Source organism: Bradyrhizobium sp. CCBAU 11430, assembly GCF_028128855.1.
Classification (GTDB): domain Bacteria; phylum Pseudomonadota; class Alphaproteobacteria; order Rhizobiales; family Xanthobacteraceae; genus Bradyrhizobium; species Bradyrhizobium ottawaense.
Map to the genome: position 1 here is coordinate 194,413 of NZ_LBJV01000003.1, position 229,243 is coordinate 423,655.

The 229,243-nt window shown below is 64.5% G+C and carries 206 protein-coding genes and 3 pseudogenes (1 of these 209 cut by a window edge); 106 read left to right on the forward strand and 103 right to left on the reverse strand.

Translation table 11 applies throughout. From position 1 onward, the window contains the following. Positions 1-156 precede the first annotated feature (156 nt). Complete coding sequence (locus XI04_RS00935; RefSeq protein ID WP_028143985.1) at positions 157-873, reverse strand: DUF599 domain-containing protein; 717 nt, start codon at positions 871-873, stop codon at positions 157-159. Between the two features lie 135 nt (positions 874-1,008). Between XI04_RS00935 and XI04_RS00940 the strand changes: the two genes are divergently transcribed. The 7 genes and pseudogenes from XI04_RS00940 to uraD all read left to right on the forward strand — a co-directional run bounded on the left by XI04_RS00940 (position 1,009) and on the right by uraD (position 6,184). Further along, positions 1,009-1,671, forward strand: a complete 663-nt coding sequence (locus tag XI04_RS00940; protein ID WP_028143984.1) for a glutathione S-transferase family protein — start codon at positions 1,009-1,011, stop codon at positions 1,669-1,671. Between the two features lie 305 nt (positions 1,672-1,976). After that, entirely contained in the window at positions 1,977-2,180 is a 204-nt protein-coding gene (locus XI04_RS00945; RefSeq protein ID WP_018321158.1) for a hypothetical protein, read from the forward strand. Positions 2,181-2,336: 156 nt separating this feature from the next. Beyond that, positions 2,337-3,194, forward strand: a pseudogene (locus XI04_RS00950) (hypothetical protein); the annotation flags it as partial. Positions 3,195-3,575: 381 nt separating this feature from the next. Then, positions 3,576-3,851, forward strand: a complete 276-nt coding sequence (locus tag XI04_RS00955) for a hypothetical protein (protein WP_028142663.1) — start codon at positions 3,576-3,578, stop codon at positions 3,849-3,851. Between the two features lie 90 nt (positions 3,852-3,941). Further along, the gene (locus XI04_RS00960; RefSeq protein ID WP_014493672.1) at positions 3,942-4,355 is read left to right on the forward strand and encodes a DUF3830 family protein; all 414 of its coding nucleotides are present in this window, start codon (positions 3,942-3,944) and stop codon (positions 4,353-4,355) included. Continuing rightward, positions 4,356-5,291, forward strand: coding sequence for an allantoinase PuuE (gene puuE / locus XI04_RS00965; protein ID WP_028142662.1), 936 nt, complete (start codon positions 4,356-4,358; stop codon positions 5,289-5,291). Positions 5,292-5,296: 5 nt separating this feature from the next. Next, entirely contained in the window at positions 5,297-6,184 is an 888-nt protein-coding gene (uraD, locus tag XI04_RS00970) for a 2-oxo-4-hydroxy-4-carboxy-5-ureidoimidazoline decarboxylase (protein WP_271610041.1), read from the forward strand. Positions 6,185-6,366: 182 nt separating this feature from the next. On the opposite strand, the gene XI04_RS00975 is transcribed toward uraD, so the two are convergent. Beyond that, positions 6,367-9,108 carry a molybdopterin-dependent oxidoreductase gene (locus tag XI04_RS00975; protein ID WP_271623359.1) on the reverse strand — a complete coding sequence of 914 codons (2,742 nt, stop codon included), beginning with the start codon at positions 9,106-9,108 and terminating at the stop codon, positions 6,367-6,369. Next, positions 9,105-9,932: an FAD binding domain-containing protein gene (locus XI04_RS00980; protein WP_097668448.1), complete on the reverse strand. Its 828-nt coding sequence runs from the start codon at positions 9,930-9,932 to the stop codon at positions 9,105-9,107. Before XI04_RS00980 ends, XI04_RS00975 begins: the two co-directional genes overlap by 4 nt. Positions 9,933-10,095: 163 nt before the next feature. Here XI04_RS00980 and XI04_RS00985 point away from each other — a divergent pair, with 163 nt between their 5' ends. After that, a complete protein-coding gene (locus XI04_RS00985) occupies positions 10,096-11,445 on the forward strand; it encodes an 8-oxoguanine deaminase (protein ID WP_212475614.1) in 1,350 nt (449 codons plus the stop codon). Positions 11,446-11,556: 111 nt separating this feature from the next. On the opposite strand, the gene XI04_RS00990 is transcribed toward XI04_RS00985, so the two are convergent. The 4 genes from XI04_RS00990 to XI04_RS01005 all read right to left on the reverse strand — a co-directional run bounded on the left by XI04_RS00990 (position 11,557) and on the right by XI04_RS01005 (position 16,261). After that, positions 11,557-12,633, reverse strand: a complete 1,077-nt coding sequence (locus XI04_RS00990; RefSeq protein WP_212475615.1) for a BMP family ABC transporter substrate-binding protein — start codon at positions 12,631-12,633, stop codon at positions 11,557-11,559. A gap of 77 nt (positions 12,634-12,710) precedes the next feature. Next, on the reverse strand, positions 12,711-13,628 hold the full coding sequence (locus tag XI04_RS00995) for an ABC transporter permease (RefSeq protein WP_271610039.1): 918 nt from the start codon (positions 13,626-13,628) through the stop codon (positions 12,711-12,713). Continuing rightward, complete coding sequence (locus XI04_RS01000) at positions 13,615-14,706, reverse strand: ABC transporter permease (RefSeq protein ID WP_271610038.1); 1,092 nt, start codon at positions 14,704-14,706, stop codon at positions 13,615-13,617. Before XI04_RS01000 ends, XI04_RS00995 begins: the two co-directional genes overlap by 14 nt. After that, the gene (locus XI04_RS01005) at positions 14,690-16,261 is read right to left on the reverse strand and encodes an ABC transporter ATP-binding protein (protein WP_212475619.1); all 1,572 of its coding nucleotides are present in this window, start codon (positions 16,259-16,261) and stop codon (positions 14,690-14,692) included. Before XI04_RS01005 ends, XI04_RS01000 begins: the two co-directional genes overlap by 17 nt. A gap of 565 nt (positions 16,262-16,826) precedes the next feature. Here XI04_RS01005 and XI04_RS01010 point away from each other — a divergent pair. Continuing rightward, a complete protein-coding gene (locus XI04_RS01010) occupies positions 16,827-17,930 on the forward strand; it encodes a hypothetical protein (RefSeq protein ID WP_212475620.1) in 1,104 nt (367 codons plus the stop codon). A 28-nt stretch (positions 17,931-17,958) separates the two neighbouring features. Here XI04_RS01010 and XI04_RS01015 read toward each other — a convergent pair whose 3' ends face one another. Beyond that, positions 17,959-18,444, reverse strand: coding sequence for a nucleoside deaminase (locus XI04_RS01015; protein ID WP_028142652.1), 486 nt, complete (start codon positions 18,442-18,444; stop codon positions 17,959-17,961). A 362-nt stretch (positions 18,445-18,806) separates the two neighbouring features. Between XI04_RS01015 and XI04_RS01020 the strand changes: the two genes are divergently transcribed. Together XI04_RS01020 and XI04_RS01025 are read left to right on the forward strand one after the other, a co-directional pair. After that, positions 18,807-20,066: an allantoate amidohydrolase gene (locus XI04_RS01020; RefSeq protein WP_271594210.1), complete on the forward strand. Its 1,260-nt coding sequence runs from the start codon at positions 18,807-18,809 to the stop codon at positions 20,064-20,066. Positions 20,067-20,167: 101 nt separating this feature from the next. Next, positions 20,168-21,541: a hypothetical protein gene (locus XI04_RS01025; protein WP_212475624.1), complete on the forward strand. Its 1,374-nt coding sequence runs from the start codon at positions 20,168-20,170 to the stop codon at positions 21,539-21,541. Positions 21,542-21,553: 12 nt separating this feature from the next. Here the strand turns inward: XI04_RS01025 and XI04_RS01030 are convergent, their stop codons facing one another. After that, positions 21,554-22,873, reverse strand: a complete 1,320-nt coding sequence (locus tag XI04_RS01030) for a dicarboxylate/amino acid:cation symporter (RefSeq protein ID WP_271623360.1) — start codon at positions 22,871-22,873, stop codon at positions 21,554-21,556. A 252-nt stretch (positions 22,874-23,125) separates the two neighbouring features. After that, the gene (locus XI04_RS01035) at positions 23,126-23,347 is read right to left on the reverse strand and encodes a hypothetical protein (protein ID WP_028142648.1); all 222 of its coding nucleotides are present in this window, start codon (positions 23,345-23,347) and stop codon (positions 23,126-23,128) included. A 351-nt stretch (positions 23,348-23,698) separates the two neighbouring features. Here XI04_RS01035 and XI04_RS01040 point away from each other — a divergent pair, with 351 nt between their 5' ends. Next, on the forward strand, positions 23,699-23,881 hold the full coding sequence (locus XI04_RS01040; RefSeq protein ID WP_212475626.1) for a hypothetical protein: 183 nt from the start codon (positions 23,699-23,701) through the stop codon (positions 23,879-23,881). A gap of 19 nt (positions 23,882-23,900) precedes the next feature. On the opposite strand, the gene XI04_RS01045 is transcribed toward XI04_RS01040, so the two are convergent. The 3 genes from XI04_RS01045 to XI04_RS01055 form a co-directional block, all read right to left on the reverse strand. Beyond that, positions 23,901-25,280, reverse strand: a complete 1,380-nt coding sequence (locus tag XI04_RS01045; RefSeq protein WP_271610037.1) for a vWA domain-containing protein — start codon at positions 25,278-25,280, stop codon at positions 23,901-23,903. A gap of 5 nt (positions 25,281-25,285) precedes the next feature. Next, a complete protein-coding gene (locus XI04_RS01050) occupies positions 25,286-26,233 on the reverse strand; it encodes an AAA family ATPase (protein WP_028142645.1) in 948 nt (315 codons plus the stop codon). A 163-nt stretch (positions 26,234-26,396) separates the two neighbouring features. Beyond that, a complete protein-coding gene (locus XI04_RS01055; RefSeq protein ID WP_028142644.1) occupies positions 26,397-26,597 on the reverse strand; it encodes a hypothetical protein in 201 nt (66 codons plus the stop codon). A gap of 223 nt (positions 26,598-26,820) precedes the next feature. Between XI04_RS01055 and XI04_RS01060 the strand changes: the two genes are divergently transcribed. Continuing rightward, the gene (locus XI04_RS01060) at positions 26,821-27,795 is read left to right on the forward strand and encodes a quinone oxidoreductase family protein (protein WP_028142643.1); all 975 of its coding nucleotides are present in this window, start codon (positions 26,821-26,823) and stop codon (positions 27,793-27,795) included. A 14-nt stretch (positions 27,796-27,809) separates the two neighbouring features. Here the strand turns inward: XI04_RS01060 and XI04_RS01065 are convergent, their stop codons facing one another. After that, positions 27,810-28,085 (reverse strand): hypothetical protein, encoded by a 276-nt coding sequence (locus XI04_RS01065; protein ID WP_028142642.1) that lies wholly within the window; start codon positions 28,083-28,085, stop codon positions 27,810-27,812. A 113-nt stretch (positions 28,086-28,198) separates the two neighbouring features. Next, positions 28,199-28,807, reverse strand: a complete 609-nt coding sequence (locus tag XI04_RS01070; RefSeq protein ID WP_271610036.1) for a S24 family peptidase — start codon at positions 28,805-28,807, stop codon at positions 28,199-28,201. Between the two features lie 163 nt (positions 28,808-28,970). Here XI04_RS01070 and XI04_RS01075 point away from each other — a divergent pair, with 163 nt between their 5' ends. Together XI04_RS01075 and XI04_RS01080 are read left to right on the forward strand one after the other, a co-directional pair. Further along, on the forward strand, positions 28,971-29,501 hold the full coding sequence (locus XI04_RS01075) for a GcrA family cell cycle regulator (RefSeq protein ID WP_028142641.1): 531 nt from the start codon (positions 28,971-28,973) through the stop codon (positions 29,499-29,501). Between the two features lie 42 nt (positions 29,502-29,543). Beyond that, positions 29,544-30,119 (forward strand): hypothetical protein, encoded by a 576-nt coding sequence (locus tag XI04_RS01080; RefSeq protein WP_028142640.1) that lies wholly within the window; start codon positions 29,544-29,546, stop codon positions 30,117-30,119. Positions 30,120-30,165: 46 nt separating this feature from the next. On the opposite strand, the gene XI04_RS01085 is transcribed toward XI04_RS01080, so the two are convergent. Then, entirely contained in the window at positions 30,166-30,522 is a 357-nt protein-coding gene (locus XI04_RS01085) for a hypothetical protein (protein WP_028142639.1), read from the reverse strand. A gap of 598 nt (positions 30,523-31,120) precedes the next feature. Between XI04_RS01085 and XI04_RS01090 the strand changes: the two genes are divergently transcribed. Together XI04_RS01090 and XI04_RS01095 are read left to right on the forward strand one after the other, a co-directional pair. Continuing rightward, positions 31,121-31,306 carry a hypothetical protein gene (locus tag XI04_RS01090; protein ID WP_028142638.1) on the forward strand — a complete coding sequence of 62 codons (186 nt, stop codon included), beginning with the start codon at positions 31,121-31,123 and terminating at the stop codon, positions 31,304-31,306. 155 nt (positions 31,307-31,461) lie between these two features. Next, positions 31,462-31,803, forward strand: a complete 342-nt coding sequence (locus tag XI04_RS01095; RefSeq protein WP_028142637.1) for a phasin — start codon at positions 31,462-31,464, stop codon at positions 31,801-31,803. Positions 31,804-31,989: 186 nt separating this feature from the next. On the opposite strand, the gene XI04_RS01100 is transcribed toward XI04_RS01095, so the two are convergent. The 3 genes from XI04_RS01100 to XI04_RS01110 form a co-directional block, all read right to left on the reverse strand. Then, positions 31,990-32,307 carry a c-type cytochrome gene (locus XI04_RS01100; protein ID WP_038949174.1) on the reverse strand — a complete coding sequence of 106 codons (318 nt, stop codon included), beginning with the start codon at positions 32,305-32,307 and terminating at the stop codon, positions 31,990-31,992. Between the two features lie 302 nt (positions 32,308-32,609). Continuing rightward, complete coding sequence (locus tag XI04_RS01105; RefSeq protein WP_028142635.1) at positions 32,610-33,440, reverse strand: alpha/beta fold hydrolase; 831 nt, start codon at positions 33,438-33,440, stop codon at positions 32,610-32,612. 154 nt (positions 33,441-33,594) lie between these two features. After that, positions 33,595-35,391 carry a ShlB/FhaC/HecB family hemolysin secretion/activation protein gene (locus XI04_RS01110; RefSeq protein ID WP_038949173.1) on the reverse strand — a complete coding sequence of 599 codons (1,797 nt, stop codon included), beginning with the start codon at positions 35,389-35,391 and terminating at the stop codon, positions 33,595-33,597. Positions 35,392-35,522: 131 nt separating this feature from the next. Here XI04_RS01110 and XI04_RS01115 point away from each other — a divergent pair, with 131 nt between their 5' ends. Both XI04_RS01115 and XI04_RS01120 read left to right on the forward strand, forming a co-directional pair. Then, entirely contained in the window at positions 35,523-36,764 is a 1,242-nt protein-coding gene (locus XI04_RS01115) for a FecR family protein (RefSeq protein ID WP_173015795.1), read from the forward strand. Positions 36,765-36,823: 59 nt separating this feature from the next. Then, positions 36,824-39,565, forward strand: coding sequence for an EAL domain-containing protein (locus tag XI04_RS01120; RefSeq protein ID WP_271610035.1), 2,742 nt, complete (start codon positions 36,824-36,826; stop codon positions 39,563-39,565). 15 nt (positions 39,566-39,580) lie between these two features. Here XI04_RS01120 and XI04_RS01125 read toward each other — a convergent pair whose 3' ends face one another. Beyond that, positions 39,581-39,841, reverse strand: a complete 261-nt coding sequence (locus tag XI04_RS01125; protein ID WP_028142631.1) for a hypothetical protein — start codon at positions 39,839-39,841, stop codon at positions 39,581-39,583. A 260-nt stretch (positions 39,842-40,101) separates the two neighbouring features. On the opposite strand from XI04_RS01125, the gene rocF reads away from it, so the two are divergent. From rocF to XI04_RS01155, 6 genes are all read left to right on the forward strand, one after another. Further along, positions 40,102-41,079 carry an arginase gene (gene rocF / locus XI04_RS01130; protein WP_271610034.1) on the forward strand — a complete coding sequence of 326 codons (978 nt, stop codon included), beginning with the start codon at positions 40,102-40,104 and terminating at the stop codon, positions 41,077-41,079. Positions 41,080-41,365: 286 nt separating this feature from the next. After that, positions 41,366-41,704 (forward strand): hypothetical protein, encoded by a 339-nt coding sequence (locus XI04_RS01135; RefSeq protein ID WP_028142629.1) that lies wholly within the window; start codon positions 41,366-41,368, stop codon positions 41,702-41,704. Between the two features lie 127 nt (positions 41,705-41,831). Continuing rightward, positions 41,832-42,176, forward strand: coding sequence for a DUF1236 domain-containing protein (locus tag XI04_RS01140; protein WP_018319180.1), 345 nt, complete (start codon positions 41,832-41,834; stop codon positions 42,174-42,176). 105 nt (positions 42,177-42,281) lie between these two features. Next, positions 42,282-42,704, forward strand: a complete 423-nt coding sequence (locus XI04_RS01145; RefSeq protein WP_152036332.1) for a hypothetical protein — start codon at positions 42,282-42,284, stop codon at positions 42,702-42,704. A gap of 258 nt (positions 42,705-42,962) precedes the next feature. Further along, positions 42,963-43,472, forward strand: a complete 510-nt coding sequence (locus XI04_RS01150; protein ID WP_028142627.1) for a PRC-barrel domain-containing protein — start codon at positions 42,963-42,965, stop codon at positions 43,470-43,472. A gap of 261 nt (positions 43,473-43,733) precedes the next feature. Then, complete coding sequence (locus tag XI04_RS01155) at positions 43,734-44,018, forward strand: hypothetical protein (RefSeq protein ID WP_028142626.1); 285 nt, start codon at positions 43,734-43,736, stop codon at positions 44,016-44,018. A 64-nt stretch (positions 44,019-44,082) separates the two neighbouring features. Here the strand turns inward: XI04_RS01155 and XI04_RS01160 are convergent, their stop codons facing one another. The 4 genes from XI04_RS01160 to XI04_RS01175 form a co-directional block, all read right to left on the reverse strand. After that, entirely contained in the window at positions 44,083-45,369 is a 1,287-nt protein-coding gene (locus tag XI04_RS01160) for an NRAMP family divalent metal transporter (protein ID WP_028142625.1), read from the reverse strand. A 253-nt stretch (positions 45,370-45,622) separates the two neighbouring features. Beyond that, positions 45,623-45,808: a hypothetical protein gene (locus tag XI04_RS01165; RefSeq protein ID WP_028142624.1), complete on the reverse strand. Its 186-nt coding sequence runs from the start codon at positions 45,806-45,808 to the stop codon at positions 45,623-45,625. A gap of 236 nt (positions 45,809-46,044) precedes the next feature. Next, entirely contained in the window at positions 46,045-46,671 is a 627-nt protein-coding gene (locus XI04_RS01170) for a hypothetical protein (RefSeq protein WP_028142623.1), read from the reverse strand. 25 nt (positions 46,672-46,696) lie between these two features. Beyond that, positions 46,697-47,017, reverse strand: a complete 321-nt coding sequence (locus tag XI04_RS01175) for a hypothetical protein (protein ID WP_038947871.1) — start codon at positions 47,015-47,017, stop codon at positions 46,697-46,699. Between the two features lie 420 nt (positions 47,018-47,437). Between XI04_RS01175 and XI04_RS01180 the strand changes: the two genes are divergently transcribed. Continuing rightward, the gene (locus tag XI04_RS01180) at positions 47,438-47,659 is read left to right on the forward strand and encodes a hypothetical protein (protein WP_028142621.1); all 222 of its coding nucleotides are present in this window, start codon (positions 47,438-47,440) and stop codon (positions 47,657-47,659) included. Between the two features lie 201 nt (positions 47,660-47,860). Here XI04_RS01180 and XI04_RS01185 read toward each other — a convergent pair whose 3' ends face one another. Beyond that, the gene (locus tag XI04_RS01185) at positions 47,861-48,055 is read right to left on the reverse strand and encodes a hypothetical protein (protein WP_152036334.1); all 195 of its coding nucleotides are present in this window, start codon (positions 48,053-48,055) and stop codon (positions 47,861-47,863) included. A 126-nt stretch (positions 48,056-48,181) separates the two neighbouring features. Between XI04_RS01185 and XI04_RS01190 the strand changes: the two genes are divergently transcribed. The 3 genes from XI04_RS01190 (at position 48,182) to XI04_RS01200 (ending at position 49,546) form a co-directional block, all read left to right on the forward strand. Further along, a complete protein-coding gene (locus XI04_RS01190) occupies positions 48,182-48,409 on the forward strand; it encodes a hypothetical protein (RefSeq protein WP_028142620.1) in 228 nt (75 codons plus the stop codon). Positions 48,410-48,865: 456 nt separating this feature from the next. Further along, positions 48,866-49,114 carry a hypothetical protein gene (locus XI04_RS01195; RefSeq protein WP_028142619.1) on the forward strand — a complete coding sequence of 83 codons (249 nt, stop codon included), beginning with the start codon at positions 48,866-48,868 and terminating at the stop codon, positions 49,112-49,114. Positions 49,115-49,132: 18 nt separating this feature from the next. Continuing rightward, a complete protein-coding gene (locus XI04_RS01200) occupies positions 49,133-49,546 on the forward strand; it encodes a DUF6894 family protein (RefSeq protein ID WP_404535270.1) in 414 nt (137 codons plus the stop codon). On the opposite strand, the gene XI04_RS01205 is transcribed toward XI04_RS01200, so the two are convergent. From XI04_RS01205 to XI04_RS01215, 3 genes are all read right to left on the reverse strand, one after another. Continuing rightward, positions 49,540-49,746: a hypothetical protein gene (locus XI04_RS01205; RefSeq protein ID WP_028142617.1), complete on the reverse strand. Its 207-nt coding sequence runs from the start codon at positions 49,744-49,746 to the stop codon at positions 49,540-49,542. The two genes, XI04_RS01200 and XI04_RS01205, sit on opposite strands and share 7 nt — an antisense overlap. After that, complete coding sequence (locus XI04_RS01210; protein WP_028142616.1) at positions 49,743-49,943, reverse strand: hypothetical protein; 201 nt, start codon at positions 49,941-49,943, stop codon at positions 49,743-49,745. Before XI04_RS01210 ends, XI04_RS01205 begins: the two co-directional genes overlap by 4 nt. A 335-nt stretch (positions 49,944-50,278) precedes the next feature. Further along, positions 50,279-50,743, reverse strand: coding sequence for a GNAT family N-acetyltransferase (locus tag XI04_RS01215; protein WP_028142615.1), 465 nt, complete (start codon positions 50,741-50,743; stop codon positions 50,279-50,281). 170 nt (positions 50,744-50,913) lie between these two features. On the opposite strand from XI04_RS01215, the gene XI04_RS01220 reads away from it, so the two are divergent. The 3 genes from XI04_RS01220 to XI04_RS01230 all read left to right on the forward strand — a co-directional run bounded on the left by XI04_RS01220 (position 50,914) and on the right by XI04_RS01230 (position 54,587). Next, positions 50,914-51,693: a DUF4261 domain-containing protein gene (locus tag XI04_RS01220; protein WP_028142614.1), complete on the forward strand. Its 780-nt coding sequence runs from the start codon at positions 50,914-50,916 to the stop codon at positions 51,691-51,693. Between the two features lie 88 nt (positions 51,694-51,781). Next, a complete protein-coding gene (locus XI04_RS01225; RefSeq protein WP_081494332.1) occupies positions 51,782-52,534 on the forward strand; it encodes an imm11 family protein in 753 nt (250 codons plus the stop codon). A gap of 415 nt (positions 52,535-52,949) precedes the next feature. Beyond that, on the forward strand, positions 52,950-54,587 hold the full coding sequence (locus XI04_RS01230; protein WP_271608821.1) for an AHH domain-containing protein: 1,638 nt from the start codon (positions 52,950-52,952) through the stop codon (positions 54,585-54,587). A 218-nt stretch (positions 54,588-54,805) separates the two neighbouring features. Here the strand turns inward: XI04_RS01230 and XI04_RS01235 are convergent. Next, a pseudogene (locus tag XI04_RS01235) lies at positions 54,806-55,045 on the reverse strand (transposase); the annotation flags it as partial. Between the two features lie 331 nt (positions 55,046-55,376). Here XI04_RS01235 and XI04_RS01240 point away from each other — a divergent pair. Beyond that, positions 55,377-56,210, forward strand: a complete 834-nt coding sequence (locus tag XI04_RS01240; protein WP_240536425.1) for a hypothetical protein — start codon at positions 55,377-55,379, stop codon at positions 56,208-56,210. 117 nt (positions 56,211-56,327) lie between these two features. Here XI04_RS01240 and XI04_RS01245 read toward each other — a convergent pair whose 3' ends face one another. The 3 genes from XI04_RS01245 to XI04_RS01255 all read right to left on the reverse strand — a co-directional run bounded on the left by XI04_RS01245 (position 56,328) and on the right by XI04_RS01255 (position 58,799). Further along, positions 56,328-57,863 carry an FAD-dependent monooxygenase gene (locus XI04_RS01245; protein ID WP_271608819.1) on the reverse strand — a complete coding sequence of 512 codons (1,536 nt, stop codon included), beginning with the start codon at positions 57,861-57,863 and terminating at the stop codon, positions 56,328-56,330. Positions 57,864-58,104: 241 nt separating this feature from the next. Then, complete coding sequence (locus XI04_RS01250) at positions 58,105-58,449, reverse strand: response regulator (RefSeq protein WP_028142609.1); 345 nt, start codon at positions 58,447-58,449, stop codon at positions 58,105-58,107. 149 nt (positions 58,450-58,598) lie between these two features. Beyond that, positions 58,599-58,799, reverse strand: coding sequence for a hypothetical protein (locus XI04_RS01255; RefSeq protein ID WP_028142608.1), 201 nt, complete (start codon positions 58,797-58,799; stop codon positions 58,599-58,601). A gap of 728 nt (positions 58,800-59,527) precedes the next feature. Between XI04_RS01255 and XI04_RS01260 the strand changes: the two genes are divergently transcribed. From XI04_RS01260 to XI04_RS01275, 4 genes are all read left to right on the forward strand, one after another. Next, on the forward strand, positions 59,528-59,956 hold the full coding sequence (locus XI04_RS01260) for a GNAT family N-acetyltransferase (protein WP_028142604.1): 429 nt from the start codon (positions 59,528-59,530) through the stop codon (positions 59,954-59,956). Positions 59,957-60,196: 240 nt separating this feature from the next. Beyond that, entirely contained in the window at positions 60,197-61,465 is a 1,269-nt protein-coding gene (locus XI04_RS01265; protein ID WP_028142603.1) for a CaiB/BaiF CoA transferase family protein, read from the forward strand. A 151-nt stretch (positions 61,466-61,616) separates the two neighbouring features. After that, positions 61,617-62,822, forward strand: a complete 1,206-nt coding sequence (locus tag XI04_RS01270) for an acyl-CoA dehydrogenase family protein (RefSeq protein ID WP_028142602.1) — start codon at positions 61,617-61,619, stop codon at positions 62,820-62,822. 9 nt (positions 62,823-62,831) lie between these two features. Then, complete coding sequence (locus tag XI04_RS01275; RefSeq protein ID WP_028142601.1) at positions 62,832-63,395, forward strand: flavin reductase family protein; 564 nt, start codon at positions 62,832-62,834, stop codon at positions 63,393-63,395. A 25-nt stretch (positions 63,396-63,420) separates the two neighbouring features. Here XI04_RS01275 and XI04_RS01280 read toward each other — a convergent pair whose 3' ends face one another. Beyond that, positions 63,421-64,329: an NAD(P)-dependent oxidoreductase gene (locus XI04_RS01280; protein WP_038947160.1), complete on the reverse strand. Its 909-nt coding sequence runs from the start codon at positions 64,327-64,329 to the stop codon at positions 63,421-63,423. Between the two features lie 168 nt (positions 64,330-64,497). Between XI04_RS01280 and XI04_RS01285 the strand changes: the two genes are divergently transcribed. The 6 genes from XI04_RS01285 to XI04_RS01310 all read left to right on the forward strand — a co-directional run bounded on the left by XI04_RS01285 (position 64,498) and on the right by XI04_RS01310 (position 70,847). Then, positions 64,498-65,481 (forward strand): ABC transporter substrate-binding protein, encoded by a 984-nt coding sequence (locus tag XI04_RS01285; protein WP_038947161.1) that lies wholly within the window; start codon positions 64,498-64,500, stop codon positions 65,479-65,481. Positions 65,482-65,555: 74 nt separating this feature from the next. Beyond that, a complete protein-coding gene (gene ilvD, locus XI04_RS01290) occupies positions 65,556-67,250 on the forward strand; it encodes a dihydroxy-acid dehydratase (protein WP_271608818.1) in 1,695 nt (564 codons plus the stop codon). 123 nt (positions 67,251-67,373) lie between these two features. Further along, positions 67,374-68,219, forward strand: a complete 846-nt coding sequence (locus XI04_RS01295; RefSeq protein WP_271608817.1) for an ABC transporter ATP-binding protein — start codon at positions 67,374-67,376, stop codon at positions 68,217-68,219. Continuing rightward, positions 68,216-69,001 (forward strand): ABC transporter permease, encoded by a 786-nt coding sequence (locus XI04_RS01300; RefSeq protein WP_028142596.1) that lies wholly within the window; start codon positions 68,216-68,218, stop codon positions 68,999-69,001. The genes XI04_RS01295 and XI04_RS01300 overlap by 4 nt, the downstream gene beginning before the upstream one ends. Further along, positions 69,001-69,765, forward strand: coding sequence for an ABC transporter permease (locus XI04_RS01305; RefSeq protein ID WP_370157228.1), 765 nt, complete (start codon positions 69,001-69,003; stop codon positions 69,763-69,765). Before XI04_RS01300 ends, XI04_RS01305 begins: the two co-directional genes overlap by 1 nt. 35 nt (positions 69,766-69,800) lie before the next feature. Then, complete coding sequence (locus XI04_RS01310) at positions 69,801-70,847, forward strand: peptidase M29 (protein ID WP_271608816.1); 1,047 nt, start codon at positions 69,801-69,803, stop codon at positions 70,845-70,847. Here XI04_RS01310 and XI04_RS01315 read toward each other — a convergent pair. From XI04_RS01315 to XI04_RS01335, 5 genes are read right to left on the reverse strand one after another with little or no spacing between them, the layout of a single operon-like run. Continuing rightward, positions 70,844-71,836, reverse strand: a complete 993-nt coding sequence (locus XI04_RS01315) for a 3-hydroxybutyryl-CoA dehydrogenase (RefSeq protein WP_271608815.1) — start codon at positions 71,834-71,836, stop codon at positions 70,844-70,846. The genes XI04_RS01310 and XI04_RS01315 overlap by 4 nt on opposite strands. 3 nt (positions 71,837-71,839) lie before the next feature. Beyond that, entirely contained in the window at positions 71,840-72,928 is a 1,089-nt protein-coding gene (locus XI04_RS01320) for an NAD/NADP-dependent octopine/nopaline dehydrogenase family protein (protein WP_271608814.1), read from the reverse strand. Further along, the gene (locus XI04_RS01325) at positions 72,925-74,451 is read right to left on the reverse strand and encodes a class I adenylate-forming enzyme family protein (protein ID WP_038971969.1); all 1,527 of its coding nucleotides are present in this window, start codon (positions 74,449-74,451) and stop codon (positions 72,925-72,927) included. The genes XI04_RS01320 and XI04_RS01325 overlap by 4 nt, the downstream gene beginning before the upstream one ends. Positions 74,452-74,453: 2 nt before the next feature. Beyond that, positions 74,454-75,743 (reverse strand): acyl-CoA dehydrogenase family protein, encoded by a 1,290-nt coding sequence (locus tag XI04_RS01330; protein WP_038947170.1) that lies wholly within the window; start codon positions 75,741-75,743, stop codon positions 74,454-74,456. 12 nt (positions 75,744-75,755) lie between these two features. After that, positions 75,756-76,553 carry an alpha/beta fold hydrolase gene (locus XI04_RS01335; RefSeq protein WP_049806472.1) on the reverse strand — a complete coding sequence of 266 codons (798 nt, stop codon included), beginning with the start codon at positions 76,551-76,553 and terminating at the stop codon, positions 75,756-75,758. Between the two features lie 214 nt (positions 76,554-76,767). Here XI04_RS01335 and XI04_RS01340 point away from each other — a divergent pair, with 214 nt between their 5' ends. The 4 genes from XI04_RS01340 (at position 76,768) to XI04_RS01355 (ending at position 82,152) form a co-directional block, all read left to right on the forward strand. Beyond that, positions 76,768-77,529, forward strand: a complete 762-nt coding sequence (locus XI04_RS01340) for an SDR family NAD(P)-dependent oxidoreductase (protein ID WP_038947172.1) — start codon at positions 76,768-76,770, stop codon at positions 77,527-77,529. A gap of 31 nt (positions 77,530-77,560) precedes the next feature. Next, the gene (locus XI04_RS01345) at positions 77,561-78,397 is read left to right on the forward strand and encodes an enoyl-CoA hydratase family protein (protein ID WP_038947173.1); all 837 of its coding nucleotides are present in this window, start codon (positions 77,561-77,563) and stop codon (positions 78,395-78,397) included. 97 nt (positions 78,398-78,494) lie between these two features. Next, positions 78,495-80,846 (forward strand): bifunctional salicylyl-CoA 5-hydroxylase/oxidoreductase, encoded by a 2,352-nt coding sequence (locus XI04_RS01350; protein WP_271623361.1) that lies wholly within the window; start codon positions 78,495-78,497, stop codon positions 80,844-80,846. Positions 80,847-80,901: 55 nt separating this feature from the next. Then, positions 80,902-82,152 (forward strand): flavin-dependent oxidoreductase, encoded by a 1,251-nt coding sequence (locus XI04_RS01355; RefSeq protein WP_028142585.1) that lies wholly within the window; start codon positions 80,902-80,904, stop codon positions 82,150-82,152. Between the two features lie 110 nt (positions 82,153-82,262). Here the strand turns inward: XI04_RS01355 and XI04_RS01360 are convergent, their stop codons facing one another. Next, entirely contained in the window at positions 82,263-82,718 is a 456-nt protein-coding gene (locus XI04_RS01360) for a cupin domain-containing protein (protein WP_028142584.1), read from the reverse strand. Positions 82,719-82,746: 28 nt separating this feature from the next. Continuing rightward, positions 82,747-83,922 carry an ABC transporter substrate-binding protein gene (locus XI04_RS01365; protein ID WP_028142583.1) on the reverse strand — a complete coding sequence of 392 codons (1,176 nt, stop codon included), beginning with the start codon at positions 83,920-83,922 and terminating at the stop codon, positions 82,747-82,749. A 251-nt stretch (positions 83,923-84,173) separates the two neighbouring features. On the opposite strand from XI04_RS01365, the gene XI04_RS01370 reads away from it, so the two are divergent. From XI04_RS01370 to XI04_RS01380, 3 genes are all read left to right on the forward strand, one after another. Next, positions 84,174-84,692: a MarR family winged helix-turn-helix transcriptional regulator gene (locus XI04_RS01370; protein ID WP_018319244.1), complete on the forward strand. Its 519-nt coding sequence runs from the start codon at positions 84,174-84,176 to the stop codon at positions 84,690-84,692. 137 nt (positions 84,693-84,829) lie between these two features. Next, on the forward strand, positions 84,830-86,521 hold the full coding sequence (locus XI04_RS01375) for a benzoate-CoA ligase family protein (protein WP_271608812.1): 1,692 nt from the start codon (positions 84,830-84,832) through the stop codon (positions 86,519-86,521). 21 nt (positions 86,522-86,542) lie between these two features. Beyond that, the gene (locus XI04_RS01380) at positions 86,543-87,001 is read left to right on the forward strand and encodes a RidA family protein (RefSeq protein WP_028142580.1); all 459 of its coding nucleotides are present in this window, start codon (positions 86,543-86,545) and stop codon (positions 86,999-87,001) included. Positions 87,002-87,039: 38 nt separating this feature from the next. On the opposite strand, the gene XI04_RS01385 is transcribed toward XI04_RS01380, so the two are convergent. Then, entirely contained in the window at positions 87,040-87,768 is a 729-nt protein-coding gene (locus XI04_RS01385; RefSeq protein WP_038947176.1) for a CBS domain-containing protein, read from the reverse strand. A gap of 207 nt (positions 87,769-87,975) precedes the next feature. Between XI04_RS01385 and XI04_RS01390 the strand changes: the two genes are divergently transcribed. Beyond that, positions 87,976-89,829, forward strand: coding sequence for a PHA/PHB synthase family protein (locus XI04_RS01390; protein WP_028142578.1), 1,854 nt, complete (start codon positions 87,976-87,978; stop codon positions 89,827-89,829). On the opposite strand, the gene XI04_RS01395 is transcribed toward XI04_RS01390, so the two are convergent. Genes XI04_RS01395 through XI04_RS01405 form a run of 3 tightly spaced genes read right to left on the reverse strand, consistent with a single transcriptional unit; the run spans position 89,826 to position 93,354 of the window. Then, positions 89,826-90,797 carry a CHAD domain-containing protein gene (locus XI04_RS01395; RefSeq protein WP_271608811.1) on the reverse strand — a complete coding sequence of 324 codons (972 nt, stop codon included), beginning with the start codon at positions 90,795-90,797 and terminating at the stop codon, positions 89,826-89,828. The two genes, XI04_RS01390 and XI04_RS01395, sit on opposite strands and share 4 nt — an antisense overlap. Positions 90,798-90,822: 25 nt before the next feature. Continuing rightward, positions 90,823-92,346 carry a bifunctional aminoglycoside phosphotransferase/ATP-binding protein gene (locus tag XI04_RS01400; protein ID WP_271608810.1) on the reverse strand — a complete coding sequence of 508 codons (1,524 nt, stop codon included), beginning with the start codon at positions 92,344-92,346 and terminating at the stop codon, positions 90,823-90,825. A 24-nt stretch (positions 92,347-92,370) separates the two neighbouring features. Beyond that, complete coding sequence (locus XI04_RS01405) at positions 92,371-93,354, reverse strand: zinc-dependent alcohol dehydrogenase family protein (protein ID WP_028142575.1); 984 nt, start codon at positions 93,352-93,354, stop codon at positions 92,371-92,373. 185 nt (positions 93,355-93,539) lie between these two features. Between XI04_RS01405 and XI04_RS01410 the strand changes: the two genes are divergently transcribed. Together XI04_RS01410 and XI04_RS01415 are read left to right on the forward strand one after the other, a co-directional pair. Then, positions 93,540-94,379 carry a universal stress protein gene (locus XI04_RS01410; RefSeq protein WP_028142574.1) on the forward strand — a complete coding sequence of 280 codons (840 nt, stop codon included), beginning with the start codon at positions 93,540-93,542 and terminating at the stop codon, positions 94,377-94,379. A gap of 67 nt (positions 94,380-94,446) precedes the next feature. Further along, positions 94,447-97,140, forward strand: a complete 2,694-nt coding sequence (locus tag XI04_RS01415) for a bifunctional acetate--CoA ligase family protein/GNAT family N-acetyltransferase (RefSeq protein ID WP_152102623.1) — start codon at positions 94,447-94,449, stop codon at positions 97,138-97,140. Positions 97,141-97,151: 11 nt separating this feature from the next. Here XI04_RS01415 and XI04_RS01420 read toward each other — a convergent pair whose 3' ends face one another. Together XI04_RS01420 and XI04_RS01425 are read right to left on the reverse strand one after the other, a co-directional pair. Next, a complete protein-coding gene (locus tag XI04_RS01420; protein WP_038947182.1) occupies positions 97,152-97,640 on the reverse strand; it encodes a hypothetical protein in 489 nt (162 codons plus the stop codon). Continuing rightward, a complete protein-coding gene (locus tag XI04_RS01425; protein ID WP_038947183.1) occupies positions 97,641-97,916 on the reverse strand; it encodes a hypothetical protein in 276 nt (91 codons plus the stop codon). It lies immediately after the preceding gene. A 175-nt stretch (positions 97,917-98,091) separates the two neighbouring features. On the opposite strand from XI04_RS01425, the gene XI04_RS01430 reads away from it, so the two are divergent. Genes XI04_RS01430 through XI04_RS01440 form a run of 3 tightly spaced genes read left to right on the forward strand, consistent with a single transcriptional unit; the run spans position 98,092 to position 101,105 of the window. Further along, the gene (locus XI04_RS01430; protein WP_028142570.1) at positions 98,092-99,228 is read left to right on the forward strand and encodes an ABC transporter permease; all 1,137 of its coding nucleotides are present in this window, start codon (positions 98,092-98,094) and stop codon (positions 99,226-99,228) included. Between the two features lie 2 nt (positions 99,229-99,230). Further along, positions 99,231-99,998 (forward strand): ABC transporter ATP-binding protein, encoded by a 768-nt coding sequence (locus tag XI04_RS01435; protein WP_028142569.1) that lies wholly within the window; start codon positions 99,231-99,233, stop codon positions 99,996-99,998. A 3-nt stretch (positions 99,999-100,001) separates the two neighbouring features. Next, positions 100,002-101,105, forward strand: a complete 1,104-nt coding sequence (locus tag XI04_RS01440; protein WP_028142568.1) for an ABC-type transport auxiliary lipoprotein family protein — start codon at positions 100,002-100,004, stop codon at positions 101,103-101,105. Between the two features lie 6 nt (positions 101,106-101,111). On the opposite strand, the gene XI04_RS01445 is transcribed toward XI04_RS01440, so the two are convergent. Next, on the reverse strand, positions 101,112-101,429 hold the full coding sequence (locus tag XI04_RS01445) for a c-type cytochrome (RefSeq protein WP_028142567.1): 318 nt from the start codon (positions 101,427-101,429) through the stop codon (positions 101,112-101,114). A 153-nt stretch (positions 101,430-101,582) separates the two neighbouring features. On the opposite strand from XI04_RS01445, the gene XI04_RS01450 reads away from it, so the two are divergent. The 3 genes from XI04_RS01450 to XI04_RS01460 all read left to right on the forward strand — a co-directional run bounded on the left by XI04_RS01450 (position 101,583) and on the right by XI04_RS01460 (position 103,519). Next, positions 101,583-102,296 (forward strand): helix-turn-helix domain-containing protein, encoded by a 714-nt coding sequence (locus tag XI04_RS01450; protein ID WP_028142566.1) that lies wholly within the window; start codon positions 101,583-101,585, stop codon positions 102,294-102,296. A 94-nt stretch (positions 102,297-102,390) separates the two neighbouring features. Then, positions 102,391-102,516: a hypothetical protein gene (locus XI04_RS01455; RefSeq protein ID WP_256379459.1), complete on the forward strand. Its 126-nt coding sequence runs from the start codon at positions 102,391-102,393 to the stop codon at positions 102,514-102,516. Positions 102,517-102,790: 274 nt separating this feature from the next. After that, positions 102,791-103,519 carry a Crp/Fnr family transcriptional regulator gene (locus XI04_RS01460; RefSeq protein WP_028142565.1) on the forward strand — a complete coding sequence of 243 codons (729 nt, stop codon included), beginning with the start codon at positions 102,791-102,793 and terminating at the stop codon, positions 103,517-103,519. A 10-nt stretch (positions 103,520-103,529) separates the two neighbouring features. Here the strand turns inward: XI04_RS01460 and XI04_RS01465 are convergent, their stop codons facing one another. Next, positions 103,530-104,306, reverse strand: coding sequence for a cyclase family protein (locus XI04_RS01465; protein WP_212428641.1), 777 nt, complete (start codon positions 104,304-104,306; stop codon positions 103,530-103,532). Positions 104,307-104,598: 292 nt separating this feature from the next. Between XI04_RS01465 and XI04_RS01470 the strand changes: the two genes are divergently transcribed. The 4 genes from XI04_RS01470 (at position 104,599) to XI04_RS01485 (ending at position 108,297) form a co-directional block, all read left to right on the forward strand. Beyond that, the gene (locus tag XI04_RS01470) at positions 104,599-105,570 is read left to right on the forward strand and encodes a TRAP transporter substrate-binding protein (RefSeq protein ID WP_212428642.1); all 972 of its coding nucleotides are present in this window, start codon (positions 104,599-104,601) and stop codon (positions 105,568-105,570) included. A gap of 64 nt (positions 105,571-105,634) precedes the next feature. After that, positions 105,635-106,186: a TRAP transporter small permease gene (locus XI04_RS01475; protein WP_028142562.1), complete on the forward strand. Its 552-nt coding sequence runs from the start codon at positions 105,635-105,637 to the stop codon at positions 106,184-106,186. Beyond that, a complete protein-coding gene (locus tag XI04_RS01480) occupies positions 106,177-107,469 on the forward strand; it encodes a TRAP transporter large permease (RefSeq protein ID WP_028142561.1) in 1,293 nt (430 codons plus the stop codon). The genes XI04_RS01475 and XI04_RS01480 overlap by 10 nt, the downstream gene beginning before the upstream one ends. Before the next feature lie 21 nt (positions 107,470-107,490). After that, positions 107,491-108,297, forward strand: coding sequence for an SDR family NAD(P)-dependent oxidoreductase (locus XI04_RS01485; RefSeq protein ID WP_271608809.1), 807 nt, complete (start codon positions 107,491-107,493; stop codon positions 108,295-108,297). Positions 108,298-108,310: 13 nt separating this feature from the next. On the opposite strand, the gene XI04_RS01490 is transcribed toward XI04_RS01485, so the two are convergent. Genes XI04_RS01490 through XI04_RS01505 form a run of 4 tightly spaced genes read right to left on the reverse strand, consistent with a single transcriptional unit; the run spans position 108,311 to position 112,595 of the window. Beyond that, a complete protein-coding gene (locus XI04_RS01490; protein ID WP_095425693.1) occupies positions 108,311-109,009 on the reverse strand; it encodes a molybdate ABC transporter substrate-binding protein in 699 nt (232 codons plus the stop codon). Next, positions 109,006-111,138 (reverse strand): xanthine dehydrogenase family protein molybdopterin-binding subunit, encoded by a 2,133-nt coding sequence (locus XI04_RS01495; protein ID WP_271608808.1) that lies wholly within the window; start codon positions 111,136-111,138, stop codon positions 109,006-109,008. Before XI04_RS01495 ends, XI04_RS01490 begins: the two co-directional genes overlap by 4 nt. Then, on the reverse strand, positions 111,135-111,605 hold the full coding sequence (locus XI04_RS01500) for a (2Fe-2S)-binding protein (RefSeq protein ID WP_152102627.1): 471 nt from the start codon (positions 111,603-111,605) through the stop codon (positions 111,135-111,137). The genes XI04_RS01495 and XI04_RS01500 overlap by 4 nt, the downstream gene beginning before the upstream one ends. A 15-nt stretch (positions 111,606-111,620) precedes the next feature. Next, a complete protein-coding gene (locus XI04_RS01505) occupies positions 111,621-112,595 on the reverse strand; it encodes a Bug family tripartite tricarboxylate transporter substrate binding protein (protein WP_271608807.1) in 975 nt (324 codons plus the stop codon). Between the two features lie 234 nt (positions 112,596-112,829). Here XI04_RS01505 and XI04_RS01510 point away from each other — a divergent pair, with 234 nt between their 5' ends. After that, positions 112,830-114,920 (forward strand): molybdopterin oxidoreductase family protein, encoded by a 2,091-nt coding sequence (locus tag XI04_RS01510; protein ID WP_271608806.1) that lies wholly within the window; start codon positions 112,830-112,832, stop codon positions 114,918-114,920. On the opposite strand, the gene XI04_RS01515 is transcribed toward XI04_RS01510, so the two are convergent. Next, positions 114,917-116,308, reverse strand: coding sequence for a caspase family protein (locus XI04_RS01515; RefSeq protein WP_173015799.1), 1,392 nt, complete (start codon positions 116,306-116,308; stop codon positions 114,917-114,919). The two genes, XI04_RS01510 and XI04_RS01515, sit on opposite strands and share 4 nt — an antisense overlap. Before the next feature lie 168 nt (positions 116,309-116,476). Between XI04_RS01515 and XI04_RS01520 the strand changes: the two genes are divergently transcribed. After that, positions 116,477-117,259 carry an enoyl-CoA hydratase/isomerase family protein gene (locus XI04_RS01520; RefSeq protein WP_038971950.1) on the forward strand — a complete coding sequence of 261 codons (783 nt, stop codon included), beginning with the start codon at positions 116,477-116,479 and terminating at the stop codon, positions 117,257-117,259. 1,019 nt (positions 117,260-118,278) lie between these two features. On the opposite strand, the gene XI04_RS01525 is transcribed toward XI04_RS01520, so the two are convergent. Beyond that, positions 118,279-118,707 (reverse strand): GlcG/HbpS family heme-binding protein, encoded by a 429-nt coding sequence (locus tag XI04_RS01525; RefSeq protein ID WP_018319272.1) that lies wholly within the window; start codon positions 118,705-118,707, stop codon positions 118,279-118,281. Continuing rightward, positions 118,700-121,708: an FAD-binding and (Fe-S)-binding domain-containing protein gene (locus tag XI04_RS01530; RefSeq protein WP_049824214.1), complete on the reverse strand. Its 3,009-nt coding sequence runs from the start codon at positions 121,706-121,708 to the stop codon at positions 118,700-118,702. Before XI04_RS01530 ends, XI04_RS01525 begins: the two co-directional genes overlap by 8 nt. 206 nt (positions 121,709-121,914) lie before the next feature. Here XI04_RS01530 and XI04_RS01535 point away from each other — a divergent pair, with 206 nt between their 5' ends. The 7 genes from XI04_RS01535 to XI04_RS01565 all read left to right on the forward strand — a co-directional run bounded on the left by XI04_RS01535 (position 121,915) and on the right by XI04_RS01565 (position 132,935). Further along, entirely contained in the window at positions 121,915-123,114 is a 1,200-nt protein-coding gene (locus tag XI04_RS01535; RefSeq protein ID WP_028142551.1) for a pyridoxal-phosphate-dependent aminotransferase family protein, read from the forward strand. Between the two features lie 47 nt (positions 123,115-123,161). Next, positions 123,162-123,959: an enoyl-CoA hydratase/isomerase family protein gene (locus XI04_RS01540; RefSeq protein ID WP_028142550.1), complete on the forward strand. Its 798-nt coding sequence runs from the start codon at positions 123,162-123,164 to the stop codon at positions 123,957-123,959. A 585-nt stretch (positions 123,960-124,544) separates the two neighbouring features. After that, complete coding sequence (locus XI04_RS01545; protein WP_271611418.1) at positions 124,545-128,444, forward strand: beta strand repeat-containing protein; 3,900 nt, start codon at positions 124,545-124,547, stop codon at positions 128,442-128,444. A gap of 207 nt (positions 128,445-128,651) precedes the next feature. Beyond that, on the forward strand, positions 128,652-129,626 hold the full coding sequence (locus tag XI04_RS01550) for a Bug family tripartite tricarboxylate transporter substrate binding protein (protein ID WP_179879894.1): 975 nt from the start codon (positions 128,652-128,654) through the stop codon (positions 129,624-129,626). Positions 129,627-129,824: 198 nt separating this feature from the next. After that, positions 129,825-130,367 carry a tripartite tricarboxylate transporter TctB family protein gene (locus tag XI04_RS01555; RefSeq protein ID WP_097668465.1) on the forward strand — a complete coding sequence of 181 codons (543 nt, stop codon included), beginning with the start codon at positions 129,825-129,827 and terminating at the stop codon, positions 130,365-130,367. Between the two features lie 11 nt (positions 130,368-130,378). Then, positions 130,379-131,902 (forward strand): tripartite tricarboxylate transporter permease, encoded by a 1,524-nt coding sequence (locus XI04_RS01560; protein ID WP_095425683.1) that lies wholly within the window; start codon positions 130,379-130,381, stop codon positions 131,900-131,902. 154 nt (positions 131,903-132,056) lie between these two features. After that, positions 132,057-132,935, forward strand: a complete 879-nt coding sequence (locus tag XI04_RS01565; RefSeq protein ID WP_095425682.1) for an outer membrane protein — start codon at positions 132,057-132,059, stop codon at positions 132,933-132,935. Positions 132,936-133,013: 78 nt separating this feature from the next. Here XI04_RS01565 and XI04_RS01570 read toward each other — a convergent pair whose 3' ends face one another. After that, the gene (locus XI04_RS01570) at positions 133,014-134,207 is read right to left on the reverse strand and encodes a CaiB/BaiF CoA transferase family protein (protein WP_179879895.1); all 1,194 of its coding nucleotides are present in this window, start codon (positions 134,205-134,207) and stop codon (positions 133,014-133,016) included. Positions 134,208-134,325: 118 nt separating this feature from the next. Beyond that, complete coding sequence (locus tag XI04_RS01575; protein WP_097668467.1) at positions 134,326-134,628, reverse strand: hypothetical protein; 303 nt, start codon at positions 134,626-134,628, stop codon at positions 134,326-134,328. 198 nt (positions 134,629-134,826) lie between these two features. Here XI04_RS01575 and XI04_RS01580 point away from each other — a divergent pair, with 198 nt between their 5' ends. The 6 genes and pseudogenes from XI04_RS01580 to XI04_RS01605 all read left to right on the forward strand — a co-directional run bounded on the left by XI04_RS01580 (position 134,827) and on the right by XI04_RS01605 (position 141,579). Beyond that, complete coding sequence (locus XI04_RS01580) at positions 134,827-137,478, forward strand: M10 family metallopeptidase C-terminal domain-containing protein (RefSeq protein WP_271623362.1); 2,652 nt, start codon at positions 134,827-134,829, stop codon at positions 137,476-137,478. Beyond that, a pseudogene (locus XI04_RS01585) lies at positions 137,457-137,519 on the forward strand (hypothetical protein); the annotation flags it as partial. The gene XI04_RS01580 and the pseudogene XI04_RS01585, both read left to right, overlap by 22 nt. After that, positions 137,502-138,557, forward strand: coding sequence for a hypothetical protein (locus tag XI04_RS01590; RefSeq protein ID WP_271623366.1), 1,056 nt, complete (start codon positions 137,502-137,504; stop codon positions 138,555-138,557). The pseudogene XI04_RS01585 and the gene XI04_RS01590, both read left to right, overlap by 18 nt. 489 nt (positions 138,558-139,046) lie before the next feature. Further along, positions 139,047-139,895 carry a right-handed parallel beta-helix repeat-containing protein gene (locus XI04_RS01595; protein WP_095425678.1) on the forward strand — a complete coding sequence of 283 codons (849 nt, stop codon included), beginning with the start codon at positions 139,047-139,049 and terminating at the stop codon, positions 139,893-139,895. 64 nt (positions 139,896-139,959) lie between these two features. After that, positions 139,960-140,808, forward strand: a complete 849-nt coding sequence (locus XI04_RS01600; RefSeq protein ID WP_095425677.1) for a right-handed parallel beta-helix repeat-containing protein — start codon at positions 139,960-139,962, stop codon at positions 140,806-140,808. Between the two features lie 213 nt (positions 140,809-141,021). Further along, positions 141,022-141,579 carry a tetratricopeptide repeat protein gene (locus tag XI04_RS01605; RefSeq protein ID WP_095425676.1) on the forward strand — a complete coding sequence of 186 codons (558 nt, stop codon included), beginning with the start codon at positions 141,022-141,024 and terminating at the stop codon, positions 141,577-141,579. Between the two features lie 129 nt (positions 141,580-141,708). Here the strand turns inward: XI04_RS01605 and XI04_RS01610 are convergent, their stop codons facing one another. Together XI04_RS01610 and gspD are read right to left on the reverse strand one after the other, a co-directional pair. Next, entirely contained in the window at positions 141,709-142,299 is a 591-nt protein-coding gene (locus XI04_RS01610; RefSeq protein ID WP_271611413.1) for a prepilin peptidase, read from the reverse strand. A gap of 3 nt (positions 142,300-142,302) precedes the next feature. Continuing rightward, positions 142,303-144,687 (reverse strand): type II secretion system secretin GspD, encoded by a 2,385-nt coding sequence (gene gspD, locus XI04_RS01615; RefSeq protein WP_097668470.1) that lies wholly within the window; start codon positions 144,685-144,687, stop codon positions 142,303-142,305. Between the two features lie 139 nt (positions 144,688-144,826). Here gspD and XI04_RS01620 point away from each other — a divergent pair, with 139 nt between their 5' ends. From XI04_RS01620 to gspM, 9 genes are read left to right on the forward strand one after another with little or no spacing between them, the layout of a single operon-like run. Further along, positions 144,827-146,515: a GspE/PulE family protein gene (locus XI04_RS01620; RefSeq protein ID WP_370157221.1), complete on the forward strand. Its 1,689-nt coding sequence runs from the start codon at positions 144,827-144,829 to the stop codon at positions 146,513-146,515. 3 nt (positions 146,516-146,518) lie between these two features. Further along, on the forward strand, positions 146,519-147,730 hold the full coding sequence (locus XI04_RS01625; RefSeq protein WP_271611412.1) for a type II secretion system F family protein: 1,212 nt from the start codon (positions 146,519-146,521) through the stop codon (positions 147,728-147,730). Between the two features lie 23 nt (positions 147,731-147,753). Beyond that, positions 147,754-148,209 (forward strand): type II secretion system major pseudopilin GspG, encoded by a 456-nt coding sequence (gene gspG, locus XI04_RS01630; RefSeq protein WP_095425741.1) that lies wholly within the window; start codon positions 147,754-147,756, stop codon positions 148,207-148,209. Next, positions 148,172-148,666 (forward strand): prepilin-type N-terminal cleavage/methylation domain-containing protein, encoded by a 495-nt coding sequence (locus tag XI04_RS01635; RefSeq protein WP_095425671.1) that lies wholly within the window; start codon positions 148,172-148,174, stop codon positions 148,664-148,666. Before gspG ends, XI04_RS01635 begins: the two co-directional genes overlap by 38 nt. Next, complete coding sequence (locus tag XI04_RS01640; protein ID WP_095425670.1) at positions 148,644-149,039, forward strand: type IV pilus modification PilV family protein; 396 nt, start codon at positions 148,644-148,646, stop codon at positions 149,037-149,039. The genes XI04_RS01635 and XI04_RS01640 overlap by 23 nt, the downstream gene beginning before the upstream one ends. Beyond that, positions 149,036-149,755 (forward strand): general secretion pathway protein GspJ, encoded by a 720-nt coding sequence (locus tag XI04_RS01645; RefSeq protein ID WP_095425669.1) that lies wholly within the window; start codon positions 149,036-149,038, stop codon positions 149,753-149,755. Before XI04_RS01640 ends, XI04_RS01645 begins: the two co-directional genes overlap by 4 nt. Beyond that, entirely contained in the window at positions 149,752-150,666 is a 915-nt protein-coding gene (locus XI04_RS01650) for a general secretion pathway protein GspK (RefSeq protein WP_212447745.1), read from the forward strand. The genes XI04_RS01645 and XI04_RS01650 overlap by 4 nt, the downstream gene beginning before the upstream one ends. A 1-nt stretch (position 150,667) precedes the next feature. Beyond that, positions 150,668-151,705 (forward strand): PilN domain-containing protein, encoded by a 1,038-nt coding sequence (locus XI04_RS01655; protein WP_271611411.1) that lies wholly within the window; start codon positions 150,668-150,670, stop codon positions 151,703-151,705. After that, positions 151,702-152,283, forward strand: a complete 582-nt coding sequence (gspM, locus tag XI04_RS01660; RefSeq protein WP_095425666.1) for a type II secretion system protein GspM — start codon at positions 151,702-151,704, stop codon at positions 152,281-152,283. The genes XI04_RS01655 and gspM overlap by 4 nt, the downstream gene beginning before the upstream one ends. A 35-nt stretch (positions 152,284-152,318) precedes the next feature. Here the strand turns inward: gspM and XI04_RS01665 are convergent, their stop codons facing one another. Continuing rightward, a complete protein-coding gene (locus XI04_RS01665) occupies positions 152,319-155,930 on the reverse strand; it encodes an autotransporter domain-containing protein (RefSeq protein WP_271623363.1) in 3,612 nt (1,203 codons plus the stop codon). Between the two features lie 334 nt (positions 155,931-156,264). On the opposite strand from XI04_RS01665, the gene XI04_RS01670 reads away from it, so the two are divergent. Both XI04_RS01670 and XI04_RS01675 read left to right on the forward strand, forming a co-directional pair. Beyond that, positions 156,265-156,945 (forward strand): hypothetical protein, encoded by a 681-nt coding sequence (locus XI04_RS01670; protein ID WP_097668475.1) that lies wholly within the window; start codon positions 156,265-156,267, stop codon positions 156,943-156,945. A gap of 45 nt (positions 156,946-156,990) precedes the next feature. Beyond that, positions 156,991-158,571: a hypothetical protein gene (locus XI04_RS01675; protein ID WP_271611409.1), complete on the forward strand. Its 1,581-nt coding sequence runs from the start codon at positions 156,991-156,993 to the stop codon at positions 158,569-158,571. Between the two features lie 10 nt (positions 158,572-158,581). Here the strand turns inward: XI04_RS01675 and XI04_RS01680 are convergent, their stop codons facing one another. The 7 genes from XI04_RS01680 to XI04_RS01710 all read right to left on the reverse strand — a co-directional run bounded on the left by XI04_RS01680 (position 158,582) and on the right by XI04_RS01710 (position 165,731). Continuing rightward, the gene (locus tag XI04_RS01680; RefSeq protein ID WP_271611408.1) at positions 158,582-159,790 is read right to left on the reverse strand and encodes a glycosyltransferase family 4 protein; all 1,209 of its coding nucleotides are present in this window, start codon (positions 159,788-159,790) and stop codon (positions 158,582-158,584) included. Further along, positions 159,787-160,554 carry a class I SAM-dependent DNA methyltransferase gene (locus tag XI04_RS01685; RefSeq protein WP_271611407.1) on the reverse strand — a complete coding sequence of 256 codons (768 nt, stop codon included), beginning with the start codon at positions 160,552-160,554 and terminating at the stop codon, positions 159,787-159,789. The genes XI04_RS01680 and XI04_RS01685 overlap by 4 nt, the downstream gene beginning before the upstream one ends. Further along, positions 160,551-161,672 (reverse strand): DegT/DnrJ/EryC1/StrS family aminotransferase, encoded by a 1,122-nt coding sequence (locus XI04_RS01690; protein WP_095425661.1) that lies wholly within the window; start codon positions 161,670-161,672, stop codon positions 160,551-160,553. Before XI04_RS01690 ends, XI04_RS01685 begins: the two co-directional genes overlap by 4 nt. Beyond that, the gene (locus XI04_RS01695; protein WP_095425660.1) at positions 161,669-162,115 is read right to left on the reverse strand and encodes a hypothetical protein; all 447 of its coding nucleotides are present in this window, start codon (positions 162,113-162,115) and stop codon (positions 161,669-161,671) included. The genes XI04_RS01690 and XI04_RS01695 overlap by 4 nt, the downstream gene beginning before the upstream one ends. A gap of 127 nt (positions 162,116-162,242) precedes the next feature. Then, complete coding sequence (locus XI04_RS01700; protein ID WP_095425659.1) at positions 162,243-163,421, reverse strand: CgeB family protein; 1,179 nt, start codon at positions 163,419-163,421, stop codon at positions 162,243-162,245. A 3-nt stretch (positions 163,422-163,424) separates the two neighbouring features. Continuing rightward, entirely contained in the window at positions 163,425-164,729 is a 1,305-nt protein-coding gene (locus XI04_RS01705) for a hypothetical protein (protein WP_095425658.1), read from the reverse strand. A gap of 39 nt (positions 164,730-164,768) precedes the next feature. Further along, the gene (locus tag XI04_RS01710; RefSeq protein WP_271611406.1) at positions 164,769-165,731 is read right to left on the reverse strand and encodes a UDP-glucuronic acid decarboxylase family protein; all 963 of its coding nucleotides are present in this window, start codon (positions 165,729-165,731) and stop codon (positions 164,769-164,771) included. 216 nt (positions 165,732-165,947) lie between these two features. Between XI04_RS01710 and rfbF the strand changes: the two genes are divergently transcribed. Together rfbF and rfbG are read left to right on the forward strand one after the other, a co-directional pair. Continuing rightward, positions 165,948-166,718: a glucose-1-phosphate cytidylyltransferase gene (gene rfbF / locus XI04_RS01715; protein ID WP_095425656.1), complete on the forward strand. Its 771-nt coding sequence runs from the start codon at positions 165,948-165,950 to the stop codon at positions 166,716-166,718. Further along, the gene (gene rfbG / locus XI04_RS01720) at positions 166,715-167,779 is read left to right on the forward strand and encodes a CDP-glucose 4,6-dehydratase (protein ID WP_271611405.1); all 1,065 of its coding nucleotides are present in this window, start codon (positions 166,715-166,717) and stop codon (positions 167,777-167,779) included. The genes rfbF and rfbG overlap by 4 nt, the downstream gene beginning before the upstream one ends. Here rfbG and XI04_RS01725 read toward each other — a convergent pair whose 3' ends face one another. Then, positions 167,780-168,670, reverse strand: coding sequence for a phosphotransferase (locus XI04_RS01725; RefSeq protein ID WP_271611404.1), 891 nt, complete (start codon positions 168,668-168,670; stop codon positions 167,780-167,782). Then, positions 168,660-169,613, reverse strand: coding sequence for a sulfotransferase family protein (locus XI04_RS01730; RefSeq protein ID WP_271611403.1), 954 nt, complete (start codon positions 169,611-169,613; stop codon positions 168,660-168,662). The genes XI04_RS01725 and XI04_RS01730 overlap by 11 nt, the downstream gene beginning before the upstream one ends. A gap of 170 nt (positions 169,614-169,783) precedes the next feature. Here XI04_RS01730 and XI04_RS01735 point away from each other — a divergent pair, with 170 nt between their 5' ends. From XI04_RS01735 to XI04_RS01745, 3 genes are read left to right on the forward strand one after another with little or no spacing between them, the layout of a single operon-like run. After that, on the forward strand, positions 169,784-170,701 hold the full coding sequence (locus XI04_RS01735; protein WP_271611402.1) for an NAD-dependent epimerase/dehydratase family protein: 918 nt from the start codon (positions 169,784-169,786) through the stop codon (positions 170,699-170,701). Next, complete coding sequence (locus XI04_RS01740; protein ID WP_095425653.1) at positions 170,679-171,497, forward strand: transketolase; 819 nt, start codon at positions 170,679-170,681, stop codon at positions 171,495-171,497. Before XI04_RS01735 ends, XI04_RS01740 begins: the two co-directional genes overlap by 23 nt. Next, entirely contained in the window at positions 171,494-172,417 is a 924-nt protein-coding gene (locus XI04_RS01745) for a transketolase family protein (protein ID WP_271611401.1), read from the forward strand. The genes XI04_RS01740 and XI04_RS01745 overlap by 4 nt, the downstream gene beginning before the upstream one ends. Positions 172,418-172,430: 13 nt before the next feature. Here XI04_RS01745 and XI04_RS01750 read toward each other — a convergent pair whose 3' ends face one another. The 12 genes from XI04_RS01750 to XI04_RS01805 all read right to left on the reverse strand — a co-directional run bounded on the left by XI04_RS01750 (position 172,431) and on the right by XI04_RS01805 (position 185,428). Beyond that, positions 172,431-173,393, reverse strand: coding sequence for a glycosyltransferase family 2 protein (locus XI04_RS01750; RefSeq protein WP_095425651.1), 963 nt, complete (start codon positions 173,391-173,393; stop codon positions 172,431-172,433). A gap of 28 nt (positions 173,394-173,421) precedes the next feature. Then, positions 173,422-174,900 carry a DUF6056 family protein gene (locus XI04_RS01755; protein WP_095425650.1) on the reverse strand — a complete coding sequence of 493 codons (1,479 nt, stop codon included), beginning with the start codon at positions 174,898-174,900 and terminating at the stop codon, positions 173,422-173,424. Positions 174,901-175,003: 103 nt separating this feature from the next. Continuing rightward, entirely contained in the window at positions 175,004-175,753 is a 750-nt protein-coding gene (locus tag XI04_RS01760) for a glycosyltransferase family 2 protein (protein ID WP_095425649.1), read from the reverse strand. A gap of 11 nt (positions 175,754-175,764) precedes the next feature. Further along, positions 175,765-177,168, reverse strand: a complete 1,404-nt coding sequence (locus XI04_RS01765; RefSeq protein ID WP_095425648.1) for a capsular polysaccharide export protein, LipB/KpsS family — start codon at positions 177,166-177,168, stop codon at positions 175,765-175,767. Between the two features lie 4 nt (positions 177,169-177,172). After that, complete coding sequence (locus XI04_RS01770) at positions 177,173-178,561, reverse strand: surface carbohydrate biosynthesis protein (protein ID WP_271611400.1); 1,389 nt, start codon at positions 178,559-178,561, stop codon at positions 177,173-177,175. A gap of 25 nt (positions 178,562-178,586) precedes the next feature. Then, the gene (locus tag XI04_RS01775) at positions 178,587-179,519 is read right to left on the reverse strand and encodes a hypothetical protein (RefSeq protein WP_095425646.1); all 933 of its coding nucleotides are present in this window, start codon (positions 179,517-179,519) and stop codon (positions 178,587-178,589) included. Then, positions 179,516-180,406 (reverse strand): class I SAM-dependent methyltransferase, encoded by an 891-nt coding sequence (locus XI04_RS01780; protein ID WP_095425645.1) that lies wholly within the window; start codon positions 180,404-180,406, stop codon positions 179,516-179,518. The genes XI04_RS01775 and XI04_RS01780 overlap by 4 nt, the downstream gene beginning before the upstream one ends. Further along, positions 180,407-181,930, reverse strand: coding sequence for a hypothetical protein (locus XI04_RS01785; RefSeq protein ID WP_095425644.1), 1,524 nt, complete (start codon positions 181,928-181,930; stop codon positions 180,407-180,409). It abuts the gene before it with no gap. Between the two features lie 10 nt (positions 181,931-181,940). Next, positions 181,941-182,762, reverse strand: a complete 822-nt coding sequence (locus tag XI04_RS01790; protein ID WP_097668484.1) for an SDR family oxidoreductase — start codon at positions 182,760-182,762, stop codon at positions 181,941-181,943. A 13-nt stretch (positions 182,763-182,775) separates the two neighbouring features. Continuing rightward, positions 182,776-183,477: an acylneuraminate cytidylyltransferase family protein gene (locus XI04_RS01795; protein WP_095425642.1), complete on the reverse strand. Its 702-nt coding sequence runs from the start codon at positions 183,475-183,477 to the stop codon at positions 182,776-182,778. Beyond that, positions 183,474-184,382, reverse strand: a complete 909-nt coding sequence (locus XI04_RS01800) for a Gfo/Idh/MocA family protein (RefSeq protein WP_095425641.1) — start codon at positions 184,380-184,382, stop codon at positions 183,474-183,476. The genes XI04_RS01795 and XI04_RS01800 overlap by 4 nt, the downstream gene beginning before the upstream one ends. Further along, positions 184,379-185,428 (reverse strand): nucleotidyltransferase family protein, encoded by a 1,050-nt coding sequence (locus XI04_RS01805; protein ID WP_212428649.1) that lies wholly within the window; start codon positions 185,426-185,428, stop codon positions 184,379-184,381. The genes XI04_RS01800 and XI04_RS01805 overlap by 4 nt, the downstream gene beginning before the upstream one ends. A gap of 198 nt (positions 185,429-185,626) precedes the next feature. Between XI04_RS01805 and XI04_RS01810 the strand changes: the two genes are divergently transcribed. Continuing rightward, positions 185,627-186,238 carry an acetyltransferase gene (locus XI04_RS01810; protein WP_271611399.1) on the forward strand — a complete coding sequence of 204 codons (612 nt, stop codon included), beginning with the start codon at positions 185,627-185,629 and terminating at the stop codon, positions 186,236-186,238. On the opposite strand, the gene neuB is transcribed toward XI04_RS01810, so the two are convergent. The 7 genes from neuB to XI04_RS01845 form a co-directional block, all read right to left on the reverse strand. Further along, the gene (gene neuB, locus XI04_RS01815; protein ID WP_271611398.1) at positions 186,235-187,305 is read right to left on the reverse strand and encodes an N-acetylneuraminate synthase; all 1,071 of its coding nucleotides are present in this window, start codon (positions 187,303-187,305) and stop codon (positions 186,235-186,237) included. The two genes, XI04_RS01810 and neuB, sit on opposite strands and share 4 nt — an antisense overlap. Further along, complete coding sequence (gene neuC, locus XI04_RS01820; protein ID WP_097668488.1) at positions 187,302-188,480, reverse strand: UDP-N-acetylglucosamine 2-epimerase; 1,179 nt, start codon at positions 188,478-188,480, stop codon at positions 187,302-187,304. The genes neuB and neuC overlap by 4 nt, the downstream gene beginning before the upstream one ends. Further along, complete coding sequence (locus XI04_RS01825) at positions 188,473-189,657, reverse strand: LegC family aminotransferase (RefSeq protein ID WP_245448745.1); 1,185 nt, start codon at positions 189,655-189,657, stop codon at positions 188,473-188,475. The genes neuC and XI04_RS01825 overlap by 8 nt, the downstream gene beginning before the upstream one ends. A 19-nt stretch (positions 189,658-189,676) precedes the next feature. Continuing rightward, on the reverse strand, positions 189,677-190,696 hold the full coding sequence (locus XI04_RS01830; RefSeq protein WP_097668490.1) for an NAD-dependent 4,6-dehydratase LegB: 1,020 nt from the start codon (positions 190,694-190,696) through the stop codon (positions 189,677-189,679). A gap of 132 nt (positions 190,697-190,828) precedes the next feature. After that, complete coding sequence (locus tag XI04_RS01835) at positions 190,829-192,031, reverse strand: HAD-IIIA family hydrolase (protein ID WP_097668491.1); 1,203 nt, start codon at positions 192,029-192,031, stop codon at positions 190,829-190,831. Positions 192,032-192,115: 84 nt separating this feature from the next. Continuing rightward, on the reverse strand, positions 192,116-194,623 hold the full coding sequence (locus XI04_RS01840) for a hypothetical protein (RefSeq protein ID WP_097668492.1): 2,508 nt from the start codon (positions 194,621-194,623) through the stop codon (positions 192,116-192,118). Positions 194,624-194,674: 51 nt separating this feature from the next. Continuing rightward, positions 194,675-195,559 (reverse strand): class I SAM-dependent methyltransferase, encoded by an 885-nt coding sequence (locus XI04_RS01845; RefSeq protein WP_161966397.1) that lies wholly within the window; start codon positions 195,557-195,559, stop codon positions 194,675-194,677. Positions 195,560-196,047: 488 nt separating this feature from the next. On the opposite strand from XI04_RS01845, the gene XI04_RS01850 reads away from it, so the two are divergent. From XI04_RS01850 to XI04_RS01860, 3 genes are all read left to right on the forward strand, one after another. Next, a complete protein-coding gene (locus XI04_RS01850) occupies positions 196,048-196,788 on the forward strand; it encodes a hypothetical protein (protein ID WP_271611397.1) in 741 nt (246 codons plus the stop codon). A gap of 91 nt (positions 196,789-196,879) precedes the next feature. Beyond that, positions 196,880-197,722 (forward strand): hypothetical protein, encoded by an 843-nt coding sequence (locus XI04_RS01855; protein ID WP_271611396.1) that lies wholly within the window; start codon positions 196,880-196,882, stop codon positions 197,720-197,722. An 82-nt stretch (positions 197,723-197,804) separates the two neighbouring features. Further along, on the forward strand, positions 197,805-198,944 hold the full coding sequence (locus tag XI04_RS01860) for a hypothetical protein (protein WP_271611395.1): 1,140 nt from the start codon (positions 197,805-197,807) through the stop codon (positions 198,942-198,944). A gap of 75 nt (positions 198,945-199,019) precedes the next feature. Here the strand turns inward: XI04_RS01860 and XI04_RS01865 are convergent, their stop codons facing one another. From XI04_RS01865 to XI04_RS01895, 7 genes are read right to left on the reverse strand one after another with little or no spacing between them, the layout of a single operon-like run. Then, positions 199,020-199,859: an SDR family oxidoreductase gene (locus XI04_RS01865; protein ID WP_271611394.1), complete on the reverse strand. Its 840-nt coding sequence runs from the start codon at positions 199,857-199,859 to the stop codon at positions 199,020-199,022. Positions 199,860-199,877: 18 nt separating this feature from the next. After that, positions 199,878-200,636 (reverse strand): SDR family NAD(P)-dependent oxidoreductase, encoded by a 759-nt coding sequence (locus tag XI04_RS01870; RefSeq protein ID WP_095425628.1) that lies wholly within the window; start codon positions 200,634-200,636, stop codon positions 199,878-199,880. After that, a complete protein-coding gene (locus XI04_RS01875; RefSeq protein WP_271611393.1) occupies positions 200,633-201,481 on the reverse strand; it encodes a sugar phosphate isomerase/epimerase family protein in 849 nt (282 codons plus the stop codon). Before XI04_RS01875 ends, XI04_RS01870 begins: the two co-directional genes overlap by 4 nt. Then, positions 201,478-202,242: an SDR family oxidoreductase gene (locus tag XI04_RS01880; protein WP_271611392.1), complete on the reverse strand. Its 765-nt coding sequence runs from the start codon at positions 202,240-202,242 to the stop codon at positions 201,478-201,480. The genes XI04_RS01875 and XI04_RS01880 overlap by 4 nt, the downstream gene beginning before the upstream one ends. After that, a complete protein-coding gene (locus tag XI04_RS01885) occupies positions 202,235-202,924 on the reverse strand; it encodes an acylneuraminate cytidylyltransferase family protein (RefSeq protein ID WP_095425625.1) in 690 nt (229 codons plus the stop codon). The genes XI04_RS01880 and XI04_RS01885 overlap by 8 nt, the downstream gene beginning before the upstream one ends. Further along, positions 202,924-204,843 (reverse strand): N-acetylneuraminate synthase family protein, encoded by a 1,920-nt coding sequence (locus XI04_RS01890; protein WP_271611391.1) that lies wholly within the window; start codon positions 204,841-204,843, stop codon positions 202,924-202,926. The genes XI04_RS01885 and XI04_RS01890 overlap by 1 nt, the downstream gene beginning before the upstream one ends. A gap of 22 nt (positions 204,844-204,865) precedes the next feature. Next, entirely contained in the window at positions 204,866-206,242 is a 1,377-nt protein-coding gene (locus XI04_RS01895) for a GHMP family kinase ATP-binding protein (RefSeq protein WP_097668500.1), read from the reverse strand. Positions 206,243-206,439: 197 nt separating this feature from the next. Between XI04_RS01895 and XI04_RS01900 the strand changes: the two genes are divergently transcribed. Then, positions 206,440-208,077, forward strand: a complete 1,638-nt coding sequence (locus tag XI04_RS01900) for a carbamoyltransferase family protein (RefSeq protein ID WP_271595634.1) — start codon at positions 206,440-206,442, stop codon at positions 208,075-208,077. A 2-nt stretch (positions 208,078-208,079) separates the two neighbouring features. On the opposite strand, the gene XI04_RS01905 is transcribed toward XI04_RS01900, so the two are convergent. Further along, positions 208,080-209,303, reverse strand: coding sequence for a phenylacetate--CoA ligase family protein (locus XI04_RS01905; RefSeq protein ID WP_028143369.1), 1,224 nt, complete (start codon positions 209,301-209,303; stop codon positions 208,080-208,082). A gap of 86 nt (positions 209,304-209,389) precedes the next feature. Between XI04_RS01905 and XI04_RS01910 the strand changes: the two genes are divergently transcribed. Next, entirely contained in the window at positions 209,390-210,544 is a 1,155-nt protein-coding gene (locus XI04_RS01910) for an AGE family epimerase/isomerase (protein WP_028143368.1), read from the forward strand. Positions 210,545-210,548: 4 nt separating this feature from the next. Here the strand turns inward: XI04_RS01910 and XI04_RS01915 are convergent, their stop codons facing one another. The 4 genes from XI04_RS01915 to XI04_RS01930 form a co-directional block, all read right to left on the reverse strand. Next, entirely contained in the window at positions 210,549-211,388 is an 840-nt protein-coding gene (locus XI04_RS01915) for an ABC transporter ATP-binding protein (RefSeq protein ID WP_028143367.1), read from the reverse strand. Between the two features lie 152 nt (positions 211,389-211,540). Then, positions 211,541-212,824, reverse strand: coding sequence for an ABC transporter substrate-binding protein (locus XI04_RS01920; protein WP_028143366.1), 1,284 nt, complete (start codon positions 212,822-212,824; stop codon positions 211,541-211,543). A 44-nt stretch (positions 212,825-212,868) separates the two neighbouring features. Beyond that, a complete protein-coding gene (locus XI04_RS01925; RefSeq protein WP_018317429.1) occupies positions 212,869-213,942 on the reverse strand; it encodes a branched-chain amino acid ABC transporter permease in 1,074 nt (357 codons plus the stop codon). A 3-nt stretch (positions 213,943-213,945) separates the two neighbouring features. Further along, complete coding sequence (locus tag XI04_RS01930; RefSeq protein ID WP_018317428.1) at positions 213,946-214,839, reverse strand: branched-chain amino acid ABC transporter permease; 894 nt, start codon at positions 214,837-214,839, stop codon at positions 213,946-213,948. A gap of 80 nt (positions 214,840-214,919) precedes the next feature. Between XI04_RS01930 and XI04_RS01935 the strand changes: the two genes are divergently transcribed. Continuing rightward, complete coding sequence (locus tag XI04_RS01935; protein WP_038971774.1) at positions 214,920-215,285, forward strand: endonuclease domain-containing protein; 366 nt, start codon at positions 214,920-214,922, stop codon at positions 215,283-215,285. A gap of 68 nt (positions 215,286-215,353) precedes the next feature. Here XI04_RS01935 and XI04_RS01940 read toward each other — a convergent pair whose 3' ends face one another. Continuing rightward, positions 215,354-217,285 (reverse strand): long-chain fatty acid--CoA ligase, encoded by a 1,932-nt coding sequence (locus XI04_RS01940; RefSeq protein WP_271608788.1) that lies wholly within the window; start codon positions 217,283-217,285, stop codon positions 215,354-215,356. Then, positions 217,282-218,103 (reverse strand): ABC transporter ATP-binding protein, encoded by an 822-nt coding sequence (locus XI04_RS01945; RefSeq protein WP_028143362.1) that lies wholly within the window; start codon positions 218,101-218,103, stop codon positions 217,282-217,284. Before XI04_RS01945 ends, XI04_RS01940 begins: the two co-directional genes overlap by 4 nt. Positions 218,104-218,440: 337 nt before the next feature. Between XI04_RS01945 and XI04_RS01950 the strand changes: the two genes are divergently transcribed. Continuing rightward, the gene (locus tag XI04_RS01950) at positions 218,441-219,115 is read left to right on the forward strand and encodes a Crp/Fnr family transcriptional regulator (RefSeq protein WP_038949013.1); all 675 of its coding nucleotides are present in this window, start codon (positions 218,441-218,443) and stop codon (positions 219,113-219,115) included. 6 nt (positions 219,116-219,121) lie between these two features. Here XI04_RS01950 and XI04_RS01955 read toward each other — a convergent pair whose 3' ends face one another. Next, positions 219,122-220,384, reverse strand: a complete 1,263-nt coding sequence (locus XI04_RS01955) for an MFS transporter (protein WP_152102664.1) — start codon at positions 220,382-220,384, stop codon at positions 219,122-219,124. A 373-nt stretch (positions 220,385-220,757) separates the two neighbouring features. On the opposite strand from XI04_RS01955, the gene XI04_RS01960 reads away from it, so the two are divergent. From XI04_RS01960 to XI04_RS01975, 4 genes are all read left to right on the forward strand, one after another. Further along, entirely contained in the window at positions 220,758-223,892 is a 3,135-nt protein-coding gene (locus XI04_RS01960; protein ID WP_049824222.1) for a CHAT domain-containing tetratricopeptide repeat protein, read from the forward strand. Positions 223,893-224,075: 183 nt separating this feature from the next. Continuing rightward, complete coding sequence (locus XI04_RS01965; RefSeq protein ID WP_271608787.1) at positions 224,076-227,393, forward strand: adenylate/guanylate cyclase domain-containing protein; 3,318 nt, start codon at positions 224,076-224,078, stop codon at positions 227,391-227,393. Positions 227,394-227,414: 21 nt separating this feature from the next. Beyond that, positions 227,415-228,095, forward strand: coding sequence for a redoxin domain-containing protein (locus XI04_RS01970; protein ID WP_028143358.1), 681 nt, complete (start codon positions 227,415-227,417; stop codon positions 228,093-228,095). Positions 228,096-228,232: 137 nt separating this feature from the next. Then, on the forward strand, positions 228,233-229,243 hold the 5' portion of the coding sequence (locus tag XI04_RS01975) for an adenylate/guanylate cyclase domain-containing protein (protein WP_028143357.1). 435 nt of this gene lie beyond the right edge of the window; the window shows 1,011 of its 1,446 coding nt (coding positions 1-1,011); the start codon lies at positions 228,233-228,235; its stop codon lies beyond the right edge, outside the window.

The following is a 229,243-nucleotide window of genomic DNA, read 5'->3' on the forward strand; positions in this document are numbered from 1 at the left end:
GCCACTCACCGCTCTCGTGCCCCGGACGCGGCGCAGCACGAAGTGGTGCGCTGCAGAGCCGGGGCCCATCCATCCGCATCGCGCCGTGTTGCCCTGGGTCCCGGCTCTGCGCCGCAACACTCGCGCGTTGCAGCTTGTCCGGGACACGGGAGCGCCTCAATGACCGCGCTTCATCGCCTCATCGCCATCCGCCACCTCCGGCGCCATCGCGGCCCACGCGCTCGATGCGAATTGCCGGCGCCAGGTCACGACCACCACGGCCGCCGTGGTCACGAACAGCAGCCAGGGGCTGACGAACCAGCCGAGATAGCCGAGCGCGAAGAAGAAGGCGCGCTGGCCGCGGTTGAAGTGGCGGCCGGCAGATTCGAACAGGCGCGTGGTGCGGATGACATGGGCCTCCGCCTCCGGCGTGTCGCGCCGCTCGGCCGGGGGCATGCCGCCGAACAGGATCGCGACATAGTTGAACAGGCGATAGGACCAGGCGAATTTGAAGAAGGCGTAGACGCAGATCAGCACGAGGCCGACGCATTTCAACTCCCACATCGCCGGCGACGTGCTGAGGTCGATCGGCAGCTTGCTCAAAATCGTGATCGCGTCGTTGGTGGCGTGCAGCAGCGCCAGCGCGCCGCCGAGCGCGATCAGGCTGGTCGAGGCGAAGAAAGCGGTTCCGTTCTGCAGCGAGGCCATGATCTGCATGTCGACCATGCGCGTCTCGCGGTCGAGCAGCCGGCGCACCCAGACCTCGCGATAGCGGTTCATGCGCGCCGACAGGCTGTCGCGGCCGTAGGCCGAATGCTCCAGCGTCAGGGCATAGACCAGCCATTCGATGATGAAGAAGCCGACCGCGGTGATGTCGACCCAGTGCCTGCTCATGTCTGTCTCATGTCCGTCTCTTGGCGAGAACCGCAACGATTGCCACGCATGACGGGGCGCAGCAACGATTGATTGGCGGCAGGGGATGGCGTTAAAAGCGGCTCGCCCTAGGACGTCTCGGGAAGGACTGATGACATGGCTGCGCTGAAACTCGCGATCGGTAACAAGAACTACTCGTCATGGTCGATGCGGCCATGGCTCGCGCTTCGCGCCAACGACATCCCGTTCGTGGAGACGCTGATCCCGCTCTACACCGACAATCCCGCGGACAAGGAGCAGATCCTGTCCTTCAGCCGTGCCGGCAAGGTGCCGGTGCTGGTCGACGGCGATGTCACGGTGTGGGATTCGCTCGCCATCATCGAGTACATCGCCGAGCGCTATCCGGAAGTGAAGCTGTGGCCCGACGACGTCGCCGCGCGCGCGCATGCCCGATCGGTGTGCGCCGAGATGCATTCCGGCTTCGTGCCCCTGCGCAACGAATGCGGCATGAACCTGCACCGGCCGGTCCGGCCCTTGGCGCTGTCGGCCGACGCCAAGGCCAACGTCGCGCGCATCGAGGAGATCTGGCGCGAGTGCCGCACGCGCTACGGTGCCAAGGGTCCGTTCCTGTTCGGCCGCTTCGGTGCGGCCGATGCGATGTACGCGCCGGTGGTGCATCGCCTGCGCACCTACGCGATCGACGTCGCGCCGGACACCAAGGCCTACATGGAGACGATGATGGCGCTGCCGGCGTTCCAGGAATGGACCCGCGACGGGCTGGCCGAAACCCTTGTCATCGAGAAGTTCGAGGACGCCTGACCGGTCGGTCCGAACGAGGCCGCTGGCTGTGTGCCGGCCGGCGGCGCTCACGTTCCGGGCATTGACCGGGGCCATATGCCAATCGGGCTGCGACCGGCCCTGCGACATGCCGCCTGAACATGCGGCCCCGGCGGTATCATCGACCTGCCGGTTCCATCCCTATCATTCTGAAAAGATTGCAGGATTTACACGTTTGCCATGGTGGCATGGCGCTGGCCAAAACGGCTGGCCGCGTGCTATACAGCGCTGGGTTTCTGGCCGGCCGTCGCAGTGGGACCATGGGCGAGGCAGGCGTTGTTTGAGTGATGGAGAGGGTGTTGAAGCACAAATTCCCGATTGGAACGCGCGTATTGTTCACGGCCAGCAACGTCGCGCGCCCTGCTGCCAGCGGCTCGTACGAGGTCATCCGCCTGCTGCCGACCGACGGCGACGACTGCCAGTACCGGATCAAAAGCTCGACCGAAGCCTTCGAACGCGTCGCCAAGGAAAGCCAGCTCGCGCTGTCCTGAAGACCGACGCTCCCGCGCATTCGCGCCCCCTGCGGAATTGTGTCCTGCCGCCGTCAAAAGGCCCGCTTCACCTTCCCAAGGTGGGCTGGGGCCAGTTGCCGACTCGCGGTGCTCGCTTGACCATTCGCTCTCTGCTCGCGTGAGGGGACGTCGCGCATGAACTGGGCATGGGCCACTTCGCTCGACCAAATCTGGCGCTCGCCGGCCTTTCCGATGTGGATGACGCTGGCGGCTGCCGGATTCTTCGGATTGATCCTGCTGATCACGCTGCTGCGCGCCGACAGGTCGGTCGCCAACGGCGCGCTGACCGTGATCACGCTGCTGTCCATCGCGATCGCCGGAGCTGCCACCGTGCGCGTCTATGGACCGGCGGGGCAGGACGCTCCGACCGAAGCGCGCGCGCAAGGTGCCGTCATCGCGAGCCTGCCGGCGCTGTCCTGTCTCGACGATCTCGCCGGCGATGCGGTCGCCATTGGCTGCGAGAAGGCGCTGTTCGGCTCGCCGGATGCCGCGGCTGCCGCCGTCTCCTATACCGCGGTCCGAATCGACCGGCTGACCGCGCTCGGTGATGCCGCGACCGCCGAGAAGAGCCTGACGACGGACATGAAGGTGCTGCGCAAGGCGCTGGAGCACGATCGCTACGGCCTCGTGGCGCAGGTGCTGGTCGTGCGCGACGGTTGCACGCAGTTCGACTGCGCCGCGTTCCGCTCGCTGACCGACCAGCAGCGGGTTGCCGCCAACATGGACGCCCATCTCTACGACATGCTGGTCGCGCGCCATGCGCCAACCTGGAACGCGCCTGCAACGGCGTCGGCGATGCCGGCCACGGCCGCGCTTGCCGGGCTGCCGCCCGCGATGCCGACGGGCAAGCCGACCAGCGCTGAGTTCCCTAGCGCCTCGTCGACGCCGCCGGTCAGCATCATGAATCCGGAGCCCACGGCGACGACGCGCCAGGCGGCGCCCGCCGCCGCGAACGCAGCGCCGGCACCGCGCGCGCCCNACGGCAGCGCCGCTGGGATGTGCACTGGAGTCGCAATGACATGTGGACACAGCCTGCGCCACACTCCGCTCTCGTGCCCCGGACGCAGCGCAGCGTCCCCGGCGATGCGAAGCATCGTCCGGAAGCGGTGCGCTGCAGAGCCGGGGCACATCCATCCGCATCGCGCCCTATCGCCTTCTGGGTCCCGGCTCTGCGAAGCAGCGCTTCGCGCTGCATCGCGTCCGGGACACGAGAGGGAAGCGATGGAGCTTGCCCCGTCTTTGCGCGCCGGCAGTCCCTTGCGAAGTCGCCCGGCCCAGCCCGGCTAAATATTCGGCAATCGCGCCCTCCGGTGCCGATGGACTTGCCCGCGGCAATCCAGTTCAATGGGCCAATCGAGCTTTCAGGCGACAACGATGTCGAGATATCTGCTGGTCCTGCTGCTGTTGGCGTCACCGGCGGCCGCGCAAGTCAAGTTGGCGCCGAAGACCGCGGCCGGACATCCCGATCCCTGTGTCCCGATCGGGCGTACCGCCGACGGCAAGCTGGTCTACTCCATGACATGCGAGATCCTGCCGGCACCGCCCCCGCCGCCGCGGGCGGAACTGAAGGAAGCCCCTCCGCCGGCCGCCGAGCCGGAACCGGAGACGCGGCGGAGCGGCATTTTCGGCTGGTCCTACGACCGCAGGTGACGCGTCCGCGCCCCTTGCGCGAAACTGTCGGGAGTGCTCTTTGCTTGAAAATTATCCGTGGGGCCACCGGCCCCGATCCAGAGAGATGAGATGAGCAAACTCGTTATCCGTGCCGGCGACTTCACCTTCGATGCCCGCTTCGAGGAGCAACTGGCACCCAAGACCGTCGCCGCCTTCCGCAAGGCATTGCCGTTCGAAAGCCACATCATCCATGTGCGCTGGAGCGGCGAGGGCGTGTGGATGCCGCTCGGCGATCTCGATTTCGGCGTCGGCTACGAGAACCACACCAGCTATCCCGCGCCGGGCCAGATCATCCTCTATCCCGGCGGCATCAGCGAGACCGAGATCCTGCTGGCCTATGGCGGCGTTCACTTCGCCAGCAAGATGGGCCAGCTCGCCGGCAACCACTTCATCACGCTGACCTCGGGCCTGGAGAATCTGGCGACGCTGGGCAAGAGCGTGCTGTGGAAGGGCGCGCTGCCGATCCGCTTCGAGGAAGTCTGAGTGGCTGACACACGCTACCCGCGCGATCTCCGCGGTTACGGCCGCAACCCGCCGCACCCCGAGTGGCCCGGCAACGCGCGGGTCGCGGTGCAGTTCGTCGTCAATTTCGAAGAAGGCGGCGAAAACAACATCCTGCACGGCGATCGCGCCTCGGAAGCGTTCCTGTCCGACGTGCTCGGCGCGCAGCCCTGGCCGGGCCAGCGCCACGCCAATATCGAATCGATGTTCGAATATGGCTCGCGGGCCGGCTTCTGGCGGCTGTGGCGGATGTTCACCGCGCGCAACTGGCCGACCACCGTGTTCGGCGTCGCCACCGCGCTGAAGCGCAACCCCGAGATCGTCGCCGCCATGAAGGAGGCGGGCTGGGATATCGCCAGCCACAGCCTGAAATGGATCGAGCACAAGGACATGACCGAGGCACAGGAGCGCGCCGAGATCGCGGAAGCGATCCGCGTCCACACTGAGGCCACCGGATCGCGGCCGCTCGGCTGGTACACCGGGCGCTCCTCGATCAACACCAACCGTCTGCTGATGGAGGAGGGCGGCTTCCTCTATCTCTGCGACTCCTATGCCGACGATCTGCCCTATTGGGTCAAGAGCGCGGGCGGCAAGCAGCTCGTCATTCCCTATACGCTAGACGCCAACGACATGCGCTTCATCAACCCGCAAGGCTTTGCCGAGGGCGAGCAGTTCTTCACCTATCTGAAGGACGCCTTCGACGTGCTCTATGCGGAAGGCGAAACTGCGCCGAAGATGATGTCGGTTGGCCTTCATTGCCGCCTCGCAGGCCGGCCCGGACGCGCTGCGGGGCTGATGCGCTTCCTCGATTATATCGGCAAGCACGAACGCGTCTGGGTGCCGACGCGATTGCAGATCGCCCAGCACTGGCACGACAAGCATGCGCATCTCGCGGCCACTGCGTTCGAGATCGGTTGAGGACGATGTCGCAGATATCGCTGTCCGACCTCAATGCCGCAAGCAAGGCCGACTTCGTCGCGGCGCTCGCCAATGTCGTCGAATATTCGCCGTGGATCGCCGAGCAGCTCGCCGACAAGCGACCGTTTGCCGGCATCAATCAGTTGCACACGGCGCTGATGGCGGCGATCCAGAGCGCCGAGCCCGACGTGCAATTGGCGTTGATCCGGGCGCATCCGGATCTCGCCAGCAAGACCCAGCGCGCGGCGGGGCTGACAGTGGAATCGACCGACGAGCAGAACAGCGCCGGCCTCGATAGGTTGTCGGATGCCGAATACGCGGCGTTCGAGCGCGTCAACAGCGCCTATCGGGACAAGTTCGGCTTCCCCTATATCGTCTGCGTGCGCCGCCACACCCGGGATTCCGTGCTGCGCGACTTCGAGAGGCGGTTACGCAATATCGCCAAGACCGAGACGCGGCGCGCGATCGAGGAGATCGGCCGGATCTCCGCGCTGCGGCTGGATCAGCTCGTCATGGCCGACGACAGGCTGAAGGTGCACGGCCGGCTCTCGACCCATGTGCTGGACAACCACGCCGGCAAGCCCGCGTCCGGCATCCCGGTCGAGCTCGTGGAGCTCGCAAGCCTCGGCGAGAGCCGTGTGATCGCGCGCGCGGTGACCAATGCGGACGGTCGCACCGATCAGCCGTTGATCGGCGGTCGCCCGCTGCCGATCGGCCGCTATGAGCTCAAATTCAGCGTTGCCAGATACTACGCCGAGCGCAACGTACCGCTGTCGGATCCGCCGTTCCTCGACGAGATCCCGCTGCGCTTCGCCGTCAGCGAGCCAGAGGGGCACTATCACGTGCCGCTGTTGGTCACGCCCTGGAGCTATTCGACCTATCGCGGCAGCTGAATGCAAGGCGCGCTCTTCACCTCGCCCCGCTTGCGGGGAGAGGTCGAATTCGATCGTAGATCGAATTCGGGTGAGGGGGACTCTCGACGCGTCCAACTGTCACCGTCCTTGCGGAGACTCCCCCTCACCCCAACCCTCTCCCCGCAAGCGGGGCGAGGGAGAACAGCGTCGCCGTGGTCGAGCTATCGCGTCCCAGTGGAGTTGCCGAACTTCGCGTGCAGCGCCGGAAACAGCCGGTCCGGCTTGAAGGGCGGCGCGGTGAAGCGGATGCCGGTGGCATTCGCGATGGCGTTGCCGAGTGCGGCCGCGACCGGATTGTACGGACTTTCGCTCATCGACTTCGCCCCTAACGGTCCGATCGTGTCGGACGTCTCGGCGAAGAACACCTCGGTGCGGGGCACGTCCGCGAAGGAGGGCAGGTGGTAGTCGCGGAATTTCGGGTTGGTGACGCGCCCCTCGGCGTCGATCACCATCTCCTCGTAGAGCGCGGCGCCGAGCGCCTGCGCCACGCCGCCTTCGACCTGACCGCGGCACTGCATGGGATTGGCGACCACTCCGGCGTCCGCGGCGTGCACGCTCCTGAGAATCCTGAGCTCGCCGGTGGCCTTGTTCACGGCGATACGAAAACCCTGGACGTTGAAGCCGACCGAACGCGGTGTTCCCTCGGAATTGCCGCTGCCTGCGAACGGCTGCCCGCGCTCGCGCGCGAGCTTCACCAGCTCCGCAAAAGGCATGCGCCGGACGCCGCTGACGATGGCGTTGTCCTCGAGCACGCAGCTCCCGACGTCACACAGCCACGCGCCGGCGGCGGCCGCCTTCAATTCGGTCGCGAGCTGCAGAGAAGCCGCATGGGTCGCCTTGCCGGCGACGAACATGCCGGCGCTGCCATAGGCGCCGGTGTCGTGGCCTCCATGGGCGGTGTCGGACTGGCGCAGTCGGATTCTGTCGACGGTGGTCGCGAGTGTGGTCGCGGCGATCTGCCGGTGCACGGTGCTGGTGCCGTTGCCGAATTCGGCGGTGCCGACGGTGAGATCGAAACCGCCGTCATCGTTGAGCGTAATCGTCGCGTCGGCGAGGTGGCCCGCCGGCGGCGCGGTGTCGATCATGGTCAGCGCGACGCCGTCACCGATCATCCAGTCCGGCGACAGGTCCGGCTGCGGGCCGTCGGCCTGCATCGCGCGCTCGACGAGGTCGAGGCACTGGTCGAGCCCGTAGGAGCCGTAGAGCACGTCGTGAAATTCGGACGGCGGCGGCGACAGCATGGGATCGCCGTTCCTGACGATGTTGCGCCGGCGCATCTCGTAGGGGTCGATGCCGAGCTGCTGGCCGAGCTCGTCGATCGCGGCCTCGATCGCGATCAGCGTCTGCGGCAGGCCATAGCCGCGAAACGCGCCCGCCGGCACCGTGTTGGTGTAGACGGCATGACCGTCGACCCGCTTGTTCGGGCAATTGTAGACCGCGATGGACTCCGACAGCGAATGGAACATCACCGGGCCGGCGTGATTGCCGTAAGCGCCGGTGTTGGAGAGCACGTCGAGCTTGAGCGCGGTGAGCTTGCCGCCGGCATCCGCTCCGGCCTTGATGTGGACCCGCATCGGGTGCCGCGTCGAGGTCGCGATGAACTGCTCCTCGCGGGTGAGCTCCAGCTTCACCGGACGTCCCGTCTTGAGCGCAGCGAGCGCCAGAATGTCCTCGACGAACATCTCCTGCTTGCCGCCAAAGCCGCCGCCGACGCGCTCGCAGAACACGCGGACCTTGTCGGGAGGAAGCTTGAAGATGTCGGACAGCGCGCGCCGGGTCAGGAACGGCACCTGGGTCGAGGTGCGGACATTGAGCACGCCCGAGGCATCGAGCCAGGCGAGGCCGCCATGGGTCTCCAGTGCCGCGTGCTGCACGCGATGACTGTGGAAGGTGCCCTCGAAGGTGACGGCAGCTATCGCGAGCGCCGCCGCGACGTTGCCGAACTCGCCATGCGTCTCCGCAGCGAGGTTGCGCTGAGCGTCGGCGATGCGGTTCGCGGTGGTGCGGTCGGGATGAATGACGGGCGCACCGGGCGCCATCGCCTGCTCCGGATCGATCAGCGCAGGCAAAATCTCATAATCGAGCTTCAGCCGGCGGCAGGCCTCCTCGGCGGCGGTTTCGCTTTCGGCAACGATGGCGGCAACCCTTTGGCCAATGAAGCGGACGACGTCGTCGAGAACGCGGGTGTCCTCGGGGTCCATCCAGTCCATCTCGTGCCGCGCGGTCGAGATCAGCATCGAAGGTGCGTCTTCATGTGTCAGCACCGCGTGTACGCCGGGAACCTTCAGCGCTTCCGACTTGTCGATTGCGACGATCCTGGCGTGGGCATGAGGCGAACGCACCAGCTTGACGTGAAGCAGGCCGTCGATGGCGGTGTCGAAGGTGTAGCGCGCGTCGCCGCGCACGATGTCGGGGCCTGCGGGCGCCGGCAGGCTGCGGCCAAACGCGGCTCCGGCCTCGACGCTCGCCTCGACATTGGTCTTGCCGAGCAATGCATCCTCGATCGCGCGATAGCCGGTGCAGCGGCAGATATTGCCCTTCAGCGCCGCGCCGAGATCGGTCCGCTGCGCCTGGTTCAGCGAGGCGCAGGTCAGGATCATGCCGGCGGTGCAGAAGCCGCATTGAAAGCCCTGCGCATCGAGGAAGGCCTGCTGCATCGGATGCGTGCCGTGGTCTCCGCCGAGGCCTTCGATCGTGGTCACACTGCGTCCCTCGGCGCGGAACGCCGGGATCAGGCAGCTGTGCACCGGCTCCCCGTCGAGCAGCACGGTGCAGGCGCCGCAGTCACCGGCGTCGCAGCCCTTCTTCACGCCGAAATGGCCGAGCTCGCGCAGGAACGTGCGCAGGCACTGGCCGGCGCGCGGCTCCTGCGCAAACGGTTTGCCGTTGACCTCGAAGCTCATGACGGCATTGCCCCCAGCAGCTCGCGGCGAACCTCTTCGGCGAGCCGCAATGTCATGTGCTTGCGCCAGAGCGGCCGGCCGTGGATGTCGGTGTGGTACAGATCGTCCGTGATCTGCTGGGCGATCGCGTCGCCCAGCGCGCTCGCGTCCGGGGCCCGGCGAAAGGACAGCTGGATCGGCCGCACCGTCGACGCGGTGACCGTGAGCGTCAGCGTGCCGTCGGCATCGAGGCTGCCGATCAGGAGCGCCGCCGAGCGGCCGACCGGCGCCAGCGAGATCTGGCGATATGCCGTGCGGCGTTTCAGCGCGGCAATCCCAATATCGATCTGGCGAAGCAGGTCGCCCGGTGTCAGGCGATTTCGCTGGTTGCCGGTGACGAAGTCGACGACAGGAATCCTCTGCTCGCCGCCGCCAGCCTTCCAGATGGTGCAGACGCCGCCCAGCGCTGCAGTAAGGGAGATCATCGGTCCCGCCGGCAGCGACATGCAGAGATTGCCGCCGACGGTCGCGGTCTTCCAGATCTTGAACGACGCAAGGAAGGCGCGGCAGCACTGGTTGATCAGCGGCGCGGCGAGCCAATCGGACGGGCAGGCAAGTCCGTCGAGCTGCGCGACCGTGCACGTGGCGGCGATGGAGAGATGGCTGTCCGTGATCGTCAGCGCCGGCCATTTCAGGTCGGTCAGATCGATCAGCCGCTTCAGATGCACCTGCGGCTCCGAGAACAACCACGTGCCGCCCGCAAGCCAGGCGTCGCCTGCCGTCCAGGCGGGCAGCTGCGCGCGCGTTTGCGGATGGGCGACCGTCGTGATGGTGTTCAAATCCATGGCTGCGCCAAAGCTTCCGCCGGTGAATCGTGCCGATGAGTCTTGCAAGACCGGAGCCAAGTGGCAACAAACAAGTCGCAATAAAACAAGTCCTGGCGCGAAGGTGGCTGGGCCAGCGTTTACCTGGCTGGCCTGTCAGCGGATGTAAAGGAGAAGCGGGATCATGAGCGACGCAAAGCCGATCTGGATCAGGGATCCGCTGGCCATCCTCGCCGACGGTGCCGAGCGCGGGATCGTGGTAAAGGACGGCCGCATCGTCGAGCTCGTGCCGGCTGGCGCCGCGCCAGCGACCGCTGATGTCGTGGTGTTCGATGCGAGCGAACATGTCGTGCTGCCGGGCCTGATCAACACCCATCATCATTTTTACCAGACGCTGACCCGGGCGCTGCCGGCGGCGATGGATCGGGAGCTGTTCCCCTGGCTCCAGGCGCTTTACCCGGTGTGGGCGAGGCTGACGCCCGAGGCGCTCGAGCTCGGCGTCACCGTGGCGATGTCCGAGCTGCTGCTGTCGGGCTGCACCACCACGACCGATCATCACTACGTCTTCCCCGCGGGCCTCGAAGATGCCGTCGATATCGAGGTCGCCGTGGCGAAGCGTCTCGGCGTGCGGGTGCTGCTGACGCGCGGCTCGATGAACCTGTCGCAGCGCGACGGCGGCCTGCCGCCTGACAGCGTGGTGCAGGACGAGGACACGATTCTCGCAGACAGCGCGCGCGTGGTTGCCAAGCACCACCAGCGCGGCCTGGACGCGATGGTGCAGATCGCGCTGGCGCCGTGCTCGCCGTTCTCGGTGACGACGTCGCTGATGCGCGCCACCTCCGATCTCGCTGATAAGCTCGACGTGCGCCTGCACACCCATCTCGCCGAAACAGAGGACGAAAACAGATTCTGCCAGCAGATGTATGGCTGCCGTCCGCTCGACTATCTCGAGCAATGCGGCTGGCTCAATGCGCGGACCTGGCTCGCCCACGGCATATTTTTCAACGCCGATGAGATGAAGCGGCTCGGCAAGGCGAAGACGACCATCAGCCATTGCGCGTGCAGCAACCAGCTGCTGGCGTCCGGCTGCTGTCCTGTCTGCGAGATGGAGGAGTCCGGCGTCGGGATCGGGATCGGTGTCGACGGCTCAGCCTCGAACGACGGCTCCAACCTGATGCAGGAGGTCCGCGCCGCCTTCCTGCTGCAGCGGGCGCGTTACGGGGTGGCCAAGGTCAGCCACAAGGATGCGCTGCGCTGGGCGACCAAGGGGTCGGCGGCGTGCGTCGGCCGGCCGGAACTCGGCGAGATCGCCGTCGGCAAGGCTGCGGACCTCGGGCTGTTCAGGCTCGACGAATTGCGCTTCTCCGGTCATGGCGACCCCTTGGCCGCATTGGTGCTGTGCGGAGCGCATCGGGCCGACCGGGTGATGGTGGCGGGAAAATGGGCCGTGATCGACGGTGCGATCCCGGGCCTCGACGTGGCAGACCTCATCAGCCGCCACAGTTCGGCGGCGCAGGCCATGCGGGCCGGATAATGCCAAGGCAGGATAGAAAGAGGGGGCGACCACAAGTGCCGGGTGCTTCTGGCCACCCCCTCCGAACCTCCTCCGGGAGGAGCAGGTGATCTAGCCTAAGCAAGAAGCGTGCTACTTGCCCGGCAGCTTGTCGTCGATGCCCTTGACGTAGAAATTCATGCCGAGGATCTGGCCGTCGTCGAGGTGATCGCCGCCCTTGCACTCCACCGGCTTGCCGTCCTGCCCAACGATCGGGCATTTGAACGGATGCAGCTTGCCTGCAGTGATCGCGGCTTGGGCATCCTCAGCCAATTTTTTCACGTCGTCAGGCATGTTGGTATAGGGCGCCATCGCGAACATGTGACTGTCGAGGCCGCCCCAGCTGTCCTGGGACTTCCAGGTGCCGGCAAGCTCGGCCTTGACCCGCTCGATGTAGTAGGGGCCCCAGGTGTCGAGGATCGAGGTCAGCTGGGTCTTGGGCCCGAACTTGATCATCTCGGAGTCCTGGCCGAAGGCGAGCTTGCCGCGTTCGCTGGCGATCTGCATCGCGGCGGGCGAATCGGTGTGCTGCATGATCACGTCGGCGCCCTGGTCGATCAGCGCCTTGGCGGCGTCGGCCTCCTTGCCCGGGTCGAACCAGGTGTTGGCCCAGATGATCTTGACCTTGATGTCAGGTTTGATGGTCTGCGCCGCCAGCATCGTCGCGTTGATGCCGGAGACGACCTCCGGAATCGGGAACGAGCCGATATAGCCGAGCACGCCCGACTTCGTCATCCTGGCCGCGATCAAGCCCTGGATGTAGCGGCCCTGCCACCATCTGGCCGAATAGGTCGACATGTTCGGGTTGCGCTTGTAGCCGGTGGCGTGCTCGAAATGCACGTTCGGATATTTTTTCGCGACCTTCAGCGTTGGATCCATGTAGCCGAACGACGTCGTGAAGATCAGCTTGTTGCCGGCGCGGACGAGCTGCTCGATGGAGCGCTCGGCGTCGGGGCCTTCAGGCACGTTCTCCAGATAGGTGGTCTCGATCTGGTCGCCCAGCTCCTTGACCAGCGCCTGCCGGGCGAGATCGTGCTGATAGGTCCAGCCCAAATCTCCGATCGGACCCAGATAGATGAAGCCGACCTTGAGCTTGTCGGCGGCGGAGGCTGCACTGACGCTTCCGGCCAGCAAGAGCCCGGCAGCCAGCGCAAGAAGGGATTTCCTCATCATCGATCTCCAAACATCAGGGGAAAGCCACGATGCGCAACGCGCGCGCCCCATCGCGCGCGCCGCGGAAATGAAATTCAGCGGTCAGGTACGAACACGGTGCCGAGCGCGGCCGGGGCGGTCGAGCCGCCGCTGCGCGCGCGGGAGAGCAGGACCAGCACGATGACGGTCGCAAGATAAGGCAGCGCCGACATGAATTGCGAGGGAATGCCGATGCCCCAGCCCTGCGCGTGCAATTGCAGGATCGTCACTGCCCCGAAGAGATAGGCGCCGACCACGAGCCGGCCCGGCCGCCAGGACGAGAACACCACCAGCGCCAGTGCGATCCAGCCGCGGCCCACGGTCATGCCGGGTATGAAGAACGGCGTATAGGCGAGCGGCAGATAAGCGCCGGCAAGGCCTGCGCAGGCACCGCCAAACATCACGGCGAAGGTGCGGATGCGCAGCACGGGATAGCCGAGGGCGTGCGCAGAGGCGTGGTTGTCGCCGCAGGCGCGCAGGATCAATCCCGCCCGCGTGCGGTACAGGAACCACCAGACGCCGACGACGAGTGCAATCGAGAAGTAGACGAAGCCGTCCTCGCCGAACAGCACGCGCCCGACCAGCGGGATGTCGGTGAGGCCCGGAATGGCGAGATGGACTGCCGGCGTGATGCGCTCGCCGACGAAGCCGGCGCCGATCAGCCCGGACAGCCCGACGCCGAGGATGGTGAGCGCAAGACCCGTCGCGACCTGGTTGACGGCGAGCCCGAGGGCCATCAATGCGAAGATCAGCGACATCATCGTTCCCGCGATGATGCCGAACAGCGCGCCAATGAAGATCGATCCGGTGAGCCATGCGCCGGCAAAGCCGCAGGCCGCGCCAACGATCATCATGCCCTCGACGCCGAGATTGAGCACGCCGGAGCGCTCGGTCACGAGCTCTCCGGTCGCGGCGATCAGCAGCGGCGTTGACGCGGCGAGCACCGAGAGGATGATGGCTTCAATGAGTTCCACGGGCCACCTGACGGTTCGGGAAGCTCAACTTGAAGCGGTAGAGGATCAGGGAATCGCAGGCGAGCACGTAGAACAGCAGAATGCCCTGAAAGACCTTGGTGACATCCAATGGAATCTTCATCGCGATCTGCGCCTGCTCGCCGCCGATAAAGGTCAGTGCAAGGAACAGGCCTGCAATTAATATTCCAAGCGGATTCAGCCGGCCGAGGAAGGCGACGATGATCGCAGTAAAACCGTAGCCCGGGGAGATGCCAGGCTGGAGATGTCCGACCGGACCTGCCACCTCGATGATGCCGGCGAGACCTGCGAGCGCGCCTGATACCGCGAAGGTCAGGATGATCAGCTGATTGGCGTTGAAGCCGCCGAACCGCGCGGCACGGGGGGCTGCGCCCACGACGCGGATCTCGAAACCCTTGATGGTTCGCCCGAGCAGGATTGCGGCCGCCGCGACGACAAGAAGCGCAATGATCGAGCCGAGATGCAGCCGCCCGCCCTCGATCAGCAACGGGACAGTCGCCACCGGATCGAACTCGGCCGTGGTCGGGAAGTTGAAGCCGTTGGGGTCGCGCCAGGGCCCGCGCACGAGATAGTCGAGAAAGAGGTCGGCGACATAGACCAGCATCAGGCTGGTCAGGATCTCGCTGGCGCCGAACTTCACCTTGCAGATCGCCGGGATCAGCGCATAGAGCGCGCCCGCGGCGGCTGCGAGCACGAGCATCGCCGGCAGCACCCAGGCGCCGGCATCGGTGCCTTGCGTCTTCACCGCGATCCAGCTTCCGGCAACTGCGCCGATCAGGAATTGACCCTCTGCGCCGATGTTCCAGGCATTGGCGAGATAGCAGAGCGACAGCCCGATCGCGATCATCACCAGCGGCGTCGCCTTCACCGCGATCTCCTGGAGCGAGTAGCCGTCGGTCAAGGGCGCAATGAAATAGGCGTGCAAGGCGAGCAGCGGATTCTTGCCGAGGATCACGAACAGGATGACCATGGTGACGACCGTCAGGCCGATCGCGATCAGCGGCGAGACCAGCGCGATCGTGCCCGAGCGTTCGGCGCGCTTCTCAAGCACCAATTGCATGCGCGGCCTCCCTTGGCTCGAGGCTGCTGCCGCCCATGAGAAGGCCGAGCTTTTCGCGCGTCGCCTCGCGGGTCGCGAGCGGTGCTGACAGCTTGCCGTGGAACATCACGGCGATGCGGTCGGCGATCTCAGCGAGCTCGTCGAGATCCTGGCTGGTCACGAGAACGGCGGCGCCCGCGGTTGCCAGATCAAGCAGCGCCTGGCGAATGACGGCGGCGGCGCCGGCATCGACGCCCCAGGTCGGCTGGCTCACCACCAGCACCGCGGGGTTGCGCAGGATCTCGCGTCCCACGATGAACTTCTGCAAATTGCCGCCGGAGAGGGATGCGGCTTCCGGATCGCGCTTGGCCTTGCGGACGTCGAACGTCTCGGTCGCACGGTCGACGGTCTTCAGCGTGGCCGCCGTATTGATGAAGCCGCGATGGACCATGCCGCTGGCGGCGTGTCCGGTGAGCAGCGCGTTCTCCGAGAGCTTCATGCGCGGTGCGGTGCCATGACCGAGCCGCTCCTCGGGAACGAACGCAGCACCCAGCTTGCGCCGCTGCGTGATGGAGAGATGGCCGGCGGCAATGCCTTCGATCACCACCGTGCCCGGGTCCTTCGACAGGCGCTCGCCGGACAGCGCGGCGAACAGTTCGTCCTGGCCGTTGCCGGCGACGCCCGCGATGCCGAGGATCTCGCCGCCCTTCAGCTCGAACGAGATGTGCTCGAGCCGTACGCCGTGCGCTTCGCCTGGTGCGAGCGAAAGATCGTTGACGACGAGCCGCGGAACGGTGGTCTTCCGGCCGGATGCCGCCTTCACTTGCTTGATCTCGCCGCCGACCATCATGCGGGCGAGCGAGGCCGCGGTCTCGCGCCGGGGATCGCAGGTCTCGACCTTCCTGCCGCCGCGCAGGATCGTGGCGGTGTCGCAGAGCCGCTTCACCTCCTCGAGCTTGTGGCTGATGTAGAGGATGGCGCGGCCTTCGGCCTTGAGCCGCTCCAGCACGACGAACAGTTGATCGGCTTCCTGCGGCGTCAGGACGGCGGTGGGCTCGTCCAGGATCAGGAATTTCGGATCCTGCATCAGCGCGCGGACGATCTCGATGCGCTGGCGCTCGCCGACCGACAATTGCCAGACCTCGCGTTTGGGATCGAGCGGAAGGCCGTAAGTCTTCGACACCTGCTCCAGTCGCGCCGACATGTCCCTGAAGGATTCTCGTCCATCGAGGCCGAGAGCGACGTTCTCGGCGACGGTGAGATTGTCGAACAGCGAGAAGTGCTGGAACACCATGCCGATGCCGCGGCTGCGGGCTTCGGAGGGACCGGACAGCACGACCTGTTGGCCCTGCCAGCGAATCTCGCCGGCGCTGGGCTGGATCAGCCCGTAGATCGCCTTGACCAGCGTCGACTTGCCGGCACCGTTCTCGCCGAGCAGCGCGTGGATTTCGCCGGGCCAAATATCGAGGTCGATGGAATCGTTGGCGAGGAAATCGCCATAGCGTTTGGTGAGTCCGATCGTCCGCAGCAGCGGGGGCTCGCCGGAATTCAGGTCGTCAGGTGTCGAATCCAACATTCGCTGATGCGCTTGCATGGTGAAATGCCGCGATAGTGGGCCAGTTTGAGCCCCGGCGTAAGGTGTGAAAATGCGTCATCCCTTGCTCAACGCTGTGGCAGGCACCTTGTGTCGGTGCGCCCGCGCCGGCCGAGACGAAGCCCCCCTGCTCAAACGCCCACGCTCGGCCATGCCGGCTTGGCTGTCGCCGGCGCCTGTTGCAGATTTGTGACGGTCCAAGCCAAATCGGAACCCGCTATGCAGACCTGACGTCGCAGTGAGCAAAGTTGCGCCATCGCGCTTATGCAATGCGGATCGACGCAACATTGGCTCCCGACCATCGCGCCTGCAATATCCGCTCGGCATGAAAGAAGAGCGAAATCAAACGGGAATATCCGGCAACAGCCGGCGTCGCCGGCCGCATGCCGGCTGCAGAAAGCCTGCTAAATCCTACGAAGAGGCGCCGCCCCTTGCCGAAACAAGCGGCATTCCTTGAAAAAAGTTGAGGCTTCTCCCTCCGGGAGATCGGCGCAAGTCTCGCACCCAAGGGCGTTCATTGACGTGTCCACACTTGGGGGTATTCAGGATGTCGTTTCGTTTCAGGGCAATTGCAGCAGCGGCGCTGTCACTTGCTACGCTCGCCACCGGTGGCTTGGCTTTCGCGGCGGATCTGCCGGTCAAGGCTGCCAAGAAGGCGGCGGATCTCCCGTTCTTCCTGGTGATCGATAACCGCGTCACCTTCTCCTACATCTTCAACGCCTCGCAGCCCGGTGCATGGTCGTTCCGGCCGGATGGGTCGATCGACAGCAAGACCACCAAGCAGGTCTACTCGTTCACGCATTTCGATCTCTGGGCATACGGCACGAACTTCTTCACCATCTCGATGTTCAAGTCCGATCACAATGACCCGTCCGGGCCCTGCACCAACGCGGGCACGATCTTCGGCGCGCCGGCAATTTGCGCCGGTGCAACGGAGATCTACGGACTGTTCCGCTCGACGTTCGGTTGGAATGAGCTCTTCGACACCAAGGCCTTCACCGCGGGGCCGCTTCACAACATCTCGTTCGAGGTTGGCATGGATGCCAATACCGAAAACAGATATTTCGGTGCCGCCAAGCGCGACGTCGTCGGCGGTCTGCAGTTTGCGTTCGATCTGCCCTACAAGGGCTACATCAACGTCGCGCCGCTGGTGTACTGGGAGTTCGCCAACCACAACTCGTTCAGCCAGTGCGGACTGTTCGGTGCCGGCGTTCCCGGCGTGACCTGTCTTGCAGACGGCAACACCTCGTTCAAGCCGACCTGGGCGGTCGAGGTCAATTACTACATGGATCTCGGCTTCCTGCCGCCGAACATGCAATATTTCTCGATCAGCGGCCGCGCCGGCTGGTACGGCAAGAAGGGCACCGACACCGAACCGCTTCCCTACAGCCCGGCGAACGGCGTCTACAACACGGCGGTCGAGTTGAATTCGGAGCCCATCCGCCTGACCTTCGATGCCTCGAAGGCCGCCTGGGGTGACAAGTATTCGCACTTCGTGGACGTCTGGGTGGCTTACCGCTACTGGCAGAACAAGTTCGGTCTCGATCACAACCTTGCCGTCGGCTGTACCACGGCGGTCGGTGGCCGGACGGTGAGCACGGGATCGTGCACCGAGTCCTCGCTCTACTCCGGCATCACCGTGAAGTTCTGATCGGCACCCTACTGATCGGAGTTTGTGTCTACTTCGTCCACACGCCATCGTGCAGCGCTGCGGCTTCGTCCTCGAGCAGCGGACCAACGACTTCGGTCAGCCGCTGGCCGCTGGCAAAGACCTCGCGGCACGGCAGGTCGAGGGTCGGGTTCTCCGGATGGTTGCCGGTGACGCCGCGCAGGCGATGCTCGCTGAGGCCGTAGACGACGCGGCCGATGCCGGCCCAGTAGATCGCGCCGGCGCACATCGCGCAGGGCTCTGCCGAGGAATAGAGCGTCGCTGTCGCCAGCACTTCGCGGCCGAGTGTGCGGCAGGCCTGGGTGGCCGCGAGACGTTCGGCATGCGCGGTGCCGTCATGATCCGGCATGTAGCCGTTCTCGGTCTCGATCAGCACCTTGCCGTCCGCATCGACGACGATGCAGCCGAACGGGTGGTTGCCATGGGTGAGGGAGCGGCGGGCGACCGCGAAGGACAAACGCAGAAAATGCTCGTCACGCTCGGATGCGTTGGCCATCGATCCTCCGCCGTCAGTGCCCCGCCATGCGCCGGCCGATCGTCGCATGACCAGCTTCGCTGGCCCGTCCTTCATACACGAATTCGCCGTGGAACATCTCCACCAGCCGGCTGGGTTCATTGACGGTACCTTCCGGATAACCGATTGAAAATATTGATTATGCGGGCCGTTCGGGTCCTGATAAAGGTGAAACTATTGGTGCGCCTGTGCATGACCGGCGTGACGCAGCCTGCCGCGTACGCGCATTCATGCTAACCACGCGCAGGTTGGGACGGGCGCCGGTGCGTGACTGGCCGCCGAACGTGTACCGATGGTCGCCAGACAGCCGCTGCCGCGGTCCAGAGAAGAGAAAGCTCGTCGAGATGAGTGCCGTCAACGCCGTTCAAAATGCATCGCTCGGCGAAGAGATCGTGCGAGGGATCAACGATCTGGCTGCGATCTCGGAAGCAGGCGACAACCTCACCCGCATCTATCTCACCAAGGAGTTGCGCAAGGCGGCGGACCTCCTGCTGAGCTGGATGCGCGATGCCGGCATGAGCGCGCGTCTTGACGCAATCGGCAATGTCTGCGGCCGCTACGAAGGCGAGCGGCCCGGCGCGCCCTGCCTGATGCTCGGCTCGCACTACGACACCGTACGCGATGCCGGCAAATGGGACGGGCCGTTGGGCGTGATCACGGCCATTGCCTGCGTTGCCGATCTCAATCGCCGTGGCAAGCGCCTGCCGTTCGCGATCGAGATCGTCGGCTTTGCCGACGAGGAGGGCGTGCGCTTCGCTTCGACCTTGCTCGGCAGCCGTGCGGTGGCCGGCACCTTTGACGAGAGTGTCTTGAATGTGCGCGACCGCGACGGTGTGTCGATGCGCGATGCGCTCGTGCAGTTCGGCCTCGATCCCGATCATATCGGAGCGGCCGCGCGGGCGCGACGCGAGCTGCTTGCCTATCTCGAATTGCACATCGAGCAGGGGCCGGTGCTGGAAGCGCAGGACCTGCCTGTCGGTGTCGTCACCGCGATCGCCGGTGCCACGCGCCTTGCCGCGCGGCTGACCGGCATGGCAGGGCACGCCGGTACGGTGCCGATGGCGCTTCGGCGCGACGCGCTCGCGGGCGCGGCCGAATGCATCGGGGCGATCGAACAATTTTGCCGCACCGACGAGAGTGGGCTGGTCGGCACCGTCGGCTACATCCAGGCGAGGCCCGGCGCGACCAATGTCATTCCGGGCGAGGTGTCCTTCACCATCGACATGCGCGCGCCGACCGATATGCACCGCAAGCGCGCGGTGGCTGACGTCGTCCGCCAGATCGAGGCGATCGCCAAGCGCCGGCACTTGGCCCTCCAGCTCGACGTCACCCACGAGAACCGCACCGCGCCTTGCGCGCCGTGGCTCAAGGAGCAGATCGCGCAGGCGATCGGAGCGGAGGGGTTCTCCGTGTTCGAGCTGCCGAGCGGAGCAGGGCATGACGGCATGGCCATGATCGACATCGCCGATGTCGGCATGGTCTTCGTCCGCTGCCGCGGCGGCATCAGCCACCACCCGGACGAGCATGTGGAGCTCGCCGATGCCGACGCCGGTGCGCGGGTGCTGCTGCGGGTGATCGAGAATTTCAGGCCCCGGGAAGGGTAGGCTGAAGGAGCCCCGCTGGAAGCCGGTGCGTCATCTGGACGAAATACGAATCAGCCATGCTTTGGGTGGTGGCCGCACCGTCGAAGTTACCCTAGCCACATATGAATAGCGATATCTCGTTGCCCTCAGATCGCGGAAACCGATTTTACCAAGGCGTGGCCGCAACCTTTTTCGCCAACGCCCTCCAGGCGGTCAATTTTCTCGGTGATCGATTCCTGAGAAGGTCGCACCATTCGTTGTCGGCCATCGAGGACCTTTACCGGCACTCGATGGACAGCGCCTTTTCGGTGACCGAGGCCTTCCTCGTCACGGGCGCGCCGCACGCATCCGCCTATTATCCCCGTGACTTCGCCTGGTTCTATCCTGATGTCCTCGACCCCGAGACCATCATGGATGCGCAGGACGCGGTGCGGCGGGCCCGGCTGCTCGACAAGAGCATCCGTCTGTTGCTCGAGGCGGTTCGCGCCGATGTCGTCACGACCACCATCGTCCCGGCGGGACGCGGTCGGTACCTCGGCGTGAACTATTTTTCGCGCCCGTCGGATACGCTGCTCGGCATTCTGGCCGGCCTGCAGCAGATGATCTCGGCCGATCAGAGGGCGCCGTCCTATCTGGCGATGGCACAATGCGCGCATGCCGGCCGGCTGCTGCTGGCCGAATATGGCGGCGACCTGAAGCGTGCGGTCCTGCAGCTCGCAAGCGAGCTCGAGCCGTTCGACGATGACGGCACCAGGTATTTGCTGTGCGATGCCCGTGGCCCTCGCTCCGCTGCAACGGATACCCGTGCGGAACGCAGGCGCTTTGTCACCAATGCCTGCGTCTACACAACCTTCCTGTGGAGCGTGCAGTTCGGAATCGTGGACGAGAACGAGCTGAAGCGGCTGCTCGGACGCGGCCTTGCGCAGTACAAGAAGGACCTGCTCCGTCTGTTCGGCAAAGACGGCTACATCAAGCATTCTCTGGATGGTCCGAAGGGCCCGCCGGCGTCCTCGGTCGCGCTGGATTTCGTCAGCGTGCATCGCGGCTTCTGGGATATGAACGATGCGAGCGAGCGGGCGCTGTTCGCGGCGACGGCGGATCTGATCATCGCGGAGCCGCGCTTTCGCATACCCTCTACGTTCCACTTCCTGGTGTCCGCGGATAATCCGCGGAACAAGATGATCCACAAGATTGCGGCTCCCGCCTATCAGGGGCGCTCGTCCTGGCCGACGTTCAACGTCGAGTTCGCGGACCGGATGCTCGACTACGACGAGGTCTCCGGCGGTGATCACTACCGGGCCTGCGCGCAAGGGATATTGAAGGACATTCGCACCGCGACCGAAGTGCACGGCGGATATCAGGAGCTGATCTCGGAACAGGGGCTGAAGTATCGCACCTGGGCCTACAAGGGCGCCGTGGCCCATTCCTGGTTTCCGCGCTTCCTGTCGGTCTGGAGGAGGGCGTATGGAACGCCGCTCCTGCAATGGAATGACTGATCCAGCGGGGCGCTATCCCGCCGTCACGTCCACCAGCTCACCGCCCTCCAGCACCTTGGCCGCCTTGGCGCGGTCGAGATCGCCTTCCCAGGCCGCGACCACGACCGTCGCGACGCAGTTGCCGACGAGGTTGCCGAGCGCGCGGGCCATGCCGATGAACCAGTCGACCGACAGCACCAGCACGAGGCCGATCGCGGGAATGCTCGGCACCGCATTGAGCGTCGCCGCCAGGATCACGATGGCCGAACCCGGCACGCCATGCGCGCCCTTCGAGGTGATCAGGGAGACGCCGAGAACCAGCAGGAGATCGCCGAAGGACAGCGGCGTGTTGGTCGCCTGCGCGATGAAGACGACGGCGAGCGTCAGATAGATCGAGAAGGCGTCGAGGTTGAAGGAATAGCCGGTCGGAATCACGAGACCGACCACGGAATCCTTCACGCCCATCCGCTCCAGCTTCTTCATGATCTGCGGCAGCACGGCATCGGAGGAGGCGGTCGCGAGCACGATGGTCAGCTCTTCGCGCAGGTAGGCGAGGAATTTGAGGATGTTGAGTCCGGCGAGCGCCATCACGCCGCCGAGCACGCCCAGCACGAAGATGCCGACCGAGGTGTAGAACAGCATCACCAGCGACACGAGCTGCTTGAGCGAGCCGACCCCGTATTTGCCGACGGTGTAGGCGACCGCGCCGAGCACGCCGAGCGGGGCAACGCGGACAATCAGGCCCATGACGCGGAACAGCACGGTGGAGGCGGCATCGATCATGCTGGTGACGAGCTTGCCCTTTTCGCCGCCGACGAGCGCGAGCCCGACGCCGAACAGGACCGCGAAGAACAGCACCTGGAGCACGTCGTTGCGTGACAGCGCATCGAAGGAGGTGGTCGGGATCACGTTCATCAGGAAGGCGCCGATGCCGCCGCCTGACAGCTTGTGGGCGTTGTCGGCGTAGGTGTTGAGCGCTTTGGCATCCAGCGTCGAGGGATCGATGTTCATGCCGTGGCCGGGCCCGAAGAGGTAAGCAAGCAACAGGCCGACGACGAGCGCGACGGTCGTCATGATCTCGAAATAGACCAGCGCCTTGACGCCGACCCGCCCGACCTTCTTGAGGTCGCCAGCGCCGGCAATCCCGTGCACGACGACGCAGAACACGATCGGCGCCACGATCATCGAGATCAGCTTCAGGAAAGCGTCGCTGAGGATCTTGAGCCCGATCGCGAAGTCCGGGACGGCCATGCCCAGGATGACGCCAAGCACCAGCGCGGCCAGGACCTGGACGAACAGCGAGGTGTAGAGCGGCTTCGGCTCGGCGGCGGGCGCCGCGGTGATGGTCGACATGGTGGATTCCCCCGGTTTGACGCGACTTGGACGTCAAAAAGGAGCAACAACCGTGCCAGATTGTCGCGGTATTTCCGGAAAGCGGCCTGGAGGTCGCCCTGTTATCCCGGGCGGCGCGACGCAACGCTTCAGGAGCGCTGTGTCGGGGGCGCGGAGCCCACCACTCCGCCGCCTATCTCGCTGAACAGTCGCGTGGGGAGGAAGCCGCGGGACCCGTCAGCCGTTATGCCTACGCCGAAACGAAAGGCAACCTCATGCCGCAAGATCCAGCAGCCGGCACGATCCGCGCACGAGCGCCTTGCGTCCCGTGGGCGTCATCACAGGTATGCCGTCATTGACGACAACGAGACCGAACTTGACGAGACTTTCGATAAGATAGGCCTTCGAGAGGCGACCGCCCGACACCGGGTTGCGAAGTGTGCGCAGGGCTTCCCACTGGTCCGGCGAAAGATCGAAGTCGACGTCGTTGCTCATGTTGCCTCAAGCGATAGTACCATTCGCGCGCCTCTGTTAGCGGGGCGGCATGAAGACCATGCGACGACAATGAGTCGGGAATTCGGTGCGCTGTTTAGAACGTCTCTTCACGAATTGCCGCACTTCATTGCGCCACAAGAGTAAAGATCGCTCGTTGGCGAATATCGTCCCGAGCTTCGATCACATATTGATGAATTCCGTTTGATGCTGCACTGCAAGTTGTCGCGGTGCACGGGAAGCGCTGCTGTCCCATTCTGCGTCGCAGTATGCACAGAAATCGTGAAGCGAAAGGTTGAGGATTCTGTTACGGTGATCCCCGGGGAATGACTTCACGCTGCAGGAGTGGAGTGCATGAACAGGCTGGTCAAAATTCGCAGTCAGGAATCCCTGTGCCGGGAGCGCGCCGCGCTCGATTTCGATCGCCGGGTTTTCTGGCTCGCGCAAGCCGAGGAATGGGAGCAGCGCGCGCTCGACGAAATTGCCTATCACTTCCGGGAGTGCAATATCGGCCAGGCGGAGCCTGCGCGGAACTGACGCTGGCCGCGAGCAAGACCTACTGATAAGTCGCCACGATATCTGACACCGCGCGCTCAAGCTGCTGCGCGGTGGCGCATTGGCGCACGACCGTACAGAAGGTCGCGTAGCGCGGCATCTCGGAATCGCCAAAGCCCCAGGCGAGCCGTCCTTCGGGATTGAGCCAGACCAGCCGCTTCGAGCGTTCGGAGATGCGGCGCAGGATGTCGGCACGCGGGTCGAGGTTGTTGCTGCGGGCATCGCCGAGCACGATCACCGTGGTCTGCGGCGTCAGCGTGCTCATGAAGTCCTTCTCGAAATCGACCAGCGAAGAGCCGTAATCGGACGAGCCGAAGCCGACCTTGGACATGATCTCGGCCATCGCCTCTTCCGGCGATTTCTTTTCCAGGATCTCGCTGACCTCGATCATGTGCGAGGAGAAGGCAAAGGAGCGGACGTCGTCGACCACCTCGTGCAGCGAGTGGATCAGGAGCAGGAAGAAATCGGAGACTTGCGCGACCGATCCGGAGACGTCGCAGAGCGCCACGATCTTCGGCCGGTCGCGATGCTTGCGCTTCCATGCGGTGAGGAAGGGCACGCCGCCCCAGGCCGCATTGCGGCGGAGTGTGCGGCGGACGTCGAGATGACCGCGGCGCTGGCGCTTGCGCGGCTTCGAATAGCGCTCGCGCAGGCGGCGCGCGATCTGGCGGATGAGGGCGCGCATCTCCGCGACCTGGCGCCGCTCGATGCGGGCGAGCGGCGCATTGCGAAGGATCTCGTTGCGGAGATTTTCGGCCTCCTCGCGGGCGTAGAGCGCAAGCCCCTGCGAGACGGTGTCGCGCACCGCTTCGCGCAAGGCGTCGAGCGCGGCGCGCAGACGCTCGGCCAGTGCCGGGTTGGTCGCGGTCAGCGCGTCGAGATCGTCGCGCAGGCGCTGGAGGCCCATGGCATCGAGGATGCGGCTGGAAAAGATCCCGCGCTGGGTGGAATAGCGGATATCCGACAGGGAGGCCGCGCCGGAAGCGCTGGCAATCGCCGCTGCGATCGTGTTGCGGTCCTGCGACAGCAGCATCTGTGCGAGCGGGCCCAAGCCCTCGGGAGGCTGTCCCTCGCCCGCTTCGCTGGCCGAGCCGGAGGAGGGCGACTGATCCGGATCCTGCGAGGCGTTCTCCTCGCTGCCCGCTTCGGTCTGATGCTGTCGCGGCTCCGGCTGGCTGAAGAACAGATCAAAGCAGTCGCCGAGCGCGAGCTTCTCGTCCTGCGATTTGGCGAGCGTCAGAAGCAGCGCGTCGCGCAGGATGGTTCGATCGGAGAGGCCGACCTGCGCGACCGCGCGCATCGCATCGATGCTCTCGGCAGGCGAGACATGAACGCCGACGCCGCGTGCTGCCCGAAAGAAGCGATGGAAGTTCTCGCGCATCGGCGTCAACCGAAGACGTTGGACCGTGCCGCCTTGGCAATGAAGGTCGTCACCTGCGGCGCTGCTGCCTCGATGTCGGCTTCGTACTTCAAGAGCACGTTGAGCGTGTCCTTGACGAGCTCGGTATCGAGCTCCGTGGCCTGGAGCAGCACCAGCACGCGCGCCCAGTCGATGGTCTCGCTGACCGAGGGCAGCTTCTTCAGATCCAGCGAGCGGATCTCGTGAATGAAGCCGACCATCTGCCGGCGCAGTGCCTGCGAGATGCCGGGCACCCGGCTTTCGACGATGCGCTCCTCGAGCCGCTGCTCGGGGAAGCCGATATGCAGATGCAGGCAGCGCCGCTTCAGGGCGTCGCCGAGGTCACGCTCGCTGTTGGAGGTGAGGATCACCGTCGGCGGCGTGATCGCCGAGACGGTGCCGAGCTCGGGGATCGTGACCTGGAAATCGGACAGGATCTCCAGCAGCAGCGATTCGAATTCGGCGTCCGACTTGTCGATCTCGTCGATCAGGAGCACGCAGCCGCCCGGCTGCTCCAGCGCCTGGAGCAAGGGGCGCGGCTCGACGAATTCCTTGGAGAAGAACACGTCGCCGAAATCGTGCAACTGGTCGAGCGCGGCGTGCAGCGTCTGCGCGCCGCCGAGGACTTCGCCGAGCTTGTCCTTGAGGATCTGCGTATAGAGGAGCTGCTTGGCGTATTTCCACTCGTAGAGCGCCTTGGCCTCGTCGAGACCCTCGTAGCATTGCAGGCGGATCATCTTCATGCCGCGCCAGGCCGCGATCGCCTTGGCAAGCTCGGTCTTGCCGACGCCCGCGGGGCCCTCGACGAGGATCGGCTTCTCGATCTGCTGCGACAAATAGACGGCGGTCGCGATCTGCCGGCTCGCGATGTAGCCCTGCGCGGCGAGGCCGCTCTCCACTGCCTCGATCGAGGTCGAGGCCTTCTGATCAGCCACGAAAGGGCGCTCCCAAAGGTCTTGCTTGGGGCTTGTTCTGCCTGCGTTCCCGGCAAAGAACAAGCCTCGTTTGGGAGGCATCAGACCCGCACGGACGGCGCTTTTTCCGCTCGACGCAAATACGTGTCGGCGCGGATATTTGCGCGGCTCGCCGTTCGCGCGATCAGTGCCGCAGCAGCTCCGGCTTGCGGATCGTCTGTCTGACCTCGGCGCCGCAATCGGCGCATTCATAGACAAAGTCGATCTTGGCAAGGCTCCAATGCGGCTCGACCTCGCGCACATACATCGGCAGGAACCCCATGCATGCCGGGCAATTCACAGGCGCGATCTCGATGTCCTGATGATGCTGTACATAAGCTGGCATCTCGGCTCTCCTTCGCAGGCGACAACCAAACCCCGCGCGGAAGCTACCGCCGGTCGCTCCAGGCACGTCATCAACTCTATCGAACGGAGATGGAACGGCGGACGTTTGTCGCGCGCTGTGACATTCTTGTTACGTGTCTGTACTGTAACGGGCGGACTGAATGCCTATTTCTGCGGCCGATCCGGTTTTCGGAGCCTCAACCAACGATAAGGGAGTAACGCCCATGACGCATGCCATTCGTTTTCACAAGACCGGCGGTCCGGAAGTCCTGGTCTGGGAGGAGGTCAGCGTCGGCAAGCCCGGACCGGGCGAAGCGCGCATCCGCCACACCGCCGTCGGCCTCAATTTCGTCGACATCTACAACCGCTCCGGCCTGTATCCGGCGCAACTGCCGAGCGGGCTCGGCAGCGAGGCCGCCGGTGTCGTCGAGGAGGTCGGGCCCGGTGTCACCGATCTAAAGCCGGGCGACCGTGTCGCTTATGGCGCCTCGCCGCTCGGCGCCTATTCCGAGGCGCGGCTGATCCCCGCGGACCGCCTGCTGAAGCTGCCTGAGGGGGTCGACGACAGGACCGCGGCGGCGATGATGCTGAAGGGTCTCACCACGCAATATCTGATCCGGCAGACCTATCGGGTGAAGGCGGGCGATACAATCCTGCTGCATGCCGCGGCCGGTGGCGTCGGTCTGATCCTGAGCCAGTGGGCCAAGCACCTCGGCGCGACCGTGATCGGCACCGTCAGCAACGACGAGAAGGCCAAGCTCGCGAAGGCGCATGGCTGCGACCACGTCATCATCTACACCCGCGAGGATTTCGTGAAGCGGGTCGACGAGATCACGGGCGGCAAGAAGGTCCCGGTGGTTTATGACTCCGTCGGCAAGGACACATTCCTGAAATCGCTGGATTGCCTCGCGCCGCTCGGCGTCGCCGCGCTGTTCGGTCAGTCCTCCGGCGCGGTCGAGCCGCTCAATCTCGGCCTGCTGGCCCAGAAGGGCTCGCTCTACGTCACGCGGCCGACATTGTTCACCTACGCCGCCAAGCGCGAAAATCTGGTCGCGATGGCGAACGAGCTGTTCGACGTCGTCAAGTCCGGTGCGGTCAAGATCGAGGTGCACCAGACCTATCCGTTGAAGGACGCCGCCAAGGCGCATGCCGATCTCGCCGCACGCAAGACCACGGGATCGACCGTCCTTCTGGTGTGATGTCCGGGCCTGCGTCACGTCCGTTCATGCTTGCGCACATCGCGGGCGTGATCGAGGTGAATTGCTTGGAGGTCGACGTCTTCGGGCGGGATCCGGGGCAGGGCGGCCTCGGTCAGGATCGCCTCGGTGACGTCCTCGACCGAACTCCCGGCGATCTCGTGTATGAACGAGACATTCCGGTATTCGCCCGAGGCGATGCGGGAGATGACCTCACGCCTTGTGATTTCGGGGTCGACGACCGCCTCGCGGCCCCGCCGTCCATAGTCGATCATCACGACGAAATATTGCATCAAAACGACTCTGCCGCGCCCCCCATTGCGGGCGCGCGGCAGATTATTTCCGAAAAACAGAATCAAGTCAAGGCCGATTTCGAAAAAGCGAAATCGGCGGCCGTGCCGATGCCCTACTTGCCCTTCTTGCGGGGGCGCGCCGACTTGGCGCGCAGCCGCTCGAGTTGGCCCTTGGGCATGGACAGGCAGATCTCACCCACCCAATCGAGCTTCACGCCGACGATCGGCTTGGCGTTGAAGCTGGTGAGATTGACGACGGACGGGCTTTTCCCCCGCTCGATCGTTTTCAAATAACGCTCGCCGGTCTTGAGCCGGACCACGGCCTCCTCGCCGTAGAAGCTCGACAGCGGATGGCGCTGATCCTTGTAGACCACGATCACGTCGCCGCTCTCGTATTTGGGCAGCATCGAATCACCCACGATCTCGAAGGCGACAGTCTCTTCCATGATCGGGAAGGGCAGCGCGACGTCGCCGAGACCCTCCGGGGGGACCTGCTCGTAATCGGGCTCGATCACGGCGCCGGCACCGACGCGGCCCATGATCGGCGCGAGATTGAGCTCGAGATATTCCATGATCGGAATGATTTCCGAGGCCTTCACCAGGCGTTCGCCGCCGAGGATCTCCGAGACCGCGCCGGGCCGCACGCCCATGGCCGCCGCGAGGCCGCCCTTGCTCTTGCCTGTCTTTTCCAGGCCCCGCTCGATCATTGCAACGTCCAACATGGTGATTCCCTCGATTACCCATCGTCTCGCTCTTGTAATCCGAAATTCGGAATTATTGCAATTATGAATATCAGAATTATCGCTTGACTTGTGCTTCGGAATACCGGAATGTCTGTTTCGCCCCGGTCGTGCGATCGGAGGAGACGCATCACAGGACAGCAGCATGGAACCGGGCCATTGGCCGTCGGAGCACTCCGACGCGCTTCGCGACTATTTTCTCAAAGGCATGTCTTATGCGGAAATCGGAAGGCAGATTAACGCAAGGTTTGGAACGGCTTACACGCGCAATGCGGTGATCGGCCGCGCCAAGCGGCTCGGGCTCGTCATGCCGGAATGGATCGTGAGCCCATCGGTCGCGCCATATTTGCCGGGTGAGGCCCCGGTTTCGCCGCGCCGCGCGGTGCTACCGAATCTGAACGTGCCGCCGAAGTCCGCAATGAAGCCTGCGGTGCGGGTGAAGCTGCGCTGCGTCGGCGTTCAGCCGCGCCTGATCCAACTGGTGGACCTCGATCCGGCCGACTGCCGCTATCCCTATGGCGGCGACAAGGACGGGGAGGAGATCGCCTTCTGCGGCCATCCGCGCCAGCCGGGCTCCAGCTATTGCGCCCCGCATGCGGGCCTGACGCGTCGCTCCGGGGCTGCGTCCGCCCGTGTCCCCGGTCCCGTCGTGCTGAAGCTGGTCTTCGCGGCCTGAACTCTCACCCGTTTCATCGTCGATTTCGCAAGGAGTATCCAAGTGGCTCGTGTCCGACGCAACAAGTCCTACAAATTGGCGCAGATCCACGACCGGCGGTCCCGCGACGTGCCATTCAATGCCGAAGTGGCGGAGGTCGAGGTCGACAATCCGCTGGCGCTCGATGCTGGTGAGAAGATCGTGGCGATCCGGTCGATCCGTGGCGATCCGCTGGGACGGCTGCATGCACACCACCAGATCGATGAGGCGCAATTTCTCGGCGGGCGCGCCTTCCAGAACGATTGGGAGAGAGCGGAGCGGGGCCCTCAGGCGATGGACCCGACCCGCGAATATGTCGATGGCGCGCGCACGCGCGAGCCGGTCACCGAGAGCCAGCGCCAGGCGGTGCTGCGGCTGAACCAGGTCGAGCGCGAACTCGGGACCGACGGCGCTGCGCTGGTGCACGACGTGCTGGTGCTGGGCCTGACCATGGATCAGATCGGGCAGCGTCGTGCTGTCCGTACGCAGCGCTGGAACGACTATTTTGCGCGACGCTTTCGCGAGTGCCTCGACCGGCTGGCGCTGATCTACGGTTTTGCGACGGAAACGGGGACACGGCAGGCAGGGCGGCGCAGATGACAACGGCACGCCTGCGGTTTGGGCCGCGGGCGCGCCAGTTTGCCGCTCACGGATGCGGGACGATCTGGTAGGGCGTCGAATAGGGTTCGACGCGGAGCGAGGCGTTGGCCAAAAGCCCGATCCTGGCGGTCGGCGCCTGCTGCAATTCACCGTTCGGGCCGCGATGCACGTTATATTGCCAGACCGTGAGATCGCCCTTCTGCGCCAGCGCGTGCGCAACCGCGCTCGCATCATTGCCGCCGAGCGCCTGAAGCTCCTCCGCCGACAACCCGACGACGATCTCGTCCTTGATGGTGACGATCTTGAACAGGTTCATCTTGGTCTCCTGCGCCCATGCGCCTTGTATCGAGAGGGTGAAAAGCGCGACCGCGGCGCCCTTGATGAGATCGCAGCGAGAAAGCATGCCGTCGTCCTTTGGTGCTGAGGCGCGCCCGAATCGAAGAGTTTTCAGCCATGGCGCCCGTTGTCTGCGTGGCCGTGTCGCAACGGCTTGGTCGTTCGTTCATGGACAACGGTTCACCGGCGGAAACATATCCGGCTTGCGAGATCGATCGTTATTCTGCCGTTAATACAACCGCCGAGGTCGCACTCAACAATTACGTGTAGGCACTGAGAAGGGCTCATTCGCAGCCGAATGTCCGTTCATATCGGAAACAAGCAGAAACGTTGTGCCGATCGACGGCGATTGGAGCTGCGTGCGTGATTGATGACGCTTCTTGACGCAGGTGGGTGACGGCGGTCGATATACCTGTTATCCGGAATTGCCGTGGTGCGATGCAGACGAAGCATCGCTTTAGGCACTGTTGGGCTTGCCGGACGGGTTGTTCCTTGACATAATTGCAACCAGATGGTTGAGCCTGTCGTTTGGACATGTCATTCGGCGTGCCAACCCGCCGGGGCCACCCGGCCGAGAGTTCGTCGCCATGGGTCCTGTATGGCGTCTTGTTATGGCGTTCGGTTCTTGAGCGGGTCACGAAGCCGATGCTTGTCATAGGTGCGAGATGAAAAACCTCAATTTCGCGGCTGAACTGCACCTCAAGCTCGGCGCGCCGGCGAGCGGCACGGTCGAAAGCCTGCGCCTGCTCCGCGCGTTCCTGAAGCTCGCGCCTCGACAGCGTTTCGAGGTCATCAAGCTGGTCGAAGACCTCGCCACCGAAGAAATTCTGCCCGAGCACCCCTTGTCCTGAGCCCGGCCGAGCGCCGGCCTTACGCCGTCTCTCTCGTTTTCCCGTTCGTTTTCCCGCCGGAGCCGGACCGCCGGCGACGTTTCCACGCGGGCTGGCCGCTGGAAGGCGATCCGGCAAGTGTGGTATTCAATTGGGAAAACGGGAGGAGTGCGACCATGATCGAACCGAAGCTCGAAGTTCCGGCCGAACTGCGCGACCTGGCCGAGAAGACAATTGATCAGGCGGAGAAGGCATTCGGCATGTTTTTCGACGCCGCCACCAAATCGATGTCGTCCGTTCCAGGACCGGGGACGGAGGTGTCGAAGCAGGCGCTGGTTTTCACTGAGCAGAACATGAAGTCGGCCTTCGAGCATGCGCGCAAGCTGGTTCATGCCACCGACCTTCAGGAAGCGATGCGAATCCAGTCCGATTTCCTGCGCAGCCAGTTCACCAGCGCCGGAGATCACATGCGCCAGATGACCGGCAGTCTCATGCAACAGGGCAAAGGGAAGTCCTAATTCTCTGCGCGCGCAGCATGCCCACAATTGAACTTGCGCGGCGTGGCGATCCGAACCTCGATGCCGGCTCAGATCTATGACGGGCCACCGAATGACCACATTCGCCGTCTGTCGTCCTTCTGCTGATCCCTGCCGGTCCTCCGGCGGGGATTTGCATGTGTGGCGAGCGTCGTGCTCGGCGTGTCACTAGCGCAGCGAAGCGATGTAGGCCGCGATGTCGCCGGCTTCGGTTCGGCTCAGGGGAAAATTCGGCATCTTCGGGTGGGGATCAAGCAGGAAGAAGGCGAGCCTCTCCGGACTGAAGTCCGGCCTGCGCGCGACGGAGGCAAAGGAGGGGACGTCAGCGCTCGCCTGGGTTTGGCCGTTCGCGACGACATGGCAGCTTGCGCACCAGCGTTTGGCGAGGTCCGCACCGTGATCGGCATTGGCCGCGAGAGCCGACGGTGTGCCGAAGCTCGAGGTTACGGCAAGCAGCAGGCAAATTCGTCTCAAATGCTGGTGCATAGGGTAACTTTCATGCATCGATTAGCGGCCCATGCTTATCCGCAGCACGATCCCGGAAATTGCGAGAGATCAATCCGGGCGATGATCGACCGCAGCAGCTTGCGGGCCGAACGATAGAGATGCCGTAGGAAAGCCGGCATCCTCGCCGCGGGCAGGCCAAGACTTCTCGTGAGACTTCTCGTATCGAGATTTCTCGTATCCAGACTTTCAATGTAGTGCGACACGTGTCCCTCTCCGAGGCTATATCGCCCTTTTATCCCGGCGCCTCGGAGCCGCCTTGATCTGCCGCAAAGCGTTCCGGGCTAATAGTCGCCCGGATTCATGATCATCGGGGTTTTCGTATCAGCCGGCGCAAGCGCGCTGCTGGCGCTGTCGCGCAGGAAACGGTCGAGCGTTTCCTGGATCTTCTCCTTGACCGAGTTGGGACCGCGATCGCTCATTTCCGTGTGCTGCGCGCCAGTGTGGACGATGTCGATACCGCGCGCCTTGGCTTCTTCCGGCGTCGGCAGCACGCCGGGATCGGTCAGGAAATGCGGATCCTTTGACCGGAACGACAGGATCTTCATGCCGTCGCTGACCACGAAGGGCACCCGCAGATTGTCGAGCGTGATCACCTTCGACACCAGCTCCGGGTGCTGATGGGCAACATACATGGAGACATCGCCGCCGTTGGAGTGACCGACGAGGGTGATGTGGTCGTAATCGACGTTTTCGTGCTGCTTCTTCAGCTTGTCCAGCGCGAACAGAATGTTGGCTTCGCAGCGGATATAGACCTCGCGCCGGCCGACATATTGCTGACCGACATGGGTCATCAGCGGCGGATCGCTCGGCAGGTCCTGCTGGATGCTGGCAACCAGATAGCCGCGCGCGGCAAGCACGTTGGCAAGGAAGGAGTATTCGGTGGCCTTGACGGTGTTGCCGTTGCTGATGATGGCGAGCGGGAGTTTCCAGAGGCCGAGATTCGCCTTGGTCTCGTAATCGCGCCGCACCGCCACGTCGACCGAGATCGGCCGCTGCCGCGAGGCGTCGAACAGCGCCAAAGTCTCATGGCGGATCGCGAACCGACTAACGACGAAATATTCCCCGACGCCGAGGACGCAGAGAAACGCCAGGATTGCAAACACCCTCTTCATGGTTTCATCTCAAATCACATTTGACTGAACATGGTCATTGGGAACTCCCGGATCGAGCGATCGTGAGCAGCTTACGGGATTAAATTTAGGCAAGTCTGTGAGCAAGCCCGCAAAAAGGACCGCATGCCAGGCTCACCGTGCGAACGACGGGTGGCTACAGACAGCCGGACTTGCCGCGTTCGGGGCAGAGCCGGAACGCGCTCGACAGGGTGAACAGGAAGCGGGGGCTGCGGCGCTCGTTGTCCGGTGCCCGGTAGCTCAAGGGCACCGCTACGCCGAGATCGGCCTGGATATCCTCTGGCAGGAAGAAGCGCACACCGGCCCCGGCCGATGCGAGCGACAGGCCGTCACTCAGGCGGTAACCGTCGTTCCAGACGGCGCCGGCGTCGCCAAAGGCGTAGAGCTGATAGCCGGTCCAGTAGCGGAAATTGAGCTTCTGGTCGAAGCGCAGTTCGAGCGAGCCGGCAAGGCCGTTGTCGCCGCTGATCTCGGCTGCGCCATAGCCCCGGCCGAAGGCCACGCCGCCGAGATAGAATTGCTGCGAGGTGAACAGTGGCCGCGATGCGGTCTGGCTCGCCGCGGAGAGCCTGAGTGACCAGGTATCGTTGAGCGTCTGGTAGCGCGTGAACCAGAGGTTCAGCACCGAGAAGTTCGAAGATGCGCCGTCGCGCGACAACAGGTCGTCGTCGAAATGCGAGGCGCCGAAGATGTCGAGGCCCTGGCGGTAGGTCAGCGTCGCAAGATTGGTGCCACCGAAGCGATCCTGCAGCCGGTAGTCGGCGGTCAGGCTCGCGGTCCTGATATGGTCGTTGTACCAGGGACCATAACGGTCGTGCTCGGACACATTGCTGAAGGTCGTCGCCGCAGTCAGCGTGAGCGTGGAGGATTGCGATTGCAGCGGGACGACGCTGGCGCGCAGCTCGAACGCCTCGGTCGTCGTGATATCGCTGTCGAGGCGGCGGGCATCGCCCGGCCGGACCGCGCTGTACAGGGCGGAAGCGCCGAGGCGCACGCCGTCGACGCCGACGGGCGTGTCGTAGGACAGCCGCGCAAAGCCGAGCTGGCGAGGATCGTTGGCAATCGTCGACAGGTTGACTGCCAGCGTGTCGCCGGGCGTGAGGTAGGAGTTGAACGCGCCGGTGGCGTAGCTCTGCCACGGGCCAACGGAAGATGATCCGAGATTGTCCAGACCGAACGAGGAGAAGGCGTGCCAGGTCTTCAAAACGACTGTGAGACGGAAGCGGCCGGTCGCGCCACCGATCTCCTCCAGCGCGGTATCGGTGATCCGGACGCCCGGCCTGCCGTTGATGAGGAAGAGCTTGCGTTCGAGTGTTGCAAGGCGCGACGGCTGCTCGGCCAGAACCGGCCCGAGCATCGGCCTTACGCCGAACTGCTCGGCGCCGTCGCCTTTCAGCTCGGCCTGTACGATGGCGCCTTCGATCACCTGGATCCGTACCCGGCCGTCGGCAATGTCCTGCGGCGGCACGATGGCCCGGCTCAGATGGAACCCCTCGGCGCGGTAGAGATCGCTGATCGCGCCGGCGATCGCGGCGAGATCCGCCTGCGAGACCTGCTTGCCGAGATAGGGCTGATAGATCGCGGCGATCCGATCTTGGGATACGGTGTGTGCGCCGCTGACGTTGACGCCGCGCAGCACGAATTGCGGTTTGGTATCGCCGCCGGTGTTGGGCTGTCCGACACCCGGAAGCCGGACCGGAGGCCGGCTCAGCGATTCCCGCTCGGTTTGGTTATCGAAATATTTCTCGGGCTGGCGCGGATCGAAACCCGGCTGGTTCGCCTGTTGTGCGAACGCCTGGGAAATTCCCGCAAAGATCGGTACCACCATCACCAACGCGGTAATGAGATGCCGCTGCTCAACGTACGTCGCGAATCTCTCTCCGTAGTTTGACGGAGACTTTGCGATGGGGCGGTAAGGGTTCGTTATCCGCATGATTTTTCATAGTTTTTTATGGTCAATGATTGGTTAATGCTGCCACTGCACGGGCCGCTTCCCGCTAATCCTCTCTTGAGTGATTTCCGGATACCCCTCAGCTCCGGCTGTAACGCGGACTGAGGATCGTGATGCTTGGCAGAATTGGAATGCGGTGTGCCCTCGTGGCGGCGCTGACCCTTGGAACGGCTTCCGCTGCGTTTACCGCGGAGGATGGCGTCTGGTCGGTCAGCAAGGCCACCGGCGAGGTGTGGGTCGCGACCGACGGCGCGCAACAGGTCTCGCTGAACCAGGAAGCGACGCTCAAGCCCGGCAATACCATCCGCACCGGACGCAACGGCCGGGTGCTGCTCGTCCGCGGCGAGGAGACCATTCTGATCTCTCCCAACTCCGTGATCGGCTTGCCCTCGGAGAAGAAGGAGGGGCTCTCGACCACCATCATCCAGCGGGCGGGATCGATCCTGCTCGAGGTCGAGAAGCGCAACGTCAAGCATTTCGAGGTCGAGACGCCCTATCTCGCCGCCGTGGTCAAGGGAACGCAGTTCAGCGTCACGGTGGGAGCTGGCAGCACCAAGGTCGGCGTGCTCCGCGGCCAGGTCGAAGTCTCCGACTTCAAGACGGGACAGATTGCCCAGGTCATGCCGGGACAAGCGGCCACCGTGTTTGAGCACGGCAAGCCTGGACTCAGCTTGAGCGGCGCGGGGACGTTCAATCCGATCGAGCATGGCAAGCCGCGCGCCTCGACGATCGAGCGTGTCCCCGTACCGAAATCGGGCCTGTCGGCGCCGCGCAATGCCGCGAGCGGCCATGCGATCCATGCGCTCGGTCCCATCGACAAGGGGGCCAAGGCGGCTGGCGTGCCGAAGCCGTCGCATCAGGCGGCTGGAGGTCATGTTTCCAAGGCCGGCGTCGTGCGCATCTCGAGCTCGCTCGGCGAAGTCAGGCTGAATGTCCACAAGGTCACGAATGGGCTCGCCCACGGCGCGGTTGCTCCCGGACAGGTGCGCAACGCGAACGCCAACGCCGGTCCTGACACGGTGTGGAGCGACGGCAAATCCAATACGCCGGCATCCAACAGCTCCGTCCAGACTGCGGCAACGACGAGCGGTGCGGCAGCTGCTGGCAGCAGCGCCTCGGCTGCGAGTGCGGCGATCGCGGCAGCGGCAGCCGGTGCATCCAGCGACAGCCCCGGCGCCAACAACGGAAACTCCGGCGGCAACGGCAATTCCGGCAACAACGGCAACGGAAATAGCGGGAACAACGGCAACGGCAACCATGGTGCCACCGGCAACGGCAGGGGCAACAACGGCAACGGCAGTGGGAACGGCGGCGGCAACGGCCATGGCAATGCCTACGGCCACAACAGGCGCTGAGGCGGTTTCCCAGGGGATGAGGGGGCGCATCCGTTGAAGCGGGTGCGCGGGAGGATCGGGTGAAACGTTATCGGCCGCATATTCTCGTCGTGATCGCGCTTGCGATCGTGCTGTCCACGGGATGGCATGGTGCGCTTCGCAACGCGCTCACTGATCTGCGGTTCAGCTGGCAATCGCGAGCGGCCAGCGGCAATGTCGTCGTGGTGGCCATCGACGCACCGTCCATCGATCAGATCGGGGTGTGGCCGTGGCCGCGCCGGCTCCACGCGGAGCTGTTGCGCAGGCTCGAGGCGGCGGGCGCGGGGGACATCGCGTTCGACGTCGATTTCAGCACGCCGTCCGATCCGGCGTCCGACGAGGCTTTCGTCAAGGCGCTCCGCGATGTCGGCGGCTCGACGATCCTGCCGTCCTTCAAGCAGCCGACGCCGAATGGCGGCACGGCGCACATCAATCGCCCCCTGAAGGGTTTCAGCAACCAGTCGTGGCCGGCCGTCGTCAACGTCGCGGTCGAACCCGACGGGCTCGTTCGTCGTTATCCGTTCGGCGAGAAGCTCGGCGATGCCTTGATGCCGTCGATGGCCGTCGTGCTGGCCGGGCAGGATGCCAACCGGCGGCCGCCCTTCCTGATCGACTTCAGCCTTCGTGCAACCTCCATTCCGAGCGTCTCCTATGTCGACGCGCTGCGCGGCGATGCCGCGACTCTCGACAAGGTGAGAGGCAAGAAGATCATCGTCGGCGCCACCGCGCTCGAGCTCGGTGACCGGTTCAGCGTTCCCAACGGCAGGATCGTCTCGGGGCCGGTCCTCCAGGCGCTGGCCGCAGAATCGATCCTCCAGGGCCGGATGCTGCACTGGACATCCGATATCGGCATGATCCTGGGTCTGGGCGCGATCTGCCTGCTGATGATGTATGCGTGGCGTCGCCTCGCGCCAGGAATTCGCGTCGCGGTCCTGATCGCCTCCGGGTTGGCTATCGAGCTGGTCGCGGCCCTCGTGCAGGCAAGATGGCCCCTCGTCATCGACACATCGCTATTTCACATCGCGATCGTCGCCTATCTTGCCGCGATTGCGCTGGACGAAATCGATTTCCGTAGTCTCCTGGGACGCATCGCCGAGAGCCGCTTTCACCGCATCGCGATGTCGCTTGGCGATGGTCTCGTCTGCACCGACGAGGATCACCGGATCACGGTCTGGAATCCCGGCGCGAGCACGATCTTCGGGTACGCGCCGGCGGAGATGATCGGCCGTCCGTTCGAAACGCTATGCGCCGTGCCGGTGGACGGCGATGCAAGGCCATCCATGCACGACGCCGCGCGCCAGGCGCTGCTGGTTCCGGGCGGGGCGGTCGTCGTCGAGTTCGAGGGCCGGCGCAAGAATGGCGAAACCTTCGCCGTCGAGGCGAGCTTCTCGGGCTGGCAGGGAACGGACGGCTTCCAGTACGGCGCGATCCTGCGCGACATCTCGGTCCGCAAGCGGGAAGCCGAACGCGTCAAATATCTTGCCGAACACGACGCACTGACCGGTCTTGCCAATCGCAACACGCTGCATGCCGGACTGGCCGGCATGATTGCGAATGCAGAGCGACGGCCTCGCGAAGTCGCGTTGCTCGTCATCGGGCTCGACGGCTTCCAGGGCATCAACGATACGTTGGGGCATTCGGCGGGAGATCTGGTGCTGCAGGCGGTCGCCATTCGCCTGGAGGGTCAGGCCGGAGGTCGGGCGATCGTCGCCCGGCTCGGCGGAGATGAATTCGCCATTGTGCGCGAAGCCGCAGATGGCGGTGAGCCGATCGCGAAGTTCGCCGAGCGGATCGCGCGTGCATTCGAAACGCCGCTTGCGACGGGCACGCGCCAGCATCGTGTCAGGATCAGCATCGGCGTCGCGGTCTACGGCGAAGGCGGACAGAGCGCCGACGAACTCCTCAGCAATGCTCATCTGGCGTTGAGCAAGGCCAAGATGACGCGGCGCGGCAGCCATGTGATCTTCGAGGCTGCGATCAGGCAGGAGCTGGAGAACCGGCTGACGCTGGAGAGCGAGTTGGCGCTTGCGGCGGATCGCGGCGAGTTCGAACTGTTCTACCAGCCCCAGGTTCGTCTGATCGACGGCAGCCTTATCGGGGCCGAAGCGCTGATCCGTTGGCGGCATCCGGTGCGTGGCTACGTCTCGCCCGGAGAATTCATGCCGGTGGTCAACACCTCGGCATTGTCAGAGCGGATCGCGAACTGGGTGATGGAGACCGCCTGCCGTCAGGCGCGTGACTGGGAACTATCCGGCAACGGCGTGCGTGTTGCGATCAACCTGTCGCCCTCGCAGCTTCACTCCGGCGATCTCGCGCATTCGGTTGCGGCGTTGCTCGAAGCGACGGGGCTTACCCCGTCACTGCTCGAAATCGAGGTGACCGAAGACATCCTGATCCAGGACGAACGCCGCGTGCTCGACATGTTCAAGCGAATTCAGGAGCTCGGGGTGCGCGTCCTGTTCGACGATTTCGGCACCGGTTATGCGAGCCTCAGCTATCTGAAGAAGTTTCCGCTCGACGGGCTCAAGATCGACCGCTCGTTCGTGCTCGATCTGCTCGCCGATTCCGACGATGCCGCGATCGTCGGTTCGACCATCGGCCTCAGCAAGCAGCTCGGCCTCACGGTCGTGGCGGAAGGCATCGAGAACCGCGCGACTGCCGACTTCCTGGTCAGCATGGGATGCGCGGAAGGACAGGGTTATTTCTTCGGCCGTCCGATGCCTGCCGAGGCGTTCGAGAAGCAATTCCTGGCAACCGAACTCGACGCGGCCAGCGCTGCCTGAGCAGGCGGCTTCGTTCTACCGCCGGCGCGCGACCGCGACGCCAAAGAGGAAAGCGACGAACAGGCTCGCAAGCGGTGCTTCGCGCGTGATCGCGGCGACTGTCGCGAGTGCCCCGCCGGGCTTGCGCGATTCCTCGACCGCGGAGGTCAGACGGTCGACCGCTGCGTGCAGGCCTCCCGCGACTTCGCCTACCGTGCGGGAGACGTCCGCCGCGGTATCGATGGCACGTTCGGCCATGCCGGGTTGCGAGGTGGATTCCGGTATCTCCGTGCTCAACTGCGCGACCTCCAGACCTGACGATGGGCCGCACCTTTGGCTATCCGCGCGAGCGCTCGTTCTGAACAGCGGGTCTTGATGACCTTTGGCTATCCGCGACAGGCGCCGTGGTTTACGGCGGGTGCCGGCCTTGGATGGGCAATTCAGCGCGCGGGATTTTGTTCCGAACGATAGGACGTCCACGGCGGACCTACCCCGGGAAACGACGGGTGCGAATCTCTGTTAGGCTGGCGGTGGCTCGTTGATGTCAGGAGACAGCCGTGACCGATCGGACCGTGACGGAACGAGGCCGGCGCATCGCCTTGCTCGGCGCTCCCATCGACATGGGGGCTTCGCAGCGCGGCACCTTGATGGGCCCCGCGGCGCTGCGCACCGCAGGCCTTGCGACACTGCTCGAAAGCCTGGATTTCGAGGTCGTCGACTACGGCGATCTTTCCGTGGCCGAAGTCGGGGACCTCACCGACAGGCCGCCGGAAAGGGCCAATCACTACCGCGAGATCCAGCGCTGGACGCGCGTTCTGAGCCAACGAGGCCATGAGATCGCGAGAACCGGCGCGCTGCCGATCTTTCTCGGCGGCGATCACACACTGTCCATGGGTTCGGTCAATGCCATGGCGCGTCATTGGCAGGAGCGTGGACGCGAGCTGTTCGTGCTCTGGCTCGATGCCCATGCCGACTACAACACGCCGCAGACGACGATCACGGCGAACATGCACGGCATGTCGGCCGCGTTCCTGTGTGGTGAGCCCGGCCTCGAGGGCCTGCTCGGCGACGATCCGCGCGCTTCGATCACCCCTGACAGGCTCGATTTGTTCGGTGCGCGCTCGATCGACAAGCTCGAGAACGAATTGATGCGCGCGCGCCGGATCAGGGTCGTCGACATGCGTCAGATCGACGAGTTCGGCGTCGCCGTCTTGATCCGGCGCGTCATCGAGCGGGTCAAGGCGAGCAACGGCGTGCTGCATGTCAGCTTCGACGTCGATTTCCTCGACCCGTGCGTGGCGCCGGGCGTCGGCACCACGGTGCCGGGTGGAGCGACCTATCGCGAGGCACACCTGATCATGGAGCTGTTGCACGATTCCGGCGTGGTGGGATCGGTCGACATCGTCGAACTCAATCCGTTCCTGGACGAGCGCGGCCGGACCGCGCGCACGGCGGTCGAACTGATCGGCAGCCTGTTCGGCCAGCAGATCACCGACCGACCGACGCCGAGCAACGCGATCGCTCCGGGCGAGTGATGCCGTCGCCTTCAAAATTAGGCAGGAACATTCCCTCGGTTGCCAAGTTTTCCCGATGCCCTTCCCCAAGGGCGACCCCGTATGGCCTCAGCTCGAACGCCCCCGATATCCCCGCGAGCTGGGGCCTTTTTTCTGCTCCGGCAGATTGGATATCGATGGTGCACGCAGGTCTCTCTCGTTCGGGGCGCTTCAGTATGTTCGTCAGAGAGATCGGCTGGTGACCCGGCCGGAACTTTGCCGACATAACACCGTTCCCGATGTGCGGGCGCGAACGTAGGCGGACACCATGAAATGGATGCTTGTGGTCCTCGTGGGTGGCGTCGCCCCCGTCAATACCGATCTCGTATTCGACAAGTTCAGTGACTGCCTGTCCGCCGAAGCGCAAATGCGACAGCACTACTCCGATGCGTTCGATGCCTGGGACCGTGTGGCCGCCGCAAGAATCGACCGGCGTAGCGACTACAGGAAGGCCCGCGATCTCGAGGCGAAAAAACTGCTGAGCAACGTGGGCACCTGTGTGCCACACGGCGGGGGAGATTCTGTTGCGCCGGCGGAGCAGCCCAAGCCGCCCGCCGCACCTTCGCAGCAACCCGCTGCGCCGCCGCAGCCGACACCGCGACCTTAGCGAACGCCGCGCGGGCCCTTCGGCCAAATTGGGTCCTGCGACGTCGGGAAAAAGTGGCAACATCTTTGGAACCTTGTCATCGGTCCCTGGGTTCTCGCAAGCCGCATCCTGCGGTGAGGAGATACCCATGAAGAAGCTGATGCTGACGTGCGCGGCTGCTGCGCTGATCTCGACCGGCGCGCTGGCGCAGTCGACCGTCGTCACCACCACCGGCACCGGCCATGCCGCCGCCGTGCAGATCGAGCCGGAATACCGCACAAAGATTCGTACCTACGTGACCGAACACAAGGTGCGCCCGGTGCAGACCCGAGAGAAAATCGTGGTCGGCCAGCCGGTGCCGCGCGAGGTCGAGCTCGAGGCCGTGCCCGCCGATTGGGGCCCCTCGCTCACCAGGTACCGTTACGTCTACTCGGGCGAACGCGTGATGCTGGTCGATCCGTCGACGCGCACGGTCGTCCAAGAGATCGACTAAGTCCCGGGAGGCGGGTCGCTGAGCAGGCGGCCCGCCTCCCGCCAGCCCGGCCCCGCCCAATACCTCACCCTTATTCTTGTTTCTTATTCTTGTTTGCGAGCGGTCATGCCGATCATTCGATATTTCGTCTTCGTCGGCGGGCTCCTGCTGACCTTGCTGTTCGCTGCCGACCGGTACTTGCCGGCTCCCGGCGAGCCTGCAGCGATGGCAGATCCTGACAGAACCATCATCCGGATCACGTCGGCAAGAAGATTACCGGAGAAGATCGTATTCGATACGCGTCTGAGCGCCGATGTGCCGAAGATCGCCCAGGCCGATCCAACTCCTGAAGAACCTCGGCAGCAAATGCGTGAAGCCATGGCCGCCATGCCTGCAGCACCGTTCGACCAGATTAAGAAAGAACCGCCCGCGCGAATCTCCGCAGAGGCCCGTTCGCATCCGAAGCGCTCGGCCAAATCATCGAAAAGGGCATCCGAGCGACGGCTTGCCTTCGAGCGGCACGACCCGTTGTCCGGCGGATGGTGGTGAGCGGAAAACTTCGCAAGTGATGTAAAGGAAAAGGCCGCGCCCATAATGGCGGTGGTGCCGATGCCAGTGGCGCCGAACGACCGGATAAGATCCGCCGTAATAGGCGTAGGCGGGGCGCGCGATGCGGCGATAGCGATAGCCGCAGGAAACAGGCGCTGTGAGCCGCCGCCCCAGTGCCCAACCGGGAACAAGTGGAACATTCACGCGTTGGCGGGCGGGCATCCCATCTGGATGCTGGTTCACTGGAGGAGACGATCGATGAAGACAATTTTTGCCGCAGCTCTGATCACCAGCACGCTGATCAGCGGCGCTGCGTTGGCGCAATCCACCCCGCCTGCTGACCGAGCGGCTCCTGCTGCTACCGCACAGCCGGCCGATAAGATGATGCTGAAGGACAATTGGCGCGCTTCGAAGCTCATGGGCCTGAACGTCTACAACGAAGCCAACGAGAAGCTCGGCGACATCAACGAACTGCTCGTCGACAAGAGCGGCAAGATCAACGCGGTGGTGATCGGCATCGGCGGCTTCCTGGGAATGGGCGAGCACGACATCGCCGTCTCGATGGACAAGCTGAAGTTCGTGGAAGAGCCTGTGCGGACCAGCTCGACCAGCACTTCGACCACCTCCCGCGAGACGACGACCGGCGCGGCTTCGACCAACGCCACGACCCGCAACACCAATGATTGGGTCCCCGATCACGCCGTCATGAGCGGAAACAAGGAGCAGTTGAAGGCGCTCCCGCAGTTCAAATATTCGGACTACAACTGACAGGACGAAACGTTATCGAGATCGAGGGCCTCCATTTGGAGGCCCTTTTCATGCCGACCCACACCGGAGCCGCTTGCAGCGGTGCTTCACACTCAGCCAAAGCTATTCACTCGGTTCGGCAATGCGGTGCCGGGCCGGGTCGATTTCCCGACCGCAGGATCGTGGCCTCTGCAGGCTGGAACCGCCCGTCCCGAAGGAGGCGGGGAACCGGGAGGGGCGCCATTGAATTAACCCTGCATGAGGACAACAGCGGATCTTTCGATGACAAACACTCGTTTCGCGAGCTCCATCTCTGCCGCCCTCCGCCATCCCGGTGTGATCGCGCTGATCGTGGCTGGCGTGACGATTGCGGCAATGCTGATTGTCGATCACGGCCCCTGGAGCCGCGCCAAGACCCAGCCGGCCCATATTGCGATGTATGCGACCACGGGAGAAGCGGCACGGGCCGCCGGTGCCGCGGTGCTCCCGACCAACCCGAAATCACCGATCGAGCCGTCACGGCCGGGACCCAAGACGTCGCCGACCGTCAACCCCGTGACGCCGTAGCTTCGCTGCTCACGATGAGTGGAGCCGCCTCGCAGATCTCGGCGGCGTTGTCGCCGCTCTAACCTCAGCCGATCACCGACGAGCCGAGCAAGGCGAGCACGGCCAGCGCCATCAGCGCGGTGCCGAGCCAGCCCAGCGCGATCAGCCATGACCGGGCCCTGAAGCGGCCCATGATCGCGCGGCTCGAAACGATCAGCATCATCATCGCCATGATGGGCACAGCGACGATGCCGTTCAGCACTGCGCTCCACACCAGCATGTGGATGGAGTCGATGCCCGTGAAGCCGAGGCCGAAGCCGATGATGGTTGCCGCGGCGATGATGGTGTAGAAGCCGGCGGCTTCGTCGGGCTTGGCCTCCAGCGTGGCACGCCAGCCGAAGATCTCCGCGACGCCGTAGGCGGCCGAGCCCGCCAGCACCGGGATCGCGAGCAGGCCCGTGCCGATGATGCCGATCGCGAACAGCGCGAAGGTGAAATCGCCGGCCAGCGGCCGCAGCGCTTCGGCCGCCTCCGTTGCCGAATTGATCTTGGTGACGCCGTTGGCATGCAGGACCGACGCGGTGGTGAGGATGATGAAGAAGGCGATGCCGTTGGACAGCAGCATGCCCGACAAGGTGTCGATCTTGATGCGGTCGAGCTCGTGGGTGCCTCCGCGCTTGAGCTCGCGCAGCGGCTTGTCGCGCTCGCCCTGATTCATCTCCTCGACCTCCTGCGAGGCCTGCCAGAAGAACAGATAGGGGCTGATGGTGGTGCCGAGCACGGCCACGACCATCATCAGATAATCGGCGCTGACATCGGCCTTGGGCCACACCGCGGCGAGCAGCGCCGTGCTCCACGGGATCTTGACGGTGAAGGCGGTCGCGACATAGGCGAACAGCGCCAAGGTGAGGAATTTCAGCACCGGCGAATAGCGGCGATAGGGCAGGAACACCTGGAGCAGGGTCGAGCCCGCCGCGAAGATCAGCGCGTGCTCGTGGTTGAGGCCGCCGATGACGAGCGAGAGCGCCTCGGCCATCGCGGCGATGTCGGCGGCGATGTTGAACGTGTTGGCGGCAACGAGCATGGCGACCAGGCTCAGCACCGCCCAGCGCGGCGCGAGCTTCATGACGTTGGCGGCAAGTCCCTTGCCGGTGACCCGGCCGATCTGCGCGCTGACGAGCTGGATCGCGATCATGAACGGTGTGGTCAGAAATACCGTCCATAGCAGCCCGTAGCCGAATTGCGCGCCGGCTTGCGAATAGGTGGCGATGCCCGAGGGATCGTCGTCGGCAGCTCCGGTGATGAGGCCCGGCCCCAGCCTTTGCAGCAACGTCGGCGCGGATTTCGTCGGCGTGAGAGCGCGGTCGCTCATGAACGGGGTCCTCGTCGGGGCAGATGCTTTCACAGCAAATGCTAATCAGGGAACGAAAGTTCCTCGCCGCGCAGGCGTCCTATCTATTTCTGATAATGCTAAATCGACTTGACTGTCGGGCAAAACAGGTGTAGATTGCCATCATCGCAAAAATTCCCGCAGCCCAAATTCTCGCAAGCTCAAGTCAGCCCGCGAGGCTGCTTGCCGCCGGCGGCGGGCCTTTGAACGTCGGGGATGAAGGAAGTCGGCCGCGCTACTTGACGCTGACGAACATGCCCCAGGCGGCGGCCAGTGCGGCGCCGGAAAAGACGATCAGCGGATTATCGCAGAATGCGCTGCCATAGCTGCACATGGTGACGCCGAACGAGCCGATCTCGTGATGGCTCGCGGAGTAGAACAATCCCGACAGTACCAGCAATGCAGCGGCGACGTAGTACATGGCAATCTCTCCGACGCTTTCCCGATTGCATTCGCGCAAGCACATGTCCCAGCATGGCGCGAAGAGATTTCATTTCGCCAAATCCGCTTTGCTGCATTTGAGTTAAAGTTTGATCTGTCGGGCAAAGCATCCGCAGGATGAGAGAATCGGGACGTGATAGCGCTGCGCTGACGGCGCATTCCCATCAAAAAAGGCCCCGCGTCGCGGAGCCTTTGTCGTGGCGGGTGTGGGATGGCCTATCGCCGCGTGCCCACGCCGTAGAGCTCGCGCTCGCGGCCGATGTCCTCGGGAGACAATGGCGGGCTTGCGGCATCGAAGTCGCTCCAGCCGGCTTTCTGCCAGGCCGCGCTGCGATCCTGCAGGTTCACTGACTTCTCGTGGAGAAGCGCATCGAGGCGCGCGCGGTCCTGGTCGGGCACCCTCGCGGACACCAGCGTGCCGCCGCGGCGAATGCCCTCGGCATAACGCGAGGCATCTTCCTTGGAGACGCCGGCCTGCGTCAGGGCGCCGACGATGCCGCCGGTGGCCGCGCCGGCAGCGGCGCCGACGGCGGTCGAGGCGAGCCAGCCCGCCGCGACGACCGGTCCGAGGCCGGGGATCGCCAGCAGGCCGAGGCCTGCGAGCAGGCCCGCCGCGCCGCCGAGGCCGGCGCCGATGCCGGCTCCGGTCCCGGCGCCTTCAGCGCGATCGTCGACGCCGTCGCGATCACGGTCGACCTTACCGGACCGCGAGCCGTACCAATTGTCCGAATTGTTGGCGACGATGCTGATATCGGAATGCGCCACGCCGGCGCCTTCGAGCCGGGTCACGGCGCGTTCGGCATCGGAGTAATTGTCGTAAAGGCGTGAGATGGTGACGGTCATTGTGAGGTCTCCTGGTGATTGCTTGTTACTTGGTGGGGTTCACGTTGCCCTGGAAGTCCAGGCTGACGTCGGTTTTGGTGCCGGCCTTGTCGGCCTTGCCGCGCCAGACGCCCTCGTTGTCCTTTTGCAGGCCGGAGACGTTGGAATATCCCGCTTCTTCGATCTTCGATTTTGCCTGTCCCTCGGTGAAGCTGTTGCGGCCGGCGACCGGCTTGTTCGAGTTGTTCTGGTCCGAGCTGTTGACGGCGTTGTTGCCCGGCCCGCTCTGAGCAGGCTGTGACTGCGCGCCAGCGGGTACCGCTCCGAGCAGCAACATGGTCGTGGCAAGTAGAGTGAGACGTCGCATTTTTTTGTCCTCCAGCAGGTGAATGTGCCGGCGACAACAAGTGAGATTCGAATTGGTTGCTTACGTTTGAAGCTGCCGAGTGCCGCAGCCTGTCTCGCGCCAAAACGCGCGGGTGCATCGAACCAGTTAGGAACGTCTGCCGGTTTGTCCCGTTTATGCGCGCCTTGCGGATGCCGTTGGCAGATTTATTCCAGCCGACGCATCAATTGATACGGCACGAAGGCGCGAGGGGCGGATGATGGCCGGAGCGCGCGCGTTGAGTTGGCGCGCTGGCGGCCCCGGCATTTTCGCTCCCCACGTCCAGCCCCGGAGGTGCCTGGGGTCGCTCCCGTGCTGCTCGGCTGGTTTTTCGATTTCGGAACTTCAACTGCGCCGGTCCATTGTCGCCGGAATCATTGAACAGGCGAGACAGCTCCCATCATGCAATCCCGCTACCCGCTGTTGAAGAAATGGACGGCGCAAGACCACGAGCGATTGAAGGCATTGGCCGCAGCAGGCCGGCGGCCGGACGAGATTGCGAGCGAGCTCGATCGAAGCGAAGCGGCGGTGAGGGTGCGTGCCTGGCAGCACGGCATCGCCTTGCGGCTTGTCATTCAGAGGCGCAAGCCGTTGAAAACGGCTGGTTCGAAGGCCCGCATGTGAGCGAGGCGATCTACCCGGATGCGTCGAAGCTCAGGATCCACTCACGACGCCGCCCTGCGCAAGATAGGAGATGACCGTGCCGTCCGCGGACGGCTGGAAGTTGTCGAGGGTTGCTTCCGAGACGGTCGAGCATCGCGTTGTCGCAGGCTCGTCGCGCGTGCCGAACAACGGCACGCGGAAGTCATTGGGAAAGCGGCCGCGTCACTTCGACGATGGTGCGTCGGCTTGCGTCCTGGCGGGCTCCCAAGGCGCGGGAAGGATGACGCGGATCGGACGCGCTTCAGTGGTGCCTTGACCAGCGGGCCGGGCTTGCTCCCTGGCAGGCTCGGCCGAAGCCACGGACAGCAGTGCGACCAGCATGGCCAGCGAGGTCGTCACAAGTCTCACATCCAGCATCGAAGCCTCCGTTTCCGCGTCAACGCAGCCTGCGGGACTTGGTTCAGACGAATTCGGGAACAAGTGGTAATTTTGTAGGTTTGAAGAAGACAGATCCGGATGACCGGACTGCTGGAGGAGGACACGATGAACATCAAGACCATCATTGCCGCTGCCCTGTTGACGTCATTTGCGGCTCCCGCGTTCGCGCAGTCGTTCTACGTGGTGCAGGACGTCAAGACCAAGAAGTGCACGATCACCGAAGCGAAGCCGACGAGCACGGAAACCACCGTCGTCAGCGGCGACACCGTGTACAAGACCAGGACTGAAGCCGAGGCCGGCATGAAGACCGTCAAGGTCTGCACGTCGAACTGAGGAGAAGGACAGATGCCTGTACTTCTGCTTTGGGCCGTCCCTGCCGTGATCGTGATCGGTGGCGGCGTTTATCTGATTGGCCACATGCACTGAACCTTGATGCCGAGGGTGCCTGGCGCGCCCACGGCCCCTCTTGCGAGTGAAGTTGCGCAAGCGTCAAGCAAAGCCCGCGTGGAGCGATCCGCGCGGGCTGATTGTATATGAACCGCTCTCCGAGAGCCCCCGACCCGACGAGAGCCCCCGACCCGACGAAACACGGCTGAAACATTGCTGAAACCAGATCGTCCTGAACTCCGCGCCCGCTCGTGCCGACCAACGGAGCGAAGAGGAGAGACAATCATGATCCAGATCGGTTCGAAGGAAGAAGTCGCGTTCCTGCTGGCGCTGTTCGGCACCCACACCCAGCCGGTGAAGCGGCCGAAGCCGAAATCGCAGCAAAGGTGAGAGGCTGAACCCATGCCAGGTTTGGCCGAATGCCAGAGCCTGCTCAGGCTACTGATCGCCAGGGGCGATCCCAAGTCCATCCCGCTCGCCAAAGGCGCCATCGATCAGTATCTGAACACGGCGCCGCTCAGCGCCCGCGGCCGCGGCCTGCGCGTGCTCCAGCGCGACGCACTCGACCAGCACGATGTGGCGGTCGGCGTGCAGCGCTCGTTCGCCGAGACGGTGGATGCCTATATCGAGCACAAGCTTGCGGAGGAGTAGGGCGCTGCGCACGCAGGCATGATCCGTGTCCTGCCGGATCGAACCTTGCCAGCTTCCCTTGGCAGCGTCCCTTTGTTCCCGGAACCCGTTGGTCCCCAGCGAATTCTCGTCTTATTGGAAACCTTTGCCGTTCTCGGGCCTAATACGGCAAAGGATGCAACAATGCCGCGTTACTACTTCGACCTTCGCGACGACAACGGAATTGCCCTCGACGAGGAGGGGCTGGAATTGGCAAGCCCGCGCGCCGTTCGGGCCGAGGCCGCCAAGTCGCTTGCCGACATGGCACGCGATGCCGTCCTCTCGGCGCCGCCCACGGGCGGCAGGCAGACGATGGCGATCGACGTTCGCGACGCCAGCGGCCCCGTCATGCAGCTGACATTCTGGTTCGAGATCGAGACTCCGGCATCGCGATCGCAATCAGGCGATCATTGACGCGTCAACGACCTCGGCAGCGACTCTTCGGGATCCAGCACGGCGATCTTCCGGCCAAGCTGCCATACCTCGACCTTGCCGTGGCGTGTGAACTGCCGCGCGAAGCTGAGGGCGGAGGAATCCGACGGCGCCTCGAACGCTTCGGCGGAGCGGAAGATTCCGTTCTCGCCGATCAGATAAGCGCGATATTGCTGCATCATGTCGGTGCCCTCAGGCCGGGGGAGCGCAGCCAGGCCTCGATCTGCATGGCCGTTTCGTCCTGCCGGGCCCGGCGCAGCAGCATTTCGCGGCGGCGCCCCGGCGAGAGCGCGCGCGCTTCCTCGCGACAGCGCGTGGCTTCGTCGGCGAGTCTTTCGGTGAGAGTCTTGGTCTGTTTGAAACGACGGCGCGTCAGCATGGCGCTTCTCCCTGTTCGAGGAGGCGGGAGCGCGACTTGGCGTTCTCATCACCGATAAATGCCAAGGGCCTCGCGATGATGAGTGACCCTACGCCGCCGTCGGCGCCGAGTCTGTATCATTTGGTACGCTCGCAAATTAAATTTTCGGGAGAAAATTCAGACGCTTGAGCCACTTACTCAATTTGAGTGCGACACGAAACCCAGGTTCACTTTCGGACCAAAGCCGCCCCTCGGGTCGTTGCAAGACACCACCAAGGCTTGTTTCAAGGCTTTGTCTCAAGAAGCGCCTCCGAAGGAGCCGGCTGATGCGTTGCGGCGTGGCGTCCGCGCGCGGCTCAGGCGCGAAGCGCAAGGTGCAGGAATTGGTTGAAGGCGCTCGCCTGGTAATCGGCGAACGCCTCGCCGTTGACGAAGCCTCGCTTGCGGTACAGCGCCAGCGCCGGCTCGAACGCCGGGCCGCTTCCGGTCTCCAGGCTCAGCCGGGTCAGCCCGCGCGCCTCGGCCTCGCGCACGATGTGGTCCAGCAGCAGCGCCGCGACGCCGCGGCGCAGATGATGGGGGTGGGTCCGCATCGACTTCACCTCGGCGCCGCCGTCGCCCAGCTCTTTCAGCGCGCCGATCCCGACGACGTCGTCGCCCTCGCGCACCGACCACACGGTGACATCAGGCACCTGCAGCCCCGACAGGTCGAGCGCGAACACATGGCCCGGCGGCGAGTTCGCATGCATGCCGGCGAGATGCAGCGCGAGCAGGCGGCGGGTCGGTTCAGAGGTGAGATCGTCGGGGTGGATTGAGAACATGGGGGACCGTTTGGGAGCTATGTCGGCACTCGGATTGCGCCCGCACAATATGAAGCACAGAAGCGCTGGTTGACAACGTTCCCGTTTTGTTCTAAATTTCAAAATACTTCAACTGTTGGGCGAGCTAGGCAGAGGATCGCATCTCATCCAAAAATTTCCGCGGGTCGTCGATGAGTAGCTCCCTTCTCGCTTTGGTCTTATTGAATAATCCGGTGACGCCGGACATGTCAGCGGTTGCAAAGGTCCTTCACGCCCGACATCCGGAGTTGGCAACGGAGACGATGGACGACGGGCGTGCTCAGCAGGCTCAAGCAGACTCGCCGCTCATTCGCTGCGGCAACGAGCTCGTCGCCGTCATGTCGATGCCGGCGCCCATCCCGGACGACGAGGGACTTTGGGCGCGCGCCGCCACGACATGGCCGGAGAGCAAGGCGGTGGCCCTCCGGCATCGAGGTCATGTGATCGTATCGATGCTCGGTAAGAGCGAACAGCCGCTGGTCGCCGCGCGCATCACGACCGCTGTCATCGGTGCGTTGATTGCGACGATGCCTGAGTGTTGCGGCGTGGTCTGGGCGGGCCGGGTCGCGCGGCCTGCCGATCTCTGGCGCGAAACGTCTCGCGATTCATTCGCACCATATCCTAATTACCCCTTTAGGCTATGGGTCGACATTCTTCCGTTCCGGACAGGCGCGAAGATCGCCGCGGTCACGATGGGACTGTCCGCCTTCGTCGGTCGTGAGATCGAGTTCGTGACCGGCAAGCTCACGCTTTCGGCGTTGTTCGACAAGGTGGCTGGGCTTGCCGTGTATCTGATCGAGCATGGCAGCGTGGTGAAGGACGGCGACACGATCGGCGCAAGTGCGAGCGAACGGATCCAGGTGCGTCACAGGAATTCCGACGCGTTTGGCGGGCTGCCGGTGTTTTACTGTGTGGATGAGTTCAAGCACTGATGTAGATGAGCGACTTACCATCGGTACTTGCCGCCAGATTCGTTGCCCGAGACCGAAGGTTTGACACGTCGGGCAAAACACATGCAGAATGGCATCATCGGAAGAGTCCGACAGCTCGCGGGAAGCCGCGGGCTTTTTTGTTGAGCAGTCGATCGTGGTCTCCGCCGCGCGTCATTGCGGGCACGCTTTTCAATGGGTTCAAGTCATGAGTGACGATAAAGCAATTTCTGCTGCAAAGCGGCCCAGAGCGCGAAAACGCCGCTTCTACGAAATGGGTCCCGATTTTAACGGAGGGCGACCGGGCTTTTGGGTTGCGGACGAGAGCGTCCTTCCCCCCCACAGAGTATATCGTCTGCCCGCTTCTACACCGCCCGTGCCTTACATGTTTGATAAATCCGATGGCAGTCTGCCCTATGACCTGGAGGTCTGCTTTCGCTGGTGGCTCGTTTCGGACCGGACAAAGGCTGTCTTCGAGCGGGTTGATCCGGAGGCATTTGTGTTTGTGCGGTGCGACGTGCGAGTGCCGCAAGGTCGCTATCATGGACCGGACTATTGGCTCTGCGATGTTGTTCGCGTCCTCGACGCGCTGGACGAAACGGAGTCCTGCTTGCGCATCGGTGTCCGGGACGATGTTCGCTACATAGACCACGGTCAGAAATACTACGGGTTCATTCCCGGCTACAAACTGGTCTTCAGAGAGGCCGCGATCGGTAACGCGCACATCTTCCGCATGGCCTACGACGAGGCGACTGTCATATGCGATCAAGAGTTCAAGGACGCTTGCAAGTCGGCGGGGCTGAGGAGAATTCGGTTTCGCGATCCCTCAAAAAGCCGATATTGATTCGCGCCATCCTGAGAAATGAAGTCTGTTCGCTGGTGGGCGGCAGTGCATACTCGGAACAGGTGAGAAACGCCGGCCGCCTTGGCTTCAACGATGACCAGTTCAGACTTAGCGATTACTGCTAGCGGACAAGGCTGGCGCCTGCGAGCGGATGGCGGCGGGGCGCGCCAGTACTTCTTCCCGATAAAATAGAACGAAATAAAGCCCACGCTTTGGGGCCGGTAATCAATTCGCGCTCCATGGGCGTCGACTGCGGGCGGTCTGATCGAGCGATCGCCTGCACGCCATAGTACTTCAGGAAAATTGCAACCTTGTTTGACGAACGCGCGGGCGTTCCCGCCGCGGCAGCGCTTGCGCGCCTAATCCACTCACCTTGCCAGCTCCCATACTCAATGAAACCCCTTTGTGAGGGTGCATGTCGATTTTTTTCGATCACCACATCATTCCAGAGCGCTTTAGAGACTACCCCGCGTTTCGCGGTATCGACAAGAAGACGTTCGATATCGACGCGCCCGCAAACCGAATCTATTTGCCAGCAAATCGGGAACTCGCTGCAAAGTTGGAGGTGTCGCCCCATCCGAGCAGACACGTGGGGCCGTATGGCGACCTCATTTGTAAGAGGCTCAAAGAGATCGCAACGATCGGGAGTCCGGCCGAGCGACTTGTGGAGATCAAGACTCTTATCGATGCTATGCGCGTTGGCTTCCTTAACGGCCATCTCTACACCAATGTGCCTATCGGTAAAACACAAGAGGAAGTCTACCAAGGGGTCGAGAAAGTTTTGACGGACCCCAAGGCTTACCGCGATCAATACCCGGATCAATTGAGGACCATCAGAGATGTCGAGCGAAGGGGAGCGGACGCCGGTCAGGACCACCTGATCAAATGGCTGCTCTACCTGGACGATCCGGAGCGGCAGAAACTGATAGATGAGGCAATTGCTCGCAATCCTGACGTCAACATCACCGCTGGCAATCGCGACCTGCGCGGAACGAATTGGTCCAAGTTCGAAGCGTTGGATCCCTCTTCGGACCCTTTTCGCGTACCCGGCTCAACATCGGCCAACCCGAGCGACTTTCCGCCGCTGCCGGGCTACAGCTCACCTCCGCGTGCCGGTCTGAACGAACAGGAAGGGTTTGCGCGAAGTGATCCCCGCTTCACACGTGCGCTGCCACCGTTTCCCACGCTAGATCCCAACGAACGGATCGGTCAATTGCCTCCGACAACGGTCGCTCCATCAGATCCGCTTGTGCTCCAGTCCGATCCGCACTCCGGAGTGACGTATCCGTACTACGAGAATCCGTTGGCTGGAGGCGCATCTCCGGAGCGTGATGTTCTTCCTTTGTTGGCCGGAGGGGCCGCCCTCGGCTTAGCGGCGCCTTCTATCCTCCCCTGGCTGTTCGGTATTGGAGGCATCTTGGCGGTCACGCGAACTGCCAACGCGCAGGAGAGTAGTTCCGGCGGCACGATGGGCGCGGCTACTCCTGGCGGAGGAGTGTTCTCGACAGGAGCGCCGCCGCTCAACATCATCGGCAATGGACTTAACGTCGACAGCGCGGCCAGTGGCCGCGGCTCTTCGGCTTCATCGACATTTGGGCGGCAGGTGGGCGGAGCTTCCTCGATCGATCCAGAGACTCGCGCTAGCACTTTTGCAGATCGCTTTGGCAGCTGGGCCGGCACGCCAGACGGCACTGCACCTGCCGAGCCGGCAAACGTGGATAGATTACCAGACGCTCCTGCAGGCGGATCGGTCGCGCCCGAAAACGTTCGGCGCCTCGCCCGCGTCAATGAGTCCAACGCGGGCAGCGTGTTCACGTCCGGCAGTGCGCCGGTCCCGCATCTGCTGCCTTCCACGGAATTCAACGAGCGGTTCGGCAACTGGACCGTGCCGACCACTGGCAGCGCGCAACCGCAACCCAGCAAGCCAATCGGTCTATTTGCCGACGAGCCGAGCTACGTCATTCCACCCCCGATCTTCGGAGTGGACGGTCCAGGCAATCCGCATAGTGACGCTGAGGAGTGGTTTTCGCGGTGGATACGGCCGTTGCTTTGACCAGAGTAAAGGTTGCGGAGCGGCGTCGTTCGTTTGACACGTCGGGCAAAACACCGGCAGAATAGCATCATCGGAAGAGTTCGGATCGAGCCCGCGGGATGCCGCAGGCTTTCTTTTGGCTGAGCAGTAGGCCGTATATTCATTAAAGAGTGTCTGTTCATGAGGGCCAACCGGAAATCTTCTAGTCGGCCAGAGCATTACTGCTTCTGACCGATTCCGTTGAGGTGAACCTCATCGCACAGGCGCCGCTCTGACCGGATGCCGAAGCAGTAACCGATCAGCAGCATCCGGATCATCAGCTCCGGATCGATCGAAGGCTGACCGATGTTGCTGTAGAAAGGTGCCAGGTCCCGCTTGATCTCTTGAAAGTCGACAAACCTGTCGATCGACCTGAGCAGGTGATCGGCGGGAATATGCTTCTCAAGTGAGAACTCGTAGAACAAAGCGGCCCGGCGCATATAATGCCTGGCCGGAATCCCTGCGCTTATCACCGGAGTAATTGGCCTTTTGGCCCGAAGGGGAGGTTCGGGCGGCGTCCTCCGTTGTCGGCTCGTTGGGTAGACCGGAAGCAACCGGCCGACCTTCCAAGCAGCGCCAGTGACCCGTAGCAGACTTTTGGCATATTGAGCGGATGCAACCACATTGCTATGCTTCGTTCACATCGTGCCTTAGGTCTGATGGGCAGGCTTGATCAGGCTTACGGACTGCAGCCTGCAATTTGGAAATTGGAATTCTTGAAGCCATAGGCCCCGCCTCCGGACGCATTTCAAAAGCGGCCGGGGAATGTTCATGGACGTCATTTCCCTCCGTTCTTCCCCTGACTCGGAGGCGGGCTTTTTCTGTCAGCTTGATCGAAAAAGTGATTCCGCCATGTCCATTCCAAAAAACATAACCCAATGCACTTCAGTCAATCGCCACAACAGAAGCACGGCGTGCCACTACTTAGTTGTTTTAATGCTTTCAGTTTGCATCCTTCAGCTCGCAAGCAGTACGGCGCAGACCCAGTGCGCAGCTCGCGATGTTTTGGAGAGACAGCTGAAATTCAAGACACGCGCGTCCGAAGCGCCTCAACGGCTTATTCAATCCGAGCGTGACATTGCGATATGGAAGACAATTGCAATAGGCACGTTCGCCGACTCACTTAAGCTGCGCGATGCACTGGACAGCATGCGATGCAGTGTGGGCAGCCAAGCGGGCGAGATCCTTGCCCGACCGTCCTTTATTACTGCTTCTCAGAAGACAGACATGGAGCTTGCACTCGTCTCCCCGACGCAACTTGGGTTCACGAACGATAGTGTGACGTTAGCTGACCTTTACTCACGGGCTCGAAAACTCGGCCTTGAACTCGCACCGGCAGAGGTCGGACCACAATTGCGCATCCAATATTTCGACCAGCCCGTGGGCGAGTTCCTCATCATCGGAATGGAGCCGATCATGACCTGGAGCGGGGACCCGATTATTCTGAATGTAGCAAATGGCGGCGCCGGATTGATCCTCATCGGCCAAGACGGTAGAGCCGAAGCCGAGATACCTGCCACGTCTCGGATCGTTTTTGCGCGCTCGCATAAACTTGCGGCCAATACCAATCTCGTCGATCAAGCTGCTGCAGTTCCGCGCGAGTAAGGAGGGTGAACTGGCCCATCGGCGACCTTCAATGATGTCCGCTGTTTGTGCTCCTCTGGAGAGACGAGCGGACATCAGGGGCCGCCGAACCAGGCGCCCAATTCAGGAGTACGGGCGCTACGCCGCCGCAGGCGGCCCGAACCACCGCAGCAATGTCTCGTCGAGTCCGTGCTGGCTCTCATCTCCCACCCAGGCGACGTGCCCGTCCGGCCGCACCAGCGCTGCGTCCGGTGCGGCGACCCGGCCGATCACCGGAAGCTCCCATACGCCATCGGTGCCGGCTTCGACGACATCGATGCGACTCTTCCACGGCCCGATGTCGGTGCCGCCTCGCTTGCCGAAATTGAGCAGCACGCCCCGCGCGCCGTGCAGCAGCGTGAACAATTTCAGCTTCCGGCCCTCGACGCTCAGCTCGAGATCCGGCATGCGCCGCCCCAGCAGCGCGTGGCCTTCGCCGAGATCGTAAGCGATGTCGAGCCCGCTCATCATGGCGCCAAAACGTTTGCGCGGCTCGTCCATGCCGAGCAGTTCGGAGACGGTGTCGCGTGCGGCCTTGAGGCCGTCGTCGCCGCGGCGGAGCAGGGCGATCTGCGCCATGGTGTTTTTGAGCACGCGCGCGCCGACGGGATGGCGCTCGGCGTGGTAGCTGTCGAGCAGGCTGTCCGGCGAGATGCGATGGACCACCTGCGCCAGCTTCCAGCCGAGATTGACGGCGTCCTGCACGCCGATGTTGAGGCCTTGCCCGCCGACGGAGTGATGGATATGCGCGGCATCGCCGGCGAGCAGCACGCGGCCTTTGCGATAAGTGGTGGCCTGCCGTGCCGCATCGGTGAAACGGGAGATCCAGGCGGGATTTTGCAGTCCGAAATCGGTGCCGTAGACCGCGACGAGGGCATCGCTGAGATCGCGCAAGGAGGGCTCGCCGGTGCGCGTGAGCGTTGCTTCCGTCACGACGACCAGCACGCGGCCGCTCTCGGTCTTGCTGAGGCCGTGAAAGCCGAGCGCATCATGACGCAGGCCCCATGCCGGCGCCTCGCGCATCTCGACCTCGGCCATGACGTTGCTCAGCGTCGGTGAGGTGCCGGCAAAATCGATGCCGGCGGCCTTGCGCACCAGGCTGCGACCGCCGTCGCATCCGACGAGATAGTCTGCGCGCAAGGTCTCGCCACCGGAGAGCGTCACGTCGATGCCGGTTTCGTCCTGTGCGAAGCCCGTGAGCTCGACATTGCGATAGACCGGCACTTTGAGCTCTTCGACCCAGTCCGCCAGGATGCGCTCGATGTGGCTCTGCCGCAGCGCCAGACCGTAAGCGTGCCTTGTGGGGAGGTCGCTGATGTCGAGCCGCGTCCAGGCAAAGCCCGCGAGCTGGACGATCTGTCCCTCGCGCAGGAAGCGATCCGCAACGCCGCGCTGATCGAGGATCTCGATGCTGCGGGCATGCAACCCGCCGGCGCGCGTGCCGACGAGATCCTGGCTCGCGCGCCGCTCGAGGATGGCGACATCGACCTTTGCGAGCGCGAGCTCGGCAGCCAGCATCAGCCCGGTCGGGCCGCCGCCGGCGATCACCACGGCATGGTCGGGCGGCATCTGGTTCCGCGCGTCGGCTCCCTGTGGCTGACGGCGTGAACGGGACGTCGGAAGCAATGCAGGCATGTCGTGACCCCTCGGCTGGTTGCTTTGGATGTTTCCTGGGTCGGGGGTTCTACGGCAGAGGCGGGGACTTGAAGCAAGCCCGTTGCGCACCACATATTGAGTTGGGAGGAGGGGCTTCCTCTTCCGCGTTCGCCGCGTTGACACGTCGGGCAAAACACCGGCATGATGGCATCATCGAAAGAGTTTGGTTCAGCCCGCGCAGAGCGATCTGCGGCGGGTTTTGTTTTGCGGGATTGGACGGTCAGCAAACGCCGGTGGTCCGCTGCATGATGTCGGCGAGCTCCTCGAACGAAAACGGCTTCCTGATCATCGGAAGGCCGCCGCGCCGGGGCTCGCGGCCCGACAATTGCAGCATCTTCAGCTCCGGGCGGACGCGCTTGGCCAGCTCGGCCAGTTCATGACCATCCATGCCGGGCATGTTGATATCGGTGATGAGGATGGAGATGTCCTGGTTCTGCTCGAGCCGGCCGAGTGCATCCGGGCCGCTTTGGGCGCTGATCACCTCGCAGCCGAGATCTTCCAGCATGCCCACGATCACGTCGAGGACGGCGGGATCGTCGTCAACAACCAGGACAGTGTGGCTCATCGCAGGAACGTTCCTTCTGACGAAGCATTCAACGCGCCTCTCGCCGGATAAGTTCCAGCAAAGGCCCGGCCGCGTAAACGGATGTCGAGACTTCGGGCAAAACATCGGCAGAACGGCATTATCGAAACGCCCGCCGGGCGCCGGTCCGCCTAATCGTCCTTCGACAAATCGCCCGGTTTGGCGGGAATGTCGATGGTGCCGCCATCGCCGTGCACGAGATCGCGATTGCTCTGCTTTGTCTCGCCGGCGTCTTCGATGATCGCCTCCTGCGGCTCGCGCTCCTTGTCGATGCGCGGCTTGGCTCCGGGCAATTCTCGCGATGTCTCTGGTGACGTCATCTCAAATGTCATCTCACCGATCCTCCTGATCGGCTAACTTTCGCCGGGCCGGTAAGTTCGTTTGACGCGTCGGGCAAAACACGGGTATGTTGGCATCATCGAAAGAAGTTTGGTTCAGCCCGCGCGGAGAATATCCGCAGCGGGCTGTTTCATTTCAACGGGGCTTTGACACGTCGGGCAAAACACCGGCATAGTGACATCATCGAGACGAGTTTGGTTCACCCGCGCGGAGCACTCCGCCGCGGGTTTTTTTGTCTCGGTTTTCGAGATCGGACGGCGGCGGCGCATTACGGCCACGCACTCGTCAAACCTGGAGCGCCGATCGGCGCGCCGTCGTCCGAACCATTGCCGGCCGTGCACGCGCGAACGTGCCGGCCCGCGGCGCTGGGGCGTGTTGCCCGCGCCGCTGCGGTCTCCGGAAGACACGGAGATAGGGTTCGCGCCCGAAACGATCGCGCCTCGCCTGGCGCGATCTGCCGCGCATTTTCTTCTTATGGAGGGATGATGACTGCCTATCTGATATCGCTGGCGGCTCAGAGCTGACTTCCAGCACCTGCGGCGCTGGCGAATGAGCGTGGAACAAGCGCAGAGCTACACCTTCAAGGCGGTGATCACAGTCATTGCGACCGGGCTGATGGGTGCGGTCTGGCTCGGTGTCAAGGTCGTGCTGGGCAAGTGAGCCTCGACCGCTACGGAGTCGCAGGTCGCGCACTCCCGATTACCCCGCCAATAGGTATTCCATGTACAGAATTCGTATCGTCGATGCGGACGATGATGAGACTGCCGAGATTCTCGGCGATTTGCACCGGCTGACATTCTTCGGTGGGGCGGCCCTGCCGCAGTTCGAATCGGGGTCGTGGTGGCTCGCCTATCACGATGATGACGCGGTTGCCTTCGCCGGCGTCGTGCCGTCGACGCATGCGCGAAGAAGTGGATATTTTTGTCGGGTCGGCGTCTTGCAGCGGCATTGGGGACGGGGACTTCAACTCAGGCTGATGCGAGCGATCGAGGCGCGAGGGCGGCGTCTGGGATGGGACAGCATCGTCTCCGATACGACGGACAATCCCGTATCTGCCAATAATTTCATCCATGCGGGTTATCGGCTGTACGAGCCCGAATCGCCCTGGGCCTGGTCGCATACGCTTTATTGGCGAAAGTGGCTGCGCTGAGCAATTGGAGTGGTTTCCCGTGATGCGGAACGTGACCTTCTCGGACTAGATTTGCTGCGCAGGATGCGCGCAGCCTCCATACGCTCAAATATCTGACGGCCCGGCAGCTTGACGCTGCCGGGCCGTTTTTGCGTTTCAGGTGAAGCGAGCGAGGCCCTTGCGAAGTTGGCGGCGCCGGGCTTTAAGTTTGCTCTTGCAGGAAATTCGGCGGCCATAAGCCGATGTAAGGGAGCGCTATCGATGCCGACCAAGCCTCAATTGCCGGAACGTTCGTCGCGAGCGATGGAAGGGCCGAGTGCGCTCGACGGTCTGCTGGTCATCGATTTCACGCGTGTCGTCGCCGGCCCGGCCTGCACGCAGACGCTTGCCGATTTTGGCGCGCAGGTCATCAAGATCGAAAATCCCGACGGCGGCGACGACACACGCGCCTATGAACACGCCGAAATTGGCGGCGAAAGCGCCGCCTATCTCAGCCTGAACCGCAACAAGCGCGGCATTGCGCTCGACCTTGCCGTGCCAGAGGCCCGCGAGATCGCGCTGGATCTGATCCGCAAGGCGGATGTGGTCGTGGAGAATTTTTCGAGCGGGGTCATGAAGAAGTTCGGGCTCGACTATGACGCGGTCGCCCCGCTCAATCCCCGGCTGGTCTATTGCTCGATCTCCGCCTACGGACGCTCCGGACCGTTCGCCTCCCGCCCCGGCTTCGATCCCATCACGCAGGCGGAGAGCGGCTTCATGTCGCTCAACGGATTTGCCGACGGTCCGGCGGTTCGTACCGGCCCTCCGATCGTGGACATGGCGACGGGGATGTCTGCCTGTAACGCCATCCTGCTCGCGCTGTTGGCCCGGGACCGGCTTGGCCGCGGGCAGCATGTCGAAGTCGCCTTGTTCGACGTTGCGATGGGGATGACCGGCTTTTACGGCATGGCGTATCTCATCAATGGCGAAAACCCCGGCCGGTTCGGCAATTCGCCGAGCGGGTCTCCCACCGTCGGCGTCTATGAGGCCTCCGATGGGCCGCTCTACATGGCCTGCGCCAACGATCGGCTGTATCGCCGGCTCGTGGTCGAGGTGCTGAACCGGCCTGATCTCATCACCGATCCGCAGTTTGCCTCGCGCAAGGCCCGTTCCGAGAACAAGGAGCTTTTGCGGGCAGCCATTGCGGAGGTCTTTGCCAGCGATACGCTCGAGAACTGGATGGCGAAAATGAAGCTGGCCAATATTCCGGTCGGCTATCTCCGGACGGTCGAGGAGGGGTTCAATGCGCCAGAGGCTCGCGAGCGCCATCGCTTGAGCCGCATTCCGCACCGTACAGCGGAATGGGTGCCCAACATCGAGCCGCCGATTACCATGAGCCTGACCGCCGCGATCGATCCCGTTGCGGCCCCGCTGTTAGGCGAGCATACCGAGGACGTCTTGCGCAGCATGCTCGGCTATGACGAACGTCGGATCGCGGAGTTTACCCGGAAGGGCGTATTTGGCCCGGGCAAGCCCTCTACTCCGGTTTAAGCCGGAGCCGTCAGTCCCTGGCAACAGGCGTCACGCGGTATGTGAATCGATGCTTCGTGATGCCTGCTGCATTGGCTTGATTTGGTAAGGGGCCGGCCGCATAAATACGCCAAAGTGAGGGAAGCGAATGGCGCCTGGTCGAAAGCCGAGCATGGGTCAGCCCACCGGGCCGGAAGCCGGCGAACGCGCCTATGCGGCGATGATCGCGAAGGCCCGGGCCCTCGTGCCGCGACTACGAGAGCGGGCGGTGCGGACGGAGGAGCTGCGGCATCTCCCGTCGGAAACCGAGATGGACCTCCATGAAGCCGGCCTGTTCCGGATGCTTCAACCGGCACGGATCGGCGGCGCCGAGCTCGACTATGTCGCTCTTGTCGACTGCGCTGAGCTGCTCGGACAGGCGGATGCGTCGGTGGCCTGGAATCTCGCCAATCTGGCGAGCCATCACTGGATGCTCGGCATGTTCGAGCAGAAGGCGCAGGATCTGGTCTGGGGCCGTGATCCCGATGCGCTGATCGCATCCTCATTCATTTTTCCCGCCGGACGCGCCACGCGGGTCGAGGGCGGTTATCAGCTGCGCGGCAGCTGGCCATTCTCCTCCGGGGTTGCCTCCTGCGAATGGAACATGCTTGCAAGCGTGGTCTACTCCGACGACGAGGCCGACGGCATCGAGTATCGCATCTTCCTGCTGCCAAAAGGCGATTACAACGTGCTGGACACATGGAACGTCGCGGGATTGCGCGGGACCGGGTCCTGCGACGTGGAGGTCAGGGATGTCTTCGTGGCTGACCATATGACAGTCGCCGTCGGCGACCTCTCAGGCGGCCCGACGCCGGGAAGCACGGTCAATCCAAATCCGCTGTATGCGCTGCCCGTGTTCTCGCTGTTCCCATACGTCCTCTCCGGTGTCGCGCTGGGGAATGCGCAAGCGTGCCTCGACGATTATACGGAGGTCGCACGTCATCGTATTTCAACCTACAACCGGGCCAAATTGAGCGATTTTCAAAGCACCCAGATCAAGATCGCGGAGGCCTCGGCGAAGATCGATGCCGCGCGCCTGATCATGCGCTCGGCGTGTCTCGATGCCATGGAGGACGCGCGGCTTGGTCACATCCCCGGCATGGCGACCAAGACCCGTTATCGGCGCGACGGATCTTTTTCGGTGAACCTGTGCACGGACGCGGTCTCGATGCTGTTTGCCGCGAGCGGCGCGCGCGGTCTGTTCACGACAGGCGTGTTGCAGCGGCAATTTCGCGATGCGCACGCGATCAACTCGCATCTCGCATTCAACTTCGATGCGGCCGGGACCAACTATGGACGGGTGGCGCTGGGCCTGCCGTCCGAAAATCTCACGCTGTGAGGCCGGCCGATGAATGATCTGCCGCAGCAGCCCGGCGCTCCCGATCCCGCCAACGAGTTCGCGAGCGACAGCTCGTCGATCGATCCTCGCGACTTTCGCAACGCGCTCGGAACCTATGCAACGGGCGTGACGATCATCACGGCCGCAGCGCCTGACGGCAAGCCCTACGGGCTGACTTGTAATTCGTTCGCCTCCGTCTCGCTGAACCCTCCGCTGGTGCTGTGGAGCCTGGTCGTCTATTCCTCCAGTCTGACCATCTTCCAGAACGCCAGCCATTTCACCGTCAACGTGCTTGGTGCTTCGCAGCAGGCGCTTGCGACAAAATTCGCCAAGTCGTCGGACGACAAGTTCACAGGTGTGGACTGGGCGCCGGGCCTCGGCGGAGCGCCGGTGCTTGCGGAGAGCGTCGCCAACTTTCAATGCCGCTCCGTGAATCGCTATTATGGCGGCGACCACGTGATCTTTCTCGGCGCGGTCGAGGCCTATACCTACGGTGCGAAGGAGCCGCTGCTCTTCGCGCGGGGGACGTTCGGCCGATTCCTCGCAGATGACGAGCGCAAGACGTCGCCTTGACGTGCTTCAGATCTCGCTCGACGGCTTAGCGCTCTGCCGCTGAAAGTTTGTAAATCTCCAGTGCGTCCGCTTCCGCGCCGCGCGCGGCCTTCGCGAGCCTGAAAAGTTGTCCCGCAAGAGAGGCCATCGGCACCGGTGTCGATGTCGCCTGCGCGACGTCGGCGACCGTATCGAGATCCTTGAGCATCGTGGCAATGTGACCGAGCGGTGGCGAGTGAATGCCTTGCACCATTCTGGGCACGAAAAGCTGGAGCGGGATCGAGTCCGCAAAGCCGCCGGCGAGCGCTTCGGGCAGGCGATTGGCGTCAATACCGGCGTTGACGGCCAGGCGCGTGGCTTCCGCGAGGACGGCCATCGCGCATCCCACGATCACCTGATTGCAGAGTTTCGTGGTCTGGCCGGCGCCGGTCGGGCCCATGTGGGTGAACCTGCGCGCCATGGCCAGCACGTAAGGGCGTACCCTCTCGATCTCGTCTGCTTCTCCGCCGGCCATGATCGCAAGGGTACCTTCCTCGGCGCCCTTCGTTCCGCCGGAAACCGGTGCATCGATCCAGCCGGCGCCATTGGCGGCTTTCAGTCGCTTTGCCAGATCGCGGGCGGCGTCGGGATGTATCGACGAGAAGTCGACGACAAGCTTGCCTGCGCCGGGCGCTGCCGCGAGCCCGTCAGGCCCGAAGATCACCTCCTCGACGGCCGCGGCATCCGTCACGCACATGAAGGCGATATCGGCGTTCGTCAGGAGATCACGAGGCGTGGCTGCGCGCCCGGCTCCGGCCTCGGCGAGCGGAGCCACCTTGCCCTCCGAACGGTTCCAGACAGTGACCTGATAGCCGGCCTTGAGCAGGCGTCGGGTCATCGGCGTTCCCATCAGGCCAAGGCCGAGATAGCCGAGCCTCTCGACGCCTTGCGGGTTTGCCTCGCTCGCATCAGCCATAGGTTGCCTCCTTCTGCCGCAGCGCGACGTGGCTTTACCATACATTGCGCGTCGGACGGCAAAACCGCCGGGCTCGCATGGCTTGCCTGATTGTTTGAACCATGAAAGATTTGAGCCCGGTCGGGGTTGGGTGGCGCCGGTCGGCGCCGGAGCAGCGGAGTGGGCACGATGCGAACCGTTTCGAAATGGATCCTGGCTTTGGGGGCGGCGGCCGCCGTGAGCGCGGGGGCAAGCCCGTCATGGGCGCAGCAGACGATCCGCGTCGGTTGGACGATCCCGGCCGAGGAATCAAAGTACTGGATGATGCGCCGCCCGGCTGAATTTCCCAATCTCGGCAAGACCTACAATATCGAATGGACCCAATTCCAGGGCACCGCACCGATGACGCAGGCCTTGGCAGCCGGCGCGCTGGACTGCGCGACGCAGGCGCCGCTGTCGCTCGCCAATGGTGTGGTCGGCGGCAATCTCAAAGCCTACATCGTGGCGCAGCACGTGTTCGAGAAGCCCGGCGGCTTCTCGGTCTATTGGGCTGTCATGGATGACTCGCCCATCAAGACGATCGCTGATCTCAAGGGCAAGACGGTCGGCATTTCCGTGATCGGCGGCGGCACGCAAGGCCCGTTCAACCTGCTCCTGAAGCAGAATGGCGTCGATCCAACCAAGGATATCAAGCTGGTCGAGGTCGGCTTTGCCGTCTCCGAGGATGCGCTGCGTCAAGGCCGCGTCGATGCGGTCAACATGAACCAGCCGTTCGCCGCGCGGGCAGAGGCAAAGGGCGGCACAAGGAAGCTCTTCTCGCTGTCCCAGGCCATGCCGAATATCGTGCATATCCTGGAAGCTTGCCGTGCCGATTTCGTCGACAAGAACCCGGAACTGGTCAAGGCCTATGTCCGCGATATCACCTCGGGCATGAAGAAGGCGCTGGCGAACCGCGAGGAGACTCTCAAGGTCGTCAATGAGGTGCTGAAGGCGCCCATCCCGGTGCTCGAGACATACCTGCTCAAGGACAACGATTTCGGCCGTGATCCAGGTGCGGCGCCGAACTTCCCGGCGATCCAGAAGATGCTGGACATCTACGCCGAGACCGGAATGCTGCCGAAACTGGATGTCGCGCAGTTCAAGCATCCGACGATCGTCGCGCCGCTGCAATAGGCGAGCGAACGATCCTAACGAGGAGCGTGCGGCGTCCTGGATGATCTGGGACGAAGCACGAAGAAGATGCACGTATGAAGAAGTTGCGATCACGCGTCACCACAGACGGCATCGACCGGGCTCCGCATCGCGCATTCATGCGCGCGATGGGGCTCGACGACGCTGCGATTGCCAAGCCGATGGTGGGCGTCGTCAGCATGAAGGGCGAGCAGACGCCCTGCAACATGACACACGATTTTCAGGTGGCGGCGGCCAAGACGGGTATCGAAGAGGCTGGCGGCACGCCGCGCGAATTCTCCACGGTGTCGGTCTCTGACGGCATCAGCATGAACCATGAGGGAATGAAGTTCTCGTTGTTTTCGCGTGAACTGATCGCCGACTCGATCGAGGCCGTCGTCCACGGTCTGGCCTACGACGCGCTGATCGGATACGGCGGATGTGACAAGACGCTTCCCGGCGTGATGATGGGCATGGTTCGCTGCAACGTGCCCTCAATCTTCATCTACGGCGGCAGCGCGCTGCCGGGCCGCGCGGATGGGCGCACGCTGACGGTGCTCGATTCCTATGAGGCTGTCGGCAGCTTCATGACTGGTGAGATCGACGGCGCCACGCTGGAGCTGATCGAGCGTGCCTGCTTGCCGACGATCGGCGCCTGCGCCGGCCAGTTCACCGCAAACACCATGGGAATGGTCTCGGAGGCGATGGGCCTGACCATTCCCAACGTCTCGATGGTGCCCGGTGTCTATGCCGAGCGTGCGCAGATATCGCGGCGCGCCGGACGCCTGATCATGGAGATGCTGGAACGCGGCGGACCGTTGCCGCGCGACATCGTGACGCGCAAGTCCCTGGAGAACGGTGCGGCGATCGTTGCCGCAACGGGTGGCTCGACCAACGCCGCGCTGCATCTGCCCGCAATCGCCAACGAGGCCGGCATTGCATTCACGATCGATGATGTGGGCGAGGTCTTCGCCAGGACGCCGTTGATCGGAAATCTGCGGCCCGGGGGCAAATACACGGCAAAGGATGTTTACGACATCGGCGGTGCGGCGGTCGTGATCCGTGAGCTGATCCAGAGCGGGCATATCGATGGCAGCTGCTTGTCCATCACCGGCCGCACACTTGCCGAAGAGTATGGCGCCGCCAACGCACCCGATGGAGAAGTTGTGTATGCGGCCCGCGCGCCGATCATGCCTGACGGCGGCGTAGCGGTGCTGAAGGGAAATCTCTGTCCCGACGGTGCGGTGATCAAGGTCGCAGGTTTGAAGAGTCAATTCTTCGAAGGCGTGGCGCGCGTTTTCGAGGATGAGGAAGCCTGCGTCGCGTCGGTTCGTGACCGCAGCTACAGGGCAGGCGAGGTCCTGGTCATCCGCAATGAGGGACCGGTCGGCGGTCCGGGCATGCGCGAGATGCTTGGCGTCACTGCACTGATCTACGGGCAGGGCATGGGTGAAAAGGTCGCGCTGATCACCGATGGCCGGTTCTCTGGCGCGACCCGCGGCATGTGCATCGGCTACGTAGCCCCCGAAGCATTTGTTGGTGGTCCGCTTGCACTCGTTCGCGACGGTGACAGGATCCGGATCGATGCCGCAAACCGGCGGATGGATGTGCTGCTCGATGAGCAGGAACTCACAGCGCGGCGACGAGATTGGAAGCAACGTCCGCCGCGTCACCGGGCAGGCGCGCTTGCAAAGTATGCGCGGCTGGTTGGGCAGGCGCCGGGTGGAGCCGTGACGCATGAAGGCCCGGCAGAATGGCCGTGGTTCGAATGACGCACCGCACGGGTCCGAAAACGACCGCCTGTCTGGCAGGTTTCTTGCTAAGCTCGTGCCGCTGACCGAGAACGTTCAGCGGGTTCGTCGAGAAATGTTCGCGCGAGTGAGGCGAGAGACGGGATGACGGTAGTGCCTGCGAGATCGAGCGAATGGGTGAGACCGGTGAGATCACAAGAGCCGGCTTCTGCGATCATCGAGATCGACCGCGTCTCGCAGGTCTTTCAGACCTCGGCGCGCAAGGATCATGTGGCGCTTTCCGACATCTCGCTGACGATCGAGGAGGGCGCCTTTGTCTCCATCCTCGGGCCGTCCGGCTGCGGCAAGTCGACACTGCTTTATATCGTCGGTGGTTTTGTCAGCCCGACCAGCGGCTCGGCGAAGATCAAGGGACATGCGATCACGGGGCCCGGTCCGGATCGCGGACCGGTGTTCCAGGAATTTGCCCTGTTCCCCTGGAAGACCGTGCTGGGCAATGTGATGTACGGCCCGCGTCAGCAAGGTGTGCGCGCCGCCGAGGCGGAAGCGCAGAGCCGGGCCTTGATCGAGATGGTTGGCCTCAAGGGCTATGAGAGTTTCTACCCCAAGGAATTGTCGGGCGGCATGAAGCAGCGCGTGGCGCTGGCGCGGACGCTCGCCTACCATCCCGAAGTTCTGCTGATGGACGAGCCGTTCGGCGCGCTCGACGCGCACACAAGGACGCGCCTGCAGAACGACCTTCTCAGCATCTGGGAGCGCGACCGCAAGACGGTGCTGTTCGTCACCCATTCGGTAGACGAAGCCGTCTTTCTCTCGGATAAAGTCGTGATGATGTCGAAATCGCCCGGCCGCATCCGCGAGGTCATCGACATCGATCTGCCGCGACCGCGCCGCCGCAACGAGCTGTTGCTCGACCCGCGCTATCAGAAATACGTCGTCGATATCGAGCGCATGTTCGATGAAAGCGACGAAGCCGGGCCTGCCTCATGATGTCGTCAGCCACCTTGATCAGACGGGCCGCTCCGGTGCTGGCCTGCATCGGGTTGCTGGCCGTGTGGCAGGTTGCGTCGCTTGCGCTGAAGAACGACAGCTTCCCGACGGCAACCGAGGCGATCCGGGCAATTCCGGATATTCTCGGCGACAAGGAATCCCTCATCAACATCCTGGCCTCGCTTCGCCGCATGGCGATCGGGTTCGGTGTGGCGGTGCTGGTTTCGATTCCGCTGGGCCTGTTGATGGGACGCAGCCGCGGCGTCGCGGCCTTTTTCAATCCGCTCCTGATGGTGATTTATCCGGTGCCGAAGGCCGCCTTGATGCCGATCATCATGCTTTGGCTGGGCGTCGGCGACGTCACCAAGACATTGGTGATCTTTCTGGGCGTCAGCCTCCCCGTGATCTATCACAGCTTCGAGGGTGCCAAGGCTGTCGAAGAGAAGATGCTGTGGTCGGGTGCCGCGATGGGGCTTTCGCCGGCGCAACGCCTGGTGCGGATCGTGTTGCCCGCGGCGCTGCCGGAGATCCTGACCGGCTGCCGCACGGGACTGGTGCTGGCGTTGATCACGATGATCACCAGCGAGATGATCGCCCGCCAGTCCGGCGCCGGCAACATCCTGTTCAATGCGCTCGACATGGGTCAGTACGACACCGTCTTTGCGATGATCATCATCGTGGGCGCGATGGGAATCTGCCTCGACGCGATTTTTGAAAGGGTTCGTGCCAGGCTCGTGCGTTGGTCCGAGCCTCAGTTCGACATGCCGCTGAGCTTTTCGTGATGTCGCGCATTCTCTCCGCAAGCGTCCTTCTTGGGATTGCCCCGATCGTGCTGGTCATTGCGTTGTGGCAAGGCCTGGTGTCGTTCGGCTTCGCGCCCGCGGTCTTGCTGCCGCCGCCGGGCTTCGTCTTCGGCCGGCTGCTCCAGCAGCTCGTGACGTGGACGTTTCAGCAGGAGATCGCGGCAACTCTGATCCGGCTGTTTGCAGGGTTCGCGATTGCGGTCGTGCTGGGTGTCAGTATCGGCATTGCCGCCGCCGCCAATCCGGCGATCAACGCGGTGGTTCGGCCGATCGTGCGCGTATTGGCCCCGCTGCCCAAGGTCGCGCTCTATCCGGCACTCCTGCTTTTGCTCGGATTCGGCCACGGGTCGAAGATCACATTGGTGGCCGCGGACGCGCTCTTTCCCATTCTGCTCTCGACCTATTACGGCGCGTCGACCGTCGAGCAGAAGCTGATCTGGTCGGCGATGGCGGCGGGAACGCCGCGCTACGAAATCCTCTTCAAGGTGGTGCTGCCGGCGGCGATGCCGTCGATCCTGACCGGATGCCGGATCGGGCTTGTCATTTCCTGCATCGTGGTGTTTCTGGCCGAGATGATCACGTCGACGGACGGATTGGGGCACGCGCTCGTGACAGCGGCGCGAACTTTCCAGGCCGTCGATATGTTCGTACCGCTGATCACGATCTCGCTGCTGGGCCTGATCCTGAATGGCCTGCTCGGGGCGCTACGCTCGTACCTGCTGCGGGGCTTTCCCGAGGCGTGAACTGACCAAGAAGAACAGAAGACCGGGAGTGAACCATGCTGGCTGATCGCATCGAGGCAAAATGGATCGACGCATTCTGCGAGATCTTTGAACGTTGCGCCGTCAAGGCCGGCGATACCGCGGCGATCCTGTCGGAAACCCAGTCGCGTGCGTTGAATGTGCATTTGGCGGAGCTCGCGCTGCTGCGCATGGGTGCGCGGCCGTTTCACGTGGTCATGCCGACACCGCGCAATCGGAATATCGTTCCGGTTCGCTCGACAGGGGCGAGCGAGGCGATCCAGAAGCTTGGTCCGGTCATTACCGCGCTTCAGCAGGCCGGCTTCGTGGTGGATTGCACCGTCGAGGGCCTGATGCATGCGGTGGAGACGCCGGAGATCCTCAAGGCCGGCGCGCGGATCCTGGTGATCTCCAACGAGCATCCCGAGGCGCTGGAGCGGATGGTGCCGGATCCCGCGCTCGAGAAGCGCGTTCGTGCGGCGGCCAAGATGTTGCGGGGGACCAAGCGGATGCGGGTGACGTCGAAGGCCGGCACGGCGCTGGATGTCGACATGGTCGGCGCGTCCACGGTCGGTGTGTGGGGCTGGACCGACAAGCCCGGCACGCTGGCGCATTGGCCCGGTGGAATCGTCGTCAGCTTCCCCAAGAGCGCGACGATCAACGGCACGCTGGTGATGGCGCCGGGCGACATCAATCTCACTTTCAAACGCTACCTCACATCACCCGTGAAGATGACCTTGAAAGATGACTATGTCGTCGAGCTGGAAGGCGAGGGCACGGATGCCGCGATGATGCGCGCCTATCTTGCTGCCTGGGGCGATCGCGAGGCTTATGCCGTCTCGCATGTCGGTTTCGGCATGAACCCCGGTGCGCGCTATGAAGCGCTGTCGATGTACGACCAGCGCGACACCAATGGCACCGAGATTCGGGCCGTCTCCGGCAATTTCCTGTTCTCGACCGGCGCCAACGAATTCGCCGGCCGCTACACGGCGGGGCATTTCGACCTGCCGATGATGGGAACGACCATCGAGCTCGATGGCGTCGCGGTCGTTCGCGAAGGCGTGTTGCAGGACGTCTTCGGCTAGTTGCGGTCGAGCACGGGTGGGCGAGCCAGGTCGAAGTGGCGGAGCAGATCCACCATGGCCTGAAGCCGTTTTACGCGATAGGCGTCAACGTCCATGCCCGAATAGTCGAGGAAGCCGGCACCCGTGCGCAAGCCGATCCTGCCTTCATGCATGTTGCGTGAGATGACGTCCGGCGCGCGGTAGCGGTCGCTGCCGAGCGCGCCTTCGAGATAGCGACTGGCGTAGTACAAGATATCGCCGCCACCCCAGTCGATGAACTCGAGCAGTCCGAGCACGGCGTAGCGGAACCCAAAACCGTAGCGGATCGCCTTGTCGATCTCCTCGGCACTGGCGACGCCTTCCTCGACCATGCGTGCGGCCTCGTTCATCGCCAGCGCCTGGATGCGCGGAACGATGAAGCCGGGCGTCGCCGCGCAGACGACCGGGACCTTGCCGATGCCTTCGAGCAGTCCCTTGACCTCGTCGACGATGGCGGGATCGGTGGCTCTGCCGGGCGAAACCTCGACCAGCGGGATCAGGTAGGCCGGATTGAGCCAATGCACGTTGAGGAAGCGGCGAGGATTCACGATCGCGCCGGAGAGATCATCGACGAGGATGGTCGACGTCGTCGATGCCATGATCGTGTCGGGTCGGACCTGCCGTGAGGCTGACCCCAGCACCTCGCGCTTGAGCTCGACGACCTCTGGAACCCCTTCGAAAACCATTCCGGCCTCGGATAGCGCTGCCCCGCTCTGGCTGGCGGGCACCACCGAGACGCGCGCGATGAGCGGATCGACATCGGCCTCCGTCAGCAGCCCCAGCTTGGACAGGTTGGCAAAGGTCTTCGTGACCTCGCCGAGCGCGTCGGCCTCAAGCTTGGCGAAGTCTTCTGCGCTACGGGCCTTGACGTCGATCATTGTGACCTGATGGCCAGCGTAGGCAAACGCGACCGCGATGCCGCGTCCCATGCGGCCAGCCCCCAGACAGACGATATTGGCGCGGTTGGTCATCGGTCAGAATCCATTGCGAAGCAGCGTCTGTAATTCTGCCTTGCTGAGATTGTCGAGCCCCAGCGTCTCAAGCGTTCGGCCACCTTGCGCAAAATCCTCGCCGCAGACCGCGCCGCCGATCGACAGGAATGCTTTGGCCAGCGGCGTGGCCACGCCAGCCAGGCCTGCGACGGAGACCAGCAGCGACAGCCCAAGCCGCAGGTCCTCGCGCATATAGCGATGCTCCGTCAGCACGATCCGTTCGCGCCAGTCCCCTGAATCCGTCAGCCGGTCGTGTGAGCCGCGGCCATACATCCAAATCTCGCCCTCTTTCGCATAGTGATGAGCGAGCGGGAAATGCGGTGCACCGTAACCAAGTGCCTCGCGCACCGCGATGCGTTCCGCGTCGAGCGCGTCGGTCACCCGCCGGATCGCGGCTTGTGTGCCTTCCTTATGAATGTCCCAGCGCTCGAAATGTTCGATTGGACCGGCATTCATCACGATCAGCGGCGGATGGATGATGGGTCCTGCATTCATCAGCGCCCCGGACAGCGCGTCTCCGCACGGCTCGATCGTATCGGGGAAAGCGCGTCCGATCACCTCGAGCGCATGCGGTGCCCGGTCGAGCGGGAACACGCCGACTGGAAGCCGCTTGGCGCGGATGGTGATCGCGACCTCGAACGGTCCGTGCTTGCGGGTGAGCCACGGCAGTGTACCGGTTTCGGCAAAGCTTGCCCTGGCCTGGTTCCCAGCATCCCGCGCAGCCTCTGCGAAGATCATCGAGCCGAATGTCGCCGGCGGCAAGAATACGACCTGACCGTCCCGCAGATGCGGGGCGAGCAGGCGAGCGATATCAGTCTGTGCGAAGGCAGGAGCGGGGCACAGGATCAGCTCCGTGCCGTTGACGGCCTCGGCGATATCCGTCGTGACCAGCGCGAGCGTCACGTCGTGGCGGCCGTTGTGATCCTTGACCAGGATGCGCGAGCCGGCGGCGCGATGTGCCGCGACCTGACCGGCATCGCGGCGCCAGAGTCGCACCTCATGCCCCGACAGCGCAAAATCGCCGGCGGCCGCGAAGGAGCCGTTTCCTCCACCGAGAACTGCAATCTTCAAGATGCTTCTCCTTGCGCGCGGGACTGCGCATCAAGCTGCTTCAGCAGGAAATGCTGGACCTTCCCCAGCGCGGTGCGCGGCAGGTCGGCGACGAAGACGATGTCGCGTGGCACCTTGTAGCGGGCGAGTTGCGCCTGGAGATGGGCTCTCAGCTCGTTCGCTTCGGGCCGGCAGCCGGATCGGGGGATGACATAAGCGATCGGCACCTCGTCCCAGCGCGGGTCCGGCCGGCCGATCACGGCGCATTCGCTGACATCGGGATGTTCGAGCAGGACGCGCTCGACCTCGGCCGGGTAGACGTTCTCTCCCCCCGAAATGATCATGTTCTTCTTGCGGTCGCGGACCCAGAAATAGCCGTCGGCGTCGCACAGGCCGATGTCGCCGGTGCGATACCAGCCGTCGTGCAATGCGTCGCGCGTTGCCGCCTCGTTGCCCCAATATTCGAAGAACACATTGGGTCCGCGTACCGCGATCTCGCCCGGCGTGCCCGCCGGCACCTCATTGCCGGAATGATCGACCACCTTCGCTTCGCAGCACAGGCCGGCAAGACCGGTCGATCCCGCACGCGAAAGGTCGCCGCCTAGCCGCGTGTAGACGGCGATCGGGCAGGTTTCCGTCGAGCCGTAGACCTGAAGCACCGGCACATCGCGGGCGACGAAACGCTCGATCAGATGCGGAGGCACGATGGTCGAGCCGGTGGCGACGGCTTTGAGTGACGAAAGATCGGTGGCGGCCCAGGCGGGATGCTCGCTCACCGCCTGGATGATCGCAGGCACCATGACCGTGAGTGTCGGCCGCTCCCGCTCGATGGCCGCAAGCGCGGTCTCCGGCGCGAAGCGCGCATGGACCGTGACGGTCGCGCCAAGTTGCAGCGCCGGCGTGGTCTGGATGTTGAGGCCGCCGACATGGAAGAACGGCAGCACGGTCAGCACGTGATCGTCGGACGTCATGTTGTGCATGTGCTGGCTCATGACGCCGTTCCAGAACAGCGCCTCCTGGCGCAGCACCGCGCCTTTCGGCCGCCCGGTTGTCCCCGATGTGTAGACGATCAGCAGGGGGCAGGAGAGATCGGTGTGCGGATTTCGGCCGGCGCCGTCGCTGCGCGCGAGCAGGCTTTCGAATGTCGTGCCGCGAGGTGGCGTGAAGTCGAGGCCGACAACGGACGTCCCCGGCGCAAGCTCGGGGAGAACTCCCTCGAAGGCCCGCTCGAGCACCAGCACCTTGGCGCTCGCATCGGCGAGAATGAAGAGTTGCTCGGCGACCGCCAGCCGCCAGTTCAGCGGCACAAGCATCGCACCCAGCCGCGCGCAGGCGTAGAGCAGAACAAGATAGTCGGGTCGGTTCAGGCTCAGGATGGCGACGCGGTCGCCGCGGCCGACGCCGAGCTCCTGTTTCAATGCCGTCGCGGTGCGTTCGATGCGCGCGGCGAACGCCGCATAGCTCAGCCGTTCCCCTTCGAAGGCAATGGCTGTCTTGTCTGGCGCGAACGCCGCGTTGCGATCGATCAGACTGCAGAGGTCCACCGTCAGTCGTCCGTCTCGCCGGTCTCATACAGCGCCTCGCGTCCGATCCGGTCGAGGCAGAGCTCGGCGGTCCAGGGCAGCATCAGCGAGCCGCAGCGGCTGTCGCGGTAGATCCGTTCCAGCGGCAGCGAGCGAAGCATGGCCTGTCCGCCGCAGGTGCGGATCGCGAGCGCGGCAAGCTCATTGGCGCCTTCCATCACCGAATATTGCGCGGCATAGGCCCGCAGCACCTGCTCCTTGCTCGGATTGGCGCAGGCTTCGGTGACGGCCTGGAACCAGATCGCCTTGACCTGCTCGAGCTTGATCTGCATCTGCGCGACCGCGATCTGCTTGGTCGGATACATCCGGCGCTTGACCGGCGGCATGCCCGGCACTTCGCCGCGCAGATAACGCACGGTGAAATCATAGGCCGCTTGCGCCAGGCCCATATAGGTCGGCGACAACGTGAGGAACATGTGAGGCCAGCGCATCGCGGCCTGGAAATAGACGCCGCGCGGCATCAGTGCAGAGTCGGCCGGCACGAACACGTCCTTGAACAGGAGCGTCCGCGAAACCGTTCCGCGCATGCCGAGCGGGTCCCAGTCACCGACGACAGAGACGCCTTCCGATTTGGCGGAGATCGCGAGGTAAAGCGTGTTGCGGCGCGAGGCCTTCTCGCCTTCCTCGATCTCAGTGCAGAGCACGCCGTAATAGTCGGCATGGCCGGAGAGCGATGCAAAAATCTTCTTGCCGTTGACGATCCAGCCGCCCTCGACCGGCCTTGCTTCTGTGCCGAAGGCGACGCCGCCTGCGGCGGCCGCTCCACCCTCGGAGAAGGGTTGCGAATAGATCGCACCATCCTCGACGATGCGCTTGTAGTGGACTGCGCGACGCCGCTCGTGCTCGGCCCGGGTCCCGGCGTCCATGTCGAGATCGTCGGCGAGGGGCCCCGACCATAGGGTCGAGCACACGTGCATGTTCCAGGTCAGCGCGGTCGCGCCGCAATAGCGGCCGATCTCGGCGGCCGCCAAAGCATAGGTCTGGTAGTTCGCGCCGAGCCCACCGTGTTTCTTGGGAACGGCAATGCCAAGCAGACCGACGCGGTGCAGGTCGCGATAATTCTCGATCGGAAAGGTCGCCTCGCGATCGTAGGTGGCGGCGCGAGCGGCGAACACGCTCTGACCGATCTCTCTTGCCCGCGTAACGATGCCAGCCTGCTCGTCGCTGAGGCGGAATGCAACGGGATCGAAGATCGGCGCATCCAGCGCCACCTTGTCAGTCGTGCCGATCGTCTTGCTGACTTGCATGGTCATTGCGCGGTCACCTTACGCTTTGGTCGCGAGAGAGTTCAGGAACCGGCCGAGGGCCTCGTCAAAGGCCTCGGGGCGCTCGAGGTTGGCGAGATGGCCGACGCCGGCGAGCTCGACATATTCAGCACCAGGGATGTAGTTCGCAGTCTTTGCCATCATCGGCGCGGGCGCATTGTTGTCCTTGGAACCCGACAGCAGCAGCGTCGGGACGGAAATATTCGCAAGCGTGCTGCGCTGGTCGAAGCCGATGAGAGCCAGCATCATGGCACGATAGCTTGCCTCGGGCACGCTCCCCATGCATTCGCGTGCAAGCACGATCCCGTTCGGATCGGGATCGTCCCCGACAAGCTCCTTCACCAGCGAGGGCGCCAGCGACTTCATCGTCTCTCCGCGATCGAGCGGCCCGAGCCGCGCCGCGATGAACGATTTCTGCCAGTCGCCGTCGGCCTTGCCGAAGGCCGGGCTGGTCTGCGCCAGTACGACCGCGCGCGCCAGCTTTGGCGATTGCACCAGCCATTTCTGCACGATCATGCCGCCAATCGAGTGACCGACCAGAATGGGTCTGGTTGCATCGAGTTGCTCAATGAACTGCTGGAGCGCCTCCGCCAGGGTAGCAATGCTGACGCTGGCGAGCGGTGCCGATCTGCCGTAACCCGGCATATCCCATGCGATCGCGCGGAAGCGGCCGCCGAACGTGGCAAGTTGCCGCCGCCAGGCCCGCGCTGCGCCGCCGATGCCATGAAGGAAGATCAGAGGTATCGCATCCGGATCGCCCGCGGCTTCGTAGGCGAAGCGTCCGTCCTTTGTTATCATTGGCGCAGGCTGCGACACGCGACATCCTTTTGCTTGGCCCTTGATGCTAACAGGCCTGTGGGGGATGGGAAGCGATAATTTTATACTTAAAGCAATTTTCGGGCCGCCCTCTCGTGCCCCGACGTTCGCGGCCGCGAGGCGCCGCTTTCGTTGCAAAAATTTGAAGGTTAAAATATATCGGAGGAACGATCATCGGATCCGAGGGAGCCAGCGCATGTCCGGATTGCCGCACTCGCCGCACGCACTGGTGACCGGTGGTGGCCGCGGCATCGGCCGTGCGATCGCGGCGGCCCTCGTCGGCGCCGGCGCCACTGTGACGATAGTCGGTCGGAACTCCGCGGTCCTCGAAGAGGCGGTCAATGCAGGCGCCGCGCATTTTGCGGCCGTCGCCGATGTTTCGGACGAAGCGTCGTTGAAGGCCGCCATTAGCGAGGCCAGCGCGCGAAAGCCGATCGATATCCTGATCGCCAATGCGGGCAGCGCCGAATCCGCACCATTTGCGAAGTCGGACGCCGCTCTTTTTGCGCGCATGATGGACACCAATTTCATGGGCGTCGTCCATGCCATCCACGGCGTGCTGCCGGGCCTGAAGGATCGTCCGTATGGCCGCATCGTCGTGATTGCGTCGACCGCGGGGCTCAAGGGCTATGCCTATGTCAGCGCATACACTGCGGCCAAGCACGCCGCGGTCGGTCTCGTTCGTTCGCTTGCGCTCGAGCTGGCCGGTAGCAATGTGACCGTGAATGCGGTTTGCCCGGGCTTCACCGACACCGACCTCGTAGCTGGCAGCATCGAGAACATCATGACCAAGACGGGACGAAGCCGCGAGCAGGCGATCGCCGAACTCGCCAAGCACAATCCGCAAGGGCGCCTGATCGCGCCTCAAGAGGTGGCGGATTCCGTGCTGTGGCTGTGCGGGCAGGGAGCCAGTGCGATTACCGGGCAGGCAATCGCGGTGGCTGGCGGCGAAATCTAGCGGCGCGGAACGAACACACCAAGGAGATCGCATGAGCAGACCAGCAAATCCCGTCACCATTCCGCTCGCGGACTATTCGCCGCAGCACTTCCTGCTGGCGGTGGTCGACGGCGTCGCGACGGTCACGCTCAACCGGCCCGAACGAAAGAATCCGCTGACGTTCGAAAGCTACCGGGAACTGACCGATTTCTTCCGCGCTTGCGCCTTCGACGACGAGGTCAAATCCATCGTCGTCACCGGCGCGGGCGGCAATTTCTCGTCCGGTGGTGACGTGTTCGAGATCATCGGCCCGCTGGTGAAGATGGACACCAAGGGGCTGACGGCCTTCACGCGGATGACCGGCGACCTCGTCAAGGCGATGCGGGCCTGCCCGCAGCCGATCATAGCCGCGGTCGAGGGAATCTGTGCCGGGGCCGGTGCGATCGTCGCCATGGCATCGGACATGCGCCTCGCGGCAGGCGGGACCAAGGTTGCTTTCCTGTTCAACAAGGTGGGCCTTGCCGGTTGCGACATGGGCGCCTGCGCGATCCTGCCGCGGATCATCGGGCAGTCCCGCGCCTCCGAGCTGCTCTACACCGGCCGTTTCATGACCGCGGACGAGGGCGAGCGCTGGGGCTTCTTCAGCCGCATCGTGACGCCGGAGCAGGTGCTGCCCCAGGCGCAGGTCCTGGCCAAGCAGATCGCGGAAGGGCCGACCTTCGCCAACACCATGACCAAGCGAATGCTGGCGATGGAATGGGCAATGTCGGTGGAGGAGGCGATCGAGGCGGAAGCCGTTGCCCAGGCCCTGTGCATGACCACAGCCGATTTCGAGCGCGCCTTCGAGGCCTTCGCCAACAAGGTCAAGCCGGTATTCAGGGGCGACTAAACGGCGTCTTTGTCCGAGCCGGCCAACAACGGGGACTTGCACGAAATTATTTTAGGCTTAAAATAGTTTCATGGCCGGGTGAATTGGCGAGGCTCCCATGAAAGTCGCGATCATCGGTGGCGGACCTGCGGGTCTCTACGCTGCGATCCTGCTCAAGAAGCAGCGCCCGGGCGCCGACATCACGGTGTATGAGCGCAATCGGGCCGACGACACCTTCGGCTTCGGCGTGGTCTTCTCCGATGCCACGCTGGACAATTTCGAAAAACACGATCTGCCGAGCTACCGCCGCATCACCCAGGAGTTCGCATACTGGGACGACATCGCCGTGCATTTCCGCGGCACGGTCCACCGGGTCGGCGGTAACGGCTTTTGCGGCTGCTCCCGAAGCAAGCTGCTCCTGATCCTTCAGGAACGGGCCCGCGAGCTTGGCGTCGTCCTGCACTTCGAGGTGGACATCGACGACGAAACCCGGTTCGCCGACGCCGATCTCGTCCTGATCGCCGACGGCATCAACAGCCGCTTCCGCGAGAAATACATCGATCATTTCCAGCCGGAGGTTGACCTCCGCTCCAACAAGTTCGCCTGGATGGGCTCGACCAAGCCGCTCGATGCCTTCACCTTCATCTTCCAGGAGACCGAGTGGGGGCCGTTCATCGCCCACGCCTATCAGTATGAGGCCGGACACTCGACCTGGATCTTCGAGACCGATCCCGAGACGTTCGAGCGGGCTGGCCTCACGGGGCTGGACGAGACGCAGTCCGCCGCGCGGATGGCCGAGATTTTTGGCTGGTTCCTCGATGGACACAAGCTGCTCATCAACCGTTCGATGTGGCGCAATTTCCCGATGATCCGCAGCAAGCGCTGGGTCAAGGACAACATGGTGCTGCTCGGCGATGCCAAGGCGAGCGCGCATTTTTCGATCGGCTCCGGCACCAAGCTCGCGATGGAAGACGCGATTGCGCTGGCCGAGGCGATGGAGAAAGCTCCCAGCATCAAGGCGGCGCTTGATGTCTACGAGCAGGGCCGCCGCGAGGAGGTCGAGAAGACGCAGCATGCCGCCGACGTCTCGCTGGTCTGGTTCGAGCATGTCGACCGCTTCTGGGATTTTGATCCCGTGCAGTTTGCCTTCGGCGTGATGACGCGCTCGAAGGCGATCACCTATGACAATCTCAAGCTCCGCGCGCCCGACTTCGTGGCCGAGGTCGAGAAGTCATTTGCCAAACAGGTTCGCGACAGCGGCTTTGACGTCGACACGAAAGAGCCGGCGGTGCCGTTGTTCCAGCCGTTCCGCCTGCGCGAGATGGAGATCGCCAATCGCGCGGTGATGTCGCCGATGTGCATGTACTCGGCCAAGGAGGGCGTGCCGACCGACTTCCACCTCGTGCACTACGGATCGCGTGCGATCGGTGGCGCCGGCCTGATCTTCACGGAGATGACCTGCGTCAGCCGCGACGCCCGGATCACGCCGGGCTGCACTGGCCTGTGGAACGACGAGCAGGAGGCGGCGTGGCGGCGCATCGTGGACTTCGTCCACGGCAATTCGGCCGCAAAGATCTGCCTCCAGTTGGGCCACGCCGGCCGCAAGGGCGCGACCAAGCTGATGTGGGACGGCATGGATCGCCCGCTGGACGAAGGCGGCTGGGACGTGTTCTCCGCATCGCCGCTCCCCTATTTTCCCGACAGTCAGGTGCCGCGCGAGCTCGATCGCGCCGGCATGAACGCGGTGAGGGACGCTTTCGTTGCGTCGGCTGAGCGCGGCGAGCGCTGCGGCTTCGACATGCTGGAGCTGCATTGTGCCCACGGCTATCTGCTCGCCAGCTTCATCTCGCCGCTGACGAACACCAGGACGGACGAATACGGCGGCTCGCTCGAGAACCGTCTGCGCTTCCCGCGCGAGATCTTCGAGGCGCTCCGCGCGGTCTGGCCGTCGCACAAGCCCATGTCGGTACGCATCTCCGCGACTGACTGGGCCGATGGAGGCATCACCGGCGACGACGCGGTGGCGGTTGCGCGCGTTTTCGCCGAAGCCGGCGTCGATCTGGTCGATGTCTCGACCGGGCAGACCGTCCGCGATGCGCAGCCGATCTACGGCCGCATGTTCCAGACGCCGTTCTCGGATCAGGTCCGCAACGAGGCGCGCGTCGCCACGATGTGCGTCGGCAACATCACGACGGCGGACCAGGCCAATACCATCCTGGCCGCCGGAAGGGCGGATCTCGTGGCGCTTGGCCGGCCGCATCTGGTCGATCCGTTCTTCACCATGAGGGCGGCGGCCTGGTACGGGGCAAAGGACGCGTTCTGCCCGCCGCAATATCTGCCCGGAATGGATCAGATTTTCCGCAACAGCGTCCGCGACCGGCAGGATCTGGAGGAGCTGCGCATTAAGGCTAAGCCCAAGACCCGGGCCGAGCTCAAGGCGGAGACGACAAAGCCGCTTGCGGCGGAGTAACCGCCCGTGCGACGTTAACCTCATTGCCTGGCATGTTTCGAGTGGAGTAAGGGCGATGAAGGCGATTATCGTCGGTGGCGGTATCGGTGGCCTCACCACGGCGCTGATGCTGCGTTCGCGTGGCATCGGATGCGAGATTTTCGAGCAAGCCGACACCATTCGTGAGCTCGGCGTCGGCATCAATACGCTGCCGCATGCCATGCGCGAGCTCGCCGGACTCGGCCTGCTTCAGAAACTCGACGATGTCGCTGTTCGCACCGACCAGCTCTATTATCTCAACCGCCATGGCCAGGAGGTCTGGCGCGAAGCCCGCGGCATCGACGCCGGTCACGACGTGCCGCAATTCTCGATCCATCGCGGCCGCCTTCAAGGCGTCATCCATCGCGCCGTCGAGGAGCGGCTCGGGCACGAGGCGATCCACACCGGCTGCAGGCTCGGCGCTTTCACGCAGGACGAGGGCGGCGTCACCGCTTACTTTTTCGATCGTGCCGGCGCGCATGTCCACACGGCGCGCGGCGATATCCTGATCGGCGCCGACGGCATTCATTCCCGCGTCCGAGAGACGTTGTTCCCGAACGAGGGACCGCCGTGCTGGAACGGCCTGATGCTGTGGCGCGGTGCGCGCGACTGGCCGCTGTTCCTCACCGGCAAATCGATGATCGTGGCCGGCGGCCTCAATGCCAAGGTGGTGATCTATCCGATCGCGGAGGGATCGAGCCCGGCGAGCCGCCTGACCAACTGGGCCGTGCTGGTGAAGGTGGGCGAGGGCAATGCGCCACCGCCGCGGAAGGAAGACTGGTCGCGGCCGGGCCGCCGCGAGGAGCTGATGCCGCACGTCGCCCGCTTCTCGGTGCCCTATGTCGACGTGAAGAGCCTGATCTCGGCGACGCCCGAATTCTACGAATATCCGACCTGCGACCGCGATCCCTTGCCCTATTGGTCGTCGGGACGCGTCACGCTACTCGGCGACGCCGCGCACCCCATGTATCCGGTCGGCTCGAATGGCGCCTCGCAGGCGATCCTCGATGCGCGTTGCCTTGCCGACGCGCTGGTGCGCGCCGAGCATCCGCGCCAGGCGCTGCTCGAATACGAGAAGAAGCGCCTGCCGATGACGGCGGATATCGTGCGCTCCAATCGCCGGGGCGGCCCCGAGGGCGTCATCGACGCCGTCGAGCAGCTCGCGCCCGACGGCTTCGACAATGTCGACAACGTCCTGAGCTATTCCCAGCGCGAGGCCATCGTGCGCGGCTACGCCACCAAGGCGGGCTTCGCCGCAGTGCCGGGGCTCGCGGCGGTGCGCGCCTAAGACTCGCGGCTAGAGCATGATCCGGAAAAGTGCGAAGCGGTTTTCCGAAAGGAGCATGCTCAAACAATAATCTAAAGCGCGATGACGGTTCATCCTGATCTCATCGCGCCTTAGCCGCCGGGAGGCGGCGGCAGGAAGTGGATGTTGAACTCGGCCGCCATCGCCACCACGTCTTCCGGCTTCTGTTCCTTCATGTTGTGGAGGCCCCAGAACAGGTCGAACAGCCTTTTGGTCGGCGACACCCAGAACAGCACTTTTGCGGTCTGCTCCGACTTGTTGAAGATGCCGTGCGGCACGCCCATGCCGAGGCGGATCAGGTCGCCGGCGGTGGCCTGCGACTCCGAATTGCCGAGCATGAAATCGAGCTTGCCCTCCAGCATGTAGAGATATTCATCCTGGTCGGGGTGAATGTGCGGCGGCACGAACGTGCCCGGCGGCAAGGTCGCATGCCAGGAGAAGCTGTGCTCGGTCTTGCTCTTCGGCACGTAGGTTTGACCGAGGATGTTCCAGGAAATACCCTGGATCCCCTCATTGGCGCGCGTGATGCCGGTGATTTCGCTGCTCATTGAAGTCCTCCCGTAACCCGTCGCGGCTTCAGTTCGCCGCCTTACAGTCCTTGGCGTAGCGGTCGCCGTAATTCTCGAAGACCTTCTGCACGATCTCCGTCTGGAACTTGCCGTCCGGACGCTTGGCAACCTTGGTCAGATAGAAATCCTGGATCGGATAGCCGTTGGTGTTGAACTTGAAGGTGCCGCGCAGCGAGGTGAAGTCGGCTTTCTTCAGCGCGGCCTGGACCGCGTCCTTGTTCGACAGATCGCCCTTCACGGCCTTGACCGCGCTGTCGATCAGCATCGCGGCGTCATACGCCTGGAAGGCGTAGGTGCCAGGCACGACGTTATAGGCGGCCTCGTAGGACGCGACGAACTTCTTGTTCGGGGGATTGTCCAGATTGGGCGCCCAGTTGGCGCCGCCAAACATGCCGACAGCGGCGTCCTGCTGTGCCGGCAAGGTCGATTCATCCACCGTGAACGCCGAGAGCACCGGAATGCTGTCAGCAAGGCCCGCCTGCCGGTATTGCTTGACGAGATTGACGCCGAGGCCGCCCGGCATGAACGTGAACAGGGCATCGGGCTTCTGCGAGGAGATCTTGGAAAGCTCCGGCTGGAAGTCCAGCGTGTTCAGCGGCATGTAGGATTCCTCGACGATCTCGCCCTTGTAGTCGAGCTTGAACCCCGCCACCGAATCCTTGCCGGCCTGATAGTTCGGGACCATCAGGTACATGCGCTTGTAGCCGCGATCCTGCGCGACCTTGCCGAGGATCTCGTGCACCTGATCGTTCTGGTACGAGGTCACATAGAAGAACGGGTTGCAGTCCTTGCCGGCAAAGGTCGACGGGCCCGCGTTGGGGCTGATCAGGAAGGTCTTCGACTCCGTCACGGGCCGGTGGATCGCCTGCAGGATGTTGGAGAAGATCGGGCCGATCACGAAGTCGACCTTGTCGCGTTCGAGCAGACCCTTGACCTTGGTCACCGCCGCGTCCGGCTTCAGTTCGTCATCGACCACCACGACCTCGACGTCACGGCCGCCCATCTTGCTGCCGAGGTCCTTTACGGCGAGCGCAAAGCCGTCGCGAACTTGCTGGCCAAGCGCTGCGGCTGGTCCCGACAGAGTCACGATCACCCCGAGCTTGATCTTCTCCTGGGCGAGGGCAGGGGTCATTGCGGTGCCGACCAGCAGGGCAGTTGCGGCCAAGGTCAATTGCGTCTTCATGATCTGTCCCCCGTGACATCAGGGCTTGCGCTGCAAGCCACGTACTTTAATCCAAGCTTATGCCGATGATGGTGGCCGCGGCAAGGAGCGCTCAAAGTGTCGCCATCCCGCGGCAGCGGCGCATGCAAGCGGCGCGCCAATTATTTGAAGCCTAAAGAAAGTCGCGTGCGGTCGATTGTTGCAGCTTTGGACTTGCGGCCGGCGTCGATTTATTTGAAGCTCAAAATGTTGGGGAATCCGTGCCGGCGCCAATGCCCGCCGAGAGTGAACGCACCGAGATGCTCGATTCCGAGACCAAGGCCGTCGAAACGCCGGAGGACCATGCCGACGAGCTTCGGCTGTGGCTGCGCCTTCTGACCTGCACCACCCTGATCGAGGGCGAGGTTCGCGGCCGGCTGCGGCAGCGGTTCGACGTCACGCTGCCCCGCTTCGATCTGATGGCTCAGCTCGACAAGGCGCCTGACGGCATGACGCTATCCGATGTCTCCAAGCGGATGATGGTATCCAACGGCAATGTCACCGGCCTCGTCGAGCGCCTCGTGGAATCCGGCCATCTCGATCGTCGGACCTCGGAGACGGACCGCCGTGTCCAGGTGATCCGCCTCACGAAACTCGGTCGCGCCGAGTTCCGCAAGATGGCTGCGGAGCACGAGACCTGGATCGCCGATCTCTTCGCCGACCTCTCGCCGAAGGATGTGCGCGAATTAATGCGGCTGCTTGCCAAGACCAAGGCGTCGGCGCAGAAATCGGCCGCGCGCCGCCGGCCGTAAGAACCGCCGCCCAACCCCTTTTGCCGCAGGAAAAAGCACGGGTCGCCCAAAATCCGCTATTGCGCCGAATTGTTTTAAGCATAAAATGTTTCCCAGATCGTGCTGCCGGGTGCAATCCATGCTGAAAGGAGCGTGCGATGGCCAACGCCGCCAAGATTCAAGTGTCGGGCTCGCATGACGGCAACGCTGCGACGGCCCATGTCGATACGTTTGCGCGGCAGCATCTGCCGCCACGCGAGCTCTGGCCCGAGTTCATCTTCACACGGCCGGAGCTGCGCTATCCGCCGCGATTGAACTGCGTCAGTTATTTCCTCGATCGCTGGGTCGAGCAGGGACATGGCGAGGCGCCCTGCGTCATCAGTCCCGCCGTCAGTTACACCTATCGCGAGCTGCAAGCGCTGGTGAACCGCATCGCCAACGTGCTCGTCGGCAAGCTTGGTCTCGTCCCCGGCGGACGCGTGCTGCTACGCTCCGCCAACAATCCCATGATGGTCGCGGCCTATCTCGCGGTCATCAAGGCCGGCGGCATTGTCGTGGCCACGATGCCGCTCTTGCGCGCCAAGGAGCTGTCATATCCGATCCAGAAGGCGGAGATCACGCTGGCGCTGTGCGACGGAAAGCTCGCCGAGGAAATGGAGAAGGCGAAAGCTGCGGCGCCGAATCTCAAGCGAGTCGTTTATTGGGGCAATGGCGCGACGGACTCGCTCGAAGCGCTCAGCGCGGACGCGAGTCCGGAGTTCAAGGCCATCGATACCGACTCCGACGACGTCTGTCTGATCGCCTTTACGTCCGGCACGACAGGCGATCCCAAGGGCACCATGCATTTCCACCGCGACATGCTCGCGGTCTGCGACGGCTATGCGCGCAACATCCTGCGAGCCGAACAGAAGGATCGCTTCGTCGGCTCGGCGCCGCTCGCGTTCACCTTCGGCTTCGGCGGTGTGCTGTTTCCGATGCATATCGGCGCCTCTTTCGTGGTGCTGGAGAAGACGACGCCGGACGATATCCTGACGGCGATCGAGCAATACAAGACCACGGTCTGCTTCACGGCGCCGACCGCTTACCGGGCGATGATCGGCAAGCTGGCTGGCCGCGACATCTCCTCGCTTCGCAAATGTGTTTCCGCAGGCGAGACGCTGCCCAAGCCGACCTTCGACGCCTGGCTCAAGGCGACGGGGATCAAGCTGATGGACGGCATCGGCTCGACTGAATTGCTGCACATCTTCATCAGCGCGACCGAGGACGAAATCCGTCCCGGCGCAACGGGCAAGCCCGTGCCGGGCTATGAGGCCAAGATCGTCGACGATGACGGCCATGATTTGCCGCCGGGCACGATGGGGAACCTCGCGGTGCGCGGGCCGACCGGATGCCGCTATCTCGCCGACGAGCGGCAGCGCAAATACGTCAGGAACGGCTGGAACATCACCGGCGACACCTACCTGATGGATAATGACGGCTATTTCTGGTACCAGTCGCGCTCCGACGACATGATCGTGTCGGCCGGCTACAATATCGCGGGCACGGATGTCGAGGCGGCGCTGCTCACGCATCCGGCGGTCGCCGAGTGCGGCGTGGTCGGCGCCCCCGACGAGGCGCGCGGCATGATTGTGAAGGCCTATGTCGTCGCGACGCCCGGCGTGACGCCGAACGCTCAGCTCGTGACCGAGTTGCAGGAACATGTCAAACGCGAGATCGCGCCGTACAAATATCCGCGTGCCATCGAATTCGTGACGCAACTACCCAAGACCGAGACCGGAAAATTGAAGCGCTTTGCCTTGCGGCAACTGGCGCAGGCCGCGGCAACGTCCTCAGGCGTCGCGGCGGAATGAGAGAGGGATGAAGAATTGTCTGTGACGACGCCGAAAGGCCCGCAACTCGCGGTGCTGCCGACAGCAGCCGAGGATGACGCCCGTTCGCGGGTGCAGGTGCTCCAGCCGTCGGGGTGGCCGATGCCGAAGGGCTATGCCAATGGCATGGCCGCTGAGGGCCTCATCGTCGTCACCGGCGGGGTGATCGGCTGGGATGCCGAAGAGCGTCTTGCCGACGGCTTTGTCGCGCAGGTGGGTCAGACCTTGAGCAACATCGCCGCGATCCTGGCTGAGGCAGGCGCGAGGCCCGAGCACCTCGTGCGGCTGACTTGGTACGTCGTCGACATGGACGAGTACCTGTCCAACCTGAAGGAGCTCGGTAAGATCTACCGTGCCATCTTCGGCGCAAATTACCCGGCGATGGCGCTGGTGCAGGTGGTGCGCCTCGTGGAGAAGGCGGCGCGCGTCGAGATCGAGGCCACCGCCGTCATTCCGCGCTGAATCGCGTCTGGTTCAGCTTGCCTTGTCAGCTTGCCTTGTCAGCTTGCCTTGGCGAGCTCGTCGTCCTCGGGCGAGTTCAGATAGACGCCCGACATGGTGTCGACCCAACACAGATGGTCGTGCACCTTCTTTACGCCGTCGACGTTCTCCGCTGCGACGATCGCGGCCTGCCGCGTGCGCTCTTCGGTGATGACGCCGCTGAGGTGGACGATGCCGTCGCGGACGATGACGTTCAGCCCGAACGGGCACCAGTCGTTCTTCTCCATGATGTCGATGATGCGGTTGCGAATGTGGTCGTCATCCGCCGTCGGATCACGCACTTCACGAGCGAGCCCCGCCACCGCCTGCAGCAGATTGGCGCGGGATACGATCCCGACGACCTTGTCGCCGCGCACCACCGGAAGCCGCTTCACGTTGTTCCGCTCCATCAGGTCGACGATCTCTGCGAGCGCCGTGTCCTCCGTGATGGTTACGGGCGAGTCGGTCATCACCTCCGCAACCTTGCGGCCGTGCTCGTGGACGAAGTCGCTGGCAGACTTGCCCGGCCCCAGGATGAACCGCAGCCAGCGTCCGCGCTTGCGCCCGGTGCCGATTTCGCTGCGGCGGATGAAATCCCCTTCCGAGACGACGCCGACCAGCTTGCCGGTATCGTCGACCACGGTGAGACCGCTGACGTGCCGCTTCAGCATGATATTTGCCGCCTCGACGATGCTTGTGTCGGGGGTAACCGAGATGACCGACCGGGTCATGATCTGGTGGGCGCGCATGGACAACTCCGCTTGTCGAATTTCGATGCGCGAAAACTAGCTCGGGTGTCAGGGTGCGGTTTGACTCAGGTCAATCGGACGAAGCCCGTCCGTCCTGATTAAGCAATCGTGATCCGCGCCCCGGATTTGATACAGCTCAACGCCTCTGCGAAGCCTCGCCATATCCTGCCGCCGACGTCAAACAGCAGCCCTCGGGAACATTGAGCCATGAGCGTCGTGCAGATCTTTCCACGGGCCGAAGAGCCGGCGGTCCAGGCTCTCCCCATCAGTCCAGCCGCTGGTCCCGAAGCCGCGACGGTGAGCCCCCAGATGGGTGCCGGGATGCCGGCTGCCGCCGAGCCTCCGCCTGTATCGGAGCCATATCCTCTCGATCGCGCGTTTCACGCGATGCTTGCGCGGTTTACGGGCGGGATTTCGCCACTGGCCTTGTCGCTGGCGTGGCTCGACTGGAGTTCGCATCTCGCTGCGGCGCCGCAGCGCCAGATGGAGATTTCCCGCAACGTCCTGCGTGACGCCGGCCGGTTGGCGGAAGCCGCCGCGCACGCGGCGTCACCGGGCCAAAAGCCGTGGTCCGTGATCCAACCGCAGGGGCGGGATCGCCGCTTTAGTGGACCGCAATGGGAGACCGCGCCGTTCAATCTGCTGGCGCAGGCATTCCTGCTCGGAGAGCGCTGGTGGCACGATGCCACGACCGGCGTGCGCGGCGTGTCGCACCCAAATGAAGCCATCGTCGAATTCTCGATGCGCCAGATGCTCGACATGCTGGCGCCGTCGAATTTCGCGGCGACCAATCCGAAGGTGCTGGAAAAGGCGTTCCAGAGTGGCGGGGAAAACTTCGTCTTCGGCTGGCAAAACTGGTGCAGCGACCTGATGCGCCTGCTCTCCGCCTCAAAATTGGCGGGCAGTGAGCAGTTTGTGGTCGGCAAATCGGTGGCGGCTTCGCCCGGCAAGGTCGTCTACCGTAACGAGCTGATCGAGCTGATCCAGTACCAACCGACCACGGCGCAGGTGCGACCAGAGCCGATCCTGATCGTGCCGGCCTGGATCATGAAGTACTACATCCTCGATCTCTCGCCGCAGAACTCGCTGGTCAAATATCTGACCGGTCAGGGTTTCACGGTGTTCGCGATCTCCTGGCGCAACCCGGATGCGACAGATCGGGATCTCGCCTTCGACGACTATCGCAAGCTGGGGGTCATGGCGGCGCTGGACATGATCGGCCGGATCATGCCGGGTCGGAAGACCCATGCGCTCGGCTATTGTCTGGGAGGGACATTGCTGTCGATCGCTGCCGCTGCGATGGAGCGCGACGGTGATAACCGCTTTGGCACCGTTACTCTCCTTGCGGCCCAGACCGACTTCACCGAGGCCGGGGAGCTGACGCTCTTCATCAACGAGAGCCAGGTCGCCTTTCTCGAAGACATGATGTGGCAGCGCGGCTATCTCGATACGACCCAGATGGCCGGCGCCTTCCAGCTGCTGCGCTCCAACGAACTGATCTGGTCGCGTCTGTCACACGACTATCTGATGGGCGAGGGCGCGCCGCTGAACGACCTGATGGCGTGGAACGCGGACGCAACGCGGCTGCCCTATCGCATGCATTCGGAATATCTGCGAAAGCTGTTCCTCGACAACGATCTGGCCGGGGGGCGCTATCGCGTCGGCGGCAGGAACGTTTCGCTGTCCGATATTCACGCCCCGATGTTCGTGGTCGGCACGCTGGCCGATCACGTCGCGCCGTGGCGATCCGTCTACAAGATCCACTATCAGGTCGATGCCGACGTGACGTTCCTGTTGACCAGTGGTGGCCACAATGCCGGCGTCGTCGCGCCTCCCGACGAGCCCGGCCACAGCTATCAAGTGCTGAGCAAGGCCGAGGACGCGCCCTATGTCGGTGCGGACGAGTGGCTGAAGCTGGCTCCGCGCATTGAAGGGTCGTGGTGGCCGGAATGGACCAAATGGCTGGCGGCGCGCTCCGGCGCGCCCTGCGATCCGCCGCCGATCGGGCTTGGAGACGCTCCCGGCCTGCCCGATGCGCCGGGGGACTACGTCCACACTTAAACCTCCGGCTCGGAACTCGGTGCGAGATCCGAGGAGCGGAAGGGCTTCGTCTTGTCCAGTTTGCGGTAAGCCGTTGACGCCGTCCGCAACAGCTTCTTTTCACGCTTGCGGTTGCGGAATCGATTGCTGGCTTCGAGGCCGGCGCCGTTCAACGACGCCGCCAGCGCATGTCCCCGCGCATCATCGTTCAATCGTCCGAGCGACCGTTGCGCCTTGCGCAATTTCTTGAGGATCGATTTCTGTTTGGTCAGCGATTCCTCGGCGAACAGGTCCTGGAGCGACTCGATCGAATAGGTCAGCCGCTTGTTGAGAATCCGCAGCTTGTGTCGTTTCTCGACGTCGAGCTTGCGGAGTTTTCGCGCCTTCTTGAGCAGCGTCGTCTCCCACTCGGCCAGCCGCTCCGTTGCGTGTTCGGCGAGCGTGCAGCGGCGCAATCGCATGGCTTCCTTGCTGCGCCGGGTTGACCAGGGGCCGCTCTCGATCCAGATCGAGGTCTGCTCGACAAGGCGGCGATACCGCGCGGATTGCAGCGCGCGAGCCAGCAGGCGGTGGCTCTCGGTGCGCTTTTCGTCCCAATGCTGAAGCTCGGCGACCACCGCAAGCTCTTTGCCACTCTCCGCGACGATCCGCTCGATCGCCACGTCGAGATCCCGCACCATGCCGAGCTGGCCGTTCAGCCATTTCAGTTCGGCCCAGACGTTCGGGCGCAGGGCGTCGTCGACCATCGGCGAGAAGAAGCGGATGGCAGTTCGCAGATGGGTCAACGCGATCCGGATCTGGTGTAGCGCGTCGGGATCGCCGCGGCAGGTGCCGTCATGCTGGGCGAGCACGGCATCGAGATGACGGCGCGCGATGATGCGGAACGCCGTATCGCAGGCCATGCCGGGGCTGAGGCGGCCGGGCAGGGCATTGCGCCGCGCCGCCGGCGTGGCGCGAACGGCCGTCGAGGTCGTGGTGGGTCGCGCCATCTTTGCCCGCGCCAATCAGATTGCCCTATTTGCCTTCAGCGATCGCGTCCCGACAGTTCTGGAGCGTCTGCTCTTGTGTCCCGGATGCATCGATGGTCGCCCAGCCGACGTGACCGATATTATAGTGCTCTTGCTGCGCAGCAACCTCCTGCGTGGCGTCGGATGCGTCTCCCCGGCGGCTTCCGATCCGCATCTGCCGGGTCGCGAGGTCCGCAACCAGGAACAGGCCGTTCAGCGGCACATTGCGCTCTCGCGCGAATGCGGCGATCGCGTCCCGTTCGTCCTCGCGGGCGAATACGCCGTCGATGATCGCCGAATGGCCCTGCGCCAACACCCGCCGGGCGTGCTGAGCCAGCGTGCCGTAGACGCGGGCCGCGTGCTCTGGCGTGTAGGCGGACGGCGGCAGGCGGTGCGTGTCCTCGACCCCGAACATCTGCTTGCGAACGAGGTCGCTGCGCAGCACGACGGCTCCCGGGGGCGGCGCGACGACGGGCGCGAGCGCATTCGCCAGGACGGTCTTGCCGGTGCCTGACAGGCCGCCGACCGCAACCAGGCGCGGAGCAGGGGGATGGATCAGCGTCCTGGCGAGGTCAAAATAATGCTGTGCCTGGTCAAGGATGCTGGGGTCATCGGAATGCGGCGGCTTCAGCCGTGCCAGGGCCACCTGGGCGCGGATCGCCGCCCGGATGGACATCAACAGCGGCAGGGCCGAGAGCGCGTCGAGATTGTCGGCCGGCGTTGCGGCGAGATAGCGGTTCAGGACGATGTTGGCGGCGCGGGGCTGATCGTGGTGCAACAGGTCCATCATCGTGAATGCGAGATCGTAGAGCACGTCGACGGTTGCCATCTGCGCATCGAACTCGATGGCATCGAACAGCACGGGCCGGTCGTCGAGCAGGACGATGTTTGCGAGATGCAGATCGCCATGGCAGCGGCGTACGAAGCCCATCCGGCCGCGCTCCGCGAGCAGCGGACGAACACGCAGGAATGCCTCGTGGGAGGCTTTGCCGAGCTTTTCGATGTCTTCCGCGATGAAATGGCCGCCGGCCCGCAGACCGTGACTGTTGCCGTCGATCAGGGCGGGGATGGAGGCGACCCATGCTTCGCCGTCCGCGCGTGTCGCCGCGCCGTGGGAAGCCACGATCGCGTCGGCGGCAGCCGCGGCAAGGGTCGCATCCAGCGGGCCGGCCTTTGCCAGATGATCGAGCGTCCGGTTTTCGTCGAAGCGCGCCATCTCCACCGCATACTCGATCGGCCGGCCGGGACCGTCGACCTGCACCGATCCATCCAGCTCTTCCGTGATCGCCGCGACGCGATGATAGATCTGCGGCGCCAGCGGCCGGTTGATCCTGATTTCCTCCTCGCACGCCGCCTTGCGCTTCTCCAGCGTCGAATAATCGAGAAAGGGAAACCGCACGGCACGCTTGATCTTCAACGCGCGCGCCCCGTCGAGGAACACCGAGGCGCCATGCGTGTCGATCCGCGTCACGCCGGGATGGCGGGCCAGCGTCCGGAAGATCCGCTCCTGGGCCGCCATTTCATCTTTCATGACAACGGGCATCCGAAAGCACCATCAGGGCGTCAGCACGGCCGCGCCGAGAATCCGGCCATCCCGCAGCATGTTCAGAACCTCGTTGGCCTGATGAAGCGGGAATGCCGTCGTTTCGGTGCGCACGCCAGCTTGCGGGGCGATCTTGAGAAAATCGAGGCCGTCCTGCCGGGTCAGATTGGCGACCGACAGCAGTTGCCGTTCTTGCCAGAGCAGATCGTACGGAAAGCTTGGAATGTCGGTCATATGGATGCCGGCGCATACGACGCGGCCGCCTTTGCGGACGGCGCGTAGCGCGTTCGGGACAAGCTCGCCGGCTGGCGCGTAGATGATGGCCGCGTCGAGCGGTTCGTCGGGCACCTCGTCTGAGGCCCCCGTCCAGACCGCGCCGAGGCGGCGTGCAAGGTCTTGTGCAGCAACATCGCCGCGTCGCGTGAATGCGTAGACGGACCGTCCCTGCCAAACCGCAACTTGCGCAATGATGTGGCCGGCCGCGCCAAAACCATAGAGGCCGAGCCGGTCGGCGGGGCCGGCCAGCACCAGCGAGCGCCAGCCGATCAATCCTGCGCACAGCAGAGGAGCAATCTCCACGTCGTCGCCCACCTCACCGAGGGGAAAGGCGTAGCGTGCGTCGGCGATGGTGTGCGTCGCGTAGCCGCCGTCGCGCGTGTAGCCGGTGAACAGCGGGGCGTCACACAGGTTTTCCATGCCCTCACGGCAGAATCGGCATTTTCCGCAGGTGAAACCGAGCCAGGGAATGCCGACGCGATCACCGGGCGCATGCATGGTGACATTCGCGCCGACGAGATCGACCCGCCCGACGATCTCGTGGCCGGGCACGATCGGATAGCGAATATCGGGCAGCTCGGCATCGACGAGATGAAGATCGGTCCGGCATACCCCGCAGGCGCTGATCTTCACCCGGAGTTGACCCTCGCCGGGTGTCGGGTCAGGCCGCTCCTCCATCTGGAGCCGCGTTCGCGGGGCCGGCAACACCATCGCACGCATCAGTCTCTCCGGGGCGAACCGCTCCGACTGAATTATCCATAGAATAGCTGGACGACCAGTCCTTGACGTCGGTCAACGCCTGCTTCCAGCCCGAACGGACCGAGTTCCCTTGGCTTGACTTGGCTTGACGAGGATCAAGCGTCTCGACCAAAGCCGGCCTATTCTGACGACCAAGGAGAATCCCGATGCCCATCAAGGATGTCTTTCTGCCGCTTGTCGGCCAGCCCCGCGGACCGGCCCTGATTGCGATCGAGAAATGCGTGGCCGTCGCCGCCGACCTCGGCGCCAGGATCACGGGGCTCGCGCTCGAGGAAGACATTTTCGAGCGGCCGAAGGTGATGCTGCCTCATGATCGCGATTCCGCGGAGGCCGGCAGTTCGCGTGAGGCGAACGAGACGCAGCAGCTCCTCGATGCCTTCACCAACGCGGCGTCCCGCGCCGACATTCGCGCCCAGAGCCGAACGGGCAAGGTACCGGCGGACCAGATCGCGGCGATCCTGGCCGAGCATGCCCGTTTCAGCGATCTCACGCTGTTTCCCGTGAAGCCGCACGACAGCCGAACGGAGCACATCATCGAAACTCTCCTGTTCGAATCCGGGCGGCCGCTGCTGCTCTGCCCGGAGCAGCGTGCGGAGCAGCTGCGGCCGGAATTCGAGAACGTCATGATCGCCTGGGATCATTCTGCCCGCGCTGCGCGTGCGGTCGGCGACGCTTTGCCCATTCTTCAGGCTGCCACCGTGGTCCGCGTGGTGACGGTCGCAGAGGACAAGGCTGACGCGGTCGCGCAATCCGGCGCGGCTCTCGTCGACCATCTGAGAGAACACGGGGTCTATGCCTCCTTCGAAACGGTGACCGGCAACGGCAGCTCGATCGGCAAGGTACTGGGAAGTTGGGCGAATTCCCATGGCATGGATGCGATCGTGATGGGCGCCTACCATCATTCACGCCTGAACGAGATCGTGTGGGGCGGTGTGACAAAGACCGTCATTGGCCAGCCACCATGCTGGGTTATGATCTCGCACTAGGCTCGCCATTTTTCCCGGCCTGATCGTCAACCATCGGAACCGCCGTTGACCCGGCGCATTTGCTTTCATGTCAACCTATCGTCTCAACAATCTGCTGGCGCCGCGTTCAGTTGCGCTCGTTGGAGCGAGCGCCCGTCCGGTCTCAGTAGGACGCGCCGTTCTGGAGAACATTCACAAGGCCGAATTCAAGGGGCGGTTCGGCCTGGTCAATCCACGCCATGCCGAAATCGGCGGCGTCGCGGCGGTGAAGAGCCTGGACAGCTTGGACTTCGTGCCCGAGCTCGTGGTCATCACCGCGCCGGCGCGCGAGATTCCCGGTATCATCGACCAGGCCGGGCGTCGCGGATCGGCGGGCGCGCTGATCGTCTCGGCCGGGCTCGGCCACGGACCGGGCTCTCTGCACGAGGCTGCAATCGCGGCGGCCCGCAAATACGGCATGCGGCTGATCGGACCGAATTGCCTCGGCATCATGATGCCCGGGGTCAGCCTGAATGCCAGCTTTGCCGCGCACATGCCGGGGGCGGGCAGCCTCGCGCTGATCTCGCAATCGGGCGCGATTGCTGCCGGCATGGTCGACTGGGCTGCACAGCGCGGCGTCGGCTTTTCCGGCATCGTCTCCATCGGCGATCAGATCGACGTCGATATCGCCGATCTGCTCGACTATTTCGCGATGGATCACAAGACTCGCGCGATCCTGCTCTACATCGAATCCATCAAGGACGCGCGCAAGTTCATGTCGGCAGCGCGTGCCGCCGCGCGCGTGAAGCCCGTCGTCGTAGTGAAGTCGGGGCGCATGGCGCAGGGCGCAAAGGCGGCCGCCACGCATACCGGCGCGCTCGCCGGCGCGGACGCGGTCTATGACGCGGCGTTCCGCCGCGCGGGTGTCCTGCGGGTCTCCGATCTGCGTGAGCTGTTCGATTGTGCCGAGACGCTCGGCCGCGTCGAATCGCCGACGGGAAAGCGTCTCGCCATCCTGACCAACGGTGGCGGCATCGGCGTCCTCGCCGTCGATCGATTGGTCGAACTCGGCGGAATCCCGGCGACCATCTCGCCGGAGGTGCGCAAGACGCTCGATGCGGCCCTGCCGCCGACCTGGTCCGGTGCAAATCCCGTCGACATCGTGGGCGACGCCGACGCCTCGCGCTACGCGGCGGCGCTCGAGGTGCTGCTGGCCGATCGCGACAATGACGCGGTGCTGGTCCTCAACGTGCAAACGGCGATCGCCTCGGCCGCCGAGATTGCCACGACCGTGACCGAGCTCGTCGCTAAATATCGCGAGAAGCACCGCCGATGGGCCAAGCCCGTATTGGCCGCCTGGGTCGGGGCCGATCAGGACATCATCCAGGCGCTTTCCGGCGCCGGTATGCCCAACTATCCGACCGAGGACGACGCCGTGCGCGGCTTCATGCATCTGGTCCGGCACCGAGAAGTGGTGGAGGAGCTGAGCCAGGTTCCTCCCGCGATGCCCGATACGTTCGTGCCGGATGCCCGGGGGGCGAGGCAGATCGTCACCGCCGCGATCGCCGATGGCCGTGAATGGCTCGAACCGGTCGAGATCAAGCACCTGCTCGAAGCTTACGACATCGCCATGGTGCCGACCTATGCGGCGACCGATGTCGAGCAGGCGGTGGCCTATGCGAAGGAAATCTTCGCGCAGGGCGGCACCGTGGTGCTGAAGATCATGTCGCGGGACATCATCCACAAATCCGATGTCGGTGGCGTCGTGCTCAATCTGACGACGCCGGAGGCCGTGCGAGCGGCCACCTCCGACATTCTCGCCCGGGCGAGAAAGCTGCGGCCCGAGGCCCGCATCGGCGGCGTCATCGTCCAGGCGATGGTCGTCAAGGCGAAGGCGCGCGAGCTGATCCTGGGCCTCGCCGACGATCCCACCTTCGGCACCGTCGTCGTGTTCGGCCGCGGTGGCACGGCGGTGGAGATCATCAACGACAAGGCGCTGGCGCTGCCCCCGCTGGACTTGCAGCTCGCTCGCGATCTGATCGACCGCACCCGCGTGTCGCGGCTGCTAAAGGCCTATCGTGATGTGCCGGCGGTCAAGCAGGACGCCGTCGCCATGGTGCTGGTCAAGCTGGCGCAGATGGCGGCCGACATTCCCGAGATCCGCGAATTCGACATCAATCCGCTGCTGGCGGACGAAACCGGCGTGACCGCGGTCGATGCCCGCGTCGCGGTCGGGCCGCCGCAACGAAAGTTCGTCGGCTCAGGCCCGGCCAATTTCGCCGTTCGCGCCTATCCGTCGCAATGGGAGCGGCGCCTCAAGCTCAAGGACGACTGGCGCATCTTCGTGCGGCCCATGCGCCCCGAGGACGAGCCGACCATCCACGAATTCCTGCGTCACGTCACGCCGCACGACCTTCGCCTGCGGTTCTTCGCACCGATGAAGGAGTTTACCCACGAGTTCATCGCGCGCCTGACCCAGCTCGACTATGCGCGCGCGATGGCCTTCATCGCCTTCGACGAGGCCACCGGCGAAATGGTCGGCGTGGTCCGGCTCCATTCGGATTCGATCTACGAGAGCGGCGAATACGCGATTTTGCTCCGGTCCGATCTCAAGGGCAGGGGGCTCGGCTGGGCCCTCATGCAGCTGATCATCGACTACGCGCGGTCGGAGGGACTGAAGATCATATCGGGCGACGTGCTCAAGGAGAACAGCGTGATGCTCGAGATGTGCCGGCACCTCGGCTTCGAGGTCAAGCCGGACCCGGCCGAGCCCGATATCTGCGACGTCAAATTGAAGCTGTGAGCGCGCCTGCTTCACGAGCGCGCTTCAGCCGAATTCGCCGCGGCGGATGATTTGGCCGTGGTCCGCAAATTCCTGATGATGATCGCGATCAACGGCACCAGCACCGGCACGATCGTGCTGAGCGGATGATGTACCGCGCCTGACACCTGGGCCTGGAGCGCGCGCGCCTCGAGCTGAAGGGCTTCGATGGAGGTGTCGTGAATTTCGTTGGCGAGCTCGATATCGCGGCCTGACGGAGCGCGGCCGGCGATTGCGAACAGAGCGGCCGCGATGGCGAAATTGACGGCGCCGAGGATGGCCGCCGCGGCAATCGCGCTCCAGATCTGCACCAGCGCGAAATAGGCCGACAGTTCCAGCATCAGAAGCCCGAACGCCGCGATCAGGGCCGCAAAGGCACGCAGGCCGAGGCCAACAAGCAGATGGCGCAGCCTGATGTCCGCGATGATCCTGTCGGTGCGCCACAACGCGCGCAGATGTTTGACCACATTCTCGGTATTCACCTAGTGTCTCCTCAGCATGAAGCCGACAACGACGCCGAGCGCGAAGGCGGAGGCGAGCGATGTGATCGGACGGTCCGCAATGAGACCCTGAAGCTGCGCCTGCTCTTCGTCCACGGTCTCGCCGAGCTCGGTCAGCGCCGCCCTGATCTGATGGGCGAGGGCCTCGGCGCGGTCCTTCGAGCTCTCGAACATTTCCTCGCCGGCGGTCCTCAGCAAGCGTGTGACGTCAACCTTCAGTGCCCGCAATTCTTCGCTCATCCTGTCTCTGTCGAACATGGACTTGATATCCCCATTGAATGGACGCAAGCCTAGGGCCCGCGCGCGCGATCGCGCTTGATTTGCGTCAATCGGGCAGCGCAGTTCAGCTCTTGAGACAGGTCAAGCGGGCCGCCATATGCTGGCCTAGAAATGCCGTCTGAATGGGGACCGATTGTCCCGATGAGGTGGAAGCGTGAACCACGAACCGCTGTTGCTCGCGACGCCGTCCGGCGACGTGCTGAACCTGCGCCCTGAAGGGCCCTGGACCGCCGCGAATGTGGTCACGCTCGAGACATTGTCCCGGTCGGTCGGTGCCGACGTCGATCGCTCGCGCGTCGTCACCCTGGACATGTCGGGCGTCAGTGCGCTCGACACGCTCGGTGCCTGGGTCCTGGAAAAGCTGTCGCGCAGGGCCGCAACATCGGGCAGGTCGGCCGAATTCGTCGGCGTCGCCGATCATTTCAGCGGGCTGCTGGATGAGGTGCGCCAGGTCAACCGCCACACGCCGGCCCCGACGGCTGCGCCCAATCCGGTGCTGGCGAGGCTGGGCGATCTCGGCAAGTCCACGGCCGACGCGCGGGAAGACGTCACGATCTTCCTGCAGATGCTCGGCGCATTGTTCATGGCCGTGATAGGCGTGCTGCGTCGGCCGCGTTCGCTGCGGCTGACCTCGCTGGTGTATCAGCTCTACCGCATCGGGTGGCAGGCGATCCCCATCGTCGCGCTGATCACCTTCCTGATCGGCGCCATCATCGCACAGCAGGGCTTCTTCCACTTCCGCAGGTTCGGCGCGGAGTCCTACACCGTCGATATGGTCGGCATCCTGGTGCTGCGCGAGCTCGGCGTGCTGATCGTCGCCATCATGGTCGCGGGACGGTCGGGAAGCGCCTACACCGCCGAGCTCGGCTCGATGAAGATGCGCGAGGAGATCGACGCGCTCTCGACCATGGGGCTCGATCCCGTCGACGTCCTGATCCTGCCGCGCGTTGCGGCCCTGGTCATTGCGCTGCCGATCCTCACCTTCATCGGATCGGTCGCCGCGCTCTATGGCGGCGGTCTCGTCGCGCAGTTCTATGGCGACATGGGGCCGGCGATCTACATCGCGCGGCTGCACGAGGCCATCTCCGTTACCCATTTCGAGGTGGGCATCCTGAAGGCGCCGTTCATGGCGCTGGTGATCGGAATCGTGGCCTGCAGCGAGGGCTTGCGCGTCAAGGGCAGCGCGGAGTCGCTGGGGCGGCAGACCACGACGTCGGTGGTGAAGTCGATCTTCCTGGTGATCGTGCTCGACGGCCTGTTCGCGATCTTCTTTGCCTCGATCGGAATGTGACGATGGACGTATCGCAGGACGAGTTCGCGATCCGCGTCCGTGATCTCGTGGTCGGATTCGGCCGCCAGACCGTGCTCGACCATCTGTCGCTCGACGTTCGCCGCGGCGAGATTCTCGGGCTGGTGGGGGCGTCCGGCGGCGGCAAGTCGGTGCTGATGCGCACCATCATCGGCCTCATCCCGCGCCAGGGCGGGACCATCGAGGTCATGGGCCAGCCCACCGGCGGCCACGGCCGCGGCGCAGCCACGACATGGGGCATCCTGTTCCAGCAAGGCGCGCTGTTCTCCTCGCTGACGGTCCGCCAGAACGTCCAGTTTCCCTTACGCGAAAATCTTGTCCTGTCGCAGGAGCTGATGGACGAGATCGCGATCGCCAAGCTCGAGATGGTCGGCTTGCGCGCCCAGGACGCCGACAAATATCCGGCGGAGCTGTCGGGCGGCATGACCAAGCGCGTGGCGCTGGCGCGCGCGCTCGCGCTCGATCCGCCGATCCTGTTCCTGGACGAGCCGACCTCCGGCCTCGATCCGATCGCCGCCGGCGATTTCGACGCGCTGATCACGACGCTGCAAAGAACGCTGGGGCTGACCGTGTTCATGGTGACCCACGACCTTGCGAGCCTGACCACGGTCTGCGACCGCGTCGCCGCGCTGGCCGACGGCAAGATCGTGGCGATCGGCCCGATGCGCGAATTGCTGCAATCCGAGCATCCCTGGGTGCGCGCCTATTTCCACGGCAAGCGCTCGCAGATGCTGCAACACGAGATGAGATGAGACATGGAAACCCGCGCTCCCTACGTGCTGATCGGCAGTTTCGTGCTGGCCGCGATCCTCGCGGTGTTCGGCTTCGTCTATTGGCTGAACAACACCGGCGGCATCGGGCCGCGCACGAACTATCACGTGCAGTTTCAGGGGCCGGTCCCGGGCCTCCTGGTCGGCGCCGGTGTGCTGTTCAACGGCATCCGTGTCGGTGAGGTGACCCAGCTCGCGCTCGCGCCGGATAACCCGCGCTTCGTCAATGCGACGATCTCGGTTGCGACCGCCACGCCGGTGCGTTCCGACACCAGGGTCGGCCTCGAATTCCAGGGCCTGACCGGCGTGCCGGTGGTGACGTTGGAGGGCGGGGTTGTTGTTGCCAAATCCGGCGAGCCCGTGACCTTGATCGCCGAGGCCGGCGCCGGCCAGAGCATGACGCAGGCGGCGCGCGATGCGCTGCGGCGGGTCGACACGGTGCTTCAGGACAATTCCGGCCCGCTGAAGGACACCATCGCGAATTTCAGGACGTTCTCCGACGGCCTCGCGCGCAACACCGGCAAGCTCGACGGCATCATTGCGGGCCTGGAGAAGATGACCGGCGGTGGGACGCCCGCGCAGAAAATAACCTACGACCTGCGCACGCCGAAGAATCTCGGGCCGGCCGGCAAGACGCTCTCCGCTTCCCTGGCCATTCCCGAGCCGACCGCGGTCGCAATGCTGCAGACCCAGCGCATGCTGTTCGCGCCCGTCGGGGACAGACCGGGCTTTGCGGATTTCCTCTGGGCCGACAGCATTCCAAAATTGGTGCAGGCACGCCTGATCGACAGTTTTGAGAATTACGACATCGCCCACGCCCCCCTACGCACGACCGACCTCGGTCAGGCGGATTACCAGCTCCTGATCGACATCCGGCGCTTTCGGATCGCCACGGAGGGCGAGGCACGGGTGGAGATCGATCTGTCGGCGCGGATCGTCGACAAGAACGGCAAGGTGGTGGCATCCCGCCTGGTCGAGACCAGCGAAAAGCTCGACAAGGTCGAGCCGGCCGCTGCAGTCGCCGCCTTCGATGCAGCCTTTGCCCGCATCGCCAAGGAGCTGATCGGGTGGAGCGTGCAGGCAGTGTGACGCCGTCTATTCCAGCGTCTTCAGGTAGGACAGGAGATCGTGGATCTGGTCCGGACTGAGCTCGAAGGCCGGCATGTCGTCGTGACCGGTGTAGATCCCTTCGGCCAGCGCCTCACCAAGGGTCTCGATCGGATAACGCCGGTGCAGCGTGCGTAGCGGAGGCGCGCCCTCGAGCGGGCTGTGGGAGACGCGGTCGATCGCGTGACAGCGTGCGCAATTGGCCCGTGCGAAGGCCTTGCCGCGTTGTTCGGCGGTCGGGGCCGCCAGCGCAGGCGTCATCAGAAGCAGCCCAATCAGGCCGTGACGCAGGGCAGCTTGCAGCATGGAAAGTGATCCCGTCGAACTCTGGAAGCAGAATATGACGGGGATGCCACTCAAATTTGATCTCTGTCAATTGGCTTTGGCGCAGTGCAGTAAAATGCACGGGCGCGGTGGACCCGACCCGGTGTCGGGAGCAGCCGGCGCGGGGAGCGGTGGATGAAGCCTTCCGTGGTCACGATTGAGCCGAACGGGCATTTTTGCAGCGATTGCGCCGTACGCGGAGCGGCGGTTTGTTCGTCGCTGGATGCGGCCGAGCTCAGGGAATTCGAGCATCTCGGCCGCCGCGTTCATTTTGACTCCGGCGAGACCGTGTTCTCCGAGGAGGACATGACGACCTCGTTCTACAACGTCCTCGAAGGCGTCATGCGGCTGTACAAGCTGCTGCCCGACGGCCGGCGGCAGATCGTCGGTTTTGCCTTGCCCGGCGATTTCCTGGGGATGAACATCTCCGGCCGGCACAATTTTTCGGCCGATGCGATCGGCGCGGTGACCGTGTGCCAGTTTGCCAAAGCGCCCTTCGGCCGCTTCATCGAGGACCGGCCGCAGCTGCTCAGGCGGATCAACGAGCTGGCCATCCGCGAATTGAGCCAGGCACGCGACCATATGGTCCTGCTCGGCCGACGCTCGGCCGACGAGAAGGTCGCGACCTTCCTGCTCGGCTGGCGGGAAAGGCAGGTCGCGCTCAAGGGTCTGTCCGACACGGTCCCGCTTCCGATGAGCCGTCAGGACATCGCCGACTATCTCGGCCTGACCATCGAAACCGTCAGTCGCACCTTCACCAAGCTGGAGCGTCACGGCGTGATCGAGATCATTCACGGCGGCATCAGCCTGCTCGATCCTGTCCGTGCCGAGGCGCTGGCCGCAGCCTGATAGCCCATCCGCAACGCCCCCGACGTTTTTGATCTCGATCAATGACGCTGGCCTGCTGCAGCAAAATAATGCCCCAGACCTTTGGGAGGGGATAATGCCCGCTGATGCGTTGCTGGTGACCATCGTCGTCGTCGCGATCTTCGTCGCATTCGCCGCAGCTCTGGCTTGGGCAGACCGGCAAACCAGTGCGGGCCGGCTCGATCCGGATTCCAAGCGCTGACCTCCTGAGGTCTTGATCCGCTCAGACGCGCCAACAGCCGACGCTTGGCCGGCTTGGCCTTCGCCAGCGCCTCAACGCAAGCGCGGCTTGCGCTGCCTGCAACTCTGCATCGACCGGACCGCATCGGCGCATCCTTCGGATGCAGGCTTTCGGCTTGAACGCGGCCTTTTCGGGGCATTTGCCACAAATCGCGCGGGTGCTTTCCGGTTGAAAAGCCTGATAACGTTGACTACGCAGGAACCTCAGTGCCTCGCAGTCTTAGGAGCCCCGCGGCGTGCCTCAGGACAAGACCGGCGACCCCCGACAGTCGGCGGGCAATAAACTATCGGTCCTGCGCAAGCACCCGATCTTCGCGGATCTGGAGCCGGAAGCGCTCGATCAGCTTTGCCGCTACGCCAAGCACACCACCGTGAAGCGCGGCGCGACGATCGCTGCCAAGGGCGATCCCGGCAACAATCTGTTTGCGGTGATCACGGGGACAGTGAAGATTTCCTCCTCGTCGCCCGACGGACGGAACGCCATTCTCAATCTGATCGGTCCCGGAGAAATCTTCGGCGAGATCGCGGTGCTTGACGGCGCTCCCCGGTCAGCCGACGCGACCGCCAACACCAATTGCGAGCTCTACATCATCGATCGCCGGGACTTCCTCCCGTTCGTGAAGAGCCAGCCGGCGCTGGCGATGAAATTCATCGAGCTGCTCTGCGCCCGTCTGCGCTGGACCAGCCAGCAGGTCGAGCAGGTCATCCTGCAAAATCTGCCGGGGCGGCTGGCGAGCGCGCTGCTCGGTCTCACCGAGGAGCGCAAGTTCGACTCCGGCAGCGGCACGCTCGCCATCACGCAGCAGGAGATCAGCGAGATGGTGGGGATGACGCGCGAGAGCATCAACAAGCAATTGCGCGCCTGGGCCGGCCGCAACTGGGTTCGCCTCGAGCACGGCGCCATCGTCGTGCTCGATACGGATGCGCTGCGCGAACTCGCCGAGAGCGGCCTCGACGGCGAGTGAGCGCGTACGCCTAGCCATCGATGATGGCGACTGCGCGGGTCCAGCCCGCGGAGGCGCGTTCGATCTTCACCGGAAAGCACGAGACCGTGAAGCCGGTCGAGGGCAGCTGGTCGAGATTGTGCAGTTTCTCCAGATGGCAATAGCCGATGTGCCGTCCCGCCTTGTGGCCTTCCCAGATCAGGCCGGCATCTTTTGTCTCGGCATATTTCTTCGCGGTGTAGAGGAACGGCGCGTCCCAGCTCCAGCCGTCCGTGCCGGTCAGCCGCACCCCGCGTTCGAGCAGATACATGGTGGCCTCATAGCCCATGCCGCAGCCGGAATTGACGTAGTCGGCCTTGCCGAATTTGGCGCCGGCGCTGGTGTTGACGACCACGATCTCTAGCGGCGACAGCGCGTGCCCGATGCGCTTCAGTTCCGTCTCGACGTCCTCAGCACTCGCCACGTAGCCGTCGGGCAGATGCCGGAAGTCGAGCTTCACGCCGGGCTGAAAGCACCATTCCAGCGGCACCTCGTCGATCGTCCAAGACCGCTCGCCGCGGTTCATGGTCGGATGGAAGTGCCAGGGCGCATCGAGATGCGTGCCGTTATGGGTCGACAGCGAGACCTGCTCGACGGCCCAGCCCTGGCCATCGGGCAAATCCTGCGCCTTGAGGCCGTCGAAAAACTGCAGCATGCGCGGCAGGCCCTGCTGGTGATCGATGTACTGGATGGTCGGATGGTTGCCCGGCGGATCGGCCGTCACGTCGTTTCTGAGCGGCACCGAGATATCGATCAGCTTCCGCGGCATGGGCATTCCTTCGAAATAGTCCGCTGTTTCGGACATCTTGAGGGGCCTCTCTTGGTCGCGTCAAGTCACGTGCCGGCGACGCAAGCCGTCCCGCCGGCTTCCACGACGGCGCGAATTGCGCCAGATTGATCGATGCAACTGCTGCATCGATCAATGCCGGATTTGGCTTGGACATGGAATGCCGCGCGCCCTAGGGACGACATTGGCGCTTGACTTCACACCTGAAGGGGAGCGACCCAAGGCGGCCTGCAGCCTGCCGACAACGACATAATCAACCCAGGAGGAAGCCCAGATGAAGACACTCACCGGTATCATCGCAGCCGTTGCAATGGTGCTCTCAGCGCCGCTGGCGACCGCACGCGACTTCCGCTCCGCCGACATCCATCCCGCCGATTATCCGACCGTAGAGGCCGTCAAGTTCATGGGCAAGCAGCTCGCGGCGGCGAGCGGCGGCAAGCTCGGCGTGAAGGTGTTTCCGAACGGAGCCCTGGGCTCGGAGAAGGACACCATCGAGCAACTCAAGATCGGCGCGCTCGACATGATGCGGATCAACGCGTCGCCGCTCAACAACTTCGTGCCGGAAACGATCGCATTGTGCCTGCCGTTCGTCTTCCGCGACACGCAGCACATGCGCACCGTCCTCGACGGGCCGATCGGCGATGAGATCCTGGCGGCGATGGAGCCCGCAGGCCTGGTCGGCCTTGCCTATTACGATAGCGGCGCCCGGTCCATTTACACCGTGAAGGCGCCGGTCAAGTCGCTCGCGGACCTGAAGGGTCTGAAGATTCGTGTCCAGCAGTCCGATTTGTGGGTGGGCATGATCCAGAGCCTCGGCGCCAACCCGACGCCGATGCCGTATGGCGAGGTCTACACCGCGCTCAAGACCGGCCTGGTGGATGCAGCCGAAAACAACTGGCCTTCTTACGAGTCGTCGCGCCATTTCGAGGCCGCCAAGTTCTACAACATCACCGAGCACTCCCTGGCACCCGAAGTTCTGGTGATGTCCAAGAAGGTCTGGGACACGCTGAGCAAGGAGGATCAGGCGATGGTCCGCAAGGCGGCCAAGGAATCGGTACCAGTCATGCGCAAGCTCTGGGACGAGCGTGAGCAGGCGTCCCGTAAGACGGTCGAGGCCGCCGGCGTTCAGGTCGTGACGATCGCCAACAAGGCGGAATTCGTCGACGCGATGAAGCCGGTGTACCAGAAGTTTGCGGGTGACGAGAAGCTGCAGGGCCTCGTCAAGCGTATCCAGGACACGAAGTAACGCCACAGCGTCGGGTCCGGCGTCGCCGCGAAGGCGACCCGGACCCTTGCAAGGAGACGCGGGAATGACAGACCCACACGTCGCAGACCACGAGCAGGGGGCGGTCGCCGTACGCCCGGCGACCGGCTTGCTGTCGCGCGTCAATGCCGTCGTCGCGCGCGCGGGCATGTATCTGTCCGTGAGCGGACTGCTCCTCATCGTCACCGTCGTGTTCTATCAGGTGTTCGGTCGTTACGTGCTCAATTCGAGCCCGACCTGGACGGAGAACCTTGCGCTGGTTCTCATCCTGTATGTCACGCTGATCGGCGCCGCCGTCGGCGTGCGCGATGCCGGACACATCGGCATGGACAGCCTGCTGGTGATGCTTCCGGATCACGCGCGAGAGAAGATCGAGCTCGTCATCCACGTCCTGGTGGCCGCGTTTGGCGTCGCGATGGCCTATAACGGCTGGATTCTCGGCGCATCCGTGGGGACCGTGAAGATTCCCAATCTCGGCCTCCCCGAGGTCATCCGCTACGTCCCGCTGATCGCCTCCGGCGTCCTGATCGTCTCCTTTTCAATCGAGCACATCATTGCTCTCCTGCGCGGCGAAGAGGTCGTCCCCTCATGGAACTGATCATCCTCGGCGCCACGTTCTTCGGCTTCCTGATCCTCGGCGTCCCGGTTGCCTTCGCGATCGGTCTTTCGGCGATCTGCACCATCCTCTACGAAGGTCTGCCGGTCGCCGTCATCTTCCAGCAGATGATGTCGGGGATGAACATCTTCTCGTTCCTTGCGATTCCCTTCTTCGTCTTCAGCGGTGAGCTGATGCTGCATGGCGGGGTCGCCGACAAGATCGTGCAGCTCGCCAAGAATCTCGTCGGTCACATCCGCGGCGGGCTCGGCATGTCGAACGTGGTCGCCTGCACCCTGTTCGGCGGCGTCTCCGGATCGCCCGTGGCCGACGTGTCGGCGATGGGCGCGGTGATGATCCCGATGATGAAAAAGGAGGGGTTCGACACCGACTACGCCGTCAATGTCACGACCCACGCTTCGCTGGTGGGCGCCTTGATGCCGACCAGCCACAACATGATCATTTATGCCCTGGCAGCCGGGGGCAAGGTCTCGATCGGCGCGCTGATCGCCGCGGGCCTCCTGCCGGCAATCGTGTTGATGGCGTGCATGCTGGTCGCCGCTTATGGCGTTGCCGTGAAGCGCGGCTATCCGGCCGGCAAGTTCCCGGGCTGGGCCGAGGTTTTCCGCTCGCTCGCGGCCGCGCTGCCGGGCCTTCTGATCGTCGGCATCATCCTGGCGGGCATCCTGTCCGGCGTCTTCACGGCAACCGAATCTGCCGCCGTCGCGGTCACCTATACGATGCTGCTGACGTTCTTCATCTACCGCACCATGACCTGGAGCAACTTCCTGCGCGCCGCCGCCAAGGCGGTGAAGACGACGGGCGTGGTGCTGCTGCTGATCGGCGTCTCCACCATGTTCCAGTATCTGATGGGGCTGTACGAGGTGGCGGACCTCGCCGGCGACCTGATGAGCAAGGTCTCCACGCAGCCCTGGGTCATCTTCCTGCTCATCAACGTCATCCTGTTCGTGCTCGGCACGTTCATGGACATGGCCGCGACCATCCTGATCTGCACCCCGATCTTCCTGCCGATTGCGATGAAGGCGGGCATGGATCCGGTGCAGTTCGGCATGCTGATGCTGATCAATTGCGCCCTCGGGCTGAACACCCCGCCGGTCGGAACCACGCAGTTCGTCGGTTGCGCCATCGGCGGCATTTCGGTGGGCGCGGTGATGCGCACCATCCTGCCGTTCTACGCCGCGCTGATCGCAGCACTGATGTTCGTGACCTACGTCCCTGCATTCTCGCTGTGGCTGCCTCGCCTGCTGATGGGTTACAAGGGCTAGCAGCTACAGGAGAAGCTATCAGTGACTGACTATCGCAAGCTCTTTGATCTCACCGGCAAGACGGCCGTGGTGCTCGGCGCCGCATCGGGCATCGGCAAATCGTCAGCCGAGGCGCTGGCTGGGCTCGGGGCCCGCGTCGTCTGCGCCGATCGCGCGCTTGACGCCGCGGAGGCGACCGCCGCCCGGATTCGCGACAAGGGCGGCTGGGCGGAAGCAGCCAGCTGTGACGCCGCGAGCGCTGCGGACGTCAATGCGCTGGCCAAAACGGTGATGCAGAAATTTGCCCGGCTCGACATCGCGGTGACCACGCCCGGGCTCAACATCCGCAAGACCATCCTCGACTACACCGAGGAGGACCTCGACCGTGTCCTCAACCTCAACGTCAAGGGCACGGTGTGGTTCTTCCAGGCGTTCGGCCGCATCATGGTCGCGCAAAAGGGCGGCAGCATCATCGCCTGCTCGTCGGTGCGCGCGGTGACCATCGAGCCGGGCCTCGGCGTCTACGGCTCGACCAAGGCGGCCATCGGCCTGCTGGTGAAGGGCTTTGCCTCCGAGGTCGGCCATGCCGGCGTGCGCGTCAACGCGATCGCGCCGAGCATCGCCGAAACCGCGCTGACCGGCCCGTTCAAGCAGCGCCCCGACATCTACAATCTCTACGCCGGCCACACCGTGTTCAACCGCTGGAGCAGCGCCGACGAGGTCGCGACCGCAGTGGCCTATCTTGCTTCGGATGCCGCCAGCTATGTCAGCGGCAGCACGCTGTTCGTCGATGGCGGCTGGACCGCCGTCGACGGCCCGCCGACAGGCCTCACCCAGCTGCACAAATAGGGCGTCATCGGCTCTAGCCGGTAAAGCCAGCGCGCTGGCGCAGGTCCTTCCGATCTGCGCCGGTCAGCAACGCGATCAGCGCTGCCGCCTCTGTCGGATGCGCTGCCCGCATTGTCACGCCGGCCGTGTACATCGTCACGAGTTCGCAGCCGGGCGGCAGCGCCCCTGACAATGCAATGCCGTCTGTCGCGATGATCTCGGTCGCCTGCGTGCATCCGATCGGCTTTGCCGCGCCAGATGCCGCGAGCTCCCGCATCGCGGTTGCACCGTTCGGAAAGATCTTCAGGCGCGATGCCACCTCATAGCCGATGCCGAGCTGGTCCAGCACTTTTGCGAAATGCTGGCCCGCGGTCGAGGCCTTGGTGTCGGGGACATAGATTGCATCGGCGCCGCGCAGCACGTCGCGCAGATCGGCCTCCGTCTTCACCGTCACCTTGAGATCGCGGCTGCGGACCGCCAGCGCGGTCTCGACCCGGCCGACATCCGTGATCGATGAGGGGACGATGAGCTTCTCCTCGGCAAGCCTCGCAAGCAGTGCCTGCGTCAGGATCACAAGATCGGCCGGCGTGCTCGCGCGCAGCTTGTCCGCCATCACGCCGACCGCGCCGAACTCGCCGGCGATACCGAGGCCGGTTTGCGCCTTGAAAGCGTCGGTGACGCCGCGCACCAGGCCTTGTGCCGCGCCGCCGCTCAAAACGTTCACTGTCGTCAAGGCGCACGCTCCATCGCTGCAATGATCTTGTCGCGCGTGATCGGCAGGTCGCGCACACGCACGCCGAGGCAATCATACACCGCATTGGCGATCGCCGCCGTCACCGGGCCGTGCGCGGCTTCGCCGGCGCCGACCGGCTCGATCTCCGGCCGCTGGATGATCTCGACGTCCACGGCCGGCACCTCGCTGAAGGTCAGGATCGGATAGTCCGTCCAGGAGGTCGAGGTGATGCCGGTGCGGTCGAACCGGACGCGCTCCTTCAGCACCCAGCTCGTGGCCTGGATCGCGCCGCCCTCGATCTGGTTGACCACGCCGTCCGGATTGATGGCCTCGCCGACGTCGACTGCAAGCGTCAGCCGCTTGACGCGGATGTCGTCGGTGCCCTCGATCTCGGCAATCGCAGCGCAATAGGCGCCCATGTTCTTGTAGCGGGCAAAGCCGACGCCGTGACCGATGCCGGGCTGCTTCTGCGGCTTCCATGCGGCGCCTCGCGCCGCAGCGCTGATGACATCGCGCGCCCGCTCGTCACGCAAATGCCGCAGACGGAACGCGATCGGATCTTCGCCGCGCAGGGCAGCGATCTCGTCGAGCAGGGACTCGATGGCGAACACGTTGCCTTGCCCGCCCAGCGTCCGCAGCGCCGAGGTGCGCACCGGCATGGTCAGCAGCCGGTGGCTCGTGATCGTCCAGGCCGGGAAGTCGTAGAGCGGGACGGAGTTGCGGTCGCCGCCGCCGCCATTGGCGGCCGGCGGGTTTGTCGAGATCATGCGGGGATAGGGATTGGCGATCTCGGTTGCGGCAAGCAGCGCCGGCTGCGCCGCGCGTCCCGGCCTTGCTGCATGGCCGTTGCTCCAGATCGCGTGGCGCCAGCCGGCGATCTCGTTGCCTGCATCGAGATCGGCCTCGATCTCGATGGCCATCGCCGCCCCAAAGGGCGCGTGGGACATCTCGTCGTGCCGTGACCACTGCACGCGCACCGGACGGCCACCGGCCGCCTTCGCCAGCAGCACGGCGTCGAGCGCGACGTCGTCGGCCGCATTGTGTCCGTAGCAGCCGGCGCCCTCGATGTGCTCGACGACGATGTTCTCGGCCGGCAGCTTCAGCACGATCGCGAGATCGGCGCGCAGGAGGTAGACGCCCTGGCTGTGCGTCCAGACATGGACACGGTCACTATCCCATCGGCCGATGGCGCAGGACGGGGCGATCGAGGCGTGGGCGATGTAGGGGCGGGTGTATTGCCGGCGGAGGGTCTGGACGGGCTTGCGCGCCGGCTCCGCCATCCTGGTGTCGATGATGCTGCTCTCGACCGGCTGGCTCTTCAAAAAGCCCGCCAGATCGTCTTCATCGGGCAGCGGCTCGCCCGCCGACCATGTCGCGCTCTTGCGCAAGGCCTTGAGCGCTGCGTCCGCGGCCGCCTCGTTGTCGGCGACCACGCCGGCAAAGCCGCCGTCGCGGACGATCGCAATGAGGCCGGGGACTGCGCGTGCAGCCTCCTCATTAAGTGCGATCAATCTGGCGCCCGAGATATCCGGCCGCAACACCCGTCCGTGCACCAGTCCCGGCAGCGCAAGGTCGTGGATGAAGCGCGGCCGCGCGAACACCTTGTCGGGAATGTCAACACGCTGGACCGAATGTCCGGCGACGGTGCGCCCGGCGGCACTCTTCGCTGTCGGGCCTGCGGTGACGTCGTGGTCGAGCGAGACCTCGTCCATCAACTCCCAATAGCTGGTCCTGACATTGCCGGGACCAGAGATGGTGCCGTCGTCGACATCGAGCAGCGATGCATCGACGCCGAGACGTTCCGATGCCGCACGAAGGAAGCGCTGGCGCACCTCGGCACAGACCTGACGCAGCGCGCGGCCGGACTGCTGGATCGAGAGACTGCCGGAGGTGACGCCTTCGTTCGGGCTCGTCGCCGTCGAGGCACGGATCATGTCAATGCGGCCGATCTCGACATCGAGCTCGTCCGCCGCGATCTGCGCCAGCGCCGTAACGATGCCCTGGCCGATCTCGACCTTGCCGGGCGAGATCGCCACACGGCCGTCATCGGTCAACCTTACCCATGACGACAGCTTGGGATTGGCGATGAGGCTGACAGGCAGTTTCGGGGCAGGGGATGGCACGCTCATGACGCCGCCATCTCCGCCGCCGCACGCAGCACGGCGCGGACCATGCGGTTATGCGACCCGCAGCGGCACAGATTGCGATCCAGTGCGGATCTGACCTCTGCCTCCGTCGGTGACGGATTGCGCTTGAGCAGCGCCGCGGCGCCGACGAGAATTCCTGCGACGCAATAGCCGCACTGCATCGCCTGTTCGGCGATGAAGGCACGTTGCAGCGGATGTGGTTGCTCTGCGGTGCCGAGGCCCTCCACCGTGACGACGTCCTTGTCGGCGACCGACCACATCGGCATGTCGCAGGAGGTCATCGCGCGGCCGTCGACCATGACGTGACAGGCGCCGCACTCACCGGCGCCGCAGCCGAAATGGGCCCCCGTCGCGCCGAGACGGCCGCGCAGCACATCGAGCAGCGTCTGATGGGGATCGGAATCCACGGTCGTGGCTGCGCCGTTGAGCCGGAATTGAATGGTCGGCATGATCGCTCTGCGGCCTCAGGACTTGTCGAACTTCTTGACGACGTCGGCCCATTTCTCGATGTCGCCGCGCAGGAATTTGTCGAACTGTTCCGGCGTCATCGACATGGGCACGGCGCCCTGTTCTGTCCAGAGCTTGACGATGTCGGGCCGCTTCACCATTGCGTTGACGGCGGCATTGAGCTTGTCGATCACCGGCTTCGGCGTGCCGACCGGCGCCATCAGGCCGAGCCAGATCGTCGCCTCGTAGCCTGCTACACCGGCTTCGCCTGCTGTCGGCACGTTCGGCAGCACGGTCGAACGCTGCTTGCCGGTGGTTGCGAGCGCGCGAACTTGATTTTCGCCGATGTTCGGCGCCATCGCCGGCACCGCGTCGATCATCATCTGCACCTGTCCGCCGATCACGCCGCTGCGCGCCTCGCCGCTGTTGCGATAGGGAACGTGCACGACATCGATGCCGGCCATGGCTTTGAACAGCTCGCCGGCCATGTGGTAGGGCGTGCCCTGACCGGAGGAGGCGTAGTTCAGTTTGCCCGGCTGCGCCTTGGCGAGCGCGATGAACTCGGCCAGCGTCTTCGCCGGGACTTGCGGGTTCACCACGATGACAAGATCGGAATAATTCACCGGCGCGATCGGCGCGAGGTCGCGCATCAGCTCATACTTGCGCTTGTCCGCCGTCAGCAGCGATTCATTCGCGGTCTGGGTGTTGGACATCATCAGCAGCGTGTAGCCGTCGGCCGGCGACTTCGCAGCTTCGACCGTGCCGATGACACCGCCGGCACCGGTGCGGTTCTCGACCACGAAGGGCTGACCAAAACTCTCCTGGAGCACGTTGCCGATCAGCCGGGCGGCGACGTCGGCCGGCCCGCCCGCGCCGAACGGCACGACAATCCGGACCGAATGGCTGGGATAATCCTGCGCGAATGAGGGGGCTGCGGAGACTACGGCAAACAAGCCGGCCGCCAATGCCAGCACGGATCGTCGGGCGATCATGCCCACCTCCCTGATATCGTTCTTGTTGGCCGGCACTGTAGCGGCAGGGAATGCGGACTGTCGACGCCTCACAAAGCCGATCGCATCAGGGAATATCGGGCGGTTTTCGGTGTGACCGCGCCGCGTTCGCGGCTGCAGCAGGAACCCGCGGCGCGCGCGCCTTGAGCAAATCGCATGGGCCGTGCCGGATAAATGCGCTCGGCTGGCTGGTATTTTGGTGTTACGAACTGGGCCATGAACCAGCACGCCAAAATCGAAATCCGCCATTCGACCTGTCCGCATGATTGCCCCTCGGCCTGTGCCCTCGATGTCGAGGTGATCGAAGGCCGCAGCATCGGCCGTGTCCGCGGTTCGAAAAAGCAGACCTACACGGCCGGCGTCGTCTGCGCCAAGGTCGCCCGTTACGCCGAGCGCATCCATCACCCCGAGCGGGTCACGTTTCCGATGCGCCGCATTGGGCCGAAGGGCTCGGGGCAATTCGCGCGCATCTCCTGGGACGAGGCGCTGGACGAGATCGGGCATCGCTTCAATCAAGCCGAACGCGAATTCGGCGCGGAATCGATCTGGCCCTATTACTACGCCGGCACGATGGGCCTCGTGATGCGGGACGGGCTCAACCGTCTCACGCATGTGAAAAAGTATTCGCGCTTTTATCAGACCATCTGCGCCAATGTTGCGCGCATCGGATTCGCGATCGGCACCGGCAAGATCGCCGGCGTCGATCCGCGCGAGATGGCGCTGTCCGACCTCGTCGTGATCTGGGGCACCAATCCCGTCAACACCCAGGTCAACGTGATGACGCACGCGTCGAGAGCGCGCAAGGAGCGCGGCGCGAAAATTGCGGCGGTCGACATCTACGACAACGAGACCATGAAGCAGGCCGACATCAAGATCATCCTGCGGCCCGGCACCGACGGCGCCTTTGCCTGCGGCGTGATGCATGTCCTGTTCCGTGACGGTTACGCCGACCGCGCCTATCTGGACAAATACACCGACTGCCCCGCCGAGCTCGAAGCGCATCTGGAGACGCGCACGCCGGAATGGGCGTCCGCGATTTGCGGCGTTCCGGTGGCGGAAATCGAAGCCTTCGCGAAAGCGGTTGGCGAGACCAAGCGCACCTTCTTCCGCTTTGGCTACGGCTTTACGCGCAGTCGCAATGGTGCCACGCAGATGCACGCGGCAAATTGCATTCCCGCGGTGACCGGCGCCTGGCAGTATGAGGGCGGCGGCGCCTTCTTCAACAATTACGCGCTGTGGCATTTCAATGAATCCATCATCGAGGGCCACGACGCCATCGACCCGAGCATCCGTGCGCTCGACCAGTCCAAGATCGGCCGCATCCTCACCGGCGATGCCGGGGCCCTGCGCGGCAAGGGGCCGGTCAAGGCGATGCTGATCCAGAACACCAATCCGATGACGGTGGCGCCGGAGCAGGCGCTGGTCCGGCAGGGCTTTGCGCGCGAGGATCTGTTCGTCGCGGTGCACGAGCAGTTCATGACCGAGACGGCGCAGATGGCGGACATCGTGCTGCCGGCGACCATGTTCATGGAGCATGACGATCTCTATTACGGCGGCGGCCATCAGCACATCTCGGTCGGACCGAAGCTGATCGACCCGCCCGGCGAATGCCGCTCCAACCACGAGGTCCTGCAAGGGCTGGCGCCGCGGCTCGGCGCAAAACATCAGGGCTTCGAGATGACGCCGCGCGAGCTGATCGACGCGACCTTGAAGCTCAGCAACCACGGCGACATCGGCGGTCTCGAAGCGGACCTCTGGCGCGACCTGCAACCGGACTTCCGCACCTCGCATTATCTCGACGGCTTTGCCCATGCGGACGGGAAATTCCACTTCAGGGCCGATTGGGCGCATCCGCCGTTCGGCGTCACCATGGGCGATGTCGACAACATGCCGTCGCTGCCGGACCATTGGGCCGTGATCGAGCAAGTTGACCAGGCCCATCCGTTCCGGCTGGCCACCAGCCCTTCGCGCAGCTTCCTCAACACCACCTTCAACGAGACGCCGTCCTCGCAGGCGCGCGAGGGCAAGGCGAGCGTGATGATCCATCCGCTGGATGCCGCCGCGCTCGACATCGCCGATGGCGATGCGGTGACGCTCGGCAATCCCCGCGGCGAGACCACGCTGGTGGCGACGCTGTTCGACGGCGTGCGGCGCGGCGTGTTGATCGCGGAGTCCGTTCATCCCAACAAGAACCATATCGGCGGCCGCGGCATCAACATGCTGACCGGCGCCGAGGCCGTGGCGCCGATCGGCGGGGCCGCGTTCCACGACAACAAGGTCTGGATCAGGAAAGCCGCTCCCGTCTAAGGAGTGCATTCCGTGACGCCGTATCCTGCGAACTCCTTCGCAATGTTCGGGTTCATGGACTTTGCCTGCGCGATATCGGTGGCGCCGTCACCGCCGCTCCTGCGGGTGGCGATGCCGCGGCCGAACAGCGACGATGACGAGCGCGGGTTGCGCTGGATCGCGTCGGTGTAGTCCTTGATCGCCTCAGCGGTCCGGCCGAGCTTGAGGTTGACGAGCCCGCGGCTGTCGAGTGCATCGCTCAATCCAGGATCGACCTGGAGCGCCAGATTGCAGTCGGCGAGCGCGCCCTGCAGATCGCCGGTCGCGGCGCGCGTCCAGCAGCGATTGTTGAGCGCCTCGCCATCCCCGGGATTCCTGCGGATCACGACGTCGAAATCCTGCATGGCGAGCGCGTAGGCGCGCTTGATCGCGTAGACTTGGCCGCGCTTGTAACGCGAGGCGACGTCATTGGGATTCGCCGCGATCTTGCGGCTGAGATCGGCGATGACGGGATCCCTGGCGAGATCGTCCGCGCTCGGGAGCGGCTCTGCCTGCGGCGCCTCGCAGACCGGTTTCTGCGGCTCGGGTTTCTGAGGCTCCGGCTTGGTCGGGTCGCCGGCCTTGGTGTCGGGCGGCCGCGTCACTGAACCCGCGAACGAGAATTCCGTGGTCAGCGAGGACGACAGCCACGGCACCTGCTCGCGCTTGGTGGCGGCGACGACGCCGTTCTTGGTGTTGGTCAGGGCCTGCTCGGCGCTGATGTTCGGCGCGCGCATCTCGCGCAGCAACTCGGCGACGAACAGGCCATGCTCGGTCTTGCCGCTGGCCGCGACCGCACCGAGCGCGGCGGAGTAGAGCACGAGCGAATTGCTCGGCGCGATCGCCGGCGCAAGGCCCGCCGAATAGCGGCGGAAGCGCCGTTCGAACGGGTTGCGGCGCGAGGCGTCGATCAGCGCGATCTTGATCGCAGCGCCGCGCGTGTTCATCTCGGCGAGGATAGTATCAAGGCTGAAGCCGTCGCGTGCCACATCCGGCTCGGTCCAGATCTGCGCGTCGACCGGAAGCAAATAGGTCTGCCGGTTGGACTGGATGGCAAAACCGTCGAAGAAGATCAGCGCCACCGCGCCGCGTTCGATCCGGGCATAGAACCGATCCAGCACCTGCCGCATGGCGTCGGCCGTGAGATTGTTCTGCCGGTCGACGACGAAGCCGTCGCGCTTCAATTCTTCAGTGACGTCCTGGGTGTCGTTGGCGACCTCGTTCAGCACGAACTCGTTGTCGGGGTATCTTGCGTTGCCGATCACCAGCGCCAGCTTCGCGGCATCAGCCGCGTGGCTTGCGCGGCCTGCGCCCAGCGCGAGCAAGCCTGTCAGCAACAAAATCATCGCGGCGCGCATGAAATGGCTCATCGGTGATCAAAATCTCCAGTCAGGATAGCGGCCGTCACCCGCAATTCAATCGCCGAGCGAATTTGCGCCCACACGCTATGGTGACACGGCGTTGCAGATTGCCCTTGCGCGCGCCGCCCGTCCTGCCGCAAATGGCTGCAAAACGGATGGCAAGGAAGCGAGCGTAGCATGACCGACACCACAGCAATCATCACAGAGAAGCGCGGGCAGGCGTTCTGGATCACCATCAACCGGCCGGAGAAACGTAACGCGCTGAACGGCGAGGTCATCGCCGGCATCACCAAAGGCTATCGCGACGCGCACGACGACAAGGACGTCCGCGTCATCGTGCTGACGGGCGCGGGCGACAAGGCGTTCTGCGCGGGCGCCGATCTGCAGAATTCCGGCGCGGCTTTCGCGATGGATCATTCCAAACCAAATGTCGACTATGCCGATCTGTTACGTTTGTCACAGAACGCCACCAAACCGGCGATTGCGCGGGTCGGCGGCGTCTGCATGGCCGGCGGCATGGGCCTGCTCTGCATGACCGACATGGCGGTCGCGGCCGATCACGTCGTCTTCGGCCTGCCGGAGGTGAAGGTCGGCGTGTTCCCGATGCAGGTGCTGAGCCTGTTGCAGAACATGGCGCCGCCGCGCCTCGTCAACGAATGGGCGCTCACCGGCGAGCCGTTCGATGCCAAGACGGCGCAAGCCGCGGGTCTGCTCAACTACGTCGTGCCCACCGCCGAGCTCGATGCCAAGGTCGACTGGCTGATCGGCCGCATCGTCGACAAATCCCCGACCGCGATCCGCCGCGGCAAATACGCCATGCGCGCCATCGCCTCGATGTCGTTCGACGAGAGCATCGCCTACACTGAAAGCCAGATCGCGCTGCTCGCGATGACCGAGGACGCCAAGGAAGGGTTGAAGGCGTTCAGCGAGAAGCGGAAGCCGGTTTGGACGGGAAGGTGAGGGGGATAAATTGGTGCTCGTGACGGTGCCGCTTTCTCTCTCTCTCTCGTGTCCCGGACGCGCTGCAACGCTCTTGCGTTCCTGCGCAGAGCCGGGACCCAGGAGGCGGCAAAGTAGGCGGCGAGATGGGCCCCGGCTCTGCAGTGCACCGCCGAAGAGGCGCTGCACTGCGTCCGGGGCACGAGGGTGTTTTCCACCAACCCCGATTAAATTTTCAAACAACAGACACGCCTTCGCCTTCCCGCGGCGCATTTCGCCCGGGGTTTGCTTTCGCTTCACGCCCTGTCCGAGGAAAGGGCGCAGGGAAGGCCGGGCGCCGGCTGGCACCCGCAAGACTCCCGTGCAAGAATGATGCACACGCAAGGCACAGGAGCAGTACAGGGCAGCCCAACATCCGGCCTTCCCTGCGCAGTGGTTTGACGGCTTATGCGTGCTCTCCCCGGAGACGAGTTCTGTCTTGCCTCCGTCACTTCCGCGAAAGTCACGGACGCGCCTCGGTCGAAGCGACGCCGCATTCGCGGGGCTTGACCGTAGCAACGACGGCCAGGACCACACGGTTTTGCCGTACGCAGGCTTCCCGCTCTGCCCCAGGGCGTCTTCGCCCAAGGGCCTGGCAGGCATCGAGCGCCGTTCGTACAACGCGGCTTGCGGGACGCTCACAGGGTTCGGCTCAATCCATCGCCCCGCCCTGCGTCTCACATCCGCGACGGCGCTGCCCAGCGTCCACCGCCGCCCGATCCGCGGTTCGTGACGACGTACGACCGCCCCTTGTCACGGGATCAGGATGGGGCGACAATGCGATAAATCAGAAATTCTGTAAAGGCGAATATTTTGGGATGTGACGGTTGACCGAGCGATGGGTGTTTCGCCCGTCGGGTGGCGCAAGGGCTTGTAGGTGTCGTAGGGTGGATTAGCGTCAGCGTAATCCACCACTGTCTGTCCCGCAGAAGCGGAAGAGGTGGGTTACGCCCTGCGGCCGCGCTTTGCGCGCCCACAGGGCTAACCCACCCTACGAGACCTTACCCCGCGTTGGGCTTCAGCCCGGCCGCCTGGATGCCCGCCACCGCGCAGGCCTCGTCATTGTCGGAGGTGTCGCCGGAGACGCCGACGGCGCCGAGCAGCGTCGCGCCATCCATGATCAGGACGCCGCCGGGGACCGGCACCAGCGCGCCCTTGGCGATGGTGTTCACGGCATCGATGAAAAAGGCCTGCTCCTGGGCGCGCTGGAACAGCGCCCGCGAGCCCATGCCCATGGCGAGCGCGCCATAGGCCTTGCCATGCGCGATCTCGCCGCGCATCAGGCTGGTGCCGTCCTGCGCCGCGGCGAGCTTGAGCACGCCGCGCGCGTCGAGGATGGTGACGACCAGCGGCTTCAGCTTGAGTTCGCCGGCCTTCGCGAAGGCGGCATCGAGGATCTTGCGGGCGGTGTCGAGCGTGAGGTCAGCCATGGCTGGTTTCCTTTGCAGCAGTTGAGGTGGAATTGGTCTCAGTACGATCGAGGCTCATCGCCAGCACGCGCGCGACGTGAAGCGCCTCGCGCCGGGTGCCGTCATGGATCTGGTGGCGGCAGGAGGTGCCGTCGGCGACGACGAGAGTCGTCGGGTCTGCGCGCCGCACGGCGGGCAGCAGCGACAGCTCGGCCATCTCGATCGAGGCATCATAGGTGTCCGCGCCATAGCCGAACGCGCCGGCCATGCCGCAGCAGCTCGATTCGATGGTCTCGACCGCAAGGCCCGGGACGAGCCGCAGCACCTGCTCGACCGGCTTGAAGGCGCCGAAGGATTTTTGATGGCAATGGCCGTGCACGACGGCCTTGTGAGCGATGGTGCCGAGCGGCAGTTGCAGCCGGCCGGCCTCGGCCTCGCGCACCAGAAATTCCTCGAAGGTCAGCGCGTGCGCGCCGACCGCCTTGGCGTCGTTGTCCTTGCGCAGCGAGGCGAGCTCGTCGCGCAGCGTCAACAGGCAGCTCGGCTCGAGGCCGACGATCGGTACGCCGCGCGCCGCAAAGGGCGCAAACGCGGCCACGAGACGATCGAGCTCGACCCTAGCTTCATCGACGAGGCCTGCGGACAGGAAGGTGCGGCCGCAGCAGAGCGGACGGCTGCCGCTGGTGGGCTTCGGCAAGTGAACGCGATAACCGCCGGCCGCGAGCACGCGCAGCGCGGCATCGAGGTTCTCGCGCTCATAGATGCGATTGAAGGTGTCGGCGAACAGCACGACCTCGCGGCCATCAACGGGCCCGACCACGTCAGCCGCCGGCGCAAACACGTCGCTGCGGAAGGCGGGCAGGGCGCGGCGTGCGCTGATGCCGGCAAAGCGTTCGAACAGCTTTCGGAGCAGCGGGCTGCGGTTGCGTAAATTGGCCAGCGGCGCGAAGCGCGCGGCGAGGCCGGCATAGCGCGGCAGATAACCCACCAGGCGGTCGCGCAATGTCAGGCCGTGCGAGGCGGCGCGCGCGGCCAGCACCTCGATCTTCATCTTGGCCATGTCGACGCCGGTCGGGCATTCGTGGCGGCAGGCCTTGCAGGAGACGCAGAGTTTCAGCGTTTCCATCATCTCGTCGGAGGACAACGCATCCGGGCCGAGCTGGCCTGAAATCGCAAGGCGCAGGGTGTTGGCGCGGCCGCGGGTGACGTCCTTCTCGTTGCGCGTGGCGCGGTAGGACGGGCACATCACGCCGCCCTCGAGCTTGCGGCAGGCGCCGTTGTTGTTGCACATCTCGACCGCGCCCTGGAAGCCGCCGCCGGCGCCGGGATAAGCCGACCAGTCGAGCTTGGTCTTCAGCTCGCCGACCCGATAGTCGGGCTTGAAGCGGAACAGCGAGCGGTCGTCCATTCTGGGCGCATCGACAATCTTGCCGGGATTGAGCACGCCATCGGGATCGAAGCGCTGCTTGACCTCGCGGAAGTCGGCGACGAGACGCTCGCCGAACATCGTCTCGTGGAATTCGGAGCGCACCAGGCCGTCGCCATGCTCGCCGGAATGCGAGCCCTTGTACTCGCGCACCAGCGCGAAGGCCTCCTCTGCGATGGCGCGCATCGCCTTGACGTCCTTCTCCAGCTTCAAATTCAACACCGGGCGCACATGCAGGCAGCCCTCGGAGGCGTGCGCATACATCGTGCCGCTGGTGCCGTGCTTGGCGAACACCTCCTTCAGCCGTGCGGTGTAGTCGGCGAGGTGCGGCAGCGGCACGGCGCAATCCTCGACGAAGGAGACCGGCTTGCCCTCCTGCTTCATCGACATCATGACGTTGAGGCCGGCGGCGCGGAAATCGGCGATGCCGCTCTGCAGCGCGGGTTCGGTGATCTCGACCACGCCGCCCCATTTGCGTTTGTCGTTGGTCCAGCCGAAGCCGAGATCGCCCATGAGCTCACCGAGCTGCTTCAGGCGCACGAGGTTGTCCGCCTGGTCTTCTTCGGCGAATTCGACGACCAGCACGGCGTCCGGATCGCCCTTGATCGCGGCAGAGATGATGGGGCGGAACATCGCGATGTCGCGGCCGAGCGCGAGCATGGTGCGGTCGACCAGCTCGACCGCGATCGGCTTCAGCTTGACGAGATGCTGGGCCGCATCCATCGCCTCGTAGAAGCTGCCGAAATGACAAACGCCCAGTGCCTTGTTGCGGATCACGGGCCACAGCTTCAGCTCGACCTTGGTAGTGAAGGCCAGTGTGCCCTCGGAGCCGACCAGGAGGTGCGCCATGTTGTTGCGCGCATTGCGCGGCACCAGCGCATCGAGATTGTAGCCGCCGACGCGGCGCTGCACTTTTGGAAAGCGCGCGGCGATCTCGTCGGCCTCGCGCGTGCCGAGATCGAGCATGTCGCGGAACAGGGCGCGCGCGCTGTCGCTCGCGTCGAGATCGGAGAGATCGCGCGAGACCTCGCCGTAACGGCCGAGCGTGCCGTCGGCAAGCGCGGCCTCCATCGACAGCGTGTTGTCGCGCATCGTGCCGTAGCGGAGTGAGCGCCCGCCGCAGGAATTGTTGCCGGCCATGCCGCCGATGGTGGCGCGCGAGGCCGTGGAGACGTCCACCGGGAACCAGAGACCGTGCTTTCTGAGCTGCCGGTTGAGATCGTCGAGGACGATGCCGGGCTCGACCACGCAGGTGCGGCCTTCGACGTCGAGCGAGAGGATGCGGTTCAGGTGTTTCGACAGATCGACCACGATCCCGTCATTGACGGTCTGGCCGCATTGCGAGGTGCCGCCGCCGCGCGGGGTCACCTTGCGCCCCTCATCGCGGGCGATCGCCAGGGCCAGCAGGGCCTCGTCCATGGTCTTGGGCACGACCACGCCGGCCGGCACGATCTGGTAGAACGAGGCGTCGGTGGCGTAGCGGCCACGGCTGAAGCGGTCGAACAGGACATCGCCGGTGATTTCCCGGGCCAGGCGTGCCGCCAGGCCGTCCGTTTGGGCCGATTCCGGTGATTTTCCAGCCACTTCCGCCGCCATGATCCGCTTTCGCCTGTTCGCCGGCACCGTCTTGCCTCCCGTCACGGCCCTTGGCAAGCGAGCCCTGCTTCTTGTGCATTGACGGACCTCGCCGGGCGAGGGACAAGCCCGGCGAATAGTGATATGCGAGCGGCTCGCGGGAGCCCTGAATTCGGGCCGACCGACGCCAAAGCCGAGACAAGCTTCAAAGACCGGGAAGGACGCCGATGACCGTGCACACTGGAAGGCATTTCTTACAGATTCCAGGACCGACCAACGTGCCCGACCGGGTGCTGCGGGCGATGGACATGCCGACCCTGGACCATCGCGGTCCGGAGTTCGCCGAGCTCGGTTTTGCGGTTCTCGCCTCGATGCAGCGGGTGTTCCGCACCAAGCAGCCCGTGATCATCTTCCCCTCGTCCGGCACCGGCGCCTGGGAAGCGGCGATGGTCAACGTGTTCGCGCCCGGCGACAAGCTCCTGATGTGCGAGACCGGCCAGTTCGCCGTGCTGTGGCGCGGCATCGCCGACAAGTTCAAGTTCGACGTCGACTTCATCCCGAGCGACTGGCGCCACGGCGCCGACCTCGCCGAGATCGAGAAGCGCCTTGTCGCCGACAAGCAGCACGCGATCAAGGCCGTCTGCGTCGTGCACAACGAGACCTCGACCGGCTGCGTGACGCCGCCGCTGGAGGTGCGCAAGCTGCTCGACCGCGTCAAGCATCCGGCGCTGCTGATGGTCGACACCATCTCCGGCCTCGGCTCGATGGAATATGAGCACGACGCCTGGGGTATCGACGTTTCGGTCGCGGGCTCGCAGAAGGGCCTGATGCTGCCGCCCGGCCTCGGCTTCAACGCCGTCTCGGAGAAGGCGCTCGCCGTTGCGAAGGCCAACCCCGGTATGCGCTCCTATTGGGACTGGCAGGAAGTCATCAACTTCAACAAGCTCGGTACCTTCCCCTACACGCCCGCCACCAACCTGCTCTACGGCCTGCGCGAAGCGGTCAAGATGCTGGAAGAGGAGGGGCTGGAGAACGTCTGGAGCCGCCACAAGCGCCACAGCGCGGCGACGCGCGCCGCGATCAAGGTCTGGGGCCTGGAGACGCAGTGCGCCGACCCGGCTGCACACTCGCCGGCGCTGACCGGCGTGCGCGTGCCTGATGGCCACGACGCCGACGCCTTCCGCAAGGTGGTGCTGGAGAACTTCGACATGTCGCTCGGCACCGGCCTGAACAAGGTCAAGGGCAAGGTGTTCCGCATCGGCCATATCGGCCATTTCAACGATCTGATGCTGATGGGCACGCTCGCCGGCGTCGAGATGGGCCTGGATTTGGCAAAGATCCCGCACCGGAGCGGCGGCGTGTTGGCGGCCATGGACGTCCTGAAGGGACGCGACGCGGTGCCGATGTCCAAGGCCCAGGTGGCTTAAAGGCTCAACTGGCCTGAACCGACCTAACCAAAAGAAGAGAGCGCGCGATGAACGCACCGACGACGACGAACGAAGACCTGCTCTACTCCGTCACGGACGGCATCGCGCGGATCACCTTCAACCGCCCGCAGGCGCGCAACGCAATGACCTTCGCCATGTATGATCGCATGGCGGAGATCTGCCAGGAGATCAACGCTGACCGCTCGATCAAGGCGCTGATCCTGACTGGCGCCGGCGACAAGGCCTTCGCCTCCGGCACCGACATTTCCCAGTTCCGTGCGTTCAAGACCGCGCAGGACGCACTCGACTACGAGGCCCGCATCGACCGCGTGCTCGGCACGCTCGAGCAGTGCCGCGTGCCCGTGATCGCGGCGATCGCCGGCGCCTGCACCGGCGGCGGCGCCGGCATCGCGGCCTGCTGCGACCTGCGCATCGGCACCGAGACGACGCGGATGGGCTTTCCGATCGCGCGCACGCTCGGCAACTGCCTGTCGATGTCCAACATCAGCCGCGTCGTGGCGCTGGTCGGACCTGCCCGCACCAAGGATCTGATCTTTAGGGCGCGCCTCGTCGAGGCGCCGGAGGCCCTCGCGCTTGGCCTGCTCAACGAGGTCGTGCCTGACGTCGAGACGCTGCAGCGCCGCGCCGACGAGACTGCAAAGCTGGTCGCCAGCCATGCGCCGCTCACGCTGGAAGCGACCAAGGAAGCGGTACGCCGCATCCGCCGCACGCTGTCGCGCGAAGAGGGCGAGGACCTGATCCTGAAAGCCTATATGAGCGAAGATTTCCGCGAAGGCATGGATGCCTTCCTCAACAAGCGTACGCCGAACTGGAAGGGCAGGTAGCCCGCGTCCTTGGCCGGCTGCGCCATGCCGGGTGCGGCGCGACCGGTGGAAGCGATTGCTGACCCCTCAATGGTCAGCGGCCCCGCGCAATTGCAATGTCACAAATCTTTCAAGCGGTTCCGCCCTCCGGAACCGCAATTGCACGCGCCTGCGGTTACGCGTCCACGTTGACGACGCGACGAGCTCGGGCATAAGATCGCAGAGGTTGCATGATGCCCTCTCGTATTCCTCGAGCCGACAGGCGGCCAGCAAGTGATTTTAAGTCCGATTGAATCGATTGACGTGAATTTTGCGAAGCGTTCTGACCGACCGTCCTGCAACCGGACGTCATTGAACTGAAATTGAACTGAAGACATAGCGACGTAATTTCCACGACGCGAGCCGCGCCAATTTCATTGCTGCCGACCATCCCGGGACGGCCTCGCGAACAAGCCCAAGCTCCTGAATCAAGCTCCTAGATCAAGACCCTAAGCCAACGCTTTGATGCAAGACCGTTGAGTCTCGTCTGATTTCTCGGACCGATCAGTCACGTCGCCGCGCCCTCGTGCGGCGGCGCCTCCATGGCAACCAGGCAGGGAATTTTCCATGACCAACCACACGCCGGTTTTCACCTCGTCATCCGCGACGGGCAGCTTCACCGAATTTGCCAACCTCAACGATTCAACCACGCTGCACACTCTGTCCGGGACGATGAGCTTCAGGGACAGCGACAGGACCGACACCCATACGACGTCGGCGACGCTGCATTCCGCGGTGGTCTCGGGCGGAACGATCGTTCCGGCGGCCTCGCTTGCGCATTTCCAGACCGCGATGCAGTCGCAGATCCTGAGCGATTCAAACGGCACGGGGCAGCTCAAATGGAGTTTCAGCGACCAGGACCAGGATTTCGACTTCCTGGCCAAGAACCAGACGCTGGTCCTGACCTATGACGTCAAGATCCTCGACAACCACGGCGGCTTCGCGATCCAGACCGTCAAGATCACCATCACCGGCACCGACGACAAGCCGGTGATCAACATGACCACGGCGGCGACAGTCACCGAGCAGACCAACCAGACGCTGTCGCTCTCGCCCGACACGGTTCACGTCGCGCTCAACTTCACCGATGACGACCTCGCCAACACCGGGCACACCGCGACGGTGATCGGCGTCTCCGCCTCCGGCGCCACCGCGGGCCTGTTGCCGGGCCCGTTCGGCAACGCCGAGCTGATGTCGTTCTATCACGTCGACAACGTCGTCAAGGCGTCGGGCTCCTCGACCGGCACCATCAACACCACCTTCTCCGCGCCCGATCTCGCCTTCGACTATCTTGCGGCGGGCCAGCATCTCGACATCACCTACACGGTGCAGCTCGACGACCATGCCGGCGGGATATCGACGCAGACCGTCACCGTGACGGTGGTCGGCACCAACGACAAGCCATTTTTCCTGTCGTGCCCGGAATCGGCCGCGCTCGTCGAGAATCAGAATGTCGACCCCGGCGGCAATCTCGCCGCCCATGACAGCCTGCTCTTCACCGACATCGATCTTGCCGACGCGCACACGGTCTCGACGACGGTCACCGCAACCCGTTCGGGCGGCGGAGCGATCCCGCTGACCAATGCGCAGCTGCTGGCCGCATTCGGCACCGCACTTCAGGATTCGACCGGCCATCTGATCGGCGAGGTCGACTGGAATTTCGCGTTTCCCAATTCCTCCGCCAATTTCCTCAACGGCGGCGAGACGCTCAAGCTTGTCTATCACGTCACGGTCGACGACGGTCACGGCGGCTCCACGACCCAGGACGTCACCATCACCGTCCTCGGGGTCAACCAGCCCGTGGTGATCACGAGCGGTCCGGAATCCTCCACCGTTGCCGAACAGGACGCCACGACGGGCTCCCCGGTCCTGGACACGACGCCGACGATCCCGGCGGGCACGCTCGCCTTCACCGACCAGGACACCAGCAATACGCACACGGTGACGGTCACGCTGGACTCGACCTCGGGGCCGACGCCGCCCGCCGCGACGCAGGCGGATCTCGCAGCGGCGCTGACGACGACATTGCACGATTCCACGGGCACCGGCACCGGCAGCATCGACTGGAACTTTGCGATTGCCGACAACGATCTCGACTATCTCGCGTTCAACGAGACGCTGACGGTGACCTATAACATCAAGGTCGCGGACGGCTCGACCAGTTCGACGCAGACCGTCTCCGTCGTGATCACCGGCGCCAACGACGCGCCGGTGATCACCAGCGGACCGGGATCCGCGTCGCTGTCCGAGCAGCCTGGAGTGACCGGATCGCAATCGCCCGACACCACCAGTCCGGTGCCGACGGGAACGCTGAGCTTCAATGACGTCGATCTGTCGGACGCCCATTCCGTCAGCGTCGTGCTGAATTCGGCGGTGTGGTCGGCCAACAGTTTTGCCGCCCCGGCGCAGACGCTGGTCGACCTTCAATCGGCGCTCGCAACGGTGCTGCATGATTCCACGGGCACGGGAATCGGCAGCATCGACTGGACTTTCAGCATTCCCGACGCCGATCTCGACTTCCTGAGCGTCGGCGAGACGCTGACCGTGCAATACGACGTCAATGTCTGGGACGGCTTTACCAATTCGGTCCAGACCGTCACCGTCACCATCGACGGTGCGGCTGATCCGCTGGTCCTGACGCCGCTGACGATCGCGGCGTCCGATACGGCGGGCCCGGATGCCGGTACGGGAATCGCAAGCGGTGCCATCTTCGACATCACCCAGCCGGTCGACCAGAGCACGCCGCGGACCATTACCGAGGTCAACGGCAGCGCCGCCAATGTCGGCCATTCGGTCGCCGGTGCGCATGGAACGCTGGTGCTCAACGCCGATGGCTCCTACGGCTACGTCGCGGATGCGTCGGTCGACGCGCTGCTCGCCGGCGACAACGTCACCGACCAGTTCACCTTCACGGTCGCCGACGGCCAGGGCCACCAGGCCTCGACCACGATCACCTTCGATATCGCCGGCGCCAACGACAACCCGCTAGTTACCGCGGCCAATCTCAGCGGAGCGGTCACCGAGGACGCCGGCCCGCCGGTGATCCTCAACGGCGATTTCGAGACCGGCAATCTGGCCAATTGGACGGTGAGTGGCGGCGGCCACATCCACGTCGCGCAGCTCGAGCTCGGCGGCAGCTTCGGCCATTACTCGGTCGAGCTGTTGCCGACGAGCAATCCGGAAACGCTGTCGCAGAACGTCGCGACCACGCCCGGCCAGCACTATTTCGTCAGCTTCGACGTCATCGGCGATCCCGAGAGCGTCAGTGCGCCGTTCACGGTATCGTGGGACGGCGCCACGATCCTGTCGCTCGGCAACGTGCCGGCCGGCGTCAACCATTATTCCTTCGATGTGCTCGGCGACGGCGTGCTGTCATCCACGCTGCTGCAGTTTTCCTATGAGGACAATGACACCGGCATGATCCTCGATTCCGTCAGCGTCAGCCCGGCGACGGGGCCGGCCACCGAATCCACGGCGGGCTCGCTGTCGTTCTCCGACGCCGAGACGGGGGATACGCACAGCGCGAGCTTCGTGCCGAACGGCAGCGGTTATGTCGGCACGTTCTCGCTCGATCCGATCAGCGAGGCCGGCGGCGCCGGTTCGCTCGCCTGGCACTTCACGGTCGACAATGCCGACATCCAGTTCCTGGCGCAGGGGCAGACGCTGACCCAGGACTATCTGGTGACGATCGCCGACAACAATGGCGGCTCGACCACGCAGGATGTCACCGTCACCATCAACGGCACCAATGATGCGCCGACGGCGGCCAGCGAGACCGTGATCACCGATGTCGGCGCCAATGCGACGGTCCAGATCCCCGGCTGGGCCCTGGCCTTGAACGACACCGATCCCGACACCATCGACCATCTTTCGCTTGGCGGTATCACGACGAGCTCCGGTGGTGGTGCTGTCGCGTTCGGAGATGCCTTCTTCACCGACGACGGGACGCTTGGCGGCTCGTTCAGCTACACCACCTCCGACGGAACGACCTATGCGACCACGGCAACGATCATCAACAACACGGCGGGCGCGAGCGCGCTGACCGGCACCGGCGGCGACGACATCCTGATCGCGGCCAACGGGAGCGAGACCATGAGCGGGGGCGGCGGCAACGACGTCCTGATCGCCACGGCCAGCGGCCATGCGATGACCGGCGGCGGCGGCAACGATACCTTCGCCTTCCTCCAACCATCCGGTCCGAGCACGATCGGCGACTTCAACAACACCACCGAGCACGACCGCATCGCTGTCTCCGCGAGCAGCTTCGGTGGCGGGCTGACGGCAGGGATGGACGTGACGTTCGAGACCTCCGGCGACGATGTGTTCTCGGGCTTCTCCCAATTCCATTTCGACACCGGCAACCAGACGCTCTATTACAGCGCTGATGGCACCCAGGGCGCGGCGGTCGCCGTTGTCAGCGTCCAGAACGGCGTGCTGCTCAATCAGCACGACATATTGGTCGTGTAGGCTACTGCATCCGGGTTTGAAGCCCCAAGGCGCGGGCTCCGCAAGGAGCCCGCTTTTTTGCGTTGCGTCATCTCATTCCAAAGTCATAACGGGGATGACGTCGGACGGCTTGAACTTGGCCGGATTCGCCAGCACAATGGTCGTTGAATTCATCTCTGAATTTCCAATCCGAACAAGAACATAGGGAAGACGCCCGTGGGACATGGAATGAAGGCCGCGATTGCGCTGACAGTCGCGCTTTGCGGCACGCCGGCTGTTGCCGGCTGGGAGCCGGCAAAGCCCGTCGAGATCGTGGTGGCGGCGGGCGCGGGCGGCGCCTCCGACCAGATGGCGCGGATGATGCAGGCCGCGATCCAGAAGAACAATCTGATGAAGCAGCCGATCGTGGTCTCGCTCAAGGGCGGCGCCTCGGGTGCGGAAGCGCTGATGTACATGAAGTCCAGCGAGGGCGATCCGAACAAGGTGCTGATCGCCTATTCGCTGATCTACATGCTGCCGCTGTCGGCCAAGATCCCCTTCAACTGGCGTGAACTGACCCCGGTTTCGGTGGTCGCGCTCGACCAGTTCGTGCTCTGGGACAACAGCGCGGGCCCCAAGACGGTGAAGGAATTCGTCGCGGCCGCGAAGGCGGCGAGCGCGCCGTTCAAAATGGGCGGCACCGGCTCCAAGCGCGAGGATCACGTGCTGACCGTCTTCCTCGAGCAGAAGACCGGCGCAAAATTCTCCTATCTGCCCTACAAGTCCGGCGGCGAGGCCGCGACCCAGCTGGTCGGCAACCACACCGAAGCCAACGTCAACAACCCTAGCGAAAACCTCGAAGTCTGGCGCGCCGGCCAGGTGCGCCCGCTCTGCGTGTTCGACAAGGAGCGCATCTCCTACACCAGCAAGGTGACGGACACGCAGTCCTGGGCTGACATCCCCACCTGCAAGGAGGAGGGGGTCGACGTGCAATATCTGATGCTGCGCGCGATGTTCCTGCCCGGCAAGGTGACGGCTGAGCAGCAGGCGTTCTACGTCGATCTGTTCCACAAGGTGACGCAGACCGCCGAGTACAAGGACTACATGGAGAAGCAGGCGCTGAAGCCGATCTTCCTCACCGGCAAGGACATGGTGCAGTTCCTCGAGGAGGATGATGCCATCAACAAGTCGCTGATGACCGAAGCCGGATTCGTCGCGAAGTAGTCGTCTTCTTCACCTCGCCCCGCTTGCGGGGAGAGGTCGGATTGCACCTGGCGATGCGAAGCATCGTCCAGTGCGATCCGGGTGAGGGGGACTCTGCGCGAGTCCAGCTTTCACCGTCCCCGTGGAGACTCCCCCTCACCCTGACCCTCTCCCCGCAAGCGGGGAGAGGGGATTGGCCACAGTATTTGTTGTTAGCCCATGTCCCAAACCGATCTCGAAATCGTCGTCGACGATCCGACCGCGCCTGAAGACGACTCGCCTTCCGTCGTCTCGTCCGGCACGGTCGAGATCGTCGTCTGCCTGCTGCTGCTCGCGCTGGCCGTCACGCTCGGCTACGACAATTGGCGCACCGGCGCGTCCTGGGATTCGACCGGGCCCGAACCCGGTTATTTTCCGTTCTATCTCTCGGTCATCCTCGGCGGCGGCAGCCTCTACGGCCTGATCGTGGCGCTGCTGGCGCGGCGTGCGGCGTCCGGAACCTTCGTCACGCGCGCGCAGGCCCGCCGCGTCATGGCGGTGTTCGTGCCGACGCTGCTGTTCTGCCTCGTGATGCAGTTCCTCGGCCTCTATGTCGCGAGCTTCCTGCTGATCTCGGGCTTCATGCGCTTCGTCGGCAAGATCGCGCTGTGGAAGTCGCTGCTCACCGCTGTTGTGTTCACGGCGATCATGTTCGTCACATTCGATGTCGCCTTCGACGTCATCATGCCGAAAGGGCCGCTCGAAGCGGCCTTCGGCCGCTAGGCGGTCCCGCGATGGAAGCTTTCGGTCTCCTGCTTCACGGCTTTGCCGTCCTGCTGACGTGGAAGACGCTCGTCCTGATGATGGTCGGGCTGGTGCTCGGGATCTTCGTCGGCGTGCTGCCGGGCCTCGGCGGCCCGAACGGCGTCGCGATCCTGCTGCCGCTCACCTTCACGATGGATCCGACCTCGGCGATCGTGATGCTGTCCTGCATCTATTGGGGCGCGCTGTTCGGCGGCGCGATCACCTCGATCCTGTTCAACATCCCCGGCGAAGCCTGGTCGGTCGCGACCACTTTCGACGGCTATCCGATGGCGCAGCAGGGCAGGGCCGCGGAGGCGCTGACCGCGGCGTTCACCTCCTCCTTCATCGGCTCGCTGGTCGCGGTGCTGCTGATCACGTTCCTCGCGCCGATGATCTCGTCCTTTGCGCTGAAGTTCGGGCCGCCCGAGTTTTTCGCGGTTTATCTGCTGACATTCTGCTCGTTCGTCGGATTGGGGCGCGAGGCCAAGCACAAGACGGTCATCTCGATGTCGCTGGGGCTGCTGCTCGCCGGCATCGGCATGGATACCGTGTCGGGCAATCTCCGCATGACCTTCGGCTCGCCGGAGCTGCTCCGCGGCATCAACTTCCTGGTGGCCGTGATCGGCCTGTTCGGTATCAGCGAGATCCTGCTGACGATGGAGGAGCGGCTGGCGCTGCGGGGACATGCGGCGAGCATTTCGCTCCGCGTCGTGCTCGGCGTCTGGAAGGACCTGCCGAAATACTGGGCGACGCTGCTGCGCTCCTCCTTCATCGGCTGCTGGCTCGGCATCACACCGGGCGGCGCGATCGCGGCCTCCTTCATGGGCTATAACCTCGCCAAGCGCTTCGCCAAGGATCCCGAAAGTTTCGGCAAGGGCCGCATCGAGGGCGTGTTCGCGCCTGAGACGGCGGCGCATGCGTCAGGCACCTCGGCGCTGCTGCCGATGCTGGCGCTCGGCATTCCCGGCTCGGGGACCGCGGCGATCCTGCTCGGCGGCCTGATGGTGTGGGGGCTCAATCCGGGGCCGCTGCTGTTCGTCGAGCACAAGGACTTCGTCTGGGGCCTGATCGCATCGATGTATCTCGGCAATGTCGTCGGCCTCGTGCTGGTGCTGACGACGGTGCCGATCTTCGCCTCGATCCTGCGTGTGCCGTTTGCCGCGGTGGCGCCGATGATTGTGGTGTCCTGCGCGATCGGCGCCTACGCGATCCAGAATGCGATGTTCGACATCTGGCTGATGCTCGGCTTCGGCATCGTCGGCTACGTCTTCAAGAAGATCGGCATTCCGCTGGCGCCGTTCACCCTCGCGCTCGTGCTCGGCAATCGCGCCGAGGACGCCTTTCGTCTGTCGATGATCGGCTCCGGCGGCGACCTCAAGGTGTTCTGGTCGAACGGCCTGGTCGGCTCGATCACGACGCTGGCGATCGTCCTGCTGTTCTGGCCGGTGATCGACGGCGTGCTTTCCCGCGTCGGATGGACGCAGCGGACCAGGGCGACATCGCGACAAGCATAAATCATCTGGATTCAATTACATAAAGGGAGGGCATGTCGTTGTGGTCCGGAGCGCCACACGCTGCGATTGTTTCTGGATGTTGCCGGCATGGCACAGCCTTTGGGCAGGCGGTGACGTATGTTTCGATCACAAAATCGTGCGGAGGGGGTTCTCCATGAAGCGGATCGTGATGGGAATGGCAGCGGCGATGTCGCTGTTCGCGACGGGCGCGCTGGCTGCCGATATCGCAGCAAGGCCCTATGTGAAGGCGCCTATCGTCGATCCGGTCTGGAGCTGGACCGGCTGGTACGTCGGCGCCAATGGCGGCTACAGCTGGGGCCGTTCGCGCACCGACGTCTCCTATTTCAACACTCCGACCGGCACGCCGATCGCGCCTCCGGCCGGCTCCATCACCAGCGCGGCGTTCGACATGAACGGCGGCATCGCGGGTGGCCAGGCCGGCTACAACTGGCAGCGGGACAATTGGGTGTTCGGCGTCGAAGGCGATCTGCAATGGTCGGGAGAGAAGGGTGGCGCCGGCTATAGCTGCGTGGGTGCCCCGATCGCGCCGGGCGCCGGTCCCTGTCTTCCGACCTTTACGTTCCTTCCGCCCGGCGGTCTGGCCGGCACGACTCTGTCGGTCGACCAGAAGCTCCAGTGGTTCGGCACGGTTCGTGGTCGCGTCGGTATCCTGGCGACCCCGAAGGTGCTGTTCTACGGCACCGGCGGTCTGGCCTTCGGTGAGATCAAGACCACGGGCACGATGTCGAGCTTCAGCACCGTCGCGCCCTTCGGCCCGATCTCGTCGGTCGGCTCGACCTCCACGACGCGCGTGGGCTGGACTGCCGGCGTGGGCGTCGAAGGCAAGATCACCCGGAACTGGAGTGCCAAGCTCGAATATCTCTACATGGATCTCGGGCGCTTCTCGTCCGGTCCGTTCACGCTGTCGCCGGCATTGCCGATCAGCGCCAATGTCTCGTCGCACTTCACCGACCACATCCTGCGCGCCGGCATCAACTACCAGTTCGACAGCCCGGTCGTCGCCAGGTACTAAGATCAACAGAGGCGTCCAACAAGAAGCAAAGCCCGGCTTGCGCCGGGCTTTGTCGTTTGGCGACGTCAGGCGAGGGACTCACACCACCTTGGCGTCCCTGAGCTTGCTGATCTCGTCCGCGCTGAGGCCGAATTCCTTCAGGACCTCGTCGGTCTGCTCGCCGAATTCCGGCGGCCGCGCCACCATCCTGCTCGGCGTACGCGACAGCGTCACGGGCTGGCCGACCAGGCGGATGTGGCGGTCCTCGTCGTTCGGCACGTCCTGGGCGATGCCGAGATGCTTGACCTGGGCGTCCTCGAACATCTGGTCGATCGCGTAGATCGGTCCGCAGGGCACACCGGCCTCGTTGAGCTCGCTGACCCAGGTCTCGGTCGACTTCGTCACGGTGCGCTTCTCGATCTCGGCGTTGAGCGCGTCGCGATTCTTGGAGCGGGCAGGGGCCGTCGCATAGTCCGGATGGGCATAGAGTTCCGGTGCGCCGATCGCCTGGGCGCAGCGCTCCCAGATCCGCCCGCCCGTGGTGGCGATGTTGATGTAGCCGTCCGAGGTCTTGAACACGCCGGTCGGAATGCTGGTCGGGTGGTTGTTGCCGGCCTGCCTGGCGACCTCCTTCTCCATCAGCCAGCGCGCGGCCTGGAAGTCGAGCATGAAGATCTGGGCCTGGAGCAGCGAGGTCTGCACCCACTGGCCCTTGCCCGAGACCTCGCGCTCGAGCAGCGCGGTGAGGATGCCCATGGCGCAGAACAGCCCGGCCGTCAGGTCGGCAACGGGAATGCCGACCCGCATCGGGCCTTCGCCCGGCGCCCCGGTGATCGACATCAGCCCGCCCATGCCTTGCGCGATCTGATCGAAGCCGGGCCGCTTGTGATAGGGGCCGTCCTGGCCGAAGCCGGAGATGCTGCCATAGACGATGCGCGGGTTGATTGCGGCAAGGCTCTCATAGTCGATGCCGAGCTTCTTCTTCACGTCGGGCCGGAAATTCTCGACCACGACGTCGGCCTTGGCGGCGAGGCGCTTGAACAATGCGAGCCCGCGCTCGTCCTTCAGGTTCAGCGTCATGGCCCTCTTGTTGCGGTGCAAATTCTGGAAGTCGGAACCCCGGCGGGGGCCGCCCGGCTGCTCGCCGCCGGCGTCCTCGGTCAGCGCGTCGATCTTGACGACATTGGCACCCCAGTCCGCCAGCTGCCGCACGCAGGTAGGCCCGGAGCGGACGCGGGTCAGATCGAGCACGGTAAAGCGCGACAGGGCTTCCGAGGCATGCGGAAAGGGCATTTTGAGAGGCTCCGGGACAGATTGCGGGCCTACCATAGTGCCGAACGACCATGCGACAAGCCGGCCCGGCGCCGATGCCGCCTACCGAAATGCCATGCCTGATGCGGTGCCCGAGCGATCAGCGCGACAGGCGCTTCAACTCCGTGCGTGCCTGCTCGGCCAGGGGATCATCGCCGTGGCGCGCAATGAAGAACTCGAGCGCCTCCCGCGTTCCCTTGCGGCGGGCGGCTTCGTATTCCTCTGCCACCGCAACGGCGGGATCGCGGGCCATCGGCATGGAGGGCGCACGCGCCGCCTTGCCGCTGTCGTCCGCCTTGGCCTTGTCCACCACGACAGGCAGTCCTCCGAAGGGTTGATGACCCTGTCCCGCGAGCGCCATCAAGGCGCCAAACAGACCGGCCATGATTGAACGTCGTTTCATGAAACCCTGCAAATTATGGTGCCGCAGGAACCGAGGCTGTTGTTGCGCCCCGTATGACTACGGGATCTGATGGCTAACACAGTCTTATGGAAGAGGGGCAGGCGGAGCTGCCCAATTTAAACCAAACGTTTAACTCTCACGCTAGAATCATGTGCTTTCGTTCCGAATCGCACGCGACGCGTTGCTCTGGAGAGTCCATTGGCTACCGCTGTTAATGTCAGTGCCACCAACAACGCCGAGATCGACGGCCTGCTGTCCGGCTACAAATGGACCGGCACGATCACCTACAGTTTCCCTGACGCATCCAGCGACTACCCCAATCCTTATTACGGCGGCAGCAGCGAGCCGACCACTTCGGGCTTTGCCTCGGCGCCCACCCAGATCCAGGCGGCCATCAACTACGCGATCGGGCTGATCCTCAGTTACACCAACGCCGACGTCCAGTATGCGGGCACGAACGGCGCCGACATCATGATCGCGCAATCGCCGGCGGCCAATCCGACCGCCTACGCCTACTATCCCGGCAATTACGCGTCCGGCGGCGACATCTGGTTCGGCACCCAATACAATTTCTCGCTGGCCAAGCTCGGCAATTATTACTTCACCACCGCGCTGCACGAGCTCGGCCATGCCTTCGGCCTCAAGCACAGCCAGGAGGCCGGCGGCCCGGCCAACGTCGCGGTGCCGAGCGCGCATGACGACAGCGAATACACCGTCATGAGCTATCGCAGCTATGTCGGCGGTTCGACCACGTCCGGCTACACCAATGAAGCGTACGGATATTCGCAGACCTATATGGCCAACGATATCCTCGCGCTGCAGACGATGTACGGCGCGGACTACACGACCCAGAGCGGCAGCACCGTCTACACCTGGAATCCGACCACGGGGCAGGAGTTCATCAACGGTGTCGGGCAGCTCGCGCCGGGCGGCGGCATCGGCGGCTCGGCCAACCGCATCTACGAGACGGTCTGGGACGGCGGCGGCGTCGATACCTACGACCTGTCGAACTACACGACGAGCCTGAGCATCAATCTCAATCCCGGCGCCTCGTCGGTGTTCTCCTCCGTGCAGCTGGCGTATCTGGGCAACGGCCATTACGCATCGGGCAACGTCTACAACGCCTATCTCTATGGCGGCGACGCACGCTCCTACATCGACAACGCCATCGGTGGATCCGGCAACGACGCCATCGTCGGCAACGCCATCGCCAACACGCTGAACGGCGGCGGCGGCAACGACACGATCACCGGCGGGGCGGGCAACGACACCATCATCGGCGGCTCGGGCACCGACACCGCGGTGTATTCGGGCAGCCGGGCCAACTACACGGTCTCGTACAACGCAGCGACACAGACCTTCACTCTGGCCGACTTGCGCAGTGGCTCACCCGACGGCACCGACACCGTCACCGGCGTCGAGTATTTCCAGTTCGGGGGCGTCGCGGTCGCCAGTTCCACTCTCGTGCCGACCGCGGTCGAGGCGTTCGGATCGACCAGCGTGGTTCTGACGAATGGCAATTATTACTTGAACAACATCTCCACCGGCGCCGGGCCTGTCCTGAAGTTCGGGGGCGCCGTGGTCAACGTGGCCGATTACGGCACGTGGTCGGTCATTGCCGCCGAGCAAGTGTCGGGCGGCGGCTACGATGTGGTCTGGAAGAATTCGGCGAACGCGCACTATTCCGTCTGGAGCACGGACAGCACCGGCAACTTCCTGACGACCCTCGCCGCAGCCCCGGAAGTGCTGGGGACCGACGCGTCGCTTCAGGCGCTTGAGCCGACGCTGCAACAGGATCTCAACGGCGACGGCACGACCGGGGTCCCCGGCGTCGTCGTGGTCAGCGGCGTCACGGTCGAGGCGTTCGGATCGACCAAAACGGTCCTGTCGGGTGGCAACTATTACCTGGCCGACATCTCGACCGGCACCGGCCCCACCCTGAAATATGCCGGGGCTACGGTGATCGCAGCCAATTTCGGCACGTGGTCGGTCATTGCCGCCGAGCAGGTGGCGGGCGGCGGTTATGACGTCGTCTGGAAGAATTCGGCCAATGCCCACTATTCCGTCTGGAGCACCGACAGCACCGGCAACTTCCAGACGACGCTTGCCGCCGCTCCCGAAGTGCTGGGGACCGATGCGTCCCTGCAGGCACTGGAGCCGACGCTCCATCAGGACCTCAACGGCGACGGCACGACCGGGGTCCCCGTCGTCCCCGTCGCCAGCGGCGTCACGGTCGAGGCGTTCGGATCGACCAAGACGGTCCTGTCAGGTGGCAACTATTATCTGGCCGACATCTCATCTGGCACCGGCCCCGTCCTGAAACACGCCGGGGCTACGGTGATCGCAGCGAATTTCGGCACGTGGTCGGTCATTGCCGCCGAGCAGGTGGCGGGCGGCGGTTATGACGTCGTCTGGAAGAATTCGGCCAATGCCCACTATTCCGTCTGGAGCACCGACAGCACCGGCAACTTCCAGACGACGCTTGCCGCCGCTCCCGAAGTGCTGGGGACCGATGCGTCCCTGCAGGCACTGGAGCCGACGCTCCATCAGGACCTCAACGGCGACGGCACGACCGGGGGGGGGGGGGGGGGGGGGGGGGGGGGGGGGGGGGGGGGGGGGGGGGGGGGGGGGGGGGGGGGGGGGGGGGGGGGGGGGGGGGGGGGGGGGGGGGGGGGGGGGGGGGGGGGGGGGGGGGGGGGGGGGGGGGGGGGGGGGGGGGGGGGGGGGGGGGGGGGGGGGGGGGGGGGGGGGGGGGGGGGGGGGGGGGGGGTGGTTATGACGTCGTCTGGAAGAATTCGGCGAATGCGCATTATTCCGTCTGGAGCACGGACAGCAGCGGCAACTTCCTGACGACCCTCGCCGCGGCCCCGGAAGTGCTGGGGACCGATGCGTCCCTGCAGGCACTGGAGCCGACACTCCATCAGGATCTCAACGGCGACGGCACGACCGGCGTCCCCGTCGTCAGCGGCGTCACGGTCGAGGCGCTCGGATCGACCAAGACGGTCCTGTCAGGTGGCAACTATTATTTGACCGACATCTCATCCGGCACCGGTCCCACTCTGAAATATGCCGGGGCAACGGTGATCGCGGCGAATTTCGGCACGTGGTCGGTCATTGCCGCCGAGCAGGTGTCGGGCGGCGGTTATGACGTCGTCTGGAAGAATTCGGCGAACGCGCATTATTCCGTCTGGAGCACCGACAGCACCGGCAACTTCCAGACGACCCTTGCCGCCGCCCCCGAAGTGCTGGGGACCGATGCGTCCCTGCAGGCACTGGAGCCGACCCTCCATCAGGATCTCAACGGCGACGGCACGACCGGGGTCCCCATCCTCGGCGGCGTCACGGTCGAGGCGCTCGGATCGACCAAAACGATCCTGTCAGGTGGCAACTATTATTTGGCCGACATCTCGACCGGCACCGGCCCCGTCCTGAAATACGCCGGGGCTACGGTGATCGCGGCGAATTTCGGCACCTGGTCGGTCACTGCCGCCGAGCAGGTGTCGGGCGGCGGTTATGACGTGGTCTGGAAGAACTCGGCAAACGCCCATTACTCCGTGTGGAGCACGGACAGCACCGGCAACTTCCTCACCACGCTCGCGGCGGCGCCCGAGGTGCTGGGGAATGATCCTTCGCTGAAGGCGCTGGAGCCGACGCTTCACCAGGACCTCAATGGCGACGGCGCCGTCGGCGCAGCGCCGCCCGCGACTGCGGGGCTCGGCACCTCAGGTGATGGTTTTGCGTTCAATTTCACTGAGAGCGGAATCTCATCGGCCGTCCCGTCCGAGCTGCCGGACGCCATGCCCGCGCCGGCCAGTACGCAGACTGCAGAGCAGTGGACTCAACCGGCGGGAAGCCACGACGCGGCTGTGATCGACATTCTGACCGAGTTTTTTCACAACCTGCACGAACATGGCTTCCTGCTGAGCTGACGGCACGCTTCGCGTCGAATCGACGCAGCGCGGGCGATCCATCCTGTCAGGGCAGGCGGATCGCATCGTTATTCGTGTGAGATGCACCGCGTGTTCACGATCGCTTCTGGGCTGACCGTCACCAGCGGCTACCCCGGACGTGGTTGGCGACGCCGTAAGCGCATTCATGGCGTAAGATTCCCCATAAAATGTACACGTCAAATTGAACCTTGCCTGTTCCGGCACGACCACTAGAAAGCTCGCCGTCCGTCGCGCAACAGTTGCGTGATGCGAAGTGGCAAGAAGCCTGCTTCCGTTTTTCCCAACAGCGTTGCGTATCCAATCATTTGAACACGAAGGCCGTACTGCGAGCGCCGAAAGCGGCGGGGGAAGTTTCAGCGAAATATCGACAATGATGCCGTAGGGCCGCGCGACGCGCGGGCTGCTGCGGCGAAGACTTGTGCATGGCCAACAAGCTGGGATTCCAGCTCAATATCGGGAGAAAGAGAAATGCGTCGAATTGCACTCTTGGCTCTGATTGCAGGATTGTTCGTGCCGGTGATTGCGTCGCAACCGGCTCATGCCCAGGCCACCAGAACGTGGGTGTCCGGCGTGGGCGATGACGCCAACCCCTGCAGCCGCACCGCCCCGTGCAAGACCTTTCCAGGGGCGATCTCGAAGACGGCGGCGGGCGGCGAGATCAATTGTCTCGACTCCGGCGGGTTCGGCGTCGTGACCATCACCAAGGCGATCTCGATCTATTGCGAAGGGGTTGTCGGCGGCATCCTCGCAGCGGGTAGCTCCGGCGTCATCATCAACGCGGCCGCGACCGATCACGTCGTGCTGCGCGGCCTGGACATCGACGGATTCGGAACCGGCATCAAGGGCGTCAACATCCTCCAGGCGGCCTCGGTGGTCATCGAGCATTGCTTCATCAGGAACTTCAACAGCGCGGGCGGCGTCGGCGTCTTCGTCAACCCGTTGAACTTCAATTCGATGCTGATGATCCGCGACAGCGTGATCTCGCACAACGGCACCGCCGCCGACGGCGCCGGGATCAGCATCAATACGAACGGCGGCAGTTCGCGGAGCCTGATCAACAACACGGCCATCCACAAGAACTTCGTCGGCGTGAGCGTGCAGGGATCGGCCAACGTCCAGATCAACAACACCAACATCTCGGAGAATCTGGGTACGGGCGTCGCCCTTACCGGTGGTGCGGGAGTGCGAATCGGCCGCTCGGTGATCGTCAACAATCTGGGGGCGGCGACCTCCGGCAATGTGCTGTCCTATCTGGATAACCAGATCAACGGCAACGCGCCGGACACGACGCCGGCTACTGCTGGCGGGTACCACTAGTCCGCAACTGCTCGTGAATTTCTTCTGGCAACGTGAAATCTTCAGTTCAATTTGGGAGGTTGAAATGCGTCGTATTGCTCTATGGGCTCTCTTGGCGGGATTGGTTTTGCCGTTCGCCGTGTCGCAGCCGGCTCATGCCCAGGCGACCAGAACGTGGGTTTCCGGTGTCGGCGATGACGTCAATCCGTGCAGCCGCACCGCGCCGTGCAAGACCTTCGCCGGCGCGATTTCGAAGACCGCCGCGGGCGGCGAGATCAACTGCCTCGATTCCGCGGGCTTCGGCACGGTGACCATCACCAAGGCGATGACGATCTATTGCGAAGGTGTCGTCGGCAGCATCCTTGGGTCCGGCACCAACGGCGTCAACATCAACGCTGCGGCGACCGATCACATCGTGCTGCGCGGCCTCGACATCGAAGGTGCCGGCACCGGCGTCAAAGGCGTCAACATCCTCCAGGCGGCCTCGGTCGTCATCGAGCATTGCTTCATCAGGGACTTCAACGGCGCGTCGGGAACTGGCATCTTCTCCAATCCGGTGAATTTCAACTCGATGCTCATGATCCGGGACAGCGTGATCTCGCACAATGGCACAGCGGCTGCTGGCGCGGGGATCAGCATCAACACCAACGGCGGCAGCACCCGCGTGCTGATCAACAACACGGCTATTCACAACAACTTCGTCGGCCTGAACGTGCAGGGATCGTCCAACGTCCAGGTCAACAACAGCAACATCTCGGAGAATCTGAGCACGGGCTTTGCCCTCAGCGGCACTGCGGGAGCCCGGATCGGCCGTTCGGTGATCGTCAACAATCTCGGCGCAGCCACGACCGGCAACGTGCTGTCCTATCTGGATAACCAGATCAACGGTAACGCTCCGGACACGACACCGGCTACCGCTGGCGGATATCACTAGAGCATGAGCGTGTAGCCGTCTTTCGAAACGGCCATGCTCAAGCAACGAACCAAGGCGCGATGACGCTCCGGTCTCATCGCAGTTTGGCATCGGGTTCAATCGACGAGCTTCGGGCGCCAGGCGCCCGAAGCCTTTTTTTGTGGCCGGTACGCACTATGGATTTCGGGATACCTACGGACTAGTCTGGCTTTGCGTGCAAGGAGAGCAGGTGGGATGCAGACCCTCGACAGCCCGGATCCCAGGTTTTGCCGTGCGGCGCCGCAGGCGCGCGGTTTTTGGCGACGGGCGGGGTGGGGTTGTGCCGCCATCCTGCTGACGCTGGCCTTCGCAATCCCGGCCCATGCCCAATCGTTCCGCCAGGGCGTCTCCGCTTTCCATCGTCAGGACTATGTCACGGCATCCCGCATCTTTATTCCGCTCGCCGAGCGGGGCAACGCGGCTGCCCAGTCCTATCTCGGTTTCCTGTTCGAGACCGGCCGCGGCGTGCCGCAGAACTACACGGAAGCCGCGATGTGGTACCGGCGCGCGGCGGAGCAGGGCGACAGCCGCGCTCAATATTCGCTGGGCCTGCTCTACGACCGCGGCCAAGGCGTGCCGCAGGACATCGTCGAAGCCTCCAAATGGCTCAATCTGTCCACGGCCGCGGCACCTCCGCCGGCGCGCGAGGCGCGAGCCAGGATCCGCGATGCCGTCACCACCAAGATGACGCGCGGAGAGATCGCCCAGGCCCGTCTGCGGGCGCTGGAATGGGCGCCGAGCCGCGAGCACTGAGCGCCAGGTAAAATCCGCAGAGCGCGCGCCGTCAGGTAAGTCCTTGAAAACGCTGTCCCCGCCTACTGTGCATGGGGTTGTTTTCGAGTTTTGATGTGAGCAGGGTCGGTTTGATCCCGATCCCCGCCGTCAGCCCGGCCAGCCGCCGAGCCAGTTCGTGTACCAGGTCTCGCCCAGCCAGCCGATCCAGATCGCCGGCGCCAGAAACAGCCCGAACGGCAGGAAGGCTGTGGCGCGCAGCCGCTTCCGCCGCAGGGCCGCACCGACGACATAGGCGCCGATCGCCAGCAACGCCGCGAGCTCGATCACCGCGACCACGGTCGCAAGGTCGAGCCAGGCGCCACAGACCGCGGCGAGCTTGACGTCGCCGAGCCCCAGCCCGTCGCGGCCGCGCCAGCGGCGGTAGAGCACCATCAGCAGCAGCAGCGGCAGGCCTGTGGCTGCGGCGCGTGTCAGCGGCCAGAGCAGCGCCTCCGCGCCGAGATCGGGCACGAACGCGCCAGCACGGAGCAGCGCGAGCGCGAAGGCGGCGCCCGTCAGCTCGTTCGGAATGCGGTAGTGGCGCGCATCGTTCGCCGCGATCGCAAGCATCAGGGCGGCCAGGAACGCGCCGTACAGGCCTTCGGCGCCCGGCGCAGTCACGAGGCTTGCGAACACGCCGAGCAGCAGGGCGATGGCGAGCGCAGCGCCCGTCGCGACCTCCGCCGCCTGATCCGTCACGCCCTAGCGCGCCGCCTTGGGCGGGTTCACGGTGACCACGGGATTGCTGGTGCCGACCAGGCGGCTGTTCATCTTGCTGCGCATTTCCTCCGCAATGACGTGCGCATCGACGCCGTCCTTGATGACGGTCGGGCGGATGAACAGGATCAGCTCGGTGCGAGCGCGCGTCGTGCCCTGGTGCGAGAACGCATCGCCCACGCCGGGTATGGAATCGAGGATCGGAATGCCCTGGCGTTGCCTGTTCTCGGTCTCGCTGATCAGGCCGGCGAGCAGCACGGTCTGGCCGCTCGTCACCGCGATCGAGCTCTTGACCCGGCGCTGCGAGATCGTCGGCGTCAGCGAACCTGTGCTGCCGGCCGCGACGCTCGAGATCTCCTGCTCGATGTCGAGCACGACGTTGCCGTTGGCGTTGGCGCGCGGGAGCACGCGCAGGATGATGCCGGTGTTCTTGTAGTCGATGGTGTTGACGACGGTGTTGTTCGCGGTCAGCACGGTCGCGGTGCCGGTCGAGAACGGCACCTGGTCGCCGACCTGCAAGGTCGCCGGCTGGTTGTCCAGCACGACCAGCGACGGGTTGGACAGCACCTTGACAGTGGTGACGTTGTGGAGCGCATCGAGCACCACGCGCGGGGAGTTTTCCGCCCCGATCAGAAAGTTGAACCCGGGCAGCGCGCGGCCGAGCAGCGCGCCGGCGGCGGCGTTGACCGCGCCGGTCTGCTGCTCGATGTTGCTGCCGACCGAGGCGCTGTTGCTGACGCCGCCGATGACGTTGGAGACCGAGCCGTGCTTGCTGGCGATGAAGAACTGGACGCCGTAGTTCAATGCGTCGTTCAGCGTGACTTCGGCGATCGTCGCCTCGATGGCGATCTGGCGCTGCGGCCGGTCGATTTGCCGGATCGTCTGCTCGACGACGCGTTGCGATTCCGCGTTGGCATAGACCAGCACCGCGTTGTTGGTGACGTCGGCCGTGATCCGCACGTTCTGAAGGATGGCATTGTTGACGGGTTTTGCGCCGGTGCCGAGCAGCGAGCCGGAGCCGTTGTCCTGGCCGGGGACGCCGGCCGCCGCAGGGGCGGGGCGCGCGGCCAGCGCCGAGCCGGGAGCGCCGGTGACCGGGGTTGCTGCACCTGAGGCGGCAGTCGGAAGCGCGCTGAGCGAGGCGATCGGATTGGTTCCGGACGAGGACGTCGCGATACCCGAGCCGGGCGAGATCTGGCCCGCGGAATTGTCGAGCGAGGAGCTGCTGGTCGCGCTCTGGCTGAAAAGGATCTCATTGAGCAGCGCCACCACGGCCTTGGAGTTGCCGTAGCGCAGCGGATAGGATTTCAGGTTCACGCCATCCGTATCGGAGCGGTCGAGCCGCGCGATCCAGGTCTGCGCACGCTTGAGGTATTCGGGCTTCTGGCTGACGACCAGGATCGAGTTGAGCCGGCCGATCGGCTGGAATTTCACCACGTTCTGGCCCAGGCCGCCTTCGCCTGAATCCATGATCTTTTCGATCTCGGCGATCAGCGGCTCCGGCGTGGAATTTCGCACCGGGAAGATGCCGACCGATTGCCCGCGCATCCAGTCGGCGTCGAAGGAGAGAATGGTGTCGACCGCGGTCGCCCGGTCGGTGCCGCTGCCGCTGACGATCAGCGTGTTGCGGGCGCTGTCGGGACGCATGGTCTGGGCCTTCACGCCGAAGGCATCGAGCAGCTTGAAGATATTCTGCGCCGAGACGTAGCGCAGCGGCACCACGGTGACGCCTTGGCCGGCTGCGGCGTTCAACGAGCGGTCGACGCCGCCGGGACCGGCCTCCGGCGCCGGCAGCAGGCGATAGCCGGCGCGGTCACGGACCAGCGCGACACCGGACATGCGTAGCGCGTTCTCCAGCACGTAGAGCGCATCCGCCTTGGGCACCGGCCGCACCGAGGCCAGGGTCACGGTTCCCTGTACCCGCGGGTCGATCGTGTAGCCGACATTGAGTACATCACCAAGAATGACCTTTGCGACGGTGGTAACAGGCGCGTTCTCGAAATTGAGGTCGTAACCGCTGCCGCCGGCATCGTCGCGCTCGGCCAGCGCGCCGCCTTGCGGCGTTGCACCATCGCTGAGATAGATCGCCGGCTTCGAGGATCTTGCCTGCGCAATGCCGCTGGCGCCCGCATCCGCAGGTTGACGTGGCTGGAGATCGAGGGAGCGGACCTTGTCGGCGATGTCCTGGGCGCGCGGGTCCTTTGGATCGGCTTCGATCGACTGGTCGGCGGTCACGATGCAGGCGCCGAGCACGAAGGCGGACGACAGCAGGAGGAGCGTTCCAGACAACGCTGAGCGAAGGCGCAAAAGCGGTTGGACCACCTTAAACAAAATACGCCTGCCAACGCTGGAAGTGATTGAAAATTGCATCCGATCCCCCCTTGGTTCGGACGCGCAATAATTTGCGCCACGATTATGTTTTTGCTAATAAATAAGTCAAGGGCAAAGGGCGCTCCATGTCCCGTCGAGGTTGTTGCATTCAGGTAACAAGGTCAATGCTGTGAATGCGATGCGCGACCGCTCCGCAGATAGCTTCCGACAGCACCTCCTGGAAAAATACTCATTGCCGCCGCGGGCGCATGCCCATGTCGACAAATCGGCCACCCCCGCGCTCACGCGTCCCTTGCGTGAATTGTGGGAGGCCACCGATCTTTCCGCGGCCGAATTCGCGGATGAAGTCTCCGACCATTTTGGTCTGCCGCGGCTGAGCCTTCCGCAACTGCTCGCGGCCACGCCTTGCCTCGACGGCTTCTCGCGCCGCTTCCTGCGTGAATCCACCATCTTTCCTTTCAGTGCGCCCAACGATGTTTTCCGGCTGGCTGTCGCCGACCCCTCCGACACGGCGGCCATTCGCGCCGCCGAAATCGTGTTCGGAGCACCGGTCGATGTCGTCGTCGCCTCATACGAGGACATCACCACGGTGCTCGATCAACGGGCCGATGCCGACGATGCAAATGCCGATCGAAGCGGCAGGAACGTTGCGCAGCAGTCAGACGACGACATCGAGAGCCTGCGCGATCTCGCCAGCGGCGCTCCGGTCGTGCGCGCGCTCAACGATCTCCTGGAACGCGCGGTGGATCTGCGTGCCAGCGACATCCACGTCGAGCCGTTCCGTGCCGGGCTCACGGTGCGCATGCGCGTCGACGGCCTGTTGCGCGCGCTGCCGTCGCCGCACGGCATTCCGCCGCAGGCGCTGATCTCGCGCATCAAGATTCTCGCCAGCCTCAACATCGCCGAGCGGCGCCTGCCGCAGGACGGCGCGGCCCGGGTGCGGGTCGGGCGCAGCGAGATCGACGTCCGCGTCGCGACCATGCCGACGCAGCACGGCGAGAGCGCCGTCATCCGCCTCTTGCCGCGCGACCGCGGCCTGCTGGAGATGAGCAAGCTCGGTCTCGCCGCGCGCGACGAGAGCGTGATGACGCGGCTGCTCGCGATGCCGCACGGGATGATCGTGGTCACCGGACCGACCGGCAGTGGCAAGACCACGACGCTCGCGACCATGCTGTCGATCCTGAACGAGCCGACGCGCAAGATCCTCACCATCGAGGATCCGGTCGAATACGAGATTCCCGGCATCAACCAGTCCCAGGTCAAGCCGTCGATCGGACTGACCTTCGCCTCCGCCATGCGCGCCTTCGTCCGCCAGGACCCCGACGTGATCATGGTCGGCGAAGTCCGCGATGCCGAGACCGCGCATATCGCGATTCACGCGGCACTCACCGGCCATCTCGTCTTGACGACGCTGCACACCGAGACGGCCGCGGCCGCCGTACCGCGCCTGATCGATCTCGGCATCGAGGGCTTCCTGCTGAAGTCGACGCTGCGCGCGGTGGTGGCGCAGCGCCTGGTGCGCGTGCTGTGCGACCGCTGCAAGGTCCCGCATGCGCTGACCGAGGCGGATCTCGCCGAGGACCCGCGCTTTGCGGTGATCGGCTTCAAGTGCGGCGAGGTCGTGCACGCGGCCGGCGGCTGCGAACGCTGCGGCGGCACCGGCTATCGCGGCCGCAACGGCGTGTTCGAGATCCTCGAAATGTCCGACGAGGTGCGCGCGCTGATCGGCCCGCAGACCGACTCCCATTCGATCGACGCCGCCGCGATGCGGGGCGGCATGACGACGATGCTGGAGGATGCGGTGGCCAAATGCCGGGCGGGGCTCACCACCGTGCCCGAGGTCTTCCGCGTCACGACGGTGCGCTAACGCATGCCGAACTATCGCTACCGCGCGCTCAACGCCAACGGCGAACTGGTCTCCGGCGCCATTGCCGCGCCTGCGCCGGGCGACGTCGCGCAGCGGATCGAGCGGCTCGGTCTCGTGCTGGTCGACAATGTCACGCCGGAGGAGGGCAGCTCGGCGGGCCGCGTGTCCAGCCTCTTCAACAGGCCGAAGCCGGAAGACGTCACCATCCTCACCCGCGACCTTGCGCTGCTGTTGCGCGCCGGCGCCCGCATCAACGACGGCTTGGAGCTGCTCGCGACCGATCCCGATTTCGGCCGCCTGCGCCCGGTCGTTGCCGACATCCGTTCGCGGGTCGTCGCGGGCGAGAGCTTTGCCGAAGCGCTGGCGCGGCACGAGGGGCTGTTTCCGCCGATGTATGTCGCGCTGGTGCGGGTCGGCGAGGCCTCGGGTTCGCTTGACCAGGTGCTGGAGGTGCTGGCCGGCGAGCGTACCCGCAGCGAGGCGTTGCGGCGGCGGCTGTCGGATGCAATCCGCTATCCCTTGTTCGTGCTGGGCGCGGCGGGCTGCGTGCTGTTGTTCTTCCTCACCTTCGTGCTGCCGCAGTTCGCATCCGTGTTGCAGGATTTCGGCGCCAAGATCGATCCCGTCGTCGGCGTCTTCCTCAACATCTCCACCTTCCTGCGCGGCAATTCCGATGCGGTGTTGGCTGGTCTTGCGGTCACTATCGGGGTGGCGTGGCTGCTGCTTCGGCAAGAGCGCGTCCGCCGCGCCGTCGCCAATGCGATCACGCGGCTGCCGGCAATCCGCAACGTGATGAGCGCGTACCGGACGGCGCTGTTCTGCCGCAATCTCGGCCTGCTGCTCGGCAGCGGCGTCAATCTCACCATTACGCTGCGCATCCTCGTCGACATGATGGCGACGACCGGCCCGTCCGCGGTCTGGAGCGATGCCGCTGACCGCGTTCGCCATGGTTCGAAACTGTCCGACGCGCTGGCCGAGACGGAGGCGCTGCCCGCCATGGCGGTGCGCATGCTCCGGCTCGGCGACGAGACCGGGCAATTGCCGATGCTGTCGGGCCGCGTCGCTGAATTCTATGAGGCCAAATTGCAGCGCACGCTGGACCGCGCCGTCGGCATCGCGGGCCCGGCGGCAATCATCGCGATCTCGCTGGTCGTCGGCGGCCTGATCACGTCGGTGATGACGGCGCTGATGTCGGTGAGCCAGATTGTCGGTTGAATTGATAGTTGGAGGGATTTGAGGTGACGAAACATCGATCGTCAAAGCGGGGTCGTCGGCGCGCGGCCCGCGGGGAGGCGGGCTTCACCCTGGTCGAGATGCTGGTCGTCATCACCATCATCGGGATGATCATGGCGCTGGTCGGCCCGCGGGTGCTGAATTATCTCAGCGAGTCCAAGGCGAAGGCGGCCAAGATCCAGATCGAGAGCTTCTCCAGCGCGCTCGATCTCTACTTTCTCGATCTCGGCCGCTATCCCACGTCGAACGAAGGCCTCTCCGCACTGACCCGCAACTCCAACCAGGCCGGTTGGAATGGGCCCTATTTGCGCGGCGGTGTCGTGCCGAGCGATCCCTGGGGTCACATCTACGTCTATCGCGCGCCGGGCGCGAGCGCGCCCTATGAGATCATATCGCTGGGGTCGGACGGTCAGGAAGGCGGCAGTGGAACGGCGGCCGACATTGTCAGCGGCGCGCGCTGAGGGCATTGGCGAGACGCGCGGCTTTGCGCTGATCGAGATCCTGTGCGTGCTCGCGATCATCGGCCTGCTCGCGGCGATCATCCTGCCGGCTGTCCCGCGTACGACGACGCGGGCCAGGCTGGAGAGCTATGCGGTCGAGACTGCGGCGCTGCTGAAAGCCGACCGCAACGCCGCGCTGCGCCGGCAAACCAGGGTGGCGACCCAGGTGGATGCGGAGGCGCGCGCGATTCGTTCCGGCGTCACCGGGCGGACCATCCGCTTGCCCGGCGACGTGGTGGTGCAGGCGATGCTGGCCTCGCGCTGTGCCGACCGGGCCGCGGGGCGGTCGATCGATTTCTTTCCATCGGGCATGTCGTGCGGCGGGGTGATCGCGCTGGCGCGGCCCGGCATGGGATATGAGGTGCGCGTCAACTGGCTGACCGGAGGCGTCGAGATTGTCCCGCAGAAGCTGCTCTGATAACGCCGGCTTCACCCTGATCGAGGCGCTGGTCGCGCTCGCGATCATCGCGGTCGTGCTCGGGACGATCGGCTCGGTCATCGCCACGACGGCGAAGGGCACGCGCGCGATCGACCAGCGGCTGGCACTCGCCGGCACGGCCGAGACCCTGCTTGCGGACCTGCCGGCGCGCTCCCTGCTGAAGCCCGGCCGGCGCAGCGGCGATCTCGCCGGCAGCCGCTGGCGGGTCGACGTTGCGCCGATGAACGTGCCGGGCGGCGATCCCGCCAGCGATCGCTTCATGCCATTGGCCGTCAATCTGCGCCTCCAGCGCGCCGACGGCAGCGCCATCCAGGTCACGACGGTGAAGCTGGTGCCGAGGGCTTCGCAATGAAGCGTCTGGCAATGAAGCGCCTGCGCCGCACACTTGCCGACGAAGCCGGCTTCACCCTGCTCGAAGTGTTGCTCGCAACCCTGCTGATGACTGTCATCCTGGCGGCGCTGGCGACCGTGACGGCGCAATGGCTGCCGAACTGGAATCGCGGCATTGCCCGCGTGCAGCGGGCCGAGCGTCTCGCAACCGGTCTCGACCGCATCGTCGCCGACCTCACGGTTGCCGAGCAAATTACATTGAATGGCGATGCCAGGGTGCCGCTGTTCGACGGCGCCGAATTGTCGGTCACCTTCCTGCGCACGGCAATCGGTCCGAGCACGCGTCCGGGCCTCGAATTCGTCCGCCTGATCGAAAAGGCCGACGCGCAGGGACTGGCGCTGGTGCGCGAGCGCGCGCCGTTCCAACCGATGCCCACCGACGGGCAGATCCGCTTCGTCGATCAGGTCGTGCTGATCCGGGCGCCGTTCCGCGTGAGCTTCGCCTATGCCGGACCGGACGGTCAGTGGCAGCCGATTTGGCGCGGGCAGGCGCAGCTGCCGGACCGTATCCGTATCACCGTGCGCGACAGCGCGACCGGCCAGGTGCTCGCGGTCTCGGGCGCGGTGGTCCCGCACATCACGGCGCCGGCCGAATGCGCGCGGGCCAAGAATCCGGCGACTTGCGTCACGGCGCGTACCCGGCCGCAGCAGGCGGAGAAACAGGAGCAGCAGTTGTGAGCGGCTCAAGGCACGACCAGGCGAGGCTTGCCGAGAGCCGCGGCTTCATCGTGGTCGCCGTGCTCTGGATGCTGGCGGCGCTGGCGGCGCTGGCGCTGATCTACCTGACCTATGTCACCAACACGGCGGTCACGGTCGCCGTCAGTGCCGACAGGGTGCAGGCCGATGCGCTGGTGAACGCGGGGATCGAACTTGCGGCCTACCGCCTGACGGCGCAGAACGAGGCGACGCGTCCGACCAGCGGCACCTTCAATGCCCGCGTCGGTACCGGACGGGTGAGCGTGACGTTCCGCTCGGAGGCGGCGCGCGTCGATCTCAACATGGCGCCGAAGCCGCTGCTGTCGGGCCTGATGACGGCGCTCGGTGTGTCCGCGACGGATGCGCCCGTCTATGCCGACCGGATCCTGGCCTGGCGCTCGTCGACGGAGCCCGGCCAGGACAATCCGGAGGATTCCTACTATCGCACGCTCGGCGCGCCCTATCTGCCGCGCCACGCGCCGTTTCCGCACAGCGAGGAGCTCTGGCTGGTGCGCGGCATTCCGGCCGCGGTCGTGGAGCGCGTGCTGCCCTTCGTCACCGTGTTCAGCAACATGCGGGCGGTGAACGTGCTCGACGCCGCGCCGCAGGTGGTGGCGGCGCTGCCGGGCATGACGCCCGGGATGCTGCAACAGGTGCTGCGCGACCGCGCCGACCCCAACGTCGATTCCCGAGCCTTGGTCGGGCTTGCCGGCGGCACCAATGTGACGGTCGAGGGCTCGAAGGCGTACCGGCTGACGGTCGCGGTCGAGCTGCCGTCGCATCGGCGGAGCTCGGCGGAGATCGTCATCCTGCTTCTCGAAAGCGGCGATGAGCCGTATCGTGTATTGTCGTGGCACAACGCCGTCGACGGCTCCGCCGGAAAGCCTCTGTGAGATGAGCTCGCTCGATTCTCTCCGCGCCATTCTCGATGCCTGGACCGGCACCGTGGCCGGCACGCTCGTGCGCGCCCTGGAGCGGACCGTGTCGCCGCGGGTGGTACGGCTGGTCGAAAGCGAGACCGGCGCGTTCGCGCTGGAGGCGGCGAAGGCGGAGAACGCCCCGAAGGAGATCGCGTTCGCGGATGGCAAGTTTTCAGGCGCCAATCTCGCGCAGATCGTCCGTGGCAGCCGCGTCGAGATCGTGCTGCGGCCGTCGCGCTTCCTGTTTCGTCCGCTGGAGCTGCCTGCGCGCGCGGCCGATTTCCTCGACGGCATCGTGCGGGCGCAGATCGACCGGCTGACGCCGTGGAACGCGAGCGAAGCCGTGTTCGGCTGCCGCGCCCCGGCGCCGCATGGCAGCGACAGCATCACGACCGAGATCGCCGCGGCGCCGCGCAAGGTGGCGATGAGCTATGTCGAGGCCGTGGCGTCCTTCCATCCGTCGGCGGTCGCGATCGCGACGGAGGCGACCGGGGGCGGACGCATCAAGGTGTTCGAGCAGAGATCGCGCGGCGCGGTCGACCCGGCGCGGCTGAGCCGGGCGCTGCAGGCGGTGTTGGCTCTCACTGCCGTCGCAGCGGTGGTCGGATCGGTCGCCGCAAGCTATCTGGCCGACAGCCTCAGCGCGCAGGAGAGGGAGCTCGAACGGCAGATCACCCAGCGCCGCGCCGCGCTCCGCGGCAGCGACGGCGGCGGGCGCTCGCCGCTCGCGCTGCTCGAACGCCGCAAATACGAGACGCCGGCGAGCGTGATCGTGCTGGAAACGCTGAGCCGGGTGTTGCCGGACCACACCTATGTCACCGAGCTGCATCTGGCGGCCAACAAAGTACAGATCGGCGGCATCACCCGCGATGCGCCCTCGCTGATCCCCTTGATCGAGCAGTCGCAGCATTTCACCCGCGCGACCTTTTACGCCCCGACCACGCGCAACTCCTCCGATCCCGGTGAGCGCTTCCACATCGAGGCGCAGATCGAGCCGAGGAACGTGCCATGAGCAGCGCAAAAGTCACCGGCGGCAATGCGGTCGCGCGGGCGCTTGCGAGCTCGCCGCTGATCGCGGTCACGCTCTATGTGGCCGTTGCCGGCGCGCTGTTGCTGACGGCGGGGCTGTCGATCGCCGAAATTCTCGCCCATCGCCAGGCGCTGGCGCAGACCTCCGACCTGCTCGACCAGTTTCGCGGCCGCAAGGGCGGCACCAAGAACGCCGCGGCGGCAATGGCCGAGCATCCCGGCACGCCGTTCCTGGAGGGACCGACCGTGACGGTCGCCGGCGCCAATCTGCTGCAGCGCGTTGCCGCTGCGGTCGGCAATGTCGGCGGCCAGGTTCAGTCCTCGCAGGTCGATGTGTCCGGCGCGCAAGCGAAGGACGGCTTCGTCGGCCTCGTCGTGAGCTGCGAGCTCGAGCAGCCGGCGCTTCAGAGGCTGCTGTACGATCTCGAGGCCGGCATGCCGTTCCTGTTCGTCGATCAGCTCGACGTCCAGGTGCCGCAGACGACGGCGTTGAGCGACGCCGGCGCCGGTCGCGTCAGGGTGATTTTGGGCGTCTCGGGCCAGTGGCAGGCGGGGAAGTAGGGCGGGATCGTCAGCTCACCGGCGGGCTCGCCGGGTCACCAACTGTACTTGAACACGCCCTTGCCGGAATAGCTGGTGACGTTGCCGGAGAACTCGCCGTCGAAGGTGCCGGCGATCGAGAAGCCGCTCAACCATTTCATCTCGGCGCTGGCGCTGACGAGCGCGGAGTCGGCATCGACCCTGGCGCCGTTCACGACGAAGCTGGTGCCCGGCAGGGTCTGGAACAGAGCGGTGACGGCGCGGTCCGGATTGTAGTCGTGCGCCCAGGCGGCGCGGCCACGCAGCGTCAGCACGCCGTTTTGCATCGCATACGATTTGTCGGTGCGCAGGCCGAGCTCGGAGCGGGTGTCGGTCAGCGATTGCGAAGCGTAATTCAGCGCGAACAGCCCGCCGCCATTGAGGCTGACTTCGGAATAGTTCGGCAGGTTGAAGTTCGTCACCTGTGCCGCAGCGTAGGGCGTGATGCCGATCAGCGGCGTCGTGAAGCGATAGCCGCCCTCGAAGCGGGCCGAGAACGTGTCGGCCTTGAAGCGGCCCTGGAGCTGGTCGAAGCCGCCCGGCGCTACGGTGCGGTTGGTGGTGACGTCATGCCAGCCATAGGCGAGTGCGGCCGAGATGTAGGCCGGTCCGAAATTGTGCCGGCCATAGACGCCGGCCTGGAACAAATCGGCCGAGCCCGAGCCCATCGCATTGGCGAGCGAGTAGTTCAGCCCGCCGCCGCCGAGCGCGAAGCCGACCAGTGTGTCGACCGAGACCCGATAGTCCGCGCCGGCCGCGCCGCCCCAGACCCGCGCGGTCAAATCCTGCGAGCCGACCGTGGCATTGCCGCCGACCTCGGCCGAGCCGCCATAGCCCGCGGTCCAGACGCTCCAGCGGCTGCTCGGCTGCGAGGACAGCAGCGGCGCCTTGGTCGCCATCGCATAAGCCTCGCGCTCGCGCGCGGTGGCCGGCCGCATCGACGCATAGGAGGCTGCGTTATCGCTCTCGGCAAACTGGGCGACGCTGCCCGCCTTGGCGAAGCCGCCGCTGCGTCCGACGACGGTCGGGTCGAGCATCAGGTTCAGGAATTGGCCGTCGGCATTGATCGCGGACTGGATGATGCCGGTGCCGAGCTCACCCGAGGCGGTCGTCAGCCCCGCCGGCGACAGCGCAGCGAAGGCCGCGGGAATGCCGCCAGTGGTGTTGAAGAAATTGGTCAGCGTATTCGCGACGTTCTGCTGGTTGACGTTGAGCCCGCCGCCTTGCGCGAAATTGACGTTGACGTTGAGGAACACGGTGCTGGCGTCGTAGCTCAGCGTCGCGTTGAGCGTCGGCATGTTCGACAAAACGGTCGGATTGAAGGTGCTGCCGACCAGGGTGCCGGCCGCGGTCAGGATCGTGTACTGCTTCTTGACCGTGCCTGAGGTGAAGTTCGCGCGCACGGTCGCGCCGCCGAGGTCGGTCGCGCCCGTGACCTGGGTGAGGCTGGCGTTGGTCGAGGAGACCTGCACCAGATAGGTCGAGGCGGCGGTAAAGGTCAGCGATCCGCTGATCGTCATCGGGCCGAACGGGCTCGCCGCGCTGCCGGGCGCCAGCGTGCCGCCATTGACCCCGACGCCGGCGATCGTGCCGCTGCCGGCGAGGGTGCCGCCGGCGTTGACGGTGACCGGGCTATTCAGGATCGAGCCGTCCACCACCAGCGTGCCGCCGTTCACGGCGGTGGCGCCGGTATAGGTGTTGATGCCAGTCAGCGTCTGCGTGCCGCCGGCGAGCGTGAGGCCGCCACCCGCGGCGCCATCGTCGATGACGCCGGCGAAGGTGCTGTTGCCATTGGTGATCGTCAGCGTGTTGGCGCCGAGATTGACCGCGCCCGAGCCCGACAGCGACCTGATCGAGGTGCCGGTGCTCAAGGCCGAGATGTCGAAGACGCCGTTGGCGATGACATTGCTCGAGGTCGCGATGCTGCCGTCGCTGCCGCCGGCGTTGATGAGATCCAGTTCGCCGCCGCTCGCGATGGTCGTGGTGCCGGTATAGGTGTTGATGCCGTAGAGCTGCTGCACGGCTCCGCTCGCGATGGCGAGGTTGCCGGCGGTGCCGCCACCGATGCCGCCGTCCTGAATCACGCCGCCGAAGGAATTGCCGACCGTGACGGTCAGCGTCTTCGATCCCAGCGCAACGACGCCGTTGGGACCGAACGACAAGAGCCGGGTCACCGACGCGCCGGACGTGGTCTGGGAAATATCGAACGTTGCGCCTGCGCCGGCGAATCCAACGTAGAGCGAATTCGCGATCGAGCCGCTGCCCTTCAGCGCCAGCGTCGCGCCCGCGTCGATCTGGGTGGCGTTGCTGTAGCTGTTCACGCCCGAGAGCGTCTGGGTTCCGCCGAAAACCTCGAGCCCGCCCGTGCCTTGGATCACCCCCGCGAACTCGGTGGAGCCGTTGGTGATCACGAGCCCGTTGCTGCCCATGTTGACGACGCCGGAGGAAGTGCCGGCGAGCGTCGTGATGGCGTTGAACGGAACCGCGGACGCCGAGATGTCGAACGTCGTGTCCACCGTGACGACGCTGGATGACGAGATGCTGCCAAAGCCCGAGATCGCCAGCGTTCCGGCCGAGATCGTCGTTGCGCCGGCATAGGTGTTGGTGCCGGCCAGCGTCAGCGTGCCGGTGCCGACCTTGGTCAGGCCGCCGGTGCCGGAGATGATGCCGTCGACCTGGGTCGAGGTGTTGAGGCTGCCGGTGGTGAGCGTGTTGGCGCCGAGAACATAATTGCCGGCGCCTTCGATCGAGCCGGCCGTCGTGCCGCCGCTGGTCAGGCCTGAGATGTCGACCGTGCCGCCGGCATTGGTGATGAACTTGGCGCTGCCGCCGCTAGAGGTGCCGGTGAAGTTCGTCGTCGCGCCGTTGTTGGTGGTGATCGTGGCGCTGCCTGCGGTGGCGGAGCCGTCGAAGTTCACCGTTCCGTCGTTGATGATGGACGAGGTGGCGGCGGTGGTGGTGTTGTGGAAGTTCAGCACCCCGCCTGCGCCGTTGTTGATCGTCGCCGTGCCGGCCGAGGCGTTGGTGAAGAAATCGATCTGACCGGTGGCATTGTTGGTGATCTGGGCGCTGCCGGCAGAGGCCGAATCCTCGAACGTGACGAAGCCGCTGTTGGCGAGGCTTGCCGTTCCCGCCGTGCTGTCCTGGATGAAGTTGACGTTGCCGCCGACATCGTTCGTGATCGTCACGGCCCCGGCGCCGCCGCTCGCGGTGCTGCTGTTCTGGAACACCAGATTGTTGCCGGAGGTGACCTGGAAGGTCTGGGTATTGACCGTATCGTTGTTGATGATGCCCGTGGCGTTGACGATGAACGGGTTGCCGATCGTGAATGTATAAGCCTGCGAGGTGTTCGCGAACTGGATCGTGCCGATGCTGACGACACCGTTGTTGTTGTCGACCGCCGTGCTTCCGGTGTTGGTGAAGGTTGCGGTCTCGTCGGGCACGCTCGGATTGGAGGACCAGTTGGTTGGATCCGTCCAGTCGGAGGAGCCGCCCGTCCACGTGCCGTCCACGGCATGCGCGGCGACGACGCCGAGCGCCGTGGTGGCGAGGAGTATGGCCAGCGAGTGGCGCGTGACGGATCGCAGCCCGTATCCAATCCTTCCACCTGCCATTGTCGGTCCAGCCATCCGATCGTCTCAAATCAGCAAAGAAATCATCGCAAACATGCAACCGGGGCGCGTGCCGAGGCCCGGCGCCCATGCCATGATCTCATGGCGCCGCAACGGCCTGCAATGAACGGATATCCATTTGCGCCGGCTTCCTCCCTGTTTCGCTTTGCATTTTCAGCCATCGTGGCCATCGGGCAACATATTCATGCATTGCAACAGGTGCGGGGCAGATTTGGACCTGCGCGTCGGGTTGGGCCGGACGGTGTGGGTTGATGACGCCGCAGATCGGAACTAGTTTGGCGCGGATGCCTCGCCGTCGCGTGGCGCGGCCGGTGGTCGCAGGGGAATGTCGATGTCCGGGTGGCTGAGGCCGACAGGATTGGCCGCGCTGTGCATGGTTCTGGGCATGGCCGGGACCATGGCGGCCACCTCATCGCGCGTTGATGTCCTGTCGGACGACGCGGCGGGCAATCCAGCTGAAAGTGTCGATGTCGGGACGATGAAGCCGATCGCGCGGCCCGCGCAGCAGGCGCCAGGCAAGCCCATTCCTCGCGGCAATCCGCTGTGGTCGGTGCCGCTCTCGGCGCTGACCGCGACTCAGGAACGCCCGATCTTCTCGGCCATGCGCCGGCCGCCGCCGCGCGCGGTCGCCGCATCGCCGGTCGAGGAAAGTCCCGCGCCGCTGCCCAAGCCAGTCGAGGCGCCGCCGCCGTTGTCGCTGGTCGGGGCCGTGGTGGGCGAGGGCGATGCGATCGCAATTCTCGTCAACCGCACCGATCAGAAGGTCGTGCGTCTGCGGCAGGGCGAATCGCTCGCAGGCTGGTCGCTGACCTCGGTGCAGCCGCGCGAGGTGACGTTCAAGCAGGGCGAGCGCAGCGAGGTGCTGGTGCTCCAGCGGCCGGACCCAGCCGCTGCCGCGAGCCCGCCTGCAGATGCCGGGGGCAAGTTGACGATGCCGGGCCCGGCCGATCCGTCGTTCTCTCCCTTCGTGCCGCGCTCGACGCCGAAGAACGGCGAGTCGGATGGGCTCTGAGCGCTCGTGGGCGCGCGGCCGTTTGCTTGACGGGAAGGACGCGGCTTGACCGACAAGCAAATTGACGGGCCCGGCACGGCCGACGGTTCGAGCAGACCTGCCGGCATCAGTCGCGGCCGCCGCCTCTTGCAGGGCTGGTCCGCCAACCTGGTCCAGATGGCGCTGGGGCTGTCTCAGCAGCTCCTGCTCATCCCGGCCTTCCTGCATGTCTGGACCGGCGACATGCTCGCGGCCTGGCTCGCGATCTATGCGGCGGGAAGCCTCGTCGTCGTGGCGGATGCCGGACTGCAGCTTCGCGCGATCAACCGCTTTCTCGCGTTCAAGGCTTGCGCCGATTGCGACGGGCGCACGGCGAATTTCTATTCGGCCCTGCTGCGGATCTATCTCGCCATCGTGGCGGTGCTGGGTGTCCTGCTGTGCGCGGCGGTGGTCCTCGCGCCGCCATCGGCGGTGCTCGGCTTTCAGGCCGCGCCGACATTCGATGCTGCGATGCTGGTGATGACGCTGGGCATGCTTCTGACCGTCCCCGCCAACCTCGTCTCCGGCCTCTATCGGGTGCGCGGCCATTACGGCCGGACGGTCTGGCTGCAAAACGCCGCGCTGCTGCTTGGACAGATCGCCCAGCTTGCGGCGCTCGCATTGTTCGGCAGCCTGCTTGCGGTCGCGATAGCCTTCGTGTCGATGCAGCTCCTGTTCGCGATCCTGCTCGCTGCGTTCGACGCGCCGCGACTGTTTCCGTTCCTGCGCCGCGCCGGCAAGCCGCCGTTGGTGTCGCCATCGCTGCGCTGGAGCCTCGGGCAATTCGGCCGCGCGGTGCCCTTCGCGGTCGCCAACATCACCGAGCTTGCGCTCGTCAACGTCCCCGTGCTGCTCGTCTCCGCGCTGGTTACGAACCGCGTCGCGGTGGCGCAATGGGGCCTGACGCGCGTGATCGCGAGCCTGGTGCGCGGTCTCTGCCTCCAGGTGACGCTGCCGCTCGCCGCCGAGCTCGGCCACGACCACGCGGTCGGCGACAAGGATCGGCTGCGCCGGCTCTACGCGCATGGCTCGGTGTTCGTGACGGCCCTGGCGTGCCTGATCGTCGCGGGCCTGCTGCCGTTTTGGCCGGACTTCTTCGCGTTGTGGACCCATGGCAGCATCCCCTATGACGCGCCGCTCACGGTGATGCTGCTGCTCGGCTCGGCGGCCGTCGCGCCATCGCTGCTGGCTCTGGTCTTTGCCAATCACAGCAATCGCGGCGATCTCCTGATCCGGACCAAGGGCCTCCAGCTCGTGGTCTTCCTGGCGCTGTCCTTCGTCCTGATCCCGCATCTGGGGCCGCTTGGTGCCGCGCTCGCGGTGGTCGCAAGCGACATCCTCATCCAGTTCGGACTGCTCGCGCTGATCGTCATGCGCCAGACCCTGCATCATCCGTTCAAGCACATCGCCTTCCTGATGCTCATGGCCGTTATTGTCGTGGGAGCAGGCTGGCTGATCGGGCAGGCGATCATCGTACTGGTGCCGGGGAGCGGGCTCGTGCACTTCATCGTGCAATGCGCGATCTGGCTGACCGCGGTCGGCATGCTCGCAAGCCCGCTGTTGAGCACAACTCTGCGCGAGCGGTTGCGGGCGCTGATTCCTGCCTAGCTGTTGCTATTCAACGCGCGGTCAACGCCAGACGGTGCTTCAATCGTTCGAGATGACGGGCGAATTGCTGGTGGCCGGCGTTGGTCTCCTCGGCAAACTGCGCAAGGCGGAGGTGACCGGCCGCGCGCAGCCGCTCGCGCGTGCCGTCGGTACGCAGGCTGACGATCGCATCCGCGAGCGAGCGCGGGTCGTCATAGTCGAACAGGATCGCGGCGTCGCCGGCCTGGGCCTTGAAGGCCTCGGGATAGATCACGGGCGTGCCGACCGCCCAGGCTTCCAGCGGTGGAAGATTGGTCGGGCCGAAATAGCTCGGCATCACCAGCGCCGAGGCGCCGCGATACAGCGCGCCGAGCTCGGCGGACTCGACGAAGCCGATGATGGAGATCTGGTCCGACAGGCCAAAGGTGCGGATCGCCGCATCGATCTTGTCGCGGCCGCCGCGATCCGATCCGCACAGCACCAGCCGTTCGGTGATGCCCCGCTCGCGCAAGCTTGCGAGCGCCGCGAGCAGCGTCATGTGGTTCTTGTGCGGCCAGAATTGCGCTGGATAGAACAGATAGCCGGGCTCGAGGCGGTATCGTGACAGCACCGCCTCGTCGTCTGCGGCGTCGGACGTGGATTGGCTGACATAGGTGGAGGGCGAGAACGGGATGCAGACCGCGCGCTCTTTTTCCATGGCATAGCGGCGGCAGAGATCGTCGACCAGCTCCGGCGCGTTGACGATCACCACCGCGGCCTTGGTGCTGGCGAGGCCGAACAGGATCTCACGGCGCTCGAATTCGCCGAACGTCCTCACTTCCGGAAACTCCGGCGCGTCGCGGTGGCAGCCGTCGAAGATCGTGATGATGAACGGCAGCTCGTAGAGCAGCAGGTGCCGCTTCGAGGTCGACGTGAAGTGCACGACGTCGATGCCGTCGCGGATCAGCGCACGCTCGAACGGCGATTTCAGCTTCAGCGCGATCTGGACGAGATCGAACGGCCCGCAATATTTCAGGAACAGGAAGACATGGTCGAGCGGGCCGAACTTGAGCAGGCGCGCCGCGACGCCGAACTCCTTCAGGATGTCCAGGGTCTTCGGATAGGGCGAGTACACCACGATCTCGTTGCCCGACTTAGCCGCCCAGTCGCGCAGCCAGAGCAGGTCATTGAGCGGCTGCTGGAAGCCGCCGCCGACCTCGAGCGCCTGTTCCAGCATCACGGCGAGCCGCAGCGGTCTCACGGTGCAACACTCTTTCTGGCGATCGCATAGGCCGCCCAGCTCTTCGAGTTCGGCGCGTCCTGCGTCAACCATGCAGCGTGAGCGGCGCCCTGGAAGCCGCTTGCCACGAGCGCCGCGTCGATCTCGAACGGAAACCAGTAGCGCATGTGGTGCGCTTCATCGACACGCTTGATCGTGGCGCGATCCAGGTCCTCGCAGAACAGGGTGTAGTTCACGGTGACGGTCGCGGCCTGTTCGTCATGATCGGATTGCGCAATGCGGGTGAGGCGCAGCGGCTTCTGCTCGATCACCTTGACGCGCGTCTCGACGCCCTGCGCCAACACCGCGCCGCCGTACCAATAGTCGAAGAAGAAGACGCCGTCCGGCTTCAACGCCGCATGGGCCGTGCAGAACATGGCCTTCAGCGCATCGCGGCTGGTCTGATAGCTTGCGACGTGGAACAGCGACACCACTGCATCGAAATCGCGTTCGGGACCCGTCTCGCAGGCATTACCCTGCCGGAACGGAATCGACAGCCCGGCTTGCCCGGCGCGCGTCTTGGCGCGCGCGATCATCTCGAAGCTGAGATCGATGCCGGCAACGTTCCACCCCTGGCGCGCGAAGGCGAGCGCGTGCAGGCCGGTGCCGCAGCCGAGATCGAGCAGCTTGCCAGAGGAAACGCCGTGGTCGCGCAGGCGCGCTTCGACGAATGCCGTCTCGGCCGCGTAATCCTTGTCCTGATAGAGAAGATCATACCAGGGCGCGTAGTCGGCGAACACCGTCACGCCAGGATCTCCTTCAGCGCCGCGGCCGAGCGCGCGATCTCGTCGTCGGTCAGGGCAAGCCCGCTCGGCAGGTAAAAACCGCGCCGGGCGATGTATTCCGCATTCGGATGACTTTCGTCGCGCATCAGGCCCATCCGGCGCAGCACCGGCTGCTCATGCATGCACCAGAAGAACGGCCGGGTCCCGATGCCCCTTTCGCCGAGGCGCCGCATCGCTTCCTTGGCGTCGAACGGCACGTCGTCGTTCAACACGACGCCGTAGACCCAGTAGATGTTGTCGGCATAGCCAGTGCGGGCGACGGGGCGGCGGATGCGGTTGAGGCCTGCGAGATGTTCGTCATAGAGCCGGCCGATCCGGCGCTTGATCTCGACCGTGCGCGGCAGACGCTCGACCTGGGCGACACCAAGCGCAGCCTGGAGGTTGGTCATGCGCGCGTTCCAGCCGAGCTCCTCGTGGACGAAGCGTTGCTGCGGCTGGAAGCAGAGATTGCGGTAGCCCTGCAGCCGATCGGCGAGCGCGTCGTCGTCGGTGAGGATCATGCCGCCTTCACCGGTCGTGACGTGCTTGTTCGGATAGAAGCTGAAGGTCGAGACTTCGCCGAAGCTGCCGCAGGGCGCGCCGCGATAGGTCTGGCCGTGCATCTCGGCGGCGTCCTCGATCACCTTCAGATCGTGCTTGCGGGCCAGCGCCAGGATCGGATCGAGATCGACCGGTAGACCGTAGATGTGGACCAGCATGATCGCGCGCGTGCGCGGCGTGATCGCGGCTTCCACACCCTCGGCCGTCATGTTCCAGGTCGCGGCATCGCAGTCGACCCCGACCGGGACGAGGCCGGCGCGCACCAGGGCGGCGGCGCAGCTGATGATCGTGAAGGTCGGGATGATGACTTCGGACCCCTCATCGAGGCCAAGCGCGTGGACGGCGATATCGAGCGCGACCGAGCCGTTGGTGACGGCGATGCCGTGTCGTCGTCCCGCTGCCTTGGCCATGGCCTGCTCGAAGCGCTTGATGAACGGTCCCTCAGAGGAGATCCATCCGGTCCGGATACATTCGGCGAGATAATCGGCTTCGTTGCCGTCGAGCAGCGGCGTGTTGACGGGAATGAACGGTGCGGTCACGGGTTTGGGCCTTTGATCCGGATTTCGGACGGGGAGGCTTCGGCAAACCGGGTCTTGTCGTTCTCGCCGGAATAGGGACCTTGCTTGATCTCGAACATCTCGAGCGGCTCGAGCACGTGGAAACCATGAGCGCCGCTGCAGAGCAGGATGATGTCGCCGGCACCGAGCACGCGGCTTTCGAGATATTTTTCCTCGACCGTGTAGAAATCGACCTGGAGCTTGCCCTTCTGGATCAGCAGGACTTCTTGGGTGTAGTGCACCTCCCGCGTCACCTTGTTGTGGCGATGAGGCTCGATGGTCTTGCCTTGCGGATGGCTCATGAAGGCGAGCTGCTGGGACAGCTCCGGCGTCGAAAAGAAGTGGATGCCCGGCTCGCGGAACGAGGCCCGCACGATGATCGCGTAGAGCTGGTCGCCGAATCGAACTTGTTCGACGTGTTCCATCGTGGGCCTCGAAAAAATCGCTGTGATTAGAGAGAGATAGCTGTCCCGCTGTGCACTTTGGCCATTTTGGCCGGGACCGTCAAGGGTGGACGGATCATGACGATTGCTCCGCCAGCCGATGCGGAATTCAGCTGATGTAACCTAGGATCTCTTCGACACGCCGGCGAAAAGTGTGTGCGGCAAATGTCCTGGCCTGTCCCGCCTTGGCAATGGACTGGCGCGCCGTGTCGTCGGCGAGATACCGATCGATCAACGCGAGACAGTCCTCGACGCTGCGCCACGCAACGACCTCGCGCTCGGGAGCGAACAATTTGTGCAGATTGTCCTTGAAGTCGGTGAGCAGGAACGCGCCGACGCCGGTCGCTTCGAACAGGCGGGCATTGCCGGCCTCGCGGCCGGCCATGTCGATGTGCGAATTGAGGGTGACGCGCGAGGCGCGCAGTGCCTGGTACATCTCAGAGCCCCACACCTCGCCCTGGTAGCAGCGGTGCAGCGGCGAGGATGCGGGAAGGGAGTGCAGACCGCTGCCGAACAGTTTGAGATCGTAGCGCCGCGCCACCGCTTCGAGCTGCGCGACGCGAAGCTGGTGATCGGCTGACACGGCCCCGACGAAGGTGACGTCGAATTCCTGCGAGGGCGGCGGCGGCAGGACGTCGAGGATGCCGGGCTCGAAGGCGAGATGGACCACTTCGGCGCGCGCTCCGTGGGCACGGAAGAAGTCCACCACCGCGGCCATCTGCGAGATCATGAGATCGTAGACCGACCAGTCCTCGCCGCGTGAGGGCGAGATGCCAATCTGGCCGACCAGGATGGGGCGGCCGATCCCTTTGATCCGGCGCGCCAGGCGCGTGTCGACGTGAAACAGATCCTGGTTGAGGACGAGATCGGGCTTGAAGTCCTCGATCTGCGCCAGCAGGATCTTTTCTGCTTCGGCATCAAGGCGCGGACTGAGGCCGACCTTGCGCGCGAGCGGCCGCAGCACCGGTTTGAAGGGGGCGACCGCGCGTTGCAGCCAGCCGGGAACGGCATCGCGCGCGGCCGGTGTGCCGGGCGGCGGCGGCTCGGTGACGGCAAGCCCGTGCTCTCGCGCCCAGGCCGCCCGCATCCAGGGATTATTGACATGGATGTCGGCGGCGGCGTGCCCGAGGCCGCCGAAATTGCGCGAATAGAAATCGGCGACGCCGAACAGGCTGGCGTTCCGCGCCGCCATCTGCGCCGCATAAGGCGCGTTCTCCAGGCCTGGCGTGCGCCGGTAGAGCCAGGCGAGGAAGCGCGGATAGTCGGCGTTGAGGATCAGGATGCGCACGGCTCACGGCTTTTCTTCGAACAGGGTGCGGGGCATCACGTACCAGAGCAGGAACAGGATGGCGGTGCCGTGGGTGAGCATGGCGACGGAGAGCGGCACGTTGAGCAGGATGTGCGGCAGCACACCCGACGACATCAGCACGAAGCGGGGCGGCAGGCCCGCGGAGGCGCGGTTGCCGAGCGCCAGCACGAGACCTGCTGCGAGCGCGGTCAGCGGTGCCAGCCACGGGCCGACGGACGCAATGCCTTCCGTCGCAAACAGCGAGGCGTTCACATTGCCGAAATCGTAAGTGTTCTGCATGACCACCGCGAGCGGCTCATCGTAAGGACAATGCATCAACGGCTTGAGCACGGAGATCTGGCAGAACCAGGTCAGCGGGTGGTTGGCGAAGAAATCGTTGTAGAGCTCGAGCGCGCCCGATGCCGTCGCCATCATCCGGATGTTGACGATATCGAAATACCTGCCGGGAATGCTCCTCAGGCTCGCCTCCGTCACCCAGATCACGAGCAGCCCGATCAGCATCGGGACGAAGATCGAGGCGATGACCGATGCTCTCGCCTCCAGCAGCCGCGACAGCACCACCAGCGCGATCAACCAGGCTGGCGTGAAGAACGCGAACTTCGTCAGCGTGATGGGATAGAATAGCAGGAGCAGGACCAGCGCCAGTCCTGCGCGCCACCGATAGCCGAGCAGCCAGTAGCTGGCGAAGGCAAACGGCAGCAGCGCGCTGGAAACCCATCCTATGAGATATCGCAGCAATCCTGGGAATTCGAGCGTGTCACGGTAGTCATAGATGTTCGCGATCGAGACCAGGCGGAAATTGTAGGTCGAAGCGACGGCGATGGTGACGATGGAGACCAGGAGGATAAGCGTCAGCAAATGCTCGAAGCGGGCATTGGACATTGGCACGAACTGTCGCAGCGGTGCCCGGATGAACAGCACGGGCATCAGGCAGAGCAGCAGCGCCAATGCCGCGGAAACTCCGGCAAGCAATCGCGGGTAATTGTAGTCGGAGAAGACGTCGATCCACAGGAAGCCCAGGATCATCGTGTAGAAATAGAACCCGACGAAATAGCCGAAGCAGAAGCGGGCTGAGGCAAACAGCAGCGAGACGACGGAAAAGCCGGCCGCAACGATGACCGCGATCCAGAGGCGCTTCGGGTCGAAGTCGATGGAGAGCTGAAAGGTCGCGACCTCGATCAGCGACAGGCAGGTGACGGCGCTGTGCAGCAGCACCAATCTCGTCAGCGCGGCTTTCGAGTCCAGCCGGGCGCGCAAATCGCTGATGATCCCGGCCGGTGCGCTCATTGCGGAAGCTCGCTGCGGACGATGGGCGTTGCGAGCAGGTCAGGTGATGTCGAGCGAGTGCTTGAAGTAGGCGATCGTCTCCTTCAGCCCGTCCTCGAGCGCGACCTTCGGCTCCCAGTTCAGTGCCGCCTTCGCCTTGGCAAGGTCGGGCTGGCGCTGGCGCGGGTCGTCCTGCGGCAGCGGCTTGAACACCAGCTTGGAACGCGAGCCCGTGAGCTTGATGACCTTCTCGGCGAGTTCACGGATCGTGAACTCGGAATTGTTGCCGAGGTTGATCGGGCCGGTGATGTCCTCCGCGGTCACCATCAACCGCATGATGGCCTCGACGAGGTCGTCGACATAGCAGAACGAGCGGGTCTGCCCGCCGTCGCCGAACACGGTGATCGGCTCGCCCTGCAGCGCTTGGACGATGAAGGACGACACCACGCGACCGTCATTCGGCTGCATGCGCGGACCGTAGGTATTGAAGATGCGCGCGACCTTGATCGGCAGGCTGTGCTGACGCCAATAGTCGAAGAACAGCGTCTCGGCGCAACGTTTGCCCTCGTCGTAGCAGGAGCGGACGCCGATCGGGTTGACATTGCCCCAGTAATCTTCGGTCTGCGGATGGATCAGCGGATCGCCATAGACCTCGCTGGTCGAGGCCTGGAAGATGCGCGCCTTGAGTCGCTTGGCGAGCCCCAGCATGTTGATGGCGCCGTGCACCGAGGTCTTGGTGGTCTGCACGGGATCGCGCTGGTAGTGGATCGGCGAGGCCGGGCAGGCCAGGTTGAAGATCGCGTCGACCTCGATGTAGAGCGGGAAGGTGACGTCGTGCCGGACCGCCTCGAACAGCGGATTTGCGATCAGATGGGCGATGTTGCGTCGGCTGCCAGTGAAGTAGTTGTCGACGGACACCACCTCGGCTCCCGTATCGAGCAGTCGCTCGCACAGATGCGATCCGATGAACCCGGCGCCCCCGGTTACGAGGATGCGGCTGTTCTTGTAGCTTTCAAACGGCATGATCGGGTTCCAGCTGGATCTCGGGACGGTCCTCCCGGTGCGGCCGGCAGAGTGGTATCGGCTACGGGCGGAAACGCCAATAGTCTTGCGTAAGGTAGTATAATACCCCTTGACCTCAGAAGGGCTTTAGGGACCGATGATTTTCCAGGTTCGGCCACTTCGTATAGAAGCCGTCTGGATTACGCGGGGAGCGTGCCTCCCGTTCGGAGCAGGTGAATGAAAGTCGTAATTCTTGCGGGAGGCCTGGGCACCCGAATCGCGGAGGAGACCAGCACGCGGCCGAAGCCGATGGTGGAGATCGGCGGGCGGCCGATCCTGTGGCACATCATGAAGATCTACAGCCATTATGGCTTCCATGATTTCGTGATCTGCCTTGGCTACAAGGGCTTCATGATCAAGGAGTATTTCGCGAATTACTTCCTGCACATGTCCGACGTGACCTTCCACATCGCCGAGAACCGGATGGAAGTGCATCGCGAGACGGCCGAGCCGTGGCGGGTCACGCTCGTCGACACCGGCGAGGACACCCAGACCGGCGGCCGGTTGAAGCGGGTGTTGCCCTATGTCGCGGACGAGCCCTTCTTCGCATTGACCTATGGCGACGGCGTCGCGGACATCGACCTTGCCGCCGAGATCGCTTTCCACAAGGCGCACGGGCGGCGTGCCACCGTTTCGGTGGTGCGGCCGGCCAAGCGGTTCGGCGCGATCGCGGTCGAGGGCGACCGGGTCGTCAATTTCGAGGAAAAGCCCAACGACGACGGCGGCTGGATCAATGGCGGTTTCTTTCTGTTGTCGCCGTCGGTCGGCGAGCTGATCGCAGGCGACAACACGATTTGGGAGCGCGAGCCGATGGAGCAACTGGTGCGCGGCGACGATCTGCGCGCCTATGTGCATCACGGCTTCTGGCACCCGATGGACTCGCTGCGCGATCGTAACTTCCTCGAGGGTGAGTGGGCCGGCAACCGTGCCAAATGGAGGGTCTGGTGACGGATCCGGCATTCTGGCGCGGCAAGAAGGTCTTTCTCACCGGCCACACCGGCTTCAAGGGCGCCTGGGCGTCGCTGCTGCTGCGCCGCCTCGGAGCCGACGTCTACGGCTATGCACTGCCGCCGACACACCAATCCGCGCTGTTCATCACGGCGCGCATCGCCGACGACATCAAGCACCGCATTGCCGATATCCGCGATCTCTCCACCTTGCGCTCCGCAATGGCGGAGGCCGAGCCCGACATCGTCATCCACATGGCTGCGCAAGCGCTGGTGCGTCCCTCTTACGAGGAGCCGGTCGAGACCTTTGCGACCAACGTGATGGGCACGGTGCATGTGCTGGAGGCGGCACGGCCTCTGCGCTCGGTGAAGGTGATCCTGAACGTCACCAGCGACAAATGCTACGAGAACAACGGCATGGGCACCGCCTTCAGCGAGGGCGACCGGCTCGGCGGCGACGATCCCTACAGCAACAGCAAGGCCTGCGCCGAGCTCGTGACGCATTCCTATCGCCACAGTTTCTTCAACGCGAAGGGGGCGGCGCGCGTCGCCACCGCGCGGGCCGGCAACGTCTTCGGCGGCGGTGACTGGGCGCGCGACCGTCTGGTGCCCGATGCGATGCAGGCGTTCCTGGCCGGCGAGGCGCTCCGCATCCGCAATCCCAATTCGGTGCGGCCGTGGCAGCACGCGCTCGACCCGGTGCTCGGCTATCTCTCGCTGGTCGAGCGATTGGCGGGCGATGAGCGTTTCGTCGGGGGCTGGAATTTCGGACCGGATACCGCAAGCGAGGTGCCGGTCGGGACCGTGGTCGATCATCTGATCGCGCTGTGGGGCGACGGGGCGCGGTGGACGGCCGATTCCGGCCCGCATCCGCACGAAGCCGCCTATCTCAGGCTCGACTGCGCGAAGGCGCGGAGCGAACTCGGCTGGACGCCGCGGCTCGATCTGGCGCAGGGCCTTCGGCTGACTGTGGATTGGTACAAGGCGCTGCGTGAGGGCCGGGACCTGCGCAGCTTCTCGCTCGATCAGCTCGACCAGGTCGCTGGCGCCGCGCAGGCCTGATCAGACCGGCAGATCGAGGATCTCGGCAATGCGGTCCTCTGCCGACACCGCGTGCTTCAGATACTCGCCCGACAAGACCGCCAGATAGGATTTGAGCAGGACGACGAGCACGAGGATGGCGCGCTCGACCTCGGGCGAAAGGCCGGTTCGGCCGAAGGCGGCCTCTTGCAGGAACGGCCGGTTCTCCATGAAGGTCAGCCAGTACAGGTAGTCGTAGCCGGCGATGCCGCGGAATGCATCTTCCCAGTCGATGACGCGCCGCGCGGCGCCCTGGAGCATGATGTTCTTCGGCCCGAAATCGCCGTGACAGAGCGCATCGGGCAAATCCGCCAGACGATCCCCGAGCAGCGCGATCAGCCTGCCCACCTCGATCGCGCCGGCCCGCTCCAGCAGGCCGCGGCTCGAAAGCGTCTTCAGTGCCTCTGCGGCGGACGCCAGATAGTGATCGAAAGAGGCAAGGCCGTCCGGCTGCCAGTCCTTGAGCCGCTCACTGCACGCGCAGGCCATTGCGGCGGCATCAGCGGGCGGCATCGGGGCGGCCTGCGGCACCAGCGCGGGCATCATGAGGCAGAGTCGCGCCGCTCCGTCCGCGAGCGGGATCTCGAACCGGTCGAGCACGATCGTGTTGCCGTAGAGCTGCTCGAGGATGTCGGCTTCCTTGGCGAGGCTGGCGCGCGCGCGCGGGCCCGGCAGATGCGTCTTCAGAAACCGCTTTTCGCCGGCGATATCCGCCTCAAAGCAGGCACCAAGCGTGCCGCCGGGGGCCGCCGCAACGGTGACGTTGCGGCCGAGGGATTGCAGATGCTGTAGCAGCGCGGGCAGGAGCCGCGCGCGATCGGCGGCGATGTCGGGGCGGTCGTCGGTTTCGAAGAACGCGATCTTACTCAGCACGATAGAGCGGGCTCAGATAGTCGATCCGGTCGTAGCCGAAATGACGGGCGAGTGCCGCGGTGCCCTGTGCGATCTGTTTGCGCTCCTCGTCCGAGAGCTCCTGGATCACGGCCTGGTTGTAGTCCTTGGTGCTCTTGAGCACGGTTCCCCAGGGCGCGATGGAGTCCTTGATCTCGACGCCGTTCCAGCTCGGATAGAGCATGGAGTCGGCGAAGGGCACGCCGATGAATCCGGCTGCCTCGGTCATGAACTTGCGCTTGTCGTCGACGAGGTCCTCGTAACGGAAGATCCGCACGTTCTCCGGATACATTTTGGCGAACATCTCGACCGTCGAGTGATAGATGTTCCAGGTGATCAGGTATTTGGTCAGCGGCTGCGGGAACGGGCGGCGCTTGGTGTCGCGGTAGGCCGAGAACGGATTGCGCACGATGTGCAGGATGCGGACGTTGGGAAAGTCGCGCACCATGCGATCGGCATCGATCCCGATGGCGGGCGAGTAGCCGACATGGACCATGCCCGGCCGCGGCTTGACGTAATAGTTCTCCCACGCCGCGAAAGTCGACCGGAAGTAGGCCTCGACCACTTGCCGGCGGAAGATCGGCGGCTCGCCGACGATGCGGGCGAACTCGGCGACCCGCTTCTTCTCGTCCATCACGCAGTCCGCATCGCGGAACTTGGAGCCGTTGCGCTTGCGCAGGAAGGTCTTCAGCTCCTCGTCGATCATCTGCTCATAGAGCTCGGTGGCGGTCAGCCCCTCCGGGAATTCGGGATAGCGGTACTGGACGCGCTCGACCGAGGCCAGGAAGTCGTTGAAGTTGCGGTTGCCGAGCTGCGATTCGAAGGGATAGACGAGCAGGTCGGGATGACCGTCGAAGTGACGATGGGTGACGTTTCCGCCGTGCTCGAAGCCTGCGGAAACCATGGCCAGCCTGAACTCATTCATGCGTCTACCCCTAACGTCGTCGAACCTCGATCTGGCCCTCCGTTTAGCCGCATGGGCCGGATAATCAAGTTCGGATCGCCCTTCGGCCGTGCCGGGAACGTGGCCCGGGCAGGGGGACTTGCCGAAGCGGGACATTGACGGAGCCGGGGTAGCTGATCTACCCGGGGCTTATGCGTGTTTTTGCCACCGGCGCGAGCGGTTTTCTGGGCTCCTATCTCGTTGCGGACCTCATGGCGCGGGGGCACGAGGTGGCCGTCCTGTTGCGGCCGGCAAGTTCCTATTGGCGCCTCGGGCAGCTTCATGACCGGCTGCACGTGATTCCGGGCAGTCTGGAGCATCCGGACGGGCTGCGCGGAGCGCTGGGGGCGTTCGCGCCGGACGCGGTCGTGCACATGGCCTGGCGCGGCGTCGCAGGCAGCGATCGCAACAGCCCGGTTCAGGCCGTCAACGTGGCCGACACGGTGGGCCTCGCCGAGCTCGCGGCCGAGGCCGGCGCCAGGATCTTCGTCGGAGCCGGATCGCAGGCGGAGTACGGACCCTATGATCGTCCGATCCGGGAGGACGACGCGCCACGGCCGACGACATTGTACGGCATGGCCAAGCTCGCGGCCGGATCGATGGCGATGCGCCTGTGCGAGGAGCGCGGGCTGCGTGCCGCCTGGCTCAGGATTTTCTCGACCTACGGCCCGAAGGACGCCGATCACTGGCTGATTCCGAGCATGATTCGGAACTTGCGCTCGGGACATCGTATGGCGCTGACGGCCTGCGAGCAGCGCTGGGGATTTCTGCACGCGCGCGACGCCGCGAGCGCTTTCCGGCTGGCGATTACGCATGAAGCGGGGAGCGGCGTCTTCAACGTCGGCAGTGCGGACGCGCCGCCGCTGCGCGAAACGGTGACGCGGCTGCGCGATCTCGTCGCCCCCGGCGCCGATCTCGGCTTCGGCGAGTTGGCGTATCGGTCCGATCAGGTTATGGTCCTGGCTGCGGACGTTTCGCGCATGCTTGCCTTGGGCTGGAAGCCCGAAGTGCCGTTGGATCAGGGACTACGCGAGACGGTAGAGTGGCATGACGCGACCAAATCTTCCTGAGCCGAAAGAATTCGCGCGACGGATTCGTGCGCACGCGTTGCGCATGGTGCATGCCGCGAAGGCCTCCCATATCGGCGGCTGCCTCTCGATGGCGGACATCCTGGCGGTGCTCTACACGCGGATCCTGCGCGTCGATCCCGCCGAGCCGCAAAGCCCGAACCGCGATCGCTTCGTGCTCAGCAAGGGCCACGCCACGGCGATCATGTACGCAACGCTCGCCGAATGCGGTTTCTTTTCTCTGGCCGAGCTCGACACCTATTGCCGCGACGGTTCGATCTTCACCGGGCATGTCAGCCACGCCGTGCCCGGCGTCGAGGTTTCGACCGGCTCGCTCGGCCATGGCCTGCCGATTGCGATCGGCATGGCGCTGGCCGCAAGAAATGCGGGCGCCGGCAGCCGCGTGTTCTGCCTGCTCAGCGACGGCGAATGCGACGAGGGCTCGAACTGGGAGGGCATCCTGTTCGCGCCCCATCACAAGCTCGACAATCTCTGCGTCATCGTCGATTTCAACAAGATCCAGAGTTTCGGCTCGGTCGCCGAGGTGTTGAACCTGGATCCGTTTGCCGAGAAATGGAAGGCGTTCGGCTGGCAGGTCGAGGAGATCGACGGCCACGACCTCACCGCGCTCGAGCGTGCGCTGAGCGGCGTGCCGGCGGCATCGGGCCGGCCGACCGTCGTGATCGCCCACACCGTGAAGGGCAAAGGCGTGAGCTTCATGGAGAACAAGCTCGAATGGCACTACCGCTCCCCTTCGGATGAGCTGCTCGCGCAGGCGCTAGCCGAGGTCGGCGCATGAGAACGACGTTCATCGAGAGCCTCTCGCAGGCCGCAAGCGAAAACCCCGACATCTGGCTGCTCTGCGGCGATCTCGGCTACTCCGTGCTGGAGCCGTTCGCGGCGCAGTTTCCCGATCGTTATCTCAATGTCGGTGTGGCCGAGCAGAACATGGCGGGGATCGCCGCCGGAATCGCGCTATCGGGCAAGACCGTCTTCATCTACTCGATCGGCAATTTCCCGACGCTGCGCTGCCTCGAGCAACTCCGCAACGACGTCTGCTACCACGGTGCCGACGTCAAGGTCGTGGCGGTGGGTGCCGGCTATGCCTATGGCAGCCAGGGCTACACCCACCACGCGCTCGAGGACGCGGGGATCATGTCGATGCTGCCGGGCATCGAGGTGTTCGTGCCCTGCGATCCCATGGAGGTGCGGGCCGCGACGCGTCTGATCGCAGGAAGCGGCAAGCCCTCTTATCTGCGGCTCAGCCGTCAGGGGGAGCCGAATCTCGGCGCCGCCGTGCCCGACCTGCGCAAGCCCAGGGTTTTGCGTGACGGACGGGATGTCGTCATCCTCGCGTCCGGGCCGATCGCCTCCCGTGCGCTGGAGGCCGCCGGCGAACTCGCCGGGCGCGGCAGGGACGTCGGCGTGGTCAGCGTCTCCTGCCTGAAGCCGCTCGACGAGGCCGCGATCCGCGACGCCGTGCGCGACGCCTCACTCATCGTGACGCTGGAAGAGCACATCCTGCGCGGCGGCCTGTTCAGCCTGGTGGCGGGCGCGTTTGCCGGAGACGCGGTCCGGCCGCCGATTACGGGCATGGGTATTCCCGAGCAGGGTGGCAAGACCTCGCAGGCGGGATCGCGCGAGGCGCTGCTCGATGCAGCGGGCCTCTCGGCTCAGGCGATCGTCGCGCGGGTCGAGCAATCGCTGGCGAAGCGCTGACGCCGCCTGCGCCTCACGCGCCGGGCGGGGGCGAGGGATCGAAATTGACGCGCTCGCGCTCGAACACCACCGGCTTCTCGCGCACCTGTCCGTAGATCGCGAGAACGTACTCGCCAATCATGCCCATGAAGAACAGCTGTACGCCGCCGAAGAAGAACATGGCGACGATCAGGGTGAGGATGCCGGGTTCGGCGAGCTTCTGATAAAGCACGAGGCCGATGATGAAGTTGACGATCGCGTAGGCGATGCTCACGGCCGAGATCAGAAAGCCCGCGAGAAGCCCGAACCGGACCGGCGCCGTGGTGAAGGACACCAGCCCATTGAGGCCCTGGTCGATCAGCGCGCCGGCGCGGTTCTTCGAAAACCCCTTCTTGCGCTCGCGCCAGGTGTAGGGCACCCCGACCATGCGACCGCCGCATTCGAACGTCATCATTCGCATGAATGGATAGGCGTCACGGACGTGACGCATGGCTTCGACAACGCGCCTGTCGACAAGTTGGAAATCACCGACTCCCGGAGGCACCTTGAGCTCGGAGAATCTGGTCAGCACGCGGTAGTAGGCGTTGCGGAGCCCGCGCATCAGACGGCTTTCCTCGCGCACCGCGCGGATCCCATAGACGATCTCGTAGCCGGCTTCCCACAGCTTGACGAACTCGGGAAGCAATTCCGGGGGATCCTGAAGGTCCGCCGGCATGAACAGCAGGACGGCATCGCCGCGCGAGGCCATCACGCCGTTGAAGGTGTTGCGCAGCGGTCCGAAGTTGCGTGCGTTGACGATGATCTTTACCGCGGGGTCCTGTGCTGCGATCTCGCGGAGGATCTCCATGGTGCGATCGTCGGAGGCGTTGTCGCAGAAGATGTGCTCGCGCTGGTAGCCGTGGAGCTCGCCGTCGAAGATTTTCCGGATTGCCTCGTAGCAATCCCTGACGTTGAGCTCTTCATTGTAACAGGGCGTGATGACGCTGATTGTTTTCACGTTCGCATCTCTGAAGCAGGGCAAATGGTCATCGCGGCGTGTCGGCGCCGTAGACGGCGGATTTGTGGTAGTATCTGGCGATGCAGTCGTTCGGCAATCTGTCGGCGTCCGCCGTCACATCGGCGGTCATCAGCAGGGATGGCGTCCATTTGTGCCGAGGAACCACGACAACCGGCTCGGGCCTCGTGGTCAACAGGGCATGTCGATCGGCGCTCTCCTGCCAGTACGGATACAGGCCCTGCCATTGGGCGCGCAGCTGAAACGCCGTTGAGCTCAGGCTGAGCGAGACGATCGTGAGCAACGCCAGGCTCGCAGGCAACCCGACCGGACCGAGCAGGCCTCGAAACGCGCCCGCCGCAAGCCGTTCGCGCAATTGCTGGCTGTAGGCGCCGACGAGCAGCCTGACGCCCAGCGTCGATCCGAACAGCAGCAGGATGAGCGCCTGATTCTGCGCCCGCTCGATGAGTCGCATCCCCGTCGCATATCTATGAGCGAAATATTCGAAGTAACAGCATGCCAGGCAGATCGCGATCGTGCCGAGAGCCAGCATCTTGCCCTTTCGCGGCGCTGGTTGCGTGGCTTGCGGCTCGGCCAACGCAATGAGGCCGACAGCGGCGAGCCAGACGACCACGGCGGGTTCTCGAAGGAAGCGGCCGAGACCGGCGAGCGAATCGATCAGCGCTAGAAGAAGCGACCATGTCACATGCCCGCCGTTCGGGAGCTGCTCCATGCGCGTGCTGTTGCCGCTGGCGGAGACGACGATGATCCATCCGATCGCGATGGTGGTCGCGATCAGGATGTGATGCACGATCTGACGCTGCTGGCCGAAGAGATACCGCGCGCCCAGTGACGCCGAGACGATCAGCAGCAGCCATGTTCCGGTAAATTCATTGCCCAGTGCAGCGACGAAACCGCCCAGGGCCATCGCGAGGCTGAGCGTCCACGAGAAGCCGGCTTCCCCGTCAAGCGCCCGAACGCACTCCCCGAGGATCAGGATGGTGATCAAGGCTGGCGGGACGTAACAGGTCACGGCCGAGAGCCAATACAGCAGATCCCGCACGCTCGGCGCCGCGCTGACCACGGCGCTCGCGAATGCGAGCGTGAGGAAAACCAGCTGGAGAGCGGCGGTGCGGGGCCAGGCCCGGACCATGGCGAGGGCAGTGCCGGCCAGGAACAGCGCCGCGCTCACAGCCATCATCAGTGAATAGGCCGACAGCAAGCTGACATTTGCCGCGGCAGAGATCGCCGGCGGAACCTGGGTCAACCACAGGGCCAGCACCCGGCCCGATTGCGAATGATAGAAGAGCGATACGGTATCGATGAACCCGTGACGCGCGTACAGATCCGCGAAGCAGAAGTCGTCATGCTCGGGCGCGCTAAGCGACGTGAGCGCGAACAGAAGCAGCAGGAAAATTGCAGGAAACAGGCTGCAGAGCGTCCAGCCAATCCAGGCCCGGCGATCGGCGTGGGGACGCGCTGCCAGTGGAATAACACCTTGATTGTACACGCAAAGCCCCCTCCGATCCGGGGCAGATTAGAGGCAACCCGTCGAGGTCGCAATGTTCAATTCCGGCTGTTGCAAGTGGCTGCGTGCCAAGCCGCCGGCGGCGCTAGAACTCCCGCCGTTTGAGCCAGGCCCGCGTACCCCAATGGGCAAAGCACCAGGCCGACCTGATCAGCGAGAGGTGCTCGACGTTGCGGTAGATCTGCCAGACCCATTTGGCCGAGCGTGCCGGTCGGCTGGAGACCGAGGAGCCCCTGACGCGGTAGCGTGCAAGGTCCTCGTTGAGGCCGTAGGCGGTGTGGCCGCGCTTGAGGATCGAGAGCCACAGACAGAAATCGTCATAGCCCTCGTTCTTCATTGCGATGGGACCGGCGATCTCGCGGTCGACCATCGCGGTCAGGGTCGCGATCGCGGTGTTCTCCAGGAGCTGGCCATAGGTGAGCGAGGCCGGCACCTCGATCAGCCGCCCGGTGACGGTGTTGGTCTCGTTGATGCGGCGGAAGGCGGTGTAGCTGAGAGCAGCCTGCTTCGCCTTCGCGAAGGCGAGCTGCCGCTCGAGCTTCTCGGGCAGCCACAGATCGTCGCTGTCGAGGAAGGCGAGATAGCGGCCCTGCGCGGCGTCGATCGACGCCTGGCGCGCAAGCGCCGGGCCGCCGTTCTTCGGCATCCGGATCAGCTTGACGCGCGGGTCACGCTCGCTGATGCCGGCGATGATCGCCGGCGTGCTGTCGGTCGAGCAGTCGTCCGCGATCAGGAGTTCCCAATCGGCGAAGGTCTGGCTCTGCACCGAGCGGATCGTCTCCTCGATCAGGCCTTCGACATTCCAGGACGGTGTGATGATCGAGACGAGCGGCATGATGGGTCCGTTCAGTTCGCACCGGCCGGCTCGGCGATGGCCGCGCGCAAGGAGGCCGCAAACATGTCGAGCAACTTGGGATCGCTGATATAGAGCTCGCCCGGATAAGACCGGCGCCAGGCGGACTCGAAATAGGGGGCGCCTTTGGCCGGATCGAACGGCCCGGTGGAGAGTGCCTCGCGCAGGCGTGCGGGCACATCGGCCAGACGATCGACCGCATAGACCAGCGGGCAGGAGCGGTAGAACGCATCGCCCATCACCACGACCGGCTTGCCGAGCAGCAGCGCCTCGGCGCCCGATTTGCTGTTGACGGAGATGACGGCATCGGCGCGGTTGAGCACGGTGTAATTGTTGGTCTGCGGTGGCAGCAGCACGAAATTGTCGAACCTGCGCGCCAGTTCGAACAGGCGATCGGCCGAGATCGCGCCGATCTGGGCGGGATGCTCCTTCACCACGAGCACATGCGAATCCGGGATGGTGCGCAGCAGGAAGTCGACGGTCGCGACCTGGTCGAGATAGTCCGGCGAGCGCAGCGTCAGCGCCATGTCGGCGGGAACGTGGAAGGGATAGTAGACGAAGGGCGCCGCGGGGATCGGCTTATAGAGCTTGCGCAGCCGCGTCGCGTTGAGCGCCATCGCGGCGTGTACCCGGGCGTGGCGCAGATTGTGCCCGAACTCCTGGTGCTTGCCGAGCGCGAACTGGTCCCACAGCTTCTCGGTGAGGCGGCGCGCGTTGCGCAAATTGACGACCTTCTTGAAGGCCGCCGAATAATGGTGCTGATCCTTCTTGGGGATGACGATCGCGCGTTGCGTCAGCGTATCGTCCAGATAGGCGCGCACTTCTGATGAGACAGCGTCCGTCGGCGTCGGCATCACGTCGGGTGCACCGAGTGTGTCGGGCGTGAAGTACATCCGGCCACGAAAGAACGAGGGCTCGATGAACCAGTTGCGGATGTCGCGGCGCCTGGCGGCGTAGAAGCTCGCGATCACCGAAAGGAAGCCGCCGAGCTCCTGCACCAGTTCGACGCGCTTGCCTTGCTTCTCGAGCCGGTCGAGCACTGTCTCCATCGCATTGGCATAGATCATGAAGCGCCGGCGCAGTGCCGCGGTGTCGCGGATGCCGAAAGTGAAACGCTCATGGCTGAACAGGAAGTTGGTCCCGTCGAGCCCGTAGGCCGCAACGCGCGCGTCGAACGCTTTGCGGTCGTCGGGCGCGGGGCCGGCCTTGAGGCCCTCGCGATACATGTTCGTGACCGGAACGCCTTCAGTCGCCGACATCTCCGCGCTGCGATCGTCGAAGGCGAGCAACTCGACATCATGGCCTGCCGCGCGCAACCGCTGCGCGACCGGAATCCAGAACCGGGTCTGGTATTCGGCAAGCGTGGTGATCAGAATGGTCTTTGCAGGTGTGGCCATGGCTCTATTGGGCGTGTTCGATCGCAATACTTGCGAGCGGCAAGCCCGTCGTCGCGCATTGTGCGCGTCTTGCCGTAAATTGAGACGGGCTCGCCTGATCGTGTGCGGCGATGCGCTGTAGCAGGGTCTGGACGAAGGGCGGTGCGATTCGCTTGTCGCGCCGGGCGGGATTGAACTGGCTGCGCAGCCGCTCCGTGACGGCAGAGCCGAGCGCGGCGCTGGCGGCCCCTTTGACGATCTGGCCAACGCTCGGCTTGGCACGCGTCCCCTTCACGGTCGCGAGCAGCGAGACGTAAGGCCGGCGCGAGCCCGCTACGCTGGTCAGGACTTCGGCGACACGTTCGGCGGCTTTTCCGTCATTGAGATGGAAGAAGTCCTCGATATCGGCGGCGTGAACGCGGGCGAAGTCGAAAGTCTCGGTCTCGCGCTCGATGTGATCGATCGCGCCAAGCAGCTCGTCGAACGAAGCGACCGGGCGACTCACGCGCGCGGGCAGTGCGGCATGGCCGGCGGTGACCGGCGTGTTCAAATATTCGAGCTGGAGCGGCAGCTTTCCGAGCAACACCGATTCGACGGCCGTTCCGCAATTGAGATGGATCACTGCGGCGGCGTTGCGGATGCGGTCGAGGACGCTGCCGGTGCCGTCGATCAGGACGTTGTCGTGGCGCGCGAGGGCGTTGCGATAGACGTCCTCGCTCTCGAAGGGGTGCGGCCGCACGAGAATGTTGCGGTCGGGCCGCGCCGCGGCGAGCCGGTCGATCTCGACGAGATATTTAGCGAAGACCTGCTTCAGGTCCGCGATGAAGCGATCGACATAGGCGCCATCCCAACCGGCCCGCACCATCGCCTCGCGCTCACCACCCGGCTTGCCTGTGAAGCGCGAATTGACCAGGGGAAAGTTGGCGTTGACGAGCAGATAGCCGCGCGGCTCGCCGTCGAGCAACGCGCGCCAACGTGGGGCTGCAAAGTCGAAGCGCGGACATCCGGTGAGGTGAAGCTGCTCCGGCTTCATGGTTCCGGCGGCCAGGAAGGCGTCGTGCAGCCGATTGCCCCAGAAGAAATAACCCGCCAGGATGTCGGCGTAGCCGCTGCCCTTGATGTGGGCGGCCATTGCGGGCGGCGAGTTGCCGCCCTTTTCTGCGAGCACGCCCCCTTCGGTATCGAGCACGTACAGGGCGAGGCCCGCTCCAGCGAAGCTGCGCATCAAATCGAGATTGACGGGACGGGCGTAGTTGACGACGAGTGCGTCCAGCCCGAGCCGTGGGACATCGACGGCCTGCTCGTACATCGGCACCAGCGCGACAGAGACGCCGCGCCGCGCGAGTTGATAACCAAGCATGACTGCCCCCGGCAGGTCACGCTTGGGGTGATCGACCACCAGGCCTATGCGCAAGATGTGAGCTCCCGGCAGGTCCGTGTCAGAGCCGCATCACGGTGCGCTCGAGGTCCGTCAGGGCACCGACCGCGCGGAAACGCGCCGGCGGTTCGGGAAAGATGCGCGGCTGCTGGATGTAGGTCGCCGTGTACAGCAGGCGGCTGTGATCCGACTGGATCCGGCTTCCCATGTGCAGGCAGCGTGCCGTGTTGACGATGAAGGACGACAGGCGGGGCGCGATCATTTCCTTGACCGCGTCGGGACCGGTCTTGGCGAACACCTGCGCATCGCTCATGTGGCTCTTGAGCGAGTTGCGGAACGCCTTCGACGGCCCGGCCGGAATGAAGGTGAACGGACCGTCGGCGGTGTTTTGCACATCGGTCAGGTAGATGAAGAGTTTGCAGACGCGTTTGTCGTCGTGGTCGAGATGCCACAGCTGGGAGAAGCTCAACGCCTGGTTCGGTGTCGGCTGCGACAACGTCAGCACCACGTCCGACAATTGCGGCAGGTCGTGCATGAAGTCGCCGATGATGCGCAGAGCAGCCGGCTGCAGGGCGTAGCGCACGAACGGATGGTCGGTGGCAAAGGCGCCGTTGACGAGATCCTCGTCGAGCAGGCTGACCCAGAACGATTTGTGCCCTTCCTTCTGCCGGCCGACCAGCTCCTGGAGGCGGTTCACCTTGCCGTCGGCGAACGACGCGACGGCTTCCGCGAGGCCGCGATCGACGATCGCGGACACGTCGACGTAGCCGTCCTCGTCGAGCTTGCGGCTCGCTTCGGCCCATTCGGGCTTCGTCGGAAGCTGCTTCAGCAGCGCGACACGTTTGGCGCGGGCCGGCAATTGCAGGCTGGTCAGAGCCGCCTTCAGCACCCATCCGAGATCGGTGCGGTTGACGTGCCACAGCAGGCGGCGGAACTGGCTGATCTTCGCCTTCTTCGGGGCAGGCCGATCAGCCGTCGTGTCGACGGTTGTCATGTGGGCTCCCAGCAATACAAAAAACCATCATTGTGGATCGTCGGCGCGAACGGCATGCGTTCGCGCGCCAAGATGCGGACGCGGCCCTGTCGCTCGTAATCGTCGAGCGTCGAGAACAGCTGCGTTTGGTAGTCGACCGAGCGGATGTACAGGAAGCTGACGATATCTCGCGGGCTTGCGAGGTTCAGCAGCTCCGTCGTCGGCTCGATGTTGATGACGCGTTTCGGCCGTGCGGCAATGATGTTGTCCACCACCTTCCGCACGTCATAGGGAATTTGCTCGATGCAGAAATAGGTGAAAACGACCTGGTCCCTGATCGCCGCGTAGTTCGGGTCGTTGCCGTCGGTCAGGTCGATCCTGTCGAGCGATATCCGGTCCGACAGGCCATAATGCGCCGCGATCTCGCGGCCCGCGGCGATGCCGTTCGGCGCGATGTCGAACCCGCGCAGCCTCCAGTCGGGATGATTGAGGTGAAGCGACAGCAGGTTGATGCCGCAGCCCGCGCCGAGCTCGACGATCTCCGTGGCGCCGCCCGTGTGCCGCGCGAGCAGCTCGCCGAGGGCCCTGGCGCGATAGCGATAATAGTCGTCGGCCGCGACCCTGCAGATCTGGTTGTCGACCTTGCGAAGACCCTGCGCGGGATTCTTCGGGATCAGGAATTCGCCGATGCCTGCGGCCTTCGTCCAGGCTTTTTCCGACAGCGTTCGCTGCCAATGCGATAGATTGTACTCGGAATCAACGACGTCGGCCGTGCGTTTGACGCGGCGCATCGCGAAACGCCCGATGCTCCTTGCCGCATCCAGCGCATAAGTCGTCGCCTTGTCCGACAACGAGGCCGGAGCGAAACCTGAGATGGCGGCTTTCGTGTCTGTCGCGTGGATGTTCATTCAACTGCTTTTGGATGTCAGTCCCATCAGCTGTCCGACGGCTGGAAATACAGTCCGGTGCCGCTTTTCAAGCACGAGGAAGTATTGGAGCGTCCAGGTAATCAGACAGAAAACCATGGAACCGAGCGCGAGCTTTAGCACGCTGTCGAACCGAATGTAACCTGCAATTGTTGCTAGAAAAATGCTTGCCAGGACAAGGATTGCGAACTGGGTTCCGATGACCTTCGCGAAGCGATTGCGATCGAGTTCGAGTGCACCGCGCAACTCTCCCAGCTGCAAGGGCAGGATGAGGATACTGCCGATGACCTGGCCGAGTATCAGGGCGCGTTCCGCGAACAGGTGCAACGTCGCGGCGGAGACCGCCGCCCAGATCAGAAGCTGAACGGCTATCAGCCTGTTGAGCCTGGACTGCACCTCCGGCCGCGTCAGGAAGATCAGGCTGCCGATCGCCACATATTGGCTACAGATCGGAACCAGGAAGCTCAGGCCCATCCAGAACGCGTAAGGCGCAAGGAGGGGACCGATCCAGATATTCATGATCTCCGGCGAGAGGATCGCGGTCGCGGCAAGCGGAGGCACCACGAACATCGGCATCATGACGAGGCCGAGGTCGCCGAGGCGCTGGAACGACGTCGCGCTGCCGCGCTCGTCGAGGCGGCTGGCAACGGGAAGCAAGGCGGATGTCAGAAGGCTGACGACGACTTTGGAAACCCGCGACAATCGCACCAACGCGTCGTAGGTGCCGACCGCCTTGGGCCCAAACAGCAATCCGATCAGGAACGGCTGAAGCGGTCCGGAAATGCCGCCCATCAGTTTGCCCTGCAGCAGCAGCAGACAGCGGTGCAGAATATCCTGCCGGATGTCCGGGGTCCATGGCAGCAATCGCACGTGCTTGTGCCGCAGGGCGACGAAGGCGGCAATTCCAATGACGACAGCGCGGGCCACCAGCGTGGCGAGATAGATGTAGGCAACCACTTCAAAGCCTGCCGCCGCCCACGAGGCTGCGAATGTCAGGCCGACATAGGCCGCCGTTGACGTGACCTCCGCAACGCGGAGCAGATTGTAGCGCTCGAAGCCTTTGACGGTCCCTTCCCACACCAGTGCCGGAACGAAGATCAGATTCGCGAGGGCCGTGTAGTGCATGATCCGGGTGAACGTCTCCACATGGACGGCGTCAACCTTCATCACCATGACGAACAGCGGCGTCGCGAACCAAATGGCGGCGCTCAGGATCAAGGTGAGAGCGATGGAGACCACCCCCAAGAACGCGATCTGGCGGCTGGCCTGCGTCCAATTGCGGTGCTCTCTCGCGCGCGCGACGACCTGGGTGGCGACCTCGGACAGGCCGAGGTCGAGCACCGCCATCATGCCGCTGGGAAGCAGCAGCCGCGAGATGACGATGAGGCCGAACTCGGTCACCCCCCAGGTCCCGATGATCAGTGGAATGACCGCAAGGCCCAGCAAGGCGGCCACGCCGAAGGCAAGCGCCGAAATCACCGTATTCTGGACCAGGCGCTTGATCATCGATGTTTCGCTACCAGGCGCTCAGACCGCCGTCGACGGCGATGTTCTGGCCAGTCACGTAGGACGCAGCATCCGACACCAGGAACAGCATCGTCCCCACCATCTCGTCCGCGCGAGCCATGCGGCCGAGCGGGATACGGGCCCCATAGCGCGCCTTGAAGGTGTCGTTCTGCCCGCTCTCCACCCCGCCCGGGGTGAGGGTGTTGACGCGAACGCCCTTCGCCGCCCAGTAGGTCGCCAGGTGCTTGGTCAGGCCGATGACGCCGGCCTTGGACGCGGTGTAGACCGCGGGCGTGTTGATGGCGCGGCCGAGATATTCGGAGCCTTCGTAGATGCGCTGGTCGGGCGCCATCAGGCCGTAGATCGAGGCGGTCTGCACGATGGCGCCGTAGCCACGCTCGGCCATTCGGCCGCCGAACACTTGCGCGATGTTGAACATGCCGTCGAGATTGACCGCCATGATCTCCCGCCAGGTGTCCAGCGAAAACTTCTCGACGGGTGCAAAGAAGGCATCGACGTCGCGGGTCTTGCTCGCGGCGTTGTTGAGCAGGATCGAGACCGGCCCGAGCTCCGCTTCGATCGCCTCGGCCGTGTTGCGGACGGAACTTGGCTCGGTAATGTCGCAGCCATAACCTTTGGCGCCCACGGCATGGCGCGAGGCGACGTCGGCTGCCGCAGCATCGGTCGCGGCCTGATCGAGATCGACGATCGCGACGTTGGCGCCAAACTCGGCAAGGCCCTCGGCGAAGCGACGTCCAAGGATGCCGCATCCCCCCGTGACGACGGCGGTTCGGCCGGTCAGATCGAACAGAGCCTTGAAGCTCGTGGTCATCGCTTGAGGCTCCTCAGGCCGGCCGTCGTTGGCGCAGTAGCAGCTCCACCAAGACAAAATCGAGATCGGAATCGATGTCGATCGAGCGTTCCTCCGGCATTTCGAACAGGCGGGTATCCGGATAGAACACCGCAGGGTGCTCCAGGAACGACGCGACGCGCCAGACATAGATCGATGCGTTCATGTCGAAGCAGCGCGGCGCATCCTGCCGGCGCGTGATCGGAGGATCGGCGGTCTTGGAGAGGCCGACGCTGCCATCGGTGCGCTGCTCGACCAGGTTGAAATAGGGCGAGCGTCGCGCCGGTGCGCCGGTAATGACATTGCGTGTGCCGCTCTCGCGCAGCAGCGCGACTGCACCGGTGATGTCGGAGGCCAGCCTGAGCGGCGAGGTGACGTCGAGATCGACGAAGATCTCCGGCGTCCGGCCCGTTTGCGCGATGGCCTGCTCGAGACAGTGGCGGATCGCCGGCAGCTTCGGTGCGGTATCGGTCGCCATCTCGTCCGGACGTTTGACCGCGATGTCGGCGCCGGCCTTCAGGGCAGCCTCGAGTAGCGCGTCCGAATCGCTGCTGAAGGCGATCGCATCGAACAGGCCGGTCTCGCGCGCCTGCGCGATGCTCCAGGCGAGCACGGGCCTGCCCAGGAGATCGCGCGCATTCTTGCCGACGACCCCTTTCGAGCCGCCCCGCGCGCAGATGGTGCAGAGGGCGCTCATGGCGATATCCAGGTCTTGGTGCGCAGAGCACGCTCGCTGGCGTCGATCAGATGCACGACCCCGAGCGCCTCGGGCAGCGAGCAAGCCGGGCTCGCGCCACGCATCGCCGCGACATGCATGTCGCGATAGCTCTGGTCGCGGTCGCTTGCGATCTCCGTTGCCTTGCCGTTGATAGCAAGGCGGCTGCCGACGAGGTCGGCTTCGATGGTGTCGTCGTCGACATTGACGCGAATGCGGCGGATGCCCTGCCGATCGAGATAGTCCATGTGGACGTGGACCGATGGCGCCCGCTGCATATCGAGCAGCAGGTCGAGGTGGTCGTCGACGTCGATGTCGCGCGCGCCTGACGCGCCACCAAGCGCTGCGACGCGATGCCACGGGCCGAACAGCCACAAGAGATAGTCCAGTTCGTGGCTGAGATCCCGCAACACGCCGCCTCCGGCGTCGGCCGTGGCGGATGCGGTCGCACGGTGATCGCGGCCGGGCCGCCAGTCCCTGATGTCCTGGCCGACATAGGCGGCGACCGTGATCACGTCGCGGCCGCTTAATGTCTCGGCAAGCGCCGTCATGACCGGGTGGAAGCGCAGATTGTATCCAACGCTGACACGGGCAAACGGATATTTCGGGGGTGCTGCCGGTGTTGCGAAGAGCGGCTTTTCGACAAGCACGTTGCCGTGGAAGCCGGCCTGCGCGAGCTCATTCAGATTGTCCGCATGGCGCGCGGTCTCGGTGGCGATCACCACGTAGTCCGGATGCGCGCCCGCGACGGCCTGCGCGATCGATCCGTAGTCGCCCCCTTCGCGGCGGCTGACGGTCGCGACCCCTAGGCCAAGTTCGCGCAGGATGCGCGCATGCCTTGTGCCGATCGAGCCGAGGCCAACCACGACGGCTTTTGTGGGGGTCACGGGAAGACCTCGTGAAACTCCGCATGGGCCTGCTCGAAATCCTCCAGGCGGCCGATATCGAGCCAGTATTCGCGAATGGGATAGACCGCGACCCGTCCCTTGCCCGCGATCACGCGCTCCAGCACGGTCGGCATGTCGATGCTGATGCCGGGCGTGACATGGCTGAACACGGACTGGCCGATCACATAGATGCCGGCACTGACGAACCAACTCTCAGTCGGCTTCTCGCGGATGGCATCGAGAAAACCGTCCGACGTGGAAACCACGCCATAAGGTACGTGCACCTTGTGCTCGCGCACGGCCATCGTCGCTTCCGCCGGCGTTCCGTTGTGGAAGTCGAGAAGGGCCCCGTAGTTGATCGTGGTGAGGATGTCGCCGTTGGTGACGATCATGGGCAGAGCCGGCGGCGTCTTGAAGAGGCCGAGCGCGCCTGCAGTCCCCAGGCGTTCCGTTTCGTGGACGTACTGGATCGTGGCGCCGAAGGCGGCGCCATCGCCAAAATAGTCCTTGATCGTCTGGGCCTTGTAGTTGACCGAAATGAAGATGTTGCCAAAGCCCTGCTGCACGACGTTGCGCACGATCGTCTCGAGCAGCGGCCGGCCGCCGACATTGAGCATCGGCTTCGGCAGGTCGCGCGTCAGCGCGCCCAGGCGTTCGCCGAGGCCGCCCGCCATGATCAGGACAGGGTTCGGATAGTGAGCCGGTTCGAGCAGCTCATCGAGCGTCTCGACCACGACCAGATGGCCGCCCTCGTCGACAAGCGGAAGCTGCTTGATCGACTTCTGCCGCATCAGCTGCAGGCGATCCTCGCGCGGCAGCGTCGCTGGAGCCGACACCGGCGCGCGGTTCATGATGTCGGTCGCAAGCCCGGTGAGCGGGATGCCGCGCAGCAGGCCGCGCCTCACGTCACCGTCGGTGACCACGCCAAGCAGGCGGTTCTGGTCGTCGAGCACGAGCGCAATCTGAATGCTTCCGCTCTCGATGGCAGCAATGGCCTCGCCCACACTCGCCTGTGTTCCAACGACGGCCTTACGCCAGGATTTCATGGCAATCTGCCTCGTATACGCCAGATATTGGGGGGCGGCCCACGGCTGAGCCTGCTATATCGCGGCTGCGAGAGGCGGCGTCAACCCCAACGACATCCCCTGAACCGCCCTGTTAACCCAAGCATTTCGCGGCCCGAATCAACGGTTTGAAGACCCGGGGTACCCCCGGTAAGATTGGCCCCGCGCAAGGGAATCGGGATGGACGATCTCATCATCATCGGCGGCGGCGAGCATGCTGTCATGGTCTACGAGGCGGCGCTGCTGTCCGGCCAGTTCAAGGTCGTCGGCTTCCTCGATCGGCAGCCCGGTACGCTCGCCGACGTCAGCTATCTCGGAACCGACGAGGCCGCGCCAGAGTATCCGGATGCCGCCTTCGTGTTGGGAATCGGATCGATGCAGGCGGGGCCCGCACGCCGGCAGATGATCGGCCGCATGCAGGTCAAGCGCTGGGCGTCCGTGATCCATCCGCGCGCGATCGTCTCGCCGTCAGCCACGATCGGCGCAGGCACGGTCATCATGCCGGGCGCGATCGTCAATGCGCGAAGCCGGATCGGCGATCACTGCATCATCAATTCCGCTGTCGTCGTCGAGCATGACGTGCGGATCGGCGATTGCACGCATCTGTCGCCGGGAACCGTGGTCGGCGGAGGCGCGAAGATCGGAGAGAATTGCTTCGTTGGTCTCGGCAGCCGGGTCAGGGACCACATCGCGATCGGCAACGACACGCTGGTCGCGATGGGATCGGTTGTCACGGGTCCATGCCCGCCAGGGTCCGTCCTTCGCGGCGTTCCGGCAAAGCTGCAAGGTTAAAGCGGATCGTCAGGCTCGAGCGCGCGGGGCGCGGCCGTTCCGACCAGCGACCAGTAGTCGATCGGTGGCCGGCCGGCGCCCGGTCGCTTGGCGGTGATGTCGGCGGGGCCGATGGTCTCGCCGGCCTTCAGCGCGCGCGCCGCAACGATGCTCTTGCGCGCCACAGGGACGTTCCTGATCTCGGAGTCCTTTGGCGTCTTCACGCCGTCGCCAACCGCGCGCTCGACGTTGCGGATGGCCATGACCATGCGCTGGAAATCGTCAGGCTCCAGTGAGGCCGCGTGATCGGGGCCTTGCGCCTTGCGGTCGAGCGTCAGGTGCTTTTCGATGATCGTCGCGCCGAGCGCGACGGCGGCCACCGAAACCTCGAAACCGTCGGTGTGATCGGAATAACCGACCGGAAGCTGGAACGCAGACCGCATCGTCGCCATTGCAGCGAGGTTCACGTCGCCGATGGGACAGGGATATTCGGTCGTGCAATGGAGCAGGCTCACATGCTGTGCGAGCGCCGTGCGCGCCGCCGGATCGCGCCACGCCGCGCGGAAGGCGGCGATGCCGGGTGGGGCATCGGATGGGCCGTAGCCATGGGCGAGCACGCCCAGCGCCTCCTCGATCTCCCCGAGCGTTGCCATGCCGGTCGACAGGATCAGCGTCGCGCCGGCCTTCGCGGCCGCATGCAGCAGCGGCGCGTTGGTGAGGTCGCCCGATCCGATCTTGATGCGCGGCAGTTTCAGCGACAGCAGGAAGGCGAGCGAGGCGTCGTCGAACGGCGTCGAGAGGAATTCGATGCCGCGCTGCCCGGCACGTTCGATCAGCGCGTGATGTGCTGCCTGCGGCAATTCGAGCCGCTTCAGCATGGCAAGCTGGCTTTCGTCAGCAGCCGTCGTGCGCTGCTGATAGTCGGCCTTCTTTGCCGCGCTGCCCGCCAGCGCCTTCGCATTGAAGGTCTGGAACTTGACGATGTCGGCGCCGGCATCCGCGGCGGCATCAACCAGCGCCAGCGCCGTCTCCAGGCTTCCGTCGTGATTGACGCCGGCTTCTGCGATGATCAGCGTGTGCGTTGTCATGCCTGCGCCCCACCTGGCGGTGGCTCGTAAAAGCCCTTGACCAGAAGCTGCCTGAAATCCGGGATGCCGGCGATGATCTCGGCAAATCGCCGGCTGGATTCGCCGTCGCCGTAAGGGTTGACGGTGGCCTGACGGCCGCGCTCGAGCCCCGCTGCGATCGCGGCGGCAATGGCGCCGCGATCGGGCGCTGCGTGAAATACCGAGGCCGCGCGCTCGCGTCCCTTCTGACGGTCGCCGATATCGACGGTGGGAACGCCGAAGGAGGGCGCTTCGAGCACGCCGCTCGAGGAATTACCGATCACCAAATCTACCTGGCTCATCAGGCTGAGATAGCGAAGCTGCCCGAGCGAGGCGACCGCGATCGTGTTCGGCCGGCCGGCCGCGAAGGCCTCGATCCGGGCGTTCAGGGCGCGACCCTCGGCGTCGGCGTTGGCGAGCGTGAACACGAAGCGAAAGGCGGGATCGAGCGTCGACAGGGCCGCGAACAATTCATCCAGTTCAGCGACCGAGCGCCCGGCTTCGACCGTGACGGGATGAAACGTGACGAGCGCATTGCGTTCGCCGAGCGGCATCCCGATCGCGCCGCCGATGTCGTCGCGATTCATCAGATCGAGAAGCTTGATGGCGTCGATGCCGACCGAGCCGATGGTATGGATACGCGAGGGGTGCTCGCCAAGCTGCATCAACCGCTGCGTCGAGCCCTGATTGCTGGTGAAATGCAGGTGCGACATCTTGCTGATGGCGTGGCGAATGGACTCGTCGACCGCGCCTTCGGTGACGTCTCCGCCGAACAGATGCGCCATCGGCAGCCGCATGAACATCGCGGCCTGCGCGGCTGCGAACATCTCGAAGCGGTCGCCGAGCACGACGACGAGATCCGGCTGTAGCCTCGTGAAGGTATCGGCAAAGCCGATGACGCCGAGGCCGACCGATTTCGCGGTGCCGGCGCCGGTGTCGCTGCTCAGCAGCGTTTCGACGCGCTCGTCGACCTCAAACCCCTCGTCGCGGATTGCATTGAAGGTGTAGCCGAACTCCGGCGCAAAATGCATGCCAGTGGCGACGAGTTGAAGTGTCAGGCCGGGAGTTTCGCGGATCGCGCGCATCGGCCAGACCAGCAGGCCAAAATCGGCGCGGCTGCCGGTGACGAAGCAGATCTTTCGCGCGCCACTATTCATCGGGAGACCTGATGCTGGCGCTGCTGGGCAGGTTGATCAGCCGGCGTTCGATGGATTCGGCGGTGGAAAGATCGCCGCGGGGGTTTTGCGCGAACATCGGCAGCTTGTGCATCAAGGTCCAGGCCGGGCGCGCGCCGAAGCCGGCGTCGTTGAGCGCGGCGAGGACGTCGTCGCGGCGGCCGGCATTTTCCTCGTCGAGCAGGATCGCATTCAGCCAGTAATTGCTCGTGGTGTCCTTTGGCTCGCGCGAGAAGCGGACGCCGGCAACATCCGCAAAGGCGCGCTGATAGGCCGTGGCTAACTTGCGCTTGCTCGCCAGGAAGCCGTCGAGCTGCTCGAGCTGGGCGCAGCCGAGCGCCGCGTTCAAGTTCGGCAGGCGGTAGTTGAAGCCGATCTCGTCGTGGATGAAGGCCCATTTGTGCGGCAGCTTGGCCGTCGTCGTCAGGTGCTTGGCGCGGCGGCCCAGCTCCTCGTCATTGGTCAGGATGGCGCCGCCGCCGCCGGTGGTGACGATCTTGTTGCCGTTGAAGCTGAGTGCTGCAAGGCGCGCCTGCGATCCGACCGCGTGGCCTTTGTAGGTCGATCCCAGCGATTCCGCGGCATCTTCGACCAGCGCGATGCCCCAGTCGCGGGCGATCGCGGCAATCTCGTCGAGCTCGACCGGGTGGCCGAAAGTGTGCATCGGGGCGATCGCCGCGATGCGGCGGCCGGTCTGGCGGTTGATGGTGCCGGTCGCAGTCTTCTGTGCGATCGCATCCAGTCGCACCGCGAGAGCGCGCGCGTCCATGCCGAGCGTCTCCAGCGAGCTGTCGACGAAATGCGGCGTCGCGCCGCAATAGGCGATCGCGTTCGTCGTCGCGATGAAGGTCAGCGCCGGCGAAATGACCTCGTCGCCGGGCTCGACACCGGCGAGGATGAAGCAGGCATGTAGCGCGGCTGTGCCATTGACGACGGCGACCGCGCGCTTGGCGCCGGTGACCTCTTCGAGCATGCGCTCGAACCGGTCGACGAAGGGGCCGACCGAGGAGACGAAGGTGCTCTTGATGCACTCTTCGAGATAGACGATCTCGTTGCCGGCGAACACCGGTTCGTGCAGGCCGAGGATGCCGTTCGGCGTTCCCACCGCGCGCCGCACGGCATCGACGATCGTCTTTTGGTCGAAGCCTGTCCTCGTCACGTGACCGTCCACCATCGCCTCAGACATTGTACACGTCAGCCTTGTAGCGGCTCAGATTTGCAGGATTGGTGAACCAGTTCACCGTCTTGACCATGCCCCGGCGCATACCCTCGATGCCGCCGAATTCCGGACTCCAGCCGAGCTGCTGGCGTGCCTTGGAATTGTCGGCCCAGAGCCGTTCGACCTCGCTATTGGCGGGACGCAGCCGCGCTTCGTCGGTCTCGATTTCGATCGCAGTCCCCATGACGTCTGCGATCATCTGCGCGGTCGCGCCGACCGAAATCTCGAAGCCGCTGCCGAGATTGATGGTCTGGCCGACGACTTGCTCCGCAGGTGCCGTGAGACCCGCGATCAGGCCGCGCGCGGTATCGGTGACGAACGAGAAATCGCGCGTCGGGCTGACGGCGCCGAGGCGGATCTTGCGCTTGCCGGTCGCGATCTGGCTGATAACGGTCGGGATCACTGCGCGCGCCGATTGCCGCGGACCAAAGGTGTTGAACGGGCGGATCACCACGACGGGCATGTCGAACGAAGCCTGGAATGACAGCGCCATCTGGTCGGAGGCGATTTTCGAGGCTGAGTAGGGGGACTGCCCGACCAGCGGGTGGCTCTCCTTGATCGGAACCGTCTGCGCGGTGCCGTAGACCTCGCTGGTCGAGGTCTGAACGAAGCGCCGCACCCCGGCCATGCGCGCGGCCTGCAGCACGTTCACGGTGCCGCGCACGTTGGTCTCGACATAGGAGTCGGGCGCGACATACGAGAAGGGGATGGCGATCAGCGCCGCCAGGTGCAGCACGTCGGTGCAGCCGCTCGCGGCCGCGATCATGAAATGGGGATCGCGGATGTCGCCGGCGACCACCTCGACGGACTTGATGACGTCGGCCGGTATCGTGTCGAGCCAGCCCCAGGAGTTGAAGGAGTTGTAATACACGATCGCCTTGACGCGGGCGCCGGCCTTGACCAGCTCCTCGACGACGTGCGAGCCGATGAAGCCGTCGCTGCCGGTAACGAGGACGCGGGCGTCCCTCAGATCTGCCATGCCGGACCCCAAAAGGCGATTAAGCCAGTATTCGCAACAAGATGGCGCTATAGCACACTGGCGGTTGCGCGCAACAGAGCAGCGCTTGGGGGCTGCCAAATGCCCGGGGATGCAGCAGTTTTCGTGGCGTGCCTAAGCCTCGCCCACCGGACTCAGGCGCTGCTTTACGAACGTCTCCAGATTCCCGCCTTCAAACAGGTGCCCCGCAACGCCCGCCGCCTGTGCGGCTTCCATGTCGCTTTCCTTGTCCCCGATCACCATGCTGCGTGTCATGTCGACGGGGAAGCGCCTGACGAGGTCGGTGATCATGCCCGGCGCTGGCTTGCGGCGGTCGCTCATGCGGCAATAGCGCGCGACGGTTCCGTCGGGGTGATCAGGGCAGTATTCGAATGCATCGATATGTGCGCCGACCTCCGCCATCTGGTCCGCCATCCACCGGTGCAGCGTGACCACGTGATGCTCCTCGTAATAGCCGCGTGCGACGCCGGATTGATTGGTAATCACGAAGGCAAAATAGCCGGCATCGTTGACGGCTTTCACGGCCTCGCGTGCCCCCTCGATCCATTCAAGCTTGTGCGTCTCGAACGTGTATCCGGAATCGTGATTGAGCACGCCGTCGCGATCGAAGAACACGGCCGGCCGCCGCAGCTGCTGGCGTAGTTCGCGATCGGCACGCGCGAAATCATCGGGAATGCCGATGTCGATGAAGTAACCGCGATAGGCCGTGCCACGCAGCTCGCCGGACTTGGCAAGTCCGGGGAATATCTCCTGCTCGAGCGAAGCGGGAAGCGTCGCGATGTCGTCGAGAACGGACTTGTCGATGACGTAGATGCCGGCATTGACCGGTCCCGTCGCACCCGCACCCGGGGCGATGAAGTCGCGCACCATGTCACCATCGAGCGCGACGCGCCCGTAGCGATCCCCGACGACGCCGTCACGCAATGCCATGCGCACGCGCCCGTCATGCGCGCGGGCGATCAGATCGAGCAGGTTGAAGTCGAACAGGGAATCGCCATTGAGCAGCAGGAAACGATCGTGCAGCAGATCGCGCGCATGCACGAGCGCGCCGCCGGTGCCGAGCGGCTCGGTCTCGCGCGACACGACGATTCGCGTCCGCCCCCGGACGGCCGCGGCGTAGTGCGTCTCGACCATCTCCGCCTTGTGGCCCGCGAGCAGGAGAATCTCATCGAACACGCCATAGCGCACCAGCTCGTCGATCAGCGTGTCGAGAAACGGCCGTCCGCCGACGTCGAGCATCGGCTTGGGAACCAGCTTCGTGCGCTCACCCAGCCGGGTACCCAGCCCACCGACGAGGATCGCGGCCTGTCTCAACATGAGGTGCCCTTTTCACAGCATGTTTGGCGGGCCATAGCGCCAATCTGCGACCATGCGAGGATCAAATGTCCGGTCCACTTCATATCAGCGCGAGCAGGGAATGCGAACGACCGCAGCCTGCCTGTTGGCAAACAGAACTGGAAACGGGCCGGTGCGCAACGCATCGATGACCGCAGGCTCGAGCGGCTCGACGGGAGGAAAATAGCTGAGGCGCTGGTCGGCTGCGAGATGTGTCCAGGCGATCGTGCGGGGCGTGATGATCGCGACCAGGTTCCAGGCGTTATCACCCGCTTCCAGGATATTCTGGATCGTGGACTTGGCTTCCTCACCCGAGAGTTCCGGGATCACCGAGGCGCCTGCGTCGGCAGACGGTTGCGCCGTCTCCGGAAGCGGTGCCGTTACGGTGCGGACGGATCGCATCATCCCGCCCAAAGCATCGGCCCTTCGCATCTGGAAGAAGGTCTCCGAATTGATTGCTCCCACCAGCGGTGCGATCAAGCTGCAAGCGTCTTCAAGCCGTTGACGTCCTTCGGCAGGCTGCAGCATCGTGCGCACCACCGATTTTGTCCGCTTCGCGACCGCTTCATTCACAGTGTCCAGATTGGAGAACAGATAGGCGGCCGGAGCGCCCGTGACCGCCTGAACGATGCCCATCGTATATGGGTCCGAAAGAATGATTCCCTTTCGTAGATTGTCGCGGAGCCAGCGAGCGACTTCAAGATCGTCGGCGTTGTAGTGTGAAACGACTGCAGTGCGGTCGGGAAGCGCGCCGTAACTGTAGCTCCTGACAATGCCGGACAGACCAATCCTGTCGACCGCCACGCCCAATCCCACGACCCCCACCAGACCGTAAACGTAGATCCGTCTCGACCGGGCGAGGGTCGACAGCGCGAGTATCGTGAGCAGCACGATGCCTGCGATTTCCGTCGGTCGCAGGAACGCCTGGTAGCCGGCAAAAGGAAGGTCGGCCCGCCAGGCAAAGGCGTAGATCAGAACCACAAGAGCAGTCGCAAACAGCGTAATGGTTGCCGCAATCAGCACCCGTCGATATCGGGAAGGTCTGAAATCGATCAGCAGCTGACAAAAAGTCTCAGCGGCCGTGATCGTGAACAGCGACATTATGATCGTGCTGATGCGGTACAGGAAGGGGAAGCCCGAGAGTACGGCGAGCATCAGGCCGCAGCCGGCAATCCAGGACCACACGAGTGTCGCGAAGCCTTCGCTTTGAGGTCCGATCGTCCCCGAGGGACCGCGGAAGACAGGCCGGGTCATCGACCACCATGCAACGCCCAGTGTGATGCAGATGGTGAAAAGCGGCCCCATCGCCCGGCCAAGCTCGATCGTGGCGACCTGTGGTCCGGAGCCCAAGAACAGCTCTTCGCCACCCTCGATCCGTCTGCCCAGGATCAGGCCCGTAATCGAGGAGAACGTGTCGTTGGCGCTCATCTGCGGAATGTAGCCGAAGCGCATTCCCGCAACGCAGACGACAATTCCGCCAATGATCAGGGGCAGCGCGAAGGACAAAAATCGCAGGGTCGCGATGCTGGCGGACGGCCAGGCGGAGATCATCCGCACGATGGCAAGATACAGAAGCCAACTGGCCAGGACGGTTGGAACGAACAGGAAGGAGCCGCGATGTGCAAGCAGCAGCGTTGCCGGCCAGATCCAGCCAAGAAGGACAAGCCCTGCATATTTTTCGGTGTTGCTCAGGATCCTGACCACGAGTAGCCCGGCCATAAGCAACGCAAGTACAAGCGTGTTGTTGTTGAATGCGAACGCGAGCAAAAGCGTCGCGCCGGCGATAACCGCCAGCGGCAAAACGGATCGCGTCGACAGTTCGGTTGCGGTCCGCTTCGAATTGCTCATCAGCACGCCGAGAAACACGACGCTGCTGGCGACAGCCAGGCTGCCGTTTGTCATCAACACGACTGCGTTGCCGGTCGCGGCGAAGAAGAAGGCGATCCATTTTCGCGGAGACGTGGAATAGATGCCCTGCACGAAGGCATAGGACGCCAACAGGAAGAACAGGATCGAGAAGAAGCGATAGGTCCAGCTGAATCTCAGAAGATCCAGGCCCAGCGTTCCGGCGAGGGAGCCTGCCAGTGCTGAACGAAGATCGACATAGGATTGGGCCGCGTAGGGATTGATGACGCCACTGTCGGCGTACTCTTGCGCGGTCTTCATCCAGTGAACATCCGCACCGATGTCCCCGTAGGGAAAGCTGGAAAATGCGCCGAAGGACCACCACCATGTCAGGAGCGCAATCGGCAGCGCCAGCATGCACCAAGTAGCGGCGGCGCGTATCTCGCCGGAGTTCGGACGCCAGTTCGGCCATGACCAGGCAAGGCCGAAGCCGGAGACGGCAAGCATCGCGGCGAACTGAAGCCACATATCGTTTACGAATAGCGAGAGCAGTCCGAGCAGGATGCCCGTTGTGGAGGCGCCAACCGTAAATCCGAGAACGACGAACTGAGCCTTCGTGAGCCGGCACACCTCGATGAATTTCGTTGACGCAATGGTCAGGATCGAAAATCCGGTCCCGAGCTGCATCAGGAAGAACAGAAGCGTCAGGACAAATGTGGTCGTCCACATCGCGAGGTCTCTACAATGGGCTTCGGCAAAGCAACCGGGTAATGGCGATCTTCAGTTTCCTATCGATAGGTCGGCCGGGCGGCCAACGATCAGCGAGCCGAGCGTAAAAAGATCCTCTTCGGAGAAGTCTTTGAAGCATGGCGCCAGTCGTTCCAGGATATGCCGCTCCGGCGGCCGGCGGTCAGGTTGGTCGCTGAGCAGTTGAAACCCCGCCTCCCTGAACAGCTGCAGATATTCGCTGTGGCGCAGGCGATTGACGTATTGGAAGCGCGACTGGAAGGGCGCCCAATCCGCATCGGAATATGTCAGGAAGTTGAATGAACTGATGGACGGATCGAAGCCTTTGAAATGGTCGCCATAGTCGATTTGCATGAGGACCAGTCCGTCAGGACGCATGATGCGCCGCAGCTCCTTCAAGATTGCCGCGATGTCGCGCTTGGGAATGTGCTCGAGCGTTTCGACGGAGACAGCGCAGTCGATCGAGGCGGCGGGCAGACCCGTCGTCCGGGCATCGGCCGGTGCGCGATAGTCGATCCTCCACGAAGGTTCGAGGTCCTCCAGGGAATTTATGTCGGCGTGGTCAGTGCCGCTCAATCGAGAAACGATCGCGGCGTTGGAGCGGATCAGCTCCAGCTTGGCCAGGCGCTCGATGTCGACGGTGATGAAGCGCCGGGCCCCGTGAGCGCTGAAAGCCAGCGGAACGATCAGATCGCGTCCGGCGCCGAACTCGAAGCAGGTCGAATCCTGCAGTGGCCGCAAACTGTACTGCTCGTGAACGGCCAGTAGCCGCTGCGCCAGGGTGTAGATGGATCTGACCTGCTTTTCGGGGCGCGGCAGCCGGCGTGTGACGTAGCGCTGCAGGGCGTAGTGCAGGCCTTCGCCCCAGGGGATATTCGACAGCACCGAGAACGCCCGCGCCTTTGTTTGCCAGCGCACGTCAGCGTTTCCCCGGCGGAATGGACGCCGTGATTGGAGTGATGCTGAGGAGCAGTCGCTGAAGCACGGTGTGGATCCAGGAAAGGCCGATGTTCCGGCCTGTTTTCAGGCGGGTACCAGGTCACGTAGCCGGATTCGGTCATACGGGAGGCGCAGCGGCAATGCAAGGATTCCAGGGGCTGGCAGGATCGCGGGGACCTGTACCGGAAGCGGAGCGTCATCTTGTCTGGCTGCCACGCCTTGTCCGCTGCCACGCGGCCGCAAAAACTGGCTGATCTCGAGCGTGACGACGGTGCTCGCGCCGTCTCTTTGGAGCCGCTCGATGCGACGCCGTTCCCGGTTGATTCTCCTGTCGGCTCAGCGTAAACAGGCCCTGAAATCGCGTCGACGTTTTAGCATGCGGGCAAGAACATCGCGTATGATTTGTCCAAAGCCGCCGGCCGGTTCGGTCTGTGCCGATCCCTTGCCCTCCCGCCGAGTTTTGTCGAATGCCCGGTGAATTGCTGATTGGCGAGGCCGTCGCAAGGGGCTATCCGCCCGCCGTGCTCTATCTGCGCAATGACGAGACCGTCACGACGGAAGTCTGCGCATTCAACTACTTCTCGGTCTTCATGAAGGATCATCCGGAGGTGGATGCTCACGTCTGGCTCTTCGACGGAGCGGGCAAGCCGGCTGGATATTTCCACAGGGAACTTGGCGTCAACGGACAATTGCAATTGCAGACTTCGGAGCTGTGTCCGCGCGTTTCGGGAACGGTCGCGATGGCGCTGGTCCCGAAGCACGAGACCAAGCTTCGTCCCGGACGCAAGGTAACGACCGGCTATTACGCACAATATTTCTCGCAGCACGGTGCGATAACGTTGTCGCACGAGCGCGAACCGGTTGCGGCAGCGCCGTTCCCGACCTCCGCCTGGATGCAATCCTATCTCACGCGCTTCCTGAAGGAGTCCGGCGTGGTGCTCGTGAACTCCTGCATGGCGTCCGAAGGCGTCTCGGTCGGGACGGCACGGCTCATGGCCTTGGACGGCACGGCATTGGGCCAGCGTGAGATACCGGAGATCGCGCCGATGGGCGCAATCCGCATCAGCACGCTAAACCTCTTCCCCGAGGCTGAACGGCTGATCGGTGCGGCCGAAGGTTTCGCCCTGGAATTCAAGGGCACCAACATCGCAAGTCCGTTCAGCTATTATGAATTTGCCAACGGCAAGTTCAGCCTGCATCATTTTTAGGGGCGCGCCCGTGACACGTTTCTCGTCCAGCCCCTGGAAGCCCTACGAGCCCAGATTCATGTTCCCGACTTTCGCGGGTGTCGAGTCGCGCATGGGTTTTTCGATCCCTGCCTGGTATCGTCCGGTCGACATCAAGTATCTCCGCAGTCTCGTCGCCGGCAGCCTGCGCAAGAATTTTCGCGAAACGGTCAAGGATCTCGTTCCCGAGTTCGCCAGCCTGGTCGCCTCGGGCTTCAGCAAGAAGCTCAGGTTCAAGCTGCACATCCTGTCGCGCGACGGCGACTACCGGGCGACCTACGAGTTTCCGGAAGACTACGCGCCGGGCGCTTCCGTCGAGATCGAGCTGTCGCGCCTTTTCGCCTCGCTCAAGCTCCCGCAGCACGATTATCTGGTCATCGCCGTGATGTCGCGCGGGCGGATGGACGGCTTCCGTTCCTCGCCTGCCAGCTATTCGATGACCTATGTCGATCAGGACAACGTCGCGATCTACCGCACCGGCGCGTTTGCCCGGCCCTTGAACGAAGGCAGGCTCAAGGCGCATGTCGGGTTCACCGGGATCAATCCGAAGATCATTGCGACCAGCGACATCGTCAGCAGCGTGATGCTGATCAATCACTCCTCCGACCCAGAGTATGCTCATGCGGCGCGGCCGACGTCGAAGCTGATCCGCGAGGACGGCGAGCAGATCGAGGGCGATTTCGGCGAGATCCCGCCGCTCGGTGCGCGAGAGGTGTCGGTCGTCGACATGTTCGGCAGTCGCGTGTTCGACTTTCTCAAGCCGTTCGGCGGCCGCGGGACCACAGTTACCACTTGCACCGGAATGACGCTCGCAAGCCTGCACTTGCAGCGCACGAACGACAATCGGCGGACGTTGCTGGGCATCGAGCACTCGCGGCCCGCGCACATGAACCTCGCCGGCATTCTCCAGCATTGATCAAGGAAATCGATTGTCGGAGCACGGGGCAATGCTGTCATGGTCCGGCGGTCTTGGCCGGTTGCTGAAGTTTGACGATCACATGAAGACTCCATCCCTCGGCCTGGTGCTGGGGTTCTGGGTCATCTCGAACGTTCTGGTCATCACCTGGTATTGGGTGAATGTATCCGACCGCTATCTCCCGGGCCTGCTGCGGTACGCCGGAATAGCCTTCTACGTGGCCGTCGCGCTCGTTCCGCTGCTGCTCCTGTTCAAGGTGAGACGGAGCTTCTTCAATCCGGTCGCACTGGGACTGCTCGTCAGTTGCTGCCTTGCGTTGTCCATCACTGCGCACGAAGCCAACCTGCTGCGTGAGCAATTGCAGTTCAGCCTCGATCACGAGCGCGAGTTTGCCCATATGGACGCCGTCGAAGGCGTCATGCGGCCGTTGCTCGCCAAGATTACCGAGGCCTACGTCCAGATATTCGGCGACGATCGCACCCACGGCGGCTCGACGTTCCACACCCACATCATCGCCAACTATTTGTTCGATTCTCTGTCGTTTCTCGCCGTCTTTGCGCTGGCGACGCTGCTTCTTTCGCCGACTGCGACGTGGCTCTGTCTGCTGACTTTTGCGTTCTACACCCAGATCGCGATCTACCCGGGACGCATGGGTCCCGTCTTCATTGCTGGCGGCTTGTTCTGGCAGCTCTTTCTGCTGACGTCGCGGCGATATCCCGCCGCGATCATTTCCGGACTGATCATCAGTTTCGGGCGGACCGATGTCGTGTTCGCTTCGGCGTTCTCGCTGCTGGCCCTCGCGGCTTTCGAGCGGCGATGGCCGACACTGAAGGAGTGGGTCGTGTTCGCCTTGCTGGTCGGCATCTCGCTGGCAGTGCCAAAGACGCTGATCTGGATGCATCCAGGAACGGATTACAGGTCATTCCTGGTCACCAATGGCGACTTCAGCAAGCTCGTCGGCAATCTTCTAGCCATGAAGCTCGTGGTGGCGATCGCCAGTCCCGTGCTCGCGATCGCGATCGTGAGGACGTTTGCCTTGACCCGGACGATCGCCGTGGTCGGTTCGGCTTGCTTGATCCATGTGGGGCTCGTCTTTTTCATAGCGGATTTCTCCGAGACCCGGCTCATCATACCTGGGCTCGCGGGGCTCGTCTTCGTGGCCAGTGAAGGGCTTGGGAAATTGCTGGAAGGCAAGAGCGAGGCGCAAGCCGGTAGCGGCTGAGGCCGGTGCTGCCCTGGATCAAAGCTGAAGCGGCGGCGAGCACGGTCTCGCCGCTCTCATGCCGGCCTTGCGCGGCTACCAGACGCTCCGCCCGCCATCCATGACGAGATTCTGCCCGGTCATGTAGCTCGAGGCGTCCGAGCAGAGGAACTGCACTGCCGCGCGATATTCGTCGACATCGGCCATCCGCCCCATCGGGATCAAGCGCGTCAGTCGTTCGACGAAGGCCGGGTCCTGGTTGTTGAAGACGCCCCCCGGCGAGATCGCGTTGACGCGCACGCCGTGATCGGCCCAGTAGGTTGCCAGATATTTCGTCAGCCCGATCAAGCCGTGCTTGATCACCGAATAGGTCACGGGCTTCACCGGCTGTTCTTCTTCGCGCGTCACCTGCGGCTGGCGGTAGAGCCGCTGGTCCGGCGCGATCACGCCGAGATCGGAGGCGATGTTGAGGACCACGCCACGGCCCCGTTTGGCCATCTCGCCGCCGAACACCTGCGCGCACAGCATCGCACCGGTCAGGCCGACGGCGATTTCGGTCTGCCATTGCGGCACCGGAAACGCCTCGAAGCGCGAGGAGTGCATGACGCCCGGACTCGACGTCACCTTCGGATCGATCGCGGCGTTGTTGACGAGGATGTCGACGGTAAGGCCGCGGCCTGCCAGCTGCTCATTGGCGGCGCGAACCGAGTCGAGCGAAGTGACGTTGATCTCGAGCGCGATCAGATCTGAGGACGGCGCGGTCTGCTTGAGTGCGGCGACAGCGGCTTCGGCTTGAGGAAGCCCGACGTCGGTGACGACGACGCGTGCACCTGCCTCTGTAAGGGCGGCGACATGCTGCCGCCCGAGCAGGCCGCCTGCGCCGGTCACGAGCGCGGTGCGGCCGGTCAGGTCATAGCGCGAAGACGGGCTTGCCATTCGAAGGCTCCTGTTCAGCTACCGCAACTGGCCGCCGTCGGCGACCATGATGCTGCCGGTGATGAATGCCGCGCGGGGCGAGACGAGAAAAGCGACGAGGTCGGCTATCTCTTCCGGCTTGCCCAGGCGGCGCAGCGCCACGTCGCGCACGAGCATTTCCTCGACCGCGGCACTGTTTTCCGCAAGCTTGCGCGCCCAGGTGCCGTCCGCCGACAGGATGTTGCCCGGCGCAACCGCATTGATGCGAATGCCTTCGAGCGCCAGAGGCCGCGCCAGGCCGCGCACGGTCGCATTCAGCGCGGCTTTCGCCGCATGGTAAGTGACGGGCGCGCCAAGCGCCGCCATGCCTGCGATCGAGGAGATGCAGGCGATGGCGCGGTCGCCGCTGCCGCGCGCCATCAGCGGCCGGGCGGCCTCGATCATGTTGGTCGCGGCGAACAGATTGAGGTCCATCACCCGCGACCATTCCGCTGCGGTTTCCTTGCCGGGCGGCACGGAGGCGCCGCTGCCGACATTGCTGACGAGGATATCGAGCCGGCCCCATTGCTTCTCCACGTCCTCGACCAGTGCTTTCGCAGCGGCGGGGTCAGTGACGTCGGCGACGTGGACGGACGAGATGCCCCCAACGCTCGTGCGCGCGGTGTTCAGCGCCTCGGCACCACGTGCCGCGAGCGCGACTTTTGCGCCTTCAGCGGCGAGCGTCGTCGCGATCGCAAGCCCGATCCCGCGGCTGGCGCCGGTGACGAGCGCGACACGATCGGTCAGATCGAGCTTCATCGCACCGCGTCCTCGATCCAGCCGACCGTCATGTCGCGATATTTCGCCAGTGCGCCCGCATGGTCGCCGTCGGCCGCGCGTGCGGTTTGCAGGATGTACTGGCCCTTGTAGCCGGAGCGCTCGATCAGCCGGATCGTCTTGGCAAGGTCGGCGTTGCCGGTGCCGAGCGGCACGGTGGTGCCGCCGCGAATGCGGTCCTTGACGTGCACGTTGAGAATGCGCGGCGCGTAGGCGGCGATCTCCTCGTCGCTGTCATAGCCGAGCGAAGCGCTGTTGCCGCTGTCGTAGTTGATGCCGAAAATTTCGGCCGGGAACGGTTCCATGAACCGGGCAAGCTCGCCCGGCGGCAGATCGGATTCGAAGACGATCTTGACGTTTCTTCTTTTCAACTGCTCGGAGCGTGCGAGCAGCACACGCATCAACGTATCGCGCTCGCTCTCGCGCTCGATCTTGCCGTTGTCGACCAGCGGGATCACGACGAATTCGATGCCGATGCGGCTGCAGGCGGCGATCAGGAGATCGAGGTCGGCGACGAGTACGTCGCGCACGACGGCATCGACCTTCCAGAACGGTGCCTGCATGAAGCAGTCGCCGGTCAGGCTCGGGATGCGCACGCCGTTCTCGCGCGACAGCGCCAGAATCTCCTGCTGTCCCGGCTCGGTCGTCAGCGGGTTCTCGCGCAGCCGTTCCTGGTCGATGGTCCATTCCATCCGCGTCAGGCCGAGCTCCTTCGCGCGGGGAAACTCGTTTCGCCACTCGTCCCAGGGGAACGCCTGGATCTTGCCGTCGACCAGGGCCGACAGCCGTCCTTGCATGAAGCCGATGCGTTGCAGCGTTGCGGTCACGATTTGCTATCCGAACTGATGGCGAGGCCCTTGGCGATCCAGCCGCCGTCGACGAAGATCTCCTGGCCGGTCACATAGGCGGAGGCTTCCGACGCCAGGAAGACGGCGGCTCCCACCATGTCAACGGGCTGACCCCAGCGACCGAGCATGGTGTGGCGGCGTCTCTCTTCGTGCATGACAGGATCGGCAAAGCTCTTTGCGGTCATCTCGGTTGCAACATAGCCCGGCGCAAGCGCGTTGACGCGGATGCCGTCGGGCGCGTAGTCGGCGGCGAGCGCGCGCGTCAGCCCGGCAAGGCCTGCCTTCGCCGCGACATAGCCTGGATTGCCGGGAAAACCGCGGATCGAGTTGATGCTGGTGACGTTGACGATCGCGGCCGAGCCCGCCTTTTTCAAGAGCGGATAGGCGGCGAGGATGGTGGCGTAGACGCCGGTGAGGTCAGTCGCGACCGTGGCGCGGAAGCGCGCGAGCTCGCTTTCGGCGCTTTGCGGGGGCAGGCTGATGCCGGCGGCGTTGACCAATGCGTCGATGCGGCCGCCTTGCGCCGCGATCGTGCGGAACGCGCTTTCGATCGCCTTGTCGTCGGAGAGATCGCAGGCAAGCGCGGCCACACCTTGCGGCGCGGTCCCGGAACGGCTGAGGCCGAACACCGTAGCGCCGCCATCCTGCAGGCCGGTCGCGATGGCCGCGCCAATGCCGCGCGAGGCGCCGGTCACCACCGCGATCTTGTCCTTGAGCGAGAAGGCCCTGAGATCAGGCATAGCCGTAACTGCGCATGATGGCGGCACAAAGCTTGACGTCCTCGGGACGGTCGATCTGGAACATCTTGTGACGTTCCATCACGTGAAAGCCGATCTTGCCGCCGAGACGGTTATTCTGCTCGCGCAGGAGGGATGGGATCAGGACGTAGAACGAACCGTTCTCCAAATAGCGCTTCTCGATCTGCTGCCGCATGCGGCGGTTGCGATAATCGTAGTTGATCGGCTCCGGTCCGTTCGCGCCGATATGCCAGTTGAAATAATCCTCGACCTCGCAAACCGAGAGCAGGCTGTCGAGATGATCGCGATCGAAGGTCGCAAGCGCGTTCTCGATGTCGCCCGGTTCGCGGATCGGCGATGTCGCCTGGAGCGCGACGATCCGTTCGAACCGTCCCATCCGCGCATCGGTCGCATCGAGCGCATGCAGCCAGGCAGATTCGGAGGAGGCGAGGTCGCCGGAAATGTCGTCGGGGCGCCGCACGCCGACCGCGCCGGCGGCTTCAGCCGCGGCGAGGATCTGGTCGCTGTCCGAAGACACGGCTACCACATCGACGCCGCGTGCGGCGCGTGCCTGTTCGACCGTCCAGGCGATCAGCGGCTTGCCGCAGAGATCGAGCAGGTTCTTGTGCGGGATGCCCTTCGAGCCGCCGCGCGCGGCGATCACGGCCAGCGTCTTGCGCGCCATCAGATGTGTCCCTCGAGACGCTCGAGCGCGGTCCAGAAACCTTCGCCCATGTTCTTGTGGCCTTGCCAGATCTCCGGAATGAAGGAAGCGCCCGGCGCGTGCTTGCGCAGCACCTGTCCGATGTCGTCGAAATCGATCTCGCCTTCGCCGATCTGAAGACCCTCGCCGTCGAGCCCCTTGGCGTCGCCGAAATGCAGATGCGCGGTGTGCGGCCCGAGCTGGGCGAGGCCTTTCGCAAAGTCGAAGCCGAAATGATTGGCGGCGAGTTTCGTGTGCGATATGTCGACGCACATGCGCAAGTTATGCTTGGCGCAGAATGCGGCGGACTCGTCCGGGAAGATGAAGATATTCTGGTGGCGCTGGCCGCCGAAATGCCAGGGGAACGGCGCCATGGTTTGCGGCGTCAGCTCGACGCCGTCCATGTCGAGCTCGGTCAAGCTCTGCGCGAAGATGCGGTAGCGCTCGGCCTTCTCCTCCGGCGGCAGCGGCTCGTCCATGGTGAAGCCGCCGATATTGGCGACGATGGGCGGGCGCTTGGTCTTGGGGAAGTACTTCTTCAAGCCGCGGGTAATGTCGATCACCGCCTGGGTCTGCTCCAGCGAATAGCGCCGCAGCGCCTCGTCGGGCGTCGCCAGGTCCATCAGCTTGGAGCCGGCAAACAACTCCGGCGCATGCACGACGAAGCCGAGATCGTAGGTGCCGGACAGATACGCCGCGGGATCGCGCTCCATGTCGCTGTAGCTGAGATGGAATTCGATGATGTCGGGCTGGCAGACCTCCAGGAAGCGCTCGGCGTCGTGATAGCGCACCGGCACGCCCCACGGACGGTCGAAGCGGTAGCGCCGTGCTTTTGCGGCGCCTTCGTCGAGGTCGCTCTGGAAGAAATAGTCGTCGGCCGCCATCGTCCGCGTCAGCTTGCGGCCGAGCAGCGCCGGCATCTTCAGCGGCGACAGGCCCTGTCCCGGGCTCTTCACCGCGATGTCGGCTTCGGAGATCACGGTGCCGGCCGAAAGGTCGCGCGCGGCCACCAGGCTCTTGGCCAGGTTTTCGCGGTTGATCAATTCGCCCTGGCTCAGCGCGCGCTCGGCCCGCTTTTCGCCGCGCGCCGCCTCCACCTCGCGGATGCCCGAGACGAGACCCTTGAATTCCTCCGGCTCCAGGCTTGCAGCATGGTCCGGACCTTCCATCTCCCGGTCGAGGGTGATGTGGCGTTCGATCACGACGGCGCCGAGCGCCACCGCGGCGGTCGAGACGGCAATGCCACGCTCGTGGCCGGAATAGCCGACGACCGGATGAATCTCGCGCAGCGTTTCCATGAAACGCAGATGGATGTTGTGGAGCGCGGCCGGATAGGTGCTCTGGCAATGCAGGAGCACGTAGCCGGCGTTGCGCTCGTCGAGGAATTTCGCCGCGGCCTTGATCTCGTCCGAGGTGCTCATGCCGGTCGAGACGATCAGCGCCTTGCCAGTGGCGGCGAGGCGCGCGAGCAGCGGCAGGTTGGTGAGGTCGGCCGAGGCGACCTTGTAGGCCTGCACGCCGAAACCTTCGAGCACGGCGACACTACTCGCGTCCCAGGGCGTACAGAGATACTGGATGCCCTTGGCCGCGCAATATTCGGCGATCTTCTTCTGCTGCGCCGTCGGAAGCTCGAAGCGGCGCAACAGATCGAGCGTGTATTCGACTGCGAGGTCGTCGTCCTTTCCGGACAGACTCGACGCACGATAGACCTCGTCGAGCTTGCGCATCTGGAACTTGGCGCAATGGGCACCGGCCGCGACCGCGGCATCGACCAGCGCAATGGCGCGGTCGAAGTCGCCATTGTGGTTGTTGCCGATCTCGGCAATGACGTAGCAGGGCTCGCCATCGGCCAGAAGACGGTTGCCGATGCGGACCGGAGCAGGCTGTTTGGGCGATGTCATCAACATTCTCGTCTCATATCCGTCAGGCAAATCGCGCGGGAAAGCGCGACTTCCACGTTCGCAGCCCGTTCTCTTCGAACATGATGCGCGAACAGCTATGCCCCTGTTGTTCCAGCGCGGCGATGAGCTGATAGCGCTCGAACGGACGTACGAAGAACATGAAGTAACCGCCGCCGCCGGCGCCCAGCAGCTTGCCGCCGACCGCGCCGTGCTGCTTGGCGAAATCGTAGATCGCATCGATCGCGTCCGACGAGATCTTCGAGCTCAGCTTCCGTTTGGCGTGCCAGGCGTCGTCGATCAGCCGGCCGCATTCCAGGAGCTGGCCGCGCAGGAGATGCCGCCGGATGTCGCGCGTCACTTCCTTCTGCTTGGCGGCCGCAGCGACAGCGTCGCTGGTCTCGTGCTGTGCCTTCTGATCGCGGTGGATGGCGCCGGAATCTCGGCCCGAGCCGGTGTAGCAGAGCACCAGGCTCTCCTCGAGCTCGGCGATGATGTTGGGGTCGAGACGCAGCGGCACGATGGTGTTCTGGTCGGAGAAGAACTCCATGTGATTGAAGCCGCCGAACACGGTGGCGTACTGGTCCTGCCAGCCGCCGGGGATGTTGAGCATCAGCCGCTCGGCCTGGAACGCCATCTCCGCGATCTCGTGGCGGTCCCACTGGTCGCCGCGGAATTCGTTGAAGCAGCCGATGATGGCGGATGTGACCACGGCCGAGCCGCCGAGGCCGGAGCCGACCGGGAAGTCGGCGGAGACCTCGAGCTCGAACCCGTAAGTCGGCTTGATCAGGCGCACGACGGACTTGATCAGTGCAAGATTCCCGTCGGTTCCGAGCTCTGCGAGATTGTCGGCCTCGATCGTGCTGCGGAAATCGTGCGAATAGATCCGGATGCTGGAATCGCTCCGGCGCCGCAGCGTCGCATGAGCGTACATCTTGATCGTGGCGTTGATGACCGCGCCGCCGTCATTTTCGACGAAATAGTGCGTCAGGTCGGTGCCGCCGCCGGAGAAGCTGATCCGCACCGGCGAGCGGGCGCGAGCGAACACCTCGCTCTCTTCGGACAAATTGAACAGCTCGCGGCTGAACACGTCGACGAGCCGGCCTTCACCATCGAGGATCGGCACCACGTGCACGCGCTGATCGAGCAATTTGAGGATCTGCTCGCGCGGACCGCCGGCCCTCGCCGAGACGAAGTTGCGATTGATGCAGGTCGCAACCCGGTCCTGGATCGTGGTGCCGGTCAGCATGCGCCTGCGGATGTCGCCGTCGGTCACGGCGCCGACGATTCGTCCGCTTGAGTCCTGGGCAAACAGGATGCCGAGCATGTTCGCATTCAGGCGCCGGAAGGCTTCCTCAATGGTCTCGGTCTCGGCGATGGTGACGAGAGTTCGTTCAAGCACGTTTCGGGGTCCAGGAAGGGCCAATTCCAGGCCATATCGCAGCAGGGTTGGTAATACGGGAGCGGCAGGGGCGATGCAAGGTTCCTGCGCCCGGCGGCATCGGGCCAAAATGGCCGGCGTCGAGCGCTTCGGTCGGGCCGGGGCCGATTTACATTGGCCGCGGTTTCTATAGAAGGCTCCCGAGGGGTCCACGCGACATGTATGTGATCGGAATCAGCTCGGGGATCAAGCACGGGCATCACGACGGTGCAGCGGTTTTGCTGCGCGACGGGGAGCTGATCGCTGCTGCCGAGGAGGAGCGCTTCACGCTGGCCAAACATGCGCGCGGCGAGCTGCCGCGCGGGGCGATCGGCTTCTGCCTGAAGCAGGCCGGCATCACCATGCGCGACGTCGACTGGATCTGCTCGCCGCTGAAGACCTACACCAACTACACGCAGCGTCTCACCGAGTATTTCAAGTATCAGTTCGGCCACAGCCCGAAGATCGAGCTCTACGACCATCACCTCTGTCATGCCGCGAGCTCGTTCTACGGCTCCGGTTTCTCGGAGGCGACCGTAGCCTGCTTCGATTTCTCGGGCGATTCCAGCTCCGGTCTCGTCGCCCATGCGCGCGGCAACGACTTCCGCGTGCTGACGCGGTTCGGCCGCAACAACAGTCTCGGGCTCTATTACGGGATGCTGACGCAGTATCTCGGCTATCAGATGACCAATGACGAGTACAAGGTCATGGGCCTGTCGTCCTATGGCAGCCCGGACTATCTTGACAAGTTCGCCAAGCTGCTGCGTCCGAACGGCATCAACTACGAGCTCGATCCCGAGCTCGACAAGCGCAGGCGCGACGCCGAGATCTTCACCAGTGATTTCTCGACGCGGCAGGAGCGCATCTTCACCGAGAAGATGGAGGAGATTCTGGGCCCGCGGCGGTTGCGCGGTCAGCCGCTCGATCGGCGGTTGACCAACATCGCCGCAAGCGGCCAGAAGCAGCTCGAGATCGTCACCACCGAGGTGATCCGCACAGCGATTGCCGAGACCGGCTCCGGTGATGTCTGCATCGCCGGCGGCGTCGGGCTGAACTGCAAGATGAACATGGAGATTGCGGCCGAGCCGTCCGTCAAGCGTCTCTACGTTCCGCCGGTGCCGCATGATGCCGGCGTGGCGCTCGGCGCCGCGATGATGAAATGCGCGGAGGCGGGCCACGCCATCGCACCGCTGACGCACGCCTATTGGGGACCGGAATATTCCAACGACACGATCCGGGAGATGCTGGACAAGATCGGCGCGCGGTTCGAGCTGCTCGACGATCCCGTGTCGCGCTGCGTCACCGATTTGACCGAGCAGAAGACGGTCGGCTGGTTCCAGGGGCGGATGGAGTATGGCCCGCGCGCGCTCGGCAACCGCTCGATCCTGGCCGATCCCAGGCATGCGGGCATGAAGGACCGCATCAACCTCACCATCAAATATCGCGAGGAATTCCGCCCGTTCTGTCCGTCCGTGCTGTACGAAAGTCAGGCCGAGTATTTCGAGGACACGTTCGACGCGCCCTTCATGGTGGTGACGTTCCCGGTCAATCAGAAGGTTGCCGAGACCATGCCCGCGGTGGTCCACGTCGACAACACCGCGCGCATCCAGAGCGTCCATGCGGACAGCAACCCGCTCTATAGCCACCTGATCGGCGAGTTCGCGAAGGCGACCTCGTTGCCGGTTCTGATCAACACCAGCCTCAACATCAACGAGCAGCCGACGGTGAACGCACCGCTGGAGGCGCTGCACACCTATTTCTGCTCGGGGCTGGACGTCTTGTATCTCGGTAACTATCGGCTCTCGAAGTCGAGCTGAGACTAGCGTTCGTCCGCAATCACCTTGCCGTCGTTCGGCAGCGCGCCGGGATTGACGAACTCGACGCTTCCGCCGAGTTTCGTCACGGCGCGCAAGCTGGTCGCAATTTCCTCGCGCAGGGCGTCACTCGTGGCCGCCGTTTCCGCCTTCAGCGTCATTGCGTCGGTCTCGCCCTGCCGTGTGACGACGAGGCGCAGTCTTCCGAGCGCAGAATGACGCTTGCCGATCTCGGCGATCTGCTCTGGACGGATGAACATGCCCTTGACCTTGGTGGTCTGGTCGGCGCGGCCCATCCAACCCTTGATGCGCATGTTGGTGCGGCCGCACTTGCTTGGGCCCGGCAGCGCTGCGGTGAGGTCGCCGAGGGCGAGCCGGATCCAGGGATGGTGCGGATCGAGCGACGTTACCACGATCTCGCCGACGTCGCCCGGCGCAACGGGATCGCCGGTGCCGGGCTTGACGATCTCCATGATCAGATCCTCGTTCACGACCATGCCCTCGCGCGCCTCGGTCTCGAACGCGATGAGGCCGAGATCGGCGGTGCCGAAGGCCTGGTAGGCATCGATGCCGCGCGCCTTGATCTCGGCCTGCAGCGAGGGCGGGAACGCCGCCCCGGAAACCAGTGCGCGCTTGATCGAGGAGACGTCCCGTCCCGAACTCGCTGCGGCATCGAGCAATATCTTCAGGAAGTCCGGCGTGCCGCTGTAACCGACCGGGCGGTAGGCCTCGATCAGCTCGAATTGCTGTTCGGTGTTGCCGGGCCCTGCCGGGATCACGGCGCAGCCGAGCGCGCGCGCTGAGGCATCGAAAATGAAGCCGCCGGGGGTGAGATGGTAGCTGAAGGTGTTGAGGACGATGTCATCGGGTCGGAACCCGGCCGCGAACAACGCCCTTGCGCCGCGCCAGGGATCGGCCTGCCGCCCCTCCGGTTCGAAAATGGGCCCTGGGGAGGTGAAGAGGCGGGCAAACGACCCCGGCGCCGACGCCACGAAGCCTCCGAAGGGCGCCGAGGCCTTGTGCAGGGCGGGCAGTTCCGACTTGCGCAATACCGGCAGGCCCGCCAGCGCCTCCCGGGAGGTCACGGCGGCGGGATCGAGACCTCTCAGCCGCTCGGCATAGGCCGGGGCGGCCATCGCGGCTCGCAGCACCTCCGGCAGGCGGGAGAACAGATCGGCCTCGCGGGCGGCTTGTTCGCGCGTCTCGCGGGCATCGTAGTGGGCGGTCATGGCTGTTCTTTCCGTGTTGGCATCCGTTGCGCGCCGCCGCTGGCGTGGGTATCAGACGGCGATCGGCGAGGCCTGGAGAGGACGCGATGGCGGACGAAGGAATCATTGCGGCGGAGGAGGCGACGGACGTCGTCGCGCGCCTGAAGCGCCGCATGATCGAGGAGGCGCTGCCGCTGTGGTCGACCGTCGGCTGGGATCCTGCCGCAGGCGGCTTCATCGACCGGCTGCACCGCGACGGAGCCGCGGATGCGGCCGCGCCACGGCGCGTGTTCGTGCAGGCCCGGCAGATCTATTGCTACGCGAAGGCCGCGCAAATGGGCTGGTACCCTGACGGCCGCGCCATCGCGCTGAAGGGGCTGGAGCATCTGCTCAGCAAAGCCAAAGCGCCCGACGGCCGGCCGGGCTATGTGCACCGGCTGACGCCGGAAGGGACGGTGCTGGACGGCCGGCGCGATGCCTACGACCACGCCTTCATCCTGTTTGCGCTCGCGACCGTCTACACGCTCGACCAGGACGCGCAGGTTCGTGCCGAGATCGACGCGCTGCTCGCTTTCCTCGACAGCCATCTCCGCTCGCCGCATGGAGGCGTGCACGAAGGCCTTCCGGCGTCGCTGCCGCGCCGGCAGAACCCGCACATGCATCTGTTCGAGGCGATGATCGCGTGTTTCGACGCGACCCACGACCTGTCGTTCCAGAACCGTGCGGGCGAGTTCTTCGCGCTGTTCCTGGCCAATCTCTACGACAAGCAGAAGCGCATCCTGACCGAGTATTTCGAGGAAGACTGGTCGAAGATCGAGCCGGTCAGCGTCGAGCCCGGCCACCAGGCGGAATGGGTCTGGCTGCTGAAGGGGTTCGAGCGCATCACGGGATGCCCGACCGGTCAGCGGCGTGCCGAGTTGCTTGCGACCTCGATGCGCTATCGCGACGAGGCCACGGGCTGCCTGGTCGACGAGGGCGATGACATCGGCACTATCCGACGCAGCACGCGCCGGCTGTGGCCGCAGACCGAGATCGCGAAGGCGTGGATCGCGCAGGCCGAATCCGGCGAGGCGGGCGCGGCGGACGAGGCGCGCGCGGCGCTGGTGCGGCTCGAACGGCATTATCTCAGCCATCCCGTGAGGGGCGGCTGGTACGACCAGTTCGATCGCGACGGCAAATCGCTGATCGACACCATTCCTGCGTCGTCGTTCTATCATGTTCTCTGCGCGGTCACGGAAGCGGAGCAGGTGCTCGAACCCTAAAAGTTCAGAGCCAGCGCTTGCGCCGCTTGAAGCTCTTGAGGTTCTTGAAGCTCTTGCGCTGGTCGCCGGCCCCGCCGAGGTAGAATTCCTTGACGTCCTCGTTGTCGCGCAATTCGTCGGCGGTGCCGTCGAGCACGACCTTGCCCTGCTCCATGATGTAGCCGTGGCTCGCCACCGACAGCGCGGCGCGGGCGTTCTGCTCGACGAGGAGGATGGTGACGCCGAGGTCGCGGTTGATCTTCTGGATGATGGAGAACACCTCTTTCACCAGCAGCGGCGACAGGCCCATCGACGGCTCGTCCATCAGGATCATCTTCGGGCGCGCCATCAGCGCGCGGCCGATCGCGAGCATCTGCTGCTCGCCGCCGGAGAGATAGCCGGCAAGGCCGGTGCGTTCCTTCAGGCGCGGGAAATAGTTGAAGACCATGTCGAGATCGGCATCGACCTCGCGGTCCCTGCGGGTGAAGGCGCCGAGCTTGAGGTTCTCCAGCGAGGTCATGTCGGCGACGATGCGCCGGCCCTCCATCACCTGGAAGATGCCGCGGCGGACGATCTTGTCGGGGTCGATGCCGTTGATCCGCTCATTATCGAACACGATTTCGCCGCGTGTGACCTCGCCGTCCTCGGTCTTGAGCAGCCCCGAGATCGCCTTCAACGTCGTCGATTTGCCGGCGCCGTTGGCGCCCAGCAGCGCCACGATCGCACCCTTGGGTACGTCGAGGCTGAGGCCGCGCAGCACCAGGATGACGTCGTCATAGACCACTTCGATGTTGCGCACTGCGAGCAGGGCGGCGGGCGGCACGGCGGTCGGCTTGCTGCGGGATGCTTCGAGGGTGTCGGTCATGCGTCTTCATTCTCCGCTGTCGTCAGAGCTTCTTCCGTCATTCCGGGGCGGTCCGCAGGACCGAACCCGGAATCTCGAGGTTCTCAGGTGCGCAATTGCGCACCATAGTTCGCCTCTTCGGGGCGCCCCGGAACGACGGTCAGATCAGGCGCTCACCAGCCCAGCAATTCCGGCTTGCGCGGCAGCTCGACGGTCTTGACCTTCTCGAGCTTGATCGTGCCCTTGGCCATGAGGTCGTTGAGGTCGCCGTCGGTCGCGCCAGAAACCTTGGTGCGATAGAGATCGACCTTCAGCGTGCCGCGATGGTCCTTGTCGGTCCAGGTCGAGGGATTGCAGACGCCTTCCATGCCGGCCGGCACCCAATCCTTCTTCTGGTAGAAGCCCTTGGCGACGTTGTCTCCGGTAGCGCCGCCGTTCTTGGCAGCCCAGTCGATCGCCTCCTTCATGTACAGCGCAGAGCAGACCGCCGCGACGTAGTGCACGGGACGGTAGACCTTGCCGCTGGCGTCGGACATCTTCGAGATCTCCATCAGCGTCTTCATGCCGGGCGCGTCGCCGCCCCAGCTCACCGCGGTGCGCAAGGGGAAGATGACGCCGTTAGCGGCATCTCCGGCCGTCTTGGCGGCGTTCTCGTCCATGCCCCAGACATTCCCCATGAACTGGATCTCGACGCCGGCGGTCTTGCACGCCTTCATCACCGAGATGTTGGACGCCGCGGTGTTGCCGAGATAGGCGTAGTTGGCGCCCGAGGATTTCAGGCTCAGGCACTGGGCGCTGTAGTCGCCCGGCGCGAGCGCGAACACCAGCGGCGGCAGCACCTCGAAGCCGAGCTCCTGCGCCATCGCTTCACCGGCGGCCTTCGGCGCGTTCGGATAGGGATGGTTGGCGCCCATGTGCACGAATTTCGGCTTGCCGGACTTGCCTTTGGCCTTCCAGTCCTCGGCCGCCCACATCAGCATCGCGCGCAGCGAGTCCGAATAGCTCGGGCCGTAGAAGAAATTGTAAGGAGCGGGCTTGGCCTTGCCGCTGACGCCTTCGGGATCGGTGAGGGCGGCAGCATAGGAGCCGGACATGTCGGGGATCTTGTCCTGAGCGAGGAAGCCGGTCAGCGCCTCGGTGTCGGCGGTGCCCCAACCCATGATCGCGGCGACCTTGCTGTCCGGCGCCGACCACTTCTTGTAGAGCGCGATCGCGCGCGGCACCTGGTAGCCATAGTCGTTGGTGTCGACGTTGAGCTGCTTGCCGCCGACGCCGCCGTTCTTGTTGACCCAGGCGAAGGTGTCGGCGACGGCCTGGCCATAGGGCGTGCCGACGTCGGAGGTGCCGCCGGAATAGTCGGCGAGGTGCCCGATCGCGATCTGCGCCTGTGCGCCGGCCGAGAATGCGGCGATCGCGACGGCGAGCGATGCGGTGCTCAAAAGGGATTTCATCGTCATGGGTCGGTTCCTCCTGTTTATTGTTTAAGTGAAGTTGCCCGCGCTCAATGCGAGAACGGGTAGAGTTTCCAATACGCCTTGATCTGCCGCCAGCGATGCGCGAGCCCGTCGGGTTCGAACATCAGGAAGGCGATGATGATCACCCCGATCGCGATTTCGCGCAGGAAGGTGATGTTGGTGTTGAGTGACAGCGCCTTGTCGATCGCGCCGCCCTTCAAATAATGGCTGATGAACTCCATCCCTTCGGGCAGCAGCACCACGAAGGCGGTGCCCATCAGCGTGCCCATGATCGAGCCGGTACCGCCGATGATGATCATGGCCAGGAACAGGATCGAGCGCTCGATGCCGAAGCCTTCCTGCGACACCACGAGCTGGTAGTGCGCGTAGAGCGCGCCGGCGATGCCGGCGAAGAAGGCGGCGAGCCCGAACGATAGCGTACGGTATTTGGTGAGGTTGATGCCCATGATCTCGGCAGAGAGATAATGGTCGCGGATCGCCACCAGCGCACGGCCGTCGCGGGTGCGCATCAGGTTGGTGACGAGGATGTAGCTGAGCAGCACATAGGCCAGCACGACGTAGAAATACTGTTTGTCGCCGCGCAGTGTGTAGCCGAAGATCGAGAACGGGTTGGCGCTCGCCGGCACCGAGCCGCCGGTGAACCATTCGGCGCGGGAGAAGAAGTCGAGCAGGATATACTGCGCGGCCAGCGTCGCGATGACGAGATAGAGCCCCTTCAGCCGCGCCGCAGGGATGCCGAAGATCAGGCCGACCAGCGCGGTGACGACGCCGGCGAGCGGGATCGCGAAGAACACCGGGATCGGCGCGTTGTTGGAGATGTAAGCCGAGGTGAAAGCGCCGAGCAGGAAGAAGGCGGCATGCCCGATCGAGATCTGGCCGGTGAAGCCGACCAGGATGTTCAGCCCGAGCGCCGCGATCGAGAAGATGCCGATCTGGATCAGGATGCTGAGCCAGTATCCGCTGAAGAATTGCGGCGCGAGGCATAGCAACAGCACGCCTGCGATGGCGAAGTTGCGGCTGGTCGTGGTCGGGAAGATCGTGGTGTCGGCCGCATAAGAGGTGCGGAAATCACCAGCAGGAATGAGGGCAGGGCCGGCCATGGGTCAGATCCGCTCGATGTCGTGGGTGCCGAACAGCCCGTAGGGCTTGATCATCAGCACGATGATGAGGACGTAGAACGGCGCGATCTCGTAGAGATTGCCCCAGTGCAGGTACTCGCTGTCGACATATTGTGCGACGTTCTCGAGCAGGCCGATGATGATGCCGCCGAGCACGGCGCCGCCGACGGAGTCGAGTCCGCCGAGGATCGCCGCCGGAAACACCTTGATGCCGTAGGCGGCAAGGCCCGAGGACACGCCGTTCACGACCGCAACGACGACGCCCGCGACCGCCGACACCGTCGCCGAGATCGCCCAGGCCATCGCGAACACGCTCTTCACGGAAATGCCGAGCGATTGCGCGACCTGCTGGTTGAATGCGGTGGCGCGCATCGCAAGGCCGTATTTGGAGGCACGGAAGAACCAGGCCATGCCGATCATCATGGCGACGGAGACCACCAGGCTCATGACATAGACGGTCTGGATCTGTAAGCCCAGCAAGCTGACCGATTGGCTCTCGAACACGCGCGGGAACGGCTGCGGATTGACGCCGAACATCCATTTCAGCGTTGCCTGGAGCACGGTGGAGAGGCCGATCGTCACCATGATCACGGAAATGATGGGCTCGCCGATCATCGGCCGCAGGATCAGGACCTGGACCGCGATGCCGAACACGAACATGAACACGAGCGTCATCGGCATGCCGATCCAGAACGGCACCTGGTACTTGGCGAGCAGCGCCCAGCACACCCAGGCGCCGACCAGCAGCAATTCACCTTGCGCGAAGTTGACGACCTGCGTCGCCTTGTAGATCAGCACGAACGACATCGCGACCACGCCATAGAGCGTGCCGACCACGAGGCCATTGACCAGGAGCTGGATGAGGAAGGCGGTGTTCATGTATGGTGGACCTTTCGCCTCTCCCCGCGCGCGGGGAGAGGCCGACGCGCAAAGCGCGGCGGGTGAGGGGGAGCTTCCGCATGCGAGGTGCTGATGAGGGCAAGACGGAGCGCGCCAGGCATTTGCGTGCCGCATTGACTGATGCGGAGGGGACGCTCTGGTATCGCTTCCGTGCACGCCGGCTCAACGGTTACAAATTCGTTCGGCAGGAGCCGATTGGCCCATACACTGTCGACTTCATTTGCCGCGAGGCCCGGCTGATTATTGAAGTTGACGGTGGCCAACACGCCGACAGTGCGCACGACGCGGTGCGGGACAAATGGCTGATCGACCGAAACTATCGAATTCTGCGGTTCTGGAACAACGACGTTTCGAGCAATTTGGTCGGCGTTCTCGAAACAATTGTCACTGCCCTCGCGGAGGCTCCCCCTCACCCGGATCGCTGACGCGCTCCGGCCTCTCCCCGCAAGCGGGGAGAGGCGAAGGGCAGCACCGCTCGCGACGGTAGACCGTGTCACTCCGCCGCCTCCGCCATGTGCCCGGGTCCGCCGAGATCCACCACACGCAGTGTCGTCCGCACCCGCTGCGTGGTGCCGTCCTGGAAGCGGATCACGGTGTCGACGGGGATGTCGGCATCGCCGCGGTAGATGGCATCGATGATGCCTTCGTATTTCTCGTTGATGACGCTGCGCCGCACCTTTCGCGTGCGGGTGAGCTCGCCGTCGTCGGCGTCGAGCTCCTTGTAGAGCAGCAGGAAGCGCGAGATGCGCTGCGCCGGCGGCAGCGTGGCGTTGACGGTCTCGACTTCCTTGCGGAGCAGCGCATAGACCTCGGGGCGCGAGGCGAGGTCGCTGTAGGTCGTGAACGAGAGCCGGTTCTTCTCCGCCCATTTCGAGATGATGGAGTAGCGGATGCAGATCATCGCCGCGAGCGCATCACGGCCGGCCCCGAGCACCACGGCTTCGGCGATATAGGGCGAGAACTTCAGCTTGTTCTCGATGAACTGCGGCGAAAAGCGTTCGCCGCGCGAGGTCTCGGCGAGATCCTTGATGCGGTCGATGACGACGAGCTGCTGGTTCGCGTTGAAATAGCCGGCGTCGCCCGACAACATCCAGCCGTCCTTGATGTCGGCGACGCTCGCCTCGGGATTCTTGTAGTAGCCGAGGAACATGTTGGGATGCCGCACCACGATCTCGCCGACGCCATGGACGTCGGCATTGTCGATGCGGATCTCGACTTCGTCGGACATCGGCACGCCCGTGGTGTCGGGATCGACCTTGCCCTCGGGATGCAGCGTATAGGCCCCCAGCAGCTCGGTCTGGCCGTACAGGGTGCGCAGCGGCACGCCCATGGCCTGGAAGAACTTGAAGGTCTCGGGCCCGAGCGCCGCGCCGCCGGTCGCGGCCGAGCGCAGCCGGGTGAAACCGAGGCGATCGCGCAGCGCGCGGAACAGGATGGCGTCGGCAAGGCCCGAGCGCTTGCCGTGTTCGAGCGCGGCGAGGCCGCTCTTCATGCCGACGTCGAACAGGCGCTGCTTGAGAGGCGTCGCGTCCATCACCTTGGCGCGGACGTCGGCGGCGATGGATTCCCAAACCCTTGGGGCAAAGAGCACGAATGTCGGCGCGATCTCGCGCAGATCGTTCATCATCGTGTCGGGCTCTTCGACGAAGTTGATCTTCATCCGGCAGAGCAGGCCTTTGCCGAGCACGTAGACCTGCTCCATGATCCACGGCAGCGGCAGCACCGAGACGTATTCGTCGTCCGGGCCCTTGGGGTCGAAGGCGAGATAAGTCGCACAATGGCCAAGCACGCGTCCGGCGGCGAGCATGGCGAGCTTGGGATGGGACGTGGTGCCAGACGTCGTGCAGAGGATCGCGACGTCCTCGCCCTTGGTTGCATCGACCAGCCTGTCGTAGAGCTCCGGCTCCCGCGCGGCACGGGCCCGGCCGAGTTCGGCAAACCTCTCCGCCGACATCAGCCTGGGATCGTCGTATTTCCGCATCCCGCGCGGGTCGGAATAGATGATGTGCTTCAGCTTCGGCGCGCGGTCGGCGAGGGTGAGCAGCTTGTCGACCTGCTCCTCGTCCTCGGCGAAGACGAGCTGCGCCTCGCCATAGTTGAGGAGATAGGAAGCCTCCTCGTCCAGCACGTCGCGATAAAGTCCGAGGCTGAGGCCGCCGATGGCGTGCGTCGCCACTTCCGCCGCCACCCAGTCCGGCCGGTTGTCGCCGATGATGCCGATGACGTCGCCGCGGCCAAGGCCCATTTCGAGAAGACCGAGCGCAAAGTCGCGCACGCGGGTCTGGTAGTCGCTCCAGGTGAACAGCCGCCAGAGCCCGAGATCCTTCTCGCGCAATGCGATCTCGTTGCCATGCTCTTTCGCATTGAGCCGGAGCATCTTCGGATAGGTGTCGGCCTGTGCGACGCGGCCTGCGTAATCCATCATGCCGCGCTCTCCTGCGCGGGTGCAGCGTCATCCGGATCGACCAGCACCTCGTCTTCTTCACCAAGATAGGCCCGCCTGACGTGGGGATCGGCGAGCACCGTCGCCGGATCGCCTTCGGCGATCTTCTTGCCGAAATCCAGCACCATGACGCGGTGGGAGATGTCCATCACCACGCCCATGTCGTGCTCGATCATCACCACCGTCATCCCGAATTCCTCGTTGAGATCGACGATGTAGCGGGCCATGTCCTCCTTCTCCTCGAAGTTCATGCCGGCCATCGGCTCGTCGAGGAGAATGAGACGCGGCTCCAGCGCCATGGCACGGGCGAGCTCCACGCGCTTGCGCAGGCCGTAGGAGAGGGTGCCGGCTTGCGCCTTCCGCACCGACTGCAGGTCGAGGAAGTCTATGATCTCCTCGACCTTGCGGCGGTGCTCGAGCTCCTCCTTGCGCGCGCCGGTGAGCCAGTACAGCGAGCCTGTGAGGAAATTGTTCTTCAGGAGGTGATGGCGCCCGACCATGATGTTGTCGAGCACGCTCATGTGGTGGAACAGCGCCAGGTTCTGGAAGGTGCGGCCGATGCCGAGCGAGGCGCGGGCGTTCGGCGTCAGGGCCGTGATGTCGCGGCCCTGGTAGAACAGCTGGCCTTCGGTCGGCTTGTAGCGGCCGGAAATACAGTTCACGATCGAGGTCTTGCCGGCGCCGTTGGGGCCGATGATCGAGAACAGCTCGCCCTCCCTGATGGAGAAGCCGACGTCGGTCAGCGCCCGGACGCCGCCGAATCGCAAGGACACGTCGCGCACTTCAAGACTGGTAGCCACCAAACGAAACCCTCCCGGTGATGGCGCTTTTTAGTGGCGCTCTTCGTCCGTTCCTGCCCAGCGATCCTAGTACGGTGGTGCCGGTGAGGCCATGCAGCAGATGGTCTCGACCGGAGCCGCGCCACTCTCGTTCCCGTCAGGGATCAAAAGCCGCATCGTCCGAGGTGGTCCTCAATAGGGGAAAGCGCTATTTTGAAATGTCTCGCGGCTGACAATTCTGCGACAAAGTTTGCCGGGCGGCGGCGGCCTTCATCTTTCGTCGGATGGCGGTTGGAATCATCATGCTGCAATGCAGCAGAAGATGGAGTGACGAAACGGTGCGGCTGGCCGCGAGATCATGATTTCAGAAGATCAACTGAAGCGCGTCGCCGCCTGGTCGCGCGAGCTCACGCAAGCGGAGATCGAGGTCGCGCGCGCCGGAATCACGGAGCGGTCCTACGGCACCGGCGAGACCGTGTTCATGCGCGGTGATATTTTTGCCTATTGGGCCGGCATGGTGGGCGGCCTTGCCCGCATGGGGGGGGTCTCCAGGGACGGCAAGGAGACCAGCCTCGCCGGGCTGACGGCGGGGGCCTGGTTCGGCGAGGGCAGTGTGCTCAAGAACGAGCCGCGCCGCTATGACGTGGTGGCGCTGCGCGACAGCCGTGTCGCGCTGATGGAACGCAGCGCCTTCATGTGGCTGTTCGAGAACAGCGTCGGCTTCAACCGCTTTCTGGTGCGCCAGCTCAACGAACGGCTCGGCCAGTTCATCGGCATGCTCGAGGTCAACCGCACGCTGGATGCCACCGCGCGCCTCGCCCGCAGCATCGCCTCACTGTTCAATCCGATCCTCTATCCGGAATCGACCGCTCATCTGGAGATCACCCAGGAGGAGATCGGTGCGCTCTCCGGCATGTCCCGCCAGAACGCCAACCGCGCGCTGAACCGGCTGGAGAAGGAGGGACTGCTGCGGCTCGAATATGGGGGCGTCACCATCCTCGATATCGAGCGGCTGCGCGGCTATGGGGATTAGGCGCGGTCATCGCGCATTGGCGGGTGCATGGACCGGCCAGAGGTCGGCGCGCCAGCGGATGGCGATCGCCAGCATCGCGATGAAGCCGGCGGCGGCATAGAGCGAGCCTGTCGCGGAATAACCAATGATGTCGATCAGGCTGCCGGCCGCGAGCAATCCGATCGGCAGGCCGTAGATCACCATCATGCGCACGCCCATCACCCGGCCGCGAAGGTGTGCGCTCGCGGTGCGCATCAGGATCACGGCCGCCGAGATCATCGACATGCTCTGGGCGACGCCGGCGAGCATGAGGCAGGCCATCGCCACCGGCATGGTCCTGACCTCGACGAATACCAGCAGCATGGTGTACCAGGCCAGCGTCGCGCCGATCAGAAGCCGGGCAATGCGCAGTCCGCCGACCAGGCTGAGCGTGATGGAGCCGATCAGCGAGCCGACCGCAAAGCTCGCCGAGAGGTAACCGAGGCCGGTCTGGTCGGTATGAAAGATCTCCCGGGCGATGTAGGGCAGCAATCCGCCAGTGAAGGGAAATGCGGTGAGATTGGCCAGGAAGGCGACGCACAGCGCCGCACGCATTCCCGGGCCACTCCAGGCGTAAACGATCCCTTCCTTCAGATCGCCGAGCAGCCGCGAGACGGCATGGCTATTCGCCGGAAGATCGCTCGTGATGACGGTCCTCTTGGGCCGGGTCAGGCACAGCATGAGAAGCGCGGCCACGAAGTAGAGACAGGCAATCGCCACGTAAACGAGGCCAATGCCGAGGACGGCGAACAGCCCGGCGCCCGTCAACGCTCCGGCGATGCGCGCGCTGTCCTGGGTCGTGCGCGCAACGCTGATGGCGCCCACCAGCTGCTCGGCCGGCATGATCTCGGCGAGCAGCGCGCCGCGGACGCCGAGATCCGAGGGGCGAATCAGGCCCATGACCGCGACGATGATCATGACGCTCAGCGGCGACAGATGACCGGTCAGCGCCAGAACCATGATGGTTGACGAGAGCACAGTATAAGCAAGACGCATCGCGACCAGAAGATCGCGATGACCCATGCGGTCGCCGATCATGCCGAACACCGGCGCGACCAAGGTCCCGACGAATTGGAGCGAGGCAAGCACGGTGAGCAGCAGCACCGAGCCGGTCTCGACCAGGATGTACCAGCCCAGCACCAGCGTCTCGATCTCGAACGCCCAGGATGTGAGCAGGTCGGACGGCCACTGGAAGCGATAGTTGCGGATGCGGAATGGCGCGAGCGCCGACGGCCGCGCGGCTGCGCTCAAGACGCGATGACGCGTGTCACGGCGAATCCCTTGCCTTGTTGTTTCTTCTTTCCGATCAGCAACGTAGCGTTGGCGACGCGCGTGTCAATCGGACCGGCCGCATGCTGCCATGCATGGCTGCATCAGCACGTCCGCTGCAGGCGCGTGACCGGTCCGTGCGAATGTCTTCCCCTGGTTTCTGCGATCGGTTCGTCCATGGACGCAGGACGCGGTCATAGTGTCTTCATCTTGCTGTGGCCCAACAGGTCACGGGCGCGGGGAATCGGAGCGATCGCAGCATGTGGGTACGGTGGCCGAGGTTTGCCGCGCAGTCTTTTTGTTTTGTACTTCTCGTAAGCGTCATGGTCTCGCCGGGGCAGCGGGGTCGCAAGACATGTTGGCGCTGATGCAGCGCATTACGGCGCTGGCGAAGGAGGGCCGCTACGGCGAGGCGGTCGGCTTGGCGAGGAAGCTCGTCGTTGAGGCCGAGAAAAGCACGGGGCGACAATCGCCCCTGACCGCGACCACGCTGGTCGTGCTGGGGCAGGCGCTCCAGACGAAAGGCGAGACCACCGAGGCCGAAAGCGTGCTGAGGCGGGCCCTCGTCATTCGCGAGAAGAGCCTTGGTCCCAATCATCCCGATGTCGCAGCCGTGCTCGCCACGCTAGGCCAGATCGAGCTCGGCCAGAACAGGCTCGGTGATGCCGAACGCGACTTGTCGCGCGCGATCGCCATCGACGAGAGCGTGCTGGGCCCTGACCATCTCACCACGGCGCTGGCGCGGATGCAGCTCGGCAATCTCCGTCACCGCCAGATGAAGGAGACGGAGGCGCTCGATCTGTTCAACCGTGCGCTCGTGGTGTTCAGGAAGTCTCCGGGACAGGCTGACATCATGATCCCGGTGACCTTGAACAACATCGCGGAGGTCAATCGGGCGCAAGGCCGGTTACAGCAGGCCGAGGCGAGTTTTGCCGAAGCGCTTGTGCTTCAGGAGAAGCAGCATGGCCCGGACAGCATCTATCTGACAGCGACCCTCAACAATCTCGGCGAGCTCCGCCGTGCGCAGGGACGGCTTCCGGAGGCCGAGCAATTGGCCCGACGGACTTTGGCTATCAGGGAGAAGGCGCTCGGACCTGATCATCCCGATGTCGCTGCGAGCCTCAACAATCTGGCCCTGGTGTTCTCGCGCGAGGGCCGGGACGCCGAGGCCGAGGGGCTGCTGACCCGCGCACTCGCCATTCAGGAGAAGGCCGTCGGGATAGCGCATCCGAACGTGGCGACGGCATTGAACAACCTTGCGGAGGCCTGGGCTCATCTCGATCGCAAGCAGGAGGCGGAGCAGCTGTTCCGCAAGTCGCTGGCGATCCGTGAGAAGGCGCTCGGGCCGGCGCATCTGGATGTCGCGATCGCGCTTGACAATCTGGTGACGCTGATGAGCGAGGCCGATCGTTACGCCGAGGCCGAACCGTTCGCGCGCCGGTCGCTTGCGATACGCGAGGCCGCGCTCGGGGGGTCTCACCCGCTGATCGCCAACAGTCTCAACAATCTGGCCGTCATTCTGGACAGCACCGGCCGGCCGCAGGAGGCCGAGCCGCTGCTGAAGCGCGCGCTGGATATCCGCCTGCGCGCTCTCGGCGAGCAGCATCCGGATGTTGCCAACAGCTTCGCCAATCTCGGCGCCCATCATATCGATTTGAAGGATTGGCAGCAGGCCCGCGACGCGTTCGCGCGCGCGGTCGCGATCCAGAACGGCCGCCGCGCCGCCGAGCAGGAGAGCCGCGGCGATGTGAAGGTCCATGAAGAGACCAATCCCTATCCCGGACTGATCGTAGCCGCCTATAACCTCGCGAGCGCCAATGCGGGGCAGGCCGGCGCCTTGCGATCGCAGGCGTTCGAAGCGGCGCAATGGATCGGTGACGAGCAGGCTGCGCGGGCGATTGCCGGCATGTCGGCCCGCATCGCCGATGGCAGCGGGGATCTCGCCGCGCGCGTCCGCGAGCGGCAGGATCTCGGCGCGCAAGCTGTCGCGACCGACAAGATGCTCGTGGCGGCGATCTCGCAGGCGGATGCTGCGCGCAACCCGGCGGCGGAGCAGGCGCTTCGTGCCCGAGCCTCGGCCATCTCAGGTCAAATCCGGGAACTGGATCGCTCAATCGCTGCGCAGTTTCCGGACTATGCAGCGCTCGTAACGAAGGCGCCGATTGCGATCGAGGATGCCCAGAAGCAGCTTCGTCCCAACGAGGCGATGTTGCTGTTCACGACGACGTCACGCGCCACCTTCGTCTGGACCGTGACGCGCTCGGACGTGCGCTGGCATTCGGCGGATCTCGGCGAAAAGCAACTCGCTGAGGCCGTCGGTGCCTTGCGCTGCGGTCTGGATACGGATGCATGGCTGGACAAGGCGACCACATGTCCGCAGAAGCTCGGCCGCAAGGCCCCGCTTGGGGCGGACGAGCCATTGCCGTTCAACCAGGAGCGCGCCTTTGCGCTCTACCAGGCGCTGCTCGGGCCTGTCGCTCGCGACATCGATGGCAAGGAGCTGATCCTGGTGTCGTCGGGGCCGCTGGCGACGCTGCCCTTTCAGGTCTTGCTGACCGAGAAGCCGGCTGCCGGCCAGGACCTCGCGAAGGCGCCCTGGTTGGTCCAGCGATTTGCCACCACAGTGCTGCCTTCAGTCTCCAGCCTCAAGGCATTGCGGCAGGTCGCACGCAAGAGCGCGGCGTCGAAACCGTTTCTCGGCATCGGCAATCCCGTGCTCGACGGCGATGGCCGCAGCGATGTCGCGATGGCGCGTGCCAAGCTGGCGCGCCAGATTCAGACCTGCGCCGTCCTCCCGACGCAGGCGACCCAGGTCGCACAACGGAGCTTGCGCGCCGTGGACGCGCTGTCGGGCGGCACCGCGGACATCGTGCAGCTCAGGCGGCAGATGCCGCTGCCGGAAACTGCGCTCGAACTGTGCGCGGTGGCCAGCACCTTCGCGCCCGTCAAAGGCGACGTCGTCCTCGCTGGCGACGCCTCCGAGACCAGGATGAAGACGCTCGGCCAAAGCGGCGATCTCGCGAAGTATCGCATCCTGCATTTTGCGACGCATGGCGCGCTTGCGGGGCAGGTGCGCGGCTCGATCGAGCCAGGACTTATCCTCAGCCCGCCAGCGGCGCCGACGTCCACCGATGACGGCTATCTCTCGTCGTCGGAGGTATCCGGCCTCAAGCTCGATGCCGATTGGGTGATCCTGTCGGCCTGCAACACTGCTGGCGGGCAGGCCGCCAATTCGGAGGCCTTCTCCGGTCTTGCGCGGGCCTTCTTCTATGCCGGCACGCGCGCGCTGCTGGTGTCGCACTGGGCGGTGAACTCCGACGCCGCGGTCGCCATCACCACCGGCACGATCGACGCCATGAAGACGCATCCCGATATCGGCCGAGCAGAGGCGCTGCGTCGCTCGATCTCGGCACTGATCACCAAGGGCGGCGAGAGCGCGCAGCCCGCAACTTGGGCGCCCTTCGTGCTGGTGGGGGGCGGCGCCATCTAGCGGTTCAGCGCGCCGCCGCGCGCTGAACCGGCTGTTTGCGGGGATGAGTGAAGCGGCGCTCGCGGCCGTTAATCAACCACCGCTTGCTCTTCCTGCACGACGAGCCCATGCTTGTCAGGTCGCTGGGCCCATCCGACAGGTCCAGTAGACCGCGTCATCGCGGCTTCCGCGGGGTCTTGACCCATGAACTGCTCTTGCTGCGGTTCCGAGGTTCAGAGCGGCTTTGCCTTCTGCCCGAAGTGCGGCACGAAGCAGCCGAACGCGTGCCCCGGCTGCGGCTATGCATGCGCTCCGGATTTCACGTATTGCCCGAAATGCGGCGCCCTCGTCAGTGAACCCCCCAAAGCCGGGGGACAGGCGCAGCCGGGCCGGTCGACAGCGCCGGTCAGAGCGTCGTCACCGCCGCTGGCGCCGGCGGTCGACCCTCACCAGGCTTTTCGACCGCAGCCAGACAGGATGGACAACGAAGCCAACCGCCGCACCATTACCGTGCTGTTTGCCGATCTCAGCGGCTTCACCGCGATGAGCGAGCGCCTCGACCCCGAGGTCATGCAGGCCCTTCAGAACGAATTGTTCGAGGAGCTGACGGAAGCGGTGCAAGGCTTTGGCGGCTTCGTGGACAAATTCATTGGCGATGCGCTGCTGGCGCTGTTCGGCGCGCCAGCAGCGCACGAGGACGATCCGGAGCGGGCGGTCCGTGCTGCACTCGACATGATCAAGCGGACGGAGCAGCTCAGCGAGCGCGCGAAGGTCTATGCCGGCGCACCGCTGCTGCTCCACATCGGCATCAATACCGGGCACGTGGTTGCGGGCGGAGTGGGTGTGGGCGTTGCCAAGTCCTATTCGGTAACCGGCGACACGGTGAATACCGCGCAGCGATTGCAGTCGATGGCGCCGCCGGACGAAGTGCTGGTCGGGCCCTTGACCTACCGCCTGACCCGGCATGCGTTCTCGTATGAATCGCTCGGCGAGGTCTCGCTCAAGGGCAAGATGGGCAGTGTCCTGGTCCATCGTCTCAAGGGACCGCTCGACACGCCGCGTGCGGCGCGAGGCCTCGACACGCTGGGCCTCAGTGCGCCGCTGATCGGCCGCGACGTCGAGCTTGCCCGCATGATCGGCAGTCTCGATCGCGCGTGCGGCGGTGCGGCGCAACTGGTGCGGCTGGTCGGCGAAGCGGGCATCGGCAAAACGCGCCTGGTGAACGAATTCGTCGCCCGCATCCGCGATGAGGAGCGCTTCGCAGGTGTGGCGATCCGGCAGGCCGCCTGCTCGCCCCTCGGCGAACAATCCTACGGCACGCTCGCCGCGGTGCTGCGCAGCGCCTATGGCATCGCGCAGAAGGCCAGCGCCGCGGCGGCTGAGGCCAGGCTGGCTGAGGCCCTGTCGGAGCTTGGCCTTCCGGCCGAAGAGGCAGAGCGGCTGATGCCGCTCTATGTCCATGTCCTTGGCCTCGGCGGCCCGGACGCCGCATTGCAGCACGTCGAGCCCGAACAGCTCCGGCGGCAGATATTCTTTGCGATCCGGACCGTCTTCGAACGGCGCCTGGCCTTGTCACCGCTTCTGATCATCGTCGAGGATCTGCACTGGGCCGATGCCGTCTCCCTCGAGGCGCTGCGGTTCCTGATGGACCGGCTGGAGCGCACGCGGTTGATGCTGTTGTTTACGCATCGGCCAATGCTGGAGCTGGATCAGTTCGGTTCGGGCCGGATCAGCCACACGACCCTTCGATTGCTTCCGCTCGGTGACGCCGACGGACAGAACCTGCTGGCGGCTTATTTCAGTCACGGTTGGCGCGAGCCGCCGGGAAATCTGTTCAGTCGAATCCTGGAGCGCGCGAGCGGCAATCCGCTTTTCCTCGAGGAAATCATCCGCGGTCTCATCGAGGCCGGCGCCTTGGAGCGTGACGGCCCGCAGTGGCGGATAAAGTCGGATGAGGCCGCCGCCGACATCCCGGCAAGCATTCAGGCGCTATTGCTGGCGCGGCTGGACCGGCTGCCGCATGAGGTGCGCCGGCTGGCCCAGGAGGCCGCGGTGATCGGCCCGCGCTTCGACGCGGCTCTGCTCGGTGCGACGGCAACCGGGCCGGCGAAGGTCGAAGTGGGCCTCGAACTTCTGTGCGACGCCGAGATTGTCGAGGAGGTTGCGGGCGCAAACTCGATCTCGCTGCGATCCTACCGTTTCACGCAGACCATGCTGCAGGACGTGATCTATCAAAACCTGCTCTTGCAGCGGCGGATCGAGCTCCATGGACGGATTGGTGCCGCGCTGGAGCGGCTCTATGGCAGCGAGCCCGAACGGCTCGAGGACCTCATCCTGCTGGGCCATCATTTCAGCCTGAGTGCGCACAAGTCGAAAGGCGCCCGCCATCTGCGCGCGGCCGGCGATCGCGCACGCGCGACCTATGCCAATGACGATGCCATCCGTCTCTATCAGCAGGCCCTCGCCATGTTGTTGACCGGCGGCGAATGCGTGCCGGAGCGCCTGCTTCTGTACGAGCGGATCGCGGACCTCTGCGCCGCGGCGGGCCGCCGCAACACGGCCGAGGAGCACTACCAGAGCGCGCTGGAGGGGCATCGCGCCACAAAGGACCGCATTGGCGAAGCGCGAATCCTTCGCAAGCTTGGCAGGTTGTTGTGGGACGCCGGCAAGCGGATCAACGCAGAGAGGCATTACGCCGAGGCGGCTGACCTGCTTGGAGGGACCGATGCGCCGATCGAACGGGCGCACCTCTTGCAGGAGCGCGGCCGTCTCGCGTTTCGCATGGGCGATCACGTGGCCGCCGCGACATGGGCGGACGAGGCCCTTGGCTACGCCCGATCCGTCCCGGCGGACGCGGACGAGCAGGCCGGACTCGAGGCGGCGCGCGCCATTGCCGAGGCTCTCAATACCAAGGCGGTTGCACTGGCGCGGCTTGGACGACACCAGGATGCGGTGCGCGAAGTGGAGCAAAGTGTCGCGGCGGCCGAGGCCGCCGGCCTTCTCAATGTGGCCTGCCGCGGCTACACCAATCTCAGCGTGCTCTACACGATTGTCGACCCGGCGCAAGCCATTGATGTATGTCGGCGCGGACTGGATGTCGCGCATCGTATTGGCGATCTCGGGTTCCAGGCGCGTCTTCTCGCCAATTTCGCCGTTGCCTGTTGCACCTTCACGGACAAATGCACCGAGGAAGGGGTGCCGGCTGCCGAAAAGGCAATCGAGATCGACCGTGCGCTCGATCAGCGCGAGCATCTCCCCGTGCCCCTGATCGTGCTCGGGCAAATCCATCAATGCCATTTCCGGCCCGATCAGGCCGCCCGCTGCTACAATGAGGCGATCAAGGTCGCGAGCGAAACCGGCGAGCCGCAGCAGCTTTTTCCGTGCTATGATGGTCTCGCGACGCTGAACCTTGATCGCGGCGACATGCCCGAGGCCGAGCGGTATTTCGCGCTGGCCGATGACGTCTGCACCAGGCACGGGCTTGATCCCGCCGGACTGATTGTACTGCCATTTCTTGACTAGGTCATGTGAAGGAGTTCAACCATGCCAGAACGTCATGTCGATGGACCGCTGCAACCGGGTGATCGCGCACCGAACATCGTGCTGGATGCCATCACCCGCGAAGGGAAGATCGCGCTCGATGATTTTCGCGGGCAAAGTCCGATATTGGTCGGCCTGTTTCGAGGCCTGCACTGCCCGTTCTGCCGCCGCCATATCGCGGCCCAGGCGCAGCTTGACGCGGCCCTGCGCGACAAGGGCGTTGAAAGTCTGACGGTCGTCAATACGCCGATCGAGCGCGCTCGGCTCTACTTCCGTTATCACCCGTTGCCCAATCTGCTTGCCGCGTCCGATCCCGAGCGGGTCTCGCACCGCGCGTTCGGCCTGCCCAATCTCGAGTTCACCGAGAAGGAAACCGAGTGGCCGCGCAAGGTGGGCATGGATGTGGTCATGGGCATGCAAGTTGACATTCCCGGAGAATTGCCCGGGCCGATGAATCGTTTGGCAGCCGCCGAGCAGCTCAACAACAAGGATGGCTACGAGATGATGGAGGCCGATCAGCGCATGGCTGCAACCGGCCAGGGCCAGCTATTCGGCCAGTTCCTGCTCGATCGGGAAGGGGTCGTGCGCTGGGCCTTTACAGAAGTTCCGGAAGGCGGCCAGCGCATGTTCGGGATGCCGAGCCCGGGTGAGTTGATGTCGGCGGCTTCGCAGGTGGCGGGCTAGACATCGTCGCGCGGTTGGCGTGGTGCTCTCGACCGCAGCAGGCACGAGCCGGTGCGCTCGAGGTGGTGCCGCCGTTTTCGCGCCCACGCCTGCGCGTGACGAACGATTAATCCGAGCGCACTTAATCCGAGCGCACAATGACCGACATTCAGGAAAGGCTCCTCGAAAGCAAGATGACCGAGATCGAGCGGGCCCGATCCTGGAGCCCCCGCGTGATCTCCAAATTCGAAACGCTCATCAGGAGCGGTGACGATCTATCGCTCTACCGCGTCAATCCGCTGGCATTCGCGCGCGACCGCGCCATTGCAGAGCCGGAAAGCATTGACCTGTTTCTCTATGCGACGAGAAGCGGGCTATTCGAGATGAGCTGGGATGTTGTTTGTCCCCAATCCGGGATGGTGCTCGATAGCTTCGGCGCCTTGCGCACGCTCAAGACCCACTATGTTTGTGGTTTGTGCGACGTCACTGGCGAAACCGATCTCGACGACTTCATAGAGGTCACGTTTACGGTGTCGCCCCAGCTTCGGCGGCTTCCGTTTCACGATCCTGCCTCCCTCTCGGTCGAGGATTTCCATTGGAAGCTTCGATTTCTGAATGACGCGCGGATACCTGGCCAACAAATCCGATTTCTCGACTATTTGCATGCGTTCGTTCGCGGCCTTTCGTTCTTGCCGCCAGGCTCCGCCACGACCATTCGTTGCGAACTCGGTCCCGGCGCTCTGGCGGGGGTCAATATTCAAACCCAGGCTGCGTTCGCCGTTGCGGTGGCCGGCGAGCCGACAACCTCGCCGACAATCTTGCGAGTTGGATACGATGGGCAGCGCTTTTCCCCCTCGCTGGCCGCCGTGCCGCCCGGCCCCGTCATTGTCGAGGCGGAGAACCGCGGATCCACGCGAGGCTCCCTGCTCCTGATCAACTGGCCGCCTGAGGTTTTGGCTCAAGCGATCAAGCCGCCGCTTGATTTCGAGCCCTACATGTCCGGCGGGATGTTGCTCGCGAGACAGACGTTTCGCCGCCTGTTCCGGTCAGAACGCGTGGACGAAAGGGAGGGCCTGGGAATCCGGCAGGTGACCCTGCTGTTCACGGATCTCAAAGGTTCGACCGCCATGTACGAACGGCTCGGCGATCTCAATGCCTATGCGCTGGTC

What these genes read in the sequence shown, in the direction of transcription:
- XI04_RS01275 (WP_028142601.1), top strand. Translation starts at nt 62,832, where the DNA reads ATGAATGATCTGCCGCAGCAGCCCGGCGCTCCCGATCCCGCCAACGAG.
- XI04_RS01550 (WP_179879894.1), top strand. Translation starts at nt 128,652, where the DNA reads ATGAAGGCCGCGATTGCGCTGACAGTCGCGCTTTGCGGCACGCCGGCT.
- XI04_RS00975 (WP_271623359.1), bottom strand. Translation starts at nt 9,108, where the DNA reads ATGAGCTTCGAGGTCAACGGCAAACCGTTTGCGCAGGAGCCGCGCGCC.
- XI04_RS00940 (WP_028143984.1), top strand. Translation starts at nt 1,009, where the DNA reads ATGGCTGCGCTGAAACTCGCGATCGGTAACAAGAACTACTCGTCATGG.
- XI04_RS01605 (WP_095425676.1), top strand. Translation starts at nt 141,022, where the DNA reads ATGCAGACCCTCGACAGCCCGGATCCCAGGTTTTGCCGTGCGGCGCCG.
- XI04_RS01850 (WP_271611397.1), top strand. Translation starts at nt 196,048, where the DNA reads ATGCCCGGTGAATTGCTGATTGGCGAGGCCGTCGCAAGGGGCTATCCG.
- XI04_RS01830 (WP_097668490.1), bottom strand. Translation starts at nt 190,696, where the DNA reads ATGGCAGATCTGAGGGACGCCCGCGTCCTCGTTACCGGCAGCGACGGC.
- XI04_RS01905 (WP_028143369.1), bottom strand. Translation starts at nt 209,303, where the DNA reads ATGACCGCCCACTACGATGCCCGCGAGACGCGCGAACAAGCCGCCCGC.
- XI04_RS01090 (WP_028142638.1), top strand. Translation starts at nt 31,121, where the DNA reads ATGAAAAACCTCAATTTCGCGGCTGAACTGCACCTCAAGCTCGGCGCG.
- XI04_RS01255 (WP_028142608.1), bottom strand. Translation starts at nt 58,799, where the DNA reads ATGACATTTGAGATGACGTCACCAGAGACATCGCGAGAATTGCCCGGA.
- XI04_RS01065 (WP_028142642.1), bottom strand. Translation starts at nt 28,085, where the DNA reads ATGCAATATTTCGTCGTGATGATCGACTATGGACGGCGGGGCCGCGAG.
- XI04_RS01900 (WP_271595634.1), top strand. Translation starts at nt 206,440, where the DNA reads ATGTATGTGATCGGAATCAGCTCGGGGATCAAGCACGGGCATCACGAC.
- XI04_RS01020 (WP_271594210.1), top strand. Translation starts at nt 18,807, where the DNA reads ATGAGTGCCGTCAACGCCGTTCAAAATGCATCGCTCGGCGAAGAGATC.
- XI04_RS00955 (WP_028142663.1), top strand. Translation starts at nt 3,576, where the DNA reads ATGTCGAGATATCTGCTGGTCCTGCTGCTGTTGGCGTCACCGGCGGCC.
- XI04_RS01345 (WP_038947173.1), top strand. Translation starts at nt 77,561, where the DNA reads ATGAGCAGACCAGCAAATCCCGTCACCATTCCGCTCGCGGACTATTCG.
- XI04_RS01465 (WP_212428641.1), bottom strand. Translation starts at nt 104,306, where the DNA reads ATGCCGCGGAAGCTGATCGATATCTCGGTGCCGCTCAGAAACGACGTG.
- XI04_RS01220 (WP_028142614.1), top strand. Translation starts at nt 50,914, where the DNA reads ATGAGTAGCTCCCTTCTCGCTTTGGTCTTATTGAATAATCCGGTGACG.
- XI04_RS01950 (WP_038949013.1), top strand. Translation starts at nt 218,441, where the DNA reads ATGATTTCAGAAGATCAACTGAAGCGCGTCGCCGCCTGGTCGCGCGAG.
- XI04_RS01375 (WP_271608812.1), top strand. Translation starts at nt 84,830, where the DNA reads ATGGCCAACGCCGCCAAGATTCAAGTGTCGGGCTCGCATGACGGCAAC.
- XI04_RS01280 (WP_038947160.1), bottom strand. Translation starts at nt 64,329, where the DNA reads ATGGCTGATGCGAGCGAGGCAAACCCGCAAGGCGTCGAGAGGCTCGGC.
- XI04_RS01195 (WP_028142619.1), top strand. Translation starts at nt 48,866, where the DNA reads ATGCCAGGTTTGGCCGAATGCCAGAGCCTGCTCAGGCTACTGATCGCC.
- XI04_RS01795 (WP_095425642.1), bottom strand. Translation starts at nt 183,477, where the DNA reads ATGAGCGCCCTCTGCACCATCTGCGCGCGGGGCGGCTCGAAAGGGGTC.
- XI04_RS01910 (WP_028143368.1), top strand. Translation starts at nt 209,390, where the DNA reads ATGGCGGACGAAGGAATCATTGCGGCGGAGGAGGCGACGGACGTCGTC.
- XI04_RS01965 (WP_271608787.1), top strand. Translation starts at nt 224,076, where the DNA reads ATGAACTGCTCTTGCTGCGGTTCCGAGGTTCAGAGCGGCTTTGCCTTC.
- XI04_RS01025 (WP_212475624.1), top strand. Translation starts at nt 20,168, where the DNA reads ATGAATAGCGATATCTCGTTGCCCTCAGATCGCGGAAACCGATTTTAC.
- XI04_RS01060 (WP_028142643.1), top strand. Translation starts at nt 26,821, where the DNA reads ATGACGCATGCCATTCGTTTTCACAAGACCGGCGGTCCGGAAGTCCTG.
- XI04_RS01470 (WP_212428642.1), top strand. Translation starts at nt 104,599, where the DNA reads ATGAAGACACTCACCGGTATCATCGCAGCCGTTGCAATGGTGCTCTCA.
- XI04_RS01385 (WP_038947176.1), bottom strand. Translation starts at nt 87,768, where the DNA reads ATGCGCGCCCACCAGATCATGACCCGGTCGGTCATCTCGGTTACCCCC.
- XI04_RS01245 (WP_271608819.1), bottom strand. Translation starts at nt 57,863, where the DNA reads ATGCCTGCATTGCTTCCGACGTCCCGTTCACGCCGTCAGCCACAGGGA.
- uraD (WP_271610041.1), top strand. Translation starts at nt 5,297, where the DNA reads ATGTCGCAGATATCGCTGTCCGACCTCAATGCCGCAAGCAAGGCCGAC.
- XI04_RS01565 (WP_095425682.1), top strand. Translation starts at nt 132,057, where the DNA reads ATGAAGCGGATCGTGATGGGAATGGCAGCGGCGATGTCGCTGTTCGCG.
- XI04_RS01170 (WP_028142623.1), bottom strand. Translation starts at nt 46,671, where the DNA reads ATGACCGTCACCATCTCACGCCTTTACGACAATTACTCCGATGCCGAA.
- XI04_RS01915 (WP_028143367.1), bottom strand. Translation starts at nt 211,388, where the DNA reads ATGACCGACACCCTCGAAGCATCCCGCAGCAAGCCGACCGCCGTGCCG.
- XI04_RS01210 (WP_028142616.1), bottom strand. Translation starts at nt 49,943, where the DNA reads ATGCTGACGCGCCGTCGTTTCAAACAGACCAAGACTCTCACCGAAAGA.
- gspM (WP_095425666.1), top strand. Translation starts at nt 151,702, where the DNA reads ATGAGCAGCGCAAAAGTCACCGGCGGCAATGCGGTCGCGCGGGCGCTT.
- XI04_RS01560 (WP_095425683.1), top strand. Translation starts at nt 130,379, where the DNA reads ATGGAAGCTTTCGGTCTCCTGCTTCACGGCTTTGCCGTCCTGCTGACG.
- XI04_RS01405 (WP_028142575.1), bottom strand. Translation starts at nt 93,354, where the DNA reads ATGCGTGCGATGGTGTTGCCGGCCCCGCGAACGCGGCTCCAGATGGAG.
- XI04_RS01410 (WP_028142574.1), top strand. Translation starts at nt 93,540, where the DNA reads ATGCCCATCAAGGATGTCTTTCTGCCGCTTGTCGGCCAGCCCCGCGGA.
- XI04_RS00980 (WP_097668448.1), bottom strand. Translation starts at nt 9,932, where the DNA reads ATGGATTTGAACACCATCACGACGGTCGCCCATCCGCAAACGCGCGCG.
- XI04_RS01865 (WP_271611394.1), bottom strand. Translation starts at nt 199,859, where the DNA reads ATGGCAAGCCCGTCTTCGCGCTATGACCTGACCGGCCGCACCGCGCTC.
- XI04_RS01350 (WP_271623361.1), top strand. Translation starts at nt 78,495, where the DNA reads ATGAAAGTCGCGATCATCGGTGGCGGACCTGCGGGTCTCTACGCTGCG.
- XI04_RS01400 (WP_271608810.1), bottom strand. Translation starts at nt 92,346, where the DNA reads ATGAAAGATGAAATGGCGGCCCAGGAGCGGATCTTCCGGACGCTGGCC.
- XI04_RS01310 (WP_271608816.1), top strand. Translation starts at nt 69,801, where the DNA reads ATGCTGGCTGATCGCATCGAGGCAAAATGGATCGACGCATTCTGCGAG.
- XI04_RS01620 (WP_370157221.1), top strand. Translation starts at nt 144,827, where the DNA reads ATGCGCGACCGCTCCGCAGATAGCTTCCGACAGCACCTCCTGGAAAAA.
- XI04_RS01925 (WP_018317429.1), bottom strand. Translation starts at nt 213,942, where the DNA reads ATGGCCGGCCCTGCCCTCATTCCTGCTGGTGATTTCCGCACCTCTTAT.
- XI04_RS01555 (WP_097668465.1), top strand. Translation starts at nt 129,825, where the DNA reads ATGTCCCAAACCGATCTCGAAATCGTCGTCGACGATCCGACCGCGCCT.
- XI04_RS01570 (WP_179879895.1), bottom strand. Translation starts at nt 134,207, where the DNA reads ATGCCCTTTCCGCATGCCTCGGAAGCCCTGTCGCGCTTTACCGTGCTC.
- XI04_RS01040 (WP_212475626.1), top strand. Translation starts at nt 23,699, where the DNA reads ATGAACAGGCTGGTCAAAATTCGCAGTCAGGAATCCCTGTGCCGGGAG.
- XI04_RS01840 (WP_097668492.1), bottom strand. Translation starts at nt 194,623, where the DNA reads ATGTGGACGACCACATTTGTCCTGACGCTTCTGTTCTTCCTGATGCAG.
- XI04_RS01890 (WP_271611391.1), bottom strand. Translation starts at nt 204,843, where the DNA reads ATGACATCGCCCAAACAGCCTGCTCCGGTCCGCATCGGCAACCGTCTT.
- XI04_RS01335 (WP_049806472.1), bottom strand. Translation starts at nt 76,553, where the DNA reads ATGATAACAAAGGACGGACGCTTCGCCTACGAAGCCGCGGGCGATCCG.
- XI04_RS01095 (WP_028142637.1), top strand. Translation starts at nt 31,462, where the DNA reads ATGATCGAACCGAAGCTCGAAGTTCCGGCCGAACTGCGCGACCTGGCC.
- XI04_RS01510 (WP_271608806.1), top strand. Translation starts at nt 112,830, where the DNA reads ATGAACCAGCACGCCAAAATCGAAATCCGCCATTCGACCTGTCCGCAT.
- XI04_RS01365 (WP_028142583.1), bottom strand. Translation starts at nt 83,922, where the DNA reads ATGAAGACGCAATTGACCTTGGCCGCAACTGCCCTGCTGGTCGGCACC.
- XI04_RS01315 (WP_271608815.1), bottom strand. Translation starts at nt 71,836, where the DNA reads ATGACCAACCGCGCCAATATCGTCTGTCTGGGGGCTGGCCGCATGGGA.
- XI04_RS01655 (WP_271611411.1), top strand. Translation starts at nt 150,668, where the DNA reads ATGAGCTCGCTCGATTCTCTCCGCGCCATTCTCGATGCCTGGACCGGC.
- XI04_RS01330 (WP_038947170.1), bottom strand. Translation starts at nt 75,743, where the DNA reads ATGACCATGCAAGTCAGCAAGACGATCGGCACGACTGACAAGGTGGCG.
- XI04_RS01175 (WP_038947871.1), bottom strand. Translation starts at nt 47,017, where the DNA reads ATGCGACGTCTCACTCTACTTGCCACGACCATGTTGCTGCTCGGAGCG.
- XI04_RS01225 (WP_081494332.1), top strand. Translation starts at nt 51,782, where the DNA reads ATGGCATCATCGGAAGAGTCCGACAGCTCGCGGGAAGCCGCGGGCTTT.
- XI04_RS01595 (WP_095425678.1), top strand. Translation starts at nt 139,047, where the DNA reads ATGCGTCGAATTGCACTCTTGGCTCTGATTGCAGGATTGTTCGTGCCG.
- XI04_RS01495 (WP_271608808.1), bottom strand. Translation starts at nt 111,138, where the DNA reads ATGAGCGTGCCATCCCCTGCCCCGAAACTGCCTGTCAGCCTCATCGCC.
- XI04_RS01160 (WP_028142625.1), bottom strand. Translation starts at nt 45,369, where the DNA reads ATGAGCGACCGCGCTCTCACGCCGACGAAATCCGCGCCGACGTTGCTG.
- XI04_RS01295 (WP_271608817.1), top strand. Translation starts at nt 67,374, where the DNA reads ATGACGGTAGTGCCTGCGAGATCGAGCGAATGGGTGAGACCGGTGAGA.
- XI04_RS01415 (WP_152102623.1), top strand. Translation starts at nt 94,447, where the DNA reads ATGTCAACCTATCGTCTCAACAATCTGCTGGCGCCGCGTTCAGTTGCG.
- XI04_RS01855 (WP_271611396.1), top strand. Translation starts at nt 196,880, where the DNA reads ATGGGTTTTTCGATCCCTGCCTGGTATCGTCCGGTCGACATCAAGTAT.
- XI04_RS01390 (WP_028142578.1), top strand. Translation starts at nt 87,976, where the DNA reads ATGAGCGTCGTGCAGATCTTTCCACGGGCCGAAGAGCCGGCGGTCCAG.
- XI04_RS01455 (WP_256379459.1), top strand. Translation starts at nt 102,391, where the DNA reads ATGCCCGCTGATGCGTTGCTGGTGACCATCGTCGTCGTCGCGATCTTC.
- XI04_RS01340 (WP_038947172.1), top strand. Translation starts at nt 76,768, where the DNA reads ATGTCCGGATTGCCGCACTCGCCGCACGCACTGGTGACCGGTGGTGGC.
- XI04_RS01935 (WP_038971774.1), top strand. Translation starts at nt 214,920, where the DNA reads ATGCGAGGTGCTGATGAGGGCAAGACGGAGCGCGCCAGGCATTTGCGT.
- XI04_RS01000 (WP_271610038.1), bottom strand. Translation starts at nt 14,706, where the DNA reads ATGCAATTGGTGCTTGAGAAGCGCGCCGAACGCTCGGGCACGATCGCG.
- XI04_RS00990 (WP_212475615.1), bottom strand. Translation starts at nt 12,633, where the DNA reads ATGAGGAAATCCCTTCTTGCGCTGGCTGCCGGGCTCTTGCTGGCCGGA.
- XI04_RS01190 (WP_028142620.1), top strand. Translation starts at nt 48,182, where the DNA reads ATGAACATCAAGACCATCATTGCCGCTGCCCTGTTGACGTCATTTGCG.
- XI04_RS01370 (WP_018319244.1), top strand. Translation starts at nt 84,174, where the DNA reads ATGCCCGCCGAGAGTGAACGCACCGAGATGCTCGATTCCGAGACCAAG.
- XI04_RS01285 (WP_038947161.1), top strand. Translation starts at nt 64,498, where the DNA reads ATGCGAACCGTTTCGAAATGGATCCTGGCTTTGGGGGCGGCGGCCGCC.
- XI04_RS01230 (WP_271608821.1), top strand. Translation starts at nt 52,950, where the DNA reads ATGTCGATTTTTTTCGATCACCACATCATTCCAGAGCGCTTTAGAGAC.
- XI04_RS01270 (WP_028142602.1), top strand. Translation starts at nt 61,617, where the DNA reads ATGGGTCAGCCCACCGGGCCGGAAGCCGGCGAACGCGCCTATGCGGCG.
- XI04_RS01805 (WP_212428649.1), bottom strand. Translation starts at nt 185,428, where the DNA reads ATGAAATCCTGGCGTAAGGCCGTCGTTGGAACACAGGCGAGTGTGGGC.
- XI04_RS01355 (WP_028142585.1), top strand. Translation starts at nt 80,902, where the DNA reads ATGAAGGCGATTATCGTCGGTGGCGGTATCGGTGGCCTCACCACGGCG.
- XI04_RS01205 (WP_028142617.1), bottom strand. Translation starts at nt 49,746, where the DNA reads ATGATGCAGCAATATCGCGCTTATCTGATCGGCGAGAACGGAATCTTC.
- XI04_RS01530 (WP_049824214.1), bottom strand. Translation starts at nt 121,708, where the DNA reads ATGGCGGCGGAAGTGGCTGGAAAATCACCGGAATCGGCCCAAACGGAC.
- XI04_RS01030 (WP_271623360.1), bottom strand. Translation starts at nt 22,873, where the DNA reads ATGTCGACCATCACCGCGGCGCCCGCCGCCGAGCCGAAGCCGCTCTAC.
- XI04_RS01425 (WP_038947183.1), bottom strand. Translation starts at nt 97,916, where the DNA reads ATGTTCGACAGAGACAGGATGAGCGAAGAATTGCGGGCACTGAAGGTT.
- XI04_RS01730 (WP_271611403.1), bottom strand. Translation starts at nt 169,613, where the DNA reads ATGAATGAGTTCAGGCTGGCCATGGTTTCCGCAGGCTTCGAGCACGGC.
- XI04_RS01105 (WP_028142635.1), bottom strand. Translation starts at nt 33,440, where the DNA reads ATGAAGAGGGTGTTTGCAATCCTGGCGTTTCTCTGCGTCCTCGGCGTC.
- XI04_RS01600 (WP_095425677.1), top strand. Translation starts at nt 139,960, where the DNA reads ATGCGTCGTATTGCTCTATGGGCTCTCTTGGCGGGATTGGTTTTGCCG.
- XI04_RS01735 (WP_271611402.1), top strand. Translation starts at nt 169,784, where the DNA reads ATGCGTGTTTTTGCCACCGGCGCGAGCGGTTTTCTGGGCTCCTATCTC.
- XI04_RS01790 (WP_097668484.1), bottom strand. Translation starts at nt 182,762, where the DNA reads ATGACCACGAGCTTCAAGGCTCTGTTCGATCTGACCGGCCGAACCGCC.
- XI04_RS01265 (WP_028142603.1), top strand. Translation starts at nt 60,197, where the DNA reads ATGCCGACCAAGCCTCAATTGCCGGAACGTTCGTCGCGAGCGATGGAA.
- XI04_RS01960 (WP_049824222.1), top strand. Translation starts at nt 220,758, where the DNA reads ATGTTGGCGCTGATGCAGCGCATTACGGCGCTGGCGAAGGAGGGCCGC.
- XI04_RS01870 (WP_095425628.1), bottom strand. Translation starts at nt 200,636, where the DNA reads ATGAAGCTCGATCTGACCGATCGTGTCGCGCTCGTCACCGGCGCCAGC.
- XI04_RS01545 (WP_271611418.1), top strand. Translation starts at nt 124,545, where the DNA reads ATGACCAACCACACGCCGGTTTTCACCTCGTCATCCGCGACGGGCAGC.
- XI04_RS01115 (WP_173015795.1), top strand. Translation starts at nt 35,523, where the DNA reads ATGCTTGGCAGAATTGGAATGCGGTGTGCCCTCGTGGCGGCGCTGACC.
- XI04_RS01860 (WP_271611395.1), top strand. Translation starts at nt 197,805, where the DNA reads ATGAAGACTCCATCCCTCGGCCTGGTGCTGGGGTTCTGGGTCATCTCG.
- XI04_RS01085 (WP_028142639.1), bottom strand. Translation starts at nt 30,522, where the DNA reads ATGCTTTCTCGCTGCGATCTCATCAAGGGCGCCGCGGTCGCGCTTTTC.
- XI04_RS01185 (WP_152036334.1), bottom strand. Translation starts at nt 48,055, where the DNA reads ATGCTGGATGTGAGACTTGTGACGACCTCGCTGGCCATGCTGGTCGCA.
- XI04_RS01445 (WP_028142567.1), bottom strand. Translation starts at nt 101,429, where the DNA reads ATGCTGCAAGCTGCCCTGCGTCACGGCCTGATTGGGCTGCTTCTGATG.
- XI04_RS01250 (WP_028142609.1), bottom strand. Translation starts at nt 58,449, where the DNA reads ATGAGCCACACTGTCCTGGTTGTTGACGACGATCCCGCCGTCCTCGAC.
- XI04_RS01440 (WP_028142568.1), top strand. Translation starts at nt 100,002, where the DNA reads ATGGAAACCCGCGCTCCCTACGTGCTGATCGGCAGTTTCGTGCTGGCC.
- XI04_RS01535 (WP_028142551.1), top strand. Translation starts at nt 121,915, where the DNA reads ATGACCGTGCACACTGGAAGGCATTTCTTACAGATTCCAGGACCGACC.
- XI04_RS01165 (WP_028142624.1), bottom strand. Translation starts at nt 45,808, where the DNA reads ATGTACTACGTCGCCGCTGCATTGCTGGTACTGTCGGGATTGTTCTAC.
- XI04_RS01150 (WP_028142627.1), top strand. Translation starts at nt 42,963, where the DNA reads ATGAAGACAATTTTTGCCGCAGCTCTGATCACCAGCACGCTGATCAGC.
- XI04_RS01525 (WP_018319272.1), bottom strand. Translation starts at nt 118,707, where the DNA reads ATGGCTGACCTCACGCTCGACACCGCCCGCAAGATCCTCGATGCCGCC.
- XI04_RS01200 (WP_404535270.1), top strand. Translation starts at nt 49,133, where the DNA reads ATGATCCGTGTCCTGCCGGATCGAACCTTGCCAGCTTCCCTTGGCAGC.
- XI04_RS01500 (WP_152102627.1), bottom strand. Translation starts at nt 111,605, where the DNA reads ATGCCGACCATTCAATTCCGGCTCAACGGCGCAGCCACGACCGTGGAT.
- XI04_RS01140 (WP_018319180.1), top strand. Translation starts at nt 41,832, where the DNA reads ATGAAGAAGCTGATGCTGACGTGCGCGGCTGCTGCGCTGATCTCGACC.
- gspD (WP_097668470.1), bottom strand. Translation starts at nt 144,687, where the DNA reads ATGCAATTTTCAATCACTTCCAGCGTTGGCAGGCGTATTTTGTTTAAG.
- XI04_RS01810 (WP_271611399.1), top strand. Translation starts at nt 185,627, where the DNA reads ATGGACGATCTCATCATCATCGGCGGCGGCGAGCATGCTGTCATGGTC.
- XI04_RS00935 (WP_028143985.1), bottom strand. Translation starts at nt 873, where the DNA reads ATGAGCAGGCACTGGGTCGACATCACCGCGGTCGGCTTCTTCATCATC.
- ilvD (WP_271608818.1), top strand. Translation starts at nt 65,556, where the DNA reads ATGAAGAAGTTGCGATCACGCGTCACCACAGACGGCATCGACCGGGCT.
- XI04_RS01775 (WP_095425646.1), bottom strand. Translation starts at nt 179,519, where the DNA reads ATGACAACCGTCGACACGACGGCTGATCGGCCTGCCCCGAAGAAGGCG.
- XI04_RS01515 (WP_173015799.1), bottom strand. Translation starts at nt 116,308, where the DNA reads ATGAGCCATTTCATGCGCGCCGCGATGATTTTGTTGCTGACAGGCTTG.
- XI04_RS01155 (WP_028142626.1), top strand. Translation starts at nt 43,734, where the DNA reads ATGACAAACACTCGTTTCGCGAGCTCCATCTCTGCCGCCCTCCGCCAT.
- XI04_RS01070 (WP_271610036.1), bottom strand. Translation starts at nt 28,807, where the DNA reads ATGTTGGACGTTGCAATGATCGAGCGGGGCCTGGAAAAGACAGGCAAG.
- XI04_RS01540 (WP_028142550.1), top strand. Translation starts at nt 123,162, where the DNA reads ATGAACGCACCGACGACGACGAACGAAGACCTGCTCTACTCCGTCACG.
- XI04_RS01180 (WP_028142621.1), top strand. Translation starts at nt 47,438, where the DNA reads ATGCAATCCCGCTACCCGCTGTTGAAGAAATGGACGGCGCAAGACCAC.
- XI04_RS01300 (WP_028142596.1), top strand. Translation starts at nt 68,216, where the DNA reads ATGATGTCGTCAGCCACCTTGATCAGACGGGCCGCTCCGGTGCTGGCC.
- XI04_RS01745 (WP_271611401.1), top strand. Translation starts at nt 171,494, where the DNA reads ATGAGAACGACGTTCATCGAGAGCCTCTCGCAGGCCGCAAGCGAAAAC.
- neuB (WP_271611398.1), bottom strand. Translation starts at nt 187,305, where the DNA reads ATGACAACGCACACGCTGATCATCGCAGAAGCCGGCGTCAATCACGAC.
- XI04_RS01305 (WP_370157228.1), top strand. Translation starts at nt 69,001, where the DNA reads ATGTCGCGCATTCTCTCCGCAAGCGTCCTTCTTGGGATTGCCCCGATC.
- XI04_RS01435 (WP_028142569.1), top strand. Translation starts at nt 99,231, where the DNA reads ATGGACGTATCGCAGGACGAGTTCGCGATCCGCGTCCGTGATCTCGTG.
- XI04_RS01055 (WP_028142644.1), bottom strand. Translation starts at nt 26,597, where the DNA reads ATGCCAGCTTATGTACAGCATCATCAGGACATCGAGATCGCGCCTGTG.
- XI04_RS01360 (WP_028142584.1), bottom strand. Translation starts at nt 82,718, where the DNA reads ATGAGCAGCGAAATCACCGGCATCACGCGCGCCAATGAGGGGATCCAG.
- XI04_RS01240 (WP_240536425.1), top strand. Translation starts at nt 55,377, where the DNA reads ATGGACGTCATTTCCCTCCGTTCTTCCCCTGACTCGGAGGCGGGCTTT.
- XI04_RS01505 (WP_271608807.1), bottom strand. Translation starts at nt 112,595, where the DNA reads ATGATCGCCCGACGATCCGTGCTGGCATTGGCGGCCGGCTTGTTTGCC.
- XI04_RS01760 (WP_095425649.1), bottom strand. Translation starts at nt 175,753, where the DNA reads ATGCCGCTCGTCTCGATCATCACACCGTCCTGGAATGTCGAAGGCCTG.
- XI04_RS01260 (WP_028142604.1), top strand. Translation starts at nt 59,528, where the DNA reads ATGTACAGAATTCGTATCGTCGATGCGGACGATGATGAGACTGCCGAG.
- XI04_RS01940 (WP_271608788.1), bottom strand. Translation starts at nt 217,285, where the DNA reads ATGATGGATTACGCAGGCCGCGTCGCACAGGCCGACACCTATCCGAAG.
- XI04_RS01930 (WP_018317428.1), bottom strand. Translation starts at nt 214,839, where the DNA reads ATGAACACCGCCTTCCTCATCCAGCTCCTGGTCAATGGCCTCGTGGTC.
- XI04_RS01100 (WP_038949174.1), bottom strand. Translation starts at nt 32,307, where the DNA reads ATGCACCAGCATTTGAGACGAATTTGCCTGCTGCTTGCCGTAACCTCG.
- neuC (WP_097668488.1), bottom strand. Translation starts at nt 188,480, where the DNA reads ATGAATAGTGGCGCGCGAAAGATCTGCTTCGTCACCGGCAGCCGCGCC.
- XI04_RS01765 (WP_095425648.1), bottom strand. Translation starts at nt 177,168, where the DNA reads ATGGCCACACCTGCAAAGACCATTCTGATCACCACGCTTGCCGAATAC.
- XI04_RS01520 (WP_038971950.1), top strand. Translation starts at nt 116,477, where the DNA reads ATGACCGACACCACAGCAATCATCACAGAGAAGCGCGGGCAGGCGTTC.
- XI04_RS01710 (WP_271611406.1), bottom strand. Translation starts at nt 165,731, where the DNA reads ATGCCGTTTGAAAGCTACAAGAACAGCCGCATCCTCGTAACCGGGGGC.
- XI04_RS01145 (WP_152036332.1), top strand. Translation starts at nt 42,282, where the DNA reads ATGCCGATCATTCGATATTTCGTCTTCGTCGGCGGGCTCCTGCTGACC.
- XI04_RS01705 (WP_095425658.1), bottom strand. Translation starts at nt 164,729, where the DNA reads ATGAGCGCACCGGCCGGGATCATCAGCGATTTGCGCGCCCGGCTGGAC.
- XI04_RS01075 (WP_028142641.1), top strand. Translation starts at nt 28,971, where the DNA reads ATGGAACCGGGCCATTGGCCGTCGGAGCACTCCGACGCGCTTCGCGAC.
- XI04_RS01665 (WP_271623363.1), bottom strand. Translation starts at nt 155,930, where the DNA reads ATGGCTGGACCGACAATGGCAGGTGGAAGGATTGGATACGGGCTGCGA.
- XI04_RS01005 (WP_212475619.1), bottom strand. Translation starts at nt 16,261, where the DNA reads ATGTTGGATTCGACACCTGACGACCTGAATTCCGGCGAGCCCCCGCTG.
- XI04_RS01010 (WP_212475620.1), top strand. Translation starts at nt 16,827, where the DNA reads ATGTCGTTTCGTTTCAGGGCAATTGCAGCAGCGGCGCTGTCACTTGCT.
- XI04_RS01045 (WP_271610037.1), bottom strand. Translation starts at nt 25,280, where the DNA reads ATGCGCGAGAACTTCCATCGCTTCTTTCGGGCAGCACGCGGCGTCGGC.
- XI04_RS01035 (WP_028142648.1), bottom strand. Translation starts at nt 23,347, where the DNA reads ATGAGCAACGACGTCGACTTCGATCTTTCGCCGGACCAGTGGGAAGCC.
- XI04_RS01835 (WP_097668491.1), bottom strand. Translation starts at nt 192,031, where the DNA reads ATGTTGAGACAGGCCGCGATCCTCGTCGGTGGGCTGGGTACCCGGCTG.
- XI04_RS01785 (WP_095425644.1), bottom strand. Translation starts at nt 181,930, where the DNA reads ATGATCAAGCGCCTGGTCCAGAATACGGTGATTTCGGCGCTTGCCTTC.
- XI04_RS00960 (WP_014493672.1), top strand. Translation starts at nt 3,942, where the DNA reads ATGAGCAAACTCGTTATCCGTGCCGGCGACTTCACCTTCGATGCCCGC.
- XI04_RS01625 (WP_271611412.1), top strand. Translation starts at nt 146,519, where the DNA reads ATGCCGAACTATCGCTACCGCGCGCTCAACGCCAACGGCGAACTGGTC.
- XI04_RS01670 (WP_097668475.1), top strand. Translation starts at nt 156,265, where the DNA reads ATGTCCGGGTGGCTGAGGCCGACAGGATTGGCCGCGCTGTGCATGGTT.
- XI04_RS01110 (WP_038949173.1), bottom strand. Translation starts at nt 35,391, where the DNA reads ATGCGGATAACGAACCCTTACCGCCCCATCGCAAAGTCTCCGTCAAAC.
- XI04_RS01695 (WP_095425660.1), bottom strand. Translation starts at nt 162,115, where the DNA reads ATGGAACACGTCGAACAAGTTCGATTCGGCGACCAGCTCTACGCGATC.
- XI04_RS01215 (WP_028142615.1), bottom strand. Translation starts at nt 50,743, where the DNA reads ATGTTCTCAATCCACCCCGACGATCTCACCTCTGAACCGACCCGCCGC.
- XI04_RS01015 (WP_028142652.1), bottom strand. Translation starts at nt 18,444, where the DNA reads ATGGCCAACGCATCCGAGCGTGACGAGCATTTTCTGCGTTTGTCCTTC.
- XI04_RS01135 (WP_028142629.1), top strand. Translation starts at nt 41,366, where the DNA reads ATGAAATGGATGCTTGTGGTCCTCGTGGGTGGCGTCGCCCCCGTCAAT.
- XI04_RS00985 (WP_212475614.1), top strand. Translation starts at nt 10,096, where the DNA reads ATGAGCGACGCAAAGCCGATCTGGATCAGGGATCCGCTGGCCATCCTC.
- XI04_RS01450 (WP_028142566.1), top strand. Translation starts at nt 101,583, where the DNA reads ATGAAGCCTTCCGTGGTCACGATTGAGCCGAACGGGCATTTTTGCAGC.
- rfbF (WP_095425656.1), top strand. Translation starts at nt 165,948, where the DNA reads ATGAAAGTCGTAATTCTTGCGGGAGGCCTGGGCACCCGAATCGCGGAG.
- XI04_RS01920 (WP_028143366.1), bottom strand. Translation starts at nt 212,824, where the DNA reads ATGACGATGAAATCCCTTTTGAGCACCGCATCGCTCGCCGTCGCGATC.
- XI04_RS01575 (WP_097668467.1), bottom strand. Translation starts at nt 134,628, where the DNA reads ATGAAACGACGTTCAATCATGGCCGGTCTGTTTGGCGCCTTGATGGCG.
- XI04_RS00945 (WP_018321158.1), top strand. Translation starts at nt 1,977, where the DNA reads ATGGAGAGGGTGTTGAAGCACAAATTCCCGATTGGAACGCGCGTATTG.
- XI04_RS01475 (WP_028142562.1), top strand. Translation starts at nt 105,635, where the DNA reads ATGACAGACCCACACGTCGCAGACCACGAGCAGGGGGCGGTCGCCGTA.
- XI04_RS01645 (WP_095425669.1), top strand. Translation starts at nt 149,036, where the DNA reads ATGAAGCGTCTGGCAATGAAGCGCCTGCGCCGCACACTTGCCGACGAA.
- XI04_RS01970 (WP_028143358.1), top strand. Translation starts at nt 227,415, where the DNA reads ATGCCAGAACGTCATGTCGATGGACCGCTGCAACCGGGTGATCGCGCA.
- XI04_RS01480 (WP_028142561.1), top strand. Translation starts at nt 106,177, where the DNA reads ATGGAACTGATCATCCTCGGCGCCACGTTCTTCGGCTTCCTGATCCTC.
- XI04_RS01780 (WP_095425645.1), bottom strand. Translation starts at nt 180,406, where the DNA reads ATGAACATCCACGCGACAGACACGAAAGCCGCCATCTCAGGTTTCGCT.
- XI04_RS01880 (WP_271611392.1), bottom strand. Translation starts at nt 202,242, where the DNA reads ATGCCTGATCTCAGGGCCTTCTCGCTCAAGGACAAGATCGCGGTGGTG.
- XI04_RS01885 (WP_095425625.1), bottom strand. Translation starts at nt 202,924, where the DNA reads ATGGCGCGCAAGACGCTGGCCGTGATCGCCGCGCGCGGCGGCTCGAAG.
- XI04_RS01740 (WP_095425653.1), top strand. Translation starts at nt 170,679, where the DNA reads ATGACGCGACCAAATCTTCCTGAGCCGAAAGAATTCGCGCGACGGATT.
- XI04_RS01395 (WP_271608811.1), bottom strand. Translation starts at nt 90,797, where the DNA reads ATGGCGCGACCCACCACGACCTCGACGGCCGTTCGCGCCACGCCGGCG.